Below are 228,963 nucleotides of genomic sequence, written 5' to 3' on the forward strand. Positions count from 1 at the left end.
GGCGGCTTCGCGCGGCTTCCTGTCGGCGAGCAGCACCTGGAACTTCGTGACGTGGTGCGCCCAGCGCTCGACCATCGGCTCGTTGGCGGCCTCGCTCGCCGCCATGAAGCGCTCGCAATCCTCATAGGCGGCCGCGAAATCGCCTTGCCTGGCATGAAGCGCGGCATAGCAATTGGCGACGATGGCGACCTGTGTGCTGAAACGGCTGTCGGCGATCTCGGCCAGGCGCTCGACCACCTGGTCGAGCTCGGCAAAGTCGTTTCGGAACTTCATCTGCATTTGCAAATGGTAGAGCCCCCCGAATTCCACGCCCTTGAGCGACTCGCGCTCACCGATGGCGATCGCCTCCCGCAACGCCGCCTCGGCCGACGAATAGGGAAAACCCCGTCTCTTATACGGGAAGTAACGGCCACTCTTAGCGCCAAACTCGACCAGCCACATGCCGAGGACCCAAGGCAGCACATCCTTGTCGCTCAAATCCTCGACAATGCTGTCGACCGCCTTCGTGAACAGATCCGCCCGCATGATCGATACCGAATGCTCGATCAGCGTTTCGCTGGCAAGCAGCCGCAAGCCGCTTGGGTCGTGCTCGGGATTCCGGGTCAGCCGCTCCAGCAGTTCCGTTTCCAGCGCCTGCCCGGCCGGGCTGTTGCGGTAGTAGTCGTCGCCGAAGTTCAGCGCCCGAACCATGCCGATGCGCACCAGCATCGCTTCCTCGGAAGGCAGTTCCGGCAGGCCGCGCTCGATGATTTCGAACGCCCGGCGGGTCCAGGCCGAAAGACCCTCATAGGTGCGCCAACTGTCCGTCTTGACCAGAACCGCGCGCGACACCGTAAGACAAAGTCCGCGCTGATCGTCGGCCTCGCCAAAGGCATGCCATGCCTTCGACAGCCAGTGCTCTGCCGCGGCGTCGTTCGGCATGTGGGCCACGCCCAGCCAATAGAAATGCCAGCCGTTCATGAACGCTTCCGGCAACCGGCCGCACCATTCGATGAAGGTCGTTCGATGTCCCTGCGCCAGCACGGCCTCCGCCCGGCTCAGCATGAGCCCGCTCGCTTGGTCCCAGTCCTCTGCCTGCAAGGCGAGATGTATGGCTTCGTCATAGCGACCGGCGTCGGCGAGCACCCTTGTCGCCCTTTGTTTGAGCGACTTCTGCTCTTCTGCCGTCACACGCTGTGCGAAGCGTCGGTCGAGGAAGTCCCGCAAGAGGTCATGCAGGTGGAAAACGTCGCGGCTGTTTTCCGTTCGCGTGACCAGCAATTGCCGCTGGTAGAGCCTGTCGAGCAGCTTGCCCGCTTCGTCCGACCCGATCATCACGTCCGCCAGCTCGGCGCTGATCTCGGGCAGCAGATTGAGTTTCAGCAGCATTTCCTGGTCGGCGGCAGGGAGGGAAAGGAAAAAATGGCGGCCGAGAACATCCGACAGTGCATTCGGTCCGCCGAAAACCGTGTCGTCAGGTCCGACCGCCGAGCCGTGGTCCGCGAGAAGAACCAGTCCAATCGCCCAGCCGCGCGCTGCTGCGACATCGAACGGCACGGCGGCGCTCCTCGAACGAAGTTGCACGAGATCGCGCGCTTCCTCGACCGAGAATTCGAGCGCCGATCGGTCGACGATGGCCATTTGGCCCTTGAGGACGAGGTCGCCCAGTTCGTCGTGGGGCAGCGTGCGCGAGACGCAGATGCAGCGGACCGTGTCAGGAAGTTCACGGAACATCACGGAAAGCACCGCCCGGAATTCGGGCGTGTCGGCGTCGTGCAAATCGTCGAGGACCAGAATGGTGCCGGGCTTCAACCGCGCGAAATAGGCTCTGAAGAAGCGCCTGGCGAACTCCTTCGGCTGCTCGGCATATTCGACGCCGAAGACCGGCATGTTCCCAGCCGCGGGCGAGGCGAGTGACTGCGCCAGATATTGAAAGAAGCGCGCGATATCCTGGTCGCCCTCGTCGATGCGGAACCACACATGCGGTGCCGCGACGCTTTCGAGGTAGTCGATGACCGCCGTCGTCTTGCCGTAGCCGGCCGGCGCGGCCACCCAGCATACGCTCGAATGCGATTTCAGACCGATCGCTTCGAGAACGCGGTTCCGCCTCAATATCCTGGCGCTGCGCGGCGCCGCCAGCTTGGCGATCCGGCCTGTGCCCGAGAGCGGGCGCCTCGCATCGGCGTCAATGGCGTCTAGGGCGGTCATCGGGGCTCCCGCTCGACCAATATCGAGCGTCGGGTCGTGCCGTGATGACCGTCCCGCCGCCCAGATTGACCTTAGGGTAGCGCAATCGTGCGACAATTCGTAGGGGCTTTGCAGATGAAGCGGCAACGGCCGAGTGCAAGCGTCGACTGGATGCCTGCGCGACCCTCGAAATCAGGCAGCAGACGCGGCCGAATTGCGAGTGGCAATGGGCGACCGGTGAATCCCGCACTCCATCTTCGACAGTCCGCTCCAGCGGCCGGCGCGCGGATTGTCCGCGCTGCCGCACGCGACCGTGCACGGCGCGCAGCCGATCGAGAGGTAGCCTTTTTCGAGGAGCGGATGCCGGGGAAGATCATAGCGATCGAGATAGGCCTCGATCTGTTGGCGGGTGAAGCGGGCAAGCGGATCGATCTTCAGGCGTCCGTCAGTTTCCTCGAGCGTCGCAACATCCGCGCGAAGCCCGCCATGATATCGCTTGCGACCGGAAATCCAGGCCTTGAAGCCAGTCAGCGTATTTTCGAGCGGCAGAACCTTGCGGATCTGGCAGCACCGGTCCGGATCGCGGCGGTGCAGCGATCCAGCGCCGTCGAGCGCCCGCAAGACATCCGTTTGAGGCGTGACGACGCGCAGATCGGTGAGGCCGAGCAGAGCCGTAAGCTGCGTGCGATAGGCGATCGTTTCCGAAAACAGCTTTCCGGTGTCGAGCGTGATGACGGGGAGCGAACGGTCGATCGAGGCCGCCATGTGCAGCAGCACCGCGGATTCCGCGCCAAACGAGGACACGAGCGCTATGTTTCCGCAAAACACGTCGCTGATGAGCGGCGCCAGCAGGTCGGGTCCGTCGAGATGGTTCAGATTTGCGATGACAACTTCATACATGGCAGTTCGGCCGATCAAAAACGCTGGTGGCGTGACGAGGCCGCATCATAGCTTCGCCACGAAATCGAGGAGCGCCTGGCGATCGGTCTCGTCCAGGTCGAAGAAGCGGTCGCGCACGATCCGCGCCGTGCCGCCATGGGCGAAGACGGCATCACGCAGCGTGGTCGCGCGGCCGTCGTGCAGGTAGCGGTGGCGCAGGCGGATGCCGACGAGCGGCGCGGTCCGCCATTCGGCGCCGATGGCATCGCCCTGGACGATCTTATCGTCGAGCGCCGGCCCCATGTCGTGCAGCAAAAGGTCGGAGTACAGCTCGACTTCGCCGTCGATGCCCTCCAGCGCCGGCACATGGCATTTGGCGCAGCCGACCGAGGCGAAAACCCGTCCGCCAGGGCTGCCAAGCATTGCGCTTTGGCTCGATGAGGGTGATGCGGCCAGGAAGGTCGCCGAGAACGGGATCAGCGCAGCATAGGCCAAGGCCGCCGACAGAGCCACCCCGACGAAACCGACGCCGATCAGGCGCCAGGCGCCGCCGGCCTCTCCGAGCCGGCCGACCCGGGTGGTGATGCCGAGCGCAATCATCACCATCAGGAACAGGAACTGGTCGGCATCGAGGATGACGCGGCGCAGTTGCGGATTGAGGGTGATCTCCGAATTGAGCATCACCACGCCGATGAACGCGACGATGAACCACGGGAACGGGATCGGCGCGGCCTCTTGCGCCTTGTTGCGGCTGCGAAACACCAGGCTGGCGGCCAGCAGAAGCGGGACGAGCATCAGCACTTTGCTGAGCTTGACCAGCGTGGCGGTGTTCAGCGCGTCGTCGGAAATGGCGAAGGAGGCGCCGTAGACCTGCGCCAGCTCGAAAATGCTCGCCCCGACGAACACGCCATAGAGGCGGTCGTCGAGATGCGGCAGCCAACCGCCCAGGAACATGACCGGATAGGCGAGCAACGCCACCGTGCCGCTCAGCGTGATCAAGGCGATGGCGATGCCGGCGCTCTGGTCGCGTGCACGCACCAGCGCGGCCATTGAGAGGATCGCCGCGGCGCCGCAGACGGCGCTGCCGACCGCGACAAGCAGCGCGATCTCGGCGTCGAGCCTGAACAGCTTGCGCGCGATGGCGTAGAGCAGCGTCAGCACCAGGATCAGCTCGATGGCCGCCACTGCGAGCGGCATGAACCCCAGATCCAGGAACAGCCGAGTCGTGATACGGAAGCCGACCAGCACCACGGCGAGCCGTAACAGATAGCGCTTGGTGAAGTCTAGCCCCGGGCGCAAGGCGTCCGGACAGGCGAAGCTGCTGCCGATCAGCAGCCCGAAGAGCATGGCGACCAGGACCGGGTTGCGCGACAGCGGCTCGCCCAGTCCGCCGGCGATCCAGCCGGCGGCAAGGGCGAGTGCCGCAGCAACGATGACGCCAGGCAAGACCGGGCGCATTTTTTCCGGCGCATGGGAGAGCGTCAGGACGAGGCTCATGGCTTTGCCCCATCGGGCAGGCGGAGCGCTCGCAGATAGGAAGCAACCGCCTCGATCTGTGCGGAACTCTGCTCGATCGGCTGCGCGCCCGCCTCGCGGCTGACAGTCGCGCTGGTGATGCCGAGTTCGTTTGCGAAAGCGTTCGCCACCATATCTTCGAGGGTGGCTATATCAGCCTTCCAGCCATATCGGCCGACCCGCGATGCGCCTTGGGCGTCGACGACATGATGCGCGCGGCCTTTGATCCCGTCGCCCTTGCTGATCGCCTGCGCTTCAATGACGCTGTCGGGTATCTCGTCGATCCCGGCGATACCGTAGAGAGCGAGCGGCATGCGCAGCGAAACCACGTTGGCCTGGCCTGGCATTGCCGCCGACGCGATCGCCACGCCATCACGCAAGGCATGGCGTCTGGCGACCGGGCTGTTGGGATGATCGATCGGCAGCGTGCGCCCAGAGCCCGGATCCATGTGGGTTATCCTGCGCGCAAAGTGGTTTTCATCGATGCTCGCGCCGCCGGGGCCAGGATGGCAGGCCACGCAGGACGCCGCATTGAACAATGGGCCGAGGCCGGTCTGCGGCGTGAAGTCGGTCTGAAACACTTGTTTTCCGCGCGCCACAAGATCGGCGTCGGCTGGTATGCCTTGCGTCTCCTGCGTCGTCGTCGCCGTGCCGTGCTCGCCGAAGGTGGGGATCTCGATCAGTGCGCCTTCGCGGCCCGGAAATCCCGGCGCCTCGCCGCCTATCGTTATCCAGATCCGCTGCGCGTCAGCCGACGTCGCGATCGCACGAAGGCGATCGGGGCCGAGGCGTCCAAGGCCTGGAATCTCGATCGTCGCCCGGGCGAGAAGCCGGCCGTCCTGGCTCAACCGCAGCAAGGAACCGTCGCCGCGATTGGCGACGAACAGATCGGACCCGCCGGCGAGCGTCGTGTGGCTCGAGAATTGCGGATTGGCGATCTCGGGAATTGCGGCGGCGACGTCGACCGGACGGTCGAACTGCGGCAGCGAGATCGTGCGGGTCCTGGCGACCGTGAAATGCCGCCGGTCGTCCTCCAGTTCAAGCAGCACCAGTCGGTCACGCCCCGGATCGACGATGTAGAGAGCGCGGTCGGGGTTCCACTTGAAAGCGACGCCGATGACGCCGGGATCGTCGCCGATGCCCTTGCTCACCGTGCCCTGGCCGGTGCTTACCGTGCCTGGCCCGGCCAAGCCGTCGACACCATCCTGGACATGGATTTGAACCACGCCGCCATCGGCGGTGACCGCGGCGAACACGGCAAAGCCGCTGCCGTCGGGCGAGGGACCGAGAAAAGCCGTTCCGAGCGCACCCGTCTGCATTCCGCCCGATGTCAGCTGGCCGCTTGCCTGATAATTCAGCAGCTTGCTAAGCCAGCCGCTGGGCTGTGCTTTCGGCGCCTGCTCGCGATCGGTATGCCGGCCGGCGAACACGCCGCCGGCCTCGCGGCTTGGCGCGTTGGCGAGCGGCGCACCGTCAGGGTCGATGACGGTGACGCTGCCCTCGCCAGCCAATCCGTTCGGCGCGTTAGCGATCCAGGGCCTGCCGAAGGCGTTGTTGATCGAAATGTATCGCGGTCCGGATGCGGCTGCGAGGCGCGCGGTTCGAGCTCTGGCATTGTATCGCCGGTTGAGAAACCGTTCGCTCTGCGCCGTGTAGAGCTGAACCCTCGCATCTCCGCCGTTGCCGGTGAGGTCTTGCGGAACGATAATGGTGCCACCCGACTTGCCGGCGCGCGGATCGATGGACAGGATCGCCCCGACCTCAAGCGCTGGATCGTCCGCTGGTGCGCCGAAATTGCTGCCTACGGCCACCAGAACCCTGAGCGGATCGAGCACCCGCCCTTCGCGCGTCGCCATGAGGAATTCCGGATTTCCCGGTATCGGCCCGCCGACATGAAAGCGCCCTACCTCGCGCACGCCGGCCACGTCGGGCAGCCCGACGGCGACGATTCGAGCGTTCAGGCGCCAGTTGGGGGTCTGATCTCCTGCGAACGCCCAGGTTGGCAGCAGGCTGAAAAATATCGCCGCTGCCTTCGACAGCGTCCGGCGTGAAGAAAAACCCGACAGCACGAAGCATCTCCGGGCCTGATAAGTCCCGACGGAATCTGTTGGGGCAACTGCACGGCCTGTTCGCATCGCGAGTTCTCCGGCGGCCGCAAGCGTGTGGCCACGCCTGTCAAATCACAGTGGAACTTTGGAGCACGCGCACATACGGATCGCTTACGGCATTCGGCGTGCTGGCTCGCCGCGCATCGCTGCTACGATTTTAGGTCGCGCTGACGCTGCCGGCTCGACGGCCGGTCGTTCAATCGGCCGGAACGCTTTCCAGTTGCTCTCCGCCGGCCTTTGCGATGAAGCTACGCCAACCGCCATAGGCCGAAATGTCGATAGCTCGTGACAACCCGGCGGTTTCGACCAGAAAGCCTTTGGCCGATGTCCCGTCATCGAGCTCGATCGTGCCTATGCCGAGCGGCGGCGGGATCGCGGCCACGAAGCGTCCGAACGCGTCTGCTGAAAGCCGCCAAACCTCGACATCGATCGACATACCGTTGCCATCGGCAACACGCACGAGCCCCGGCTTCGGCACGGATTGGCCGGCGAGTGCGTAGAGCTGATAGGAGGCTACCGTCTTGACGGCCCTGCTCATTCGGCCGCCTAGCGTACAGAGCTGGCCGTTGAGCGGCATCCCCGACAGATGCGCGCCGACGACCACGATCTCGATCATGCCGTCATCGAAATCAGGCGTTTTGGCGACGCTAGCAGGCATCGCCCAGCCTGTCGCGCCAAGGCCGAGACCGCTGGCCGCATGGAGCTCTCTGGCCAGTGTCGCCGTCAAGGCGTCCTTGCCGGCGGCGGCAAGCAAGGTGACGCTCATCGGCAGATCGTCGTCGCGCTTGCCCGTCGGTACGGCGATGCCACACATGTCGAGCAGATTGACGAAGTTGGTGTAGGTGCCGAGCCGGCTGTTGGTGACGATCGGATCGGCCAAAACAGCCTCCAGCGAATAGTGCGTCGGCGCCGTCGGCACGCAGAAGAGGTCGACCGAGGCTATGACCGGCGCGAGCCTGGCCTTGTAGGCCTGCAGCGCATAGAGGCCTTTGAAAGCATCCGCTGCGGAAAGTTTTCGCGCCCCGCCGATGATCTGGCGCGTCACCGGATGCATGGCTGCCTCGTTCACGTCCATGAAATCCGCGATCGCCGCATAGCGCTCGGCCACCCAGGCGCCTTCGTAGAGCAGGTTGGCGGTGGCGTAGAAATCGCCGAAGGGGATTTCGATCAATCGGCAGCCGAGCTGTTCCAGCGTCCGCAGCGCCGTTTCGAATCCCGCCTGCATGGCCGCGTCGCCAAAAAATTCCCGGTCCGTCTTTGCCGGAACGACGACAGACAGCACGGATGGGCGCGGACCGAGCGGCGCCGCCGCGATAGCGCGCGAATAAGGATCGGCGTCGTCCTCTGCCGCCGCGGCCCTGAAGACACTGTAGGCGTCATCGACGGTGAGTGCGAAGACGGAGACGCAGTCGAGCGTACGGCAGGCCGGCACGACGCCGGCGGCCGACAGCGCGCCGACTGTCGGCTTCAGTCCGACGATGTTGTTGAGGCCGGCGGGAATGCGGCCGGAGCCTGCAGTATCAGTGCCGAGCGCGAAAGAAACGATGCCGCGCGCCGTCGCCACAGCCGAGCCGGACGAGGAGCCGCCCGGCACCAGTTTCGGATCGATCGTGTTTTTCGGGATCGGCCAGGGCGTGCGTACGCCGACGAGGCCGGTGGCGAATTGGTCGAGATTGGTCTTTCCGACGACCAGCGCCCCGGCCGCCCTCAGACGCGCGACGACGGTTGCGTCTTTCGCCGGCAAGTAGGCATATTCGGCGCAGCCGGCCGTGGTCGGCATGCCGGCAACATCGATGTTGTCCTTGACCGCGAACGGCACGCCCCAGAGCGGCTTTGCCACGGGATCGAATCCGCCGAGTGCCTCGGCTTCGGCGAGCAGGTATCCCTTGCTCGCCAGATGGATGAAGATGCCTGGATCGTCCGCTTTCGCTATGCGCTGAAACACGGTTTCAACAATGGTAGCGGCCGACATGCCGGAGGCATAGATCGCGTGCAGGCTGCCGATATCGAAGCGGATGTCGCTCATTTCGTCTCGTCCAGAATGACCACCGGCAAGTTCCACTGGATCAGCACGACGCAACCGTGTTTCGTCCATACCGAATGCTCGGTCCCGACCGGGTTCAGGATCACGCTTCCGGCAAGATAGTCGCCATTCTCGTCGCTCTGGGTGCCTTCCAGCACCACGATGGTTTCCAGTGCGGCATGGCGATGGCGCGGCACGCCGGCGCCGGGCCGATAGTTCAGGATGGCGGCGGACGGTTCGGCCGGTCCGCCCTTGAGCAGCCAATGCACCGTGACGCCGTCGCGAAAATGCTCGAATGCCAGATCACGCCAGCCCCCATGGATGAGAGCCGGGTATGCAATGTTAGGCATCGGCAATTCCCTTGAGCACCTGGTCCGTTGTCGCCGTCCAGCCGACGATCGCGCCCTGCGCCCTGATCATGGCCAGGGCGGCCGCCTTGAACTCCGGAAAATAACTCTCCGTCGCATCCTCGGCCAGCAGGCATTCATAGCCGCGGTCGTTGGCCTCGCGCATCGTCGTCTGCACGCAGACTTCCGTCGTGACGCCGGCAAAGACGAGCTGCTGCACGCCGAGCCGCTTAAGGTCCTCACCGAAGCTGGTGGCGTAGAACGCGCCCTTGCCGGGTTTTTCGATGACGATTTCACCGGGCAGCGGGGCAAGCTCATCGAGGATCGCCGTTCCCGGCTCGCCGACGATCAGCACACGGCCCATCGGGCCGACGTCGCCGATCCGGATCGACGGATTGCCGCGACTACGCTTGGCTGGCGGCAGATCCGAGAGATCAGGCCGATGGCATTCCATCGTGTGGATGACCGGCAGGCCGGCTGCGCGAAATCCCTCGATCAGCCTTTTCACCGTCGGCACGATCGCCACCACCCGGCTGACGTCGTTGCCGAGGCTGGCGCCGAAGCCGCCCGGCTCGGCGAAATCGCGCTGCATGTCGATGACGACCAGCGCCATCGCCTCAGGCTTGCAGCCAAACGGAAACGGCAGCGCGTCGATCTCCGCCATCAGTGATGTCCCGCCATATGCTCGCCGATCGTCTGGACGCTCGCCTGGGCGATCGGCGTCTCATAGACCAGCGAGCCGTCGGACATGACGAAAATCCGGTCCGAGAGTTCAAGCAGCTCATCGAGATCTTCCGACATCAGCAGCACCGCCGCCCCGGCATTGCGCGCCTTCATGATGCGGGCGCGGATTTCGGCGACGGCCGAGAAGTCGAGGCCGAAGCAGGGATTGGACACGATGAGAAGATCGACCTCGCCGGTCAGTTCGCGGGCGAGCACCGCGCGCTGCACATTGCCTCCGGACAGCGACGCGATCGGTGAGGCGAGCGAGGCGGTTTTGACTTTGAACTGCTCGACCAGGCGCGTCGCATAGTCCCTAATGGCACTCATCCTGATCCAGCTGATCGGTTTGCCGGCCTCGTTCAGGTCGAAGGTCCGGAAAGCCATGTTTTCGGCAACCGTCATCCTCGGCGCGCAGGCATTGCGCAACGGTTCCTCCGGGATGAAGCGCACATTGAGCGTGCGTGCCTCGGCGCGGCTGGCTCCGTAGGGCGATCCCTTCACCAGGACGTCGCCGGCATCACGCGTGCGTTGCCCGGCCAGGACTTCTAAAAACTCCTTCTGGCCATTGCCGGAGATACCGGCGACACCGACGATCTCGCCGGATTTCACATCGAGCTCGCCGATGTTGATGGTCTTCAGGCCGGTGCGGTCGGGCGCCTTCAATGCCTTCACCGTCAGGATTTGCCTGGCGCCGACAGGCACTGGAGCGCGGCTGTCGAGCGCGGCGATCGGCTGGTCACCGATCATCATCGCCGCCATCTGCTTGTGAGACAGCTCCGATACTTTCCCAGTTCCGGTCAATCTGCCCTTGCGCAGCACCGTGATGTCATCGGCGAAAGCCGTCACCTCGTGGAATTTGTGCGAGATCATCAGCACGGTGAGGTCGCCCGCCTTGGTCATGCCGCGCACGAGGCCCAGCACTTCCTGCGCCTCGCCGGGGGTCAGCACCGACGTCGGCTCATCCAGCACCAGAAAGCTGCGGCCGAGATAAAGCTGCTTGATGATCTCGAGCTTCTGTTTCTCGCCGGCGGCGAGTTCGGCCACTTTGACGTCGAGCGGCAGCTTGAACGGCATCCGCTCCATGAATTGGGCAAGTGCGGCGCGTTCGTTGCGCCAGTCGATAATCCGCGGCACCTTTTCGCGCGAAATGACCAGGTTCTCTGCACCCGTCAGTGACGGGACAAGCGTAAAATGCTGGTAGACCATACCGAGGCCGAGCGCCGAGGCATCCTTCGGACTGGCGATCCCGACCTCGCGGCCGTCGATCAGAATGTCGCCGGCGGTCGGGTGATAAAAACCCATGATGCATTTGACCAGCGTCGACTTGCCCGCGCCGTTTTCGCCGAGCAACGCATGAAACGATCCCGCCGGCACCTTGATCGAGACGTCGTCCAGCGCGGTGAAGGCGCCGAAGCGCATGCTCATGCCGATGGTCTCGACGCCAAGCGCTTTTTTGCCGCGGTCACTCATGGTCGAACCTCATGGCAACTGGGCAACGAAGGACGCCGAGTTCGACACCGCGCCGAACACGCCGCCTTGCATCTTGATCATCTTGATCGCAGCGAGATGGTTGCCGTAGTCGGTCGCCCCGCAGCAATCCTCCAGCATCACGCATTCGAAGCCGCGGTCGTTGGCTTCGCGCATCGTCGTGTGCACGCAGACATCGGTGGTGATGCCGGTCAGCACGATGTTTTCGATGCCACGCTGGTTCAGGATCAATTCCAGGTCGGTGGCGCAGAACGAGCCCTTTCCCGGCTTGTCGATGATCGGCTCGCCTTCGGCCGGATAGAGGTCGGGGATGATGTCCCAGCCCGGCTCGCCGCGCACCAGGATGCGCCCGCAGGGTCCGGGGTCGCCGATGCCGGCATTGATGCGGCGCGAGCGCCAGCGCTTGTTGGCCGGCAGGTCGGCGAGATCGGGCCGGTGGCCCTCTCGCGTATGAATGATGGTGTAGCCCTTCGCCCGCATGGCGGACAGCACCGACCTGATCGGCTCGATCGGCGCCCGCACCAGCGACAGGTCGTAGCCCATATGGTCGACATAGCCGCCCGGACCACAGAAATCGGTCTGCATGTCGATGATGATCAGCGCCGTGTTGTCGGGCCGAAGCTCGCCATTGTAGGGCCATGGATAGGGGTCGGCGTCGATGTAGCGCTGCGTGACCTCGGCTCTGGCGTTCATTGAGCAAAACTCCAGTCTGGAAACGTCATCTGGTGATCGACAGTTCGCCCGGCGCGCCAGCCAGCGAACGGCTCGGCGACGAAGTGGCGATCATGATGACGAGGGTGAGAATATAAGGTGCGGCGTAGAACAGGTAGTATCCTTGCGTGACGCCGACCGATTGCAGCGCCGGCCCGAGCGCGCCGGCGCCGCCGAACAGCAGCGCGGCGGCAAAGCAGCCGAGCGGGTTCCAGCGCGCGAAGATGACCAGCGCCACCGCCATCAGCCCCTGTCCCGACGAAATGCCTTCGGTCCAGCTGCCGGGATAGTAGAGCGACAGATAGGCGCCGCCGATGCCGGCCAGCGCGCCGCCGATACCGGTGGCGATGAGGCGCACCGTGTTCGGGTTGAGCCCCATGGCGCGCGCGGCGTCGGAACTGTCGCCGACCACGCGCAGGATCAGGCCGGCGCGGGTGTTGCGGAAAGCCCACCACAGGAACACGGCAAGTGCCGCGCCAATCAGGAACAACACGTTGATGTTGAGCGCCGCCTGCACCTGCGGAACATTGGACCAGCCGCCAAAGGGGATCGCTGGCAGGTCGGGCGCCGAAGGCTGGATGAACGGTTTGCCGAAGAAGAAGGCGAGACCCGAGCCGAACAGCATCAGCGCAATGCCGATGGCAATGTCGTTAACCCCACGGAATTTGCAGATCCAGCCGTGGAACAGGCCGAAACAAAAACCGGCGGCGGCGGCGGCCAGCAGACCGAGCCATGGCGAGCCGGTCATCACCGCCACGGCATAGGCGGACATCGCGCCGAACACCAGCGTGCCTTCGAGACCGAGATTGATGCGCCCCGAACGTTCGGTGATGGCTTCGCCCAGCGACACGAAGATGAAGGGCGTCGACACGCGGATGGCGCCGCCGAGCATGGCGAGCGGAACGCCCCAGAGGCCGATCTCGGTTGCGTCCATCAGGCAGTTCCCTTCAGGAGATCGGGCCTCTTCACGAGATCGCCCCTCTGCCAGAGGTCGGGATTGAAGGCCTTGAAGCGGCCGTACAAGGTTTCGCTGAACAGGATGACAACGAAGAGCATGCCTTGCAGCACCAGCACGGTGGCGTCGGGCAGATCCATGCGGCGCTGGATCAGCCCGCCGGAGGCGTCGATCCCGCCAAGCAGGAAGGCGACCGGGATGATGGCGAGCGGATTGTGGCGGGCGAGGAAGGCGACCAGGATACCAGTATACCCATAGCCGGCGGCGAGCGAGGCGTTGGCGCTGCCTTGCACGGCGGCGACTTCCAGCATGCCGGCAAGGCCGGCGAAGGCGCCGGCCAGCGCGGTGAAACCGACGATCAGCGGCCCGACGGCAAGTCCCTGCACCTGGGCTGCCCTGACATTGCCGCCAGCGATGCGGGCGGCGAACCCCCAGCGGGTCTTTTCGATCAGCAGCCAGGACAGAATGCAGGCGATGACGCCAACGACCAGGCCCCAATGCACGTCCATGCCCGGAATATTGCCGATGCGGTGGGCCTCAGCCAGCGGCTCGGTCGAGGGTTTGTTGAGCGAGGCGGGATCGCGCAGCGGTCCTTCCACCAGATGGTTCATCAGGGCGATGGCGATATAGGCCATCAACAGGCTCGATATGGTTTCGTTGACGGCACGGTAGTGGCGTAGCGCGCCGACGGCACCGATCCAGATGCCGCCGGCGGTCAGGCCCGCCACGCCCATGGCAAGAATAACGAAAAAGGCGGGGGCGCCGCTGGTGGCCACGCCCATCGCAGCCGCGGCAACACCGCCCAGCACGATCGCGCCTTCGCCACCGATGACGACGAGGCCGAGCCGGGCCGGCAGTGCCACGCAGAGCGCCGCAAGCAGCAAGGGTGCGGCCCGCGACAGCGAGTTCTGGATCGAGAACCACGAGCCGAAGCCGCCGCGCCACATCGTTTCATAGAGCTGCATGGGCGACTTGCCGACCAGCGCGATGAACAGGCTGAACAGAGCCATGCCGACGATCAGTGCCGCGAGCGGGATGACGAAGGCTTCCGCCCGCCGGGCGATCCATTCGAGCGCCGTCGGATAGCCCTGGGCGCCGGGCATCACTGGCACGCTCGCACTGCTCACGGTGTCTGCCATGGCCCCCGTCTCCGATCCATGCTCAAGCGGTCGAGCCGACGACACCCTCGACGAGATAGTCCATGCTTTCCAGCTCGATCGCGGCCTCGACGAAGGTCTGGCCCTCGGTTGCGACGACGTCGCCCTTGTTGTTCTTCAACGGCCCCTTGATCACCGAAAAGCCGCCCTTCATCATTTCGGCGAGCGTGCCGTCGAACTGCGCGCGCGCCGCCTCGCTGACGGCGGGGCCGAGCGGGCTCATCTTGACGAAGCCGTCGGCCAGTCCGCCGCGCGTGAAATTGGGCAGCGGCTTGCCGGCCACGAGGTCGTCGACGAACATCTTGTAGACCTTCGCCCAGTTCCATTCCGCGCCGGTGAGATATTGTTCCGGCGCCAGCGGGCTCTGATTGGCATGGTAGCCGCAGATGAAGGCGCCGCGTCCCGCTGCCGTTTCGACCACGACTTTCGGGCTGTCGACATGGCAAGTGATGACGTCGGCACCCTGATCGACCAGTGCATTGGTGGCTTCCGCCTCCTTGACCGCCAGCGACCATTCGCCGGTGAAGATCACCTGGCAGGTGATGATCGGGTCGACCGAGCGTGCGCCGAGCAGGAAGGAGTTGATGTTGAGCAGGACCTGCGGAATCGGCTTTGCGGCTACGAAGCCGATCTTCTTGGTCTTGGTGGCGTGGCCGGCGGCGACGCCGTTGAGATACTGGCCCATGCCGATATAGCCGAAATAGGAACCGGCATTCATCGGATGCTTGTCCTTGTTCCACATGCCGCCGCAATGGCGGAACTGCATGTCGGGGAATTTCGCGCACATGGCCAGCATGTGCGGATCGAAATAGCCGAACGAGGTCGGGAAGATCAGCGAGGCGCCGTCGAGGTTGATCATCGATTCCATCGACTTCTGGACATCGACCGTCTCGGGGACGTTTTCCTCCTCGACAACGGAGATGCCCTCGATGGCCTTCAAAGTGGCGGCACCCTCGGCATGCGCCTGGTTGTAGCCGTAGTCGTCCTTCGGTCCGACATAGATGAAGCCGACAGTGACGGCAGCGGCGAACGCCCTGCTGATCGGGAATGACGCCGAGGCCAGACCGAGCGCCGCTCCGGCGGCGGAGGTCTTGAGCAACTCGCGGCGGCTAAGCATGAATCTCTCGGTCATGTGAATGCTCCCTGTTGAACCCTTTTCGGGTCAATTAATTCCCTTCTCGTAAAAGTGCATGCAATCACTGTGCCAGTTCAAAAGCTAGAATTTATCCAATTAAATCAGTTAGCGTGCCGATTTGCCGTGCTCAAGCGAAAGGCAATTGCATACACTTTTTGCCTTTCGATTAGTCAGTTTGACAGGTAGATTAAAATTGAGGCATAGAGGACGCGTCCGAGTCGAAAGTTTCGGCGAGCCACTCGACTCTGCAAGCGACTGGGACGGAGGAGAATGTCGAGGAAGCGCAGCTTGATCAGGTCGGGCACGACCGTCGATCAGATGGTGAGGGCGATCGGCGACCGGATCGTCACCGGCTTCCTGCGCCCCGGCGAAAAGCTCGACGAGGCCTCGCTCGCTGCCCGTTTCGACGTGTCGCGCACCCCCGTCAGGGAGGCGCTTGGCCGGCTGAGCGCCATGGGGCTGGTCGAAAGGCGGCCCAACCGCGGCGCCACCGTCGCCGTGGTGACGCAGGAGCACCTTGCCTCGATGTTCGAGAGCATGGCCGAGCTTGAAGCGATCTGCGCGCGGTTCTCAGCCGAGCGCATGACCGCCGGCGAACGCCGCGCGCTCGAAATCGAGCACCAGGCATCGGCGCGCCTCGTGCAGCTGGGTGCGGAGGAGGACTACGAGTATTACAATACCGAGTTCCACACCCGGCTCTATCGCGGCGCGCACAGCAAGCACATCTATGAACTGACCGTCATGACCCGCAGCCGGCTGGCGCCGTTCCGGCGCGCGCAATTCATGCTGCCGGGCCGCCTGACCAAATCCTGGCAGGAGCATAACGTCATCGTTACCGCAATCATGCGCGGTGACAGCGCCGCCGCAGGACATGCAGCCAAGGATCACGTCTCCATCGTCAGCGAGGCGAGCGCCGTTTTTGCCGCGGTTGACCCGATGAAACCGGCGGGTTCGACCGGGATGTCTTGCTAGCTGCAATCCGGCAAAACTGCCCAATCCGTCGGCGATGCGATGATTTTCGCGTCACTCGTGCGAACGCTCGAAGCCGCACAGCTCCACAAATGCCGGCCTTTTGGCATAATTCGGCTTTGGCATGCTCCTTGCTTCGTTGGTGATGTGCAGAGCGTCTAGGGTTCCGGCCGCAACACAGCGGTGCTGGTCCAAGAGATGCGACCGCCAGGGATGCACTGAGGCATCCGGCGGAACACGGCGGGCCAAAATCCCGGGAGAACCCTGCACGGGTTTGCTGGCGCGAACCTCTCCCGGATACGCGCTCCGTAAATCCCAACATAAAGTCCGGTCGCAATCCGGATCGCGAACAGGGGTACGCAATGCTTCGCAAGCTGGCCGCAATCATCCTAGCCGCATCACTCGGCCTTCCCATCGTTTCATCCGCCGACGCGGCGCCCAAGAAAGACTTCAAGATATGCTGGTCGATCTATGTCGGCTGGATGCCGTGGGGCTATCTCTCCGACAGCGGCATCATGAAGAAATGGGCCGACAAAAACGGCATCAATGTCGAGATCAGCCGCATCAACGACTATGTCGAAAGCATCAACCAGTATACCGCCGGCGGCTTCGACGGCTGCTCGATGACCAACATGGACGCGCTGTCGATCCCCGCCGGCGGCGGCGTCGACACCACCGCTTTGATCATCGGCGACTTCTCCAACGGCAATGATGCGGTGATCCTCAAGGACAAGACAGCGCTCGCCGACATTGCCGGCCAGAAGGTCAATCTCGTCGAGCTCTCCGTCTCGCATTACCTGCTGGCGCGGGCGCTGGACACGGTCAATCTCGCCGAGAAGGACATCACCGTCGTCAACACCTCCGACGCCGACATCGTCGCCGCCTACGGCACCAGCGACGTCACCTCGGTCGTCACCTGGAACCCGCTGGTTTCCGAGATCGTTGCCATGCCGGGTGCGCACAAAGTGTTCGATTCCGCGCAGATTCCCGGCGAGATCATCGACATGATGGTCGTCAACACCGAGACGCTGAAGGACAATCCGGCCTTGGGCAAGGCGCTTGTCGGCGCGTGGTACGAGGTGATGGACCTGATGACTTCGGACACGCCCGAAGGCAAGGCAGCCAAGGAGGAGATGGCCAAGGCATCCGGCACGGACCTCGCCGGCTTCGACGCGCAGCTTGCCTCGACGGCAATGTTCTATGATCCCGCCAAGGCGGTCGAGTTCACCAACGGCGCCGAATTGCCAAAGACGATGGATCTGGTCCGCAACTTCTTGTTCAGCCATGGTATTCTTGGCACCAACGCAACGAGCGTCGACGTGGTCGGCATGAGTTTTCCCAACGGATCCACGCTGGGCGACGCCAACAACGTCAAGCTGCGTTTCGATCCAGCCTTCATGGCCGAGGCCGCAACCGCAACGCCCTGACGCGACATGCTGGCCAAGGGAATGAGTGCCAGGGATGAAGTCTCCGCGACGGGTGGTGAGGGCACCACGCGCCCTTCCCGGCCAAGGCCGAAGATGCGCCTTCGCATGATCAATGCGACGGTTTCGCGCGGCGGCGCCTTGTTCCTCGGCGGCTTGCCGTTCCTGTTCGTGGCAATCGCCTATCTGATCGCCTCGGCGCAACGACTGGCGGCCAATCCCAGCGACAAGCTGCTGCCTTCGCCGGTACAGATGTGGTCGGCCTTTCTTGACCTTGCGACGGTGCCGGACAAACGCTCCGGCGACCTCATCCTGTGGATCGACACCTATGCCAGTCTCCTCAGGCTGTTCGCGGGCGTCGGCGTGGCCACGTTCGCCGCGCTTTCGCTCGGCATCGCCATCGGCTTCATCCCGCGGGTGCGGGCCTTCCTGCTGCCCTTCGTCACCGTCGTCTGCGTCATCCCACCGCTGGCGCTGCTGCCGATCCTGTTCATCGCGCTCGGTCTCGGCGAAACGGCCAAGATCACGCTGATCGCCGTCGGCGTCGCGCCGGTGATGGTGCGCGACATCGCCAACCGGGTGATGGAGTTGCCACCAGAGTTGGTGGCCAAGGCGCAGACGCTTGGCGGCAACAGCTGGACGACGATCTTGCGGCTGGTGCTGCCGCAGATCATGCCGCGCCTCATCACTTGCGTGCGGCTGGCGCTCGGGCCGGCCTGGCTGTTCCTGATCGCCGCCGAAGCCATCGCCTCGACCGAAGGGCTGGGTTACCGCATCTTCCTCGTCCGCCGCTATCTCTCGATGGACGTCATCCTGCCCTATGTCGCCTGGATCACGCTGCTTGCCGTGATCACCGACTGGCTGCTGGTGCGGCTTTCCCAAGCGATGTCCCCTTGGGCGCATCCGGTGGAGGCCAGATGAGCCGCATCGTCGTTCACGGGCTGGAAAAGAGTTATGGCGATGCCCGCGTGCTCGAGCGGGTCAACGTCACCGCCGAAGCCGGCGAATTCCTGTCGCTGGTCGGCGCCAGCGGCTGCGGAAAATCGACGTTCCTGCGTATTCTGCTCGGTCAGGAGCAGCAGAGCAGCGGCGTCGTCATCGTCGGCGACGGCCCGATCGTGCCCGAGCCGACGCCGCAGCGCGGCATCGTCTTTCAGCGCTATTCGGTGTTTCCGCATCTGACCGCCGTCCAGAACCTGCTGCTGGTCGAAGACTTTCGCTCGGGCGGGCCGTTTGGTCGCGTCTTCGGCGCCAGGCGCAGAAAGGCCAGGCAAGACGCCGAAGCCATGCTTGAGCGGGTCGGGCTCGCCCATGCGCGCGATCTCTATCCCGCCTCGCTCTCAGGCGGCATGCAGCAGCGGCTGGCGATTGCGCAGACCTTGCTCGGCCGGCCGCAGATCCTGCTTCTCGACGAGCCGTTCGGTGCGCTCGATCCCGGCATTCGCGTCGAGATGCACGACCTGCTCACCGAGCTGTGGACCGAGCATGGCATGACGGTGGTGATGGTCACCCACGATATCGGCGAGGCCTTCAAGCTCGGCACCCGTGTGCTGGTTTTCGACAAGGTGCGCCACGATCCGCAGTTCCCGTCGGCTTACGGCGCGACGATCACCTACGATCTGAAGCTCGATCGCAAGACCCGGGCTTCCTCTCATCACTTGGCCAAGGTGGCCGCGATGGTCGGGACGACCCGACCGGATACAGCAATGGCGACGACGGCGTCGTAACGGAGACCGTGAATGTCCAGAAATATCCGCGAACGCAGCCACCGCCGGGCAGGGCTCGTCGCCCGGGAGGCCAGGGAACGCTTCCACCATCCCGATTTCGACGCCCGCGGCACGCAGGGCTGGAAGTCGATCGAGGCCGAGGGCAAGCTGCCGGAAAGCGGCTGGCGCAAGGAGCAGCAATGGGCACTCGACATGGGCCTGCCGGGATCGGAGTCGATCGTCGACAAGTCGATCCCGACATTCGCGCGCGGCGAGCTGCCGCATTTCGCCGGCATCAACACCTTTCTCAAGGCGCCCTATGTCGAGAACGTCCGCGATGTCGGCAAATATGACGCGGCCGTCATCGGCATCCCTTTCGACAGCGGCACCACCTACCGGCCGGGAACCCGCTTCGGCCCGCAAGGTATCCGCCGTATCTCAGCGCTCTACACGCCGTACAATTACGAGCTCGGCGTCGATCTACGCGAGCAGATGACGCTGTGCGACGCCGGCGACGTCTTCACCATTCCCGCCAACCTTGAAAAGAGTTTTGACCAGATCACCAAGGGCGTCAGCCATGTCGCCTCGTCGGGCGCGCTGCCGATCATGCTGGGCGGCGACCATTCGATCGGCTTTCCCTGCGTGCGCGGCATCGCCGACGTGACCTCGAAACGCATCGGCATCATCCATTTCGACCGCCATATCGACATCCAGGAAAAGGATCTCGACGAGCGCATGCACACCACGCCTTGGTACTGGGCGACCAACCTGCCGAACGTCTCGGCGACCAATCTCGTGCAACTCGGCATCGGTGGCTGGCAGGTCCCCCGCTACGGCGTCGCCGAGGCGAGGAAGCGCGGCACCAACGTGCTGACCATTGCCGACATCGAGCAGATGGGCCTTGAGAAGGCGGCGGAAATCGCGCTCGAGCTCGCATGGAAGGACACCGACGCCGTCTACATCTCCTTCGACGTCGACAGCCTCGACTGCGGTTTCGTGCCCGGTACGGGCTGGCCGGAGCCGGGCGGCTTCCTGCCGCGCGAGGCGCTCAAGCTGCTTGGGCTGGTGACGGCGCCCGGCATTTGCGGACTGGAGGTGGTCGAGGTTTCGCCGCCCTACGACACCTCGGACATCACGGCGCTGTTCGGTGTGCGTGTCGTCGTCGAAGCGCTCGGCTCGATGGTCGCCCATGGCAATCTCGGCAAGCATAAATCGATCATCGACAAACCGGTGAGTTTCTGACCATGCACGACGACCATCACCACCACAGTCTTGGCCACGACCACGGCCATCATCATCATGGGCCGAACGGCCATCATGACCATCCGCACGCCCTCGGCCACAACGGGCCCGCTGGCAAGCCGCTGCAATGGCAGACGCCGCATCTGCCGCCCGACCAGGCTCACGAGCCGCCGGTTGATCCAGCGACGGTCGACCTTGATCTCGTTGAAACCGCCTTCCTCGAAGGCTTTGCGCGGGCGCCGGACCCATCCAGCTTTCTGCGTCTGGCCGGCATACCGTTCGTCGGCGAAAGGGCGGACGGTGTGCGGCTTCATCTCTTGCGCGTCGAAACCGAGGATCTGGTCGACGTCGGCGCGGTCATGCCGCTCGTCGGCGGCACCGGCGTCGCCTATCACCCGCTGCCGGCGCGCCTGACATCGCACCGCCGCCGGCTCGCTTTCATCTATCACGATGGCGCTGAGCAAAAGCCGCTCGGCTTCGCCGCGGCGCGCGCCCTTGCAGACCGTTCCGCCGCTTCGCAATTCACCGTTCCCGGACACTGAAACCAAAAAGCCCGTCATTCTCATCGAACAGGTATAATCATGAAAACATCAGCAAGCATGAAGACATTAGCAAGACTGGGCATCCTTTCAGCTCTCGCCGCAGTCACGCCGTCGCTGGCGTTTGCCCATAGCGGCGGCGCTCACATCCACGGCTTTTTCGCCGGCCTCGAACATCCGATCCTCGGCATGGACCATCTGCTTGCCATGATCGCGGTCGGCATGATCGGCGCTCGCGCCGGCGGCCGCAGTATTGTCCTTGTCCCGCTTGTCCCGCTGGCCTTTGTCTCGGCCATGGTCGCCGGAGCCTTGCTCGGCATGGCCGGCATCGGCCTGCCTTCCGTTGAAACCGCCATCGTGCTGTCGCTTGTGGTCTTCGGCGCCATGGTCGGTCTTGCCAGGCCGCTGCCGATGGCCGCCGCAGCAGCACTGACGGCCCTGTTCGGCCTTTTCCACGGCAATGCCCACGGCCTCGAGATTCCCGAGAGCACCAGCGGCATCGCCTACGCCGCGGGCTTCGTGCTCGGCACGTCGATGCTGCATGCGATCGGGGTGTTGTCCGTCCTCAAGCTCGGCCGTTGGCCGACGACGGTCCGCACCGCGGGCGTCGCCACCTCGCTGGTTGGAATGGCCATGGCGGCCCAAAGTTTCTGAGTGAGGCGATCAGATGCAGGCAGTGGCGAAACAGAACTGGGAATGCAGATGAGCCAGAAATTGTCGATGAGGCTGCGGCGCATCCGCGATTTGCTGTACCAGATCCTGAAGATCCGGGCCGAGCGGCTTTGAGGGGGCGCGGTTTCGCGTACCTCCGGTCGGAATGACCTTCAGAACTCGAGCGCCTGCCTGAGCGCCGGACCGCTCCTGACGCGCAGATCAAGGTCGGCCTCGATATGGTCGATGTGGTGCAGCATCAGCGCGCTGGCGCGTTCGGAATCGCCATTTTCCAGCGCCTCCAGGATATTCATGTGCTCGCTATGGCCGCAGCTCGAGACGCCCGAGCGGCCATAGAGCGCGATCACCAGCGATGACCGCGCCACCAGTTCTTCCATGAAGCGCTGGAGGATCGTGTTTCCGGCAACCGAAGCCAGCAGCAGGTGAAAATCACCCGAAGCCTTGATTTCCGAGCGTCTTGCATTTGGTCCGCGTTCGGCAATGAAGCGGCCCTCTTCATCCAGCTGCGCCTTGAAGGCAGCGACATGGTCCGGCGTCATCCGCCCGGCTGCGGCAATCGCTATGCCGGGCTCGATCAGCCGGCGCGAAGCGAAGACCTGACGCGCTTCCTCCGGCGACGGGTTGGCGACGAAGGCGCCACGATTGCGCTCGGTCCGCACCAGGCCTTCGAAGGAGAGCATCTGCAGCGCCGCGCGCGCTACGGTGCGGCTGACATCAAATAAAGTGCCGACCTCGCCTTCCGACAGCTTGGTTCCGGGCGCCAGCCGGCGGTCGACGATCGCGTCGCGCAACTGGTCGCGAATCGCCTGGGCGCGATCCTCGTTGGCACTGTCGACAGCAGGGAAAGTCTGGTCGGCTATATTCATGATGATGGTCCCGGCACCCTTCTACCCTGAATCGGGTCGGTTGCAGAGAGCCAAAGTGAATACGATCCCGGAAAAGATTGCATACGATTTTTGCGACGATCGCTGGCGATCGCCTATAATTTGTGCATTCGCAGGCATGCCGTTTCGAAGGGCAGCCGGGGCCATCCTGATTTTCCCAAGGAATCCATTGTTTGAGTCCGATGCAGGGCAATTGGCATGCATGATGCTTTGCTTAAGTTGATTTAGAGAGGAAGCCGGATGTCCAAAGCCGCCGAAATCGACATCGTGTCCGTTTCGAAGATCTATGGCGCCACCACTGCCGTCGAAGACATCAGCTTGAAAATCCCCGCGGGCACCTATTGCTGCCTGCTCGGACCGTCCGGCTGCGGCAAGACCTCGACGCTGCGCATGATTGCCGGGCACGAAAGCATATCGAGCGGCGACGTGCGTCTCGGCAACATTGTGGTCACCGACCTGCCGCCGGCCAGGCGCGGCACTGCCATGATGTTCCAGTCCTACGCGCTGTTTCCGCATCTCGACCTGATCGACAATGTTGCGTTCAGCCTCAAGATGAAGGGCGTCGGCAAGGAAGAGCGCCGCGCCAGGGCGCTCGAAATGCTGAAGCTGATGCAGATGGAGGGCTACGCCGGCCGCCGCCCGGCGCAGCTTTCGGGCGGACAGCAGCAACGCGTCGCTCTGGCCCGCGCGCTGATCACCGACCCCGAAGCGCTGCTGCTCGACGAGCCGCTATCGGCACTCGATCCATTCCTGAAGATCCGCATGCGGGCGGAATTGAAGAAGCTGCAGACGTCGCTCGGCATCACTTTCGTCCACGTCACCCATAGCCAGGAGGAGGCGATGGCGCTTGCCGACCTGATCGTGGTCATGAATGACGGCCGCATCGAGCAGGCGGCGCATCCACGCACCGTTTTTGAGCGGCCGGCCACTGCGTTTGTCGCCCGTTTCATGGGCGATCACAACGTCGTCTCCGGCCGCGTCAGCGGCAGCCGCGACGGCATGGTTGTCTTCGATGTGCCGGGTGGCGCCTCGCTTGCGGCCAGCGGGCAGGGCAGGGCGATCGGCGAGCCGATCGATATCGCCATTCGCACCGACCACGTGCGGATCGGTGATCCGCCGGCCACCGGGCTCGGCTTCACCGGCATCACCTCCAATATCGAGTATCGCGGCTCGACCGTAAAACTCTCGGTCAATGGCGCCGGTATCGAGGATTTTACCGTCATCGTCGACGACACCAGCTTCTTCGCCAAACCGGTTGCCGTCGGCGACGCGGTGCCGATCGCCTGGGACGCCGAGGACGCAATTGTCCTTGGCCGTCTCGATTCCTGAACCAGAACCACAATCAAAACAGGGGAACTGACATGACCAACACCACCGACAAGAAGACAGGAATTTCCCGCCGCTCGCTGCTCAAGACCGGTGCTGCCGCCGTCGGTCTTGCCGCCGGTTCGGGTGCCATATCAGGGTTTCCGACGATCTGGGCGCAGAACCCGATCACGCTGCGCCAGTTCGGCACCGGCGTGTCGAACCTCAACGCCATTGCCGACAAGTGCAAGGCCGACCTCGGCATCACGCTGGAAATGACCGCGACCGATTCCGACGCCGCCGCCCAGCGCGCGGTGACCCAGCCGGACAGCTACGACATCGCCGACATCGAATACTGGATCGCCAAGAAAGTGTATCCGTCCGGCGTGATGCAGCCGATGGATGTCAAGAAGCTGAAATATTACGACAAGATCGTGCCGCTGTTCATCACCGGCAAGCTGACGCCCGACAGCGTCATCGCCCAAGGCACCGCGCCGCATACGGTCGGCTTCGTCGAGGCGCAGGACGGCAAGACCTTCGCCAAGCAGCCGACGGAGTGGATGACGATGGTTCCGACCATCTACAATGCCGATACGCTCGGCATCCGCCCCGACCTTGTCGGCCGCGACATCACCTCCTGGGCCGACATCATGGATCCGGCCTTCAAGGGCAAGGCCGCCATCCTCAACATCCCGTCGATCGGCATCATGGATGCGGCGATGATCATGGAAGCCATGGGCAACGTCAAATATGCCGACAAGGGCAACATGACCAAGGAGGAGATCGACAAGACGATCGACTTCCTGATCAAGGCCAAGCAGGACGGCCAGTTCCGGGCGTTCTGGAAATCGTTCGACGAGAGCGTCAATTTGATGGCTTCAGGCGAAGTGGTCATCCAGTCGATGTGGTCGCCGGCGGTCGCGGCGGTGCGCTCCAAGGGCATCGCCTGCAAATACCAGCCGCTCAAGGAAGGCTATCGCTCGTGGGGCGGCGGCCTTGGCCTGGCGGCGCACCTCAAGGGCGCCGAGCTCGACGCCGCCTATGAATACATCAACTGGTACCTGTCCGGCTGGGTCGGCGCCTACCTCAACCGCCAAGGCTACTACTCGGCCGCCATGGACACCGCCAAGCAGTTCATGTCCGAGGACGAATGGGGCTACTGGGTCGACGGCAAGCCGGCCAAGGGCGACATCATGGCGCCGGACGGCAAGGTCATGGAGAAGGCGGGCGCCGTGCGCGACGGCGGCTCCTTCGTCGAGCGCATGGGCAAGGTCGCCTGCTGGAACTCGGTCATGGACGAGGACCGCTACATGGTACGGCGCTGGAACGAGTTCATCGCGGCGTAAAAACGCCCTCTTGCCTTCTCCCCTTGTGGGAGAAGGTGGCCGAGCGAAGCTCGGTCGGATGAGGGGTGCTCCAGCTTGGCACCGCCGCATTCCTTCCAGCACCCCTCATCCGTCTTGCCGCTGCGCGCCAATCCACCTTCTCCCACAAGGGGAGAAGGGACGCAGCTCCAGCCGCCTCGCAGCCTACCGAGATGTTGATGACAGCAGTGCTCGAACGTCCTGGAATGATCGAAGCCAAACCCGCCAGGCGCCGCCGCGTCTCGATCAGCGCCGTCGTCCCCTACCTCCAGGCGGCGCCGCTGGCGCTGATCCTCGGCGCGTTTCTCTTGCTGCCGATCCTGATGATCGCCGTGGTCTCCTTCTGGGATTACGACTTCGCAGCGATGTACCCGGATTTCCTGACCATCAACTACGCCGACACGCTCGGCTCCTGGGTCACCTGGAAAACCTATCTGAACACGTTGAAATACGCCGCCATCGTCTGGGCGCTGACGCTGTTCATCGGCTTCTGGGTCGCCTATTTCCTCGCCTTCCATATCAGGACCACCGCCATGCAGATGGTGCTGTTCCTGGTCTGCACAGTGCCGTTCCTGACCTCCAACATCATCCGCATGATCTCGTGGATTCCGGTGCTTGGCCGCAACGGCCTGGTCAACTCGACGCTGGTTGAGATCGGGCTGATCCCGAAGCCAATCGAGTGGCTGCTCTATTCCGAATTCGCCGTGGTGCTGGCCATGGTGCATCTCTACACGCTGTTCATGGTGACGCCGATCTTCAACACGCTGATGCGCATCGACAAGTCGCTGATCGAGGCCGCGCGTGATGCCGGCGCGTCCGGCTGGCAGGTGCTATGGAACGTCGTCATCCCGCTCGCCAAGCCCGGCATGGCGATCGGCACAATCTTCGTCGTCACGCTGGTGATGGCCGATTTTTCGACGGTGCAGGTGATGTCCGGCGGACAGAGCGCCTCTGTCGCGCTGATGATGAAGAACCAGATGTCGCTGCTGCAATATCCGGCGGCGGCCGCCAATGCGGTCGTGCTGCTGGTGCTGGTGCTGCTGATGGTCGCCGGCATTCTGCGCATCGTCGACATCCGCAAGGAGCTGTGACGTGAGCCACGACAAGCGCACCGTCGAATTCTACGTGCTTGCGGCCTTCTTCGCCCTTTTCGTGCTGTTCCTCTACGGCCCGCTTTCGGCGATCCTGATCCTCTCTTTCCAGGGCGAGAATGGTGGGCTGACATTCCCGCTGAACGGCGTTTCGCTGCACTGGTTCGCCAATCTGTTCGAGCGCCAGGCGGTCGGCGATTTCGGCGGCAGTTTCAAACGTTCCTTCATTCTTGGCCTGATGGTGATGATCGTGACCGTCGGCGTGTCGCTGCTTGCCGGTCTTGCCTTCCGCCAAAAATTTCGCGGCGCCACCGCACTGTTCTATCTGGCCGTCGCCAGCCTCGTCGTGCCGTCGATCATCATCTCGCTCGGCATCGGCGTCGTCTTCCAGCAGATCGGCTTCCGCCCCGCTTGGTATACATCCGCCTTCGGTGCGCATCTGACATGGACCTTGCCCTTCGGCGTGCTGATCATGTTTGCCGTCTTCAACCGGTTCTCACCGGCCTATGAGGAAGCCGCGCGTGATCTCGGAGCGTCGTCCTGGCAGACCTTCGCGCATGTCGTCCTGCCGATGATCGCGCCCAGCCTGATCGGCGTCGGCCTGTTCGGTTTCACCCTGTCCTATGACGAGTTCGCCCGCACGCTGATGACCTCGGGCACGTTCAACACGCTGCCGCTCGAAATCTACGGCATGACGACGAATGTGACGACGCCGGTGCTCTATGCGCTGGGCACCGTGACGACCGTATTTTCCTTCCTGGTGATTCTGCTGACGCTCGGCGCAATCGTCTATGTCGGCCGTCGCCGGGCGCGAATTTGAGAACCGCATGCAAATCCTCGTTGTCAATCCGAACACCACCGCCAGCATGACCGAAACCATTGCAGCGGCGGCGCGGCTCGTCGCCGGCGCCGGAACTGAGATCGCCGCCGTCACCTCGTCGATGGGGCCGGTTTCGATCGAAGGCTACTACGACGAGGCACTTGCCGTGCCTGGGTTGCTGGTCGAGATCGCTGCCGGCGAGCGCTCGGGCGCGCAGGCCGCAATCGTCGCCTGTTTCGACGACACCGGCCTCGATCCCGCGCGCGCCATGGCCAACATTCCGGTCATCGGCATCTGCGAGGCAGCGCTCAGCACCGCCTCGTTCATCGCCCAGCGCTTCACCGTCGTCACCACGACCGAGCGCTCGCGCGTGCCGGTCGAAGGGCTGGTGCAGCGCTATGGCATGACAGGACGGGCACGCGTGCGAGCTGCCGACATTCCGGTTCTTGCGCTCGAAGACCCAACCTCCGATGCGATCCTGAAGCTGCGCGGCGAGATCGCGCGCGCTCTCGACGAGGATCACGCCGAGGCCATCGTGCTTGGCTGTGCCGGCATGGCCGATCTCGTCGCCGAGTTGCAGCGGGAGTTCGGCGTTCCGGTCATCGACGGCGTTGGCGCCGCGGTCAAGCAGGCCGAGGCACTGATCGCGCTTGGCCTGTCGACGTCCAAGCGTGGCGCCTATGCAAACCCGCTGGCAAAGCCCTATCTTGGCGCATTGAAATCCTTTGCCCCCGGTACCATTGCCGCCGAGTGATCGCAATGCGCCGAACGATCAGAACGCTCGCACTTGAAGACGTAAAAATCCTTGTCGACTGGGCGGCAGTCGAGGGCTGGAATCCCGGCCTCGGCGATGCCGTGGCGTTCCATGCGGCGGATCCAGAGGGCTTCATCGGCGCCTTTGTCGATGGCGAGATGGTGGCCGGTATTTCGGCCGTCGCCTATGGCGAGGATTTCGGCTTCATCGGTCTCTACATCTGTCGGCCGGACAGGCGCGGTGAGGGCCATGGCAAGGCGGTCTGGGATGCTGGCATGGCGCGGCTCGGCGACCGCACGATCGGCCTCGATGGTGTCGTCGAACAGCAGGCCAACTACCGCAGCATGGGCTTTGCGCCGGTCTACCGGACGATCCGGTTCGTCGGATCGCCGATCGGTCCCGCAACTACCGACAGCGACATTTGCGTCATAGGCCCGAAAGCGGATGTCCTGGACTACGACTGCCGCTTCTTTCCCGCTCCGCGGGGATCCTTCCTGGGACAGTGGCTGCGCCCGCCGCACGTCGCGCTGGCGATCGTCAGGGATGGCGCCATCGGGGGATACGGCGTCGCGCGCCGATGCCGGGAGGGCTGCAAGATCGGTCCGCTCTTTGCCAACAGCCTGGACGCGGCAAGCCGCCTTTTCGCGGCGCTCGCCAACGCCTCGGGACCCGGAAATGTCCATCTCGACGTTCCCGAGACCAGCGGACAATTTGCAGCCAGGCTGACGTCCGCCGGCCTTCAACCGGGCTTCGAGACGGCTCGAATGTACAAGGGCAAAGCGCCGCAGATCGCGCAGTCCGGGGTCTTTGCGACAACGACCTTGGAACTTGGTTGATTGAACGCAATGCGACCCTAATACAGCGGCTTGGCCATATGCCGGGGCGTCGGCCATTCCGTTGTGATCCCGGGCTGCACCGGCCGCTCGAGATAGGTTGACAGAACCACGTAACTTCGCGTCGAGGTGACGCCGGGCGTTTCGTAAAGCCGCGAAAGCAGGCCCTCGAGCGCCCTTGTGTCCTCGGTGCGGACCTTGATCAGCATGCATGTGTCGCCGGCCACCGAATGGATCTCCTCGACTTCGGGGTGCTCGGAGATCGCCATCAGTTCGGGGGTCTTTCCCCAGCCCTTGGTGTCGATGTGCACGAAGGCAAGCAGCGGCTTGCGCACCGCCTTGGGATCGATGATTGCCGCGGTGTTGCGAATGGCGCCGCTGCGCCGAAGCCGCTTCACCCGTTCATGCGCTGCCGGCGGCGACAGGCCGACACGATCACCGAGCTCGGCATAGCTGATCGTGGCGTCATCGACCAGAACGCCTAATATCTTTCGGTCGGTTGCGTCGACATCGCGGGCAGCAGGCCTGTTCTGCGGAATGCCATCTGTTTCTTCATCCATATCAAATTTCCCGATTGATGCAGAATTCAATTCGGCCATTATCGGCATATGTCTAACACTGATCAAGTCGCAACATTGACGGCAAGGCCGCCTATCCCGGCGCTCGCTTATCTGCTCACCGGATGCATCGCGGTGATCGGCTCGAACTCGCTGGTCCTCGGTCCGATTGCACCGGCAGTGGCCGCGTCGTTTACGACGAGCGTGCCGGCCGTGATGATCGCGTCCGCTGCGTTCGGGCTTGGGACGTCGGCAAGCGCCTTGTTCCTGGCACGCTATATCGATCGGCTCGGCGCCCGCCGCATGCTACAAGGGGCGTTGCTGCTGCTGGCGACGGCGCTTCTCGCCAGCGCCGCCGCGCCGACGGTGACGATGCTGGTTACGGCCCAGCTTCTCGCCGGCATCGCCGCCGGCGTTGCCATGCCGGCAATCTATGCCAGCGCCGCGGCGATCGCACCGCCTGGTCGCGAAAGCGGGACGATCGGCGTCGTGCTGACCGGCTGGACCCTGAGCATGGTCGCCGGCGTCTCCTTGTCGGCGGTGCTTGCCGACCTCGTGCATTGGCGTGCCGTTTTCGCGGCGGTCGCGGTGCTTGCGGCGCTCGCGTTGACCGGCCTTACGCTGACGTCGTTGAGCGACGCCAGGAAAAGCGGCCCGGCGCCGACGCCGCTCGGCGCACTGGCCGTTCCCGGCATCGTGCCGCTTCTGGTCGCCTGCGGCGCCTTCATGACCGCCTTCTACGGCGTCTATGGCTATCTTGGCGATCATCTTCACAATGGCTTGGGACGGCCGGTCAGCGCCAACGGCTTGGCCGCGCTCGCCTATGGCGCCGGCTTCGGCATGGCGGCGCTGCTTGACGGCGTGATCGATCGGCTTGGCGCGCGACGTGTCATGCCGTTCGCCTATCTTCTCGTCGCGGCCGTCTATGTCGCGCTCGCCGCGACAGGCAGTAGTTTCCATCTGACCATCGCGATGGTCGCGGTCTGGGGCCTTGCCAATCATTTCGGGCTGAACGTCCTGGTGATGCGCCTCTCGGCGCTCGATCCGGCGCGGCGCGGCACGATCATGGGCTTGAACAGCGCAGTGACCTATCTCGCGGTGTTTGTCGGCACCACCGGCTTCGGACCGCTTTATTCCAGCTTTGGTTTCGCGGCATCGGCAGTGGTCGCAGCGCTGCTCATGCTGGTTGCCGCTTCGGCGGCGGCGTGGCATTCGCCGCGCTCGACAATCATTCGGCGAAGCGCCGCCGACAGTTGACTTGGCTGGCCTGACACAGGTTCGAACCGGCGTGCTCCGACCTCACGTCGGGTTGGCAATGACAACCTTGGCGGCCTCCGGCATCATCCAAGGGCAGGCATAATAGTCGGCGATGCGATTGATGATCCCGTCGGCGGCTTCGATCCGAACTGGATGGGCCGGTTTCCAGCGGTCGCCGCTCGGGTGAAGTACGAGCAGCACCGCCTCGCCATCGATTTCACCCACAATCATCTTCCAGGTGACTTGCGCCTTCTCATACTCGACAAAATAAGGTGACTCTGAAAGTTGGCCCCTGAAGCAATCCGCGACCCGCAGCTGGGCATCGGCGCTCGTCAACGCTCGCACGCCATCCCAGTCGCGGCGGTTGAAAAGGTCGACATAGCGACTGAGCAATCTTGAAAGCTCAGGATCGCGCTGGGGCTCCGAGCGGACGATTGGCCCGTTCGTCAGCGCAGCCAGCTTCGAACGGCCGCGGCTCAAAGCCGCCTTGACGCCGCCCACCGTCGAGCCGACGAGGTCGGCAATCTCTTCCAGCGAATAGTCGAAGACGTCCTTGAGCAGGACGCAGGCGCGCTCCTTGGGCGGCAGGTGGATCACCAGCCGTTCGATCGCGCGGTCGGCGCCCCGGCCCGCCGGCTCGACGGGCAGGATGATCTCCTCTTCGACGAAAACTGCTTCGGCACGCTCGCGCACCTGTCGGTTCCGCAGGAAATCGATGCAGCGATTGTGTGCGATACGAAACAGCCAAGGGCGAAGGGCGCTTGTGTCGTCAAGCTTCTCGATCTTCCGATAGGCCTCGAACAGCGCTTCCTGCATGACATCCTCGGCGTCCAGGGTCGAACCTGTCATGCGTGCGCAGTAGCGGTGCAGCCGTCCACGCAAATACGCTACCGTTTCCAGGAACGCGGCATAGCGAACGTCAAAGAGCCCAGTAGGGGAGAGTCTTGGCTGCATCTTCATCGCATCCCACCGTAAGGCACGTCTGGCCGGCATACCTTGCCCGGCCAACACCCAAGACGTATGGCGTCGGGAAAAAGATACGTGCCATCCGACAGCTCGCGGGTCATCGCGGGACATAGGTCAGCGTGATGACACCGTTCTTGAACCGATGCGTGCCCACCAGCTCCAGATTGACCAGGGACGGATCGACATCGTCGAAAGCGTGTTTGCCATGTCCCACGCGGGTTGGCACGATAGAGAGCTGGTACTCGTCGACAAGCCTATTGGCGAGCAGCGTCTGGTCGAGATTGCTTACCCCATATTTCAATATGTTCCCACCGGGCTGTTGCTTGATCCTGGCGATTTCGGCGGCGACATCACCCTCGATCAGCGCGGCGTTCCAGCTCACCTCCTTGAGGGTTCGCGACGCGACCAGTTTTTTCAGCCCGTTCATCCGATCCATGTACTTGCTGCCTTTGACCTGCGGCCAGCGCGTCGAAAACATCTCATAGGTGACGCGACCGAGCAGGAAGAAATCCGCCTCGCCGGCCTTTTCATAGGAATGCTCCCTGGCTTCGTCGTCGAAGAAAGGGGAGGCCCAGTCCATTGGTGCTTCGATGACGCCGTCCAGCGAAATGAAGCTGCCCACGATCAATTTTCTCATTCATATCTCCTGATGCGCAGAGTCCATGGTTGAGACGTTCCTGGTTGGGTTTTGGATACGCGGCCTCGCGCTGCTTGTGGATTTGGCGGACCGTAGCCCTGGGCTCTGGCGGCGGCGCAGCTTGCAATCCTGCCCGTCTTGCCCTTCGGTAGCGCTTGGCGATATCTGGCGCCGCGCTCGTCTGGACCTGCGATGAACACGACGCTTGAAACCACCGCCGACCCGTCGCCGAAAGAGCTCGCTTTTCTCGGGGAGCGGCTCAGCGCGTTCAACGACAACGATGTCGGTGCGGCCGGGAGGAAGGCGCTCGCCGTGTTCGTGCGCGACGAGCACGGCGCGGTTGTCGCCGGCATCTCGGGATACACTGCCTGGGGCTGGCTCTATGTGCAATGGCTCTGGGTCGATGAGCGAGTGCGCGGCCAGCATATGGCCGGCAGAATGCTGGACGCAGCCGAACAGGAAGCCGTCGCACGCGGCTGTCACGGCGCCTTGATCGACACGTTCAATCCGAAAGCGGCCAAGGCCTATGAGTGTCAGGGATATCGGCCTTTCGGCCTGCTTGCCGATTTTCCCCTCGGCCGCAGCCGCGTCTTCCTGCAGAAGAAGTTGCCGGCTTAATTAGCCGGCAAGGCGTCCGCCGCGCATCGGCTGTGGTACACCGGTGGTGGTCGGAAAGCTGATCGGCAGGTCCCGGAGCACGCGAACCGCAAGGAAGGCAAAGCACTCCGCCTCCACCGCGTCACCCTTCCAGCCGAGCGCCTCCGCTGGCACCGCCTCGACACCGGCACGGCTGGCGAGCATGGCCATGATCGTCGGGTTGTGGCGGCCGCCACCGCTGACCACCAGCCGCTTCGGCCGGTGCGGCAGGAGGTCGAGCGCCTTGCCGACGGCGGCGGCGGTGAAGGCAGTCAGCAGTGCGGCGCCATCCTCAGCGTTCATGCCATCCGCCATGGCTGCGCCGAAATCGAACCGGTCCAGCGACTTTGGATAGGGCTTGGCCAGATAGGGATGCTGCAAGAGCTTGGTCAGCCGGGCTTCGTCGACAGTGCCGGCGCGGGCCAGCGCGCCGTCGCGATCCATTTCGCCAAGCCCTTTCGACTTGATGAAATCGTTCAACGGCGCATTCGCCGGTCCGGTGTCGAAAGCAACGACATTGTCCTTGCCGTCCCACCAGGTGACGTTGGCGACGCCGCCGAGATTGAGAACGGCCGTGTCGCCGCTGGCGTCGCCATCGCGCAGCAGCGCGGCATGATAGGCGGCGGACAGCGGCGCCCCTTGGCCGCCGCCGCGCATGTCGGCCGAGCGGAAGTCGTAGGCAATTTTGGTACCCAGGATGTCATGCATCAACTCGCCATCACCGAGCTGGCGGGTCTGGCCGAGCCGGCCGACTTGCGGAGCACGATGCAGCACGGTCTGGCCATGGAAGCCGACGACCCCGATATCGGCCATCGTCAGCCCGTAGCTTTCGACCAGGCCCTTGACGGCTGCTGACTGGGCGCGCGTCAGCGCCTCTTCGGCTTCGCGAAAGATCGCCGGCTCCGGTCCGGTGAAATTCCACACCCTGGCCTGGCGCAACGTCTCCTCCAGCAGGGTCCGGATCGATCCGGGGTAGGGCGCCAGCGTGTAGGTGCCGAAATCCGCGATCCGCTCGCCGTCGGTCCTGATCAGCGCGACGTCGATATTGCCGTCCAGCACGGTGCCGGTCATCAGGCCGACGGCCCAGATTGGTTCCGCACTTTTCGCAATCATCACTTGTTAGGCTCCGTTGACGAGATCGCCGACCGATTGGCGAATCTCGATAATCCGCTATTGACGTGTCGGATGGATCCGGCTGGTGAGCAAGGTCCCATGCCCTGCCTTTGTCGAAGTCGATCCGTCCTGTGTACCAGTATCCGGTATCCAGGCGGCTTCACACCGTCTTTTCGCCGATCGCCTTTCGCAGAAACCCGCCTGCATTGTCGAGCGCCTTGCGCGCCTCTTCGATGCCCATCCCGGTGATCGTCACCAGTATCGCCAACTTGACGTCGTTGCCGGTCTGGTCGAGCGCCCGTCGTGCCTGCTGCGCTGTGCAGCCGGTGGTCTGCATCACGATTCCAACTGCCCTGGCGACGAGCTTTTTGTTGCTGGGATTGAGGTCGACCATCAGGTTCTGATAGCTCTTGCCGATCCGGATCATGCTGGCTGTCGTCAGCATGTTGAGAACCAGCTTTTGCGCGGTTCCCGACTTCAACCGGGTCGAGCCGGCGAGAACCTCGGGGCCGACAAGCGGAGAGATCGCAATGTCCGCAATGCCGGCAATGACTGACCTGGGATTGCAGGAAAGCGCCACCGTCGTTGCTCCCACCTGCCTTGCATAGGTCAAGCCGCCGATGACGTAGGGTGTGCGGCCGCTGACCGCGATGCCGACCACCACATCGTCGGCGGTCAACTCGATGCCCTGAAGTGCCTTGATGCCTTGTTGCGGATCATCCTCGGCGCCTTCCACAGCCCGCACCAGCGCTTTGGGGCCGCCAGCGATCAGGCCGAGCACCATGTCCTCGGGCACGCCGAATGTCGGCGGACACTCCGAGGCGTCGAGAACTCCCAACCGGCCGCTCGTGCCGGCGCCCATATAGACAAGCCGCGCGCTTTTTTGAAACGCACTGACGATCCGGTCTACCGCGGCAGCAATTTGCGGAATGACCTTCTCGACGGCGGCTGGAACGCCGCTGTCCTCGTCATTGATCATGCGCAGGATATCGATGGTCGGCAGCAGGTCGATATCCATCGTCCTCGGGTTCCGATCCTCGGAAACCAACCGCTCCAGCTCCGACATCAACTCCTGTTCGTTCATCCGCTTGCATTCAAACTTCTTGCCATCGGCAACAAGTAATGTGATGCGGCGCCAGCCGTTGACCAGTACCTGCGGCTGGCATCGATAGGCCAGCCAAACAAATGTTGACATCGTCATCTGTTGTTGAAAAAAGTTCAGCATGAATTGCACGGGCCGGGGGCGAGGCGATGGACGACCTTGGAGCACAGGAACAGGCAGTGCTGGATCTTATCGCGGCGAAGCCTTTCGTCGGCCAGCAGGATATAGCGACCGCGCTCGGCATTGCCCGCTCGACCGTGGCGGCCCACATCGTGCAGCTCGTCAACAAGGGCTACATTCTTGGTCGCGGCTATGTGCTGCCGGCGTCCAAGCGCATGATCTGCATCGGCGGCGCCGTTCTGGACCGTAAGTACCACGCCAGGAAGGATCTGATCTTCGGGACGTCGAACCCGGTCGACGGTCATCGCAGCTTCGGCGGCGTCGCTCGCAACGTCGCCGAGAACCTTGTCCGCCTCGGCGTCGCCGTAAGTTTTGTCTCGATTGTCGGCGACGACGAGACCGGCCGCTCGCTGGTGCGGCATCTGCGCGATCTCGGCGCCGACGTCAGCCAGGTCATCACCACCACGGAGCGGCCGACGGCGGAATATGCGGCTATCCTCGATCTCAACAACGATCTCGTGCTCGGCATCGCCGACATGGAGATCTTCGATCTGTTTTCGCCAGCCTGTCTCGACCGTTTCTGGCCGCATCTGGCTTCGGCGAATTGGGTGTTCATCGACTGCAACCTGCCGGCCGCGACGATCGCAGCGCTGATGTCACGCAAGCAGGGCGCGCGCTTCAAGCTCGCCGTCGACACGGTGTCGTCGCCGAAATCGACACGCCTGCCGAAGGACCTGTCCGGCATCGACCTTTTGTTCACCAACCATGACGAGGCCAATACGATGCTTGGCATCACCGATGCCGACAAGTGGCTAAGGCCGAAAGAGGCTGCGGCGGCGCTGCGCGCGGCCGGCGCCGGCGAGGTGATCGTGACCATGGGCGCGCACGGATTTGCGGTCGCGACCGAAGGCGGCGTGGCGACGATGCGTTCCGTCCCGGCCCGCGCCGTCGACATCACCGGCGCCGGCGACGCAATGATTGCCGGCACCATGTACAGGGTGCTCTCGGGCGATCCCGTGCTCGACGCGGCGCGCACCGGCGCGCTGCTCGCCACGCTGACCACCGAGAGCGAATCCAGCGTCCATCCTGACCTGTCGCCGCGCTTCCTCACCGCCGGCATGTACCGCATTCCCGCCTGAAAGCCAGACGACCGTGAAAGTGAGACGACCTGAAAGCGAGACGACGATGAAGCCTTCCCTTCTCCACCTGAACGACGAAGTCGCGGCAGCACTTCGAGAAGGCCGCGCGGTGGTGGCCCTGGAATCGACGATCATCACCCATGGCATGCCCTATCCGGCCAATCTGGAGACTGCGCGCGGCGTCGAGACCGTGGTGCGCGAGAACGGTGCGGTGCCCGCCACGATCGCGGTGGTCGCCGGCAAGATCAAGGTCGGGCTCGATGACGGTGAACTGGAGCAGCTGGCAGCGGCAAAGCACGTGGTCAAGGCCTCCGGGCGCGACCTCGCCGCCATTATGGTAGGCGGCGGCTCGGCCGGAACCACGGTCTCGGCGACGATGCGGATCGCCGCATTGGCCGGCATCGGCGTTTTCGCGACCGGCGGCGTCGGCGGCGTGCATCGTGGCGCCGAAGCCACTTTCGATATCTCGGCCGACCTGACCGAACTCGGCCAGACCGGCACGACCGTCGTCTGCGCCGGCGTGAAATCGATTCTCGACATTGCAAAAACGCTGGAATATCTGGAGACCCAGCGTGTGCCGGTGATTGCCTACCAGAGCGACGACTTTCCGGCCTTCTACACCCGCTCCAGCGGACTGAAAGCCGATCACCGCCTCGATAAGCCCGAGGACATTGCGCAGGCCATGCTGCTGCATGAGCAGATCGGCTCGCGCACAGGCATCCTCGTCGCCAATCCGATCCCTGAAGTGGATGCGCTCGATCCAGCCTTCATCGATGGCACGATCGCCGCGGCAGTGGCGGAAGCCGAGAAACGCGGCATCGGGCGCAAGGAACTGACGCCGTTCCTGCTCGCCCGCATCAACGAGCTTTCGCAGGGTCGCAGCCTGAAGGCCAATATCGCGCTGGTCCGCAACAACGCCGCGCTTGCCGCTCGCATCGCAGTGGCACATGCGGGATTGAAGCCCATGGCCAGATAAGTCAGGGAGCGAACCCAAGCCGCGCCCGTCGTGTCTCGTGCTAACCCTCACGATCGCTCGCCTGCGGGCTTCCGTGCCCTCTTGGTATGATTTGAACCACGCGGCGCTTGACTCCGGCGGCGGCTTGTGAAAAATTTTGCATCAACTGATAAAAATATCTTGGGTTGGAAATGGTTGGTTTTGGAAACGGCCTCCTCCGGGACGATGAAAGCAGTATGGCGACGCGCGCCGCCTGGCTTCACTATGCTGGCGGCCTGACCCAGTCGGAGGTTGCCAAGCGGCTTGGCTTGACCAGCCTCAAGGCGCATCGCCTCATCACCAAGGCCAATCAGGAAGGGCTGGTCAAAGTCTATATCGACGGCGAGGTGTCGGAATGCGTCGCGCTTGAAGACGATTTGTCCAGCCGCTACGGCCTCGACTATTGCGAGGTCGTTCCCGACTTCGATGGCGAAGACTTGCCGCTCAAAGCGCTAGGCATCGCCGGCGCGCAATTTCTCAAGCGTGAGATCGAACGCGGCGAGGACACGCTGATCGGCGTCGGTCACGGCCGCACGTTGGCCGCCTGCGTCGAATATCTGCCGCGCATATCGGCCGAAAAGACCCGCTTCGTCTCATTGCTCGGCGGCCTGACCCGCAAGTTCTCGGCCAATCCGCACGACGTCATTCACCGGCTGGCCGAACGGACCGGCGCCGAAGCCTATGTGATGCCGGTGCCGATGTTCGCCAACACGGTCGAGGATCGAACCGTGCTGCTCGGACAGAAGGGCATCAGCGAGGTTTTTGATCTCGGCAAGTCCGCCGACCTGCTCATCGCCGGCATCGGCACTGCCGAGCGCGAGGCGTCGCTGGTCGCCACCGGCATGATCGAGAAGGGCGAGATGGAGGAGATCCGCCGCAACGGCGGTGTTGGCGAACTGCTCGGCCATTTCTTCGATGGTGCTGGAAAAGCGGTCGAGACGACGCTTTCCAACCGGGCGCTGGCGCTGGCGCGCGAAGACATCAGCAATCGCAGGATTGTCGCCGTTGCCGGCGGCAAGGTGAAGGTTCGTGCCATCAAATCGGTGTTGGAGGGCCGCTATCTCAAGGGCCTGGTCACCGATGAGCGGACGGCGCGAAAACTCGTGGAGCAGACGCCGGTCGGGTAGCCGGCAGCCATTCGATTGAAACTACCCTGTGGAGGAGAAGACAAATGCATGAGAAAGAGAAAGACCTGATCGACGCGTTCCTGCGCGGACAAGTCGATCGTCGTGGGCTGATCAAGGGCCTTGGCGCGATGGGCCTTGCCGCCGGCACGGCCGGCACGCTGCTCAATCTGGGGCAGACCCAGGCCTTGGCGGCGGATTTCGACTGGCAGGCGCACAAGGGCAAGACCATCAAGCTCTTGCTCAACAAGCATCCTTACGCCGATGCGATGATCGCCAACCTCGAAAACTTCAAGAAGCTGACCGGCATGGAAGTCGTCTATGACGTGTTTCCGGAAGACGTCTATTTCGACAAGGTCACCGCTGCGCTGTCGGCCAGCTCGCCTGAATACGATGCCTTCATGACCGGGGCCTACATGACCTGGACCTATGGCCCCGCCGGCTGGATCACCGATCTGAACGAGTGGATCAAGGATCCGACCAAGACCAACGTGAATTATGCCTGGGACGACTTCCTGCCCGGTGTCAGGAAGTCCTGCGCCTGGAATGGCCAGCCTGGCGGCGTGCTCGGTTCCGACGACGCCAAGCAGTGGTGCATTCCGTGGGGCTTCGAACAGAACAACATCACCTACAATAAGGGCATGTTCGACAAGGTCGGGGTCAGCGTTCCCGGTAATATGGACGAGATGGTCGCTACGGCGGCCAAGCTGACCAAGGATGTTGGGGGTGGCGTCTACGGCATTGGCGTGCGCGGTTCACGCTCCTGGGCGACGATCCATCCCGGCTTCCTGTCGGCCTATGCCAACTTTGACCAGAAGGATCTGAATGTCTCGGCCGACGGCAAATTGTCGGCCGCGATGAACACCGCCGAATCCAAGGCATTCCACAAGCAGTGGGTCCAGATGATCCAGGAGAGCGGCCCGAAGGACTGGTCGACCTACACCTGGTATCAGGTCGGCACCGATCTTGGCGCCGGCGCCTCGGCGATGATTTTCGACGCCGACATTCTCGGTTACTTCATGAACGGCGGCGACAACAAGATGGCCGGCAAGCTCGCCTTCTCCGCCTTCAAGGCCAATCCCGCCGCCAAGGCCCCGACGCCCAATATCTGGATCTGGTCGCTGTCGATGTCCAATTTCTCGAAGGACAAGGACGCCACCTGGTACTTCATGCAATGGGCATCCGGGCCCGAGCATGCATTGTTCGGTGCGACCAAGATGGACTTCGTCAATCCGGTCCGTCAGTCGGTCTGGAACGACCAGATATTCCGCGAGAAGCTGAACAAGAGCTATCCGGGCTATGTCGAGATGTTCGACGTTTCGGCGCCCGGTGCCAGCATCAAGTTCACCCCGCAGCCGCTGTTCTTCGATCTGACCACCGAATGGGCGGCGACGCTGCAGAAGATGGTGGCCAAGGAAGTGCCGGTCGACGAAGGCCTCGACATGCTGGCCACCAGCGTCGACGGCCAGCTCAAGGAAGCCGGGCTCGGCTGAGTCCTGGCGGCCGGCTGGCCCACCGCTGCGGGCCAGCCGGCGATTCCACTGCGAAGCGGCGCCTGGAGCGTCGGACCCAACCGGTTTTGGGAAAATTCCGATTGCTCAAACACTGGCGGTGCCGCCACTCGCCCAACCGGCCGTCTGGCTCCCTGGGCGGCCGGCAGGGCGAAGCAACAGAGATGATGGGTGAGCCCGATGACTGCGGCGACAATGCAAAGAAACAGACCTTCCGGCTTCAGGATCAGCAAGAAAGTGCTGCCCTATGTGCTCAGCCTGCCGGCCCTGCTCGTCTGCATCGGCATCCTGATCCCGTTCTTCACATCGGTCGTCTATTCGTTCCAGCGCTACCGGCTGAGCCAGCCTTGGGCGCGGCAGTTCAACTGGGGCGACAACTATATCTCCTTTTTCACCGACCCGAGGTTCTGGAACACGCTGGAGATTTCGCTGCTCTATGCCGGCATCACCGTGCTGCTCGAACTGCTTCTCGGTCTCGGCATCGCCATGCTGCTGCAGAAGCGCTCGACGCTGAACAACTTCATCTCGATCATGCTGTTGATGCCGCTGATGACGGCGCCGGCGCTGGCCGCGCTGATGTGGAAGCTGATGACCAATCCCGGCTTTGGCGTGCTGAGCTATCTCGCCAGCCTGATCGGACTGCAGGATTTCCGCTGGGCCTCGTCGCCGTCGACCGCGCTTTTCACGGTGGTACTTGTCGATATCTGGGTCTACACGCCCTTCATCATGATCCTGCTGCTTGCCGGGCTGCGCAGCCTGCCGACGCAGCCCTTCGAGGCGGCGGCACTTGACGGCGTGCCGCGGAGTTTTGTGTTCTTCCGCATCACCTTGCCGATGCTGACGCCCTACATCCTGACCGCGACGCTGTTCCGCCTGCTTGATTCCATCCAGCAGTTCGACATCATCTATGCCATGACCCAGGGCGGTCCGGGCGATACGCTGACTGTCTTCCAGGTCGAGGCCTACCTCAACTTCTTCCAGTCGACCAATGTCGGCCGCTCGGCGGCGCTGATGATCATCCTGTGGGCGATCACCTATTTCCTGTCGAACATCTTCATCAAGAACTGGCTGCGGCTGCGCGAACGCGCGCGCGGCCAGGCATAGGAGGCTGAGATGGAACACACCTCGCTTCTCGAACGCATCCTGCGCGGCATAGCGCTGACGCTGGTCGTGATCTTCTTCATGTTCCCGATCGTCTGGATCCTCATGATGTCCTTCCAGACCAACGAGACCATCCTGCGGATTCCGCCGCAGCTTGTCTTCAAGCCGACGCTGGCCAACTACACCGCACTGATCACCGGAAAGCTGACGACGGCAGCCGGCACGCTCGACATCGCCTTCATGCGCAACCTCTGGAATTCGGTGTTCCTGTCGGTCACCTCGGTCGCCGTCGCGCTGCTGCTCGGCGTTCCCGCCGCTTACGCCTTTGCGCGGCACAAGTTTCGCGGCTCGGAGGACATTGCCTTCACGCTGCTGTCGTTCCGGTTTGCGCCGGCGCTGCTGGTGCTGCTGCCGCTCACCCTCTATTTCCAGAAGCTTGGATTGGCCAACACCTATATCGGGCTGATCTGGGTCTATCAGCTGATCTGCCTGCCGCTGATCCTGTGGATCGTGCGCGGCTATTTCGAGGACATCCCGGCCGACATCGAATATGCCTATCGCATTGCCGGCCATTCCTGGTTCGCCACCTTCCGCAAGATCGCGCTGCCGCTCGCCGGCCCCGGCATTGCGGCGGCCGGCCTGCTCGCCTTCATCTTCGCCTGGAACAATTTCGTTTTCGCCCTCGTGCTCGCCTCGGCCGACAAGCAGCCGGTGACAGTCGGCGCGCTCGCCTTCATCACCTCCTCCGGCATTCAGTACGGCCAGATCTCGGCAGCGATCGTGCTGTCGATCACCCCGACGCTGGCGCTTGCGCTTTACGCGCAGCGCTATCTCGTCGAAGGCCTGTCGCTCGGCGCGGTGAAAGGATAGCTCCGATGGCCAGCCTCGAATTGCGAAATGTCGTCAAGCGCTACAAGAGCCAGACTGTGCTCGACAATCTGTCGCTGAGCGTCGCCGACGGCGAAACCCTGGTCCTGTTCGGACCGTCCGGGGCCGGCAAGACGGTGCTGCTGCGGCTCGTCGCCGGCGTCATCGACCCTGATGAGGGAAAGATCTTCATCGGCGGCGAGGACATGACCGATCTTGACGCCGAGTTCCGCGGCGTCGGCATGGCATTCCAGAATTTCGCGCTGTTTCCACACATGACCGCCTTCGACAACATCGCCACGCCGCTGCAGGCCAAGCGATCGTCGCAAAATGCGATGAAGGCGGGCGTCGAGAGCGTCGCCAAGCTGCTGAAGATCGGCCACGTGCTCAGCCATAAGCCACGGGCGCTGTCCAACGGCCAGAAGCAGCGCACCGCGCTCGCCCGCGCTCTGGTCGGCTCGCCGCCGGTGCTGCTGCTCGACGACCCCTTGCGCAACGTCGATGCCAAACTGCGCTTCGAGATGCGGCTCGAACTGCCGAGGCTGCTGGCCGACCGCGGCGCGACCGTCGTCTACGTCACCCAGGACTACAAGGAGGCCATGGCGCTCGGCGACCGCATCGCGGTGATGTCGCAAGGTGTCATCATGCAGCTCGGCACGCCCGAGCAGATCTATCGCGAGCCGGCGAACATCGAGATCGCGCGGCTGTTCGGCGATCCGACAATCAACCTGCTCGACATCAAGCCGTCGCGCGATGCCAAGGGCATCTATGTCGGTCTGTCGAATGTTCAGGTCCATCTGACCGGCGCCTATGACGCGACGGTCGGCCGCGATTGCGTGATCGGCCTGCGGCCCGAAGCGCTGCGCTTCGTCGACGAAGGAACGCCCGCTGCCATACCGGTGACGATCGAGGCGGAGACGCCGCTCAACGAAAAGATCGTCACGCTGGTGCGTACCGTGCGCGGCCGCGAAATCCTGGTCTCCCGGCCGGCCGGAACACCGGGTCAAACCGAGGGCAGTGCCCATATCGCCGTCGACGGCAAAAGCGCCCTGCTGTTCGATCGTGCCAGTGGCGACCGTATCGGCGCGAAGAACGTCGTCAATTTGCACAGCGGAGAAGCGGCATGAGCCAGAGCGCACTCAGCATTTCCGGCGTCGACAAGTTCTACGGTCCGATCGACAGGGGCGTGCACGCCGTCCAGAACCTGACGATGGAAATCGCCAGGGGCGAGATCGTCGCACTGCTCGGCTCGTCCGGCTGCGGCAAGACCTCGACATTGCGCATGATCGCCGGCTTCGAAGAGGTCTCGCGCGGCACCATCTCGGTTGCCGGCCGCAAGGTGCACACGCTGCCGCCGGTCAAGCGCAATGTGGCGATGGCGTTCGAGGGCTATTCGCTGTATCCGCCGCTGACCGTGCGCGAGAACATGGCGTTTGCGCTGAAGGCGGCCAGGCTGCCGAAAAGTCAGGTCGACGCGAAAGTTGCCAGCATCGCCAAGCTGCTCGAGATCGAGGACATTCTTGAGCGGTATCCGAGTTCCATCTCCGGCGGCCAGCAGCAGCGCGCCAGCCTCGGCCGGGCGCTGATCCGCGAGGCCGACCTGCATCTACTGGACGAACCGATGGGCCAGCTCGAGCCGCAGCTTCGCGCCGTGCTGCGCGGCCGCATCAAGCACTTCATCAAGGAGCGCGGCTTGACCGCAATCCTGGTCACCCACGACCAGACCGAGGCCAATGCATTGGCCGACCGGATCGCGGTGATGGAAGGCGGCGTGCTGCAGCAGTTCGACACGCCCGATATGCTCAAGCAGCGGCCGGCCAATCTATTCACCGGCACCTTCGTCGGCGAGCCGCCGATGAATGTCTTCGAGGCCTACGTCGGCACGGCTGCCGACAAGATCAATCTGCGGCTGCCCGACGGGCTTTCGCTCGACTATGACAAGGATGCGTTCAGCGGTTCGGTTCGCGACGAATTGCTCAAACGCCAGCGGGTCGTCATCGGTATCAGGCCCTATGCGGTTCGCCGCTCGAAGGACGGCGTGCCGGCCACGGTTTCGGCCAACCAATGGCTCGGCGACCAGACCCATATCGCGGCGGATTTCGCCGGCGGCTCGCTGGTTCTGGTCGAACATGACCGGACCCGGCTGGAGCTTGGCGCGCCGATCAACATCAGCATCGATCCGAAAAACCTGCACGTCTTCGATCAGTCCAGCGGCATGGCCATTTCGCACGGCATGGAGCTTGCCTGATGGGGGATGTGCTGATCGGCATCGACGCTGGCACGTCTGTCATCAAGTCCGTCGCCTTCGACACGGCGGGCCGGCAGCTCGCGGCCGCGGCGTTGCCGAACCGGTATGAGACCTTGCCGGGCGGCGGCGCCGAGCAGGATCTGGCGCGCACCTGGGCCGATACCGCGACCACATTGCGCCAGCTTGCCGACAAGGTGCCGGACCTCGCCAGCCGCACCATCGCCATCGCCGTGACCGGGCAGGGCGATGGCACCTGGCTGATTGACAAGGAGGGTGAGCCGGTCGCGAAGGGCTGGCTGTGGCTCGACGCGCGCGCTGCCGCCATCGTCGAGGAGATCCGCGCGCGGCCCGACGACCGGCTGCGTTTCGAGAAGACCGGTAGCGGGCTCGCCGCCTGCCAGCAGGGACCGCAGCTTGCCTTCATGAAGCGCAACGCGCCCGACAGGCTTGCCGGCGCCGCGACGGCATTCCATTGCAAGGACTGGCTCTATTTCAAGCTGACCGGCGAACGCGCCACCGATCCGTCCGAGGGCACCTTCACCTTCGGCGACTTCCGCACCCGTGGCTATTGCGACGAGGTGCTTGAGGTGCTCGGCGTCGCCGATCTCAGGCATCTGCTGCCGCCGATCGTCGACGGCACCAGGCATAGCGCCGGCCTGTCGGCGGCGGCTGCCGAAGCGACCGGGCTGCTTTCCGGTACGCCGGTGGTGCTGGCCTATGTCGACGTGGCCTGCACCGCGCTCGGCGCCGGCCTGCTCGACCGCGAGCGCAAGCCCGGCTGCTCCATCATCGGCTCCACCGGCATGCATATGCGGCTTGCGCAGACGCCGGACGAGGTGCTGCTCAACGAGGCCAGGACCGGCTACACGATGACGATGCCGGCGCCCGGCGTCTTCGCGCAGATGCAGTCGAACATGGCAGCGACGCTCAACATCGATTGGATCCTTAGCCTCGCCTCCGGCATTCTCGCATCGCAAGGCATCACCCGCAGCAATGGCGAGATGATCGCGCTGGTCGATGAATGGATTTCGTCATCGGAGCCGGCCTCGCTGCTCTATCAGCCCTATGTGTCGGAGGCCGGCGAGCGCGGGCCGTTCGTCGATGCCAACGCCAGGGCCGGTTTTGTCGGCATTTCGTCGCGGCACGGTTATGCCGATATGCTCCGCGCTGTTTTTGAGGGACTGGCATTCGCGTCGCGCGATTGCTACGCCGCCATGGGGCCGCTGCCGGGTGAAATCCGGCTGACCGGCGGTGCCGCCAGAAGCCCGGCTCTGCGCAAGATCCTGGGCGCTGCCGTTGGCGCTGACATTCGCACCAGCCAGCGCGAGGAAGCCGGTGCGGCGGGCGCCGCGATGATTGCTGCGGTCTGCGTCGGCCAATACGCGTCGATGGACGAATGCGTCGGCGAATGGGTCACGCCGCTGCTTGGCGCGGCGGAACCGAGCGACCGGAAACTTGCAGCGATCTATGAGCGGGCGGTTCCATCCTACACATTGGCGCATGAGGCGCTGCGGCCGGTCTGGCGGTCGATGGCCGCCTCCAGGGCAAACTGAGAAGTCTAGCATGCGTAAGAAGATTGCAATCATTGGCGACCGCTTCATGCTCCCCGCGGTGTTCTGTGCGAAAATCGAGGAGGCCTGCGGCGACAATCTCGACATCCGCACCCTTGAGGCGGCCTGGCCCGACGAGCCGATGGAATTTGGCAATGCGGCGCTCGGCCTCGACAAGGTGAAGGAGTATTTTGGCGATCCGGACGAGGTGGTCGATTTCATTGGCGACGCCGAGATCTTCGTCACCCAGCTTGCGCCGCTCTCTGAGACCATGATGCAGCGTCTGCCGGCGCTGAAGCTGGTTGCGGTCTCGCGCGGCGGCCCGATCAACATCGACATGGCCGCCGCCAAGGCCCACGGCATCACCGTCGTCAATGTGCCCGGCCGCAATGCAAGTGCTGTGGCCGAGTTCACCATCGGTGCCATCCTTGCCGAGACGCGGCTGATCCGGGTCGGGCACGAAGCATTGCGCAAGGGACAATGGCGCGGTGATCTCTACCGCGCCGACCGCACCGGCCGCGAGCTCAATGAAATGACCGTCGGCGTCATCGGCTATGGCAATATCGGCACCAAGGTTGTCCACCTGCTGCGCGCCTTCGGCTGCCGTATCCTGGTCAGCGATCCCTATGTGCAATTGAGCGCCGAAGACCGCAATGCCGGCGTCGAACTGGTCGCGCTGGACGATCTCCTGTCGCGCTCCGATGTGGTCACGCTTCATCCTCGCGTGACCGAGGAGACTCGCGGCCTGATCAACAAGGACACCATCGCCCGGATGAAGCCGGGGGTGATTTTCGTCAACACCGCGCGCGGGCCGCTGGTCGACTACGACGCGCTCTACGATGCGCTTGTCTCTGGCCATATCGGCAGCGCCATGCTGGAGACCTTTGCGGTCGAGCCGGTGCCTGCCGACTGGCCGCTGCTGCAGCTTCCGAATGTCACCTTGACGCCGCATATCGCCGGCGCTTCTGTGCGCACGGTGACTTATGCGGCCGAGCAAGCGGCCGAAGAGGTGCGCCGCTTCATCGTCGGGCTCCCGCCGGTCAACCGGTGCTGAAGGTCGCGGCAGCCATGAAACGCAATCCAGGCATAGAGGATCCGGCGAGATGAGCGGCGCCACTGAAATCGTCGATCTCTTCGTCATCGGCGGTGGCGTCAATGGCGCCGGCATCGCGCGCGACGCAGTCGGCCGCGGGCTTTCCGTCATCCTGTGCGAAAAAGACGATCTTGCCGAAGGCACCAGTTCGCGATCGGGAAAGCTCGTCCATGGCGGCCTGCGCTATCTCGAATATTACGAATTCCGGCTGGTGCGCGAGGCGCTGATCGAACGCGAAGTGCTGCTTGAATCGGCGCCGCATATCATCTGGCCGATGCGCTTCGTGCTGCCGCACAGCCCGGACGACCGGCCGGCCTGGCTGGTCCGGCTCGGCCTGTTCCTCTACGATCATCTCGGCGGCCGCAAGCGGCTGCCGGGCACCCGCACGCTCAACCTGCGCACCGCGCCCGAAGGCGCACCGATCAAGGATGCGTTCAAGCGCGGTTTCGAATATTCCGATTGCTGGGTCGACGACGCCCGTCTCGTCACCATCAATGCGCTCGACGCCGCGGAACGGGGAGCCAGGATCTTCACCCGGACCGCCTGCACCGCCGCCCGCCGTGAAAACGGCCTGTGGTCGGTCGAAATGCGCGACAGCCGAACCGGCGTCAGGACCACGGTTCGGGCGCGTGCGCTGATCAACGCCGCCGGTCCCTGGGTCAACGACATCATCAACCGCGTGACCGGCCAGAACTCCAAGCGGAACGTCCGGCTGGTCAAGGGCAGCCACATCGTCGTGCCGAAATTCTGGGAAGGGCGGCAGGCCTATCTCGTCCAGAACAGCGACAAGCGCGTGATCTTCATCAATCCCTACCACAACGATCTGGCCCTGATCGGCACCACCGACATCCCCTATGAGGGACGGCCGGAAGACGTGACGGCGGATGCCAGCGAGGTCGACTACCTGATCAAGGTGGTCAACCGCTACTTCAAGCGCGAACTTGCCCGCGACGATGTCATCTACTCGTTCTCGGGCGTCAGGCCGCTCTATGACGACAACGCCGACAATCCGAGCGCGGTGACGCGCGACTATATTTTCGAACTCGACGCCTCAGTCGGGCAGGCGCCGCTGCTCTCCGTCTTCGGCGGCAAGATCACCACCTTCCGCAAGCTGGCCGAGCATGCGCTGGACCGGATCGCGCCGTTCTTTCCGAAAATGGGCAAGCCATGGACGTCGAAAGGATCCCTGCCGGGCGGCGATATCGCCAACGCCGACTTCGAGCAGTTTCTCGGCGATCTCGGCCACGAATATCCCTGGATGCCGGCATCGCTGGTCAAGCACTATGGCCGGCTCTACGGCACCAGGACGCGCGTTCTGGTCGGTGCGTCCAGGTCGCTCACCGAACTGGGGCGGTGCTTCGGCAAGGATTTTTTCGAACGCGAGGCCAGTTATTTGTTCGAGCATGAATGGGCGCTGACATCAACCGATATTCTCGAACGGCGCACCAAGCACGGCCTGCATCTGTCCGCCGCGGAAAGAGCCGCCTTCGAGGACTGGTGCGTTGGCCGACTGGTGAGGGCAGGCTGATGACTTTTACGATTTCCCTCAACACCAATCCGCTGGTCAACCGTTTTGCCGAACCGGACGATCTGATCGACGCGATCGCCTACGACATCGGCATCCGGAACGTGCAGCTCACGCATGAATTCGTCAATCCCGGCTGGCCGGCGGCGACGATCTCGAAATTCGTCCGCCTGTTCCGCACCGCGCTCGACCGCACTGGCGTGCGCGTGACGTCCGGGATGACCGGCCCTTATGGGCGGCTCAACCATTTCGGTCATCCCGACGCCGACGTGCGCCGCTACTACGTCGATTGGTTCAAGACCTTTGCCGACATTTCGGCCGAGCTCGGCGCCAGCGGCATGGGCACCCAGTTCGCGATCTTCACACACAGGGATTTTGACGATCCGGAGCGTCGCGCGCGGCTTTTCGAGATCGCACTGGAATGCTGGCGCGAGGTCGCCGAGCACGCCAAGGCTGCCGGATTGACCTATCTGTTCTGGGAGCCGATGTCGGTCGGCCGCGAATTCGGCCACACGATCGAGAGCTGCCGGGCACTGCACAACGAGATCGAAGCGGCCGGCATGGCCATCCCGATGAAGATGATGGTCGATATCGACCATGGCGACGTGACCTCGAGCAATCCGGACGACATCGATCCCTATGCCTGGGCCGAAGCCTTCCCCAGGCTATCGCCGATCATCCACATCAAACAGTCGTCGATGAACAAGGGCGGCCATTGGCCATTCATCGCCGCCTACAACAAAGACGGCCGCATCACCCCGGAAAAATTTTTGCAGACGGTTCGCCGCGGCGGCGGCGTCGACAACGAGATCTGCCTCGAACTGTCGTTTCGCGAACGCGAGCCGGTCGACCACCAGGTCGTCGCCATGATCCGCGAGTCGGTCGACTACTGGGCGCCGTTCATCGAGACCGGCAGGACGGCGATTTTGCCGCGAGCAGGATAGGCTGGTGCGGCTCCTGCCAGGGCAATCGCTTCAGGTTTGAAGCCGTCCTCGACCTGAATTATCCACGTTTGCGCTGCCCCTCACCTGCCTGCCGGCATCCTCTCCCCGTATAGGGACGGGGAGAGGGGCACTGACGTCGCGGGTTTCGCCAATCGCCGGCGCAGCAAGTAGAGCGCCGACGTTGCGGCCAGTCCCTTCTCCCCGTCACTATACCTATCATGTTCACACATCTCTGCCGAGATTGATCGATCACGAGGGAACGTGCTGGAAAAGCGAGTTTTTTCAACGTCGCCGGTCGCGCGCTGCATCCGGCGCTTCCAACACCGATGGTCATCTAAGTTATTGATCCTGAGTCGATTTTTGCGATGTGTGAATCCGATAGGTCACTATACGGGGAGAAGTGCCCGGCAGGGCGATGAGGGGCAGCGCCGACTCCGACAATTAGTCGTCTCAAGCACGAGTTAGAAGCCGAAGCGATTGCCCAGCGGCTCCTGCCTACCTGAATGCTCAGCCGAATTTCGGGTCGAGACTGCCCGACTTATAGCGCTTGGCCATTTCCGAGACCGGCAGCGGCTTGATCCTGGGGGCGTTGCCGGCGGTGCCGAACTGCTCGAAGCGCTCCTTGCACAGCTTCCTCATGGCGGCCATTGCCGGCGTCAGATATTTGCGCGGATCGAACTCGCTCGGGTTCTCGGTCAGCACCTTGCGGATCGCGCCGGTCAGCGCCATGCGGTTGTCGGTGTCGATATTGATCTTCCGCACGCCGTGCTTGATGCCGCGCTGGATCTCCTCGACCGGCACGCCCCATGTCGGCTTCATCTGGCCGCCATATTTGTTGATGATCTCCTGCAGCTCTTCCGGCACCGAGGACGAGCCGTGCATGACGAGGTGCATGTTCGGCAGGCGGCGATGGATCTCCTCGATCACATTCATGGCCAGAACCGCGCCGTCCGGCTTGCGCGAAAACTTGTAGGCACCGTGGCTGGTGCCCATGGCGACGGCCAGCGCGTCGACATGCGTGTCCTTGACGAATTGCACCGCCTGCTCCGGATCGGTCAGCAACTGGTCGTGGCTGACGGCGCCTTCGACGCCGTGGCCGTCTTCCTGTTCGCCGCCGCCCATCTCCAGGGAGCCGAGAACGCCGATCTCGCCTTCCACCGACACGCCGCCCCAATGCGCCATATCGACGACGCGCCGCGTGATACCGGAATTATAATCATAGTCGGCCGGCGTCTTGCCGTCTTCCTTCAGCGATCCGTCCATCATCACCGAGGTGAAGCCATACTGGATCGCGGTCACGCATGTGGCTTCGTTGTTGCCGTGGTCGAGATGCATGCAGACCGGGATATCGGGGTGGATTTCGACCAGTGCGTCGATCAGCTTGGCCAGCACGACGTCGTTGGCATAGGCGCGGGCGCCGCGGCTCGCCTGCAGGATGACAGGCGATTTGGTCTCCTCGGCGGCCTCCATGATGGCGAGGCCCTGTTCCATATTGTTCATGTTGAAGGCAGGCACGCCATAGCCGTGTTCGGCGGCATGGTCGAGCAATTGTCTCAATGTGATGCGAGCCACCCAATAGTCTCCCGTATTTGGTTTCAAGCCCATGTTGCGAGCTGTCCGGTCGTCATTCAGCCCATTGATGTTTCTGGCCGGATTTCCGGAGAACCGCAACCTTTGGCCAATGCCGCCGGGAGCAATTCTTGTTACAAGGCAGCAATCAGAAGCGAATAATATCCCGAAAAAAAATAACATTATCACAAAAAATTGGCAGCTATGCGATTTTCTCTGTTATAATGGTGTCAAATCGCCGTTTCCGCCACCGCGGATTCGCAGCGAGGCGGATTCAGGGGCTGGACGATGAAGAGCGACGGCCGGCGGCAAGGCATCATGGATTTTCTGATGGACACCGGCACGGCCAGTGTCGATGACCTTGCCTCGCGCTTCGGCGTGTCGAAGATGACGGTCCATCGCGACCTCGACGAGCTTGAGGAAAGCGGCTTCCTGCGCAAGGTACGCGGCGGCGCCTCGATCCAGCCCAGCGGCTTGTTCGAGAGCGATTTCCGCTACCGCCAGAAGCAGGCCGCCGAGGAGAAGCAGCGTCTGGCGGCTGCCGCCGTGGCTGTCATCGAACCGGGCCAGACGGTGATCATCGACGACGGCTCGACGGCGGGCGGCATTGCGCGCCACCTTGCGGATCTGCGCCCGCTGACGGTGATCTCCAACAATCTGGCCGTGATACAGGATCTGGCCGGCGTTGTCGGCATCACCCTGATCGCGCTCGGCGGCCAGTACAGCAAGAAATTCCACGGTTTCTTCGGCCTGCTTGCCGAGGACACGCTGAGGTCGTTGCGCGCCGATGTGGCCTTCCTGTCGTCGTCGGCCATCCATGGCGCTTCCGCCTTCCACCAGGACCAGGAAGTGGTTCATACCAAGCGGCTGATGATGGCCGCCGCCGCCCGTAAATATCTGCTGGTCGATCACCGCAAGTTCGGCCGCACGGCCTTGCATTTCCTGACCGATCTCAAGGCGTTCGACGCCGTCTTCACCGGTCGCGAACTGGAAAGCCAGATGCGCGAGGTGTTGGATGGCGCCGGCGTTTCGCTAAGAATAGTCGAGAAGGTTTGAGGGGGACGCATGGTTTACTGGGTCGGCACAAGCTGGAAAATGAACAAGACAGTGGCCGAGGCGATTGATTTCGCCGACGCGCTGGCAAGGTTCGTCCCCGGTTTCGACGACCGCATCCAGCCCTTCGTCATACCGCCCTTCACGGCGGTCCGCGAGGTCAAGAAGGCGCTGGCATCGACGCGGGTCAAGGTCGGTGCCCAGAACATGCACTGGGCCGACACCGGCGCCTGGACCGGCGAGATCTCGCCGGTGATGTTGAAAGACTGCGGGCTCGACCTCGTCGAGCTCGGCCATAGCGAACGGCGCGAGCACTTCGGCGAGACCGACAATACGGTCGGCCTCAAGACCGCAGCGGCGGTGAAGCATGGGTTGGCGCCGCTCATCTGCGTCGGCGAGACATTGGCGCAACGCAACAGCGGCCAGGCCGATGCGGTGCTGGCCTTGCAGGTGCATGGCGCGCTGCAATACCTCGAAGGCCAGGCAAACGCGGCGACGATCCTGTTTGCCTATGAGCCGGTGTGGGCGATCGGCGACAAGGGCATTCCGGCAAGTGCGGACTATGCCGATAGGCAGCAGGCCCTGATCAAAAAGATCGCCAGCGAACTCCTGCCGGCCGTGCCGCCGGTGCTCTATGGCGGCAGCGTCAATCCGCAAAATGCCGCCGAGTTGATCGGCCAGCCTCATGTCGACGGGCTATTCATCGGCCGCTCCGCCTGGCAGGCGGAAGGCTATATCGACATCCTCCAACGCGCCTCGGCGGCGATCTAATATCGATGAACAGGAAAGGACAATAAATGAAAATAGCCATTGGAGCCGACAGCGCCGGCAAGCCGTTGCTCGACGTCATTGCCGCGCATCTCGCCACCAAACCCGGCCTCGCTGTCAGCGACCTCAGCCAGGCGGGCTACTATGCCGACCTGTCGCAGAAGCTCGCCCAGACCATCCTCGACGGCGAGAACGATCGCGGCATCCTGTTTTGCGGCACCGGCATCGGGGTTTCCATCTCGGCCAACAAGGTGCCCGGCATTCGCGCAGCACTCACCCATGACACCTATTCGGCGGAGCGCGCGGCCAAATCCAACAATGCCCAGATCATCACCATGGGCGCTCGCGTCATCGGCCCGGAACTGGCCAAGTCGATCGTCGACGCCTGGCTCGCATCGGAGTTCGACGAAAACGGACCATCGGCCGGCAATGTCCAGGCGATCGACAGGCTCGATGCTGCGAAGCTGGGCTAACCCAGGCTTTTCCGCATCGCGCCAATCACGGTGACCGCTGACGCGGCGCCAGGGTCCATATGCCCGAGCGATCGTTCGCCAAGCCGCGACGAGCGGCCCTTCGCGGCGATCATGTCCTTGGTCGCCTCGGCGCCCCGTTCGGCTGCTTCAAGCGCGGCTGCCAGGCTTTCGGACAGGGTCTTGCCGGCGGCGTGGGCAGCGGCCGCGGCTTGAGCTGCCGGCAGCCAGGCGTCGACCATCGTCTTTTCGCCGATCTCCGCCTTACCGCGATCCTGGATGCCTTGCGCCATGGCCTGGAACAGCGCGATGAAATCGGTACCTGCCAAGGTCACCTTGCCCTTGACCGCGGCCGCACCTCGCAGGAAGGCGGTCGCATAGAGCGGACCCGACGAGGCGCCGACGGCGTTGAGGAACGATTTCGCCGCGGTGTTGAGGAGAGCCGTCGGCTCGGTCGCCGCGACGTCCAGCAAAGCTAAAGCATCGCGCACCGCGCCGAAGCCGAGCGCCATGGCGATGCCATGATCGGCGTCGCCGATGACGCCGTCGAGCTGGCAGAGCCTGTCTTTGTCTGCTTCGATCGCCACCGCGATTTCATCGAACGTTCTTTTCAGACCAGCTGTGTCGATGGATGTCATGGATGCACCTTTCAGCCGACGCGGAACATCGCGCAGTCGCAAGGATGGTCGAGCATCGTCTGCAATTCGCCGTCGAGATGCATCAGCGTCACCGAGGCGCCGGCCATTTCGAGCGAGGTGCAATAATTGCCGACCCAGGTCGCGTGAACTGACACGCCGAGGTCATCCAACCGATGCTTCACGCGCCGGTTCATGATGTAGAGCTCCATCAGCGGCGTCGAGCCGAGCGAATTGACGAGCACGGCGACCTTGTCGCCGCGCACCGGGGCCATTTCGTCGAGGATCTTGTCCAGCATCTCGTCGGTGATCTCGTCGGCTGTTTTCAGTTTTCCGCGCGCGATGCCCGGCTCGCCGTGAATGCCCATGCCGATCTCCATCTCGTCCGGCCCGATCTCGAAATTCGGCCGTCGGGTCTGCGGCAGCGAACAGGGCGACAACGCCACCCCCATGGTGAAGGTGTGATCGTTGGCCTTCCTGGCGATGCGCTCGCATTCATCGAATGGCAGCATCCGGTCGCAGGCGGCGCCGGCGGCCTTGAAGATGAAGAAATTACCGGCAACGCCGCGCCGCTTTTGCCGCTGGTCACGCGGCGCCGAGGCGACATCGTCAGTGGTCAGCACGGTGCGCACCTCGATACCGTCCATCGCCGCCATCTCGGCGGCCATGTCGAAATTCATCACGTCGCCGGCGTAGTTGCCATACATGAACAGCACGCCGGCGCCGCCGCTGGCCGCCTTGGCGCATTCGAGGATCGGGTCCGGCGGCGGCGAGGCAAAGACATTGCCGATCGCCGCCGCGTCGGCCAGCCCCTTGCCGACGAAACCGAGGAAGGTCGGCTCGTGGCCGGAGCCGCCGCCGATGACGAGGCCGACCTTGCCCTGGCGAGGTCCATCGCGGGCGATGATCGAGCGTGGGCTGCCCTCTGTGCTCTTGAGATGGCGGGGATGCGCGGCCAGAATGCCCTCCAGCATCTCGTCGACAGTGCGGTTGCCGTCGTTGATGATCTTCTTGGTCTGCACCGGCATCCTCCCGATTTCGGTATTTTCGCAGATAGTACAGCGCGTTACCGGAATTTCCACCCAGGGGCGGACATTTCACGCGGCAATATGTTCCCGCGCGGCCAGGACCAGCACGCAGGGATTGGCTGCCCTTTGTCCTCGAGCTTGAAATGCTCGAAGAAGAAGCGGTGGGAGGAGCTGATAACTTGCCGCGTCAAATGGCGATCACCGGCAAGGCAGGCAGCAGCTTGTCCAAGGTGATGGGAAATTCACGCACCCGCACGCCGGTCGCGTTGTAAATTGCGTTGGCGACAGCCGCCCCCGCACCGCAGACGCCGAGTTCGCCGAGACCCTTCGCGCCGAGTGGATTGGCCTTGTCGTCATGTTCCTCGAGGAAGACGACCTCCATCTCGGGGACGTCACCGTTGGTCGGGACGTGATATTCGGCAAGATCGTGATTGACGAAGTGGCCGTAGCGCGGATCGAGCACCGTCTGCTCCATCAGCGCCGCACCGATCCCCCAGGTCATGCCGCCGATGATTTGCGAGCGCGCGGTCTTGGCGTTGAGGATACGGCCGGCGCCCATCACCGCCAGCATTCGGCGCATGCGGATCTCACCGGTATCGCAATCGACTGCGACCTCGGCGAAATGCGCGCCATAGGAATGCTGCGAGTAAGCCTTGTATGACTGGGTGGCAGCGCCGGCGGCCACGGAACCCTCGGCCTCGAACCCGTCGGGAGCGATCCGTCGGATGAGGTCGGCCAGGCTTGTCGACCGCTGGCCGAGCCTGACCTCGCCGTCGGCAAAGCTTGCGTCGGTGGCGCCAGCGCCGCGCAATGGCGAGGCTTCGCTCGACGCCGCCGCCTCCAGGATCCGTTGCTTGAGGGCGTTGCAGGCGTTGTGCAGCGCCGACCCTGCGCTCGCCGCGCCCCAGGACCCGCCGGAGCCGGCGGTACGCGGGAAGCGGCTGTCGCCAAGCTCCACTTTGATCGACGAGATCGGCAGGCCGAGGCTCTCCGCAGCGATCTGGGTCAGGATCGTATAGGAGCCGGTCCCGATATCGGTCATGTCGAGCCGCGCCGTCACCCGACCATCCCGGTCGATCGCAACCCGCGCCGTCGCCGCGCCGATGTAGTTCGGACGGATCGCCGCCGCCATGCCGTAGCCGATGAGCTTGCGGCCCTCTCGGGCGCGGCCCGGTGTCGGGTTTCTCCGCTCCCAACCGAAACGGCGTGCGCCTTCCTCCATGCAGGCAACGAGATTGCGGGTGGAGAACGGCACGCCGCGCTCGGGATCCTGGACCGGTTCATTGCGGATCCTGAGCTCGATCGGGTCCAGTCCGAGCCGCTCGGCGAGTTCATCCATGGCGCATTCGAAGGCCAGCATGCCGGGCGCTTCGCCGGGCGAGCGCATCCATTCGCCGCGGTTGATATCCAGCGGAATCAGGCGATGGCGGGTGACACGGTTAGGCGCCGCATAGAGCGAGCGAGCAAAAACTGCCGTTTGCTCGCAGTACTCCTCGAAGCTGGACGTTGCCGACCAGACGTCGTGCGCGATCCCGGTGAGCCGCCCGTCGGTGTCCGTGCTGAGACGTACCTGTTGGATCATCTCTGCGCGATGACCGGCATTGGCGAACATCTGTTGTCGCGTCAGCGCGATCTTGACGGGACGCTGCAGCACCTGCGCAGCAAGCGCGGCCAGGATCGTATCGGCATGGGCAATCAGCTTGGAGCCGAAGCCGCCGCCGATGAACGGGCTCACGATGCGCACACGCTCGGGCGGGATGCGAAGCGTGCTGGCGACCCCCGCCCGGAAATTCGCCAGGGTCTGCGCCGATGTATGGATCGTCAGCTCGTTGCCTGACCAGGCGGCGAGCGTCGCATGCGGCTCCATCGGATTGTGATGTTCGAAGGGCGTCCGGTAAGTGGCATCGACCTTGACCGGAGCCGCGGCAAAGGCGCTCTCGAAGTCGCCGATGACGCTGTCGGTCTCGAAGCCGGCATTGGTCCGCTTTGGTGCGTAGGCGTCGGCCACATGCGCCGGCAAATCGTAGAGGCCCGGCTCCTCGTCGTAGCGCACTTTGATGAGGCCGGCAGCAGCGCGTGCCGCCTCGAACGTCTCCGCAACGACCAGTGCGACGGGCTCGTCGTAGTAGCGCACCCGCTCGCTGTTGAGCGCGGGCCGGGCGCGCGTGAAGACCTCCGGCACCGTCGGCGTGACCGCCGGGCCGAAATCCGGCTGGGCCGGTGCATTCCGGTGCGTCATGACCAGCAGCACTGCCGGGGCCCGTTCGGCTTCGCCCGTGTCGATCTCGGCAATGCGCCCCTTGGCGACGGCGGCGCCGAGAATATAACCAAAGGCCGTGCCCTCCAGCGTAGTCTCGTAGGCGTAGGTGGCATCGCCTCTCACCTTGAGCGGACCGTCGATGCGGTCGATTGGACGCCCGATGACGCCGATGCGTGTTTCGCGAGAACGGTTCCCGCTGGTCTTCGTCTCTGTCATCATGCCACCTCACGCACTCTCGACGGCAGCAGCGAGCGTGTGCCGCATCGTCCGTTTCGCCAGCGGAATCTTGAAATCATTGCCGCCGTGCCCGACGGCTCCGGCGAGTGCGGCTTCGGCCGCATCGGTAAAGGCGCCGTCGGACGCCACCGCTCCTGCGAGGGTGCGCTCCGCTTCCGTCGCGCGCCAGGGCCTGGCTGCCACGCCGCCCATGGCGATCCGAGCGCTTCGGATACGATCGCCGCTTTTCTCGACGATTGCCGCCACCGACACCAGCGCGAAGGCGTAGGAGGCACGGTCGCGCACCTTGCGGTAAACCTGCCGGCCGGGCGGCGGCGGCGGCAGGGTGACAGCGGCGATCATCTCGCCGTGGCCGAGCACGGTCTCAACATGCGGCGTCGCCTCGGGCAATCGATGGAGATCGCCGATCGGGATCGTGCGGGTCTCGCCGCCGGGCGATATTGTCTCGATCCTGGCGTCGAGCCCGGCCATGGCGACGGCCATGTCGGAGGGATGGACCGCGATGCAGGCTTCGCTGGCGCCGAGTACGGCGTGCGTGCGATTGAAGCCCTGCAGCGCCGCGCAGCCCGAACCTTGCTCGCGCTTGTTGCAAGGCATGTTGCGGTCGTAGAAATAGGGGCAGCGGGTGCGCTGCAGGAGATTGCCGCTGGTCGAGGCCTTGTTGCGTATCTGGCCGGACGCTCCCGCCAGCAGTGCTTGCGTGAGCATCGGGTAGCGTGACCTTACCCGCGGATCGGCGGCGAGATCGCTGTTGCGGACCTGGGCGCCGACCCGAAGCCCGCCTGCCGCCGTCTCCTCGATTCGATCGAGCGGCAGCCGGCTGATGTCGACAAGATGCGCTGGGCGCTCGATCTCGAGCTTCATCAGGTCGAGCAGGTTGGTGCCGCCGCTGATGAACTTGGCGTCCGGCTGCGCCGCAACCGCGGCGGCTGCCTGCTCGGCACTTGCCGCACGTTCATAGGTGAAGGACTGCATTGCTCACGCCCCCTCTGCCGCGTCGCGGATTGCAGCGACAATGTTCGGATAAGCGGCACAACGGCAGATGTTGCCGCTCATCCGCTCGCGGATCTCGGCATCGGTGAGGGCGACGGAAGCCGCTGCCACGTCGGCGCTCGCATGGCTCGGCCAGCCGGCCCTGGCCTCGCCCAGCATACCGACCGCGGAGCAGATCTGGCCCGGCGTGCAGTAACCGCACTGGAAGCCGTCGCGGGCAACGAACGCCGCCTGCACCGGATGCAGCCGGTCGCCCACGGCAAGGCCCTCGACCGTGGTGATCTCGTCGCCTTCATGCATTGCGGCGAGCGTCAGGCAGGAATTGATCCGGCGCCCATCAACCAGCACCGTGCATGCGCCGCACTGGCCGTGGTCGCAGCCTTTCTTGGAGCCGGTGAGGCCGAGATGGTTGCGCAGCGCGTCGAGCAGCGTCGTCCGCGGGTCGAGCTCGACAGAAAGATCCTTCGCGTTGATCCGCAGGGTCATCGGCATCGTCGGCGCCGGCGCGGCCGACGCGGCCGCCGAAACGGCGCCGGCCGGCTCGGCATATGCCGGTATACTGGTAGCCAGGAGCACGCCGGTCGCCACCCCGCCCTCCAGCACCGCTCGGCGCGTCGGCCCGTTTCTGTAGTCTGTTTCGGCCATGCATGATCTCCCAGTCGCAATGACAAGAACGGAAGACGGCGACTTACCCGATGGCGTACCGTCGGGTTCTGTCACTCATCGACCGTGGAGGTGGGGACGCGCGCGGCGGCTTTCTTTCAAGAAACCGGCGGCAATATCAGGATTCCGGAGAAGAATTCACCCGATAGGCGCGAGGCGTCATGCCCCTGAGACGCCGGAAGGTCGTGGTGAAGTGGCTCTGGCTTGAAAAGCCGAGCCGAAAGGCAATGCTACTGATCGACCAACCTGTTTCGCGCAGCAGTATCTCGGCTCGCCGCACGCGTTGCTCGATCACATAGGCATAGGGCGCAAGCCCGGTCGTCGCCTTGAATCGGCGTGCAAAACTGTCGACGGCCATGCCCGCGACGGCTGCCAACTCGCTGAGCGAAACGTCAGCATTCATATGGGCATCGATGTAAGCCCGAACGCGACCAAGCGGGCTGAGACTGCCGTGACCCGCTGACGGCTGTTGCTCCCGGTTCAGGTTGGCCACGCGGAGACTGACCAAGGCGACCAGATGCTCGATATAGGCAGTGTCCGGCTTGTGGCCGAGCGCCATTTCGTCGCGAAGCGAACTCAGCAGCGTGGCGATCACCACGTCTTTCCTGTTCACCAGGATCGGCAGGTCTCTCAGGCGTTCGCAGCCAGGAAGGCCGATATCGGGATCGATCCACAAGGCTGAGTAGGAGAGGTCTACGTCGCGATAGAAGCCCTGCCGCTCGGCGCCTGCGGGGACGAAGGTGAGGGCTCCGGGACGGTCCATTCCGTCGTAGAGCGATCTAGCCTCGTGCCGGATAGATGTATGGGAGGTTCCGCCTTCTTCGGTCAGCACGATCAGATGATGAGGGGCTGTCCAGCGGAGCTCCGACTCGCGGCACGCCCACCGCCGATTGTCGAAAACGATCGAGGAACTACCCCATGACGCGGTATGCAGGGGCTCCGACTTCTCCTCCTGGCTCCGGACCCGTCCGTCACCAAGCAATGGTCTGAATGACATCGCGGCACCCCGCTGGTTTATTCGCGGAGCCGTGATCCAGCCCCGCTCGAGCGTTGTGCGCCGCCCCGCCGCTACGCATATGGCGCCTTATGTGGGACAGGCATCGCGCGTTGGTAACCGCGCCGTGTTCAAGAAGTCGTGAGATCAGGCAAATCCAGCGCGCCTGCTGTCAACCGCCGAGCCCATCGCGGATGGCGCAGAGATAGCGATCGGTTCCGACTTGCCCGCCCTTGAGGGCGATCTCCAGTCCGTCGATTGCCTTGACGCGCGAGTGGGCGACGCAAAGCGGCGAGCCCGGCGACGCGGGCAGCGGCATCCGCACCGTCAGCGCATCGACGCCCATCTGGCCAAGCGCATGGCTCGACGTGTCGCCGCCGGCAATGACCACGCGCTGCAATTTCTGCTCGATCGTCAGCTCGCGAAGAAGTTCGCCGAGGCCGCGGCCAAGCTTGTGGCGGGCGCCTTCCTGCCGGTCGATCTCGGCGCCCCGGTCGGCTGTGGGGCCGAGGGCGGTGTAGAGGACGACGCTGCGACCGGCTTCCAGGCTGGCACGCCCGCTTGCTGCCGCGCGCGCAATCGCATCGCTGGAGGCTTCGGAAACCAGTTCGACAGGGTCCACCGCGACCCCGTCGAAACCGTCCGTCAAAGCATGCCGGATCTGTCGCTCCGTCGTCGGCGAGCAACTGCCCGAAACCACTGCGATCCGCTCGGCCGCACCCGGCGGCGAAAAGCTGGGCTCGGCACGGACGGTCCGGTTGGCGACCCATTCGGCCAGCAGCGCATATTCGATGCCCGAAGAGCCGACGACGAAGGCGCCGCCCGGCCGGCGAACGCGCCATATCTCCTTGCCGGCAAGCGCCTGAGTTTGCAGGCTGGCGACATCCAGAAGCACGATGCTGGTGCCATCGGCGAGCAAGCGATCGAACGCTTCCGATCGGGACGCTGACTGCAGCGTCGCCAGGTCGACCAGCCCCGAGGTGAGGTCCGTCTGGCGCGACAGATGGATCAGCAGGTCGGATTCATCCATCGGCGTGGTCGGGTGGCGGCTCATTACGGGATGGCGATCGATACGGAAATATTTGTCGCGGTAAGCCGCGAACAGATGGCCGAAGGCAGTGTAGCGCTTGAGCTGCGGCGCGCCGACCACCAGCGGCACGCTGTCCTGGCTGAAAACCGAGCGGCCGATCTCGATCGCCCGGCCGATGCTGCCGATCGCCGGACTGGAATCGAAGGTCGAGCAGACCTTGTACTGGCAGATCTCGGCGTTCTGGGTCTTCAGCCAGGCGAAGGCGCCTCGGAGATGCATGTCCATCCACTGCGGCGACTCGCTGCGGCTCGTGCCGGCCAGGCCGATAGCACGGCAATGCCCGAACTGCGAAAGCAGGGCCTGGTCCGGTTGGCGCATGAACAGCACGGTCGGCACGCCGCCGAGCTCGAGCGCCTCCATGACGTCGGTCGAGCCGGTGAGGTCATCGCCATAGTAGCTCAGAAGCAGGTTTTGCATGGCGTCAGGCCGCTTTGCCGTCGCCGAATTTCTCGATCGACCGCGCCAGTTCCGGGTGGCTCAGGGCGAAGTCCGCCAACGGTATGCCATCGACCGCCGCCTGCCAGGCTTGCTGCACGGCGCGCACGCCGGCGCCCGGTCCGTCAGGATGGCTGACGATGCCGCCGCCGCAGAGATAGAGAAGATCGACCGTTCGGCCGGTTCGCCGGTAGGTTTCGGGGGCTTGTCCACCCCATTGGCCGGAGCCGGCGACCGGCAGCGCGCAATCATCCGGCGAGAAGATCGGCGTGGTCACCGCCTCGAAGGAACTGATGAAGGACCAGTCCGGCTCCCAGTATTTCGAAGCGATGCCGTTGATCTGGAACTGATCGACGCCGAGCAGCCGCCAGAACTGCTGCCAGACCTTGAAATCCATGCCGAGGCCGGGGTGACGGGTGAGAATGTCCCAGCCGTTGCGGTGGGCATGAAGCACCAGGCTGGAGCGCTTTCTCAGGTAAGCCATGCCGCCGAAGCCGACGGAATTGATGTTGACCACCGCGCAATTGCCGCCGGCCTTTGCCACCATATCGTGGTTGCGCAACATCTCATCCGGGTCGGCGTGCGAGATGCCAAAGGCATACATCACCTTTTTGCCGGTCTTCTGCTCATGGTCGAGGACGAGCGGCATGATCGCTTTCACCCGTTCCGACAGCGGCGAATAGGCCGGGCTCATCAGCTTCTCGTCGTCCTTGATGAAATCAACGCCGGCGTCGATCAGCTCACCCACTATTGCGGCCGTCTCGTGCGGCCGAAGCCCCAGCGCCGGCTTGACGATCGTTCCGATGATCGGGCGATCCCTGACGCCGGTCAGCCGGCGGCTGCCGGCGACACCGAATTGCGGGCCCGGGTGCGCGCCCCGGTATTCCTCCGGCAGCTTCATGTCGACAACGCGGATGCCGGACAGACCCTTGATCGAAAAGGCGCCACCGATTGCGATGGTCATCAGCGCCGAAAGGTCGGTGCCGATGGCATCGAGCGGAAACGCGATATCGACGTCCGCGCGCTTGAAAGGCCCGACGCCGGCCTCGGGAAGGGAAGGGCGATCGGCGTCCGGCAGAGGCCGTATCGCCAGAACCCGCGCCGCCACCCGCGCCTTGAGCTCTTCGGTCTCGCCTGCCAGCGCGACGAAGGTTCCGGTCGACTGGTCGCTGGCGATCTTGACCGCCAGCGCCTCGATGCTGGCCGATGTCTCGATGCGATAGGTGAGGGTGATCATAGTCCGAAAGTTCCCTGATCCTCGAAATCTGGTATAATGAGTACATAAGTATTGCAAGCGATATCCTGCTCGGCCGAGCATTCCGGGATTCGTCAAGACGATGCTAGACAGACACCGGTCAAAGGAGTGATTCGCGACGATGAACCGTTCGGAGCCGATCGTCCGGCGCAAACTTTCCGACGAAGTGTTTTTGCGACTGAAGCGCTTGATCACCAGCGGCGAATTGCAGCCTGGCGACGACATGCCGTCGGAGCGCGAGCTGATGGAGCGCTTCGCGGTCGGCAGGCCGGCGATCCGCGAGGCGATGCAGGCGTTGAGCAATATGGGCCTTGTCGCAATCTCGCATGGCGAGCGGGCGAAAGTGCTTCAGCTGACCGCCAAGTCGATCATCAAGCAGGTCGACGGCGCCGCCAAGATCATCCTGTCGTCGTCGAAGGATACGCTGGAGCACCTCAAGAGCGCGCGCATCTTCTTCGAGCGCGGCATGGTCAGGGAAGCCGCTGAAAAGGCCACCGCCGAGGACGTGCAGCGGCTGCGGGCAACGATTGCCGAACAGTGGAGCTTTCGCGGCGATTCCGAAGCCTTCATATCCGCCGATATGAAGTTTCATACCCAGATCGCGGCGATATCCGGAAACCCGATCTATGTCGCGGTCAGCGAAGCGATGCTTGGCTGGCTGAAGGAATATCACACCGAGATGCTGATCTGGACCGGCAAGGAAAATTTTACGCTGACCGAGCACGAAGAAATCATTGGCCGCATCGAGCAGAAGGACGCGGACGGCGCCGAGAAGGCGATGATCAAGCACCTCGAGCGCTCACGCGCGCTCTATGTGATGAATTCCGGGTGATGAACTCCGGGTGACGAATTCCGGCAGCTGGATTCACCCGATCCGGTTGATTGCGTAAGGCGTCGTCGTCACAAGGCGGCGTCGTTCGATACCGCAATGGCGGATGGTGCGCAGATTGCCGTTGACGAAGTCGGCGCTGAGCGCGCCGGCGCGCAGCCTGACCGGCCGGCCTCGACCGCGTGTGTGCCATAGAGGAGGAAGGCATCGGCGGTCATCTCAGCAACGCATCGAGTCGCACCGGTTCACCGCTTGCAGCACCCACATAGGCGGCCTCGACCAGCGCCAAGGTCCTCAGATTATCCGCACCCGAGGTTGCCGGCTCGGTTTTGTTCGCCAGGCAGTCGACCCAGTGCCTTTGAATAGCGACGACGCTTTCCTGGATGTTGTGCCATGGCCGCGATGCCCAGGGCAGCAGCGGCGGCGAGACGTCGCTGACCGCCGTTCCGTTCCTGCCGGTGACGGTGAGCCGGTAATTGTGCTCGAGCCGGATCGTGCCGTCGCTGCCGTCGATCTCGACCAGCGTCTGCGGAAACGGTTCTGTCGCGAGCTTCGTCGCATAGCTGCAGTCGACCACAGACGTTGCGCCGCTCTTGTGGTCCATCAGCATGGTAGCGACGTCCTCGCCGGCAATGTTGGGGTTGATGCGAGCGGTTCGGGTCGTGATCGTCGAAACGTCGCCCAGCAGGAAGCGGGCTATGTCGAGACTGTGGATGCCGAGGTCTTCGATGATGAAGCGCTTTCCCGTCGCCAGATAGGGCTGGCCGGAAAACACGTCATAGGCCGAGCGGAACGAGATCCGTCCGAAGAAGGGCGTGCCGATGTCGCCGCTGTCGAGCACGGCGCGCACCGCCTGGATCGGCGACTGCCAGCGAAAATTTTCATGCACCATCAACGCCACGCCGGCATCGGTGCATGCCTTGACCATAGCCTTGGCGTCGGCAAGCGACGGCGCGAAGGGCTTTTGGCAGATTGCCGGAACGCGGTTTTGTGCCGCCATCTCGACGAGCGGACGATGGCTTGGCGCGGTGGTGGCGATATCGACGAAATCCAGGCTTTCGCCGGCAAAAAGTGCCGCCGCGTCGACGTAGCGTCGTGCGATGCCGAACTGGTCGCCGACCACCTTGAGCCGTTCCGGGTCGCGGTCGCAGATGGCGACGATCGAGGCGCCTTCGATATCGCGCCAGGCATGCATCTGGTTGACGGCAAAGAAGCCGCAGCCGATCAGCGCCCCTCGCAGTTCCGCCACGGGTCAACCCGCCTTTGCCATCTGCATCAGCGTCACCCGGCTCTGCAGCCGGCGCTGCGCCTGGTCGACGACGACGGCGACGATGATGACGAGGCCCTTGATCACCATCTGCCAGAACGAGCTGACCCCCATCATCACCAGCCCGTCGGAAAGGATACCAATGACGAAGGCGCCGACGATGGTGCCGCCGATCGTGCCGCGGCCACCCGACATCGAGGTGCCGCCGAGCACCGCCGCGGCGATGGCGTTGAGCTCGAAGCTTTCGCCGGTCGCAGGATGCGAAGCCATCAGTTCGGAGGAGATGATCAGGCCGACGACCGCCGCGCAGAAGCCGGAGAACATGTAGACGAACATCTTCACCATGTTGACCCTGACGCCCGAAATCCGCGCCGCCCGTTCGTTGCCGCCGACGGCGAAGATGTGGCGGCCGAGCGGGGTGTATTTGGCGAGATAGGCCGCCCCGAGTGCTACGACGACAAGAATCCATATCGAGACCGGCAGGCCGAGCAGCCGGCCGGCGCCAAGGAAGCCGAACCCCGTCGTGCCCAGATCGGGCTTGCCGACGAGGTTCGGAAAGGTGCGGCCATCGGACGACAGCAGTGCCAGGCCGCGTGCGACATAGAGCACGCCGAGCGTGGCGATGAACGGTGCGACATTCAGCCTGGTGATCAGCAATCCGTTGACGGCGCCGATCAATATGCCGACCGCCAGCGTGATCAGTGCGATCTCGAAGACGTTGAAATAGATCGTATAGCCGACCTGCAGGTCGATGCCGTTGAGCACGAGATAGCCGGCCACCATGCCGCACAGGCCGACGATCGATCCGACCGAGAGGTCAATGCCTCCGGTGATGATGACGAAGGTCATGCCCATGGCGAGGAAGGCGTTCAGCGCCACGTGCTTCGACATCAGGATCAGGTTGGCGGCCGACAAAAAATTGGGTGCTGCGATCGAGAAAAAGATCAGAACGGCGATCAGCGCGATGAACGTCCTTGCCTTCATCAGCGTCAGCAGGACGGAGCCGTTCGAGGCTGAGGCAACCGAAGCCTTGGCCGGGATGTCAGTCATGGGCGTGGCTCTCCGCGTGCGGGACCGGCCCGTGGCCAAGCGCCGATGCGGCGACAAGTGCCGCCTCCGTCGCCTCGGCGCGATCGAACATGCCGGTCAGTTTTCCATTGCTCATCACCGCGATCCGGTCGGACAGCGCCATCACCTCGTCGAGATCGGAGGTGGCGAACAGAATGCCCAGTCCGTCGCGGGACAGTTTGCGCATGGTGCGAAAGACGTCGGCCTTGGCGCCGACATCGATGCCGCGGCTCGGCTCGTCCATCAGCAGCACCTTGGGTCCGGTAAGCAGCGCTTTGCCGATCACCACCTTCTGCTGGTTGCCGCCCGACAGCGACGAGACCTCCTGTGCCGGGTCGGCGACCTTGATCGCCAGCTCCCGCACCATCTGCTTCACCGCCTGGTTCTCCTTGGCGCCGCTGATATGGAACAGGCGCACAAACCGCGACAGGCTGGCCAGCGTCAGATTGCTGGCGACCGAGAGGATGGACACCAGCCCTTCGCGCTGGCGGTCCTCGGGGATCAGCGCCAGCCCGCGCCGGATGCGCCGTGCGGTGTCGCGTTCTCTGACCTTCTTGCCGGCAATGAAGATCGCCCCGGTGGCATGGCCGTGGCGCCCCATGATGCAGTCGAACAGCTCGCTGCGTCCGGCGCCCATCAGGCCGTAGATACCGAGGATCTCGCCGGCACGCAGCGACAGCGAGACATGATCGACCGCAAGCCCGCCGGTCACCCGCGGCAGGCAGATGTCCTCGGCGCGGAAGATCTCTTCGCCCGGAACATGGCCGTCGGCCTTGGCGAAGTCCTTGGCGTCGGAGCCGATCATCTGCCGCACGATCCACTGCGTGTCGACGTTTTTCATCTTCTCCTGGCCGGTGATGCGGCCGTCGCGCAGCACGGTGATGGTGTCGCCGATGCGGATCAGTTCCTCGAGCCGGTGCGAGATGTAGACGATCGCGACGCCGCGCGCCTTGAGGTCGGCGATCACCTTGAACAGGATCTCGACTTCCGCCGCACTCAGCGCCGAGGTCGGTTCGTCCATGATCAGGATGCGCGCATCGAGCGAAACCGCCTTGGCGATCTCGACCAGCTGCTGCTGGCCGATGCGCAAATCCTCGACCAGCATGTCGGGCCGGATGCCGGCTTGCAGCCGCTCGAGAAATTCGGCTGCGCGGCGCTCCTGTTCCCGGCTGTCGATCTTGCCGAACCGGTTGGTGATCTCGCGGGTGGCAAAAATGTTTTCGGCGACGCTCAGATTGCCGAACAGGTTCAGCTCCTGGAACACCATGCCGATGCCGCGGTTCACCGCGTCCCCGGATGAGGAGAAGGAGACCTCCTCGCCGTCCAGGAGGATGCGGCCGAGCGTCGGCTGTTCGACGCCGGCGATGATCTTCATCAGCGTCGATTTGCCGGCGCCGTTTTCGCCGACCAGCACGTTGACCGCGCCCTTGCGCACTTCGAAATTCGCGCGCTTGACCGCGACTGTGCCCGAATAGACCTTGGAGACGTCTTCCAGCTTCAGGATGACATCATGATCGGTAGCGGCAGTCATGGCTTTGGCCCGATCTCTGCCTCCGCCGGGGTCACCAGCGGCAAGTCCTGGCCGCTGCCCAGGACATAAGCGCCGACAACCCTGGCGCTGCGGCCTTCCAGCGCTTCGCGCGGCAGCTTGGAAAGCACTGTCTTGTCGGCATGGATGTTGAACGCCTTGCCGAACTGGGCGAATTCGATCTGATTGGTGAAATCGTTGAACTGGATGAAGTCGAGGCTGTCGCGCAGCGCGGTGCCACGCATCGCGGGTCCGATCTGCACCCGCGCATCCGCCTTGCCGTCACCGTCGGCATCGACATCCATGGTTGCCGCGCGTGACTGGGTGTTCGCCGCAACAATCTTGCCTTCGAGGCGAACCGCGAAGGTCCACGGCGAATTCGCCTGCTTCTTCGGATTGCCATATTTGGCGCCGGCGGCGGCAGGATCGGCTTTCGCCAGGGCGTGAACCTCGGGAAACGGCCCGGCCTTCTGCTCGAGATAGGGCACCATTTTGGCAGCCCAGATATCGCCGACCATCTTGTCCGCATTAAAGGCGGATGCATTGCCGCCGTTCTCTGCGGACGGTGTCGGCAGGATCTTGCAGGCGGTCAGGCTGATGCCGAGTATCGCGGCAAGGGTCGGCAAAGCGAGGGTCGCCCAGGCAACATTCGGCCAAGTCAGCTTTTTCAACATGTCGGCTTGTTCGGCATGGCGGTCAGGGACACCCAGGAAATGGAAGCAAGGGACGAGCCGGAAGCTCGTCCGTTGCGATTGATGTCACAGCGGCTCAGTTGGTCAGCGCGAAGGTTTCCAGCTTGGCGGCGTTGTCGCCATTGATCAGGACGCAGTCCATCAGCTGCTTTTCCTCGGCCGGAGACTTCTTGTTCTTGATGAAGTCGTTGGCCTGCTCGACTGCCATCTGAGCCTGCGCATAGGCCGGCTGCAGGACCGTGGCCTTGATGCCGCCAGAGGCGATCGAGTCGCGCACGTCGTTCGATCCGTCGAAGCCGACGACGATGACGTCCTTGCGGCCGGCGGCGGCAAGGGCTGCATGGGCGCCCATCGCCATCGTATCGTTGCCGGAGATCACGCCCTTGATGTCCGGATTGGCCTGGAGGATCGATTCCATCTTCGAATAGGCCTCGGTCTGGCTCCAGTTGGCCGATTGCTGCGCCACCATCTTGAGGTCCGGATAGTCGTCGATGACGTCGTGATAGCCCTTGGAGCGGATGCCGGCATTGGTGTCGGATTCCTTGCCGACCAGCTCGACGTAATTGCCCTTCTCGCCCATCAGTTTGACGAATTCCTGCGCGCCGAGCTGGGCGCCCTGGTAGTTGTTGGAGACGATCTGCGCGACGGCGACGCCGGTGGCGTTGATCTCGCGATCGATCAGGAACGACGGAACGCCCGCGTCCTTGGCCTTCTGCACGGCGGCGACAGAGGCGTCGGCGCCGGCATTGTCGAGGATGATCGCCTTGGCGCCGCGGCCGATCGCCGTGTCGATCAGCTCGGACTGCTTGCTGGCGTCGTCGTCATGAACCAGAACCAGCGTTTCATAGCCGAGTTCCTTGGCCTTGGCTTCGGCGCCGACGGCTTCGGCCTTGAAGAATGGATTGTCGTGCGAGGGCGTGATGATGGCAATGAGATCCGCCGCATTGGCGGGTGCGGCGGCGCCAAGCGCCAGCATGCCGGCGAAAGCCGCAAATGTCATTCTGCGAGTGAGTATCATGATTTCCTCCCATTTGAAAAAGCCTGTGCTTGCGCAGGCAGGCTGAAATGCATTCCAGTTTGTCAGGCGGGTCGCGTCTGGTGTCGCAGATCGGGTTATTTGCCGTCAGGCGGATCATCCGGTTCGGTCCGTCCTCAGGCTGCCCTCCATCTGCCACCTGCCCAATTTCAGGCCGGGCTCGGCTGGCCAAAGCCCATTCCAACAGCTAAGGCAACTGGTATGATGAGTCAATCACAAATTCAGATGATATGTACCTGATGAGCAGCAAGGCGCTGCCGCATCAGCCGCCGGCCACCTACGATGAGCCGGCAGCTGGCCAAGCCGGATAACCACCACCGTAAGGGGTATGATATGCGGCGTGAGAGCGTAATAAGTATGTAAAGAGGAGAACACCCCTAAGCCTTATTCGGTGCTCAGCGGTACGCGCAGGCTTTGCTAGTATCGCGCTTTGGTTGTGGAATTTCTCCGCGGCCTCAGCCTGCGCGCGGGTTGATAATGAATCCGCTCGCGGCAAGTCGCGTTGCCGGTGAGGTTCAGCTATGAATTTTGTGCAGAGTTCCAGGCCGCCATCCTGCAGCCCCGCGCTAAGCTTTGCTGACCGACGGCATTTGGCTTCATTTCGTGGCATGTGCGGCAGGAGCTGCAGCGCCATGCTGTGCCTCATTTCGTTGTGCATCATTCTGCTGCTGGAATCTGCAGCACACGGTCGGCCGCAGGCTGACGATAGACTTGCCCCGCGAGACGCGATCGAACTGCATGTTTGGCAATGGACTGCCTTGCGCGATGGCGTTCTGGAGGCGTTGCAGCTCAACCATACTTTCACCATCGACTCGACTGGCACGCTTGACCTTCCCTTGATCGGGAGCATTGCCGCCGCAGGTCTGCGTGAGGAGGAATTGGCAAAGCTGATTTCCGATCGCTTGCAAGCCAGGAGCGGCCGTCAGGAACGGGCTGACATAACCGTTAAACTGATCCAAAGTTCGTCTTCTGACCTCACAGCTTCGGTGGAGGTCAAACAAGAAGCGCCCGAACCGCCGGCGGACGCAGCCAGCGACGGCTCTTCGGCCGTGGCTTCGGAACGCGCCAGTGTCGAGAACGGCCAGGCCGAGGCGCAACCGGGCGTGCGCGGTTCCCACACACCTCGGCAGCCTGCGGAGCAACAGCAAGCTCTGCAAGGGGCATTGCTGAATGAGCTGGCCGCCGCTCGCATGGAAATTGCGGCAGCTCGCGGGGAGGCACTTGCGGCTCGCCAGAACGCTCGCAACGACGCCGTCCGACACAATCAGAACCTTGCGACGGCGCGTCAACGGGCCGACGCCTTGGTGCGGGAACTCGATGCGGTGCGGACTGACCGCGGCGCACTGGAACAAAAGCTCTTTGCGGCGCTGAGGGAAGTCGACGCGCTCAGGAAGAGCGTGCAGCCGGCTCTCGGTGACCATGACGGTCGCGATTTGGCGGCGGCGCGAGCGGAACTGGCCGTGATGCAGCGCGGCGCCCGCGACGCCAGCGCGCAGGCACGTGCGGTGGCCGACACGATGGCTGAACAAGGACAGGCCCTAAAACAGCAGCGGCGAAGAGCCGAAGAGCTCGCGCTCGATCTGGAAGTGGCGGAACGCCAAATCAAAGGCTTGAAGGCCAAAGTCACTCTCGCCAATCATGAGAAGGCCGCCATGCTTGAATCGCGTCACTCTATTGAGGCCTCCGTGGCCGAGGCGCAGCGAACTCTTGATGAGGAGCGGCACAAGGCTGAGCGCTTCGAACGCGAACTCACCGCGGCGCGCCAAACCATCGACGCGCTTAAGACAAGCGCGGATCTGGCTGCGGTCGCGCGCACCAACGCCATTAGGGAACGACAGGTGGCCGAGGCGGCTTTGAAGCGAGCTGGCGACGCACTCGAATCGGAGCGCGAACGGGCAGATTCAGCTGCTCGTGATCGCGACAGCGCCCGCCGGGAACGCGACGCGGCAAAGCAGGAAGCGAGCCGCGTCTCGATGGAGCTGAGCGTCGCGTTGGAGCAAGAGCGCAACAAGGCCGTCGGCCTGGCCCGCGAGCTCAGCGCTGCTCGAAAGGCTATTGACGTTGAAAAGTCCCGGGATGAGCGTCGCAGCGAGCGTGTCAACCGCGTTCCGAAAGCGCGTGCCGTCGCAACTTCGCGTGCAGATGTGTCCGTGCGCTCGCGACCAGCCCGTCAATCGGGGTTGCGGGAAAACCACAAAGTGAAGGCCAAAAGACCATCGCGACCTGTTCTGGTGGCGACCATCGCGCTTCCCGACGCGTTGCTCCCGACGCGGCCGCCGAAGCTCGGCGCTCACTAGCGACGGCTGATCGTGAAGGGCATTTGCGTGGACCGAATACATGCCGCAGGAGGAATATGGTGATGAACAAATACGTCGCAGCCGCGTTGACAGTCGCGATCGCAATTGGCCCGGCCTCGGCTCTTGAGGCGGGGCTTGGCGGCAAAATTGGTGGCGTCGGGGTCGGTGCTGGCCTGAGCGCCGGCCCGAAAGGCGCCTCGGTGACGGGCGGCTCGAGCGTCGACGGAGTAGGGGGAGCGAGCCTTGGCGGGTCGCTCGGCGCGAGCAAGGGATCGCTCGGTGCCGGACTTGGCGTCAGCGGCAACCTCGGCGGCGCAAGCGGCGGCCTATCGACAGGTGTCGGGGTGGGCGACCCTTCGTCCGGATCGGCCACCGCTCCAGGAGGTAAGCCAGGCAACCCGGCCCTGGGCGCTGGCCAAGTCGCGAGCAGCAATGCCGGCATCACGCCGGCCTCCGCCAAAACCAAGGCCGCGAGTCAATTCGCCATCCTGCCGCGCGCGCTCAGGCCTTCCGGAACTGGTCGCGGCTCGTTGGCGCGGAACACCTATGGCTATCCGTTTATGGCGCCACTGATAGCCAAAGCCGGTATCCCACAAGCTGTGGTGCGCGCCTGCCGCACGGCGATCGCGTCGGCCGCGGCGCCGCTTGGCGCCGTGCGTGTTCACGCGGTAAGCGCCGGTCCGCTGCAGCAACGCCGGGGCGCACTCACGGCGCGGATCGAGGTGCGCATACACTACGCAAGACAAGGCGGCATCGAGGTTCGGCAGGCGCGAGTCGACTGTCGCCTCGATGCGGCGGGCAGGGTCACCGCGGTGACATAGGACGCGCCTGTCGCATTATAAACCGGCTCAATATTATTCATGATTTTCGGCGGCTTCCGCCTCAGGTGATGCGCTGGATGCTCGCCGCAATCTCTTCCGGCTCGAAGACCCGCTTCCAGTCTTCGCGCATCAGCACCGGCTTGCCGAACTCGATGGCCTTGTTGCAGGCGTCGGAGAACGCGCCCTTGGTCTCGCCGAAGATGACGGCGCCGAGCACATTCATGTGGCCAAGCAGGAAGTCGAGCGCGGCCTGCTGGTCGACCCCGCGCGCCACGACCTCGTCGACGGCTTCCTTCATGACGACCAGCAGCGAGGCGCAGACGGTCTCCGAAAGGCCCGGCTCAAGCAGCGCCATCTGGTCGACCGTGACGCGATGCGACCGCATCACCGGAGCCCAGATGATCTTGGCGATCGCTTCGCCCTTGGCGAAATCCTCCTCCGGTCCCTGCATCAGCGCGCTGACCATATGCTGCTTGGCCTTGACGCCGCCGAAATAGTCCTTCTTGGCCGCCATGTCAGTCTCGTCGTTGAAGATCGGCGGATGGCAGGGATGGGTGACGAAATAGGTCAGGTCCGGCCGCTTCGGCAGATGGCCGGCGAAAGGCGCTGCGGCGTCGAGCACGACCACCATGGTGCCGGACGGAAGCTTGCCCTCGATGCTGGCCGCGACCTTGCCGATATGGGTGTCGGGAACCGCCAGGATCACCACCTCGGCGCCGTTCAGCGCTTCATCGGCGCTGACCGCGTCGATGCCCAGCCCGGTCTTCAGCCGCTCGCGGCCGGCGTCGCTGACCTCGACATGGCGTATGCTGTAGGGAGAGCCGCGAAAATTGGTCGACAGGCGGTAACCCATTTTGCCGCCGGCGCCAAACAGCGCAATCGTTGTCATTTTGCCATACTCCTGATCTCCAATCGTCAGCTTAGTAGCTGGTATAATCACACTACCATTGATTGGCAATCCGATTTGGGACGAACGCGTTCGCAAGAGCCAATTCCTCAGCCCCGCCGTTGGCTGCGCCAGGTGGTGGCGGCCTTGCCGGATTCATGCGGTGGATCGATATCGCAGTGCCAGAGGTCTTGTAGACACAGATCTTTTGCATCGCCCGCGAGGCCGGGTCTTTTCAGGGGGCCGGCGGGCCGGCAGTCTTGATGTCCAGGGTCCGCTGCCAACGTTTCAGCAGTAATCTTGGAAGCCGGATCATCCCCTTCCGGGAAACATCGCCTTCAGGCCGTCGCGCGACGCCTTGGCGACGCCGCGTTCGGTGATCAATCCGGTGACCAGCCGCGCCGGCGTCACGTCGAAGGCCGGATTTGCCGTGGGCGTCGTCTCCGGCGAGATGCGGACCTGCGCAATCTCGCCATTCGCGCTCTTGCCCCAGACCAGCGAGACCTCGTCGCCGGAGCGCTGTTCGATCGGGATTTCGGCCAGCCCGTCACCCACCGTCCAGTCGATGGTCGGCGACGGCAGCGCGACATAGAACGGCACGTCGTTGTCGGCCGCGGCCAGCGCCTTCAAATAGGTTCCGATCTTGTTGCAGACATCGCCGTCGGCGGTGGTGCGGTCGGTGCCGACGATGACCATGTCGACCTGGCCGCGCTGCATCAGATGGCCGCCGGCATTGTCGACGATCAGCGTATGCGGCACGCCGTGGCCGGCCATCTCCCATGCGGTCAGCTGGGCGCCCTGGTTGCGCGGGCGGGTTTCGTCGACATAGACATGAACGGGAATGCCGGCTTCCGTTGCAAGATAGATCGGCGCCGTGGCGGTGCCGTAGTCGACGGTGGCCAGCCAGCCGGCGTTGCAGTGGGTCAGGATGTTGACCGGCTCGCCCGGTTTTTTGCGCGCCGCGATTTCCCTGATGATTTCGAGCCCGTTGACGCCGATGGCGCGGTTGAGGCCGACATCCTCGTCGGCGATTTCGCCGGCGCGCCGGTAAGCAGCCTCGGCGCGCCGTCCAGATGGAAGCGGCCGCAGGAAATTGCGCATCTCATCGAGCGCCCAGCGCAGATTGATCGCCGTCGGGCGGGTTTCGTGCAAAGCCTCCCAGACGCCGTCAAGTGCCGCATCGGAAGGGTCGTCGGCCATCTGCATCGCGACGCCATAGGCCGCGGTGACGCCGATCAGCGGCGCGCCGCGCACCCACATGTCGCGGATCGCCGTCGCGATGCCGGCAACGGTGCCGACCTTTTCGACGCGGAAATCATGCGGCAGCCAGCGCTGATCGATGATCTCCACCGAACGCCCGTCGTCGCTCAGCCAGATGGTGCGGTAGTGGCGGTCGCCGACGTTCAAATTCTGTTCTCCCGTTCGATCAGCGCGGCCAAATTGTTTACCTCGTCGATGCTGTGGATCTGGCGCCGGTTGACGGCGATGTGACGGCCGAATTTCAGCGCCTTCGCCTCACATGTGGCGCGCAGATCGGCGTCGGCAATGGTTTCGAAATCGGCATTGTGGGCGAGGCCAAGTATGCGCCGGTGCACCTCGACGCCGGCAAAGCCCAGCATGTCGGTCCAGATCTGGTGCAGCATGTGGTCGAGCGCCTGTTCGGCGCCGAGCCTGTCGCCCTGATCCTCGAACAGGCTTTTCTGGTAGAGCATGCCGGTGCGCTCGGTTCGCCACAGATGCGAGAACTCGCTGCGGAACACCGACCATGTCTCGACCGTCACGCCGATCAGATAGGCGCGCATGGCGTCGCGCTTTCCGTTCTGCTCGTGGCCGCGCTGCGAGAAAAACGCCATCCAGAAATTGGCGAGCAGCATGCCTACGTCGAAGGCGATCGGGCCGTAGAAGGCGAATTCGGGATCGATCATCCGCGTTTCTGTCTCGGTGACCATGATCGAGCCGGAATGCAGGTCGCCGTGCAGCAGCGTCTCTGCATTGGCGGCAAAGATGTGCTTCAGCCGCTGCGCCTCGACCTTGAGGTCGCGGTCGGCGCGCAATTCTGCGACGATGCTGTCGAGTTGCGGGCTTGTATGCCGGTTCATCCTGGCGTCGAAATATGGGTCCGAGAACACCAGGTTCTCGGTAATGTCGCAAAGCTCGACGTTGTCGGCGAACAGTGCCAGATCGGCCTTGCGATCCTTGGTCGCCATATGCAGGTCGGAGCCGCGAAACAGGGTGCGGGCCATGAACAGGCCGATGTCCCTGGCGATGTTGGGCAGTTGCCGGCCCTCGATCAGCGCCCGCCGCAGGATGATGTGCGGCGACAGATACTCCATGATGATCAGCGCCTGGTTTTCGTCGAAGTGATGGATCGCCGGCACCGAGCCGGGCGCTCTCGCGTCTTGCCGCGTCAGGGCGTGATATTCGAAGAAGGAGCGTTTCAACGGCAGCGGCCAGCTGTCGCCGACCAGGCGGACGTAGGGCAGGGCCTGCTTGACGACGGCCGCTCCCTGCGCACCTTCGACGATGAACACCAGGTTCAGATTGCCGTCGCCGACCTCGCGAACCTTCCAGCGGCTTGTGTCCTTGCCGATATGCGAGCACAACGCCTCGTTGGCGCCGAGGCGTGCTGCCAGGGTGTCGACCGACAGTGCTTCGAACGGCAATTTCCCAGTCATCCTCACCCTCCCGCTGATGTGCCTCCCATCATAGTGGAGCCAAGGCGGTTGGTCCAAGCTAGGAAGCCCTCTGGCAATTGTCAATCGTGTTGACAATTGCCGGAACAGCCCATAGCGTCGTCGCCAGGGAGGAACGAATGGGCAATGATGCCGTGTTCCGCGTCGACTGCCTGAGGAAATCCTTCGGCCCTATCGAGGTGCTTGGCGGCGTCTCGCTCGATTTGCATGCCGGTGAAGTCGCCGTGCTGATGGGCGCCAACGGCGCCGGCAAATCCACCCTGGTCAAGATCATCAGCGGCGTCTACGAGCGCGGCGGCGGCACGATGAGCCTTGCCGGCCAAAACTTCGCGCCGAAAACGCCGGCGGGGGCGATCCGCGCCGGCGTCGTCACGGTTCATCAAAACATCAATGACGGTGTCGTCGCCGACCTCGACGTCGCCACCAATTTGACGCTCGACAGGCTGAGCGGCAGCGGCGCGCCGATCCTGTTCAATCCAGGCCGGGTGCGCCGCGAGGCAAAGGCGGTTGCCGACCGCATGGGGCTGATGATCGATCTGAAAGCCCGGATCCGCGATCTCTCGCTGGCCGATCGCCAGATGGTGGCGATTGCCCGCGCCATGGCGCATCGGCCGAAAGTGCTGATCCTTGATGAGCCGACCTCCTCTCTGTCCAGCGCCGAGGCCGACCGGCTGTTCGCGCTGCTCGACAGGCTGCGCGAGCAGGGCGTCGCCATCCTCTATATCTCGCACCGCATGTCGGACATCAGGCGGCTTGCCGACCGGATCGTCTCGATGCGGGACGGCGTCGTCTCAGGCGTTTTCGACAGGAAGCCGCTCGATTATGAAGGCGCGGTCAACGCCATGCTCGGCCGCAAGATCCACCTCGATCGGATCGTCGCCAGGAATTCGGCCAGGCCTGTCCTGACGATCGACGGGTTGCGCATTGCCGAAGGTTCCAGGCCGATCTCGCTGACGCTCGGCGACGGCGAAGTGGTCGCCATCACCGGCCTCGTCGGCGTCGGCAAGACCGCGCTCGCCGAGACGCTGTTTGGCGTCCGCAAGCCGCTCACCGGCACCATGGTGCTGAACGGAAAACCCTATGCACCGGGGTCGACAGGCGAGGCGATCGCCGCCGGCGTGTTTCTCGTCGCCAAGGACCGGAGCGAAAACGGGATCGTCGGCGACTTTAACATCCAGGAAAATATCAGCCTGCCATTCCACAAACGGATGTCGCGTCTGAGCGTCCTCAAGCGCCGCATCGAGCGCGCCACCGCCCGTCAGCAAATCCAGGAATTGGGCATCGTCTGCCGCTCGGAGAAGGACGAAATGTCGGCACTTTCCGGCGGCAATCAGCAGAAGGTGATGGTCGCCCGCTGGATGTCGCAGGCGGCAAAATTGTTCATCCTAGACGAGCCTTTTCAGGGCGTCGACATTTCAGCCAGGCGCGATATCGCCGCCAAGCTGCGGGCGAGCGCCAACGGCCGTGCGACGCTGCTGTTCGTCACCGAGCTCGATGAGGCACTGGAGACCGCTGACCGCATCCTGGTGATGTCGGAGCAGACAATCGTCGGCGAACATCGCAATGCCGATATCGACCTCGAGCGCCTGCTGGCCGAAGTGGCGGGCGGGCCGTTGCACAGCGCAGCGTGAGGCGGGCAGATAATGGGACGTGGAACGGAGAGGGCATGAGTTCGGGTTGGGAAAGGATGGCAGCCGCGCGCGACCATGCCATTCGCTATGGCTTCATCGTTCTGCTGTTCGGGTTGATCGCCTATTTCGCCATCGCCGCCGATGGCTTCGTCTCGCCGCAGAGCGCGGTCTTCATCTTTCAGTCCGTCGCCATCACCGGCGTGCTGGCGCTCGGCGTCACCGCGACCCTGGTCGTCGGCGGCTTCGACCTGTCGATTGGCTCGGTCGCCACCAGCGCCATGATGGCAGCCGCCTATGTCATGGTGGTGCTGGAGCAGAACGCCGTCGTCGCGGTCGTCGCCTGTCTCCTGATCGGCGCCATCGTCGGGCTCATCAATGGCTGGCTGATCGTCTATACGCGCGTGCCGGATCTCCTGGCGACGCTCGGCATGATGTTCCTGCTCGTCGGCTTGCAGCGCATCCCGACCGAGGGCCGCTCGATCGCCACCGGCATGACGATGCCCGATGGCTCGGTCGCCAACGGCACATTCGGCGCCGCCTTCCTGGCGCTCGGCCGCCACCGCTTCGATTTCTTCATCCCCAACCTCATCCCGGTTTCGGTCGTCGTCCTGCTCGTGCTTGCGGTGCTGATCTGGTTCTTTCTTGAATACACCCGTTTCGGCCGCATGATGTATGCGGTCGGCAGCAACCAACGGGCTGCCGAGCTCGCCGGCGCGCCTGTCAAGGCATACAAAATCTGGGCCTACGTTATTTCAGGGGTTTTTGCCTCGATCGGTGGCATTTTGCTCGCTGCCCGGCTTGGACGCGGCGACATCGCCTCGGGTAATAATCTCCTGCTCGACGCTGTCGCGGCGGCGCTCATCGGCTACGCGGTTCTTGGCGCCGCCAAGCCGAACGCCTTCGGCACGGCTGTCGGCGCGGTGTTTGTCGGCGTGCTGCTGCAGGGCCTGACGATGATGAACGCGCCCTACTACACGCAGGATTTCATCAAGGGCGTGGTTCTCGTGGTTGCCCTGGTCTTCACCTTCGCCCTGTCCGGCAGGGGCAACAGGTAGGATTTCGACGGATAGGATTTTCGACCGCCTCAAATCTGAGTTCAACAAGTGGAGGAGACACCATGAAGATCACAAGAAGACTTTTGGCGAAGGCAGCACTCGGGCTTGCAGGTGCTGCGCTGCTGATGCAGCTACCGGCAATGGCGCAGGACAGGCCGGCGCCGTTCGACAAGCCCGGCGCCGTCAAGATCGCGCTGGTACGCTATCTCTCGACTGGTGACTTCTTCCAGGCCTATCTTTCCGGTGTCGAAGCGCAGGCCAAGGCGCTTGGCGTCGATCTGCGCGTCCTCGACAGCCGTCAGGATGCCGCCCTCCAGGCGGACATGGTCGACCAGGCCATCGCGCTCGGCGTTCAGGGCATCATCATCCAGCACGGCTTGACGGAATCGATGAAGGAAGCCGCCCAGCGCGCGGTCGACGCCGGCATCAAGGTCGTCGCCTTCGACGTCAACGTCGAAAACCCCAAGATACCGCAGATCGAGCAGTCCGACCGGGACCTTGCACGCCTCGCGCTCGAGCAGGCAATCAAGGACAATGGCGAGAGCTGGAAGGCCGGCTATGTCTATGTCGCCGGCATTGCGCCGCTCGACCGCCGCAACGAGACCTGGGTCGAGTTCAAGAAGAAATATCCGGGCATCAACGAGGCGGCGATGTTCGGCACGCTCGACAATCCGATCGCCAATTCCGTCGCCAACCAGGCCCGCTCGGTGTTGTCGGCCAACCCCGACATCAAGGTCATGTTCGCGCCCTATGATGAATTCGCCAAGGGTGTGAAGATCGCCGTCGACGAAGCCGGCCTGTCCCAGGACATCAAGATCTATTCGGCCGACATCTCGACATCCGACATCGCCGCGATGCGCGAGCCCGACAGCGCCTGGGCGGCGACGGCCGCAACCAATCCGGCCGTCGTCGGCCAGGTTTCGGTGCGCGCGCTGGCGCAGCTTTTGGCCGGCGAGGACCCCGGCCACAACGTCATCGTGCCGCCGACGCTGATCACCCAGAAGGACCTGCTCGACAAGGACATCAAGAACATGGAAGACCTCTCGGCCAAGCTGCCGCAGTTCGCCCACGCCGATGTCGCGATGCCGGCCTGGATGCCGAACCCGAACGCGAAGTAGCTCTTTTTCGCAGGCAAAAGAAAGAGGGGCTTTCGGGCCGCTCTTTCTGCGTCTGGACTGTTCTTGGGCCTACCGCAACGCTGCCGCGATGTTGCCGCCATCCACCGTCGTCACATTGGCGGTGGTGCGCTCTGCCAGCGCCTGATGCAGGAAGGCCTGGGCGACGTCTTCGGCCGTCACCTCCTGGCCAAGCAGATTGCCCGCCATATATTCCTTTTCCGACACGCCGCGGGCGCTCGAACGGCTGGCGATCATCGCGTCGGTCAGCAGACCCGAACGGATGCGGTCGGCGTTGACGGCGTTCGAGCGGATGCCATGGGCGCCGTAGTCGACAGCATATTGCCTGGACAGGAACAGCGTCGCCGCCTTCGGCATGCCATAGGCGCCGAACTTCGGACCCGGATTGATCGCCTGCTTCGAGGTGTTGAACAGAAGCACGCCGCCGGTGCCCTGTTCGAGCATGATGCGCACCGCATTCTGCGCCGCCGACTGGTGGGCGAAGAAATTGAGTTCGAAGCTCTTGCGCAAAGTGGCGTCGTCGAGTTCGCCGATCCTGCCTTCCCAGGCCGCACCGGCATTCGACACGAGGATGTCGAGGCCACCGTAGACGGCGACGGCCTTGTCGAAGGCAGCGCGCATCTGCGCCGGATCGGTGATGTCGGCGCCGACACCGATCGAACCGTTGCCGGCCTTTTTTGCCGCTTCCGCCGCCCTCGCCGCGTCGAGATCGACGACGACCGCATGAGCGCCGTTGTCGGCGAACAGTTTTGCCGTGGCGGCACCGATCGCACCAGCGCCGCCGGTGACCAGCACAACCTGGCCGGTCAGCGGCTTCGGCTTGTTGGAGGCGAGCTTGGCCTGTTCCAGCGACCAGTATTCGAGCGGGAACAGGTCGGCTTTGGACAGTGGATGGAAATCGCCGACCGCTTCGGCGCCGCGCACCGCCTCGATCCACATCTCACCGACGTCGGAGGCAATCTTCGCGTCCTTCAGCGTGCGGCCATGGCCGAACATGCCGAGCCCCGGTACCAGCGTCAGCCGCGGCATCTGGTCAAGCATCGTGCGCTTCGCATCGTCGAGCGCGTCGTTGGTTTCGAAGTAGGCGCGATAATCCCTGGCGAATTCTTCGACATGTTGGCGGATGACGGATTTGTAGTCGCCGATCTTGTCCGCATCGGGCGCCGGCAGCGCCATCGGCCCGGTCTTGATGCGGATCGACAGGTCGGGTGTCGACACGCCACGCCCGGCATAGTCGGCAATTTTTGCCGAATTGATGAAATCGACGATCGCGTCCGAAGTGCGGAAATCGCTGATCATGCGATCGAAGCGGCCTTCGCCGCGCGCTACCGCCACTGCGCCGCGCAGCATCGGCGCAATCTCCGCAGGCTTCGCCAGCCTGGCCGGCAAGGCGGCTTTCTCGGTGCGTGGCTTGCCGTGGCTGGCGATGAAATCCTCGGCGACGTTCACATAATGGATCATCCGGTCGTAGGCCTGCTTGGCATCGTCGCCGAAGGTGAAAATACCATGCTTGTCGAGGATCAGGCCTTCGACCGTCGGGTCGGCGTCGAAGACATCGGCAGCCGCCTTCGCCAGGTCGAAGCCCGGCATGATGTAGGGCACGAACCCCATCCTGTTGCCGAACACCTTCTTGCTCAGCGCCTCGCTGTCGTCCTGGTCGACGATGGCCAGGATGGCGGTCGAGTGCGTATGGTCGACGAATTTATGCGGCAGGAAGGCGTGCAGCAGCGTCTCGACCGAAGGGTTGGGCGAAGACGGATCGATCAGGTTCACCCGCTGCAGCGCCACCATGTCTTCGTCGGAAAGTTTTTTGAGCGACCGCGCCTTGAGCAGCGCGCCGAGCTTGACCGCCGGCAGGCCCTGCGGCTCGATGACGCCCATGTCCCAGCCGCTGCCCTTGACGCAGAGCACGTCCCATTCGTCGCCGACGAGGTCGGTAGCCTTTGTCTTGCACGATGTGTTGCCGCCGCCATGCAGGACAAGCCGCGGTTCGCCGCCCAGAAGCCTGGTCGTGTAGACGCGCAGCGCCAGATCGCGGGCAACACCCTTCATTGCATAGTCGGCAACCAGCTTTTCTGCGTCGCCGTCATTCCACAGGTTCTTCATGTTCGCTTCGTCCGATTTCTCTTCGTTTGTGAACAGGAATGCCGCGACGCCTTGATGACAATGCCTCCGCGGCGGCTTGTGTTCTCTAGGCGACCTTTTCTGCTGCCGGTCCGGCGTGATCGAGAAGCCGTCGCGCCATCCGGGCGCCGACCACCAGATGCGTGCATAGCCCACCCGCGATCGCCGCCACCAGCGGCCCGAACTTGCTGTCCTCCTGCACCACCACGAGACGCTTTTCAATCTTGCGCAGCGATGACAGCTCCGCCGAAATGATCCGCCGGTTGTAGCTGCAGTCGAGCGCCTTGCCTTGCGCGTCGATGATCTGACCGGCGATGACGCCGGCAGCCCCGGCACGACGCAGCACCTCCATTTCGCTGGCAGTCAGCGCGCCGCATTTGACGACATGGCTGTCGGCGTCGACGGTGCCGACTGAGTAAAGCGCCAGATTGCAGGCACTGATGCCCGACAACTGCTCGCGGATCACCGGCTCGGCGCGCAGGCCGCGCGCCAGTTCCTCTGTCGTCAGCACCAGCGGCGCATAGAAATTGAGTCCCTTGGCATTGAGCCGGCGGGCGATTTCCATGGTGCATTGGTCGGGCCGGTAGGAATATGGAGCTCCGAGATTTCCGCAGAGCTGCACCACCGTGACATCCTGCAGATCGGCATAGGACATGACGTCGGCGATCGTATAGATGGTCCGTCCCCAGGCGACGCCGATGCGATCGCCCTTCTTGATCAGCTCGAGAAAGACGCTGGCCGCCAGCACCGCGATGTCGGTCGACGGATCGGCGACATGGCCGTTTTCCGGCGCGATCCAGACGGCATCGAGCCTCAATGCGTCTTCGAGCTTGCGCGCCATGACGTCGTCGGTGAAAAGCTGGGTCGAGGTCGAGATGTTGACGATGCCGGTCTCGCGCGCCTTGCGCAGATACATGGCGACCGAGGCCCGGGAAATCTTGAGCTGGCTGGCTACCTGGTCCTGGCGCAGGCCATGGGCATAGTAGAGCCAGGCGGCCTTGTGGATAAGCTGTTCTGCCGGTCGGATCGCCATGCCATCTCCTCGCTGACATTATTCACGGCTGTCGACAAAAGTCAAACCGAGCTAGGGTAAACGATGCCCTTTCGCTTGCTTTATCTAGATCATCATCGTGCCAAATGCGCCTATCGTGGCATCGTTGGTGGTGACGGGCCGGAAGCCTGTGAGTAGAAGGTCACAATCAGACATTACAGTGCCGCGCGTCCTTCCGGACGCGCAGAGGACGCTGTTACACTTTGATCTTGCGCATGCCCCGAAAATCGGTTCCGATTTTCGGGGCATGCGCCAGGGGAGGACGGGATGGGCAATCCCTACGAACAGGATCTCGACCGGAATCCAGCCAACCACCAGCCGCTAACGCCGCTTAGCTATCTCGAGCGGGCGGCAAAGACCTTTCCCGACCATGTCGCCATCATCCATGGTCGCCAGCGCACGACCTATCGTGATTTCTGGCGGCGGTCGCTGAAGCTTGCTTCGGCGCTCTCCAGGCGCGGCATCGGCAAGGGCGACACCGTCACCGTCATGTTGTCCAACACGCCGCCGATGCTGGAAGCGCATTTCGGCGTGCCGATGACCACGGCGGTGCTGCATTCGCTTAACACCCGCCTCGATGCCGCCGTCATCGCATTCCAACTCGACCATGCCGAAACCAAGGTGCTGGTCGTCGATCGCGAGTTCGCAAATGTCGTCAGCGAGGCGCTGGCGCTGGCCAGGGTAAAACCGCTGGTCATCGACTATGACGATCCCGAATACGCCACTGATGCCCCTTATCCCAAGGGCGAGCGGATCGGCACGCTCGACTACGAGGACTTCGTCGCGGGCGGCGACGAGGATTTCGCCTGGTCGATGCCCGACGACGAATGGGACGCGATCTCGCTCAACTACACCTCCGGCACGACAGGCAATCCGAAGGGCGTCGTTTATCACCATCGCGGTGCGGCGCTGATGGCCTACGCCAACACCATTCATGCCGGGATGAGCAAGCACGCGGTCTATCTGTGGACGCTGCCGATGTTCCACTGCAATGGCTGGTGCTTTCCATGGACGCTGGCCGTGCAGGCCGGCACCCATGTCTGCCTGCGCTGGGTGCGACCGAAGCCGATCTACGACGCCATCGCCGATCACGGCGTCACCCATCTGTGCGGCGCGCCGGTGGTGATGTCGGTGCTGATCAACGCCAGCGACGAGGACAAGCGGCAATTTCCGCAGACGGTCACCTTCAGCACCGCCGCGGCACCGCCGCCGGAAGCCGTGCTGTCGGGCATGGCCGACGCGGGTTTTGCGGTCACCCACCTCTATGGCCTGACCGAGACCTATGGCCCGGCCGTCGTCAACGAATGGCATGGCGATTGGGATGGGCTCGAGAAGGGCCTCAGGGCGGCCAGGAAGGCCAGGCAAGGCGTGCGCTATGCCGCGCTCGAAGATCTGACAGTGATGGACCCCAAGACGATGGAGGAGACGCCGGCCGACGGCGAGACGATCGGCGAGGTCATGTTCCGCGGCAACATCGTCATGAAGGGCTATCTGAAGAACCGCAAGGCGAGCGACGACGCCTTCGCCGGCGGCTGGTTCCACTCGGGCGACCTCGGCGTCATGCATGCCGACGGCTACATCCAGCTCAAGGACCGCTCCAAGGACATCATCATTTCCGGCGGCGAGAACATCTCCTCGATCGAAGTCGAGGAGGCGCTCTATAAGCACGGCGCCGTCGCCTCCTGCGGCGTCGTCGCTAGGCCCGACGACAAATGGGGCGAGGTGCCGGTCGCCTATGTCGAGCTGAAGCCGGGCAGGACGGCGACCGAGGCCGAGATCATCGATCACTGCCGCGCGCTGCTCGCCCGCTTCAAAATGCCGAAAGCAGTGATCTTCGCCGAAATCCCGAAGACCTCAACCGGCAAGATCCAGAAGTTCCGGCTGAGGGAGATGGCCAAGGGGTAGGTAGGTCAGGCCCCCCTTTCAGCGGCAAATCTCAGTGGCAAATCGCAAACCTCTAGGATTAGCTGATACATCGCTTCACTTCGTCATCCTAGGGCGGAGCAAGGAGCGAAGCGACGCGGCGCAGACCCTAGGATCCATGCCGTCACATCAGCCGAAGAATGCAGCGGCCCAGAACGGCGCTTGCATCAGCAACAACCATGGCCGGCTATGCCTATATGACCGCAAGCCTGAAGCGCGGCATGATCTATATCGGCGTCACCAACGATCTTGGCCGCCGCATGCCGGAGCACAAATCCGGGCAGGGTTCGCTTCACCAGCGGCTACGGCGCGCAGCGACTACCGAAGATGCGAGAGCACGTTGACCAGCTTGCCGGTCGGGTCGGCAATGAAGAAGCGTCTTACGCCCCACGGTTCGTCGGTCAAATCATAGACCACTCTGCAACCGATCTCGTTTGCGCGAAGATAAACCGCGTCGACATTGTCGACCTCGATCGACAGATCTGGGACCGGGGTGCCTGAGCAGCCCTCGCTGGCGATGCTGATCTGGGGGACGGTGGTTTCGCTGGACGCCAGCGTGACGAGCCAACCGTGATCCATGACGGCGTCGAGCCCGAACAAGTCGGTATAGAACTTCCGAACATCCGGAATGCTGTCTGTTGCGATATTCGGGACGATGCGCAGGACGGTCATTCCATATCTCCTCCACAGCCTGGATGATAACGCATTGCTGCGCGCTGCGGAGTACGTCTCGAATAAATAAGGCGCCGATCACCTAAGCCGCAGAGTGCCCCAGATGGTCTTGGAGGGCCGGCGGGGTGCCTGTGCACGGCCCGCAGCAGGCTTCGTTAACGCTATTCACGCCCAGGTTGTATCAACAGATGTCACCGGTCGCCCGGACAGGTAACATCGGCTGTTGACAAGCGGGCGATTTCGAATTACGAGTGACGAAATTCTAAATTCGTCACTCGTAATGAGCTAATGAAACATGATGCATGACACCCTCGACACGACGGCAGACCTGGTCCGGCAGGAGAATGTCGCGCGCATTCTCGATTGCGCAGAGCGACTGTTCCGCCACTACGGCTACGGCAAGACCAATGTCGCCGACATAGCGCGTGAACTCGGCATGTCCACGGCCAACATCTACCGTTTCTTCGCCTCCAAGGTTGAGATCCACCAGGCCGTTTGCGGCCGTATGCTCGCTACCTGCTACCAACTGACCTACGACGCCTGCCATAGTCCCGGAACGGCCAGCGAAAGGCTTCGCCGCTACGTGCAAACGCATTATCAGTGGACCCGCGACACCATGCTCGACCAGGAGAAGGTGCACGAAATGGTCGTCGTCGCCATCGAACGCGATTGGCATGTCATCGAGAAGCATATCGACAGGATCCGCGGCTTGGTCGAGGAGGTGATCCGCGAGGGAATCGCGGCCGGCGAGTTTGCCGACCAGGACCCGGAAGTCGCTTCGCGGTGTTTCGGCGCCGCTATCATCAGCCTCTGTCATCCGCAGATGGTCGCCCAGTGCCTTGCCAAGAACAACCGGGCGATGCCGGACGAGCTTATCGAGTTTGCCATCAGGGCTTTGAAGAAATGACCGGCGTCCGCCGGGCGGCGACAATCCATCTCCAGTTCGGGAGTACGCAAGTGTCTTTGTCCAAATCCATCATGAACAGGCTGCCGGCCATTGGTCCGGCTCTGGTCGTCGTCGCGGCGCTTGGGCTCGCCGGTTGCTCGCAAGAAAAAGTGGAAGTCAAGGAGGACATCGTCCGGCCGGTCAAGGTGGTCGAGATCGCCAAGGCGAACGATACCCGTGAGCTCTCCTACTCCGGATCGGTGCGCGCCCGCACCGAGATGAATCTCGGGTTCCGCATCAACGGCAAGATCACCGAGCGCCTGGTCGACATCGGCCAGCGCGTGAAGCCGGGCGACGTTCTGGCCCGCATCGATCCCGCCGACTACGACCTTTCGGTCAACAGCGCCGAGGCCAGCCTCGAGGCCGCCGAGCGGCAGGTCGAGACAACGGGCTTTGCCCACCGTCGTGCCGAACAGCTGTTTGCCAAGAAGTTCGCCTCGAAATCGCAGCTCGAACAGGCGACGCTCAGCTATGATCAGGCGGTCGCCACCCGCAATTCCGCCCGCTCATCGCTTGACCAGGCGAAGAACCAGGTCCTCTACACCGACCTTAAGGCGGACAGGAACGGCATCGTCACGTCAGTCACCGCCGATGTCGGTCAGGTGGTCGGCTCCGGCACGCCGGTTGTGACCGTTGCCGTCGATGGCGAAAAGGAAGTGCTGATCGCCGTGCCGGAAACGGATATCGCTCAGTTCAAGCCGGGCAAGGACGTCAAGGCAAGCTTCTGGTCCGACGATGCGCTGACGCTCGACGGCAAGGTCCGTGAAGTCGCCGGCAGCGCCGATCAGCAGTCGCGTACCTTTGCCGTTCGCGTCAGCCTGCCCAACGATCCGCGCGTGCTTCTCGGCATGACCGCGAATATCCAGGCTTCGGCCGCCAACAACAGCCTGCAAAGCGTATCGATCCCGTTGAGCGCGCTGGCGCAAAAGGACGGCCAGCAGATCGTCTGGACCGTGGACCGCAACGGCGAGACCGTCCATGCGCGTCCGATCAAGGTTGCCGAGTTCACCGCCGACGGCGTGCATGTTGCCGAAGGATTGAAACCCGGCGATGTCGTCGTTGCGGCGGGCACGCAATTCATGACCGAAAATCTGAAGGTCAAGCTGGCTGGCGATGCGGTGCAACAGTCCGCGTCAGCGGACGATGGCGACGCCGTCAAGCGCGTGCGCTGACGGCCAGGCATAAAACGGCTTTTCCTCGCATCGGCGCAAGCCGCGAGGTCAAGCGGTTAACGGTTTCCGGGCGGCAGGTGCCCGATTGTCGAGACGTCAGGTCGATGTGCCCCCCCGACATCGATCCTAGCGCCCCACCGCGATGAGTGTCTCTCCGCTCGGAAAGCCTCGCCGCCCGGAAGCCAGCATTAGAAGCTCCGTGGGCATGCCATGTGCGTGCGCTGACGATCAGACAGATGGACTGGCGCTATGACCACCGACACCACCGACCCCCATGAAAAACGGCCCTTCAATCTTTCGCGCTGGGCGATCGGGCACCCGAGCATTGCGCGGTTCCTGTTCGGCCTGATCATCGTTGCCGGTGCGCTCGGCCTGATGCGCATGGGCCAGAAGGAAGATCCGGATTTCACCTTCCGCGTCATGGTCGTCCAGGCGGTCTGGCCCGGTGCCTCGATCCAGGAGATGGAGGACCAGGTCGTCAACAAGATCGAGCGCAAGCTGCAGGAAACGCCGCATCTCGATTTCGTCCGTTCCTACACGCGCGCCGGCAGCGCCATCATCACCTTGCAGGTGGAAGGCGACACCAATCCGACGCAGGTCGCGGATGCCTTTTACCAGGTACGCAAGAAGGTCGGCGATATCGCCAATGAGCTGCCCCAGGGGCTGCTTGGGCCCTACTTCAACGACGAATTCGGCGACACTTTCATCACCTTGCATTCGATCAGCGGCGATGGCTACAGCTATCCCGAGCTGAAGAAATTGGCCATCCAGGCGCGTGACATGCTGCTGACCACGCCCGGCGTCGAGAAGGCCGTGATCATCGGCGACCAGCCGGAAAAACTCTATATCGACGTTTCGTCCAAGGTGCTTGCCGAGCGCGGCCTGACGCTCACCGATCTGCAGAACGCGATCAAGGGCCAGAACAATGTCGATCCGGCAGGCTCGGTCGACACCGGCCAGCGCTCGGTGCGGATCTGGGTCGAGGGCAGCGTGACGGAGGCGGCCGACATCCGCGAACTTCGCCTGCGCGCCGGCAACCAGGTGACGCGCCTCGGCGACATCGCAACCGTGACCACAGGTCTCGAAGATCCCTATCAGCGCAAATACCGCTTCAACGGCCACGACAGCGTCCAGGTCGGCGTCGTCATGGCCAAGGGTTTTAACGTCACCGATGTCGGCGAGGCGGTCGAGGCGACCTACCACCGCTTCGAAGAGGCCTTGCCTTACGGCGTTTCGGTCGATCAGATCGCCGACCAGCCGGAAGTCGTGCGGGACGCGGTGGGCGAGTTCATGACTGCGCTTGGCGAGGCGCTGCTGATCGTGCTCGTCGTTTCGTTCCTGACGATCGGCTGGCGTTCGGGCCTGGTGATCGCGATCACCATTCCTCTCGTTCTGGCCGCCACCTTCGCCATCATGTACGAGATCGGCATCGATCTGCAGCGCATTTCGCTTGGCGCGCTGATCATCGCGCTCGGCCTGCTCGTCGACGATGCGATGATCGTCGTCGAAATGATGGAACGCAAGCTGGAGGAAGGAATGGTCAAGATCGAGGCGGCGAGCTTCGCCTACACCTCGACGGCCTTCCCGATGCTGTCCGGCACGCTGATCACCACAGCCGGCTTCATTCCGGTCGGCTTCGCGGCCTCTACGGCCGGTGAATACGTGCGCACGCTGTTCTATGTCGTCGGCATCGCGCTGGTCGTCTCCTGGTTCGTGGCGGTCTACTTCACGCCGTGGCTCGGTCACATGATCCTCAAGCAGCGAAAACACGCCGGCAGCCATCACGATGTCTTCGACACGCGCTTTTATCGCCGGCTTCGCGCCACCGTCAGCTGGTCCGTGCGCCACCGCATTATCGTGCTGGTCATAACGCTGGTGACCTTCGTCACCTCGCTGTGGGCGTTCCAGTTCATCCCGCAGAATTTCTTCCCGCAGTCGTCGCGTCCGGAAATCCTTGTCGACCTCTGGCTGCCGGAAGGTACCAGCATCAAGGAAGTCGAGACGCAGGCCAAGGCGCTCGAAACCAGGATGATGGACGACAAGGACAAGCGCTTCATCGCCACCTATATCGGCGAGGGCGCGCCGCGCTTCTTCCTGCCGCTCGACCAGCAGCTTCGCAATCCGAACTTCGCCCAGCTTCTGGTGATGGCCAATGACGAACCGGCCCGCGAGCGGCTGATCGTCAAGCTGCGCACCATTCTGGCCGAGGATTTCCCGTCGGTCCGCGCCAAGGTCGACCGCCTGTTCCTTGGGCCGCCCACCGGCTGGCCGGTGCAGATGCGCGTCATGGGCCCGGATCGCCAGGAGGTGCGCCGCATCGCCGACGAGGTGAAGGCGAAGTTCCAGGCAAATCCGCTGCTCGGCGCCGTCCACGACGACTGGCTGGAACCGGTGCCGGAGATGAAGCTGGTGATCGACCAGGATCGCGCCCGTGCGCTCGGCGTCACCTCGCAGCGCATCCGCCAGATGCTGCAGGCGACCATGTCGGGAGCGCCGCTCGATGATTTCCGCGATGGCGAGGAGACGGTTTCGATCGTCGCTCGCGAGCCGGAGGCAAGCCGCCACCTGCTGTCGGCGGTCGACTCCATCTCTGTCCCGACGGATTTCGGTGGCTTCGTGCCGCTGTCGCAGGTCGCCAAGATCGTCCCGGTGCTGGAGCAAGGCGTCGAATGGCGACGCGACCGCCTGCCGACCATCAGCGTGCGCGCCACGCTGCCGGACGGCGTGCAGTCGAACGATGTCGTCATGAAGATGTACAGCGAGATGCAAGGCCTGCGCGACGGCCTGGCACCCGGCTACAACATCGAGATCCAGGGCGGCGCCGAGGATTCGGCCGAAAGCCAGGCCTCGATTGCAGCGAAAGCTCCAATCATGCTGGCCGTCATCGTCGTGCTGCTGATGATCCAGCTGCAGCACTTCGGCAAGGCGATGCTGGTGCTGGCGACCGGTCCGCTCGGCATCATCGGTGCAGCGGCGGCACTTTTGATCAGTGGCGCACCGTTCGGTTTCGTCGCCATTCTCGGCGTCATCGCGCTGCTTGGCATCATCATGCGCAACTCGATCATTCTGGTCGACCAGATCGACCAGGACATCGCAGCCGGCATGGAACGCTCGGAGGCCATCATCGGCTCGGCAGTCCGCCGTTTCCGGCCGATCATGCTGACGGCGCTGACGGCAGTCCTGGCGCTGATCCCGATTTCGCGCGGCGTCTTCTGGGGTCCGCTCGCCTATGCCATGATGGGCGGCATTCTCGTCGCCACCGTGCTCACCATCCTCGTCCTTCCGGCAGGGTATGCCTTGTGCTTCGGCAGGGAGCGCAAGAAGGTCGAGGACGCGGAGCCGGCCGCCGAGCCGAAACTGGCGGAAAACGACGACCAGCCGCAACTGCCCCTGGCGGCCGAATAGAGTTGTTGGCAGACGTGACGTCCAAGGGTTAAATCCGCCCACCGGCAGGAGCGCTGGAGGAGGACGTCATGACCTTAGCTCAGGCACCGGTGGCGCTGCGCCAGCCGATCGACGGACGCCACCGCAAGATGTTCGTCGATGGCGCCTGGGTCGACGCCCGCTCGGGCCGCACCATGGAGACCCGCAATCCGGCCACCGGCGCGGTTATAGCCACGGTGCCGCGCGGCGACCGCCAGGACGTCGAGCTGGCGGTGGCCGCGGCGCGCAGAGCCTTCGACGGGCCGTGGAGCCGGTATAAGCCCTATGAGCGGCAGGTGCTGCTGCTCAGGATCGCCGATCTCTTCGAAAAGCACTGGGAGGAGATCAGCCGCTCGGACACGACCGACATGGGCATGCCGATCGTGCGCACCCTGGCCAACCGCAACCGCGTCATCGGTATGCTGCGCTATTACGCCGGCATGGCGACCTCCCTGCATGGCGAGACCGTCGAGAACTCGCTGCCGGGCGAAATCGTCTCCTTCACCCGCAAGGAGCCGGTCGGCGTCGTCGGCGCCATCATCCCGTGGAACGCACCGACGGCCGCTTCGATCTGGAAGATCGGACCGGCGCTTGCTACCGGCTGCACGGTGGTGCTGAAACCGTCGGAAGAGGCGCCGTTGACGCCACTTCTGATCGCCGACATCATGAACGAGGCCGGCGTTCCGCCAGGCGTCGTCAATATCGTCACCGGCACCGGCCCCGAGGCAGGCGCGGCACTTGCCGAGCATATGGGCGTCGACAAGATCGTCTTCACCGGCTCGACGGCAACGGGTCAGTCGATCGTCCGGGCGTCGGCCGGCAACCTCAAGCGCGTCTCGCTGGAGCTTGGCGGCAAGTCGCCGGTCATCGTCTGCGCCGACGCCGATCTCGACAGGGTGGTGCCGGTGGCGGCGATGTCGGTGTTCGCCAATTCCGGCCAGATCTGCATCGCCGGCTCGCGCCTGTTCGTCGAACGCTCCATCCACGACGAGTTCGTCGCGCGGCTGGCGGCCTATGCCGAGGGTCTCAGGATCGGCGACGGCATCGATCCGGCGACCGAGATCGGCCCGCTCGTCTCCGAAAAGCAGCTGCAACGGGTCGCCTCGTATCTCCAGGCCGGCACGGCGGAGGGCGCGACCCTCGTCACCGGCGGTCAACGCCTAATGGAGGGTGCGCTGGCCGCCGGCAATTTCGTCGCGCCGACGGTTTTTGCCAGTGTCTCTGATGACATGAGGATCGCGCGCGAGGAGATCTTCGGGCCGGTGATTTCGGCGCTGCCGTTCGATACGCTCGACGAGGCGGTCGAGCGCGCCAACAACACGCCCTACGGTCTTGCCGCCGGGGTCTTCACCCGAAATGTCGCCACCGCCCATCAGCTGTCGCGAAAAATCCGTGCCGGCTCAGTCTGGGTGAACACCTATCACGCCATCGATCCGGCCGTGCCCTTCGGCGGCTACAAGATGAGCGGCTACGGCCGCGAGGGCGGTGCCGAGCACCTCGACGAGTATCTCAACACCAAGGGCGTGTTCATCAAGATCGACTGAGTCCTCACGCAGGATATGGCATGAAACGAAAAAACCCGCCTCGGCGGCGGGTCATCGGTGCCAATCGGCACTACAGCTAAGTCCCTAGCATAACTGCCGGCACAAAGCAAGAACAAACGTGCAAGGGATCGACGCATCGCGCGCTCGATCCCTTGAGGCGGAGGTCAGATGACGAACAGCCAGTTGGCGAGCAGCATCACCGCGACGCCGGCGATCAGCGTCAGGTAGGGTAGGATGCCCGCCTTTCTGACGGCGAGATCGGATGAGGTCATGCCGAGATCCGCCAGCATGTGGTCGGGGAATTTGCCCTTGTCCTGAATGTAATGCCGGAAGCAGAACACCGGGATGATCAGGGCAGCCGTGATCAGCCCTGCCCACAGCGCCATCGGGTTCCAGATCTTTGCACCGGCGCCCATGAAGATCATGTTGACATAGGCAAGGATGGCGCCGAGGCCGAGCAGCCAGCTCGGTGCTTTCCACGGCCGCGCGATATGGCCGTTGTCGATACGGTGGATCCAGCCGGCATTGAGGTTGAGGAAGTTGAAGATGATGTAGCCGCAATTCGACACGGCGAGGATGAAGAAGAAGCTGGTTGCATCTGCCGAAGCGATGGCCAGCACGGCTAGGTTGAAGATCAGGTCGGTCCACATGGCGCGGGTCGGGGCGCCATGCTCGTTGACGTGGCTGAGATAGCGCGGCAGCCAGCCGTCGACGGAGCCTTGGTAAAGCGTGCGCGAGGAACCCGCCATCGCCGTCATGATGCAGAGCACCAGGGCCAGGATCATCAGCATCACCAGAAGGCTATGGATCAGCTGTCCGCCGCCGACCATCCCGGCCAGCGCATCGGCAACGCCGGAGCCGTCGACGATCGGGGTCGCCAGCATGCCGTTCAAGCCGAGCACGCCCTGGAAGGTGAACGGCACCAGAATGAACAGCAGCATGCACAGCAGGCCGGAATAGAAGATCGCCTTGAAGGTGTCGGTGCCGGGGTTCTTGAACTCGGACGTGTAGCAGACGGCGGTCTCGAAGCCGTAGGTCGACCAGGCGGCGATGAACATGCCGCCGAGAACGAGCGTCCAGCCGGCAATGTTCCACGCCCCGGGCTCGGGCGCATAGGCGGCCGCCAGCGGCACCAGCGGCGAAAAATTCGCCCAGTCGATCTGGCCGGTGACGATCGGCACGACGCCGACGATCAGCATCGGAATGATGACGAGTAGGCCGATATATTTCTGCACGTTGGCCGTGCCCAGGATGCCGCGATGCTGGATGGAGAAGATGATCAGCATCAGCACGGCGCCGATGAAGAAGGTGGCGTTGAAGGTGAAGGAGACCGGACCCAGCGTGTGACCGTAGAGCGTCCAGTTGCGGATCGCCGGTGTGGCGGCGGCGCTCACCGCCGCGGTGGCGTCGGCGGCACTCGCCCCAGCATTAGCCGCGATATAGGCGGCAACTTCCGGCGAGGTGTCGGTAAACAGCGGCACCGGCGCCAGCGCGTTGAGGATGTAGGCGGCGGCGATCGAGCAGCCGAGCGACAGCACCGGCGACCAGGCGAACCAGTTGCACCACACCGACAGCGGCGCGATGAACTTGGAATAACGGAGCCAGGCGGTGGCGCCATAAATCGAGGCGCCGCCGGACTTGTTAGGAAACAGGCCGGCGATCTCCGCATAGGTGAAGGATTGCAGGAACCCCATGATCATGGACACCGTCCAGATCAGGAAGGCCAGCTTCCCGGTCGTGCCGGCGATGCCGCCGATCGAAAACAGGACAAGGGCGGGAACGCCGCTTGCCACCCAGAAGGCGCCGCGCCAATCGATGTTGCGGTGCAGCTGCCCTTCGGCAGGCGACACCAGGGCAGAGACTATCGTGCTCATATGCGTGCATTCCCCACTTTTTCATGTTCCCCATCGGCGACGGCCGACACCTCGCGATGCGCCACCGGCGCACGCGTTGAACGACCTCTGGCGTTTTCCGCTCAGTAGTATTTTTTTCTTGGCAGTGAAGATTGATCCGTCCCGCTTTCACGTCAAGCGTTTTGTGAAGCTGTGCACATCCCAGGTGTGGAACAAGCTCTTACCTTCTCCCACAGGGTGAGAAGGCAAGGGTACTGCCGTCAGGAGCGCGGCCTGATCTTTTGCGGGTCGTAATGGGCAAAGGCGACGACGCGCGCCGGCAGCCGCTTGCTGTGGCCGTCAAGCTTGCCGATCTCGACCTCGGTGCCGATCGCGGAATGGGTGACGTCGAGTCTGGCCAGCGCGATGGTCTTGTTCAGCACCGGCGAGCGCATGCTCGAAGTGATTTCGCCGATTTGGGCGCGGCCGACATGGATGCAATCGCCATGGCCGACCGCGACATTGGCGTCGATGTCGAGGCCGACCAGCTTTCTCTGCGGGTTTTCCTTTCGCCGGATCAGCGCCTCGCGCCCGATGAAATCGTCGGTCTTGGTCTTCAGCGGCACGGTGAAGCCGATGCCAGCCTCGAACGGATCGGTCTGGTCGGAAAATTCATAGCCGGCAAAGATCAGCCCTGCCTCGATGCGCACCATGTCGAGCGCCTGCAGTCCCATCGGCTTCAAGCCATGCGGCTGGCCGGCCTCCCAGATGGCGTCGAACACCTTTTCGGCGTCGCGCGGATGGCACCAGATCTCGTAGCCGAGTTCGCCGGTGTAGCCGGTGCGCGAAACGACGACGGGAATGCCGTTGCCGCCGCCGATGCGGGCGACGGCGAAACGGAACCATTCGAGTTCCTCGATCGACGGCTGCAGCGGCGACGTCCAGATGATTTCTTTCAGGATGTCGCGGCTTTTCGGTCCTTGCACGGCGACATTGTGCATCTGGTCGGTCGACGAGCGCACCAGCACGTTGAGGCCGAGGCTCGTCGCGGTGTCGCGTAGCCGTTCTCCGGAAAGATCGTCGCCGCCGACCCAGCGGAAATTGTCCTTGCCGAGCCTGAGCAGCGTGCCGTCGTCGATCATTCCGCCATGCTCGTAGCAGATGGTCGAATAGACAACCTGGCCGACGCCGAGTTTCTTGATGTCGCGGGTCAGCGTGTATTGCAGCAGCGCTTCGGAATCCGGGCCGGTGACCTCGAACTTGCGCAGCGGCGACAGGTCCATGATCACGGCGGCCTGCCGGCAGGCCCAGTATTCGTCGATCGGATCCGCTTTGGCGAAGGAATTGGCCAGCCAATACCCCCTGTACTCGACGAAGTTGCGGGTGTGCTTGGCAAAGCTCGAATGAAATGATGTCTCGCGGGTCATTTTCGGTTCCGAATCGGGCGTCATGCGTCTGGCGATCGCTCGCGAGAATTTGTGCTGACCGGAATAGGTCCGCACATGGATGTCGGTCAGGTTCCAGCCATTGGCCGGCGTTGTGTCGTCGGGACAGGCCGACGAGACGCAGACGATGTCGGTAAGCGCCCGCAGCAGCACATAGTCGCCAGGCCGCGACCATGGCTCGTCGGAAACCATGACGCCATGCGCATCGATCGCCGTGTTGAAGAAGAAATTGATCGCCATCCAGCCGGCGCGGGGGTTCACTCCCTTGTCGGCAAGCGCGCGGTTGAAATTCTCCGAGCAGTTGGGGTGACCGGGATAGCCGATGTCGTCGTAGTATTTGGCGGCGCAGGCGAGCGCGAACGCATCGTGCCGGCCGCATGTGTCCTGCACCACCTCGACCAGCGGCTCCATGTCCTGGTCGTAATATTTCGAGTGCAGGCCGGGCACCGGATAGTTAGAGCCCATCAGCGTGCGGGTCGTCGTCACGTCGAGCGGGTGGTCGCGTCCCTTGTCGAGCTTGCGCGCCGAAAAACACTGGAAGTCGGTGCATTGGCGCCCGTCGACATCGATGATCTGTAGATAGTCGCCGGCTTTGACGAAGTAGGATTCCGCGGTCGCCGAATGGACACGCAGGTCGAGCACCGGGTCGGCCAGCGGGTCGCCAAGCCTGGACTTCGCCGCCGGACGGATCGTCGCGCGCCGGACGATGACGCTGAGCGGCGTAGCCGTGTCGTGGCCATTGACGAGCATCGGCCCTCCCGGTGCGGCAATGAGCATCGAGCCGTTGCGGACGACAGCAAAACTTTCTTCGGTGCCGGCCGGAGTGGCGCCACCGAAGATGCGAACCGCCTTTGGCTGATCGAGCTGCACCTGGCGTCGCTCGAGCCCCCGGCGCAGCGCCGTCAGGCTGTCGTCGCCATCGGTCAACAGCGCCTTGATGCCGGCGGCGTTGCTGTTCGATTTCTCGCCGAAAATGCCTGCATCAGGCACGCCGCTCTTGTCCCATGCCAGCAGCTCGCAGGCCTGGCCGCCCTCGACGTTGCGCACGCTGATCGTGTCGCCGGCCTCGATGTCGATAAGCACCGCGCCGTTGCCGTGAATAAAATAGCGCTCCATGCCAGCCGGCAGCGCGATCTCGCCGGGCCGCAGGATCAGGCTCGGCCGGGGCGGTCCGGCGACGACGGCGGGGTAGGGCGACTGGTTCATCTCAACCCTAGATTTGAGAAACAAGTTTGCCTGTGCGTAAAATTATTTTAGCGGGAAGAATAGCAGTGCTTGCAGTTTTGGCAAGCCGGAGCGACTAGGCGCGGCTTGCCCTTCTCCCCTTCTTGTGGGAGAAGGTGGCCGAGCGCAGCTCGGTCGGATGAGGGGTGCTGGACGGATCGCAACGGCCAGGACGTAAGCGCCTAGAATCATTTGACTCTTTGACGCCGAGTTTCTTCCAGCACCCCTCAACCGTCTTAGCGCTGCGCGCCAATCCACCTTCTCCCACAAGGGGAGAAGGAGAGGGCGCGAAGACTACCCCAATTCCTCCGAGAGCCTGATGTCGACGCCATACTCGGCCGCCGCGTCGAGCATCGTGTGCCACAGGCTTTCGGCGAAGGTTGCAAACACCAGAAGATTGAACACCGCCTGTCCATCCCCACGGTCATTGCCGCGCCAGAGATTGACGCTGGTATGGTCGATCGATGTCGCGGCAGCGGCGTCGATCGGAAACGCCATCGGGTGCAGGTCGATCGACGACAATTTCGCCAGCATGGCGCGCGCCTTCGTTCCCGAGACGCTGATCAGGGCGCGCGCATGCGACTGGTCCGACAGCGAGGCGGACTGCGAGAACGCTTGGCTCAAAATGTCCATCGTCTGCTTGCCGCCCTTGGACAGGACGAGGAACTGGTCCGGTCCCGACCAGATGAGCGTCGCGTCCGAAGCGCTGACCGCCTTCGGCAGATCCGGAGCCGCCATGCCGAAACGGGCCTTGGTGGCGTTTGCCAGTTCCGCCGCTTTGCCGCGCCGTGCCATCACCTGGATCAGGTCGAAATTGCGAATCTCGGTGAGCGAAATGCCCGGTTCTATGTCGCGCGCGCCATGGGCGCCCACGACAAGTGCGTGCTCCAGCGGACTGCGAGAAAGCCACGAAAACTCAGCCACGCTGGCGCCCTCCATCCGGATCGTAGAAGACGGGATTGCACAGCTCGACGTCATAGTCTTCACCACGCAACGGATCGTGCGCATGGACGATCTCGCCGATCCGCTCGCGGCCGCGCTCGACAAGCGCCAGCCCGATCCACTGGTCGAGCGTCGGCGAGAAGCAGACCGAGGTGACATAGCCCTGGTCGTTGGCGGTACCCGGTATCTCGCCCTTCGGAATGATATGCGCGCCGGAGCGCAGGCGGCGCGCTCTGTCCGTCGGCTTGACGCCGACCACGACCTGCCGGTCGGGGGCGACGAGGGCCTCGCGTCCGGCCATCACGCGGCCGACGAAGTCCTTCTTGGTCGACATCATCTTGCCCAAGCCGAGATCGGCCGCTGTCGTCGTGCCGTTCAGCTCCGGTCCGGCGACATGGCCCTTTTCGATCCGCATGACGCCGAGCGCCTCGGTGCCGTAGGGGGTCACGCCGAATTGTTTGCCGGCTAGCATCAGGTTGCGCACCAGCGCGTCGCCGTAGCGGGCCGGAACGGAGATCTCGAACGCCATCTCGCCGGAGAACGAGATGCGGAACAGCCGCGCCCTGATGCCGCCGCGGAGTAGCACCTCCCGCGCCCCCATGAACGGAAAGCCCTCGTTCGACAAATCCTCGGCCGGATCGACGATTTCCCGGAGCAGGTCCCGGGTCTTCGGCCCAGCGACCGAGAATTGCGCCCACTGGTCGGAGACGGAGGTCAGCTGCACGTCGAGTTCAGGAAACAGCACCTGCCGGCAGAATTCGAGATGCTGCATCACTGGCCCGGCCTTGGCGGTGGTGGTGGTCAGGAAATAGTGATCCTCGGCCAGCCGCGACGTGGTGCCGTCGTCATAGACCATGCCGTCCTCGCGCAGCATCAGCCCGTAGCGGGCTTTTCCCACAGCAAGATTGGCGAAGGTGTTGATGTAGACGCGGTCGAGGAAGGCGCCGGCATCCGGTCCGTGCACGTCGATCTTGCCGAGCGTCGAGACGTCGCAAAAGCCCACGCCGCCGCGCACCGCCTTGACCTCGCGGTTGACCGATTCCAGCCAGTCCTTCTCGCCGGCGCGCGGATACCATTGCGCGCGCTTCCACAGGCCGGTGTCGACGAACACCGCGCCCTGTTCGGCCGCCCAGTGATGCGACGGCGTCAGCCTTGTCGCATGGAAGTTCTCGTCGCGATGATGGCCGGCGAGGGCGCCGATGGCGACTGGCACATAGGGCGGGCGATAGATCGTTGTGCCGGTCTCGGGGATGGATTTGCCTGATACCGCCGCCATGATGGCGAGGCCGGCGACGTTCGAGGTCTTGCCCTGGTCGGTGGCCATGCCGAGCGTCGTGTAGCGTTTCAGATGCTCGACCGATTCAAAGCCTTCGCGCTGCGCCAGTTCGATGTCCGACGCGGTGACGTCATGCTGGTAGTCGACAAAGGCTTTCCCTTTGCCGGCGACCTGCCAGAGCGGGGTCAGCGAAAAAGCCTCGTCGTCGGCGACTGGCGGCGTGCCGGTATTGCCGTTGTGTCCGGCGCTCTGTGCCGCTGCCGCACCGGCGGCGAATCCCTGTCGCAAGCAGGCGCCGAGGCCGAAGGCGCCGCTGGCGGCACCGGCGGCCACCATACCCGGAGGGGCGCTGTCCGGCACGAATGCCGATATATCGTCCTGCCATTTCGGCCGGCCGCGATGATAGGACGTCAGCCCGACCGCCGGGTTCCAGCCGCCGGAAACGGCAAGCCCGTCGGCTTCGACCTCAGCGCGTGCGCCGCCGGCGAGCGCCACCGAGATTTTCCGAACGCCGTCCTTGCCGCCGTCCACCCCGCTGACGGAACCGTTCAGCACGGGAAAGCCGGTTTTGCCGGCAAGCGCGCGGTGCGCGGCAGACACGTCCGGGCGCGCATCGACGACCGCCGCGATCTGCAATCCGGCGCCAAGTGCGGTTTCGACCGTGCGCCAGCCATCCTCATTGTTGGTGAACAGCGCGATCCTCTTCGCCGGGGTCGCCGCATAGCGCGCGACATAGGTCCGCACCGCCGAAGCCATCATCACGCCGGGCGTATCGTTGCCGGCAAAGACGATCGGCCGTTCGATGGCGCCGGCGGCGACGACACAGCGCTTTGCCACGACCCTCCACAGCCGCTGGCGCACCTGATGTTCGGGCGGGGAGGGCAGGTGGTCGTTGACCCGTTCGAACGCGCCATAGGTGCCGCCGTCATAGACGCCGAACAGCGTCGTGCGGGTCATGATGCGGACGTCGGGCAGCGTGGCGAGTTCGGCTAGGGTGCGGGAAACCCATTCGGCCGCCGGCATCCCGTCGATCATGCCGCCGTCGGCAAGCAGGCGGCCGCCAAGCGCAAAATCTTCCTCGCACAGGATGACGCGGGCACCAGATCGGCCGGCGGCAAGTGCTGCGGCCAGCCCGGCCGGGCCGGAGCCGGCGATCAGCACGTCGCAATACGCCCAGGCCTTGTCGTAATGGTCGGGATCGGCGACGCCAGCTGCGCGTCCAAGCCCTGCGGCGCGGCGGATCGCCGGCTCGTAGATCGCTTCCCAGAATTTCGCCGGCCACATGAAGGTCTTGTAGTAGAAGCCGGCGACGAAGATCGGCGAGAACAGTTGGTTCACCGCCATCAGATCGTGGCGCAGCGACGGCCAGCGGTTCTGGCTGGCGGCTTCCAGCCCGTCATAAAGTTCTGTCGTGGTCGCCTTGGTGTTCGGCTCGCGCCGCGCGCCCGTCCGCAGTTCGACCAGTGCGTTGGGCTCTTCCGAGCCTGATGTCAGGATGCCGCGCGGCCGGTGGTATTTGAACGAGCGGCCGACCAGCTTGACGCTGTTGGCGATCAGCGCCGAGGCAAGCGTGTCGCCCTGGAAGCCGGCAAAGGTTTTGCCGTCGAAGCGAAAATTCAGCGGCGCCGAGCGGTCGATGAGACCGCCGCTCTCCAGCCGGTGCGACTGCGCGTGACTGACCATCAGGCGCCAACCTTAGCGGCACCGACGCCCGCCGCCGGTTCGACCGAGGAAATCTCGTGTGTCAGCGTGTTGCGGGTGATCTTCAGCCAGGCCCGGCAGCCGCCAGCATGGTACCAGTGTTCGCTGGTCTCGCCGGCGACATTGTCGCGCAGATAGACATAGTCGAACACCTCGTCTTCAGAGGCATTGGCTGCCGGACGCACCGGCTTGGCGTCGCCGAGATAGGTGAACTCGCCGAGTTCGCGTTCGCCGCAGAAGGGACAGACAATACGCATGCTTTTGGACCGTTCTCAGTGCAGGTTCGGTTGGGCGCCGACGCCCTTTTCATCGATCATCGCACCCCGCCGGAACCGATCGAGGCGGAAGCGCGCCGCCTCTTTGTGCAGTTCGTCGCGGGCAAGGAGATGGGCAAACACGAGGCCGGAGCCGGGCGTCGCCTTGAAGCCGCCATAGCACCAGCCGGCATTGAGATAGAGCCCGTCCACCGGCGTCTTGTCGATGATCGGCGAGCCGTCCATCGACATGTCCATGATGCCGCCCCACTGGCGCAACAGGCGCACGCGGCCGATCATCGGCAGCAGCGCCATGCCGCCCTCGCAGACGTCTTCCATCACAGGCATGTTGCCGCGCTGGGCATAGGAATTGTAGCCGTCTATATCGCCGCCGAAGACCAGCCCGCCCTTGTCGGACTGGCTGACATAGAAATGGCCGGCGCCGAAGGTCATGACATTGGGGATCAGCGGCTTGATCGCCTCGGAAACAAAGGCCTGCAGCACGTGGCTTTCAATCGGCAGCCGCAGGCCAGCCATCGCCGCGACACGCGACGAACTGCCGGCGACGGCCATGCCGACCTTGCCGGCGCCGATCTTGCCGCGCGATGTTTCGACCCCGGTCACCTTGCCGTTGGCATCGCGCACGAAGCCCGACACCTCGCAATTCTGGATGATGTCGACGCCAATCGCGCTCGCCGCATGGGCATAGCCCCAGACCACCGCGTCGTGGCGCGCCGTTCCGCCGCGCCGCTGCAGCAGGCCGCCCTGCACGGGAAAGCGGGCATTATCGAAGTTCAGGAACGGCATCATCTTCTTGACCGCCGCCAGGTCGAGCAGTTCGGCGTCGATGCCGTTGATGCGCATGGTGTTGCCGCGCCGCGCATAGGCGTCGCGCTGCGCATCGGAATGGTAGAGGTTGATGACGCCGCGCTGGCTGACCATCGTATTGTAGTTGAGATCCTGCTCCATCCGCTCCCACAGCTTCATCGACAGCTCGTAGAAGCCGGTGTTGCCGGGCAGCCCGTAATTGGATCGGATGATGGTGGTGTTGCGGCCGGCATTGCCGGAGCCGATCCAGCCTTTTTCCAGCACGGCGACGTTCCTGATGCCGTATTCGCTGGCCAGGAACCAAGCCGTCGCCAGGCCGTGGCCGCCGCCGCCGATGATCACCACGTCGTAGTGATCCTTCGGGCTGGCGTCGCGCCAGGTGCGCTGCCAGGTCTTGTGGCCGGAAAACGCGGCGCGGGCGAGGGAGAAGATCGAGTACTTCATAAATCTATTCCGAGCTCGCTCGCGCCACGCAGGACCTTTCTTGACGCATCGGATTTGTCCGAAAGCCAGTTCACACTTTTCGGTTCGATGCTCTAGATATCCAGCGTGTGGTCACGCTCCCACTGGGTGAAGTGGGAAGCATAGGAATTCCATTCCTGGTGCTTGAGCTTTAGATAAGCCGACGAGAATTCCTCACCCAGCGCCGCCTTGAGCGATTTGTCATTGTCGAATTCGCGCAGCGCATCGAGCAGATTGAGCGGCAGCTTCGGCGCACCCTCTACCGTATGGCCGAACTGGTACATGTCGATGTCGTAGCGCTTGCCCGGATCGGCCTTCGAGCGGATGCCGTCGAGGCCGGCGGCGATGATGACGGCCTGCAGCAGATAAGGGTTTGCCGCGCCGTCGGGCAGGCGCAGCTCGAAACGGCCGGGGCCGGGCACGCGCACCATGTGGGTGCGGTTGTTGCCGGTCCAGGTCACCGAGTTCGGCGCCCAGGTAGCGCCCGAAACGGTGCGCGGCGCATTGATGCGCTTGTAGGAATTGACCGTCGGGTTGGTGATCGCGGCAAGTGCGGAGGCATGTTTCATGATGCCGCCGAGAAAATTCTTGCCCTTCGCCGACAGGCCGAGCTCCATGGCGTTGTCGGCAAAGACATTGGTCTTGCCGTCCTTGTCCCACACCGAGATGTGGGCATGGCAGCCATTGCCGGTCAGGCCGGGGAACGGTTTTGGCATGAAGGTGGCGCGCAGGCCGTGCTTTTCGGCAACGGACTTGACCATGAACTTGAAGAAGGAATGCTTATCGGCGGTCGCCAGCGCATCGTCGAAGGCCCAATTCATCTCGAACTGACCGTTGGCGTCCTCATGATCGTTCTGGTAGGGGCCCCAGCCGAGTGCCAGCATGTGATCGCAGATCTCGGCGATGACATCGTAGCGGCGCATCACCGCCTGCTGGTCGTAGCACGGCTTTGACGCCGTGTCGTATTCGTCGGAAATCGTCTTGCCGTCCGGCGAGATCAGGAAGAACTCGGCCTCGACGCCGGTCTTGACATGCATACCGTCGCCCGCCGCCTCGTCAATCACCCGCATCAGCGTGTTGCGCGGCGCTTGCTCGACCGATTTCTCGTCCATGATGCAATTGGCGGCAATCCAGGCGACTTCCGGTTTCCACGGCAGCTGGATGACCGAATCCGGATCCGGCACCGCCAGCATGTCTGGATGCGCCGGCGTCAGGTCGAGCCAGGTGGCAAAGCCGGCGAAGCCGGCACCGTCCTTCTGCATGTCGGCAATGGCTTGCGCCGGCACCAGCTTGGCGCGCTGCCCACCGAACAGGTCGGTGTAGGAAATCATGAAATATTTTACGCCGTTCTCTTTGGCAAAGGCGGCGAGATCGTTCCCCATTATAGTTCCTCGCTTATGGCATTCTTGGTGGTTTGATATCTTGTATCTTAGAAGCCGTTCTTCCCCGGTATCCAGTTGGTGCCGGCCAGCGGTACGCCCGCCATGGCGGCGGCTTCGATCGTCAGCGCGACGAGATCCTCGGGCTCGAGATTGTGCAGGCTGTTCTTGCCGCAGGCGCGCGCGATCGTCTGAGCCTCCAGTGTCATCACCTTAAGATAATTCGCCAACCGTCGGCCGGCCGCTATCGGATCGACCCGTTTCATTAGTTCGGGGTCCTGCGTGGTGATGCCGGCCGGATCGCGTCCCTCATGCCAGTCATCATAGGCGCCGGCGGTGGTGCCGAGCTCGTTGTAGTCCGCCTCCCAGCGCGGATCGTTGTCACCCAGCGCGACAAGTGCGGCGGTGCCGATCGACACCGCGTCGACGCCGAGCGCCAGCGCCTTGGCGACGTCGGCGCCGTTGCGGATGCCGCCGGAGACGATCAGCTGCACCTTGCGATGCATGCCGAGATCCTGCAGCGCCTGCACCGCCGGCCTGATGCAGGCAAGCGTCGGCTGGCCGACATTCTCGATGAACACTTCCTGGGTGGCGGCGGTGCCGCCCTGCATGCCGTCGATCACGACGACGTCGGCGCCTGACTTAACCGCAAGGGCTGTGTCGTAATAGGGCCGCGCGCCGCCGACCTTGACGTAGATCGGCTTTTCCCAGTCGGTGATTTCACGCAGTTCCAGGATCTTGATTTCCAGATCGTCGGGCCCGGTCCAGTCGGGATGGCGCGAGGCCGAGCGCTGGTCGATACCCTTCGGCAGCGTGCGCATTTCGGCGACGCGGTCGGAGATCTTCTGGCCAAGCAGCATGCCGCCGCCGCCGGGCTTGGCGCCCTGGCCGACGACGATCTCGATAGCATCCGCCCGGCGCAAGTCGCGCGGGTTCATGCCGTAGCGCGATGGCAGATACTGGTAGACCAGCGTCTTGGAATGGCCGCGCTCTTCCTCGGTCATGCCGCCGTCGCCGGTGGTCGTCGAGGTGCCCGACAGCGTCGCGCCGCGGCCGAGCGCTTCCTTGGCCGGGCCGGACAGCGATCCGAAACTCATGCCGGCGATGGTGATCGGGATTTTCAGCTCGATCGGCTTTTTTGCATAGCGCGAACCCAGCACCACACCGGTGTCGCAGCGCTCGCGATAGCCTTCGAGCGGATAGCGCGAGATCGAGGCGCCGAGCACCAGCAGGTCGTCGAAATGCGGCAGCTTGCGCTTGGCGCCGGCGCCGCGGATGTCATAGATGCCGGTCGCCGCGGCGCGGCGGATTTCGGAAAGCGTGTAGTCGTCGAAGGTCGCGGATTTGCGCGGCGTCGTCGGCGGGTTGCGGTAGGTCATTGAGCCTCAATACGCGTCGGCGTTGTCGATGTTGAAATTGTAGAGCGTGCGCGCCGAGCCGTAACGCTTGAACTCCGCCGCCTTGACGCCGGTCGCGCCGGCACGGTCGAGCAGGCCCTGCAGCAATTCCAGATGCTCGGGCCGCATCTCCTTAGCGATGCAGTCGGCGCCGAGGCTTTCGACCTTGCCGCGCACGAACAGCCGCGCCTCGTAGATGGAATCGCCGAGTGCGTCGCCGGCATCGCCCAGCACCACCAGATTGCCGGACTGCGCCATGAAGGCCGACATGTGGCCGATATTGCCATGGACGACGATGTCGATGCCCTTCATCGAAATGCCGCAGCGCGACGACGCATTGCCTTCGATGACCAGCAGCCCGCCCCTGCCGGTGGCGCCGGCATATTGGCTGGCATCGCCTTTGACCGTTATCGAGCCCGACATCATGTTTTCGCCGACGCCGGGTCCCGCCGAGCCATGCACGGTGATGGCGCTGCCGTCGTTCATGCCGCCGCAATAATAGCCGACGCTGCCGCGGACATCGATCGTGATCGGCTGGTCGACGCCGACGGCGACCGAATGGCTGCCTTTCGGATGAAGCACTTCCCAGGCGGTTTCGTTGGAACCGGGGGCCAAATCGTGTAGCGTCTGATTGAGCTCGCGCAACGGCATTTCGGCCAGGTCGAAAACCCTCGACGCCCGACTCTGCTCATGGTCTTGCTCGCGGGTCGCCTTGGAGACGTTGATTGCCGGCATGAGCTCAATGCTCCCAGAAATAGACGGTTGCGGGCTCGGGCTCCCAGACCCTCGCATTGTCGATGCCGGGCAGCTTGGTGAGCGCGCGATATTCCGAGCCGAAGGCGACATACTGGTCGGTCTCGGCCATGACGGCAGGCTTGCAGGCGATTGGATCGCGCACCACGCCGAAGCCGTTCTTGGTGCCGACGACAAAGGTGAAGAAGCCGTCGAGGTCGCTCAGCGTGCCTTCCAGCGCCTCGCCGAGATTCTTGCCATGCGCCATCTGCGAGGAGAGATAGGCTGCCGCGACTTCGGTGTCGTTCTCGGTCTCGAATTTCATGCCTTCGCGGATCAGCTCGCGGCGGACATTGTTGTGATTGGACAGCGAGCCGTTATGCACCAGGCACTGGTCGGCGCCGGTCGAGAACGGATGCGCGCCCATCGTCGTCACCGCCGATTCCGTCGCCATCCGGGTGTGGCCGATGCCGTGCGTGCCGGTCATGCTGCGCACGTCGAAGCGATCGACGACCGCTTCGGGCAAGCCGACCTCCTTGTAGATTTCGACGACGTCGCCGGCGCCCATGATGCGGATATCGGGGCGCAGCGCCTGGATGGTTTCGCGTACTTCATCGATCTTGTCGGGCGTCGTCCTGACGACCGCATGCGTCGATTTCACCGCGATGTTCACCGGCGTCCCAATCGCCCTGGCGAGTTCGGCGTCGAGGTTGCGGAAATCGTGCTCCGGCTTTCCCGATTGGATGGTGATCTTGGCCTCATTGCCGGATGGCGCTCCATAGATTGCGATGCCGGCGCTGTCGGGACCGCGATCGCTGAGCGAGATCAGCATCTCCGAAAGCATCGAGCCAAGCTGGGGCTCGAGCGACTTGTCTTTCAAAAACAGTCCGACGATTCCGCACATGTCAGGCTCCCGAGATGAGGTATGATTTAGGTGCTACCAGCTTCATGAGTCGAATTCAACTCGTATGAAAGTTTTTTTCATCTTGGACAAGTCGTCTGGCGCAAATGCGCCAGACGACCCGGCGGCGACTTAATGGCGGTCGATCGCCTTTCTGGTTTCCTCTCCAGTGCGATCCGCAGCCATATCGGCTTCGATTTCAGCACTCTCGTGGCGCGTCTGAAGGACGTGCCATCCGATCCAGAAGCCGAGGCCGATGATCACCATCACGACTTCGGAACCCTGAAACGGGTAGATCGCGCCGACGTCCTTGAGGTCGACGGCCCAGCTTTCCATTCCATTGGTAGACATTGCGGTGCTCCTTGCCCATTGACTATTTGATCATGGCCTTTTCGGCGGCTCCAACTTCGCGGACCGACGCCTCGAAAACATGGTTGAGGGCAAAATCGACGCCCTCGAGTTCGACCTTCTCTGGTACGCGCAGGAGGTTCATGCCGTTGAGGATCTTGCAGACGACAAAGGTAGGGGCGAACCCGAGCACGAACATCAGCACCGCACCAGCGAAATTGCCGAGCGGGTTGATGTGCGCGAAGCCCTCATAGGGCGAGGACGGCTGTCCCCACAGCATGAAGCCCGCCACCACGACACCGAGGAAGCCGCCGTAACCATGCACGGCAACAGCGCCGACCGCATCATCGATCTTGAAGCGGCGCTCGACGAAATAGTGCAGCTTGTAGCAGATGGTCGGGACGATCGCGCCGATCAGCAGTGCCTGGATCGGGTGATAGAGGTCGTTGCCGGCCGACGTTGAGATAACGCCGCAAAGCCCCATGGAGAATGTCCAGAACGGGTCGCCTTTGGAGACGATGTAGCCGGCCAGCATACCGCCCGACAGCGACATCAGGAAGTTGAAGGTGATCGCCGAGAGCGTGGTCGGCGCGAGATAGATGTTGGTCGCCGTCCAGGTCTCGCCGGTGATCTGGCCGGCAATTGTGGCCGGGCTGATCAGCGGAATGTTGCACGCGGCATAGAAGCCCCAGAAGCCGGTGAAGATCAGAAACAGGCCGATCGTGACAAGCCAGACATTGTGGGGTGGGATGTCGCGCGCCGTGCCGTCGGCCCTGAACTTGCCGATGCGCGGACCCAGCACGATAAGAAAGGCGAGCGCCGCTCCGCCCGCGATTGCGTGCACGACGCCCGATGCATAGGCATCATGATAGCCCCAGAGCTTCACCATCCAGCCTTGCGGATGCCAGCCCCAGGACGCATCGAGGATCCACAGGACCGAACCGACCAGCACCGCGATGATCCAGAACGCACCCGAGCGCACGCGTTCTATGATCGAACCCGAGATGATCGACGCCGTCGTGATGGAGAACAGCAGGAAGGCGCCCCAGAACACGCCGTTAAGGCGGTGCCACAGCGCGGCATCGGTAGGGGTGACCCCCGTCTCGCCTGGATTGACGCCGGAGAGGTGGGTGCCCATCAGCGGATTCCATGGTTCGGCAAATGGTGCGGTGACAAGTCCGCCGGTGATGCCCGGCCCATTGGGGAAGCCGAAATAGATCCACCAGCCGAAAAAATAGAACGTGATCGTGACGAGCGGGATCGCCATCGCGTTCTTCATAAGCGTTTTCAGATGATTGCGCCGGCGCGACACGCCGACCTCGTACATGCAGAACCCGACATGGATCAGGAACATCATGACGATCGTCACCCAGTAATAGAATTCCGTGAAAATAGTCGTTAGAGCGTTGAGATTCCCTTCCATTTCATGTCCCCTCCGTTTAGTTGCGTTCCTTGCCTATGAGTAAAACTTTTTGCATCTTAGTATTGCGCGCTTTTGGAGTTTTGAGTCAATATGGCGCGGACCGTCACTGGGCTTCAGTGCCCTTTAGCGGCGAAACGCCAGCAATCGTGTGAGGAGAAGCAAGTCCATGACCGCATCCTGGAGATTTTCGACCTTGGCGGATCGCCATCGTGCGCTCGGTTCGAAGCTCGAAGACTGGAGCGGGATGGGCACCGCCTGGACCTACGACAAGGACGCTGACGAGGAGTATGTCGCCATCCGCACCAAAGCCGGGCTGATGGATGTGTCGGGCCTGAAGAAGGTCCACATCACCGGGCCGCATGCCTCGCATCTGATCGACCTCGCGACGACGCGCGATGTGGAAAAGATCTATCCCGGCAAATCGGCCTATGCCTGCATGCTGAACGAGGCCGGCAAGTTCACCGACGACTGCATCCTCTACCGCACCGGCCCGAATGCCTGGATGGTCGTGCACGGTTCTGGCACCGGCCACGAGGAGTTGCAGCGGGCGGCCATGGGCCGCGATGTCTCGCTGCGTTTTGATGACAATCTGCACGACCTCTCGCTGCAGGGGCCGACATCAGTCGATTATCTGGCAAAGCATGTGCCGGGCATTCGCGACCTCAACTATTTCCACCACATGCAGACCCGGCTGTTCGGTTTTCCGGTGATGATCTCGCGCACCGGCTACACCGGCGAACGCGGCTACGAGATCTTCTGCCGTGGCCAGGATGCCGGCACGATCTGGGACACCATTCTCGACGAGGGCAAGAGCGCCGGCATCATCCCGTGCCGGTTCACCACGCTCGACATGCTGCGTGTCGAGAGCTACCTCTTGTTCTACCCCTACGACAATTCGCAGAAATATCCGTTCGAGAACGAAGGCCCCGGCGATACGCTGTGGGAGCTCGGCCTCGACTTCACCGTCAGCCCCGGCAAGACAGGCTTTCGCGGCGCAGAGGAGCACTACCACCTCAAGGGCAAGGAACGCTTCAAGATCTTCGGCGTGCTGCTCGAAGGCAAGGAGCCGGCCGACGAGGGCGCGCCGGTCTATCGCGACGGCAAAAAGGTCGGCGTGGTGACCTGCGCCATGTATTCGCCTCTGGTCCAGAAATCGATGGGCATTGCCCGGCTCGATGTCGACTGCGCCGTCCAGGGCACCAGGCTCGAGGTCCGCAACAAGCGCGGCGCCATCAGCGCGACGGCTGAGCCGCTTCCATTCGATGATCCGAAGAAGACCAAGCGTACGGCGAAAGGCTGAGGCATACTGAGAGAATGGCAGCGAAAAGCATCATCAGCCGGCCGGTCTACGGAACCCTGTCCCCGCAGCCCGGCAAGCACCATCTTTTTGTGACGGATGCAGAAGGAGCGCTGGCCATAACAGACCTGGCCGCCAAGGCGCCCTATGGTTTCTTTGCCGATGCCCACATCATCTTCATCCCCGGCCAGGATGGCAGACATGTCGCCGCGCTCGAAGCGCTGAAGCCGGCGCAGTTCTATCAGGGGCCTTCCTTCGCCAGTGCCTTGCCGCGGCTGAAACAGACCTTGGCCAACGCGCATATGGGCCTGCGCCTCTATCTCGCCGGCACCGAAGGGCTGATCGGCCAGGCCATGCAGGCGGCGCTCGAAGCCGGCATCGACCACACCGCGATCCAGACCGAGCACCGCGGCTCGCTGGCGCGCCGCATCCAATGCGTGCATTGCAAGGGCATCACCGAAAACGTGACGACGCAGCCTGCAACCTGTTCGCATTGTGGCCTGCTTCTTCTGGTACGCGATCACTATTCCAGGCGCCTCGCAGCATTCCAGGGCGTCTGCATCAATGCGGAAGACCGCAGCGAAATTCCTCCGACGGAGGAGATCTTTCGATGAGCACCGGCACCACCAAGCTCGACGTCGTGGTGAGCGATGTCGTCCCGGTCAACGAACTGGTGACGCGCTTTCATTTCCGCCGGCGCGACGGGCAGCTTTTGCCGACATTTTCCGGCGGCGCCCATGTCGTCGTCGAGATGCGCGACGGCGAGCGGACCAGGCTCAATCCCTATTCGCTGATGGGCTCGCCGCTCGACACGCGCGAATACACCATCTCGGTGCGCCGCGACGATGCCGGCCGCGGTGGCTCGCTGTTCATGCACAGGCATGTCAGGCCCGGCATGGAGATGGTGATCAGCTACCCCGTCAATCTGTTCTCGCTCGACCTGCGCGCCAGCAAGCATTTGATGCTGGCCGGCGGCATCGGCATCACGCCGTTCATGGCGCAGACCGCGCAGCTGGCGGCCGATGGCGGCAATTTCGAGCTGCATTACACCTGCCGCACCGCCTCGCTCGGCACCTATGCCGATGTGCTGAGAGAGCGCTACGACCGCCGGGTCAGGCTCTATCACGACGATCGCGACGAGCGCATCGAGCTCGACCGGCTGCTGTCGTCGCAGCCGCTCGGCACGCATCTCTACGTCTGCGGCCCGTCGGGCATGATCGGCTGGGTGTGCGATCGTGCCGCTGCGCTGGGCTGGCCGGCGGAAACCGTGCATTTCGAGCATTTCGCCGCACCGCAGCCCGGCGCGCCGTTCGACGTGATGCTAGCGGTCAGCGGCAAGACGATCCGCGTCGGCGAGCAGCAGAGCCTGCTCGAAGCCATCGAGGCCGCCGGCGTCGATCCACCCTATCTCTGCCGCGGCGGCGTCTGCGGCCAGTGCGAAACCAATGTCATCGCGCATGACGGCAAATTCATCCACAACGACCACTGGCTGAGCGAGGAAGAGCACCGATCCTGCAAGAAGATCATGCCCTGCGTCTCGCGCTTCGAGGGCAGGTCGCTGGTGCTGGAAAGATAGGAGGCGAGCTTGGGAATCACCTTTCGCAAGGAGACGTTCCGCGACGACTTCACCTTCAAAAACAGCCCGGAGCACATCAGGCGGTTTCCGTTCCCGTTCCACGAAGACAGCTACATGTATGCGGTCAATATCGAGCCGCATGTTCTGGGGCCGAAGGGCAGCGTGCTCGAAAACCTGATCGACGTCGACGAGCATTATGTCGCCGAGATGCAGGACCGCGCGCTGGTGCTGGCGGAAGACCCGCTGCGCTGCCAATCGCTGCCGCATATGACGCTAGCCGGCTGGGACCTGCTCGAACTTCTGATGGAGCAGCAGGCGCTGGGCTATCCCGAGCATTTCTCGCTGACGCGCGACGGCGACAGATGGCGCTGGATCAATCGGCCGCTCGGCATCGACGACAGCTTCACCTTCGGCGACGTGTCGACGCTGCCCTATGGGCCGATGGAATACATCACGCGCCAATCACAAGGCGATTTCTGCATCCTCGACCAGCGTGACGGCAATCTGTGGATGGATGCCGGCATGGTCACCACCCAGGCCGACTGGTCGCTCGATTTCGACATCGGCATGAACTTCTTCGAGTGGCACGCGCCGGTGCCGCTGGCGCACGAGAAGGGCATATTCGTCCGGGCGCTGAAATTCCTCACCAACATCCAGCAAGGCAAGCCGGCGCGGCGGCTGAACTGGACGATGACGATCAATCCGCGCCTCGACACCAGCCCGGAAAATTATCACAAATGGGGTCCGGACCGGACAACGGTGACGCCCGAAAACGTTGGCGACAAGGTCCATCTGCGTGTCGAATTGCAGAGCTTCTGGCGGCTGCCTCGCTCGAACGGCATCGTCTTCCCGATCCGCTGTTATCTCATCAAGATGGACGAGCTGGTGACCCAGCCGAAATGGGCGCGGCGCCTGCACCGCGTCATCCGCGACCTTCCCGAAGAGCTCGCCAATTACAAAGGCCTGACACGCTACCGCGCGACGCTGGTCGAATGGCTGTCGAAGCTCGACGACGGCAGCCCGACATCGCCCGGCTTCGGGCCGGACTAAGGAGGCTTGCACCGGCGCTTCCGATCACCTGAGAAGATTTTTGACCCCGCACCGATGATTTCCGACCGCCTGCGCTGTCCTTGTCAATGGGCGTGGCTGGATGGTCCAGCTGCCGGGATAGCAAGGTGGTCCATGAGATTGTTACAAGGTCAGAATGTCGTCGTCGTTGGAGGCAGCCGTGGTGTCGGCCGCTCGATCGCAGAAGCCGCTCTCAGCAAGGGAGCGACGGTCCTCGCAGTCGCCCGCAGCGCACAGACCCTGGCGGAATTTGGCCGGGAGACTTCGAGCGTGAAGGCGTTCGCGGTCGATGCAACTGTGGACACCGCTCCCGATCAGGTCTTCGCCGCGCTGGAACCGGACGTCCTGGTGATATGCGCAGGCGCTCTTGCCCCCTCCGCGCCCCTGCATGAACAGAATTGGGAGGCGTTCTCCGCAAACTGGGAAACGGACGTCAAGGCGTCGTTTCTGTTTTGCAAGGCCGCGCTTCGGCGTCCGCTCAAACCGGGCGCCCGGATTGTTCTGATCTCCAGCGGCGCGGCCTTGACCGGGGGGCCACCGAATTCCGGCGGCTATGCCGGCGCAAAACGCATGCAGATGTTCCTGGCCGGTCATAGCCAGAAGGAATCGGATCGGCTCGGCCTCGACCTGCGCTTCATGGCGCTTGCGCCTATGCGCATCATGCCAGGGACCGGCGTGGGCGACGCCGGCATCGAGAGCATTTCGGCCTATATGGGCATCCGGCCCATGGAGTTCATCGCGGGAATCCCCGACATGCAAACGCCGGCCGACGTGGGACGTGCGGTGGTCGCACTCGCCACCCAAAAACCGCAAGGGTGTTCCTTCGCGGTGAGCGGGAGCGGGCTTGCGCCGGCGGGCTGAGGCGCGCGTAATGCAAACCGGACTCAAAATTGCCGGATCCGCATGACAGACGCCCAGGCATCTCTCAACCCGGTAGGTCAGCCGATCCTCGATCGGCTGGCCTTCGAGCAGTTCACGGCGGTCCATCGCCGGGAGCTCAAGCTCCATTGCTATCGCATGATGGGCTCGCTGCACGAGGCGGACGACCTTGTCCAGGACACGCTTCTGCGCGCCTGGCGTGCAAGATCGGAGTTCGATGGGCGGGGTTCGGTTCGCGGTTGGCTCTACACGATCGCGACCAACACTTGCCTCAACGCGCTCAAGGCCAGGTCGAGGGCGAATCGCATTCTCCAGCAGCCCGGACGGTCGGCTTCCCACGGGATGGCCACCGGCGGCCCTGCAGCCGAGGTCACCTGGTTGGAGCCTTACCCCGACGCAGAGCTGCCAAGCCTCGCTGATGGTGAGCCAAGTCCGGAAGCGCGCTACGAGACCCGCGAAGCCGTCCAACTCGCTTTCGTCGCCGCGATCCAGGATCTGCCGCCCAGGCAGCGCGCCGCTCTACTGCTTTCCGACGTCCTGGGCTGGTCGGCTGTCGAAACGGCGGGATTGCTGGGCGGATCGACGGTTTCGATCAACAGCGCATTGCAGCGGGCCCGCGGAACCCTTGCGGCGCGATATCCCCAAGGACGTCCCATCCATCGATCGAAGCCCAACCCCGAAGAAGGCCTGCTGCTCGAACGTTACATGCAGGCCTGGCAGGCCGCCAATCTCGACAGCCTGATCGAGCTCCTGCGGGAGGACGCCACCTATCGCATGCCGCCTTGGCGGGAATGGTATCGAGGACGCGGGGCGATCCGCGGTTTCCTCGAGACCATCTGGGGCAATTTTGCGGGCTTCCGCACCGTGGCCATCGGAGCCAATGCCCAGCCGGCGGTCGGGGTCTATTCCCGCAGCCACAATGACCCTGCGTGGCGAGCCCATTCGCTGCATGTGATCGAGCCCGCCGAGGGTGGTATCGCCGCTCTGACGATCTATGTGCCGCCGCTCGGCCCCAGTTTGTTTGCGGCCTTCGGCCTGCCGCCAGCCTAAGCAATTCCAGGAAAAGTGCCAACGGTTTAAAGCGCCTAGCGCTTTCCCTAGGGAATTGCGCATAAACAAAGAGATAGGGCGGTTCGGCGTTTCCGTGAAACGATGAACCGCTCTAGTCCGGACCTGTAACATTCCATCCGGCCGCTTCGCGGCCACGGGGCTCAATGAGGGGACTTCGCTTCCCTCCGAACCCGCTCATCCCGCGCTGCTCTGCCGATAGCAGATGATCGAGAGATAGCGCATCGGCAGGACTGTAAGCACCTCCGGCCCGTGCGGCGCATCGGCGTCGAAGAACAGGCTGTCGCCGGGCTTCATCGGATAGAGATTGCTGCCGTGCCGGTAAACGACCTCGCCTTCGAGCATGTAGAGGAACTCCATGCCTTCGTGCTGGAAGGTCGGAAACACATCGGAATCCTCGGTCAGCGTGATCAGATAGGGTTCGACGACGACGCCGCTGGTGTTGGAGCCGATATGGCCGAGCAGATTGTACTGGTGGCCGGCGCGCGTGCCGCGCCGCTCGACGTCGAGTCCTTCGCCGGCCTTGACGAAGACGGCGCTGCGCTCTTCCTCGAAGCGGCGGAAGAAGGCGGTGACCGGAACGCCGAGCGCCCGCGACAGCGCCTGCAAGGTGGTCAGCGACGGCGAGGTAATGCCGTTTTCGATCTTCGACAGCATGCCAAGCGAAATGTCGGTGGCAGCGGCAAGATCGGCAACAGTGATGCCGAGTTTCTTGCGAAACGCCCGCACCTCGCGGCCGATCGCGACCTCCAGGACCTTTTCGCGGGTGTCGCGAACGGCGTGCGGATCCTGGGTCAGCGGCGTCCGGATCGTTGCCACGCTTTTCGGCGATGGCTTGGCCTTGGCAGGGGCTGCCCCATTCCTGAAACTGGAAGCTTTCTTCGCCATGTCGCCACCCCGGGGTCTGCGAATCTATTTCACTCACGGTGAACATATTCGCTGCGGGTACATGAGCGCAACTGCCACAGCAAGCCACTTTGACGACCCGCGCGTTCTCCGGATTTTCCGCCATCGGCGGTTTTGCCGAAAATCCGATTGGTGAGCCGAGGTTTCGGCAGAAGGCCTGTTGACAGCATTGAAGGGGCAATTACTGTCCTGTCAGTGAAATTTGTTTCGTTAGGGAAATGAGACCGGGAGGCTCGCAATGAAAAGTCGTGTTGCCGTCATCGGAGCCGGACCGTCCGGCATGGCCCAGCTTCGAGCCTTCAAGTCGGCAGCCGACAAGGGCGCGGAGATTCCGGAAATCGTCTGCTTCGAAAAGCAGTCCGACTGGGGCGGCCTGTGGAACTACACCTGGCGCACCGGCCTCGATGAGCATGGCGACCCGGTTCACGGCTCGATGTACCGCTACCTCTGGTCAAACGGGCCGAAGGAATGCCTCGAATTCGCCGACTACACGTTCGAGGAGCACTTTGGTCGCCCGATCGGCTCCTATCCGCCGCGCGCCGTGCTGTGGGACTACATCAAGGGCCGCGTCGAAAAATCCGATGTGCGCAAATGGGTGCGCTTCAACAGCCCGGTGCGCATGGTGACCTTCTCCGACGCGACGAAAAAATTCACCGTCACCGCGCATGACCGCAGCAACGACGTCACCTATTCGGAAGAGTTCGACAACGTCGTCGTCGCCTCGGGGCATTTCTCCGTGCCCAACGTCCCCTATTTCGAGGGTTTTTCGACCTTCAACGGCCGCATCTTGCACAGTCACGATTTCCGCGACGCCATGGAATTCAAGGACAAGGACATCCTGATCATCGGCCGCTCCTATTCGGCCGAGGATATCGGCTCGCAATGCTACAAGTACGGCGCCAAATCGATCACCTCCAGCTACCGCTCGAAGCCGATGGGTTTCAAATGGCCTGACAACTGGCAGGAAGTGCCGCTGCTGCAGAAGGTCGTCGGCAAGACAGCGCATTTCAAGGACGGCAGCACCAGGGATGTCGACGCCATCATCCTGTGCACCGGCTACCTCCACTCGTTCCCGTTCCTCACCGAGGATCTGAAGCTCAAGACCGCCAACCGGATGTGGCCGGACGGGCTCTATGAGGGCGTCGTCTGGGAGAAGAACCCGCAGCTGTCCTACATCGGCATGCAGGACCAGTTCTACACCTTCAACATGTTCGACGCGCAGGCCTGGTTCGCCCGTGACGTCATCATGGGCCGCCTAAAACTGCCCTCGGCCGAGGCGATGGCCGAACACGGGGCGAAATGGCGGGCGCGTGAGGAAACGCTGGAGGACGCCGAGCAGATGATCTGGTTCCAGGGCGACTACACCAGGGAGTTGATGGAGCAGACCGACTATCCGGGCTTCGATGTCGAGGCTGTCAATCAGACCTTCATGGAGTGGGAACACCACAAGGTGGCGAACATCATGACGTTCCGCGACAATGCCTATCGCTCGCTGATGACCGGCACGATGGCGCCGCTGCACCACACGCCCTGGCTGCAGGCGATGGACGATTCGATGGAATCTTATCTCGAGGTGAAAGGCGTCGCGGCAGAGTAGCGGCTTCCTCGCCGCGCACTTTTGCGCGACATGCATCAGTTGCTGCGAGCCTCGCGCACGTCTTTCGTCGCTTCAATGATCCGTCCGAGCAGGGCATGGAGATCGTCGCGGTGGCCGCTGCGGCCGGCGGGGCCGTCTTCATCTGAAGTCATGACCACGGTCAATGCTCGCCCCGGCACAACATAGACCATCTGCCCGCCATAGCCCCATCCGTAGAACACCGCTTCGCCCGCGATCTGACGGATGAACCAACCATAGCCATAACCGTCACCGGTGAAACGCGAGGCGGTGCGTGGCTGCAAGGAGAGCTTGATCCAGTCGGCCGGCACGAGCTGCCGTCCGCCACGGCTCACTCCGCCGCTGCGGTAGAGCTCGCCAAAGGCAAGCAGCGAGCGCGGGCTCATGGCCATCTGGTTGCCGCCGAGATAGATGCCCTGTGGGTCGCGGTCCCAAGCGGTGATGGAAAAGCCCTGCTGCGGCCCCAGCCATTCGCGCGCCAGTTCCAGGGTCGAGCGGCCGGTCCGCCGCGTCAGGATCGCCGAAAGGAGATGCGTCGAGCCGGTGGAATAGAGCATGGTGCCGCCCGGTTCGTCGTCGAAGGGCATGGCGAGCGCTGCCCGCACCCAGTTGCCGCTTGCCACCCAGCGCCCGTAGTTTGGGCCGGAGGTCCGACCCAGCCCCGCCTGCATGGAAAGCAGATGACCGATCGTAACCTGCTGGAGCCGCGGATCGGCGTCGGCGGGCAGGTCGGCATGAAGAAGCGGAGCGATCTTCTGGTCAGTGCCTTGCAGCACGCCCTTGTCGATGGCGATGCCGACAAGCGCCGAGATGATCGACTTGGAGGCCGATTTTATGTTGGCAGGACGTGCCGGGGAGTGGCCGCGATAGCCACGCTCCGCCACCACCGCGCCGTCATGCGCGATGGCAACCGTGCGCAGCGGCGTCAGGCGCTCGGCCTCGTCAAGGAGCTTTCCAAGCCGCTGCTCCAGGCCATCCGCAGCGTGAGCAGCGACGGAAAGGATCAGGAGAAAGGCTAGAATCACGGTGGGTCGCTTCAGCATGAAGCCAGCTTGGGATGCATTTTGGGCAAGACGAAGGTGGGGGCGCGATCCTCTATTTTCCGGCTATCCCAGCCTTGCGCGTGCCTTGGCCGTCCAGGCGTTGAACAGCCGGTCGGCGACGATGCCGATGAAGGCGATGGCCAGCCCGGCGACGATGCCGCGGCCTGAATCGGCCTTGGACAGCGCGATGAACACCTCCTGGCCGAGATCGCGGGTGCCGACCATGGCGCAGATGATGATCATCGCCAGCGCCATCAGGATCGTCTGGTTGATGCCGAGCATGATCTCGGGAAGCGCCAGCGGCAGCTGGACGCGCAGGAACGTCTGGCGCCTGGTGCAGCCCGATACCTTTGCCGCCTCGATCAGCGCCGGCGGCACCTGGCGGAGGCCGTGATTGGTGTAGCGGATGGCCGGCACCACGGCGAAGGCGACCGTCGCGATCATCGCCGTCACGTCGCCGACTCTGAATAGCATCACCACCGGAATGATGAAGCAGAACGACGGCAGCACCTGCAGCGTGTCGATGACCGGGGTGACGATCTTCTCGACACGGTCGCTGCGCGACGCCATCAGCCCGATCGGGATGCCGATCAGGCTAGCGATGAAAGCCGAGATGCCGCAGAGATAGACCGTCGCCATGGTCTTTTCCCAGAGGCCGGTCACCGCGCAGAAGACGGTCAGCGCCGCGGCCAGGGCGGCGAGGCGCAGGCCGCCGAGCTGGTAGCCGGCAAGGCCGAGCAGGAACACCGCGCCCAGCCATGGAAAACCCTCGCAGAAGGCGCGCACCGGGTTCAGCACATTGAGGATCAGCGCCACGCGGAACGCTTCGATCGTGTCGAAGAAGTTGATCGTGATCCAGCTCACTGCCGTCTTCCACAGGGGTGCGGTGGTGAAGATGATCGCCTTCGGCACCGCAGCGAACGCCGGCACGAACAGGCCAAGCAACGTCGTGACTGCAAGGATGGCGACGGCCAGCGTCAGATTGGGGTAGCGCCGCCAGAAGCTGGGGCTGACCTCCTGATAGACATGGCCCTTCGCGTGATTGCGCGCGATCGCCTGGCTCAGCCGGTCGAGCGCGATTGCCAGCGCCACGATGGCAAGGCCGGCTTCCATCGCCTCACCGACCTTCAGCGCCCTGAGCGCCAAAAGCACGTCGTAGCCGAGGCCGCCGGCGCCGATCATCGAAGCAATGATCACCATATTGAGCGCCAGCATGATGACTTGGTTGACGCCGACCATCAGCGCTGGACGCGCCGAAGGCAGAAGCACGCGCCACAGTTTCTGGCGTGCCGTGCAGCCGGCCATCTCGCTGAAATCGTCGATTTCGGACGGCACCCGCGACAGCCCCAGCATCGTCGCGCGCACCATCGGCGGTGTCGCGAAAATGGCCGTCGCGATCATCGCCGAAACCGGACTGTTGCCGAACAAAAGAAGCATCGGGATCAGATAGGCGAAGGTCGGGATGGTCTGCATCAGGTCGAGGGCAGGGGAGATCAGCAGCCTTTCAGCCCATGGCTTGCGCCAGGCCCAGATGCCGACGAACAATCCGGTGACGATGCAGAACGGCACGGCGATGGAGATCAGCCCGAGCGTCAGCATGGCGCTGGTCCACTGGCCGAACAGCGCGATGTAGAGGAAACAGCCGCCGACCAGCGCGCCGAGCTTCCAGCCACCGGCGGCGCGTCCGGCCAGGAAGGCAGCGATGCAGACCCCAACCCAGGACAGGCGCGGCAGGACGAGCATGTCGGCGCCATGGCCGATCTTGAAATTCTTGGCGAGCAGACCGAGCGCAAAGTCGAGCGGCACGCCGAGTACAGCGGTGATCGAGCGCGTCAGCCAGGAAAAATTCGACTTTATCAGGTTCATCAGCGCGCTGACCCAGTCGGCGACCGGAACGATTGCGCTGGCCGGGTAGTTGACCGCCCAGGGCAGCCTGTCCTGCAGCAGGAACACGGCAAGCACGGCTGCAAGGGCGCAGGCCCAGACCACCAGCCAGAGCTGAACCGGCCGCGATCTCGCCTCGCTGGCGCTGGCCGTTACCGTCATGCGCCGGCCCTGGGACGTTCGATGCCGGCCAGAAGATCGATCACCGCTTGCGGCGTGACTTCGCCGATCGGCTTGCCGCTGCCGTTGACGACGGCGAACGGCTTGCCGGCCGAGACGATATCAGCCGAAAAACTCGATATCTTGGCATCGGGCGCGACCACGCCGCCATGCTCGGCGCCGTCGCAGGCGCGCATCAGGCTTCGCGCCGAGATGACCTTGGCGCGGTCGACGTCGCGGGTGAACTCGGCGACATAGTCAGTCGCCGGACTGACCACCAGCTCTTCGGGCGTGCCGATCTGGATGACCTCGCCGTCCTTCATGATGGCGATGCGATCGGCCAGCCGGATGGCCTCGTCGAAATCATGGGTGATGAAGACGATGGTCTTGTGCAGCATGGTCTGCAGCCGCATCAATTCGTCCTGCATCTCGCGGCGGATCAGCGGATCGAGCGCCGAGAACGGCTCGTCGAGAAACCATATCTCCGGCTTGGTGGCGAGGCTGCGGGCGATGCCGACACGCTGCTGCTGGCCGCCGGAAAGCTCACGCGGATAGAAATGCTCGCGGCCGCGCAGGCCGACAAGCTCGATCACTTCGCGCGCGCGTTTTTCGCGCGTCGGCCGGTCCTGCCCTTGGATGCCCAGTGGAAAGGCGATGTTCTCCAGCACATTCAGATGCGGCAGCAGGGCGAAATTTTGGAACACCATGCCCATGCGGTGGCGCCGCAGCTCGATCAGCGCGGCATCGGAGATTTTGAGGAGATCCTTGCCCTCGAACTCGACCTTGCCATGTGTCGGCTCGACCAGCCGCGACATGCAGCGCACCAGCGTCGACTTGCCCGACCCCGAAAGCCCCATGATGATGAAGATCTCGCCCTGGCGGATTTCGAGGTCGACGCCGCGCACCGCGCCGACCAGCCCGGCCGCGGCGACCTCCGCCATGCTGGCCTTGCCGTCGCGCTGGCAGATGAAATTGGCCGCGTTCGCGCCGAACAGCTTCCAAACGTTGCGGCAGGCGAGCTTTATCGGGCGGGCATCCCTCGGCGTGCCTGCCGTTTGCAGCATCTGTTCAGTCGTATCGGCCATGCAGTCGTCCTTCTGGAATAGGGGATAGAGACCCGGCCATGAATGACCGGGTCTCGCAGTTTCCAGTTGGAACGGTCACTCGGCCCAGGCTTTCCAGTCGGCTTCGTGGGCGGCGATCCAGGCGGCGGCGACGTCTTCCGGCGTCTTGCCTTCAAGATCGATCTGGCCGCTCATCTTGTTGAGCTCGTCGGTGTCGATCGTGTAGTTCTTCGCGACCTTGTAGGCGACCGGCCATTTGTCCTTCATGCCGGCCCAGGAATATTTCCAGATCTCGCCATGCGGCTTGCCGCAGTCATACTTTGCGTCGAGGTTCACGCCCCATTTCGGATCGGTGTAGCACTCCGGCGTATAGTCGGGGAATTCGACCCATTCGCCCTTGTATTTGGCCGGCGCCCAATGCGGCGAATAGACCCACAGCATGATCGGCGCCTTGCGCTGAAAGGCCGAATCCAGCTCGGCGAACATCGCCGCATCGGTGCCGGCATGAATGACGGTGAAGGGCAGCTTCAGCGCCGCGGCACGCTCGTCGTCAAAACCTTCCCAGGTCACCGGGCCGCCGAGATAGCGGCCGTTCGGCGCCGTTTCGGCGGTCGAGAAGGCTTCGGCGCATTTCGGGTCCTTCAGCGCCTCCCAGTTCGGTAGGCCTGGGCATTTCTCTTTCATATATTCGGGATACCACCATTCCTCCTTGGCCTTGGGCCCGAGCGCGCCGAGGCGTTCGGTCTGCCCGGTTGCATCCGAGGCCTTCATGGCTTCGCCGGCGGTCGTGTCCCAGAATTCCATGGCGACGGCGAGATCGCCATTGGTAAGGCCGGTGGTCAGGCTGGAGAGATAGTCGGCGGTCGGATACTCGACCGTGTATCCAAGCTTTTCCAGAATGCCGCCGAGAATCTTTGCGTTCAGATTGACGCTGGTCCAGTCGAACAGCGCGATCTTGATAGGGTCGTTCGATTCTGGCGCCGCCGCTTGGGCCGAAGGCGTCAGTGCACTTGCCGCGGCTAGTGTTAAGGCTCCCATTGATAATCTCGAAATCATATTCCGCAGTGACATGCCTGTGCTCCTGTCAAGCTCTGGTGGAAGTTATCGTTCGTTCCCTTCTTTGCGTCTTTTTGATTGTGTTGGAAAAGCTGGTCGTTGCGCAAGTCCATTGGCAGCAAATTGCTGTCGGCGCTGAAGTAGGCGCAGACGGGAATGACGCCCACTTCGATGAAGATGTCGTGCGACCGCGTCATGGCTGCCGTGCTGCCGAAGCAGTGATCTGCAGATCGCTCGCCGCTCCTGCGGCGCCCTCAAGCTTGCGAGCCATCAAGGTCCTATGCTGTCGGCTCTCGGCAGTCGCCCAAGCCATTTTCATGGGATGAAATTATATATACCAACATTCATGTCAACGACTAATGCCATTCGTAGCAGGGCAATCGCTGCAGGGTTGGAATTCACTTCAGATTGTCGAAGTCGGCGCTGCCCCCATCGCCCTGCCGGGCACTTCTCCCCATACAGCGACGGAGAAGGGGGCTGGCCGCAACGTCGGCGCTCTACTTGCTGCGCCCGCGATTGGCGAAACCGGCGACGACAGCGCCCTCTCCCCGTCCCTATACAGTCACTATACGGGGAGAGGATGCCGGCAGGCAGGTGAGGGGCGGCGCCGGCTCCCGAAAAGGATGACGAGACGATCGCAGCGCGCATTCGAATGCCGTCCGAGTATCCTCACGACATGATCAGGCCGCCATCGACATTGATCGTCTGGCCGGTGATGTAGGCGGCGTCGTTGCTGGCCAGAAAGCTGACCAGGCCCGAAACGTCCTCGCCGCTGCCGGCGCGGCCCATCGGGATGTTCTTCACCCATTCGGCCATCAGCTCGCCGGGCTTGTAGTCGCCCATCAGTCTGCCCCATGCGGCGTCGTTGTAGGCCCACATGTCGGTGTCGATGATGCCGGGACAGATCGCGTTGACGGTGATCTTCTCTTTGGCCACTTCCTTGGCGAGGCTCTGGGTGATGCCGACGACGCCGAATTTCGAGGCGGCATAATGCGGTGTGTAGATAAAACCCTGGCGCGCCTGGCCGGATGCGGTGTTGATCAGCCGGCCGCCGTCGCCATGCTTGCGGATGCGCGCGATCGCCTCCTGGCAGCACAGGAACACGCCCTTGGTGTTGACCGCCATCACCTTGTCCCATTCGGCCTCGGTCATCGCCTCGATCCTGGCGATGGTGATGACGCCGGCATTCTGCACGGAGATGTCGACGCGGCCGAACTGCTGTTCGGCCAGGTCGTAAAGGGCGGCGACCTCGTCCTTCCTGGTCACGTCCATGCGCAGCGATGCGACCTTGGCGCCTTCCGCCTTCAGTCCGGCGGCGACCTCTTCGACGCGAGGATCGATGGCGCTGACGACGACCGCAGCACCCTCCGCCGCGAAGCGCCGGGCTATGGCCGCGCCGATGCCGCCGCTGGCCCCGGTGATGACCGCCGTCTTGCCCTGGAATCGCTTCTGCATCATTTTTTCCTACCAGCAGACGAAGCCGCCATCGACGATCAGGTCGATACCGGTGACGAAACTCGAAGCGCGGCTGGCCAGGAACACGATCGGGCCGACCATCTCCTCCGGCGCCGCCATCCGCCCCATCGGCGTATCGCGCTCGAAGATCCTGACCTGGTCGGCGACCTCCGGCCGCTTGTTCATCGGCGTCAGCGTGTAGCCGGGGCTGACGACGTTGACGCGCAGGCCGCGATCGGCCCATTCCATGGCGAGGCTCTTCGACATGTGGATGACGGCGGCCTTCGACGAATTGTAATGCGCCTGGGTCAGGCCGCGATTGACGATCGAGCCCGACATCGAGGCGATGTTGATGATCGAGCCCCTGCGCCGCGTCAGCATTGCGCGCGCTTCGGCCTGGCAGGACAGGAACACGCCGCTGACATTGACGTCGTAGAGCTGCTGCCATTTCTCCAGCGACAGCGTCTCGGCCGGCTCGGCCGCGGCCACGCCGGCATTGTTGACAGCGACGGTCAGCGCGCCGAGTTCCTTCTCCGTGCGTTCGATCGCCGCTGCCAGATCGGCCGCTGAGGTCACCGTGCCGGTGAGCACCAATGCCTTGCGGCCGAGCGCCGAGATCCTGTGCGCGGTCTCGTCCAGCCCGCCCTTCGAGGCATGGCCGAAACAGGCGATATCGGCGCCGGCTTCGGCCAGGCCGATGGCGATCGCTTGGCCGATGCCGCTGCCGGCGCCGGTGACGAGAGCAACGTCCCCATGAAGATCGAATAGTTCCATCGAAATGTTTTCCTGTTGAGCCGCCGGTGCTGCCTGGGAAGGAAGGGGCGCCAGTCCTGGCTGGCGCCCCGCGCGGTCCGGTGCCTGGGAGGGTATCACCTGCTGCGCCTTATTCCGATCCTTTATGCCGCCCTCAGCTTGTCGCGAGCTCCATGACGGCGACGTTGCTCGCTTCGCTGCGATCGAGAATGCCACGCTGGCGACCACGGCTCAGCACCAGCACGCGATGCGACAGGCCGAGCACTTCCTCGAGGTCGGAGCTCACCACCACCACCGCCATGCCGGAGCGGGCGAGTTCGGCGATGACATCGTAGATCGCGGCGCGGGCGCCGACATCGATGCCGCGTGTCGGCTCGTCCAGGATGAATACCTTGGGCGGCCGTGAAATCCATTTGGCGATGATCACCTTCTGCTGGTTGCCGCCGGAAAGCTTGCTGATCGCCTGGTTAGGCCGGCCCTTGACGCCGAGCCGGCCAATGCCGGCCTCGGCGAATTTCTGTACCGCCTTCGGAAATACCCAGCCATTCGGCGCGACATGGTCGAAATTGCCGATCGCCAGATTCTCGCCGATGGTCTGGTCGAGTACCACGCCTTGCGCCTTGCGGTCTTCCGGCACCAGAACGACGCCGGCCTTGATCGCCGCCGCTGGGCCGGTGAGATGCACCGGTTTGCCGGCGACACGCACCGACCCCGAGGAAATCGGATCGGCGCCGGCGATCGCCCGCACCAGCTCCGTGCGGCCGGCGCCGATCAGGCCGGCGATGCCAAGGATTTCGCCGGTCCGCACCGAGAAGCTGACATTCTGAAAGCTGCGTTCCGGCGAGGACAGGTTCTCGACCTCGAGCAACGTCTCGCTGCCCGGCTCCGAGAGCGGCGGGAACATCCGCTCGACGCTGCGGCCGACCATCTGCTCGACGATCGCGCGCACCGGAACGTCGGCGCGCTCGTGGCGGGCGACAATGCGCCCGTCGCGCATCACCACCACGCGGTCGGCGATCTCAGCGACCTCGTCCAGCCGGTGGCTGATATAGATGAAGGACATGCCTTCCGCCTTGAGCTTGCGGATCTGCTTGAACAATAGCTCCGTTTCCTCGCTGCCAAGTGCCGCTGTCGGTTCGTCGAAGATCAGAAGCTCGGCGTTGAGCGTCAGCGCCTTGGCGATCTCGACCTGCTGCTGGGCGGCGATGCGCAGCGTGCGCACCTTGCGTTCCGGCGAGACATCGAGGCCGAGCCGCTTCAGTTGGGCCGATGCCCGCGCATTCATAGCCGCGCGGTCGATGCGGCCGCCGCGCATCGGCAGGCGCCCGACATAGACGTTCTCGGCAACCGACAGGTCCGGCAGCAGCTTCAGTTCCTGATGGATCATGCCGACGCCGGCGTCGATGGCCGCGGCGGGAGAGGCGGGGGAATACGGCTTCCCCCGCCATGTGATGCTGCCGGCATCGGGTTTGGTCGACCCGGCGATGATGTTCGAAACGGTGGACTTGCCGGCGCCATTTTCTCCAAGCAGCGCCACGACCTCTCCCGGCCGCACCTCGAAGCTCGCATCGGCCAGGACCTGCACCGGCCCGTAGCTCTTGCAGAGGCCGCTGACGAAGAGCCCCAGATGGGACGTCTGCGTATGGCTGGGATCCAAGGACATCGTTCCGCTCGTCAGTAATCAGGGATGCCTGATATTAGGGATGCTTGGCGATGAACTGATCGACATTGTCCTTGGTGGTCAGCGTCGCGTCCTGCAGCTGTTCTGCGGGAACGGTTTCGCCGGCCACCAGCTTGATCGCCGCATCGACGGCAAGCCGGCCCATGCCTTGCGTCTGCTGCGTCGCAGTCACGTCGAAGACGCCGCCTTTCAGTGCCTTGAGCGCCGCCACGTCGCCGTCAAATCCGGCGATCCAGACCCTGTGGCCGGGATTGGCGACCTTGACCGCCTGCGCGGCACCGAGCGCCAGCGCGTCGGCCTGGCCGATGACGATCGACACTTCGGGATGCGACTGCAACAGGTCCTGCGTCAGCTTGAAGCCCTCGTCCTGGTGCCAGCCTTCGCTCCATAGCTCGCCGACCACCTTGATGTCGGGATAGGCAATCAGCGCTTCGCCGCATCCCTTCGACCGGTCGACCTCGGGCGTCGTGCCTTTCTGGCCATGGATGATGATCAGCTCGCCCTTGCCGCCGGCCTGCTTGGCGATGTAGTCGCAAACCGCCTTGGCCGATGCCACGCTGTTGGTGGCGATGAAAGTGTCGCCGGGTGCGCCCTCGGCATTGCGGTCGACATTGATAACCGGGATGCCGGCAGCCTTGGCCGTCTTGGTCGGCACGGTGGCGGCGGTGGCGCCGGCCGGGATGTAGATCAGCGCATCGATGTTCTGCGTGATCAGGTCCTGCACCTGGCTAACCTGGGTCGCCGAATCGCCCTTGGCGTCGACGGTGACGATCTCGATGCCCTTTTCCTTGCCATAGGCCTCGACGGACTGCTTGATCTGGTTGAAGAAATCGGCCTGCAGGTTGGCGACGGCGAGACCAAGCTTCTTGGCCTCCTTGGCTGAGGCCATCCCGGACAGTCCAAGTAGCGGAATGACGGCTGCAGCAGCAAGCAGCAATGAACGTTTGGTCAGCATGTGTTTCCTCCGTTGATGTTCAATCTGTCCCGCCGGCGCATCACGGCGCCCTTGGCCGAACAACTCCCAGTTTCGGATCACCGATCCGTTTTCGCCCGGACATCCGGGTGAATCTCATTGCGCCCAGTTTTCATTGCGCCAACCTTCATTGCGCTCTGCGCCGCCATGTATCCGTGGCCACCGCCAGCGCGATCACCACGCCGATCACCACCTGCTGGATGAAGGGCGACACGCCGAGCAGGTTCAGCCCGTTGCGCAGCACGCCGATGATGAGCACGCCGATAGCGGTGCCGCCGATCGAGCCGACGCCGCCCGACAGGCTGGCGCCGCCGATCACCACCGCCGCGATCGTGTCCAGCTCGTAGCCGAAGCCGGAACTCGGCTGGACGGAATCGAGCCGTGCCGCAAGCACGATGCCGGCGAGCCCGGCCAGCACGCCGCAGATCGCGTAGACCCAGTTGGTCAGCGACTTGACCGGTATGCCGGACAGCCTCGCGACCTCGGCGCTGCCGCCGATCGCGTAGAGGCTGCGACCGGTCGCGCGATAGTTCAGGAAGATTGCGAAGATGATGGCCAGCACGATCATCAAGCCGACGGTGACCGACAGGAAGCCGAAATGGCGGATGATCGACAGGCTGGTGAACCAGTCGGGAAAGCCGATGATCTGCGAGCCGTCGGTGATCATGTTGGCGAGACCGCGCGCCACCGACATCATGGCCAGCGTGGCGATGAAGGGCGGCAGCTTGGTGACGGTCACCAGCAGGCCTGAAACCAGCCCGCAAAGTCCAGCAACGACGAGCGCAGTGACGATGCCGGCGGGCATGCCGAGATTGAGGTGGTCGGGATGGGCGACGAACCCCATCACCATCGCGGCGAGCGCCAGCACGGAGCCGACGGACAGGTCGATGCCGCCGATCAGGATGACCAGCGTCATGCCGATCGCCATGATGCCGAGCACGGTGACCTGGTCGAGCACGTTGAGGATGTTGCGAACGGTGAGGAACGTGTCGGTGGTCAGCGAGAGCGCAAGGCACAGCAGCACCAGCCCGATCAGCGGTCCCATGGTTCCGGCGAACAGGGCCGAAAGCTTCGCGCCCGCTGCGGCCTGCGCATTTGGGCCGGCCTTCAACTCGCTTGCGCCGTTGCTTAGAGCCATTTTGTCTCCTCCATCAGCGATCCGGCGATGCGTCGTCGGCTCACTCTTGTTCACCAGGCACCTCCCTGTGAACAATTTATCTTTGATATGCAATTTTGTTCAGCTAAACTGTTCGTCGGAAAATTGTCAAGGCCCGCCGCATCATTCCACGCCGGTTTGCGCCGCCAGCCGGTTTGCCTTACGAAAGAGCATGAAATCCCGCGTTTCAGGTCCGGTCTCATCCTGCGAAAGCATTTCGGCTGCTTGAGCAGGGCAGGACGGCCAAGACGAAGTAAATGTTGACCATTTTGGCTTTCGTTCACGTTGTAGAGGTATCCTGTCGATGTCCTAAATCTCGAATCCTGGGCACGCAGAACGATTTCGCGTCGCTTCGTCGGATAACGCCATTTGAATGGCATTTAAGGATTCGGACGACCGCGGGAGGGCAAAAAGATGGCGATGACAGAGAATGACAAGGCCTCGCGCTTCCCGGATGCCGAGCTGAAGGCCCGTGCCGCATGGCACTATTATGTAGAGGGGCTGACGCAGGAGAGGATTTCGGAGATCCTCGGCATCGGCCGCATCAAGGTGCATCGCATCCTGTCCGCCGCGCGTGAGGAGGGCGTCGTCCAGTTCCGCATCCGTGACAGCGTCGTTGAATGCCTGGTGCTGGAAGAGGCCTTGAAGCAGCGATTTGGGCTCAGCCAGGCCGTTGTGGTGCCGTCGGCCGCCGACCGAAGCAACGCGCCGCTGATGATTGGCCATGCCGCGGGCGCCTATCTGGCCGACAATGTGAATGCCGGCGATGTCATTGCACTGGGCTGGGGGCGCACGCTAAAATTCGCCATCAATGAATTGCCGCGGCGGCCGATCGCCAGGACGACGGTGGTTTCCATGCTGGGCGGCCTCACCCATGCCCAGCCGCTCAACCCGACCGAAAGCGCCTGGGAATTCGCCGAAAAGATCGGCGCCGAGTGCTTTCTGCTGCCGGTGCCGGTCTATGCCGACAGGCCGGAGCAGCGCGAAGCTTTCATGAGCCAGCGCAGCGTTCAGGACGTCGTCTTCCGCGCACGCCGGGCAAACATCGCCGTGCTCAGCGTTGGATCGTTTTCCAATGACAGCCCGATCGCCAATTACGGCTTCATCAAGCCCAGCGAACTCGAGGAGCTTCAGGCGGCCGGTGCAGTTGGCGATATTTTATGCCATTTCATCGACGCCGAGGGCCGGCTCGTCGACCACGAGGTCAACCGCCGGGTCTGTGCCTATCCGCTGCAGGACCTGTCGGACATCCCGGCCATCATCCTGGTCTCGGGAGGGCAGGAAAAAATCGCCATCATGCGGGCGGCGCTCGCCAACACCAAAGTCTCGGTTCTGATCACCGACGAGGATGCGGCCAAGGGCTTGCTCAACCGCTAAACTTGCCCGACTTCACCAAGCCGAACGTGGATGTCGCGCGTCGCCTGATAGAGGTCGCGGTAGATTGCCTTGCGCGCTCGGTAACCGAAGACCAGCCCGTCGACGGGGTCGACATGCCTGGTCGGCGGCGCGGCCATCGCCTCAGCCGCCGTTTCGGGCGAGGCAAACCATCCGATGGCGGAACCCGCCAGCATGGCGGCGCCGAGCGCTGCGGCTTCGGTGACCTGCGAGACGGAGAGCGGCCGCTCGAGCACGCTTGCCATGATCCGCATCAGCAGGGCGCAGTTGGTGCCGCCGCCGGCGGCTATGATCGCCGCCGGTTTGCCGCCGGCCTGAGTTTCCGCCGCCTGAGTTTCCGCTTGAGTGTCCATTGCCTCGCTGGCGATGGCCTGCTCGAAGGCGATGCCTTCCAGAACCGCTCGAAAAAGGTGCTTCGGCTCATGGTCCAACGACAGGCCGACAATGGCGCCGCGCGCCGCGCCGTCCCAATAGGGGCTCATGACACCGGCCCAATACGGCATGACAAGCAGGCCCTCGCTGCCGGCGGCAACGTCGACCGCTGCTTTCTCCAGGGCTGCAGCCGACGGTGAGCCGGTGGTGCGAACGATCCAGTCGACCAGTTGCATGCCGGAACGCAGCACGGTCTCCAGCATGAAGCCCGAGCCAGTCGGCGAGACCAGCGTTCGAAACGCGTCCGAAGTCGTTATCCCATGGGAGTAACAGCCGCTGACGACGCCCGAGCCGAGCGAAAGATAGCTTTTGCCTTCGCCATAGACGCCCATGCCAAGGCCCATCGCCTGGCCGTCGCCAGCGCCGGCGACAACAGGCGTGCCGGGCTTCAGGCCGGTCAGCCTGGCCACGCTTTCACCAAGCCCGCCGCAGACCGCGCCGGGCGCGACCAGTTGCGGCAACTGGTCCGGGCGCAGTCCTGCGGCCGCAACGAGCTCAGGACGCCAAGTGCCATTCTTGATGTCGAGCAGCCCGAGCGGATCCGCACTTGCCGTGCTGGTGACCAGACGTCCGGTCAGCCGGTGGACGAAGAAGCCATGCACGTCGACGAGTGCGGCTGCGTCATCAAGCGCTTGCGGCTGGTGTTCGGCAAGCCAGGCGATCGCATAGAGCGCGGGGGTCGGGTCCGGCGGCTTGCCGCTCCAGTCGCGGATCGTCTCGCGGCCGAGCTCCGCCGAAAGCCTGGCAACTTGCGGACGCGCACGCTCGTCCAGCCACAGAATCGCCGGAATAAGCGGCTTGCCGGCCTGATCGATCAACGTGAAGGTCTCGCGCTGGTGAGCGATGGCGATCGCCCCCACCCGTGCAGTGCCAACCGCCTCAGTGACTTGCTGCAAGGCGCCGAGCAGCGCGGTCCACCAATGTTCGGCATCCTGCTCGAAATGGCCGAGCCTGGGATTTGAAAGCGGATAGGCTTCGCGCGCCTGGAACAGCTCCTTGCCGTCGCGGGTGAAGGCAATCGCTTTCACGGCCGTGGTCGAGGCGTCGATCCCGATTACGACATCGTCCATCAGGCGGAAATCCAGCGGATTAGGCGGCGTTCGTAACGAACCGTCCGTCCGACTGGTCGAGACGACGGCGGATCTGAGTTATCACCATCGAATCGTCGGGTACACAATTTTCATAGGTGAGGAAATCGCCTGTCTTGACCGGCTTGACCACCTTGGCGCGTTCGGCAAGGCCGAGCGGCAGGGCACCGCGGGCGCGCGCGTCCTCCCAGGTCATGGCGAAGCCGCGATAGTCGTTCTCGCCGATCATGCCGAGCGACTGGCCAAGGGCAAGCTCGCTCTTGGCAACCGCCACTGCTTCGGCGACCGGATGGTCGAGCGGCTCCATGTCGGCGCGCTTGTAGACCACGGCGCGCGCCGCCGACAGCGGCACTTCCAGGCTGGTCAAATGATAGGGGCGGAAGATCGTGAAATACGGGCCCTTGCCGACCTTGAGGTCGATCATGCGCTCCAGCACGCGCGGATGCCTGGTCTCGATGATGCAGAACACGCCGGGCGCCACGCCCTTGCCGATCGAATAGTCGACGACGCCCTTGCGATGCAGCACGCCGCCATCCTCGCGCGGGCAAAGCACGCCGGCGAGTTCCTCCAGCGTCGCGGTCGGGCCGTGCATGCCCGGCACGTCGGGCACCAGGCCCGTGGCGTTGGCGATCGCCACCATCTCGATCGCCGTCTTCGAGCCGTCGACGAACTCGACCAGCATGCGCGCATTCATGTTGCGCTCGGCCGCCTCCTTCTCGTAGTCGGCCGGCATGGCGTCGATCTTCAGCGGATTGTTCTTGCCCTTGCCGGCGGCGATGATGTTGAAGCCGAGGCTCCTGGCAAAGCCGATGATCTCCAGCGTGCAGGCCGGTTCGTCGCCGGCCGCACCGGTATAGACGACGCCGGCCTTGCGCGCTTCTTCCTTGAGGAAGCGGCCGATCGTGATGTCGGCCTCGACGTTGAGCATGACGATATGCTTGCCGTTCTTCATCACTTCGAGCGCGAACAGCGTGCCAATGTTGGGATTGCCTGTCGCGTCGATGATGACGTCGATGCGGCCGGCGGACGCCAGCGCATGCAAATCTTCGGTCACCGCGATCTTGCCGGCTTCGATGGCGCGGTCGATCGCCGCCGCATTGCCGGCCTGCACGATATCCGAGCGGTCGTGGCCGGCGAGCAGCGCCGCATCGATCGCCGCCTGCGGCCTGACCTCGGAAATGGCGCCGATCCGCAGGCCCGGCATCAGCGCGACCTGGACGACGATGTCGGTGCCCATCTGCCCGGCGCCGGCAAGCCCGATGGTGATCGGTCCCTGCTGTTCAGCGCGCTGCAAAAGTTCCGCTGCAAATTGCGGATGGGCCATGTCGCTTCCTCCAGTTCCTGACGCGCCGCAGCGTCGAAGCCATCATTTTGAACATTCCTATTTCCAAATGAAAAATATTTCAAGCCGGCAATTCGGCAGCCGTCCCCGCAAACATTCTGTGATTTAGTTTGCGCAAGCCCTGGCTTGCGGCTTGGCCGCGCCAGCTAGGGAGCAGAGAAGAAGGCGGTAATCTCTTGGGGTGCAGGTGGCGGCGGCCGTGACATCCCTTCTCGCAAGCAAGCGAGTGCGACGAGAAAACTGTTTTCATGGCCGCTCAGCTGCCGCTGCGCCAATCGCTAACGACGAAGCCGCGCAACGGAGAGCGCCAGCCGGCATACTCGGCGCATGCCAGTATATCAGCTGCCGACCTCGAAGAAGGGCGCGCCAAGCAGGTCGAGAACAACGTCGATGCCGAGGCCCGGCCCGTCCGGAATGCCCATTCGGCTTCCCGAAACCGGCGGCTTGTTGGATGCGGTGCGCACCGTCACCCATTCGTGGAAGGCAATGGCGTGCAGCCGGCGCTCCTCCGGCGTCGACAGCGACAGATGCGCCATGGCTGATGTGTCGATCTCGGCGCCGCCGGTGTCCTCGACGGTGATCATGAAGCCCAGGTCGACGGCAAGATCGCGGATCTGCCGCGTCTTGCTCACGCCGCCGAGCCGCGAGATCTTCAGCGTCAGCCCGTCGGCCGCGCCCTTGCGGTGGATGTCGAGCATGTCGTCCAGCGAGGTGACGGATTCGTCGAGCACCATCGGCTTGTCGAGCGACCGGCGCACCGACATACATTCGTCGATCGTGGTGCAGGGCTGCTCGAACGTGTAGTCGATGGCGCGCGTCGCGTCAGCGAACTGGCGCGCCTGATAGGGCGTCCAGCCGGCATTGGCGTCGCAGAAGATCACCGTGCCCTTCGGCACCGAAGCGGCGACCGCGGTGACGCGCTCGATGTCGTCATGGACGTTGCCGCCGACCTTGACCTGCAGCCGGTGAAACCCGTCCTTGACGATGCGCTTGGCCAGTGCGGCCATCGCGTCGACCGTGCCATGGGTGACGACCTTGTAGAGCTCCGCCGTCTCGCTCTCGCGCCCGCCGAGCAGCGTGACCAACGGCACCTCGGCGGCGCGTGCCGCGAGATCCGAGCAGGCCATGTCGAGCGCCGACTTGATGTAGGGGTGGCCCTTGAACACCGTGTCCATCAGCCTGCCGAGACTGGCCAACGCGCGAGGATCGCGGCCGAGCAGATGCGGCGCAATTTCGATGACGCCGGCGCGAACGCCGGCCGCGAATGCCGGCGAGTAGAAATTGCCGAGCGGCGCCATCTCGCCCCATCCGGTCAGCCCGCTGTCGGAAGTGATGGCGACGATCACCGCGTCGAACGCGTCGGCGACACGCCCTTTCGACATACGGTAGGGCCCGTCCACGAAGGGTTGCACGACATGGTAGGCCTTGATGGTTTTGATCTGCACGTTCTCTGTCCTTTGTCTGTGATGTCGCGACGAAGCCGGCAACCGGCAGCGGCCGCCGGGGTCAGCTGCCGTCTGGTCGGTTGCGCGTCGGGCCAGCGCGGTCGGCCCTGGCGCCCTTGGAGTCGCGCTGTTCGAGGCTGCGCGCATAGGCGAACAGTTCTTCGAAATCGAGGTCGATATGCTCGCGGGCGTGGCGCTGGGCTGCGCCCATGTCGGCGCCCTTCAGCAGTTGCGCATAGGTCTCGTGGATGTCTTCGGCAGGCACCGGCTCTTTGCGCGCCCGCTGGTGGAGGGCAAAATACATCTGCAACCGGCTGGTCAGCCGCTGCCAGGTCTCGAGCAGAACCGAATTGTCGGCCCACTCATGGATCAGCCCATGCAGTTGCAGGGCCGTTTCGATCTGTCTTGTGGTGTCGCGGTCGCGCGTCGCCTGCTTTACCGCCTCGTGGCGCCGGTCGAGCTCGTCGAAGAAGCGCTGGTCGCGCAACGGCCAGGTCAATTCGATGGCGAACTCATCCAGCACCTTGTTAAGCGAATAGGCGTCGTCGATATCCTTGGCGGTTACGTCGATGACGAAAGTTCCGGCGTAGGGAATGCTGGTCAGGATGCCTTCCTGCACCAGTTCGCGCATCGCCTCGCGCAGCGGCGCGCGACTCACCTGCATCTGCTCGGCAATCCTCAGTTCGTTGAGCTTCTGTCCGGGTTCCAGCTGGCCAGTCAGGATCGCGCGCCTGAGCAGCGCCGCGATCTCGGCGCGCCTTGTCGTATCCGCGATCGGAGGAAAATCCAGCTTTCCCATTCGGTCACTCCACAAAAACCGAAATCAAGAAAACAGATTGTCGACAATCTAACAAGAGGCTTGCTTCTGGCTTTCCCCGATTCCGGCTAGAATGCCGGCGCCTTCGGCCTCAGGCGGCCCGGCCGTAGAAGCCGATGCGCTCCTCGTCGCTGAACATCACGCCCGACTTTTCGTAGTAGGAGAACACCGCGATGATGCGCTCGCGTTCGCCTTCGACAGTGGTGACGCGATGCGCGGTGTTCTTGCCGCGGAAGACGTTGAGCGTGCCCGGCTTCATGCGCAGTATCCTTGCCTTGGGATCGCGGCCATCGAGCAGCCTGGCGACGCCGTCGTAATTCGGATTGTCGTCCGACCGGAGATCGGTGCGGTATTCGAAATCTCCGCCGCGCTCGGACGCCTGCAGCAGCAGCGTGGTTGTGAATTCCGAGCGGTCGAAATGCCAGTTCAGCGCCTCGCCGGCGCGATAGGCCATAACATTGGTGCGCGCCAGCGGGTCCTGCATGACATGCAACTTCGTCTTGCCCATCGCCGCCGCCAGGAAGCACAGCAGCGGTTCGTATTCGTAGATGGCGAGCACGAGGCTATCAGGAATCTGGTCGGCGCAGACCGTATGGCTGATGGTCTCGACCTTGCGCAGCGCCGGATGGTTGGGAGCGAGGTCCGGGATATCAGGCTTGAAGTAGATGTTGTGCATCCGCTTGTGCATGTGCGACCGCGTCGCCATGACGGGCTCGATTTCCCGCACCGCCCGCTCGGCTACGCCGGGCCGCAAAAAACCTCCGAGATTGAACATGCCGTCGGCTTCCAGCGCCGCAATCGAGCGCTCCACAAGGCGCTTCCACTCAGCGCTGCCTTCACGGTCGAGCGGGTACCGGTCCAGATCGAGAATGTCTTTCATCGTCTCGTGCTCCAGGGTTTCGACACAGAAGACGGCAAAAAAATCTTTCTCTCAACGCTGAAAATTATTGGGCTTCCACACGAAAAACTTATGAAAGGCTCGCCTTGTCGAACTGCTCAGCAAAACGGCGCCCTCGGCATAGCCGGGGGCGCCGCTGGACCGGGCCTGATGGGGGTATCAGGTGGCCGGTTTCTGTGGCAGCGGCGAGACAGGCATTCCCGGGCCGATCTTCTGCAGATTGCCTGTTATCACCTGGTCGCCTTCCGCTACGCCGCTCGAGATGGCCACCAGATCGCCGTTGGTCGGCCCCAGCGAAACAATACGCTGGTCGACAGTGTTGTCCTTGCCGACGACGTAGAGATACTTGCCGAGCTGGCTCGATCCCAACGCCGTCTGCGGCACCATCAGTGCATCCGGCTGCTGCTTGATGTGCAGCCTCACGCGAACATATTGGCCCGGCAGCAGCGTGAACTTGGCGTTGCCGATCGTCGCGCGTGCAGTGATGGTGCCGGTCGAACGATCGACCGTGTTGTCGATGAAGGTGAGCTGGCCTCTCTGGCGCGGTTCCGTATCGCCGGGAAGCAGGACGTCGACATCGATTGGCCCCGCCGCGCGGGCTTCCTCGATCTGTGCCAGATCCGTTTCACTCGGATTGAAGGTGACATAGATCGGGTCGAGCTGCACCAGCGTGTTGAGCACCGTGCCGGCGACGCTGACCAGCGTTCCGACCGAGGCCTGGTTGCGGCCGACGCGCCCGGCGAACGGCGCCTTTATTTCCGAATAGCTCAGATTGAGCTCCGCGGTCCGCACAGCCGCCTGGTTCACCGCGAGCGAGGCCTGGGCCTCGCGCAAGCTGCTGGTGCGCTGGTCGAAGACATCCTTGGCGAGGTATCCGCTCTTGGCGAGCTCGGTGCCGCGACCAAGGCTGGAACGCGCATAGTCGAGCGTTGCTTCGTCGCGCTGGACCTGAGCCTTCGCCTGCTCGAGGGCAGCCTGGAAATCCTCTGGAGCGATCTTGTAGAGAAGGTCGCCCTTCTTGACATCGCTGCCGTCGGGCGCGACCTGCTCCTGCAGATAACCCGGCACGCGCGATTGCAGCGTGATGCTGCGGATCGGCTCGGTGCGGGCGGCATAGTCGAGATAGATCGGGATCGTCTTCTTGACGACGCTCACCACCGGCACCGGCATGACGAATGCTGCGGGCTCGGGCGCTGCGGGCTCGGGCGTTGCCGCCCCTGCCGTACCGGCATTGAGGCCGAAATCGCCCATATTAAGCAAGTGAACGCTGGCCACCGAGACCGCCCCAACGGCGACGGCCGCTCCCAACGCAATTTTCCATTTACGCATGATCAATTCTCCAGTCCTATTCAGCCGCTTCGGCCAATCGCGCGAAAGCGGGTTCGGCAGTTGGTTCAGTCGGTTCGGCGACAGGCTCGCTCTTGCTGTCGCGCTCGCGCAGTTGCTCGATCACCGCATAGAAGACCGGCACGAACACCAGCGACAGGATCGTCGCTGCGACCATGCCGCCAAAGACGGTGGTGCCGATCGACTGGCGGCTCGCTGCACCGGCACCTGTGGAGAACATCAGCGGCAGCACACCGAGGATGAACGCGAAGGCGGTCATCAGGATGGGCCGCAGCCGCAGGCGCGCCGCTTCCATTGCGGCGTCGACGATGCTGAGACCTTCCTCGCGCCGGCGCCGGGCAAACTCCACGATCAGAATGGCGTTCTTCGCCGCCAGCCCGATCAGCATGACGAAGCCTATCTGCGAATAGACGTCGATCTGCATGCCGCGCATCAACAAGGCGACAAAGGCGCCGAACAGGGCAAGCGGCACCGCGAGCAGGACCATGAACGGCATGGCCCAGCTCTCATATTGGGCGGCAAGGATCAGGAAGACGAAGACCATGGCGAGACCGAAGACGATCGAGGCGATCGATCCGGCCTTGAGCTCCTGATAGGTGATGCCCGTCCATTCGTAGCCGAAATCCTTCGGCAGCGCCGTGGCGGCAGCGCGTTCCATCGCAGCGACCGCCTGGCCCGAGGAGAAGCCGGGTGCGGCACCGCCATTGATCAAGGCCGACGCATTGTTGTTGTAATGCGGGACGGTTTCCGGGCCGACGATAGGCACCAGCTTGCCGAGCGTGCTCAACGGCACCATGCCGCCGGAGGCATTGCGCACATAGAGCCGCGAAATGTCGGCGGCACCCGCACGCGCATCCTTGTCGGCCTGGATCGTCACCCGGAAGGTGCGGCCGAACAGGTTGAAGTCGTTCACATAGAGCGAGCCGAGATAGATCTGCAGCGTGTTGAACACGTCAGGCAGGCTGAGACCGAGCAGCTTCGCCTTGTTGCGGTCGAGGTCGTAGTTGAACTGCGGCGTCGAGGTCGAGAACGATGAGAACAATTGCTGCGGGTTGAGTTCGGGCTGTTTGCGCGCTTCGGCGAGCACCGCCTGCGTCGCGTCGTTGAGCGCAATGCTGCCGCGACCGGTCAGATCCTGCACCTGAAATTCGAAGCCGCCGGTCGTGCCGATGCCCGGGATCGAAGGCGGATCGAAACTCAGCGCGAAGGCCTCGGGGATTTCCATGAGCTTCGAGCGCACGTCGGCGACGAGCTTCGAGGCGCTCTGGTCAGGGCCACGTTGGTCCCATGGCTTGAGGATGGCAAATTCCACCGCCGAGTTCGACTGGGCGGCATTGGTGAGGAAGTTCAAGCCGCTGATCGAGCCGACGATATCGACGCCGGGCGTGTTCTGCAGGACATCGCGTACCTTCCGCGCCACTGCGTCGGTGCGCTCCAGCGACGCGCCATCCGGCAACTGGATGACCACGAAGAAATAGCCCTGGTCCTCGACCGGAAGGAAGGTCGAGGGCAGGCGCTGCCAGACGAAATAGGTCGCGACAAGTCCGGCCGCGAACAGCCCGAGCATGATCCAGCGCAGGCGGATGAGGATGCGCACACCATTGGCATAGGCATGCGATATCCGGTCGAAGCCGGTGTTGAACCAGCGGAACGGCGCGAACTGCGTTGCCGGGCGGTGGCGCAGGAAGGCGGCGCTGAGCGCCGGGGTGAGCGTCAGCGAGACGAAGGCTGAGATGCCGAAGGAGATCGCCACCGTCAGCGCAAACTGGTTGTAGAGCCGGCCGGAAACGCCGGGTATGAAGGCGACCGGCACGAACACGGCCATCAGCACGGCGGTCGTGGCGATGATCGGGCCGGTGACCTCGGCCATCGCCGCGCGCGTGGCAGCCAGCGGTTTGAGGCCGGCCTCCAACTGGCGTTCGACATTCTCGACGACGACGATCGCGTCATCGACGACGAGGCCGATCGCCAGCACCATGCCGAGCAGGCTGAGCATGTTCAGCGAGAAGCCGAACATGTACATTACGACGAGGGTGGCCACCAGCGACACGGGAATCGCAATCGTCGGGATGATTGTGGTGCGCCAGCTCTGCAGGAAGATGAACACCACTGCGACAACCAGGATCAGCGCCTCGCCGAGCGTGACCAGCACGTCGTGCATCGACGCCGAAACGAAACGTGTCGTATCGTAGTGCATAGCGTAGCTAACGCCCTTGGGGAAGCGAGCCGACAGTTCCTGCATCTTGTCCTTGACGCGCTGCTGCAGATCGAGGGCGTTCGAGCCCGGCATCTGGTAGACCGCGAGCACCACGGTCGGGTCCTCGCCGAAGAACGCCGACGACGAATATTGCAGGGCCCCGAGTTCGATGCGCGCGACGTCGCGCAACCGCACCAGCGAACCGTTCGCGGCATCGGCGCGCACGATGATATCGCCGAATTCCTTGGGATCGCTCAGTCGGCCGACGGCATTGACCTGCATTTCGAAAGCGGTGCCGGCCGGCGCCGGGGACTGCCCGATCTTGCCGGCCGCGACCTGGACATTCTGCTCGGCGATGGCGTTTTGGACATCGACGGCGGTGATGCCGAGATTGGCGAGCTTGTCGGGATCGAGCCACACGCGCATCGAATAGCGCCGCTCCCCGAAGATCTGCACGTCGCCGACGCCGGGCAGGCGCTTCAGCGGGTCGACCACCTGCAGGTAGGCGAGGTTGCTGAGCGCGACCGGATCGACAGAGCCGTCGGGCGAGGTGAGATTGACGATCAGGACGAAGTTCGGGTTCTGCTTCTTGATCGTCACGCCGCCCTGGTTGACGATGGCAGGCAGCGAGGACGCCGCCTGCGACACGCGGTTCTGGACGTCGACGGCGGCGGTGCTCAGGGGGTAGCCGACTTCGAAGGTGACGGTGATCGTCGAGGAGCCGTCATTGGAGCTCGACGACGACATGTAGGTCATGCCTTGAACGCCGTTGATCTGCTGTTCGAGCGGCGTCGTGACGGTGTCGGCCACGACCTGCGCACTGGCGCCCGGATAGTTGGCGCTGACCACGACCTGAGGTGGCGTGATGTCGGGAAACTGCGAGACAGGCAGCAGGAAATAGCAGATCGTCCCGGCGAGCACCATGATGACGGCGATCGACGACGCGAAGATCGGACGGTGGATGAAGAAATTTACCATGACACGCACCCCTCGCCCGATGCTCTCGCCTGGCCAAAGGCCTTGGCGACTCTCGACAGCCGCCGGCTGCGGCTTTGCCTGGGATCTTCCAGGAAACGAGGCGGCGCCTTGCGACCGCGGTCCTGCGCATCCGCAAGGGCACGCAGCATCGTCTCGAAAGCGTGCGGGTCGACACGGTCGGCTTTCATCAGCATCCGGATCATCGGATCCTTCACGACTTCGTCGACCGTCAAATCTTTGCGCTGCGACATCGTAGCGGCTCCTGGCTTGGCGATCTGCGGCGTACGCCGCAGATCGGGTGGTCTTCCTGTTCGCGGCCAAAGTCGCTTGGGGCGCAGTTTGATGCCTGGGCCGATTCGGCGGAGGCTGTTCACAGGCGCCTGCGAGATTGACACGAGGCAATGGGGGTGTTACCAGTAAGTAACATCTAGAAGTTACAGACCGGTAACACCCTAGTCAAGAGGTGTACCGAGGGATTTTTCGGAAACCCCGGAAACCAAGGAGATTTTGATGGAAGACGGCACTGCGGAGCGCATCCGCCCCCGGGATCGCATCCTGGAGACGGCACGGGATATGTTCCACAAGCATGGCATCAAGGGCGTCGGTGTCGACGCGATCACTGAGGCCGCCGGTACCAACAAGATGACGCTCTACCGTCATTTCGAGTCGAAGGACGATCTGGTCATCGAGTGCCTGCGGGCGACCGCATGCAGCGCCAATGCGATGTGGCAAAAGTTCGAGGCCGAGCATCCGGGCGACAAGCTTGCGCAACTGCACGCCTGGGTCCGGATGGCAGCCGATTGCCTGATGATGGACGGCCGCGGTTGCGACATGGCCAACGCCGCCATCGAGTTGAGCGAGACCGACCATCCGGCCCGTCGGGTAATCAAGGAACTCAAGCAGGCTCAGCGCGACCGTCTCGTCGGCCTGTGTCGGGATGCCGGCATCGGCCAGGCAGAGCTTCTTGCCGATACATTGTCGCTGCTGCTTGAAGGCGCCCGTGTCAGCCTGCAAAGCGTCGGCGCCGAAGGCCCCAGCGCGCAATTCGTTCGCATGGCGGAAGGCCTGATCACCTCGTTCAAGGCCAGATAGTCTCGCCAGCGGCGAAACGATCGGTAGCGTGTTCATTGCGCGCCGCGCCGCCGTGCCGTCATCGCGCTTCTCCTTCGCGGTCTGTCGCCGCACCATTGCTACCTGTTGCTTGTTGGTGAGGCAGGATAGGACCGACAACGAAATGCTGAGAGTGACAAGTGTGACGGGATTCGGGAGGATCCGCTGATCGCAGCTGCAACATGCGCTACCGCTTCGCACCTTTGCGGGCAAATGTGCTGTCGGCATCAACCCTGGTGACAGCCGCCGCGCTCATCCGGAGCCGGAACAAAAAAGCCCGCTGCCGGGAGGAGGTGGCAGCGGGCTCGATTTCGAATACGGCACGGGAGGAGGTGTACCGCACTCAGCGTCGGCATCGCATCTGGGAGGAGTAGATGGCCGACACCTGCGAAACTAGCGATTGCCCAATGATTCGGCAATAGCAAAAGATGCATAGCAGATGTGCAGATTCGCGTTATCAACCGAATTTTAACCATCGGGACTGAATGACCGCCGTTGCGCGTCACTGCACCGGGACGTTTTCCTTGAAGATCAGGCGCGGTTCGATGAATTTCCGCGTCAGATAGGGCGCCGAGGAAGCGATCGAGCCGAGCAGGCGAATGACCGATTGCTCGGCGATCAGCCGCGCATTCTGGTCGATCACGACATCGAGCAGATCGTCGACGAGATAGCCGCGTGTCGCCCTCGTCAGGTCGTGGCAGATGAACACCGGCTTCCTTTGCGGCTTGGCTTCCAGCAGCGCTTTCGCCACGCCCGAGCGTCCGGCGCCGACGCAATAGATGCCGAGCAGCTCGGGCTCGTTGTGTAGCGCCTTCATCGTCGCCGTGTAGCTGATATCAGGCTCGTCGTTGATCTCGACGGCGCTGGTCACGGTCAAGTTGCGGAACTCCTCGCTGAGCACCGAGCGAAAGCCCATTTCGCGTTCCTCATGCCCGCGATAAGAGCGTGAGCCGACGATCATTGCCAGATGGCCCGGACGCCCGCCCAGGAAACGCCCCATCAAAAGGGCTGCGGTGCGCCCCGCGACACGGTTGTCGATACCGACATAGGCCGATCGCGGTGCGCCCGGAACGTCCGACACCAGCGTGACCAGGCGGATGCCGGCCTCGACGATCTCGCGCAGGATGTTGCGCGTTCTCGGGTGATCGATCGCGATGACGCCGACGCCGTTTGCCTTGAGCGAGAGGTTTTCGACGGCCGCCTGCAACGCGCTCGGCGAGATGCCGGCGAGCTTGTGGATCCGACAGGAGGCGACAAGCGGCAGGCGTGCCGCATAGTCCTCGATGTGATTTGCCAGATCCGTCATGAAGGCGTTCGAGCCAATCGGCAGGAAGAACTCGAGATGCGCCGGCCGCGAGGGCAGCACGACCTGATCCACGACCGGCAAATAGCCGAGCTGCTTGGCCGCCTCCATCACGCGCTGCCGGTTGGCCGCGCTGGCGCCTGGCCGGTTGTTCAGCACCCGGTCGACCGTTGCGGTCGACAGCCCGCAGCTCCTGGCGATGTCCGCAACGGTGGCTTTCATTGTCGCAGTCATAGGAGCCGATGCGATCCTGTGCCAGACATACGGCCAACCGGTTTCCGCGTGGCCCGCTCAGCCCTGCGATTGTTTCCCCTGGACGATGGCGTCACGGATCTCCTCGTCGGACATGCCGGTAATAATCCGTTCGACCTCGGTGACGCTGGTGTTCTTCGGGTCGATATCGTCGGCGACCACCTTGCCGCGGCGCATGACGACGATGCGGTCGACCACCTGGAAGACGTGATGGATGTTGTGGGCGATGAAGATGCAGGAATGGCCCGAATCGCGGGCGCTGCGCACGAAGCTCAGCACACCTTGCGTCTCGGCGACGCCGAGATTGTTGGTTGGCTCGTCGAGGATGATGAGGTCGCTGTCGAAATGCATGGCGCGCGCGATCGCCACCGCCTGCCGCTCGCCGCCGGAGAGCGAGCCGATCGGTGTGGTCGGCGGGATGTTCTTCGAGATGCCGACCTGCTTGAGCAGATCGCGGGCGGCCACGTTCATTGCCTCCTGGTCCATACGGTTGAGGAAACGCGGCGGCTTGATCGGCTCGCGCCCGAGGAACAGGTTGCGCGCGATCGACAATTGCGTGACCAGTGCCGAGTCCTGGTAGATCGTCTCGATGCCGTGGGCGATGGCGTCGCTGGTGCTGCGGAAATCCACCTTCTTGCCGCGGATGAAGATGTCGCCGCTGGTCAGCGGAACCGCACCCGACAAGACCTTGATCAGCGTCGACTTGCCGGCGCCATTGTCGCCGAGCAGACCGACGATCTCCCTTTCGTTGACATGGAAATTCGCGTCTACCAGCGCCTGCACGCGCCCGTAGTGCTTGCGGATGTTTTCCATGCGGACAAGCGGCTCAGTCATGGTTCAAGTCCCCGCCTGATGCCGGCGTTCCAGCCATGAGTGGAGCGCCATCATGCCGAGGATGATCGCGCCGATGAAGATGTTGTAGGCAAGCCCCGGCACGCCGATCAGCACGATGCCGTTGCGCATCACGCGCAGGATCAGGATGCCGAGCACGGTTCCGATGATGGTGCCGCGTCCGCCGGTCAGCGCCGTGCCGCCGATCACCACCATGGCGATGACTTCGAGTTCGTAGCCGGTGCCGCTGTTCGGGTTGGCCGCCGAGGTGCGCAGCGAGCTGATGACGCCGGCAAGCGAAGCCATGATCGACGACAGGATGAACAGGCCGATCTTGACGCCGCTGACATTGACGCCGCGCGCCCTTGCTGCGTTGGGGTTGCCGCCGGCGGCCTGGATCCAGTTGCCGGTCCGGCTCTGTGTCAGCACGTAACCGAGTGCGATCGCGGCTGCGATGAACCAGAACAGCGACATGTAGATACGGAACGGCCCGATGAAGAAATCGCCTACCAGCGCCTCAGCGAGCCAGCTGCCTTCGGCGCTCCAGGTGCGTTGCGGAAATCCGCTGGTGACGAACAGAGCGGTGCCGCGCACGACCAGCAGCATGCCGAGCGTCACCAGGAAGGACGGGATCTTGAGTTGCGTCACGAACCAGCCATTGACCAGCCCGATGAAGGCGGCAACCAGCAAGGCCACGACGAAGCCGGCTTCCAGCGAGGTGAGGCCGCTGTTGAAGAGCGTCCACATCAAGACGGGCGAGAAACCGAACAGCGATCCGACCGAGAGGTCGAATTCGCCCGAAGTCATCAACAGCGTCATCGCCAGCGCGATCAGGCCGAGCTCGACCGTGAAGGCCAGTATGTTGCTGATGTTCTGCGGCGACAGGAAGTCGTGGTTGAACCCCCAGAACACCGCTAGCTCGACGACAAGCAGCACGAAGGGCCCGAATTCCGGCCTGGCGATCGAGCGTTGGATGATGGAACTGTTTTCCACGTTGGACCCGCGACATGGTTGGAACTGGCCAAACCCGGCACCGCACAAGGCGGTTCGAGGCCCGGCGTAATGATGGGGATGATCGCTGCGGCAAGCGCCGCCGCGACCATCCCGATCGCGGTTTTATTTTCCGGACAGGATGTCGTCGTAGACCTGTGCGGTGTCCTTTTCGTAGAGTGCGCCGGTGATCACGTCGAAGCCGGGCGGAATGCCGCTGGCGGCCATGTTGGCGATCGAAAGCGCCACATAGCTGGTCGCCTGCGGATCCTGCCATTGTGCGGCATTGACGTAGCCGGTCAGCACCTCCTGGGTGGTGTCGAGCGAGTTGCCCCAGCCGACGACCGGGATTTCACCCGGCTTGATGCCGGCTTGGTCGAACACCCGCTTGATCGAGCCGGTCACCAGGTCGCCGAGACCGATGATCGCCTTGACCTTGGCCCTGTTGGCGGTGAGGTAGTCGACCATGCGGTTGATCGCTTCGGCCTGATCGAGCGTGGCTTCGGTGATTTCATAAGTGATACCGAGTGGCTCGAAGACGCTCTTGATACCTTCTTCTTCCTGGACGCCATAGGTGGCGCCCGGGATTTCGACCGGCATCCAGACGAAATCGCCCTTCTTCACCAGGCCCTTGTCGACCAGATACTGCGCCCAGTTCTTGCCGAAGGTGACGTTGTCGCCGCCAACATAGGCGTTGAAGTCCGCCTTCGGATCGGGCGTGTTGAAATTGATGATCGGGATGTTTGCCGCCCGTGCTTCCTTGGCGAGTTCGATAAGGCTACCCGGGTCGGGGCTGGTGGTGGTGATGCCGTCGGCCTTTGCAGCGATGGCCGCGCGAACAGCCTCCTGCTGGGACGACACGTCGCCATTGTGGAACGAGGTGTTGACGGTGTTGCCGGTGTCCGTCGCCCACTGCTTGGCGCCGGCGAGGAAGTAGGTCCAGACCGGGTCGGCCGGGCCGCCATGCGAAATCCAGTAGAAGGTCTTGGCCTGTGCCGCCGCCGGGATCGCCAGCGCCACGATCAAGCCGAATACAAATAGTCGTAGCCTTGTCAGCATTTGATTTCCTCCCATTTTGAAAACTTCCTCCACCTCCGACGACGATCACGGCAAACCCTGATCGTATTTCTTGCCAGCGCCGATCTGGATGCATCAGAGCATCCGCTTTTTCGACATATGCCAAGCCTCCATTTGCCAGTGGTAGTTGGCGCGCGACAAGGCGCCATCAGCAGTCCCATCAGATTGCATCAGTTTGCCTGATATTTTCTAGGCAGGCGGATCCTCAATTCGGCCGAGACATCTCTCAGTCGCAGTCGGGGCGGGAAACCTAGATAAGGTCGGCCCTGGCGAGGTCGCGCATCAGATGGCTGGCGCCGTAGGTCCAGTGCGGACAGTCGGGTGACAGCCGCACCCGGTTGATCAGGGCGCCGAATTTCTCCGATGAGATGGTGACGATGTCGCCGACCTTGTGCGTGAAGCCCTTGCCCTTTTCGCCGCGATCCTTCGACGGCACGAACATGGTGCCGAGATAGAGCGCCAGCCCGTCCGGGTACTGGTGATGCGGCCCCATGGCGGCGGCTACCAGCTCTTCGGGTGAGCGGCTTATCTCGGCCATCGAGCTGGCGCCCTCCAGCGAGAAACCGTCCTCGCCCTCGACCTTCAGCCGCACGATGGCCCGCTTTACGTCATCGATGGAAAATGTAGCGTCGAACAGCCGGATGAACGGGCCGAGCGCGGCCGAGGCATTGTTGTCCTTGGCCTTGCCGAGCAGCAGCGCCGAGCGCCCTTCGACGTCGCGCAGATTGACGTCGTTGCCGAGCGTCGCGCCGACGATCTTGCCGCTGCTGGCGGCGATCATGGCGATCTCCGGCTCCGGATTGTTCCAGGTGGAGACCGGATGCAGGCCGACATCGGCGCCGAAGCCGACCGATGCCATCGGCTGGCATTTGGTGAAGATCTCGGCATCGGGGCCGATGCCCACTTCCAGATATTGCGACCAGGCGCCGCGCTGGATGAGCTTGGCCTTGATCTCCATCGCTTCCGGCGAGCCGGGCTTGAGCTTCGACAGATCGTGGCCGATCAGCCCGGCAATGTCGGCGCGAATGGCGTCCGCCTTCTCGGCCGAGCCACGCGCCTGCTCCTCGATGACCCGTTCGAGCAGGCTGACGACGAAGGTGACACCCGACGCCTTGACCGCCTGCAGGTCGACCGGAGAGAGCAGGTATGGTTTTTGCGGATCGCGCGCGGCCTGGAAACTGTTGGCGGCGATCACATCGAGCGATCCGATCGGTTCGCCCCCGGCCGCGTGGACGTACCCTGCTGGGTCCGGCATCTCGCAGACGTCGCGCACGGTTGGTGCCATGCTCGACGTGATGTCGAACACCGTGCCGTCGTGCACCGTGACCACCAGCGGATGGGACGCATCGCCTATGCGGGCGCGACCGATGAAGAGGCCCTCGTCGGGCAGGAGTGTTGCGTTGGTCATGGCTTGCGAATTCCTGTTGTCCTGGTCGGCTGCGGCGTTTCCCGGCGCAGCCGATAAATGATTTGAAAGACTTCTTTCGGTTCGGCGGCGGCACTTTCAACAAATTCCCGCCAAAGGTCTATCCCGCCCTCAAGGCAAGTTTTGTCAATCTGTCCGGGCGGTCTCCGCGTCGCTGGGCGGTGATTGACCTTGGTGTGTCCCAGGTGCGAAGCCGAAACGGTCTTTCAAAATCGTGAAATCGTCACTAGGCCCGTTCCCGGTCTCTCCGATCCCGGGCGATCCCGTTCCACGCGGTCGGCAGGTCGGCGTCGCCGAACCAGCGCCTGGCTTCCTATGCTGGATGCATACGCGCGTTGATTTAATGCCGATGCAGGAATCAGCTTGACAGTTTCATGATTCTGAAAAATTCTTGAGTGATTTCAAATTTCGATAGGCAACCCCGATGTCGACCATCGGTGCAACGCAGCCGCTGCCGGAGTCCCGTTCCTCGACGGGTTTCCGTTTGGCCATGCTGCTGCCGGGCGCGCTGGTCACCTTCTTCCTGATCCTGTTTGCCCTCGGCCTCGTGGTTTTCCTCGCCCTTCGCGGCAATGACGGTTCGCTGCTGGGCGCCGGCTTCACTTTTGCGAATTTCATCACGGTGGCGTCCGATCCACTGTACTGGACGGTAACGCTGCGCTCGCTGGCCATTGCCGGCTTGGTGACGCTGGCAACGGTCGTCACCGCCTATCCGGTTGCCTACTATCTTGCCTTCCACGCCGGCCGGCGGCGCGGGCTGCTCCTGTTCCTGGTGACGCTGCCGTTCTGGACCAGCTATCTCCTGCGCGTCTTCGCCTGGAAGATCGTGCTTGCTTATAATGGCGTGCTGAACTCGGCGCTCATCGAAAGCGGCATCTGGTCCGAGCCGACATTGGCGTTTCTCAACACGCCGGCCGCCGTCGTCGTCACGCTGGCTCACGCCTATGCGCCATTCGCCATCCTGCCCATCTACGTGGCGCTGGATACGATCCCGAAATCACTGCTCGAAGCCGCTTCCGATCTCGGCGCCAGACCGTTCACCAGCTTCCGCCGCGTCGTGCTGCCGAACTCGATGCCGGGCGTGCTGGCGGCGGCTCTCGTCGTCTTCGTGCCGACGGTCGGCGACTATGTCACCCCCGCGCTGGTCGGCGGCCCTGCCAGCACCATGATCGGCTCGCTGATCCAGGCCCAATTCGGCAAGGCCAATGACTGGCCGTTCGGCGCAGCACTCGCCGTTGCCGTCATGTTGGTCATCCTTGCCGTGGTGCTGGTGGTGCGTTCCGCCGACCGCAGATTTGGCAGCCGCTCATGAACCCGGCGCATATCGATGCAAAGCAGGGCGGCGGTTGGCTCGGCGCCTATGTCGTTGCCTATCTGGTGTTCCTGTACTTGCCGATACTGCTGATCCCGCTGTTTTCCTTCAACAATTCGATCCAGGCGGCGTTTCCGCTGCAAGGCTTCACGTTCGAATGGTACGCGACGCTGTTTGGCAATTCGGCGCTGTCCGGCGCGCTTGCGAACAGCCTCGTTATCGGTGCAACTGCCGCCACCGGCGCGACGCTCTGCGGCATCACCGTGTCCTACATGGATCTCTATGGCCGCTCGCCGTTCGCCGCCACGATCAGCGCCATCGCACGGCTGCCGATCCTGATCCCCGGCGTCATCGTCGGCATCTCGCTGCTGATCCTGGTCAACCTCATTGGCTTCGGGCCGTCACGCACTGCCATCGTGCTCGGCCACATATTGGTGGCGCTGCCGACGACGGTGGTGATCATGAAAAGCCGCTTCGCCGCTATCCCCAAGACCATACGCGAGGCTGCGCTCGATCTCGGTGCTTCCGACTGGACGACGTTCAGGCGGGTCATGCTGCCGCTTAGCCTGCCCGCCATTGTGTCAGCCTTCATGCTGGCATTCCTGACCTCTTTCGACGAATTCATCGTCGCCTTCTTTCTCGCCGGCACCGAGCCGACCTTGCCGCTCTACATCTGGAGCCAACTGCGATTCCCGAAATCGCTGCCGACCGTCATGGCGCTGGGCACGACCATCCTGGCCGTGTCCTTCGTCATCGCGGCATCTGCCGAAATCCTGCGCCATCGCGGGCTTGCCGCCGCCCAGCGGCCGGTGCCCGCCGACCTGTCCAAACCAGAAGAAACCGAAAGAGGAGAACTGCAATGGCATTCGACCTGAAATCGATAAATCGCAAGACAGTCCAAGCCGGATTGGCAGCCTTCGCGCTGGCGCTTTCGTCGACCGTCGCGCTTGCGGCCGACAAGCTGCAATATTTCACCTGGTCGGGCTACGAACTGCCCGAGTTCAACAAGAGCTTCCTCGCCGCACACCCCGATGGCGTCGAGGCCTCGATGTTCGGCGACGACGATGACGCCTTCACCAAGGTCAAGGCCGGCTTCCGCCCTGACGTCGCACATCCCTGCTACGACAAGGTGGCGCGCTGGAACAAGGAAGGCCTGCTGCAGCCTATCGACACCAAGCGCATCAAGAACTGGGATTCGATCTTCCCGGTCTTCAAGAACCTGCCCGACCTGCAAGCCGGCGACGGCAAGGTCTGGATGGTGCCGTGGGACTGGGGCAATACCTCGATCCTTTACCGCACCGATCTGGTGAAGAACCCGGAACCGAGCTGGAACCTTTTGTGGGACAAGCAATATGCCGGGCGCATGGCAACGATAGACGCCGTCCACGACACGCCGGTGGTGGCGGCGCTTCTCGCCGGCGTCAATCCGTTCGACATGACGCCGGAGCAGATGGAAAAAGTGGCTGAAAAACTCCGCGAGCAGCGCCCGCTGCTCTCGAACTACACCACCGACATGACCTCGGTCGAACAGGCGCTGGCCAGCGGCCAGCTTGTCGCCGCCATGACCTGGAATGCGTCGGCCACCTCGCTGAAAAAGCAGGGCGTGCCTGTCGAGTTCATGAAGCCTAGGGAAGGCATGCTGACCTGGGCGTGCGGCTTCGTCATGCTCAAGGACGCCAAGAATGTCGACCTCGCCTATGACTTCATCAACAGTCGGCTGGAGACGGATTCGGGAAAATACCTGATCCAGGCCTATGGTTACGGCAGTTCGAACAGCTCGGCCTTCGCAGCGGTGCCGAAGGAGGAACTGGAGAAGCTGCAGCTGCCGTCCGATCCGGAAGTGATGCTGAAGACCACCGTCTTCACCGGGCCGATGAAACAGAATGACGAACTCGCCAAGATGTTCGAGAAGGTCAAGGCAGGCGGCTGAGTTCGCTCTTCCTTCTCCCCTTGTGGGAGAAGGTGGATCGGCGCGTAGCGTCGAGACGGTTGAGGGGTGCTCGACGGAATGCGGGGTTTGCCAAGCTGGAACACCCCTCATCCGACCGAGCTTCGCTCGGCCACCTTCTCCCACAAGGGGAGAAGGGAAAGCGTTGGCAAACGAGGATGTATGCATGGACATACTGAACGAAACGGCTGAAAAGCCGAAGGACGACGCTGACGTGCGGGTCGGCCGGCGCGTGCGGGCGCTCAGGCTGGAACGCAATCTTTCGCTGGCCGAGCTTGCCGCCAAGGCCGGCGTTTCGATCGGGGCGCTCAGCCAGATCGAGCGCGGCCTGTCCTCGCTTCGCGTCAAGGTGATCTGGCCGCTCGCCGCCGCGCTCGATATCGAGCCTTCGGCGCTGATCGCCGACGGCAACGAAGCCGGCAACGACCTCTATTGCGTGCGCGCCGACAGCCGGCGGCAGATCCCGGTGAAGTCGGAAGGCATCGCCAAGGCGCTGCTGTCGCCGCCAGCCGCTACGCTCACCGGCATGCTGGTGACGGTGGAAGCCGGCGGCGGCACCGTCGAAGCCTACGCCCATCCCGGCCACGAATTCGGTTTTGTCCTATCGGGCGAAGTCGAACTCGTGATCGATTCAACCACCTACGCGCTGAAGACCGGCGACAGCTTCGCCTTCAAAAGCACCTTGCTGCATGCCTTCCGCAATCCGGGCGCCGAGCGCTGCCAGATCCTCTGGGTCAACACGACCAAGCCGTCCGAGGTTCGCGATGGCGCCTGATCCTCTCGTCCGGCTGGATGCGGTGTCGAAGGTGTTTCCCGGCGGCATCGTTGGGCTGGACGCCGTCGATCTCGACATCGCCCGCGGTGAGTTCCTGACCTTGCTCGGGCCCTCGGGTTGCGGCAAGACCACTAGCCTGCGGGTGATCGCCGGTTTCGAAAGCCCGTCGAGCGGGCGGGTGCTGCTCGAAGGCCGTGACATCACTTCGTTGCGGCCCTTCGACCGGCCGGTCAACACCGTGTTCCAGGACTATGCGCTGTTTCCGCACATGAACGTCGCCGAAAACGTCGGGTTCGGCCTGTCGCTGCGCAAGCTTTCCGGGGCAAAGCAGGCAAAGCGCGTCGGCGAGGCGCTCGACATGGTCGGCCTTGCCGACAAGCTCGGCGCCCGCGTGTCCGAATTGTCGGGCGGCCAGCGCCAGCGCGTCGCGCTTGCCCGTGCGATTGTCTGCGAACCGCGCGTGCTGTTGCTCGACGAGCCGCTGTCGGCGCTCGACGCGCATCTGCGCGAACAGATGCAGGTCGAATTGAAGCGGCTGCAGTCGCGGCTCGGCACCACTTTCGTCATGGTCACCCACGACCAGACCGAGGCGCTGTCGATCTCCGACCGCATCGTCGTCATGAACAAGGGCCGCATCGAGCAGGTCGCACCGCCGGCCACGCTCTACGACCGGCCCGCCACAAAATTCGTCGCCAGTTTCATCGGCACGATGAACCTGCTGCAGTCGCGCTTTGTCGGCCGTGACGGCGATCGATTGCTTTTCAGCGCCGGCGCCCTGCCACTCGAAGCCTCGTCGGAAACCGGCGAAGCGCCCGGAGAAGGCGCGATGCGAACCATCGGTGTGCGTCCGGAGGATCTTTTAGCGACGACCGAAGCAGCGACCGGCACCGCGCCGGTGCGGGTGAGCAGCATCGTCTTTCACGGCCGCACCTTGCGCCTGCACGCCGAATTGGGGCAGGGGATACCAGTGGTGATCGATGCGCCACGGCGGGCGGAAGGTTTTCAATTCAGCGTCGGCGATGTGGCGCATATCAGCCTGCGCCGCGGCGCTAACTGCCCTATGCTGCCCATCTAATCTGATCCCGTCCGTTCTAGAAAACCGGAGCACCAGCCATGAGCAATCACCTGAACTTCTTCATCGACGGCAACTGGGTCGCGCCCGTGCTGCCGGCGACGCTGGATGTGATCGATCCGTCGACCGAAGAGGCGTATACGAAAATCTCCGCCGGCTCGAAGGCCGATGTGGATCGCGCCGTGGCAGCGGCGAAGGCAGCCTTCCCGGCCTTTTCGCAAACCAGCAAGGCCGAGCGCCTGCAGCTGCTGCAGCGCATCCTCGAAGTCTACAACGAGCGCTACGAGGATATCGCCCAGGCTGTCAGCCAGGAGATGGGCGCGCCGATCACCTGGGCGCGCGAGGCGCAGGCCTGGGCAGGCAGGGCGCATATGGAAGCCACTATTCGGGCGCTGGAGGATTACGAATTCAGCGAGAAGCGCGGCACCACCATGGTGGTCAAGGAGCCGATCGGCGTCTGCGCGTTGATCACGCCGTGGAACTGGCCGCTCAACCAGATTGTCTGCAAGGTGGCGCCGGCGATCGCCGCCGGCTGCACCGTCGTGCTGAAGCCTTCCGAGATCGCGCCGATCAGCGGCATCGTCTTTTCGGAAGTGATGGAAGCGGCCGGCACGCCGAAGGGGGTCTACAACATGGTCAACGGCACCGGTCCGGATGTCGGACAGGTCATGGCCGGCCACCCGGACGTCGACATGGTTTCCTTCACCGGCTCGACCCGGGCCGGCATCATCGTCGCCAGGACGGCGGCCGAGACGGTCAAGCGCGTGGCGCAGGAACTCGGCGGCAAATCGGCCAACATCGTGCTTCCCGATGCCGACTTCGAGAAGGCCGTGCGCAAGGGCGTCAACGCCTGTTTCGGCAATAGCGGCCAGTCCTGCGATGCGCCGACGCGCATGCTGGTGCCGGCCGCCCGCCATGATGAGGCGCTGGTGATCGCCAAGAAGGCGGCCGAGGCGCACAAGGTCGGCGATCCGCGCTCGGAAGACACCAAGCTCGGGCCGGTGGTCAGCAATATCCAGTTCGACAAGATCCAGCGGCTGATCGAGGCCGGCATCGCCGAGGGTGCAACGCTGGTCACCGGCGGTCCTGGCCGGCCGGAGCATCTTAATCGCGGTTATTACGTGCGGCCGACCGTCTTCGGCCACGTCACTCCGGGCATGACCATCGAGAAGGAGGAGATTTTTGGGCCGGTGCTTTCGGTCATCTCCTATGATGACGACGATGACGCGGTGAAGATCGCCAACGACACCGTCTATGGCCTCGCCGCCTACGTGCAATCAGGGGATATCGACCACGCGCGAAAGATCGCCGGCCGCCTGCGCGCCGGACAGATCTCGATCAACTATCCGGAATGGGACACGTTCGCGCCGTTCGGCGGTTACAAGCAATCGGGCAACGGCCGCGAATACGCCGACTGGGCGATCCACGATTTCCTCGAGATCAAGGGCATCATCGGCTACGGCGCGTAGGGCTTAACCCGAAAAGCGCCGCGCGTCCAAGAAGGACGCGCGGCGCTGTAGCGGGTCAATCCGAGCTATTCGGCGGCTTCGCGGACAGGGATCAGGCGCCGCTCGACCTGTTGGAGATGCAGGCGCATCGCTGCCGCCGCGCCGCCGAGGTCACGCTCGGCGATCGCCTCGACGATCCGTTCATGGTCGGCGAAGCTGTGATGGTCTGCCGGAGGGCGGGCGCCTTCTGACCGAAGACGTCCCCAGACCACGGTGCGGCGCACGGCGTTCAGCACGTCGAACAGGCCGAGCAGCACATTGTTGCGGCTCGCCTGCGCAATCTGCCGGTGGAGCAGATTGTCGACATTCTCATATTGCCGCCATGTGACGGCTTCCCGCGTCTGCACCAGTGATTGCCGCATCGCGGCAATATCGGAAAGCGTTGCGTGCAGCGCCGCTTCGCGCGCAATCTCGGGCTCAAGGATGAGGCGCGCGCGCATCACGTCGGCCGGATTGGTGCGCCCGGCGATTTCCGAAATGCCGATCGTCTCCTCGACCGGTCCACTGCCGACGAAGGTGCCCCTGCCGACGTGACGCCAGATGCGGCCGTCCTTCTCGAGCACCGCCAACGCCTTGCGCAGATCGCCGCGCGACACGCCGAGGCTCTCCGACAGTTCCCGCTCGGCAGGCAGCCGCGTCTCACCGGCATGATCCATCTGGGCAAGATAGGCCTGAAGCTGAACCAGGGCGGCGTGGCCGCCATTGCCGGGATCGTCCATCAATTTAACCAATCCGCGTATGATTTCCCTTGGTCGGTGTTAAAACGATTAGCGGAAACCGTCAACTGCCGAGTTTCTGGGCACACCCGTTCGACACGGTACAGTTTCTCCTTGACCAATCCGTCCCATAGCCTTAACCAATTAAGACAATGGTTACAAAAAACGGGAGGAATGACAATGGCCGGCGTGTCCAGACGTACCATCCTTGCCACCGCTTTCGCCGCGGTTCTGGCATGTGCAGCGCCCTTGTCGGCCGCAAATGCGGGCGACATGCGCATCGCATTCGGCGACCTTCCCGGCATCGAATCCATCCAGACGCTCGCCGCGATAGAGCGCGCCAAGGAGCGCGGCGTGAATGTCGAACTCATCGTTCTCAATGACGAGGACCTGGCTGCCCAGGCCATTGTCGGCGGCCAGGCCGATGTCGGCATCGGCGCGCCCTATACTTTGATCCAGAAGGTGGGCGTGCCGATCCGGATTTTTGCGCAGATATCGACGCTGCGCTTCTTTCCCGTCGTCAACAGCGAATTCTACAAGGAATGGAAGGATCTCGACGGGCAGGAAGTCGCCGTGCAAGCGCGCGGCTCCGGCACCGAGGCGGTCATGCTGCTGATGGCGAAAAACCACGGCATCAAGCTCGGCAACATCAGCTATGTTCCGGGTTCCGAGGTTCGCCGAAATGCGCTGCTGCAGGGGACCATCAAGGCGTCGATCGTCGATGCCGCCAACAGGCGCGCGCTTGAGGCCGAAGCCCCCGGCAAGTTCATCGTTCTGCCGGTCGAGGATCTCGGCGCCTCGGACGAAGCGCTTTTCGCGACCGCGGATTATCTGAAGAACAGCGCCGCCGACGTCGACATCCTGGTCGAGGAATTGATGAAGACCGCGCGCGAGATCACCGCGAACCCGGCGGTGGCGGTCGAGCTCCGCAACAAATATAAACTGCTGCCGGATCTCGGCGCTGAAGCCGACAGCGAAATCACCGAATACTACAAGGAAACCGCGGAAGCCGGCAGCCTTGCCCTGAATGGCGGCGGAGCCGATGCGGCCAAAGACGACTTTGCCTTCTTCAGCCTTGCCGGCCAGATCGAAGGCGATCCAGCGAGCCTCAGGGTCGAGGACTTCTGGGATGTCTCCGCAATCGACCGCGCCGTCGCCAAGCTCGGCAAGAAATAGGCGGCCTGCCGGATGGCCGTAAGCATCAGAACCGACGGCGAGGCTGGCGGCCTCGCTTCCCCATCGACTCGAAGCGCAACGGGCGCACCGTGGGACCAGCCGATCCTGCTCAGGCTTGTGTCGATCGCCCTGTTTGCGGGAATCTGGGAGGTGGCCGGTCGCATTCCCGTCAGCTTCGCCTTTCCGACTTTTTCCGACACGATCGTCGCGTTTGTCGGACTGCTCGCCGACGGCAGCCTGGCAACCGCCTACCTTTCGACGCTGCAGCCGCTGGTGCTTGGCGTTGTCCTGTCGGCGTTCCTGGGTGTCGGCCTCGGCACGATCTGTGGTCTGTGGCGCACCGGCGAATGGCTGGTGATCCCCGTTTTCATCGTGCTTCAGGCAGCACCGGTCGCCGCCTTCATTCCGATGGTCACCTTCGTCTACGGGATAGGCATGACTGCCAAGACGCTCGCCGTCATGATCCTGGCGCTGCCGGTCATCGTGCTCAACACCTACAAGGCCGTGCGCAACGTCAACGAGTCGCTGCTGGTCATGTGCCGATCGTTCCTCGGCACACGTTGGCAGACCGTCGCCAAGATCATTCTTCCGGATGCCAGCCCGGTGATTTTTGCCGGTTTGCGCCTCGGCGTCGCTGCCGGGTTCGTCGGCGTGGTGCTCGCCGAACTGCTGATTACCCCGACCGGCATCGGCGACCTCATCACCTTCCACCGCTCGCGCGCAGACTACGCCGAGATGTACGCAACAATTGCCTCGATCATTGCGCTTTCCACCCTGACGCTCGTCTTTCTGCAGTGGGTGGAAGTCCGTGTTTTCAGGCCCGAGAGCAGAGGTGCTTAAGATGGGCGCGACCGCATTGCGAAATGGACCGTCGCCGGTTCCCGCACCGATCGATTCAATCGTGGAAGTGAGAGGAATCTCCAAGACCTACGGCAATGTCGAGGCGCTGCGCGGCATCGACCTCGACTTTCCCAGGGGCAAGCTGACCAGCCTTCTCGGACCCAGCGGTTGCGGAAAGACGACACTGCTGAAGATCATAGCGGGGCTGATACGGGCCGATGGCGGCACTGTCGCAATCAACGGCAAGCACGTCACCGCACCCGGCCCCGAACGCGCTTTCGTATTCCAGGATTTTGCGCTGATGCCGTGGGCGACCGTGATGCGCAACGTGGCCTTCGGACTTGAATTGCGCGGCACCAACAAGGCCGAGCGCGAGGAGATTGCCCGCCGCTACATCGCCGAGGTGGGGCTCGCCGGCTTCGAGGACAAATATCCGCATCAGCTCTCGGGCGGCATGCGCCAGCGTGTCGGCCTGGCGCGGGCATTGTCGGTCGATGCCGACGTCCTGCTGCTCGATGAACCGTTTTCGGCGGTCGACGAGCAGAACCGGCGGAAGTTCCAGGAAGACCTGATCCGACTGCGCACCAACCAGAACAAGACCTTCATCTTCGTGACGCACTCGATCGAGGAAGCGGTCTACATCTCCGACCGCATCGTGTTGCTGTCGCCGAGACCAGGCCGGGTTTCGCAGATCATCGAACCGGAAATCGATCGCTCCGGCGACCCGGAGCGCATCCATCGCGACAGGCACTATCTCGATACTGTCGAGGAGATCTGGCAGGGGCTGAAGCAGTATGTGGAGTGACCGGCCGTGACCTTGTTTGGCTACCGTGTGCCAATGATGGCGTCCCTACTGGTCTGGTGCGTCGTATGGGAAGTCGTCGGCCGGCTGGACCTTGTCTTTCTGCTGCCGCCGTTTAGCGACGTGCTGGTTGCAGCGGTCAGTCTCGTGCAGACGCCGTCCTGGCAGAGCGCGACGGTCACGACCCTTCGTGCCTTCGCCACGGGCATGGCCCTGTCGATCGTTATCGGCGTGCCATTGGGCATCCTGATGGGGCGCGTCAAGATCGCCGACGACCTGCTCGGCATGTGGGTCAACATCTTTTCGAGCGCACCGCTCTCGGCAATCGTCCCGGTGCTGATGATCCTGTTCGGCTTCGGCGAGAAGACGATCGTTGCGGCGGTGTTCCTGTTTGCGATCTGGATCATCGTTCTCGACACCCGCGCCGGGGTCCGCCATATCTCGCCGTCGCTGATCGAGATGGCGCGTTCCTATGGCGCCTCGCGCCCGGCGCTCTATAGCAAGATCATCCTTTGGGCGGCACTTCCGGAAATCCTTGCCGGCATTCGCCTCGGCCTCATCCGCGGCGTCAAGGGCGTCGTCATCGGCCAGTTGCTCGTCGCCATAGTCGGCTACGGCGCGCTGTTCGAAACCTTCTCGCGAAATTTCCGCATGGCCGAATTCTGGGCCTTGACCATCATCCTTTTTGCCTTCGCCCTGCTGATCGCCGAACTGATCGAACGGGCCGAAGCCAAAGTCGAATATTACGCAGGAGCAAGACAGTGAACATGCACGGGACGACTTCAAGCTACGCCATCGAACCGGCCGCAATCCCGAGCATCCCGGTGGCGGGAACCGACAAGCTTTTTCCGGTGCACCGGGTCTATTGCGTCGGGCGGAACTATGCCGCGCATGCCGTCGAGATGGGACACGATCCCGACAGGGAGCCGCCGTTCTTCTTCCAGAAGAACCCCGACAACCTCGATACGACAGGGGAATTTCCGTATCCTCCGGCCTCCAACGATGTCCATCACGAGATCGAAATGGTCGTGGCGCTGAAAAGCGGCGGTACCGACATCCCGGTCGAAAAGGCTCTGGACTGCGTGTTCGGTTATGGCGTAGGTCTCGACATGACGCGGCGCGACCTGCAGGGCAAGGCGAAGGACATGGGCCGTCCATGGGAGGTCGGCAAGGCCTTCGAGGCATCGGCGCCATGCACGCCACTGGTTCCGGCAAGCTCGATCGGCCATCCAACCCAGGGAGCGATTTGGCTGGACGTCAATGGCCAGCGAAAACAGACCGGCGACCTCAACCAGATGATTTGGAAAGTTCCGGAAATGATCAGCTATCTCTCAGGTCTTTTCACGCTGATGCCGGGAGACATCATTCTTTCCGGCACACCGGCGGGCGTCGGGGCGGTTGTTCGCGGTGATGTTCTTCGCGGTCATATCGATGGCGTCGGCGACCTAGAGGTTCGCGTTGTCTGAAGCGGCGTCGATTGTTGAACGGCTGGCGGCCGGAGCCGATGATGCGCCGGCGATTGCGGCGCTGGACAGGACCACGCTCACCCATGGCGGACTGCGCCGCCCTTGGTGATGGCAAACCCAACGCTCTGGTCGACATCGCCTTTCATATCGGTTCGCTGATACAGGCCAGGCCGTTCGATGTTTGCCTCGATCGCGTATCGGCTTTTGGCGGCTGGGCGCTGGTGCTTCGCAGTGGCGACCATTCGCCAGCGTTGCAAGCCTTTTGCGCAACCTCTCCGCTGTGGTCGACGACAGCCCGCTGAAGCCCTTCGTGACGGCTCGGTAGAGCCGCATGTGACGTTGCTTCACGACAGACTGCGCGTGCCAAAGGTTCGGGAACGAATCGTTGAGCCGATCTCCTGGACGGTGCGGAGCTTTGCATTGGTCCGCAGCCACCAGGTGAATATGAATGCCCGGCCAGCTGGCAATTGAGTGGCCAGGACGATGCTCTGGCCGCGAGGTAAGAACCTCAATTCGTCTTCACATACTCCGCGCGATATCCATCCTGACATGGCTTGTCAGCTATCGGCGGGCCGGACGATGGCAGGTCAGCCAGCAGTTCCCTACTTGGAAGGGGTCTGAACAGGAGGAACACATGACCAATGCGGAAATTGCCAAGGATTTCACAGAGCTGCTCAAGCAGGGTCAGAACGAAGGTGCTGCTGAGAAGTACAATGCCGATGACATCGTCAGCTACGAAGCAATGGAAGGGCCGATGGCCATCTGCCGTGGCAAGGAAGCCGTGAGGCAGAAGGGCCAATGGTGGCAAGAGAACCACGAAGTTCATGGCGGCTCGGTCGAGGGCCCATATGTCAACGGCGACCAGTTCGCAGTGCGCTTCAAGTTTGACATTACGCCCAAAGCTACGGGCGAGCGTGTCACCATGGATGAGGTTGGCCTATACACGGTCAAGAACGGCAAAATTACCGAAGAGCGCTTCTATTATTGAGGCCGGAAACACCAGCGGCTTCCATGGCGGCTAGGACGACGCCCTGGCTGCCATGTGAGCACCTAAATCCTCTTCACATAGTCCGCCAGCTGGTCCGCTACGGTGCCCCAGCCGTCGAAAAAGCCCATCTCCTCGTGGTTCTTGCGTGTGGCTTCGTCGCGGTGGATGGCGGTCGCGGTGTAGCGTGTCGCCTTGCCTTCCGGCTGCAACGATATGACCGCTGTGATGAATGGGTCCCCTGACGGCCGATAGCCGGGCAGCAATGCATCGGTCCACACCAGCCGCTCGTTTGGGACGATGTCGAGGTAGCAGCAGTGGCGGTCGTTGACCTCCCTGCCGTCGGGCGACTGCATGCGGGTCCTGAACAGGCCGCCGGGCCTGAGATCGATCTCGCAATCGGTGACGATCCACGGCTTCGGTGTGAACCATTGCCGAACATGCTCGGGCATCGTCCAGGCTGTCCACAAAAGCTCACGCGGCGCTTCGATGATGCGTTCGAGGACGAGGTCGAGTTTCGGGTCGGGTTTGAACAGCGGGGTCGAACTCATTTGTCTTTCTCCTTGAGTGTCATGACGTAGGCATCGAATTGGTCAAGGCGGCGTTCCCACAGGGCGCGCTGCTCGGCCAGCCAGTTTTCCGCAAGCTTCAGCGGCTCAGGTGCGAGTTGGTAAGTCCTGACACGGCCGGCTTTTTCGGAATGAACAAGCCCGCAGCCTTCCAGCACCCTGAGATGCTCGACGAACGAGGGCAGGGCCATGTCGAATGGCTGCGCGAGCTCGCTGACCGAGGCGGGGCTTCTGTTCAGCCGCTCGACAACGCGCCGCCGAGTCGGGTCGGCCAGCGCTCGGAAAATGCCGTCGATCGGTGGGGGGCTTTCGGTCTGTAGACTCGTCATGATCATTTCCTTGCTTCCGCCACTCAGCACGGCCAAAGTCGGCTAGGACATTACTTAGGAAAATTCCTTAGTGTTGGCAAGCCCGAAATCACAGATGCCGCAAGGCCGCTGGAAAAGTGAGGGGCGCGGTTTTAGAGTGCCGTCAGATCGACCGGTCCGAGGATCCGTTTTGACGATCACCATGTACGGCATCACCAATTGCGACACGATCAAGAAGGCGCGTGTCTGGCTGGAGAGCCACGATGTCGCCTATCGTTTCCACGATTACAGGGTCGAGGGGCTGGAGGCAGTTAGGCTCGATGGCTGGGCCGGCAAGGTCGGCTGGGAAATCCTGCTCAACAAGGGGAGCACGACGTTTCGAGAACTGTCGGACACGGACAGGCTGAGCCTCGACGAGAACAAGGCCAAGGCGTTGATGCTGGCCAAGCCGACGATGATCAAGCGGCCGGTCCTCGATCTTGGCGATCGTATCCTCGTCGGCTTTAAGCCTGATGTCTATCAGCAGGTGGTGGGTGGGTTGAAATAGGCCAGGCCTAGCGGGACGGCGAGGCAATATCGATTGCACGTCAATCCTGCGCCGATCTCAATTCCGCCAGGCGAATTGGGTCGCGGGAAAAACCTTGGCCTGCCTGGCCGACAGCGCGTCCCACGCTTCGCGGCAGCTGGGGTCCGGTTCGATTGTCTCGGCGATGCTCGTCATCGCGTCCGCAGCCTCAGCAAAACTCTCGAACCATCCGACGCCGACCGCAGCGCTGATCGCTGCGCCGAGCGAGGAGGCTTCAGCATTGTGACCCTTATGGATCGCGATCCCGGTGGCGTCCGCGATCATCTTTGTCCAAAGTTTGCTGTTGGCACCGCCGCCGATCGCCACCATTTGCGCCGGCGAAAGACCATGGCTACGCATCTCTTCGAGAGCCCGGGCGGTTTGCAGCGTCATCGCCTCGAGCCCCGCACGATAAAAATGACCGAGCCTGTGCGAGGGGTGCATGCCGATGAAGCTCGCGCGTGCGCTCGGATCCCAATGCGGGTCCATGCAACCGACCAGGGTGGTGCCGGCGAGAAGTCCGTCCGAGCCGATCGGGACGGCCGCCGCTTCCCTTTCCAGGCGGTCGAAGATCGCCGGATCGGAGCGACCGCCGGCAAACGTGTCGACGAACCAGTTGACGAAATAGACACCCGCCCGCTGCACTGCCTCGAGGAAATAGCCATCGCCTGTTGGCGAGGTCATGGTACGCCAGAAGGCGCCGACCACCGGTTCCCGCGACCAGATTCCCGCGATGATCGCAGTTCCAAGATTGAGATAGACGACGCCGTCGCGCATGGCATTGACGCCGAGCCCGGCGCATTGCCCATCGCCGCCGGCGGCAATCACCGGCGTTCCTTCGGCGATGCCCGTTGCGGCGGCGGCTGCGGCATGAACGCTGCCGACCCGCGTGCCGGACCGCACCGCATTGGGAAGTTGCGACGGCTTGATGCCGAGATGATCGAGGAGCGGCTGCGACCATGCCTTGCGCGAGATGTCGAAGAAACCGAACGGATCGGCGCTCGTCCAACTCGCACTCGGCGTTCCCGTCAATTTCAGCGTCAGATAGCCGTGCACGTCGAGGATTTTATTCGCATGATCCAACCGTTCCGGTTCGTTCTCGCGCAGCCATTTCAGTCGGTAGACGACCGGCGTCACGTCGATCGGCTTGCCGGTGATCGCGTGCAGCCGCTCACGGCCGATTTCCGCCGCGAAACGGTCGACCAGCCCGGCGGCGCGTTCGTCGAGCCAAAGGCTCGCGGGTCCGATCGGCTCGCCGGCACCGTCGATGAGCGCAACGGTCTCGCGCTGGTTGGAGATCGCGATACCGGCGATGCGCTTCGCATCGACCGCGCCGACAAGCTGTCGCAGCGCCACAGTTGCGGCCCGCCACCAGTCGGTGACCTCCTGCTCGACATAGTCCGGCCTCGGCTTCATCAGATCGAGCGGCGCGCGGCCTTCCGCCACGGCTCGTCCTTCCCGGCTCCAGGCAATCGCCTTGCAGGATTGCGTGGAACTGTCGAGGCCGACGACAAGGGGTCCGTCGCTGCTGCCCATGATTGTCCTCCCGAGACGATGAGTTCCACCGAGTGCTGGTTAGTCCAAGTGCCGGTTATTCCAAGAGAATGTTCGCGGTGGCCATGTCGGTGACAAAATGTGTCGCATATCCGCCGCCGAGCCCAGCCCTGATCGCCCCCATCTTGCGGGCGCCGCCGGCGGCGCAGATGCGGACTGGCACCGCTTTCAGTTCGTCGAGCGTGATGCCGACGGTGCGTCCGTCGAGCGGAGTTGCGAAAGGGGCGCCTTGAGCGTCGATGAACCGCCCGATGATGACCCCGAGCGCTCCTTGCTCGATCATGCCGGCAAGTACCGCGGCATCCGATATCCCGGCTCGGGCATAGGTGCTCTCCGGCCCTATATCGCCGATCCCGAAGATGACCTTGCCGGCGGCACGGATCATACGGAACTGGTTGACGAGCATCGGCTCCTGCATGAGTTCGTCGTGCAGTTCGTCGGTGGAGACGATCGCCGGGGCAAGCAGGTTGATGCAGCGGGCGCCGAGCCGATTGGCCATTAGCGAGGTGCAGAATTCCGGCGAGAAATCGCTGGTCCCGATCGAGCTTCCCGAGAGCTGGACGACGGTGAGGTTCCGATCATGCCGCAGTCGTGGGATCGAGCGGGCGGCAGCGAGCACCGTTTTTCCCCAGGCAACGCCGATCGTGTCACCCGGATCGACCATGGATGCGAGCAGCCGTCCTGCCGCTTCGCCGATGCGGCGGTCGGCATCGTTGGGATCGAGGTCGGGGATAACCGCCGCGCCGCCAAGTCCGTATTTTTCCATCAGACGCCGCGAGGTTAAGGTGCGGGCAAAAGCGTCGTGGTCGACCTGCACCGCGACAAGTCCGCTTTCGCGCGCCTCCTGCAGATAGTGCACCACGCTCGCCCTAGAGACGTTCATTACCTTGGCCACGTCGCTCTGGTTGAGCTGGTCGACATAGTAGAGCCAGGCAGCCCACGCCACCGCGCTGTCGAATTCGGGCGGCAGTGCCGAGAGCCCGGATGGTCGGACCATTTCGATGTCGGCATTGGCATTCATGTCCCTTTTTCCGCAGGTTTGCAGAGCGAAGTCAAGCGTCGCGGGCAAATGCTTGACAAAAGACAGTGACAGGTGACTATTGTTTTACAACGCCAACGCTCCTGCGCCTCGATTACAGGGTCGCCAGCATGAGGATGTCATGACGAATCCGGCAGCCGGATCCTGGACGGCATTGATCGACGACATTTTGGACGGGCACTGGCCCAACCCGGAGACCGGTAAAAAGGCCGTGGTGCCGTATGACCGGATTGTCATCGAAGAAAGCCTCGACGGGCGGGCGGCCGATCTCGTTGCGGAGCTCGATCTGGGTGAGCGGTTCACAGTTGTTGCGGATGCCGCCACCTATGAGGCGCTTGGCGAACGCGTTGCGCGCGAACTGAAGACGCTCGGCCCTGTCGATGTGGTGATCCTGGATCACCCGCATGCCGACATGGCCAACGTCGAAAGCCTCGCCGTCAAACTCGCCGAAGCGGACGCCGTGGTCGCGGTCGGCTCCGGCACGATCAACGATCTCTGCAAGTTCGTCACCGGAAGGAACGGACGGCGCTATTGCGTGTTCGGGACGGCCGGTTCGATGAACGGCTACACATCGACGACTGCGTCCATCACACTTGAAAGCGGCCTGAAGGTATCGCTCCCTTCCCACGCCCCTTCAGGCTTTTTCGTCGATCTTGGCGTCTCCGCTGCCGCCCCGACCTATCTGTCGGCGGCGGGGTTCGGTGACTGCCTTTGCCGCTCGGTCGCCCAGATCGACTGGTGGATGTCGCACCGTCTGCTTGGCACCGCCTATCATCAGGTTCCGTTTCTGATCCAGGAAAAGGATGAGGCGGCGCTCAACCAGCGTGCGGCAAAGCTTGCCGAACACGACATCGAGGCCAATGGCTATCTCTATCGCGTGCTGACGCTCTGCGGCCTCGGCATTTCCTTCACCGGCGTCTCCAATCACGGCTCCATGGGCGAACATCAGATATCGCACTACATCGACTGCTTCGCCGGTGAGCGTCACCCCGGCACGCTGCACGGCACCCAGGTCGGCGTCGCTTCGCTCACCATGGCGCGATTGCAGCAAGCCATGCTTGCAAGCGACAAGCCGCCGGTGGTGAAGGCGACGAAGATCGATCCTGACGACATGGTCCGCCGCATGGGTCCGGCCGTCGCCGCACAATGTCTCGACGAACTGAGGAAGAAGGCCTTCGACGAGACTGCCGCCGCCGCATTCAACGAGCGGCTGCAGGAGCTCTGGCCGACACTCAGGCAGGAACTCAAGCAATTCATGGTGCCTGTCGACGAGATGCAGCGCCTGCTGAAATCCACCGGCGGGCCGATTTCAGCGGCCGAATTGGGCACGCCGGCCGATTTCTATCGCGAAGCCGTCGTTCATTGCCGGGAGATGCGCAATCGCTTCTCGTTCCTCGACATTGCTGCCGATGCAGGAATGCTGGAGGATTTTGCGCGCGGGGAAGCCTGACCGGATGCGCGACCTCGCCGAATTCGGGCCTGAAACTGCATCGCGCATTCGCGGCGTCTTCTGCGATATCGACGACACCTTAACCACCGAGGGTCGTCTTCCGGCCGACGCCTACCGTGCGCTCGAACGCCTGCACGAGGCGGGCCTTGTCGTTGCTCCCATTACCGGGAGACCGGCAGGCTGGTGCGACATGATTGCCCGGTTCTGGCCGGTCACCGGCGTGGTCGGTGAAAATGGCGCTTTTTATTTCGCTTATGATCAGGCAACGCGAAAGATGATCCGGGTTTTCGCGGCAAGCGCTGACGAACGCCGGGAAAACAGGCGCAGGCTCACCGAACTGGAAAAGCGCATTGTCGAGGAAGTGCCGGGTTCGGCGGTATCCGCCGACCAGCAATATCGCGAAGCCGACCTGGCCATCGACTTTTGCGAAGATGTTCCGCCGCTGAAGATGTCCGATGCCAGGCGCATCAAGCAGATTTTCGAGGAGGCAGGCGCTGTCGCCAAGATTTCGTCGATCCATGTGAACGGCTGGTTTGGCCGGTACGACAAGCTGGCGATGACGCGCCGCTTCGCAAGCGAGAGGCTGGGAACCGATCTCGATGCCGAAAGGCAGGCCTACGCGTTCGTCGGAGACAGCCCGAACGACGCCCCGATGTTCGGGTTCTTTCCGAACTCGTTCGGGGTCGCGAATGTGATCGACTTCCAGGGACAGATCGACGCCGAACCCGCTTTCGTCGCCAGGTCGCGGGGTGGCCGCGGCTTCGTCGAGATTGCCGAGATGATCTTGGCAAACCGGAGGTCGGCGGTGGTCTGATCGGCCGGCGCGAAATGTGCCGACTACAAAAGACGCAAAGGATGTTCTGCAGGCGATGGAACCGAACCAGGGACGGCTTAGGGAAGATTCGATGCCAGTCTGCTTACTGATGGAAGCGGGCGCGATGCACCAGGCAACATCGCGCAGCACCTTCGGTTGCCGCCGCAGTCGCGGCCGGTCACAGCGAGCCGCCCGTCTCCTGGTCGGTGATCAGGCCGGTGAAAAAGCCTTTTTCCAGGAGCTTGGCCATCATGCCGACCTTGTTCTTTCCGCCGGAAACAAGGATGCGTTGGGGGATGTTCAGCGTGTCGCGAGGATAGACCCCGACAATGCGCTCGTTGACGGGATGGTCGATGAGCTCGGCGTTGCGGTCGAAGAAATAGCCGAGAAAATTCCCGATCGGCCTCAGTCTCAGGACGTCGTCGAATTCCTCGTCCGTCATGTAGCCCACGCTCCGCAGCGTCGAGCTGGTTGTGCCGCCGACGCTCATCAGCGCAAGGTCGGCGTTCAGCGCCTTCTGGATAACCTCGCGCGCGCTCGGCTGCTGCAGGATCGTCTCACGGCTTTCGCGGCTGTCGCAGATGATGGGACCGGGGAGATAGTAGGATTCGGCCTGGGTGCGCTGGGCAAAGACGGCGGCGGCGTCGTATTTGTCGATCGACGACCGGCGCGACAGCGAGCCGAGAAGCGGCACGACGGTAACGTTCCTGAGCGCCACCGGCTCGATGTTGGAGGCGAGCCATCGCATGGTTCGGCCCCACGCCATGGCGACCGTCATGTCGTCCCTGAGCAGCGTCTCGACGGTCTGCGCGGCATAGATGCCGATCACTTCGGAGAGCCCAAGCTCCGACCCGGTATCGTTGGGTGTGACGCTGCATATGTCGAGCCGGTACTTCCGCCTGAGCTGTTCTTCCATTTCGAGCGCCTGGGACGTCCCGGCGTTGATGCGGATCGAGACGATGCCGCGCTCTTTCGCCTCGGCCAGCAGCCTGTGGATCTTGGTGCGGTTGATCTGCAGCCGCTCGGCGATGGCCTGCTGCGTTTCGCCCAGCACGAAATACTGATGGGCAACCCGTGCCAGCAGACCGATCGACGTCATGAGGGTCCTCCAATGCTTGTGGCGCACCCATCCGAATGCCGCTGTAGCCGGCCAACAAGTGCTTGCCACGGACAGGGCGACGATATAGCATTTGAACAAATGCACAAGATATGAACATTTGTGCATCGCAAAACGAAGCGGTTCGGGAGGAACGCGTGCGGGTTGCCCAAGCCAGACGTTTGGTCATTTCGGATCACCCGCTGCCCTGGCTGCTGCCGCTGGTGGCGATCCTGCTTGTCTTCACCGTCTATCCCCTCATCTACAACATCTGGCTGAGCTTCCATGAGTTCGTCCCGCGCCGGCGGGCGCTCGAATTCGTCGGAACGGAAAACTGGGTGCAGCTGTGGAACGACACGCGGTTCTGGCAGTCGCTCGTCATCACCTTCACCTATTTCGCCATCGCCCTGGTCTTCGAGCTGGTGCTCGGCATGGCGATCGCGCTGCTCCTGGACAGCGACGGCTTCGGTTTCGGGTTCCTGCGCGGCGTGCTGACGATGACGCTCGTCATCCCGCCGGCCATTGTCGGCATGATGTATCTGCTGATGGAGGATCCGCAGTTCGGCGTGATCAGCTATCTCCTGCAGTCGATCGGACTGCTCAATTCGAACAACCCCATCCTCGCCACCGCGTCGACCGCGCTTGCCGGCGTTCTCGTCGCGGAAATCTGGCAGTGGACGCCGTTCATGGTCCTCATCTTCCTTGCCGGTCTCAGGGCGCTGCCGCCGGAGCCTTACGAGGCCGCGATGATCGACGGCGCCTCGTCGTTCCAGATTTTCCGGCGCATCACCCTGCCGATGATGTCGAAGGTGATCGCCATCGCCGTGCTGGTCCGCGGCATCGATCTGTTCCGCGTCTTCGACTACGTGTTCGTGATGACGTCCGGCGGGCCGGGAGCGTCGACCTACTCGCTGTCCCTCTATGCATGGCAGCAGACGTTCAGCTTCGTGAAATGGGGCTATGGAGCCACGCTCAGCCTCGTCACCCTGGTGATCATCCTCGTCATTGCCAACCTCTTCATCCGTATCGCCAAGGTGAGGTGGTAGAATGAACGGCTCCGTCTCGGCCCGCATGCTTCGCACCATCGCCGCCTGGGTTGTGGTCGCAATCTTCTTCTTTCCGATCTACTACTGGACGTCGGTGGCGTTCAAACACGGCAATGACATCTTCAACCGGCCGCCGAAACTGTTCGCCTTCACGCCAACTTTCGACAATTTCCAGAAGGTGTTCGGGATTTCGCTGGGCAGCGGCGGCATCACCGTGACGCCGGGCGGCGGCAATTTCTACATGGCGCCCCGCGTCTGGGATTCGATCGTGATCGCGACGCTGTCGACCGTGCTCGCTGTCGCCATCGCCACGCTTGCCGCCTATGCCCTGTCGCGCATGAACTTCCGCGGCCGGCACAGTTTCGTCGGCTGGGTGTTGTCGACGCGCATGATGCCGCCCGTCGCGGTCGCGGTTCCGATGTTCTTCATCTACAAGAATTTCGGTCTCATCGACACCTATACCGGCATGGTGCTGATCCACGCGCTGATGAACCTGCCGCTCGCCGTCCTTCTGATGAAGAGCTTCTTCGACGACATTCCCTCCGAGATCGACGAGAGCGCCATCGTCGATGGCGCCAGCCGCTTCATGATTTTTCGCAGGATCGTGCTGCCGATGGCCAAGGGCGGCATCGCCGCCACGGCGGTGCTCTGCTTCATCTTCAGCTGGACCGAATTCCTCTTTGCGCTGACCCTGACCACCACGTCGCTCAAGACCGTGCCTGTCGTCTCGTCGACCTTCGTCACCTCGATCGGCACCGCCTGGGGCAACATGGCCGCGCTTGGCGCCGCATCGATCATTCCCGCTTTCATCTTCATTCTGTTGGTTCAGAAGCACCTCGTGCGCGGTCTCACGATGGGATCGTTGAAACAATAGATGGGAGGCTCAAATTCGCAGCCTTGTGAAAATCGCGAATTAAACCGGAGGAGTAGACAATGAAAGACAGCATCAGAAAGGCGCATCTTGCTTCTGTCACCGACCGCTTCGTTCGCGGACAGATGGACCGCCGCTCGTTTCTTCGCGCAGCAAGCATTCTCGGCCTCGGCGCCGGCGCGCTCGGCATGGGTTTTGGACGACGTCCGTTCTACGGCATCAGCCAGGCTTCGGCTCAGGAACAGGAATTGAAGCCCAGCGCCGAAATCACCAAATGGCTCTCGGATGTCGGCAAGCCCTTTGCCGGAACAACGCTTCGTCTCGCCACCGAATCGACGCCGCCGTCCAATGCCATCGCCACGCAGCTCAAGCAATATTTCGAGGAGGCTACCGGCATCAAGGTCGAGATCGAAGTGCTGCCGCTCGAGCAGGTGCTGCAGAAGCTGACGCTCGACGTGGCCTCGAGCCTCGGCACTTACGACCTCTACTATATCGACCAGAGCTGGGCGGCGAGCTTCAGCCAGGACGTCTTCGATCCGCGCGAGCAGCTCAAGAACGCCGACCTGGCAATGCCGAACTACAACATCGACGACTTCCTGAAGCCGCTCGTCGACGGTATCGCCATGTACGAGGACCGCATGGTTGGCGTGCCCTACGACATCCCGATCTTCATCATGCAGTACCGCAAGGACGTCTGGGACGAGCTCAAGCTGCCGCCTCCGGCCACGTTGGACGATTTGCTGAAGGCGTCTGCGGCGATCACCGATGCCAAGGGCCCGAACATGTACGGCACCAGCGGCCAGATGAAATCGGGCCATTACAGCCTCGAATGCGATTGGACGGCGTGGCTTTGGGGCCATGGCGGTTCGATTTTCGGCCCCGACGGCAAGTTCACCGGCAATGACGACGCTGGCTTGGCCGCCATGGCCTACTGGGACAAGCTCAAGGCGACGATGCCGCCCGGCGTCGACGGCTGGACATGGGATGGCGAGGGCCAGTCGGTCGGCCAGGGCGTCGCCGCCTCGATGCTGTCCTGGGGCGAATTCTTCCCATTCTTCGACGATCCCAAGGCCTCCAAGGTCTCCGGTCTGATGGAAGCGATGGTTCCGCCGAAACCTGCCGCGACGCTGCGCACCGTCGAGCAGACCGGATTCGGCGAAATTCCAGGCGTTGGTCACCAGGGCGGTTCTTCGCTCGCGGTATCGAAATACTCGAAGAGCCCGGACGCCGCCTGGATTTTCATGCAGTGGGCGACCTCAGCCGATACCCAGGCGCTGATAACCGTTCTGGGCGGCGGTACGGGGCCAACGCGCACCAGCGTCTATGACGATCCGCGCGTGCTGGCCAATGCGCGTGTCGGCGCCGGCACGACCCGCCACTTGCCGGTCGTGCGCGACACCATCGCCAACTACATGGGATCCGAGCCCGACCTGCCGGCATGGGCAGAACTCTCGAGCGATACGATCCCGGTTGCGCTGGGCAAATACTTCGCCGGCCAGTCGGGCTCGGCCAAGGAGTCGCTCGACGCCCTGAAAACCCAGGTCGACGATCTCGTCGCCAAGGGCTGAGTCTTCCCCCGGGCTGGCGGCCCTAAGGTCGCCAGCCCGGGGTATCGACAATTTCGCCGGGGTACCGACAACTTCCATGAGGAAAAGCCATGGCTGGAAAACAGCTCGTAGCAGTGACAGGAGCCAGTTCTGGTATCGGCGAGGCGGTCGCCAAAGCGTTTTCGCGCGCCGGCCACCCTGTTTTGATGATGGCCCGTCGTCTGGAGCGCATGGAGGCGCTGAACCTGCCCGACAGCATGGCCCGACAGGTCGACGTCCGCGACCGCGCCGCAATCGCAGCCGCCGTGAGGGAGGCGGAAGCCGAATACGGACCGGTCGACATGCTGTTTGCCAACGCCGGCATCGCGCGACTTGCCGACATAGGCCGCCAGCCGCCCGAGGAATGGGACGAGATGATCGACATCAACACCAAAGGCGTGCTGAATTCGGTCCACGCCGTGATGTCGGGCATGATGGAGCGCCGTCATGGAACGCTGTTCATGATGAGTTCGATCGCTGGCCGAAAAATCTATCCGGATCATACGGTCTACTGCGGGACGAAATTCTTCGTTCACGCCGTGTCGGAATCGCTGCGCGACTATCTTTCCGACTATGACGTCCGCGTCGTCGTGCTTTCGCCCGGGGTGATCGAAACCGAGGTTCTGAGCGGCGTCCTCGATCCGCAGACGCTCGCCAACTACAAGGCCAACAAGCTCAGGATCGGCGGCGGCATCGGCCCGGAGCACGTCGCTGACCTCATGCTGCACACCTACCAGATGCCACAAAATGCTCTCGTGCAGGAAATCGTCATCACGCCGACCAGGCAGAAATACTGACGACCCGAATCCGGGCGTCTGGAGACTGAGAATGGCCACCGTAGAATATAAGAACATCGCCAAGAATTTCGGGCATGTCGAGGTGATGAAGGACATCTCCTTCGGCATTGCCGACCGCGAATTCGTCGTGCTGCTTGGACCGTCGGGCTGCGGCAAGACCACGCTCCTGCGCATGACAGCCGGGCTCGAGCGCGTGACCAACGGCGACCTTTTGATCGGCGACAGGCGGGTCAACGACGTTCACCCGCGCGATCGCGACATCGCGATGGTGTTCCAGAATTACGCGCTCTATCCGACAATGAAGGTGTTCGACAATATCGGCTTCAGTCTCGAAGTGGCGAAAGTGCCAAAGGCGGAGATCCGGAAAAAGGTCGAATGGGCGGCGGAAATCCTGAATCTTACGCCCTACCTCGGGCGCTATCCCAAGGAACTGTCGGGTGGCCAGCGCCAGCGCGTCGCCATGGGCCGCGCCATGGTGCGCAATGCCGCCGTCTTCCTTTTCGACGAGCCGCTCTCCAATCTCGACGCCAAGCTGCGCACGCATATGCGCGTGGAAATCCGCCAGCTCCATAATCGTCTCGGCACGACCACGATCTACGTCACCCACGACCAGATCGAGGCGATGACGATGGCCGACAAGATCGTGCTGATGCACGCCGGCAGGATCATGCAGATCGGCACGCCCGACGAGGTCTACGAGCGCCCGAACTCGAAATATGTCGCTGATTTCATCGGCTCGCCGTCGATGAACTTCATCGCCGGCGCTGTCGAAACCGCGGGCGGCAGTCCTCGCTTTGTCGCCGAAGGCGTGTCGATCGGCCTGTCACCTGAGATCAAGGCAAAACCAGGCCAAAAGGTCATCATGGGGGTGCGGCCACACGATCTCGGCATTTCGGATATGGGGGAGATCAAGGGCGAGGTCGTGCTGTCCGAAACGACCGGCGCGGATGTCCAGATTCATTTGCGCGTGGCGGGATACGACGCCGTCGCCGTGGTGCCGCGTGACGAGCGCCGCAACGCCGGCGCCGCGATTAACCTTTCGGTACTGCCGGGCAAGGTGCACCTCTTCGATGCGGCCACGGAGCTGCGTGTCGCCTGAGATTAATGCATGTCGCGCAAAAGCATGCCCTCGGGCTTGAACCTAGGGTGTGCAGCGGTTTTGCGATAACGACATGATAAACAACAACCTAAAGCGCGTCGCGTGAGGCCGGTCAAATGCGACGCGCTTTCGCGACGAAGGCCGGCAGCGCGCCCTGCCTCAGCCCTTTAGGCTGAGATAATCAGCCAAAGCCACTGCGTTGTTATGCAGCTCGTCCTGGGCGCCGTAGAGCAGCGTCACTCGGCCGTTGTCGAGCAGGGCACGCAACTGGCCGACCGCCTCGCTGTTCCTGTCGAGCTCGCCGCGATATCGCTGCTGGAATTCCATCCAGCGCGTCGGCTCGTGGCCGAACCATTTGCGCAATTCGTCGCTTGGCGCGACGGTCTTCAGCCATAGCGTCAGTTCGGCGTCTTCCTTGCGGACGCCGCGCGGCCATACGCGGTCTATAAGCACCCGCTGCCCATCGCCAGGCGAGGGCGGCTCGTAGATGCGTTTGACCCTGATGTCGAGTTTCATTGCCAACTCCGGGGTTGGCCGCCATGACGTCTTGCTGGCCATGACGCCTTGCTGGCCATGACGGCTTTCTGGCGGCTGCTTACGCCCACTCGCCCCTACGCCCACTCGCCCTTGCGCATCACCGGCACGCGGCTGCCGTCCTTGCCGACGCCGTCGATGTCGACCTTGTCCGAACCGATCATCCAGTCGATGTGGATGAAGCTCTTGTTGCCGCCGCGCGCCGCGATCTCGTCCTGAGTGAGCGAGGCGCCGTCGACAAAGCACTTCGAATAGCACTGGCCGAGCGCGATATGGCAGGCGGCATTCTCGTCGAACAACGTGTTTAAGAACAGCAGGCCGCTCGCCGCGATCGGCGAGGAATGCGGCACCAGCGCGACCTCGCCGAGCCGGCGTGAGCCTTCATCGGTGTCGAGCACTTTCTTCAGCACATCCTCGCCGCGGCTGGCCATGGCCTCGACGATGCGACCCTCCTGGAAACGCACCGCAATGCCGTCGATCAGCGTGCCCTGGTACGACAGCGGCTTGGTGCTCGAGACATGGCCTTCGACGCGCCTTGCATGCGGCGTGGTGAAAACCTCCTCGGTCGGGATGTTCGGATTGCAGGTGATGCCGTTCCTGGCGGTCGAGGCGCCGCCCATCCACTCATGGCCGTCGGCCAGACCGACGGTCAGGTCGGTGCCGGGTCCGGTGAAATGCAGCGCATGGAAATTATGGCCGTTCAGCCATTCGGTGCGGCTGCGCAGCGCCGCATTGTGCGCTGTCCAGTTGCCGATCGGGTCGTCCACGTCCACCCGCGAAGCGGCGAAAATAGCGTCGGCGAGTTTTGCCACGGCGACATCGTCGGCATCGTCGGGAAATACCTGCCTGGCCCAGGCCAGGTCGGGATAGGCGACGATGTTCCAGTTGATGTCGAAGCCGGTGATCTTTTCCAGTGCCGGCTGGTAGGCGATCGAGTTCGCCTTGTTGGCGCGCGCCACTTTCGCCGGATTCTGCGCCGACAGCAGCGACGGATCCTCGCCGCGCACGGCAAGCCGCGCCGCATTGTTGGCGAAGGCCTTGGCCATGCCCTCATAGAGCCAGCCGGCGGCGTGGTCGAAGCTGGCATCGGCGCCGTAGCGAAAGCGTGCCAGCGTCATCTCGTCGTCGTTGAAGATCGGCGTCACCAGGCCGGCGCCGGCCTTGTAGGCATGCTCGACGATCCGTCGCGTCAAAGGCAGCGCTGCGATCGACGATGTCAGCACCAGATCCTGCCCCGGCTGCAATTGCAGCCCGACCTTGATGGCGACTTCGGCCAGCCTGTCGAGCTTCACCGGGTCGATCGTTGCGGAAACGCCGCGCGAATGTGTGGTCATGATCCTGCCTGTCGTGATGTGGGAGTCTGGTTCTTACATAGACCGGTGCCGTCGGTCTTTCCACCGTGATCGACCGGGCCCGCTCAGGCCGCGCCGGCGAGCGCGCCGAACTGCGCCATCGTTGCCTCGATCTCCTCGCGGATCCAGAGCTTGAAATCGCGCAGCTTGCGGCTCTCGCTCTTGCTGGCCGAGGTGACCAGCCAGTAGCCCAGCCCGCTCTCAGCGCGGACGCCGAACGGCGCGACCAGTCGGCCGTCGGCGAGAGCGTCAGCCGTCAGCAATTGCCAGCCGAGCATGACGCCGTGGCCAGCAATCGCCGATTCCAGGCAAAGCATGGGGTCGGTGAAGCGCGCGCCCTTGAGGAAGCTGACCGGCTTCACCCCGGCCGCCTCGAACCAGCTTTCCCAGCTGATCATCGCTTTTTCGTCGGTGATCGCGCAGGTCAGGGCGAGATCTTCGATCGATTTCAGTTTGTCGGCGATCGCCGGGGCGCAGACCGGGAAGACTTCCTGCGCCAGTAGCAGTTGCGCGCGCACGCCCGGCCATTTGCCGTCGCCAAGCCGGATGGCGATGTCGATGTCCGAACGATCGAGATCGGCAATCCGCACCGAGGCGTCGATGCGCAAAAGCACATTCGGATGCCGGGCGAAGTGACGTGACAGTCGAGGCAGCAGCCACTTCGAGGCAAAGGCCGGCGCGACCGAGACCACCAGCGTGCATTCGGAGGCCTCGTCGGCGAGCGCCACGGCTTGGGCGAGCTCGCGGAAACCTGCCCCGAGCCGGGCGGTGAAGACGGTGCCGAATTCGGTCGGCATCAGACCGCTTGCCGTTCGTTCGAACAGCGCCTGGCCAAGTTGCGCTTCCGTCCGCTTGACCTGCTGGCTGACGGCGCTGGCGGACACGTTGAGTTCGCTCGCCGCAGCCGAAAGCGATCCCAGGCGGGCGACGGTTTCCACGGCGCGTAGGCCGTTGAGGTGGACGCGGTTGAGTATGGCCATACAGTTTTTCTAAATCGGCACGGTCGAAATCTCAATTGAAATACAGGCTAGAGCGGCAAATTTTAAGGAACAAGCAGACCTGTGGAGGAAAAATACGATGAAGATTTTATCACTGCTCGGGGTCTTTTCCGCTGCCGGCGCGCGGCAAAGCCGGTCGCATGAAAGCGAGGCCACCCGATGGGCCACCGATCCGCTGTCGCATCCTGTGCTCGACACCATGTCGGAGCGCGAACTCGGCGACCTGCCGTTCCGGCTGACGGCCCGGCGCACGGCCTACGAGATGCGTTCAGTCCTTTTCGGGTCCAATTAAAAGTCGAATCCTCTGCACGGAGGATTTCAGCCGCAGCCGACCTGCACCGTAGGCGTATTCGAGCGCCGCGACGGTACAGAACGAACGTCGACGATCCTTCGCGCCCCCCTCTGCCCTGCCGGGCATCTCCCCCACGAGGGGGGAAATCGGCAGCTTCAGCGCCGGCTCTCATTATTCAACTTCTGGAGATTGGCGAAAGCGGAGATGACGGCCAATCTCGCCCCTCGTGGGGAGATGCCAAGTTTTGGCAAAGAGGGCAGGACAGAGGGGGGGCGCTGTCCCGCAAACGTTTCGGCTGCGACCGGTCCTTGCAACCCGTTCTGGCCCAACAAGAAGCGGATTGTTTCACCCGCTCGTGCACCTATTGTGCACTGCAATGAACATCGCTTCGCCGTCCCCTTTGCGTCTCGCCTTCGCCGGCATGATTGCCCTGGCCGTCGCCATGGGCATCGGCCGTTTCGTCTACACGCCGATCCTGCCCGGCATGATGGAAGAGCTTGGCCTGTCCCCGGCCGATGCCGGCTGGATCGCATCCGCCAACTATCTCGGCTATCTCATCGGCGCGCTGGCAGCCGTCGGCGGCTGGGCGCACGGTCGCGAGCGCCTGCTGATGCTTGCCGGTCTTGCCGCCACCGCAGTCCTCACCGGGTTGATGGGCCTTGCCGACACGATGGCGGCTTTTCTCGTCATCCGCTTTCTTGCCGGTGTGGCCAGCGCCTTCGTCCTGGTGTTCATGTCCAGCATCGTTTTCGGCCATCTCGCCGCGGTCGGCCGAAACGACCTGCAGGCGCTGCATTTCGGCGGCGTCGGCCTTGGCATAGCGGCGTCCTCAGCGCTCATGGCAATACTCATCACCGAACATGCCGGCTGGACGGCGGGCTGGTTCTGGTCCGCCGCGATCTCGGCCTGCGCCATTGCCGTCGTGATGCTGCTGCTGGGCCGCACTGCGACCGCCAACGGCGCTGATGGCCGCGAACCGGCGCTGCCAAAGGACCGGTCACTGGTGAAGATCATTGTCGCCTACGGGCTGTTCGGCTTCGGCTATATCGTGACGGCGACGTTCCTGGTCGCCATCGTCCGGCAGGGCGGCGGGGGCCGCGTCTTCGAGGCCGTGGTGTGGATGGTCACCGGCCTTGCCGGGATTCCCTCAGTTTGGTTGTGGCAGAAGATCGCGGCAAAGATCGGGCTCTACCAGGCTTATGCCTGGGGGTGCCTCGTCGAGGTCGTCGGCGTCACCGCGAGCGTCGCCGTCGGCGGACACATTGGGCCGCTGCTCGGCGGGTTTCTGCTTGGCGGCACCTTCATCGCCATCACCGCGCTCGGCCTGCAGACCGGAAGGCAGCTTGCCCCGCAAGCGCCGCGCCGGATCCTGGCGTTGATGACGGCGTCCTTCGGCCTCGGCCAGATCATCGGTCCGATCGTCGCCGGCCTGCTTGCGCAAGCCTCGGGCGATTTCTTCCTCGCATCGATCGTGGCCGCCGCCGTGCTGCTTGTCTCCGGCGCGGTCACCTGGTCGGCTGCGCCAAAAACGCCATGATTATGGTCTTGCTCGGTGCCGGGCATCGCGCGCCGGCCATTTTCATGCGATCGATGTGTGACCTTATGCCCGCTGAACAGCAACGCCGCTGATTTGCGCATCGACCGAGGATTTTCCCAACGTGTTCGTATCCTTCTTCCCGCAGCCGAAGCTGTTCTTTATTTCGGCCGTCGCCTGGAGCCTTCTGCTCGTCCTCCTGTGGTTTTTCGGCGGCGAGCACCTTGGCACGATGCTCGGCATGCCGCCGGTCGACCCGCAGGCCGCACCAGTCATCAGCCCGGTAAGATTCCTGACGCCGGCATTCCTCTGGTTCTACGGATATTTCTTCGCCGGTATGGGCGTATTCTACCTTTTCTGGGCGCTGTATTCCCCGCATCGCTGGCAGAACTGGTCGATCCTTGGCTCTGGTTTGATCATTTTCGTCACCAATTTCATCGTGCAGATCAGTGTGGCGCTCAATGACTGGCGCGGCATGTTTTACGACATGGTGCAGAAGGCGCTTACCACGCCCGGCTCCGTTACCCCTGCCGAGCTTTACTACGGCGTATGGCAGTTTCTGTCGTTGGCGCTGATCTATATGAGCATTGCCGTTCTGAACGTGTTTTTCGTCAGGCACTATGTGTTTCGCTGGCGCACCGCGATGAACGATTATTTTACCGCCTACTGGCCGAGGCTGCGCCATATCGAAGGGGCGTCGCAGCGCGTTCAGGATGACACGATGCGCTTCTCCGGCACAATGCAGGGGCTCGGCGTGAACTTCATCGACTCGATCATGACCCTGATTGCATTCCTGCCCTTGCTGGCTTCCCTTTCCCTCCATGTTGCAACTCTCCCAATCGTCGGCGCAATCCCTTATCCGCTGGTCGTTGCGGCGATCGGGTGGTCTCTGTTTGGCACCGGCCTGCTGGCAGTCGTCGGCGTAAAGTTGCCTGGGTTGGAATTTCGCAATCAGCGTGTTGAAGCCGCTCTGCGCAAGGAACTTGTCCTCGGTGAGGACGATACGACGCGAGCGCAGCCACCAACGCTGGCCGAGCTTTTCAGCAACGTTCGGAAGAACTACTTCACGCTATACGCTCACTATGTCTACTTCGACATGGTGCGCTATCTCTATCTCCAGGTGGATAACGTTTTTGCCACACTCATTCTTGTTCCGACATTAGCTCTTGGTAAGATAACCTTTGGGGCGTTTCAGCAGATTGTCACCGCCTTTTCTCAAGTCGCCAGTTCGTTCCAATATCTCGTGAATTCCTGGCCGACCATCGTCGAGCTGATATCCATCTACAAGCGCCTGCGCGCCTTCGAAGCGACGCTGGAAGGCGCGCCGCTACCGGAAATCGACCAGGCCTACTTGGAGCGAGAGCGAGCCGGCTTGCGCCCTGAAGATCAGCCGGCAAGTTGAGAATCGCGAGGGCGGGCGCGTCTAGCGACATGCACAATACAACAACATAAAGCGCGTCGCATGAGGCCGGTCAAACGCGACGCGCTTTAGTCAGCCGCCCACGCCCGTGTTTGGCCGCCATCGCGCCGCGAAACATAGTCGCGATAGCTGATGCACTCGACGTCGGGCCTGGTGCAGACCTCGCCGGCAAAGCGCTCCAGCGCCTTCCAGTAGGCGCCGTCGTTCATCAGTGTGAAGTGGAAGCCGAGTTCCAGCGGAATGCGTTTGCCCTGGTATTGAGTGTCGAAGGCGGCGCGAAAGGCGTCATAGGTCCGGTTGGCGAATTCGTCCGCCTTGCTCCGCCGCTCGAAGCCACCGGAATGCCTGACATAGAGATTGTAGTCCATGGCGATCACCCGCCTTGTGTCAGGACCTTCCGGAATCTGCGGCAGCGAAAAGCGTGTGATGCCGTCGCTGGTCGGTGGCCGGGCGGGGCCGCGCGACACGCCGCTCGCGTCGAACAAATAGCCCGCCTTGGGCAGCGCCTCGTAGAGCGCCTTGTTTGCCGACAGATAGGGTGCGCGAAAGCCGACCGCCTTACGTGCAATGTCGCGCCAGCCTGCGGGTTCGGAGTCAATGGCGTTGATCGAATAGGCGTTTTCGAGAATGCGCTTGAACGAACGGATCTCGTTCAGCCAGTCGGCCTTGCTCCAGTCTTTGCCGTCGAAATGGCCGCAAGCGTGGCTGCCGATGTCATGGCCTTCCGAGGCGGCAAGGTTTATCTGCTCGAGCCGGTCAGCGATTTCCTGTTTCGAGGCGGCGAAGCCGATATTGGATTTGCCTGAGGTCCTGCCGGGCGCCGTGTATTCCTTGCGCGTCTCCGGCGACAGCAGGAAGACGCAGGAGACGAAATAGGTGAAATGGGCGCCGGTGCGCTGGGCCAGCGCCCGGCTGCGCTTCCATTGCGAAATATCGCGGGCGCTGTCGAACGAGATGATAACGGCCTGCTTCGGCTTTACCGGCGCTGGCGGGTCGGCGACAGCAGCGCCCGCCGCAGCCAGCGACGCGATCGAAAACGCAACAGCGCGGGACAAACGAGGCATCAGTGTCCGATCTGAATTTTGAGGAGGGTTCGCGCACCGGCTATCGGCGAAATGTGGCGTGGCTGCGGTCGCCTTGCGGTCACGTGACCGGCGATTAGCCGATTTTCCGATCGAACCCCTTCCATGCCGGCAAAATTTCGCTAAAACGCCGCATCGGCCTGAAGTGCAGAATTGATTTTCAGGAAGCCCGATGCGCAATTCAAAGTGTTAGAGCGTACTTTCCATGGACGCACGTCGCTCTAAACCGCCCTCGGGCGGGCAGGATGGTTTTGAAATGTCGGACGACAGTTTTATCCGCGAAGTCAACGAAGAGATGCGTCGCGATCAGGCGCATGCGCTGTGGGACCGTTTTGGTCCTGCCTTGCTTGCGCTCGCGATACTGGTGGTGGTCGGCACCGCCGCCTTCGTCGGCTATCGCTATTGGGACGAGACCCGCGCCAATCGCTCGGGCGACGCCTTCTCGCAGGCGCTGAAGCTCGCCAATGAAGGCAAGAGCGACGAAGCGCTGGCGGCCCTCGATGCGCTGGAGAAGGATGGCTACGGCGCTTATCCGCTGCTCGCCCGCATGCGAGCGGCAACCGTCAAGGCGGACAAGGGCGATTTCGATGCTGCCGTCAAGGATTTCGACGAGGTTGCCGCCGACACGGACATTCCATCAGGCCTTCGCGACATGGCGCGCCTCAGGGCAGCGCTGCTGCTCGTCGACCACGGTTCGTTCGCCGACGTCTCGGGCCGAGTCGAGACGCTCACCGCCGACACCAATCCGCTGCGCCATACGGCGCGCGAGGCGCTCGGCCTTGCCGCCTGGAAGGAAGGCAAGGCGACGGACGCACTGAAACTGTTCGACCAGATCGCCTCGGATGACAGCGCCCCGCGCAACGCGCGCGAGCGGGCGACGTTGATGTCAGAGCTGATCCGTGGGTCGGGCGGCGTGTCATAATGCATGTCGCCCAAAAGTGTGTAGCGGTTTTGGGGCAACGACATGCATGGCAGGCGCATGTCGCCCAAAAGTGTGGTGCGGCTTTGGGACGACGACATGCTGGCAGATGTAGGGCCGCATGACCTTCAAAGTCGCCATAATCGGCCGGCCTAACGTCGGAAAATCGACTCTTTTCAATCGTCTGGTGGGAAGGAAGCTGGCGCTTGTCGACGACACGCCGGGCGTCACCCGCGACCGTCGCGTCCATGCCGCCAAGCTCTACGACCTGCATTTCGACGTTATCGACACTGCCGGCTTCGAGGATGCTGCTGCTTCGACGCTGCCGGGCCGCATGCGCGCCCAGACCGAGATCGCGATCCGCGAAGCCGACCTGATCTTTTTCACCATCGATGCCAAGTCCGGGCTGATGCCTGACGACAAGACCTTCGCCGAGATCGTGCGCAAATCCGGCAAGCCGGTTGTCGTCGTCGCCAACAAGGCCGAGGCGCGCGGCGCCCAGGGCGGCATGCTGGAGGCCTGGGAACTCGGCCTTGGCGAGCCGATCCCGGTCTCGGCCGAACACGGCCAAGGCCTGCCCGACTTGCGCGATGCGGTGATATCAGCACTGGGCGAGGCGCGCGCCTTCGGCGAAGAAGAAGATGCAGACGAGGAGGCCGCCGCCAGCGAGGTGCTGATCGGCGAGGACATCACCGATCCGGATGCCGAGCCGAGCTATGACGATACCAAACCGATGCGCATCGCCGTCGTCGGCCGTCCGAACGCCGGCAAGTCGACGCTGATCAACGCGCTGATCGGCGAGGAGCGGCTCTTGACCGGGCCGGAAGCCGGCATCACCCGCGATTCCATCTCCGTCGACTGGGACTGGCATGGCCGCCGCCTGAAACTGTTCGACACCGCCGGCATGCGCCGCAAGGCCAGGATCCACGAAAAGCTGGAAGTCATGTCGGTGCAGGACGGCTTGCGCGCCATTCGCTTTGCCGAGATCGTCATCATCGTGCTCGACGCCACCATTCCCTTTGAGAAGCAGGATCTGCAGATCGCCGACCTGATCATCCGCGAGGGCCGCGCGCCGGTGATCGCCTTCAACAAATGGGATATGATCGACCATCCCCAGGAACTCCTGGCGGAACTGCGCGAGAAGACCGAGCGGCTGTTGCCGCAGGCGCGCGGCATCCAGGCGGTGCCGGTCTCGGCCGAGACCGGGCGCGGCCTCGACAAGCTGATGGATGCCGTCATCAGGACGCACAGGGTGTGGAACAGCCGCGTCTCGACCGGCAAGCTCAACCGCTGGCTGGAAGGTATACTGGCGCATCATCCGCCGCCTGCCGTGGCAGGGCGCCGGCTGAAGATCAAATATGTCACCCAGGCCAAGACGCGCCCGCCGGGCTTCGTCGTGTCCTGCTCACGGCCGGACGCGATGCCGCAATCCTATGTCCGCTATCTCTCCAACAGCCTGCGCGAAGCCTTCGACATGCCCGGCGTGCCGATTCGCATCGCCTTGCGCACCTCAGAAAATCCGTTCGCCGGCAAGGCGAAGAAGCGCCGCTGAGCGCCGCGTCTTTTTGGGCGCCAGCATCAGCTACGACGCGCTAATGGGCGGTGTAAGCTCCGTCCACCAGATGGTAGCTCCCGGTGATAAAGCTGGCCTGATCGGACAACAGGAAGCAGACAAGAGCCGCTACCTCTTCCGGTTTGCCGCGCCTGCCCATCGGCTGAAGGGCTGCCATGCGCCGCGTGGCTAATGCCTCCACTTGCTCCGATAGAAGAGGCGTTTCGATCCAGCCGGGGCCGACGACATTGATACGGATGCCCATCCTCGCATATTCGATCGCCGCAACCTTGGTTAGTCCAACGACCCCGTGTTTCGCTGCCGTGTATGCGGAAGCAGTCGGCAAGCCGACGGAACCGAGAATGGAGGACATGTTCACGATGGCGCCTCCGCCTCGATCCAGCATGGCGGCGATTTCGTACTTCATGCTGTAGAAAACGCCATTTAGATTGACGTCTATCAGCCTGTGCCAGTTGTCGAGCGGGTAGTCTGCCGTCGCTTTCCGAACGCCGTCGATGCCGGCATTGTTTACCGCCATATCCAGTCCGCCGCATTTCTGGACAGTGAACTCGATCAGCTTTTCGACGGCTGCCGCATCAGTGACATCGACCGCAAAGTCGTGGGCCCTGCCTCCTTGCGCGATTATTTCGGCAGCCATGCAGCGCGCGGCCTCGGCATCAAGGTCGGCGACAACAACCTCGGCTCCTTCTTGCGCGAGTTGCCGTGAAACAGCCGCTCCTATTCCGGAGCCTGCGCCGGTCACAATCGCGACTTTACCATGGAAGTCAGGCTTCATCGTCTCTGTCCTATGCCCATTGTGACATAACCGAACAGAGGCGGACGGTTATCGCAAGAAGTTTCGCTCCGGTTCGCTTGTCAATCCTGTGAATTCATTTTGCCACCACACAGCGAGACTTGGCCCGCAGGCCTTGCAATGGTAGAGACGAGGGCGGGCGGTAGATTGACCAGTTTCCTAGCAGGTAGAAATGGAAGAACACCACATTGCGCGCCGGGGGCTCGTGCTGGGTAGTCTGGCTCTGATGCTCTCCGGATGTACGTCGACGTTACGACAGGTGACGGAGCCGATTTCATCCGCGTTCGGACCAAGAAGTGGCCTCAGTCCTCGTTACCGACGGCAGCATGTGCGGTACTACGGAAACGAGCCGCCTGGAACGATCGTCGTCGATACTTCGCAACATTTTCTCTATGCCGTCGAGACCGACGGGTGGGCGACGCGCTATGGCGTCGGCGTCGGCGAGCAGGGACTTTCGTTCAAGGGTACAGCGACCATCGGCCGCAAGGCGGACTGGCCGTCGTGGACACCCACCGCCAATATGATGAGGCGCAAGCCGCGCTTGGTGCAGTATGCAGGAGGGGTCCCTGGCGGACCAAACAACCCGCTTGGTGCGCGTGCCCTTTATCTTTATCGCGACGGGCGCGACACTCACTTCCGGATACATGGAACCAACGAGCCATGGACGATAGGCACAGCGGTATCGAGCGGGTGCATCCGTTTGATCAATGACGACATCATTGACCTCTACGACCGTACTCCTTTGGGCACGACGGTGGTGGTTGTCTGATGGTGGGCAGGCCTAATCTCCGTTGGATGGTGAGCCCTGCCGGCACGTCACCGCAAAGCTGCCGCCTGCAACCGGGTGCCAACTGTGTCATTTCTGCACTAGGCGTTGGTGTAGATCGCAGCTAACTTGGTGGGGCTGCATATCTTTTTATTTGTGGCGATTCTATAGGCTGTTCCGCCCCTGGGGAAAGGATTGCTTGATGAGCAGGATGTTGATTGTAATGGTTGCTACCCTCGCCGTTACCAGCCTGAGCGGCTGCGCGAACGGGATCGGTAAAGGAAAGGGGAAGGCTCCTCCGCCGGAACCCGTTGCCGTAGAAGAGCCCGTGATTAAATAAGCACCGGCTTTCGGAGATTTGGGGAAGGGCCGCAGGCCCTTCCCCATCGATATTCAGGGGCCAAGGCCGGATTCGCAGCCTACGGCGGTTGGCGGGCGTAGGCTGACACCAGGTGTGCGGTCCTCGGAGTTCTGGATGAGATGACGCTTGTAAGTGGCCGTTCAACAATTGTGGCCCTGCTCGCGCTTGTCGCCGCGTCATGTCAGTCGCAGGACAACAAGCCCCAGCCAACTTTTGTGTCCAATGATCGGGCACTGAAGACCGCGGCGATGCCGGCGCGCGTGGCCCAACCGCATTTCATCGAGTTCCGCTCCCGATACGCCCTTACCTACGGCCATTCCTACGTGATTTTTGGACGATTGAACCAGGCCGGAGGGATGGTTAACCCCGAAGTCGCGGGGCTCGCTCCGAAGTCCGATGATCCCAATGTCTATGTTCTCGGCCATTTGGCGCCCGTTCCAGCCTCGACCGGGTGGACAGACGGCGACCTGGAAGATGCCTACCGGTCGGCAAGCTGGCGAGTTTTACTTACCGAAGCCGAATACAGGAAAGTCGTCGCGAGCATACGAAAGTTGCAGGCCAGTTCTCCGCTTTGGCACGCCTCGCTCTACAACTGCAACGCATTCGTAGCGGACATCGCCAGATCCATGGGGTATAAGACCCCCGGTACCTGGCTCAGGCCGCAACAATTCATAACCAAGCTTCGGGAGATGAACGGGGGTTGAATGCGATTGGCAAAACCCGCTTTCGCGTCTCATTTGCCCGGTCAAGTCCGAAAGGAACGCGCTCTGAATGTCTATCGGTCGACAATTCGGACGCTGACATCGTTGCGACGGTTTATCGTGGCCCCAGATCGAGAAAAGGCTCCGGTGACCTGAAGTGGCCATTTCTGTAGCTTCACTTGGCGAGATCATATGGGTGATCGGCCTCGTTGCTTGGTACGTGATCCGGTATCCCTTCGAGCGCCGGGCTAGGCGCGTGCGAATTGTCGCTGGCGGCCGCTCAAGTTCCGACACCGTCGGGCTTGCATCGGCTCTCCTTGGCATGGCGATCCTGCCTGGCTTCTATGTCGCCACCGGCATCCCCGCAGCGGCTGACCACCCGGCCAGCCTGTGGTCGGTGGCGCTCGGAACCATCATCTTCTGCTCCGCGCTGTGGATTTTTCGCATGTCCCACAAGGAACTTGGCCGTAACTGGTCGATTACGCTTGAGATTCGCGAACGGCATGAACTGGTCAGCGCCGGGCCGTACGCCTTGGTCCGTCACCCGATGTACACCTCGTTCCTGCTTATGGGGCTCGGCCAGCTCTTTCTGCTGCCGAACTGGGTTGCGGGCATATCCGGTTTGATTGGTTTCGCAGTGCTTTTCCTGCTGAGAGTGGATAAGGAAGAGCGTATGATGCTGGAGAATTTAGGCCCGCAATACCGTGCCTATATGGAAAGGACCAAGCGGATATTCCCTTATATTTATTAGAGGTCGTTTGATGCGAGGCCGAGCCCTCAAGCTTTCGGCGCCCCGGCGCCTTGTTGGCGATCTGATGAAGTTTTCGATCGGCGTGCCACGGGTCGCGGTGCAGCGTCAGATGAATCTCGGCCCACTCGTAAGGGCCAGGATGGCGCAGCAGACCAGGCCCTCGTGGACCGCGATCTTCCTGAAAGGATATGCGCTTCTCGCCCTGGAGATGCCGGAGCTGCGGCGCGCCTATGTCAAGTTGCCCTGGCCGCAGCTTTACGAGTATCCGGCAAGCGTGGCCTCGATTGCCCACGAGCGCGAATATGACGGCGAGCCGGCCGTTCTGCTGAGCTGCATCAAGTGCCCGGAGCGCTACTCAATCCCGCAATTGGAGGCATCCATCCACGCGGCTCGATCACGGCCGATCCTGGAGGTCCCGGAGTTCCGGCGTGCCTTGCGGATGGCAGGTGCGCCCGCGCCAGTCAGGTGGCTGCTTATGTGGCTAGGTTTGAACGTCGCCCGGCAAAGGGCAAATTACTTCGGCACCTTCCAACTGTCCGTCTATTCTGGTCTTGGCGCGGAATCACTCAACCCGCTAACACCATTGACCACGCTTCTAAACTACGGTCCGATCGGCAAAGACGGATCGGTGAATGTCCGCATCCACTACGATCATCGGGTCATGGATGGAGCGAACGTTGCACGAGCACTGGAGAGATTCGAAAAGATCCTGAACGGCACTGTCGCCAATGAAGTGATGCTGCTCGGTCAAAGTGTTGCCGCTCCTGCAAGACACAGGAACGCGACATGATTTCGCACAGTGAATTGCGGCCAGCCGTCGTGGTGATTGGCGGCTCTGGTGGAATTGGCCGGGCAATTGCGGGCGTCGCTGCACGGGAGCGCGGTGCGGTTGTGCTGGTGGCCCGCTCGCCCGAGGGTTTGGCCGCCGCGGCGTCTGAGGTTCGGGAGGCGGGTGGCGAGGCCTTCACGCTCGAGTTGGATCTCGTGGCAGGCGATGCGCCAACGCGCCTGGAGGGCTTTCTGTCCGCACACGGCCTGGTCTGTGATGTCCTGGTGAACAGCGCCGGCTATGGTTTGCGGGGCGCGGCGACGGCGCTGCCTGTTGACGGTCAACTCGGCATCATCGATCTCAACATACATTCGCTCACAGAATTGACCCTCCATTTTCTGCCGGGAATGGTGGCGCGGCGACGGGGCGGGGTGCTCAATCTCAGTTCCGTGGCCGGGTTCGTTCCCGGACCTTACATGGCTCTGTACTTCGCCAGCAAAGGTTTCGTGCGCTTCTTCTCACAGGCGCTTCACCAGGAGGTGCGCCGAACCGGTGTGACGGTCACATGCGTGGCGCCAGGCCCGGTGTCGACGGAGTTTCTCGCAAGGTCAGGCGCCAGTCAGACGGCGCTCTTCAGCTTCTTGCCCAAGGTGGATGCGGAGTATGTGGCCGAACGTGCGTGGCGAGGGTTCAAATCCGGTCGTCGACTCGTCGTGCCGGGAATCTCGGCCAAGTTGGCGGCCCTTGCGGCGACGCTCCTGCCTTCCGCAGCAATGCTCCCCCTGGTCGGCCGGCTGCAACGCAGCGGCAATGATCAATGTCCTTGCGGTTCTGGTATGAAGTTCAAGAAATGCTGCGGTACCCGCCAGATCCAGCTGCGCCGGGGCCCTCGCGGAATTATCCCCTGAGCGGACCAGCACGCCACCGAAAAACCTCATTGAAGCAAGAGACCGCTCGCCGATGACGGGCGGTTAAGCATGTTTGTGGCATAGAGGAGGCTCCTCCATCTCTGAACAGCGCTCTGCGGAGTGGTTATTGGAACCGTTGGAGCCGTTTCCAACAAAGCCCTTGAAATGATTGGCGCCGTCGAACTCCGTTAACGCCCCATCAAGGTTAATGCATCATCGTGCCTCTCCAGTGGGGTCCGTTGCGTTTCTGGAGAGTTCCGTGCATCGACGTGTTTTGAAGCGGCTTGCCGCTTTCGCCGGTGAGAAAAGACGTTCGTTTCTGTCTCCTCTGGTCATTGGACTTGGCATCTGGGTCGGCTTTCCCAATGTCATTGCCTACCAGGACATGACGAGCCTGGTTTCCGGTCTCAAGGCGCCGAACGCCCGCTGGAACGCGTATGTCGAGAAATCCGTCGCCGGCTCGGTCCATGCCGCCGAAATGCCTTTCCTCGATTCCGACACCACCGGCTCGATCTCGGGTTCTGGCGTCCGCTTGCCCGGCATCGGCGCCGTGTCCTTTCGCGGCAAGGGCAGCGTGGCCAGCACGACGCCCGACGAGGACCGCATCATGCGCGCCGACAAGAAGGGCCGCATCATCATCGTCTCGCCGGTCGCGCCGCCGAAGAACTTCAATGCCGGCTCGGTGTTTGAGCGCACCTCCTCGCTGATTCGCCCGAGCATGGACAGCGGGCTGAAAATGGCTTTCGCCAAGCCCGAGATCAAAGGCAAGGAGATCCAGATCGCCGCCGCGTTTCATAGGCGCGTCGACAAGATGCCGGATCCTGGCGTGCCGGCCATGCTGGCCGCCCTAGTCAACAATGATCGCCCCGACGTCCTGGCGACCGCCTACGCAGCGGCCGCGCCTGACTATGCCCAGGCTTCGCCCTTCGAGGCCTTGCTTCAGGACGAGAAGCCGAACGATGGCCGTTTCATTCCGCCGGTGGCCAAGGGCGATCATTCGTGGATGCAAACTCCGCTGCCGGCGAGCGTCTTCTCCAAAGCGGAACAGACTTGCCTCGCCAACGGCATCTATTTCGAGGCGCGCGGGGAATCGCTGCGCGGCCAGGCCGCCGTCGCCCAGGTCATCCTCAATCGCGTTCGCAATCCGGCCTATCCGAACTCGATCTGCGGCGTCGTCTATCAGAATGACAAGTGGTTCAACCGTTGCCAGTTTTCCTTCGCCTGCGACGGCAGGAAGAAGCGCATCCAGAGTCCCGCCCACTACAAGACCGCGCAGGACATCGCCATGGCGGTCACTGCCGGCAAGATCTTCATCCCGGAAGTCGGATCGTCGACCCATTATTACGCCAACTACGTCAACCCCGGTTGGGCGCGGACGATGAAAAAAATGACCAGGATCGGCCTGCACATCTTCTATCGCACCTATGGCGGCGGCTGGAGCTGAGCGCTCCGGCAAGGCCCCGGCCGCGGCCGATCGAAGACCCGTCGCCGGAGGGATTCGGTCGCGGCACGCCAGCGGCGGTAGCGGGCACGATGTCGCACCCTGGCAAGCTATTGATTTTCATAGAAAAAATACTTAAGGCTGAAGTCCCGCCCGTGGCTTGACGGGCGCGGACCCTCTAACTATGTTGCCGGCGACTTAAGAGCGGACGGACGGTGACGATCTGACCGGGCAAGGGGGTTGCGATGGCCGACAAGAATGGGCCAGACGGAACCGGAGAAACCGGCCGCGGCAAACAGCGTCAAGCCGATATCCGCGACGACGATCTTGAGCGCCGCCGGCGCGACCTTGAAGCATCGCTTGCGACAAGGCGGCCGGACCGGCTCGAGGGGAAAGACGACGCGAAAGCGGGCAGTGCGGCCGGATATGGCCAGGCGCTCAAGCTATCCAGCGAGTTCATCGCCGGGATAGTGGTTGGTGCTGGTCTTGGCTGGATCATCGACCGTGTGGCGGGGACATCGCCATGGGGTCTGATCGTTTTTTTGCTGCTCGGTTTCGGCGCCGGCGTGCTCAATGTCCTGCGCTCCGCGGGACTTATGGCGGAATTCGGACAGGGCGACAAAGCCCGCGATCCGAAAGAATGACTTGAGGCGCCGCTTGCCGGCGCAGTGAACAGGACACTAAAGCCGCGTGCGGCTTTGATGGGGAGTTAAAGTGGCTGCTGACAAGGTCGATCCGATCCACCAGTTCCATATCAACAAGCTGATTCCGATCGAGATCGGCGGCTACGACCTGTCGTTCACCAATTCGGCGCTGTTCATGGTCGCGACCGTCGCCGTTGCGTCGGCGTTTCTCTATCTCAGCACCTCGAGCCGCAGCCTTGTTCCCAGCCGTCTTCAGTCGGTCTCGGAAATGGCCTACGAATTCGTCGGCAACATGCTGAGGGACGCAGCCGGAACCCAAGGCATGAAGTTCTTCCCCTTGGTATTTTCGCTGTTCATGTTCGTGCTCGTTGCCAATCTGCTCGGTCTTTTTCCATATTTCTTCACCGTCACAAGCCATATCATCGTCACCTTCGGCCTTGCCGCGCTGGTGATCGGAACCGTCGTCGTCTACGGCTTCATGAAGCATGGCCTTGGTTTCCTGAAACTGTTCGTGCCGCATGGCGTGCCGGTTTACCTGCTGCCGCTGGTGGTGCTGATCGAGGTGATTTCCTTCGTTTCGCGCCCGGTCAGCCTCTCGGTTCGCCTGTTCGCCAACATGCTGGCCGGCCACATCACGCTGAAGGTGTTCTCGGGCTTCGTGGTGAGCTTGAGCGCGCTTGGCACGCTCGGCATTGCCGGATCGGTCCTGCCGCTGGCGATGGCCGTGGCACTGACGGCGCTGGAACTGCTGGTCGCCTTCCTGCAGGCCTACGTCTTTGCCGTGCTGACCTGCATGTATCTGAACGACGCCCTGCATCCCGGGCACTGACCCAGTTGACCCAAGAGTTTTCCGGCCCTGCTGCCGGGATAGAAATCGCAACGGAATTTTTTAGATCCAAAGGAGTTGAACACATGGAAGCAGAAGCAGCAAAGTTCATCGGCGCCGGCATCGCATGCCTCGGCATGGGTGGCGCCGGTATTGGCCTTGGCAACATCTTCGGCAGCTATCTGGCGGGCGCATTGCGTAATCCGTCGGCCGCGGATGGCCAGTTCGGCCGCCTGATCTTCGGCTTCGCCGTGACTGAAGCGCTGGGCATCTTCTCCCTGCTCATCGCGCTTTTGGCCCTGTTCGGCTGAGCCCCTGTTCGGCTAACATTGGGAATTGGAAGGGCCGGCCACAAATCGGCGGCAGGCCTGACATCAGGGGATAGTCCATGTTCGTGACATCTGCCTTTGCGCAAGAGTCCGCGCCCGCTGTCGAAGGCGGCCATACCGGCACGGAAGGCGATACGCATTCCGGCACCGGTGTGCCTGCCGAGGCGCACGGCGTGTTCCCGCCATTCGATCCGGCGACATTCCCGTCGCAGCTTCTGTGGCTGGCGATCACCTTCGGGCTGTTCTACCTGTTCCTGAAGAAGGTGGTGATGCCGCGTGTTGGCGGCATCATCGATGTCCGCAACGATCGCATCACCCAGGATCTTGACCACGCCGCCAGGCTGAAGGGCGAGGCCGATGCCGCCGTTGCCGCCTATGAGCAGGAACTGGCGGAGGCCAAGACCAAAGCCAATGCGATCGGCCAGCAGGCCAACGATGCCGCCAAGGCGGAAGCCGAAGCCGCCCGCAAGAAGGTCGAGGCAGCGCTTGACCAGAAGCTTGGCGAAGCCGAGGCTCGCATTTCGGCCATCAAGGCCAATGCCATGAAGGAAGTCGGCACGATCGCCGAGGACACGGCTTCGGCAATCGTCGAGGCGCTTGTCGGCGGCAAGGCCAGCAAGGCCGAGATCGCGGCAGCCGTCAAATCCGTGGCCCGGTGAGGAGCGCATCATGGACGCCACATCACTCGCGACGCTTTGGGCTACCGTTGCCCTCGTCATTTTTCTGGCCATTGCCGTCTACGTCAAGGTGCCTAAGCTGATCGCCAAGGCGCTCGACGCCCGCGCCGACAAGATCAGCAACGAGCTTGAAGAAGCGCGCCGGCTGCGCGAGGAGGCCCAGCAACTGCTCGGTCAATACCAGCGCAAGCGCAAGGAAGCCGAGCAGGAGGCCGCCGACATCATCGCCGCCGCCAAGCGCGAGGCCGACATGCTGGCTGCCGAGGCACACAAGAAGACCGAGGACTATGTCGCCCGGCGCACCGCGCTTGCCGAACAGAAGATCGGTCAGGCAGAGCGCGAGGCAATCGGCGAAGTGCGCGCCAGTGCCGTCGATATCGCCGTCGAAGCCGCCCGCACGCTGCTCGCCGCCAAGATTGACGCCAAGGCGGGCGCCGACCTGTTCCAGGCCTCGCTTCAGGACGTCAAGTCCAGGCTGAATTAAGCGGAGAGAATCTCCCCCCTTGAGGGGGAGATGTCGCCGAAGGCGACAGAGGAGGTCGCCTCGGCGTCGCGACCCCTTATCGGACAATACGTCGAATGAAAGAGGAGGTTGGCGCTTCACGCGCGGCAACACCCTCTGGCCTGCCGGCCATCTCCCCCTCAAGGGGGGAGATTAGCTCATCGCCGCTTTCGCCAATCTCCACCACCCGGCACGAGGATCGACGGCGCTCGCCTCAATCCAGACCGGAAAAACACTCTTCGTCCGGCACCTCGGTGCCGCCGAGCCGGAACGGTGCGAAGGACGCGCGGTGCAGCCGCGCCACCGGTCCATGCACCTCGATCGCCGTGCGGTGGCGGACCGTGGCGTAGCCCATATGGAGCTCGAAACCGTAATGCGAGTGATGGTTGCCGCAGCCGCACATCATCCGGTCGCGCATCACCTTGGCGACGATCGAGGCGGCGGCGATCGACTGCGAGCGCTGGTCGCCCTTGATCAGCGCTCTGCCTTCGCATGGCAGTCCGGGCGGCACGTCGCGGCCGTCGGCCAGGGCCAGCTTTGGCTGCACCGAGAGCCCGACCAAAGCGCGGCGCATCGCCTCGAGGCTGGCCTTGAGAATATTGCTGCCATCGATGCCTTCCGCGCTGACCGAGGCCATCGACACGGCAAGAGCGGAGCCTAGGATTTTCAGGAACAGCGCCTCGCGCTGCAGGTGGCTGAGGCGCTTGGAATCGTCCAGGCCGTCTGGAATGTTGGCGGGATCGAGCACTACCGCTGCCGCGACGACCGGCCCGGCGAGCGGCCCGCGCCCGGCCTCGTCCATTCCCGCCACTGGCCACAGGCCTTCGGCCATCGCCTTCGTCTCGAAGGAGAAATCGGGTCTCTCGACGATTTCGAAGAGAAGCGGAGAATCAGAACGCGCGCGAGCCATGTTGCGGCGAGGTTCGCATCGGCTCCGATTCTCCGCAAGCCCCTCCGGGTCGAGTGAGGCACCGGACCCGGAGGGCACCGTCTGCAAGCCAGGGGACAGGACAGGCTGGACGGGATTTTTTTCGCCTGCCGCCGGCAGCGGCGGCAGACGATATCTTCAAAGCAGCATAAGTTGCTCGGTTGCCTTGGCCGCGGCGACGAACTGGTCGGTCCTGAGCGACCGCCGCTCGGCGTTAAGGCCAAGCCGTTTGGCGGCGATCTCGAAGCGCCGGCCGATCTGCCAGGCATAAGGGCCGGAGCCTTTCATGCGCTTGCCCCATTCCGAATCGTAATCCTTGCCGTCGCGCATCGAGCGGATCAGCGACATGACGTGGCGGTAGCGGTCCGGATAATGGCGCAGCAGCCAATCCTTGAAGATCGGCGCGACCTCCAGCGGCAGGCGCAGCAGGACGTAGCCGGCCTCGCGCGCTCCTGCCGCACGTGCCGAATCGAGGATGCGTTCCATCTCCTGATCGGTCAGCCCGGGGATGATAGGAGCGACCATCACCGAAGCCGGAATGCCGGCATCCGAAAGCTGCCTGATCGCCTCCAGCCGCTTGGTCGGCGTCGACGCGCGCGGCTCCATCGTTCTGGCCAGCATACGGTCGAGCGTCGTCACCGACAGCGCTACCTTGGCCAGCCCGCGTTCGGCCATGCGCGACAGAATGTCGATGTCGCGCGTCACCAGCGCGGATTTGGTGACGATGCCGACCGGGTGGCCGCGCGCCTCCAGAACTTCGAGGATCTCGCGCATGATCCGGTACTGCTTCTCGATCGGCTGATAGGGATCGGTGTTGGTGCCGATGGCGATGGTGCGTGGCTGGTAGCCGTCCTTCGACAGTTCCTTGTCGAGCAGCCGCGCCGCATCCGGCTTGGCGAACAGCTTCGATTCGAAATCCAGTCCCGGCGAAAGACCCATGAAGCTGTGCGTTGGCCGCGCGAAGCAATAGACGCAGCCATGTTCGCAGCCGCGATACGGGTTAATCGAACGGTCGAAGGAAATGTCGGGCGATTCGTTGCGGGTGACGATGGTGCGCGGCTTCTCGACCTGCACCTCGGTCTTGAACGGCGGCAGCTCCTCAAGCGAATTCCACCCATCGTCGAACACATGCCGGCTGACCGGTTCGAACCGGCCGGATGGGTTGATGCCGGCGGACCGGCCGCGATTGCGCTCCGGACGGATACGGACGCCGCTCTGCTCGATCATGGCATTGGCCATCTCGGCTCTTCCAGCCCCGAAGGCAGCAATGTCGGCACGTACGATCTGTTCCATTTTCGCCCTCTCCCAGGGACTGTCGGCTGGCTGTCGAATCGCTCTGTTCATGAAATTATTCCTATTTCGTTTAGTAGAACAAATCAAGAACATTTTTATAAGGTGATGCAAAAACTGGCGCTGCGCCCGGCTTTCCGCTATTCGGCTAACGATGCTCAGCGTTCTCATCCAGACCCTGAATGACGAGGAAAGACTTGCCCGCACGCTCGCCTCGCTGATCGGCGGCGCGGTCGAGGGCGTGGTGCGCGATGTCATCGTCTGCGACACCGGCTCGACCGACCAGACGCACCGCGTTGCCGAACATGCCGGCTGCCTTTATGTGGCGAGCGGCGGCATTGCTGCCGGCATCCGGCAGGCCAAGGGCGACTGGCTGCTGCTGCTGGAGCCGGGCGCGCGGCTGGCGGAGGGCTGGATCGACGAGGTCGCCGCTCATACGGCCAGGCAAACCATGCCGGCGCGATTCTCGCGGGCGCGCGGTAGCCGCGTGCCGTTCCTGTCGCGGGTGTTTTCGGGAAACCGGGCACTGGCCGAAGGGCTGGTGATCAGCAAGCGTCAGGCCGCGGCCTTGTCGAAAAGCGCCCGCAGCGCCGAGGCCATCGCCCGCGGCCTTGCGGCCAAGAGGCTCGACGCCGAGATCTGGGTCGCGCCGGCGAAGTGAGGGTCGTCTCTTTGCCGGTAAGCGGGCGAGGGAAGGTCGCGTCCTTTGCCGCGAGCCGCCTCACTGTGCTCCTCCAAAGTAGCCATGCGGCCGCAACGGATGCATCAAGGACGGAAATAATCAGTAGCGATGGCTGTCATGCTTCCGGGCCACGATCTCCTCGGTCGTGACGGCCCTGGCCCTGGCCCGGGCGGCGCGGACTTCTTCGATCAGGGAGCCCAGGACGTTGGTTTTGGGATGCGGCTCAGTTTCGCGATCGGATCGTTGCCGCGCGAAATGATGACTTCTTCGCCGGCTTCGACCTTGGCCAGCAGATTTGACGGGTGTGTCTTGGCCTCTCCGACCTTGACGGTGATGGTCATGATTCTCTCCTGAGGTCGCTCGAGCGCCGTCGTCGAGCGGCGTGTGGATACAACGGCAATCGGGAATTTTAGACGAAGGTAGCGCGATTTTTCCGTGTTGGCCAAGGCTTGATCTTATCACTTAGATAGGACGTAATTGTCACAATCGGCATTGGCGCAGTGCATTTATCCGGAGTGCCTGAAGCAATTGAATGTGCCGATGGGCTCTGCATACGATCGCGGTTTAGGCAGCCCCCGCGGAATCCGTATTGACGCGACACTCCTAGGCAGAATGCATTTGCTTGTCGTCGTGCGGGAAACTCGCGATACTCGGCGATATTTTCGGGGAGATTGCAGATGAATGTTTCTGAATTCGTTCGTATCGCCTTGCTGGCAACCGCTTGGTCAGTGCCGACGATCGCGGTGGCGCAAGAAGCGTCGCTTTGGTCGGTTTATGAGAACACGCTCAAATCGGCCAAGTACATCGATCTGACCCATGCCTTCGAGCCGGTGCAGCCCGTGTGGCCGGGGTTTGCCAACGCCAGGTTCAAACCGGCTGTCGCAGGGAAGGATATCGAGGGCTACGTCAAGGCCGGCGAAGAGTTCACCTACGATAAGCATGGGTTCGTTGCGAGCGCCTACGAGCTGACGACGGACCAGTATGGCACGCAGCTCGATCCGCCCTCCCACTGGAACCCGCTCGGCGCAACGATCAGCGACCTGCCGGCCACCTATGCCGTGCGGCCGCTCGTCGTCATCGACGTCAGCGGCAAGGTGCAGGCTGACGAAGGCTATCACCTCCAGGTCGCCGACATCGAGGCGTGGGAAAAGCAGCACGGCCGCATACCGGAGGGTTCGGTCGTCTTCGTCCGCTCGGATTGGTACAAGAAATGGTCCGATGCCGCCCGCTTCAACCAAAAACCGTTTCCAGGCGTCGGTTTGGACGCACTGAAATTCCTGCATCTGGAGCGGAAGATTCTGTTTCATGGCCATGAGCCGCTCGACACCGACACCACGCCCAACCTCGAAGGCGAACATTGGCTGCTTCACAACGATTTCACGCAGGCAGAAGGCGTTGCAAATCTCGACAAGGTGCCAGAGGCCGGTGCGTTGGTCACAATCGGCTTCGCCAAGCCGCTCGGCGGGTCGGGCGGATATGCGCGTTACATCGCTATTGCACCCGCCGACTGGACCGAGGGCGTTTCGGTCACCGAAGCGCCTGGTGTGCCGCTTTCCCGGCAAGCCGCGCCGCTCAAGCGCGACGAGAACGGCGTCTTCCGTCCGACGCCCTGATCACTGGCGATGTCATCGGGGGCGGCCTGGGGTTAGGCGGGTCCCTTCCACGCGATTTTGTCGGCAAGCCGGGACAAGGTCCAGACGACCAGTCCCTCCGGCGCTCGCGAAAACGTGACTGTCCCGACGATAGCCACCACGATTGCTAGCGCTATCGTGGCAGGAGCGCGCCAATCCTGCCACGGGAGACAGCCTTGATCCGCCTGTCCGCCGCCGTTCTGCTGACTGTGGCTTTCTGGCCGTTCGCCGCTTCGGCCCAGGAAGAGCCGCCGCCGTCGAGATGCGTTGCGATCGCTGAAGCGCTGCCGTCGGCCACCTATGCCAGCTTCACAGCGCCAAAGGCGCAGACGTCTCGGCTGGCCCAGGCTTTCGTCGACGGTGACGTTACGATCACCTATGCCGGCCATTCGACCTATGTCATCGAGACACCCGCCGGCGTCAGGATCGCCACTGACTTTTCTGGCGTCTACGGCGCCGACCCGCTGCCGCGCGTGGTCACCATGAACAGGGCTCACAGCACCCATTATTCGGACCATGTCGATCCCGGCATCGAATATGTGCTGCGCGGCTGGAATCCGGACGGCGGTCCGGCGCGCCACGCCCTTGTCGTCGACGATGTCTATATCCGCAACGTGCCTACGGATATCCGCAATGGCGGCGATCTCGGCAAGGACGGCAATTCCATCTTCATTTTCGAAGTGGCGGGACTCTGCATCGGTCATCTCGGCCATCTGCACCACCGGCTGGAGGATGCGCATTACGGCGCCATCGGCCGGCTCGATATCCTTATGGTGCCTATCGACGGCGGCATGACGCTGTCGCTCGACCGGATGACCGAAATCACCGCGCGACTCTATTCCTCGATGATCCTGCCGATGCATCGCCATTCGACCCCGATCAGTGAGTTCACAGGCAGGATGGGCGACGATTTCGCGGTGGAATTCCTTTCCGGCCAGTCGCTGACGGTTTCGCTGAAGACGCTGCCAGACCGGCCGACGATCGTCATTCTCGACGGGGTTTGATCGCTTCATCTCGGGTTTCTCTGCCGTGCGCCGCCTTTTCGCTCGAAACACTCGCTGTTGCGAAACCACAGAACCTTAATGCTCCGTCAAGCTTGCCACAAAGTTTGCGACAGATCCTTTCATTGTGCATTGCACAAAACCTTACCGAGGATTACCATTCGTTTGATGCGGGCCGGAGCGAATGGTTCGGCTCACGCCGGCGCGGTGAGCGACCGACGCGTCGTCGATGCTGCCCTCGTACCTGAGAATCCTATGGCCCTTTCAAGTCCCGACAAATCCGGTGCTGCAAGCCTCGAGTCGATCGCTCGAAACGGTAGCCTGCTGCGCCGCGTTGCCGTGCGGATACCGACCTATCTGTCGGACCTTCGCGAGAATCCGGCATGGCTGCCGATGTTCATGCTGGCGCGCACCATGCCGGCGCGGCGGTTGCATTGGCGTGGCGCAAAACCGGTTCGACCGGCACAAAAAGCCGGGGAAACGATGTTCACCGGCGTCGATCGTGATGCGGTGGTCAGCGCTCTCCGCTCGGAGGGGCTCTTTTCCGGGCTTGCGCTGCCGTCGTCGGTCCACGGGGAGATCGCCAGCTTCGCCCAGCGCACGCCTTGCTTCGGCAATTTCGATCGTCGCCTGGAGTTCCTGCCGGCAAAGCACGCGGAGGCCGAAGAGCGCTTCGGCCGTCCCTTGCTCAGCGGCCATTTTTTCGAGCGGGTTCTCGACTGCAACGCCGCGCTTACCGTGCAGCGCGACCCGCTGCTTCTCGACATCGCAGCCCATTATCTCGGCAGCCAGGCGAAGCTGATCACCACGCGCGTCTGGTGGAGCTTTCCGACGAGCTCCGTCTCCGACGCCGAGAAGAACCTTGCGTCGCTTGGCAAATATCACTTCGATCTCGACGATTGGCGAATGCTGAAATTCTTCTTCTATATCAATCAGGTCGATGCCGAGACTGGTCCCCATGTCTATGTCCGCGGCAGCCACAACCGCCGCACCCTCAAGCACCAGTTGACGCTCCTCGTCGGCCATCCGGCGGAAGAGGTTCTGGACGTCTACGGCGCGCAGAGCCCGATTACGCTGACCGGGGAGGCGGGTTTGGGCTTCGTCGAGGATCCTTTCGGTTTCCACATGGGCACCGTGCCGACGCGCAAACCGCGGCTGATGATGGAGGTCGGCTTCGGCGTATCGCCGCCCTCGCGCCGGCGGTTCCACGGCGAGCCGGTTATTCGCTGATTTGGCGCTGATTCTGGTCCGAAACAGCCTTTTGAGAACCCGGTCTAACTTGTCTTGGTGCCGCCGCGCCGCAGATGCTCGTCCAGGCGCGGCATGATCTCGACGAAGTTGCAGGGCATGTGCCGGTAGTCGAGCTGCGGCTTCAAAATGCCGTCCCAGGCATCTTTGCAGGCGCCGGGCGAACCCGGCAGCACGAAGACGAAGGTCGCGTTGACGACGCCGCCGGTCGCCCGGCTCTGGATCGTCGACGTGCCGATCTTGTCGTAGGAAATGCGGTGGAACACTTCGGAAAAACCGTCCATTCGCTTTTCGAAGATCGGCTCCAGCGCCTCCGGCGTTACATCGCGGCCGGTAAAGCCGGTGCCGCCGGTGGTGATGACGACATCGATCGCTTCGTCCTTGGACCAGCCCAGAACCTTGTCGCGGATTTTCTCGCGGTCGTCGGTGACGATGTCGCGGGCGGCGAGACTATGGCCGGCCTCGACGATGCGGTCGGCCAGCGCCTGGCCGGATTTGTCGTCGGCAGGGCTGCGCGTATCGGAAACGGTCAGCACCGCGATGCGCACGGGAATGAAGGAACGGCTTTCGTCAATCCTGGCCATATGCGTCAGGCTCCGATGTCATGCTTCGCGTCGCGGCGACGAACCAGTCGGGATGGCGGCTGCGGATGTCGACGGCGGCGCGCTTGGCGACATTGCCGGTCTCGAACAGCCCAAAACAGGTCGCACCTGAACCCGACATTCGCGCGAACCCCGCTCCGGCCTTGTTGAGCACCGAAAGCGCCTTGCCGATGGCCGGTTGGATCACGCGCGCTGCGGGCTCGAGATCGTTGCGGGTGATCTCCAGCCAGTTGCGGATGCTGTGGAAGTCGAGGCCGCGCGGCAGCGGCGGCAGCCCGTCATTGTCGCGATCGGAAAGCGCATTGAACACATCGGCTGTGGCGATGGCGGTGCCGGGATTGACGAGAACCAGCCCGAGTGCGGGAAAGCCCGGCACGGCCGACAGTTCGTCACCGACGCCGCGCGCGATCAGCGGTTTGGCCATAAGACACATGGGAACGTCGGCGCCCAGCGAGAGGCCGACCCGCGCCAGGTCGGCATCGTCGAGGTCCAGTCTCCATGCCTCAGCCAGCCCGCGCAGCACCGTTGCGGCGTCGCTCGACCCGCCGCCGACGCCGGATGCAGCCGGCAGGTTCTTTTCGAGCCTGATTGCGACCGGAGGGGTATGCCGCGGACCAGCCTGTTTTCGCAGCGCATCGCGCGCTTTCACGACCAGGTTGCCGTCGTCGAGCGGGACCGCGGACGCGTATCGGCCGGAGACTGAGAACCCGTCGCTGTCGGCGAGTTCGACCTCGACCCTGTCGCCAAAGCGCGTGAACACCGCCAGGCTCTCAATCGTGTGATAGCCGTCGGCGCGCCTGCCGGTGACGTGCAGCGCGAGATTTATCTTGGCATGCGCATGCAATGCCCGGACCCTATTGCCGAAAGCCACTGTGTCAGTCACGAGGGGGATAATGTCAGTCCTTGGCCAAGCGGTATTCGCCGGTCTTCGGGTCCCTGACTAGCGTGCCCATTGTGCCGTTGGTAGCCTGCTTTTCGGTGCGCCGTATCTTGGCCGTCACGCGCTCGGCTTCCCTGACGAAGGAGCGATAGCCGAAATAGGCGAGCAGGCCGACTGCGATAAAGAAAATGATCTGTGGCATGTCAAACTCCTCCCTCGCAAGGCCGACTGCGGCGCCGGTCGGGCCGGTCAAGCTTTTAAGTTAAACGCTTTCGCCGGGTTTTCAAAGCCCGAAGCGCGCCCATAGTGCGCGCTCTTCCGCCGCATCGATCACGCCGCTTGCGGCAGCAGCGGCGATCTCGGGCGCCGAAAAGCCCCCTCTGCTTGAGCCGAACCAGCCGAATCGGCCGAACAGGCCGCGCGGCGCCGTGATCAGCTTGAGCTGGGTTTTTGGCCCGAAACGGGCCCTCAGCACGCTGCGCATATCGCCGAGCGCATCGACAAGGCCGAGTTCCAGCCCCTTCTTGCCTGTCCAGAACAGGCCGGTGAACAGGTCCGGGTCGTCCTTGAGCTTAGGCCCGCGCCGGTCCTTGACGAGGTCGATGAAGGTCTCGTGGACCTCGAGCTGCAGCGCCTTCAGCCGCTCAATATCTTCCTTCTTCTCTGGCCTGAACGGATCGAGCACCGCCTTGTTCTGGCCGGCCGTGTGGACGCGGCGCTCGACGCCGATCTTCTTCAACAATTCGGGAAAGCCGAACGAGGCCGACACAACGCCGATCGAACCGACGATAGACGACGGATCGGCAAAGATCTCGTCGCCGGCGACCGCGATCATGTAGCCGCCCGAGGCGGCCACGTCCTCGACGAAGACCAGAACCTTTTTGTTCTTCTCGGTCGCCAGGTCGCGAATGCGTCTGAAGATCAGCCGCGACTGCACCGGCGAGCCGCCCGGCGAATTGATCGAAATGGCGACCGCGGGCGCGTCGAAGGAAAATGCCTTCTCAATAGGGCCGGCGGTGGACGCCAGCGACAGGCTCGGCCGGAACGGGCCGCCGCCGGGCATGATGGTGCCATGCAGCCGGATGACGGGAATGGTGACGATGTCGGAGCGCCAGGATTTCGGCAGCAGGCGGTTGAGAAAGCGTTTCACGGGGTCTCCGGTCAAATTGGCTTGATGGCATGTAGGGATTCGCCGGCCAACGGCAATGCCGCCACGCCGGGCCGGCCAAAAAGGCTCAGTCGCCGAACAGCGAAGCCATCCCGTTGTTGATCATCTCGGTCCGCTCCGTGGGGCCGTCACCGGATTGCGCGTGCAGCATCAGCGGCGGGCGGATCGACAGTTTTCCGCGTGCGCCGAGGATTGCCCTGACGACGATGCGGATCGCCGCTGCCTCGGGGCGGGGGTGAACGGCCAGCAGCTCGGCGTCGCCGAAGCGGCCCGATATCGCATCGAGGATGGCGCCGAGCTGACCGGGCCTGGCAATCACGGCAAGAGCGCCGCGCGGCCTGACCACAGCAGCCGCGCTTCGGATCCAGCTGTCGAACAGCCCGTCCTCCATCACATGCGCCGCCTTCCTGAGCGGGTCGGGCGTGGCGCGATCCTCGGCGGCGTTGAAGGGCGGGTTCATGATGACGAAATCGAAGGAATTGTCGGCGAGCCCAGTGGCGGTTCGCGCCTGGCCCGACAGCGCGACGTCGGCGGCCAGAACCGAGGCGCGGTCGTTGAGATGCGCATTACCGGGGTGGGCAAGCGTCGTTGCGGCGAAGGCCGCCATTTCCGGAGACCGTTCGATGAGCACGGCCTCGGCATCAGGACAGCGCGACAGCACGGCCAGGCCTGCGGCGCCAGCACCCGCACCGAAATCGGCAAGGCGCCCGGCGAACGAGGACGGCACGGCAGCTGCCAGCATCATGGCGTCCATGCCGGCACGATGGCCTGCCTGTTTCGGCTGCACCAGCCAGAACCGCCCGCGATGGAAAGCATCGACCGTATGCGCCGGCGTGTCCTGGACAACGGTGGCGCGCGCCGCCGACATTACTTCTGGCGCATCTCGTTGGCGATGCCGGCATCTGTCAGGATGCGCCGCGCCGCATCGGCCTGGTCGGCTTCGACCATGATGCGCCTGGGCAGGATGCCGATCGAACCGTCGAGTACGCTCATGTTCTGGTCGGCGACGAAACAGCCGATGCCGGCATCGCGCATCAGCGATTCGACAAAGGAGATGATCACGGCGTCGTTGGTGCGGATAAGCTCTATCATCGGACGAAACTCGCAGGTTGTAGCGTCTATGTAAACGTGGGTGGCTTCCGTCGCCACCTCGACCGCGCCAAATCGCCACTTGCCGTGCCTGTGGGTAGCGCCCTAGAGTCTGCGGCGGTATCGGGGTGCCGTCGTGCGCGTGACATTAAGACGGGAGTTTGTCGTGGGTGTCGTTCTCAACATCGAAAACGGGAAGCGGGAAGCCGCCACCATTAAGGATCTCATCGACCTGACTTCGGCCGATATGGGGCGCGTCAACAAATTGATCTTGTCGAAGGCCGGTTCCGACGTCGAGATGATCCCGGAGATTGCCAACCACCTGATCTCTTCGGGTGGCAAGCGGCTGAGGCCGATGCTGACGCTCGCCTCAGCGCAGATGTTCGGCTATTCCGGCGAGGGCCATGTCAAGCTCGCCACATCAGTCGAGTTCATGCACACCGCCACGCTCCTCCACGACGATGTCGTCGACGAGAGCGGCATGCGGCGCGGCAAGAAGACCGCCCGCATGATCTGGGGCAACCAGGCGAGCGTGCTGGTCGGCGATTTCCTGCTTGGCCAGGCTTTCCGCATGATGGTCGATGTCGGTTCGCTGGAAGCGCTCGACATCCTGTCCAGCGCCGCCTCGGTCATTGCCGAGGGCGAGGTGATGCAGCTGGCCGCCGCCAAGAACCTCGAAACCACGGAGGATGAGCATTTCGCGGTGATCAAGGCCAAGACCGCTGCCCTGTTCTCGGCCGCCGCCGAGGTCGGTCCGGTCATCGCCCAGGCGACGCGAAACGATCGCGCGGCGCTGCGCTCCTATGGCATGAATCTCGGCCTTGCCTTCCAGCTGATCGACGATGCACTGGATTATGGCGGCACCAGCAACGATCTGGGCAAGAATGTCGGCGACGACTTTCGCGAAGGCAAGGTGACGCTGCCGGTGATTCTCGCCTACCGGCGCGGCACCAAGGCCGAACGCACCTTCTGGAAGCGCGCCATCGAGGACAATGTCACCGATGACGCCGGGCTGGAAAAGGCAATCGGATTGATGACCCGCCACGGCGCTATCGCCGACACCATCGGGCGCGCCGGCCATTTCGGCGAGATCGCCCGCGACGCGCTGGCGCCGCTCGAAGCGACGCCGCAGAAATCGGCGCTGCTCGACGTCATCGATTTCTGCATCAGCCGGGTGAACTGAAAGATATCGCCGACATTTGGCCGGCACGGCGCCGCCCCGTGATTTTGGTATCCCCGGAATTGCGGCGGTGAAATCATGCACGTTCCGCAGCAGCATGGTTAGCAAGTAGGGCAGGCTCCGTGACGGTCAGCGCGCCCGGCAACTGAGGTCATGAAAACGACCACGCGCTCTTCAGCAGCGCCACGAGTTCGCTCTGACGGCTGGTTTCGGTTTTGCGGAAGATTCGCTCGAGATAGGTGCGGGCCGATTTGACGGCGATGCCGATTTCCATCGCCGCCTCCTGCACCGAACGGCCGGAGGCCAGCTCGACTGCGAGCCGGGCTTCCGCCGGCGTCAGGTCGAACAGGCCTGAAAGGACATTGGGCGACGGAACAGTGGCGCCGGTACCGACCGTGGTTGCGACAACGAGTACATCCGCACCCGAAAAAATATCGTGCGCGGCGCGGCGCAGCGGCAACAGCTGAACGACCAGCGCGGGCCGCCGTTTGGTGGCCGCAACCGGGATGGACCGCACGACGCGGTTATCCTGGTTCTGCGCGATGGCCTGCTGGAAAAGCGCGTTTGCAGTTTGATCGGCAATCGCCATGCCGCCATGGGCTGTGGGAAGGAAGACGTCGGCCATGTCTTCGAAAAACGGATTGGCCGTCAGCGCGCGGCCCGATCCACTCATGATTGCAGCTGGCAGCCCGATTTCGCCGAGAATGGATACGGCGGTGCTGGCCCGTTCCCGACCCAGGCGCCCGGCGACAAGGCCGGCCCGCGCGAGATGCGGACGCAGTCCGTTCAACAGATCGATTGCGGCCTGGTCATAACTCCCGTCCTTCAGCCAGCGCTGGAAGACAAAAACGACAAGCTCGCCGCCAGGCATGGCGATGGCTGTGCATAGATGCGGCCCGATGCCAAACGCGGTGGCACCTTTGCGAACGGGATCGCGCTCGATCTCCTCGCAGCTGATGAAATCATCGACCCGCACAAAGCTTGCTGGCTGCGTGGCGCACATGCGCTTCACGCTCTCGGAAAACCGCCAAGTATCCGTCTTCATGAACTCATCGAGCAAGGGCTGGACATGCGTTTCGGTGATGGCGCGCACCGGCGAATGATCGCTGACTACAAAGATCGCGCCGTTTGCCGAGCGGGAGATCGCGCTTGCCGCCGCCAATACCTCGGACCACAGCTCGGCCGCGAACGCCGCTTCGTAGATAAAATCGACAATGGCGAAGGCCTGCTGGTCCCGCGGCAGTTCCAGCATCGGCATCTTCCTGGGCGAAGCAACGGCATCCATCTGCACGGTTCCATGCATCATTCCGCTGCGAAAACTTTCGCCGCCCGCCGCTTACGGATCGCTTACGGCATCGCAGCGCCGGTGCTGCAGCGGGACAGGCCGGCAGCCCGCCCGGCCGGCAAAGCGCGGTCGACGGTCGCAGCTGGGCGCCTTTCCGCGTGGTTTTTGATCGCATTACCCGATTGTGAATTCGGGCCGGGTTGAAGCGTCACCCCAAAAAGGCCATGCTTTGCCTGGAAAAGATCGAGTCTACGGCGATCCCGCTGACGCGGGCATGGCTTCGACTGAAAGGGATACGATGCGGCAAGGATGTGCGCGCTGGCTGACAGGGCTGGCAATTGTGACGGGCATGGCGGTCTCCGGTCTGCCCGCCTACGCCAAAGAGACCACCGAGCCAGTCAATATCACGTCGTTCTCGGGGGCCTATCTTGCCGCGCGGGTCGCCGAAGGCGACAATGATCTCGACAGCGCCATCGCCTACTACAAGCAGGCGCTCGCCTTCGCTCCCGGTGATACCTCGTTGCAGCAAAGCCTGATGCTGTCGCTGATCGCGCAGGGGCGCTTCGAAGAATCCCTGGTCTATGCTGACAAACTCAAGACGGTTCCCGACGTCGAGCGGTTCTCGCGCCTGGCGCTGGCCGTCGGCGCCTTTCACAAGAAGGACTTTTCCAAGGCCGAATACTGGCTCAAGCTTTCGCTCGAATCCGATCTCGACCGCCTGATCTCCGGCGTCATGACCGGTTGGGCCAAGCAGGGCGCCGGCGACCCCGGCGAGGCCATGGCCTCCATCGACAGACTGCAGGGCCCGGACTGGTTCGGCCTCTTCAAATCCTTCCATCGCGCGCTTATCGCCGATGCCTCGGGCCTGCCCGAAAAGGCGGATGCGATCTACGCCGCCACCTTGCAGGACACCGCGACCGGCGCCGCAGCGCCCGAAACCTGGATGCGCAATGCGCAGGCCTATGCCTCCTTCCTTGCCCGCAAGGGCGACAAGGACAAGGCGCTGTCCGTGCTCGATCAGGCCGAGGCATTTGCACCCGGCAAGGTCGAGATATCAGCGCTCCGCGACAGGATCACCAAGGGCGAGAAGATCGAGCCCTTCGTTGCCGGCCCGTCCGACGGCGCCTCGGAAATCCTGCTCAATCTCGCCACCGCGCTCAATCGCGGCGGCGGCGAGCCGTTCGTCCGCCTCTATCTGCAATATGCCCTGGCACTGAGGCCCGACAGCGACGCGGCCCTCGTCCAGCTCGCCGCCGTTTCGGAGCAGTTGAAGGACGGCGAGGGCGCCATCGCCTTCTATCGCCGCATCCCGGCCAGTTCGCCGCTGAAGACGCTGTCGGAACTGCAGCTCGGCCTCAACCTTGCCGATCTCGACCGCTATGACGAGGCCATCGCTCATCTTAAGGCACTCGTCGAAGCGCGTTCCGACGACATGCGCGCCTATCAGGCGCTCGGTGGCGTCTACGCCTCGAAGGAGGATTTCCGCTCCGCGGCCGATCTCTACGACAAGGCGGTGGCGATGCTGAAGGCCCCGACCCGCGCCGACTGGAACATTTTCTACCAGCGCGGCATCGCCTATGAGCGACTGAAGGAGTGGCCGAAGGCCGAGCCGAATTTCCGCAAGGCGCTGGAACTGTTCCCCGACCAGCCGCAGGTTCTGAACTATCTTGGCTATTCCTGGGTGGACATGAACATCAACCTCAGCGAAGGCCTTGAGATGATCCAGAAGGCCGTCGATCTCAGGCCGAGCGACGGCTACATCGTCGATTCGCTGGGCTGGGCCTATTTCCGCCTTGGCCGGTTCGACGATGCGGTGCGCGAATTGGAACGTGCCGTTTCGTTGAAGCCGGAAGATCCGGTGCTCAACGATCACCTCGGCGATGCCTATTGGCGCGTCGGCCGCAAATTGGAAGCCACCTTCCAGTGGAACCAGGCCCGCGACCTGAAGCCGGATCCCGGCGTGCTCGCCGCCTTGCAGCAGAAACTGCTGAAGGGCCTGCCGCCGATCGAATCCAACACGGCGCAGGAAACCCCGAAGGTCAAGCCCGAACCGGCGACTGCGCCGAAGGGCTGAATACTTCTGAATTCGATTGTGCGGGGCTCGTCGCCGCTGTCGCTAAGGGTCTGACTATAAGCCATGCTAATCGTGCGCGGTGCCGAGCACCGCTCGAAGCCCTGAGTCGTTCTGGCGGAGATGTTCCTCGATCCATCGGGTCGTACGGTCGTAGGCATCCGAAAACAACTCGGAATGCCGACTCCAATCCATGAAGCTGATCGTGTTCGGAACCTCCGGACAGACCAGGATATCCTCTTCGCCGACGGCAATGTCCTGTGGCCGGTGTGCCAGCATGCTCGAGGCAATGACCTGAAGCATGCTGGGAACCCGAGGCAAGCGTGCACGACCGAAAGGGTTCAGCAAGGCCAATGCCAGTTCGGAAGCTCCGGGGATGCGGTCATAGTCTATGTCGTACTTCTGCCGTGCACTCGACCCGAAGGTAACGATGACATTGGGTCCGGTCTTGAGCTCCGTCATCTGCTCCAGCGGCAAATTGTTCATGATAGCGCCGTCCACCAGCATATCGCCGTCATCTGTAAAGAACGGCGGCAGGACACCCGGGATGGAGCCGGACGCCCGAACGGCGTGCCAGAGCTTTCCACGACGGTGGACATGGGGCTGACGGCTGCTCAGATTGGTCGAAAGCGCAAAGAATGGAAGCCAAAGATCCTCGATCAGAACGTCGCCGTATTCCAGCCGAAGGGCCCGATCAAACGCTTTGTGATCCAGAAGCGCGAAATGCGGCAAGGTGGGACGGCGAAACGCCCGGCTCTTGATAAATATGTTGTGGGTGCCTCGGTCGATCTGGTCGGCATCCAAGCCTCTTGCTAAGCCGGCCATCATCGCCGCTCCGGAACTTGTCCCGCCGAGATAGTCGAAGCAAGCGCCCGCCTCAACGAAAGCCTTGTAGACGCCTAAATGAGCGCTGCCGAGGGACCCGCCCCCTGCCGCCACGAAGCCCAATGCCTTGCCCGAAATAAATCGGACCAGGCGCTGGAAATCAGACCCGTCGTCCAGCGCAACATGATGATGCTGGTCAACATAGGGTCGCTCATCGAGCCATGCAGAGGTACCGGAGACCGCAGCCGAGCGATTGTCGTGAATTAGGACAAGCCGACTGGTCGATGGCGGATGGACCGATAGCGTCAGTTCCTCAGACGGGTTCAGGCGAGGCGAGCAGGACGCGTTGGCCAGCAACAGGACGGTATCGGCCTGGCGAATGCAGACTTGGGTCCACTCATTAGGTTCCTCATCGGCAACATAGACGATGAATTGGGCTTCCGCCTCCAGTTCGTTCAACCAGTTAAGGATCGGCTGGTCGTCGATCGGAAGACCTGGGAACTTCGCTTGGATGTCAAGCCGGGAAACGAACCGAGCGCGCGTGGCCGCGTCGAACGCTTGCCGCAGGTGCTGGATGAGCACCGGTGAGATGCGACTTCCGCCGGCGGCAATGATCGCAAGCGTTCGGATCTTGGCAGGTTCCTTGAGACGCGACGAACTCGGAGATTGGGTGGCAAACCGGCGCGCCAGAAATACCGTGACCGCCTCTCTCAGGCTCGGCAATGTCTCGGCCGCCTTCTCGAAATTATTGCGACCGATTTCAAGGACGATCGAATCGCGCGCTGCAAGGACAGTGGCCGTGCGGGGTAGTCCCGCGAAGAAACCGATTTCACCGATGAGTTCACCCTGTGCGATCTCCGCGACCAAGCCAGTCGAATCTCCTTTGTGTACCGTAAAGCGTCCAGACAGCACGATGAAAAACCTGTCCGAGGCATCGCCTTCGCGAACCAGAACCTCACCGCGTCTCAGGACCCGACGGTCGGATTCGGCAGCTAAAGCCTCGAGCGCCAGCAACGACGCCCGATCGAACATCAATGTTGCCGACAATAAACTCGCTGCAAGAGAATCGACAGAGGACATCTGAGCCATCCCTTGGGAATCCATGACTTTGTCTCCTCGAGGGTGCTGGACGCCTGCCGAATGATACCACACATATGAGCCGCCGAACGGCTGCGGCGCGGGACTGACCGCTGGGCGCTCTCATCTCTGGCTCCCAGCAAGGGCACGATCAGGCCGCCACGCCGCTCTCGGCGCCCTCTTTTGGGGCCGGGAAATTCACTTGAGCCCACACCGCGAACCTGCTCGCTTGCCTGCCTGCTATTTTGTTTGCCAGCGCAATCTCGTCGTGTGGACCCGGGCCACGGTAAGTGTGAACCTGGAAGTAGCTAAACGTCCCTGCCACCTCGGCGGCCCAGGAAAAGAGCTAGCAAAAACGTCCGTTGGGACTTGTTTGAATGAAATCTTATGTCCCTGCCGTTTCAGCGTGTCGACGATTTCATTGAAGCTCATGAAATCACCGACCAAAGGCAGATGCTCGCCGTTTCCTGCCTCATCCGGGTGTCCGAATGCGCCGGCCACGATGTCGCCGAGTTCGGTGATGTCGCCCATGTGAATGCAACGTACGTCCGGATCAATGGGAAGAGCCCAGCCCGGGTTTGCCGTGAAGGTTTCGGCCCCGGCCACAACCGCAAGCAAGGAGAGCAGCAGGATTTCGTCCAGCGGATAAATGACCTTGCTACATTGCCGTGGATCCGGCAAATCAGCAAATGATCCAGAAAAACAACGCCCTCTAGTATCGCCTCGTCCGCTGCAGCCATTCCCCCCGAATCTCCCAACCGAAACAATTGGGGACCCACAGATTCAGCACTTGCGCCGTATGTCACGCGTTAACTCACCCGATTGCCCTGGCTGCGGCCGGCCCCTTGCCTTGACGCTTGCCGGTGGGCGCTCTAGGGAGGGCCGCATCCCCGCCTTTCCCGTCGAGGCCGCCGTGACCATTGATATCCCAGCCCGTATGCATCCCAGCCGCTCGTTCCAGGGGCTGATCCTGACCTTGCATAACTACTGGGCGGACTATGGCTGCGTCGTTCTCCAGCCCTATGACATGGAAGTCGGCGCCGGCACGTTCCACCCGGCGACGACACTGCGCGCGCTGGGGCCAAAGCGCTGGAACGCGGCCTATGTGCAGCCTTCGCGCCGGCCCAAGGACGGGCGCTACGGCGAGAATCCGAACCGGCTGCAGCACTATTACCAGTACCAGGTGATCCTGAAGCCGAACCCGCCTAATCTGCAGGAGCTTTATCTCGGCTCGCTGGCGGCCATCGGCGTCGATCCGCTTCTGCATGACATCCGCTTCGTCGAGGACGACTGGGAAAGCCCGACTCTCGGCGCCTGGGGGCTGGGCTGGGAGTGCTGGTGCGACGGCATGGAAGTGTCGCAGTTCACCTATTTCCAGCAGGTCTGCGGCATTGAATGCGCGCCGGTGGCGGGCGAGCTCACCTACGGGCTGGAGCGGCTGGCCATGTATGTGCAGGGCGTCGACAATGTCTACGACCTCAACTTCAACGGCCGCGAGGGCGCCGACAAGGTGACCTATGGCGACGTCTTCCTGCAGGCCGAGCAGGAATATTCGCGCCACAATTTCGAATTCGCCAACACGGCGATGCTGCTTCGGCATTTCGAGGACGCCGAAGCCGAGTGCAAGGCGCTGCTCGATGCCGGCGCGCCTTTCGCCCCCCTCGAGGGGGAGATGACCGCGAAGCGGGCAGAGGGGGTTGCCTCAGAAGGCACCGCAAGTAAGACGTCGAGCACTGCCAGCGCGACCCCTCCCGGCCAGACTTCGACTGGCCACCCTCCCCTCAAAGGGGAGGGGAACCACCGCCTGGTGTTTCCCGCCTACGACCAGTGCATCAAGGCCAGCCACGTCTTCAACCTGCTCGACGCACGCGGCGTGATTTCAGTCACCGAGCGGCAGAGCTACATCTTGCGGGTGCGTAACTTGGCGAAAGCCTGCGGCGAGGCGTTTTTGCTGACGCAGGCGGGTGGACTGGCGGCTTAGCTCCAGAGGCTATTTGCGATTTCGGCTGAAGCGCTGATTGGCAATACGCCCTGGCCGCTGGAGCCAGCCATTGTCCGCAGCGCTTGTCTAACGCCAGGCATCGCGAACGTGCCATGAGCCTGCGCCGCGAAACAGGCGCTGAGCGCGAGGATCCGGAGGAATGTCGATGCCGTCTTCATGGTCGTTCAGCCAATAGTTCCCTGCCTGAGCGTTGGTCGCTTCAGCGCCGCGTTCGGTTCATGGAAATCTTTGACCCAAGGACGGATGACCCCGCTTCGGCCCGACAGGCAGGGGAATGTTTTTGGAAATCGTCGATAGATGCGCCGATTGCATGGAGGTCGATTGCATGCGGCCGATTGCATGGGGGAAGGGTGACAGCGGCCAGCCGAGTTGCTATGCCGCCTGGACCATTTTGCCGCGTGAGCACAATTTATGCCCGACCTGCTTTTAGAACTCCGTTCGGAAGAGATTCCCGCGCGCATGCAGCGCAAGGCGGCGGGCGACCTGAAGAAGATGATGACGGACGGTTTGGTCGAGGCCGGGCTAACCTATGAGGCGGCGCGCGAATATTGGACGCCGCGCCGGTTGGCGCTCGACATTCGCGGCGTGACCGCGCGCTCGAAGGACAAAAGCGAGGAGATCAAGGGACCCTCGACCAAGGCGCCCGAACAGGCGGTCCAGGGTTTTCTGCGCAAGGCCGGTCTTTCCTCGATCGCCGAGGCGCATGTCCACGCCGATCCGAAGAAGGGCGACTTCTATGTCGCCCATATCTCCAAGTCGGGCCGGTCGGCAGAAGCAATCATCGCCGACCTGGTGCCGGGCATCATTCGCGACTTTCCATGGCCGAAATCGATGCGCTGGGGGCCGGCCTCGGCGAAACCGGGATCCTTGCGCTGGGTGCGGCCGCTGCAGTCCATCCTCTGCACCTTCGGTCCGGAGACCGAGGAGCCGGTGGTCGTCGATTTCGAGATCGACGGCATCCGCTCGGGCAACATCACCTACGGCCATCGTTTTCACGCGCCGGGCGCAATCAGCGTGCGCCGTTTCGACGACTATGCCGCCAAGCTGGAGGCGGCGAAGGTCGTGCTCGACGCCGACCGGCGCAAGCAGATCATTCTTTCCGACGCCAGGAATCTCGCTTTCGCCAACGGGCTCAACCTTGTCGAGGACGAGGGGCTGCTTGAGGAAGTATCAGGCTTGGTTGAGTGGCCGGTCGTGCTGATGGGCGAATTCGAGCAGGACTTTCTCGCCATTCCGGCCGAGGTGATCCGGCTGACCATCCGCGCCAACCAGAAGTGCTTCGTGACGCGACCGCAGGGAGTTGGTGAAGAGCTTTCCAGCCGCTTCATCCTGACCGCCAACATCGAAGCCAGCGACGGCGGCAAAGAGATCGCCCACGGCAATGGCAAGGTGGTGCGCGCCCGCCTCTCCGACGCGCTCTATTTCTGGAAGACCGACCAGGGCGATTTGCCTGATCTCGACCAGTTGCAGGCATCGGCAGAAAAGTTCGGGCTCGATCTCAAGAAGCCGCTCGACCAGCGCATGGCCCGCCTCGACCATCTCGGCGTCACCTTCCACGCCAAGCTCGGCACGCAGGGTGAGCGGGTAGAGCGGATCAAGAGGTTGGCTGAGGAACTGGCGCCGATCGTGGCGAGCGCAATCTCCCCCCTTGAGGGGGAGATGCCAAGTGGCGGCAAGGAGGGCAGGCCAGAGGGGGTCGCTGCGCGTGAAGCACCGGCATTCTCTGTCCATAATAGGGCGTTGCGTCAGGACGTGCCGACCCCCTCTGTCGCCTTCAGCGACATCTCCCCCTCAAGGGGGGAGATTCCCGCGCTCGCACGTCGCGCTGCCGTCCTGGCTAAGGCCGACCTCACCACCGAAGTGATCGGCGAGTTCCCGGAATTGCAGGGCGCCATGGGTCGCAAATACGCGCTGCTGCAGGGAGAGCATCCCTCGGTCGCCGCCGCGATTGAGGAGCACTATAAGCCGCAGGGCCCGTCCGACCGCGTGCCGACCGATTCGGTATCGGTGGCCGTAGCGCTCGCCGACAAGCTCGACATGCTGGTCGGCTTCTGGGCGATTGACGAAAAGCCGACGGGGTCAAAGGATCCCTATGCGCTGAGAAGAGCAGCGCTGGGGGTGATCAGGATCTTGGTCGAGAATGGGGTGAGGCTACCGGTCCAGCGCCAGTTTCTTAACGCACTGTTCGGACTTACCTACAATGGCGGTAATCGTTTTTCGGTGGTCTGGCGAGCGGATGACGGGGGTGATTTCACTACCGGCGTTGGTTCGGCCGATGATCTGCTCAGTGAGCGAGCAGGTTTGTTGTCCTCGGAGGTACACGGCGTAGAACTCCCAGACCATTCTGTTGCTGAGATAGTTGCCGACCTCCTGTCCTTCTTCCACGACCGCCTAAAAGTCTATTTGCGCGACCAGGGCGCCCGGCACGATTTGATAGATGCAGTGTTGGCGGCGGGCTCGCGCCCGATCTCCCCCCTTGAGGGGGAGATGTCGCCGAAGGCGACAGAGGGGGTCGCCGACCCACGCGAGACGACCCCCTCTGCCCTGCCGGGCATCTCCCCCTCAAGGGGGGAGATTGGCCAATCGTCCAACGACGACCTCCTGCAAATCGTTCGTCGCGTCCTAGCCCTTGGCACCTTCCTCGACACCGAGGACGGCAGCAACCTGCTTGCCGGCACCAAGCGCGCGGCCAACATTCTGGCCGCCGAAGAGAAGAAGAAAACGACGATCGCCGAAAATGTTGAGCCGGCTCTATTCCGGGAAGAGGCCGAGAAATCGCTGTTTGCCGCGGTGAATCAGGCCGAGAAGGAAGCCGGCCAAGCGATTCACAACGAAGACTTTTCCGCCGCCATGCTGGCGCTTAGCGCGTTGCGTGAACCGGTTGATTCATTCTTTGAACGCGTTCTCGTGAATGATGAGGACAAGGCCGTGCGCGCTAACCGCCTGGCGTTGCTGGCGCGCATCCGGGCAGCGACCGACCAGGTCGCGGATTTCTCGAAAATCGCCGGCTGAAGCTTGGCAATTCAGGCGAGCGTCGTCGTCCTGGCCGCGAACTTCTATCTGGCCTGATCGATCTCGGGGATGGGCGTTGGTTGCGGTGTTGCGGGCTCAGGCGGGCTGTTCGTTGCCGATATTTTTTTGTCGGATTTGGTGGCCGCCCCGGGCGCTGCGGCAGCAGTTGCCGCGGCAGGTGCGGCGCTGGGAGCAGGCTTTGTGAAGGCGTCACCGACGATGCCGCCGCGAATGATCATCGGGCTTTGCATGAAATCATGCTTGGGCTTGCCCTGGGTCGGGATCGCAGAAACTTCTTCATAGGTGACATCGGGCACTGGTTCGCCGAGCGCCACGATCGATGGCGTGGAGGAGCTCCCAGCCACCTTCACCGGTTCAGGAGCGCCGAGCCTGACGACGGACGGCGTCGAGGATGGCGCACCGGGAACGACGAAGGACGAAGCCTGTGCTGTGCCCGCCGCCAGAGTAAGACCCAGCGCTCCCAGGATACGCACCCAGACCATGATAGCTCCCGTTGCCCAACAGGCCGGCACCATACCGTCCGGAAATTGATGCGGGCTTGCCAGGAAAGCCAGCATTTTAGCGATTGGCCATTCGCTTCCGCCCGGACTTGCCCCGTGAGCGTCACCGTATTACGCACCCACATCTGTATGGTCCCGCATCTGTAAGGTGATGAGAGTGGCTGAGATACTTGCCGCCGGCGAGGCGATGGAGCGGGCGCTGGCGCTGCTCGAAGGCGGCGATGTCGTCGCCATTCCGACCGAAACCGTCTACGGACTGGCGGCCGATGCCACCAATGGTGTTGGCGTGGCGCGCATCTTCGAGGTCAAGGGCCGGCCGCGCTTCAATCCGCTGATCGCCCATGTCGCCGATCTGGCGATGGCTGAGCGCATCGCGCTGTTCGATCCCGTGTCGAAAGGGCTGGCGCAGACATTCTGGCCGGGACCGCTGACGCTGGTGCTGCCGCAGTGGCCCGGCAACGGCATTCATCCGCTGGTCACGGCCGGGCTCGATACGATCGCGCTGCGCATGCCGAAAGGCTTTGGCGGCCAACTGATCGCCAGGCTTGGACGCCCGCTTGCAGCGCCCAGCGCCAATTCCTCAGGCAGGATCAGCGCAACGACAGCCGAGGCAGTGGCCGCCGATTTTGGTCCAAAAATCAAGCTGGTGGTCGATGGCGGCGCGACGTCGGTCGGGCTCGAATCGACAATCGTGAAGATAGAGGGCGGAAAGCTGCGGCTGCTGCGGCCGGGCGGCATTGCCGCCGAAGAGATCGAAGCGGCCGCCGGCATGAAGCTGTGGCGCGGCGCGGCGGGCATCGAGGCGCCGGGCATGCTCGCCTCGCATTACGCGCCGGGTGCTGCGGTGCGGGTCAACGCCGCAAACGTCGCAAAGGGCGAAGCCTTGCTGGCCTTCGGCCCGCGCCGCGCCGAAGGCTGGCAAGGCGCTGCCGCCTTGCGCAACCTATCCGAGACCGGCGACCTGCGCGAGGCAGCAAGCAACCTCTTTGCCCATATGCAGGATCTCGATCGCAGCGGCGCCAAAACAATCGCCGTCGAGCCGATCCCCTCCGACGGGCTGGGCGAGGCGATCAACGACCGGCTTTGGCGCGCCGCCGCCCCTCGTGACAAGATCGATCGAGCACCATAGTTTCCCGTCCATGAACGACATCTCAAGGGATATCGACCCCGCCCTCATCGACCGCTTTGCGGTCATCGTCGGCGACAAATATGCGCTTCGTGACCAGCAGGATATCGTGCCTTACCTCACGGAGAGACGCGGCCTGTGGCATGGCAGGACGGCGCTGGTGCTGAGGCCCGGCAGCGTCGACGAGGTCAGCCGCATCATGCGGCTGGCGACCGAGACGGGAACGCCGGTCGTGCCGCAAAGCGGCAACACCGGGCTGGTCGGCGCGCAGGTGCCGGACACGTCCGGCCGCCAGATCGTGCTGTCGCTGTCGCGGCTGAACCGCATTCGCGAGATCGACGTCCTGTCCAACACGGTCACCGTCGAGGCCGGGGTCATCCTGCAGACGCTGCAGGAAGCGGCCGATGCCGCCGACCGCCTGTTTCCGCTGTCGCTTGCCGCGCAAGGCTCCTGCCAGATCGGCGGCAATCTCTCTTCCAATGCCGGCGGCACCGGCGTTCTCGCCTATGGCAATGCGCGTGAGCTGTGCCTCGGCGTCGAGGTGGTGCTGCCGACCGGCGAGGTGTTCGACGATCTGCGCAAGCTGAAGAAGGACAACACCGGTTACGATCTGAAGAACCTGTTCATCGGCGCGGAAGGCACGCTCGGCGTCATCACCGCGGCCGTGCTCAAGCTTTTCCCAAAGCCCAAGGGGGGCGAGGTGGCCTTTGCCGGCCTGTCGTCACCTGAGGCGGCACTGTCCCTGTTCAGCCTGGCGATGGATCGCGCCGGTGCTGCGCTCACTGCTTTCGAGCTGATCGGCCAGAGGCCCTACGATTTTACGCTTTTGCACGCGCCTGGCGTCGTGCGGCCGTTGTCCGGGGATTGGCCATGGTATGTGCTGATGCAGATCTCTTCGGGTCGCTCGGTGGAGGATGCGAGGGCCCTGATCGAGGAGGTGCTCTCAGTCGGCCTCGAGCAGGAGATCGTCGGCGATGCAGTGATTGCGGCGAGCATCGCGCAGGGCGACGCGTTCTGGAATTTCCGCGAGCTGCTGCCCGAGGCGCAGAAGCCCGAAGGCGCCTCGATCAAGCACGACATCTCTGTGCCGGTGGCGGCCATCCCGCAATTCATCGAAAAGGCAGCCGGCGCCGTTCAATCGGTCAGCCCCGGTGCGCGCGAGGTGTGTTTCGGCCACATGGGCGACGGCAATCTCCACTACAACATCTCCCGGCCGATCGGCGGCGATGACGAAGCGTTTCTCGGGCTGTATCACGCCATGAACAAGGCCGTGCACGATGTGGTGCGCAGCCTTCACGGCTCGATCTCGGCCGAGCACGGCATTGGCCAGCTGAAGCGGGATGAATTGATCGCGACAGCGCCGCCGATGGCGATCGAGCTGATGCGCAGGGTGAAGACGGCCTTCGACCCGGCCGGCATCATGAATCCCGGTAAGGTTATCTGATCCTTTCGCCGTCTTGTGAATGGTCGCATTCCGATAACCATCCTCTCGAGATCAGCAAAATTTAACCGACTTTCTTAAGCGCTGCGATAAGAAGCCCGCGCTAATGTTTCCCCACAACGAGGCTGGAAAAACCGGCCCGGAGAACCGGAAAACCGGCTCTCAGGAGAGACAGGAAAGGCACGATATGAACACTGGACTGAAGCCAGTCTGGGCCGGGCGCAATATGCGCCTCGACCCATTCCGCCTGCCGCAGGTGGTGAGCTACGCGACGCGCGACGACTATGGCGACGTTACCTTCACCATCGACCACCGTGGCGCCGTCATTCGGCGCGTGCTGGAGATGAGCGGCGTGCCGGCGTTCATCGCTCTGCCCGCCAACGCGTTTCGTGGCGTGGCAGCCCGCGCAATGGAGGATCCGGACGGCAATGTCACGGTGACGCTGGAGCTTCTGCACAATGATCCGATGCTGTCGGTGCCGCTGCTGGTGGCCGACGATCTCGAGGATGTCGCCGCCGACTGGCGCGCCTGGGCCGATGCATACCGTCTGCCGATGCTTTTGATCGAATCCGACGGCATCGCCCGCACCCTGGAGGAATCGCTTGGCACCGCCATCAAGACATTGCCGGCGCAGGACCGCCGCAGGGGTCGGCTTTCGACCAAGCGTCGTCCGCGCTTCCTCGCCCGCCGCAGGGCCGGCGACCTCGGCCTCAGGCTGGTGATCGGCGGCCAGGAGATCATCTCGCGCGAATAGTGCATGTCGCGCAAAAGTCCGTTGAAACGTGACGCGCTTAGTGTGTGTTGATATTCAGGTCAGGCCGAGCCGAAAATGGTGGCTTCCGGAGCGGAGCCGTACTTTTCGTACGTGAGCACCGGAAGCGCAGGAAGCCGCCGTTTGCAGGCCGGCATCCTGAGTATCGACATACCCTACACCAGCGGCTTCAGCGCCACCCATAACGCACCGCCGATCAGGCCGAGGAAGATCAGCCAGCCGACCTGGTTGTTCGACCTGAACAAAAGCATGCACTGGTCCGGATCGTCGATGTCGAGCACGGTGATCTGCCGCACCATATGGGCGCCGGCGGCGACCAGGCCGGCCAGCGCCGGCACCGGCGCCTGCGCCGCCGCGAAGGCGATGGCGAAGCAGACCAGCGCTCCGCCATAAAGCCCGACGAGCCAGATCCTGGTGTTGTCGCCGAACAGGCGTGCGGTCGAGCGCACACCGACGATGGCGTCGTCTTCCTTGTCCTGATGCGCATAGATCGTGTCGTAGCCGATCACCCACAGGATAGAGCCGATATAGAGCATCACGGGTGGGCCATCGAGATCGCCGAATTCGACCGCCCATCCCATCAGCGCACCCCAGGAAAAAGCAAGGCCGAGAACCAGTTGCGGCCAGTTGGTGTACCGCTTCATGAACGGGTAGATGGCGACGACGGCGAGCGAGCAGATGCCGAGCAGGACGGCAAAGCTGTTGAACTGCACTAGCACAGCCAGTCCAACCAGCGCCTGGATCACGAGAAACGCCCAAGCCTGCCGGCGCGTGACCTTTCCCGCCGGCAGCGGCCGCGAGCGCGTGCGTTCCACCTGGTTGTCGATGTCCTGGTCGACCAGGTCGTTGTAAGTGCAGCCGGCGCCGCGCATGGCGACGGCGCCGATCAGGAACAGCACGAGATACCATGGCGCCGGCAGCAGCGTGAGCAGGGGATCAGTAGGGCGTGGATAGGCACTCGCGGCAAGGGCTGCCGACCACCAGCACGGCCACAGCAGCAACTGCCAACCGATCGGCCGGTCCCACCGGGCAAGCTGCGCATAGGGCCATGTCAGGCGTGGCAGAATGCGGTAGACCCAGTGGCCGCTCGGCGCATCGGCGACGCGGCCCTGGGCTGTTTTCGACTGGATGGGTTCCATCGTGCTGAAGTGGCAGCAGCGGCGGAAAGCGTCAAGCCTCGTCGGCGACCTAGATCTTTTCGATGAGGGTCACGACTGGCAGGCTCTCGAAATGCTTGTCACAAGTCAGGAGCGTCGCGTCATGCGCCCGAGCGGTCGCGAAAATGATCGCATCTGCGGTTGCCAATTTGTGCTTCCGGCAGGCTTCGGCGGCGGCTAGGGCGATCTCCGTGTCAAGCGTGACCACCCTACAGACCTGCGTAAAGGCGATGGTCTGATCGGCTTTGTTTTCGCCCACTTCGCGAGTGAGCCATTTTGCGAGTTCCAACTGCACCATGGTCGGAACGAGCCAGTCGGCTCGCTCGGGCAGATGCTCGGCCACCTGCTCTCCAGTCGTGGAGCCTATCAGCCATTCGATCCAAGCCGAGGTATCGACGAGCACCATCAGACACGGTCCGACCGGTCGCGATATTCCGTCGCCGAAGCGCCCTTCGCCAGTCCCTTCAGCGCTTCCCGCTTCGGCACAGGGACGAGTAGCACGCCCGTTCCCTTCGGGATGAAGGCAAAGGTCAAACCCGCTTCCCAATGCTGGGCCGTCCGGATCGCCTTGGGAATCGATATCTGAAACTTCGAGGACAGGGTTGCAGTCTCCGACATTATCATACCCTCACTTGATCGATGCACAAAACGTAAGACGCAATTGGGGCCAATGCAAGGTGCAGTTGGAGCCCACGTTCCCGTGCGCAATTGCCGTCGAAGCACCCAAATGTCTTGACCCGTCGTCCGGGGCACAATAGCGCAGTCCGGATCGTGGAACGGCAAGGGACCTGGGCATGCGCGTATTGTTGATTGGCTCCGGCGGCCGCGAACATGCCTTGGCCTGGAAGATCGCGGCCTCGCCGCTACTGACCAAGTTTTACGCGGCGCCCGGCAACCCTGGCATCGGCCACGAAGCCGAACTGGTGACGCTCGACATTGCCGATCATGCGGCGGTGGCCCGGTTCTGCACGGAGAAAAAGATCGACCTCGTCGTGGTCGGGCCGGAAGGGCCGCTGGTCGCCGGCATTGCCGACGACCTTCGCGCTGAAAACATTCGCGTCTTCGGCCCGTCCAGGGCGGCGGCGCGGCTGGAAGGCTCGAAGGGTTTCACCAAGGATCTTTGCGCGAAATACGCCATCCCGACCGCCGCCTATGGCCGTTTCGGCGATCTGGCGTCGGCCAGGGCCTATGTCGAAAAGATAGGCGCGCCGATCGTCATCAAGGCCGACGGCCTCGCCGCCGGCAAGGGCGTTACCGTCGCCATGAATTTGGCCGAGGCGCTGGCAGCACTCGATGCCTGTTTCGACGGGTCCTTCGGACAGGCAGGCGCGGAGGTGGTGGTCGAGGAGTTTCTCACCGGCGAGGAGGCGAGCTTCTTTTGCCTGTGCGACGGCGTCACCGCGCTGCCATTCGGCACCGCGCAGGACCACAAGCGCCTCAGTGACGGCGACGTCGGCCCGAACACCGGCGGCATGGGGGCCTATTCGCCGGCCCCGGTGATGACGCCGGAGATGATCGACCGCACCATGCGCGAGATCGTCGAGCCGACCATGCGCGGCATGGCCGAACTTGGCGCGCCGTTCTCGGGCGTGCTGTTTGCCGGGCTGATGATCTCAGGCGAGGGGCCGAAGCTGATCGAATACAACACCCGTTTCGGCGACCCGGAATGCCAGGTGCTGATGATGCGGCTGAAGGACGATCTCCTGGTCCTGCTCAACGCTGCCGCCGACGGCCAGCTTGCACATACCTCAGTGCGCTGGCGCGACGAGGCGGCGCTCACCGTGGTTATGGCGGCAAGGGGTTACCCCGGCACCCCGGAAAAGGGCTCGGTCATCCGCGGCGTCGAACAGGCCGCAGGCGATGGCGTCGAGATCTTTCATGCCGGCACCGCCATCGACAATGACTCGCTGGTCGCCAATGGCGGCCGTGTGCTCGGTGTCACGGCGACCGGCGGCACGGTCGGCGAGGCGCAGCGACGAGCCTACGCCGCGCTCGACCGGATCGATTGGCCGCAAGGTTTTTGCCGCCGCGACATCGGCTGGCAGGCCGTGGCCCGCGAGCAGGCGCGCTGACTTACATGATTTAGCGGGGGCAAGATTAGCGGGGGCGACGATCCAGCTCGGTCGACGCAGTGCTGACCGGATCGGTGGGCGCGGCTTCAACGGCCGATGCGGAGGGCTTTTCCTTTCGCAGCCACGCCACATAGTCGGCGATCCGGCGACGCAGCACTGTCCCTACGGCAGGCATTTGCAAACTGCCGCGGAACTTGGACCAGCCCGCGCTGAACGCGGCGACAATTTCGGTGAAACTCGGCGGCGGCGCCACGGTCGCATAGGTAAGGGTGACATTGCCCGCAAGGCCGGCCGCCCGCGAGAGAGGCAGCGGTATCGAGGCGAGGTAATCTGGCTGCGCGTCGATCAGGCCGCCGAACGGCCATTGCGCGCGCAACGCGGCGGCATCCATCGGTGCGACATTGACATCGATGTCGTTGGGCGTGCCAGCCACCCGGTAGGGGCAGCGGAACCGGCCGCAATTGGCTTTTGCCGAAAACTGCCAGAGTGCGTAGGCTTGCCAGTTGCCCATCGGGAAATGCACGCCGATGTTGGGCTTGTAGCGCGCATACCAGAGCGGCAGCCGCGACAGCAGCCGGTACTTGTACTTGTTGTCGGCGATGTGCTTGGCGGTCTTGCCGTTAGTATAAAGCACCGGAAAACGGCCAATCCGCCGATGCACATGGCGGACGAATTCCTCTGCATCCTCGAGCGACATCCATTTCGTCGGGTCGTCATCCTCGATGTCGAGGGCGAGCAGGTCGTCCGGACCAGGTTTCGCGAAATTGATGAAATTATTGGCCTGTCCCACCGGGTTGCCGGGTCGGGCGAGGTGATAAGCGCCCCATTTCAGGCCGAGCGCCTTGGCCACCACCTTGCGCGTCTGGAACAGTTCCTGTGCCACCGCATGGCGCTTCCACAGCGCCTTGCAGAGCCGCGTCGCGGTCTCGTCGCCGAAACAGAAATATGCTGGCGGCATCCCGTCGGACGCCTTGTTGATGAAGCCGACGATGCGCTTGTCTGTGGCAAGCTCGGACCAATCGATGGGATTGTATTCGTAGGCGTCGATCACCAGCGCCCGGTCGGTATTCTTCCAGGGCTCGGAGAAGTCCGAGGCTTGTGCCGGCGCCAACGCCATTGTCATCGCGGTCGCGACGCCGAGGAGTCCTGGGCGGCGGAGAGGGTGCGCCGGCAGCTTCAAACAGCAGATCCTTGCTGGCCAAAGCCTGATCCTGAACCGCCATGGTTAAGGAAATGCTTTCGGCGGCCCGCGGCGACAGCCGCAATCGTGCCGGGGATGGCTTTGCTGGTCATCAACGCAGGGCGAGCGGCTGGAACGGGTCGGGCGCCGGCGCTTCCGGCAGCGTTCCCTCAGCCTGGCGCTTGCGGTGATGGGCCAGCGAGCATTGCGGCGAACACAGAATGCCGCGATCCGACCAATAGGCGGCCCCGTCCTCGATCTTGCCCCGATGGTGCCAAAAACCTGCCGCTCGATAGGGCAGGCCGCATTCGATGCAGCGATAGGCGTCAGGTCTGGCGAGCACGGGCGGTCCGATCCGGTATTCTTGATCTGTCGCCGGTCGACTTGTCCGGCTGTTTGCGGATTTTAGCGTGAACTGCTCCAATTGCAAAATCCGCGTGACAAAATTTGACGTTTACGTAAAAAGAAGGCGGGAGAGGCGACCAAAAAGCGAATGGTTTTTGTGTCGGCACGGATCTGCTGGCCTGGGACAGAGGAGGAGCGAGCGGCATGTACCGGGCACCAGTCGAGGAAATCGCCTTCACGCTGAAACATGTGGCGGGCTTGAAGCCGGCGCTTGACGCCGGCACCTTTGGCGACCTTGGCGAAGACGTCGTCGACGCAATTCTGGCGGAAGCCGGCCGCTTTGCCAGCGAAGAGGTCGCGCCGCTCTACAAGATCGGCGATGAACAAGGCGCGGTGCTGAGCGGCGCTGACGTCACCACGCCGCCCGGCTGGAAGGAACTTTATCGCCGCTGGATCGACGGCGGCTGGAACGCGCTGTCAGCGCCGGAGGAGTTCGGCGGCCAGGCGCTGCCGACCATGCTGGGCGTCGCCGCGCTCGAAATGTGGAACTCCGCCGCCATGGCCTTCGGCATCGGCCCAACGCTGACCATGGGCGCGGTCGAAGCGCTCGACAAGCATGCCTCACCGGCGCTGAAGGCCAAATACCTGGAAAAGCTCGTCTCAGGCGAATGGATGGGCACGATGAACCTGACCGAGCCGCAGGCGGGCTCGGATCTGAATGCCTTACGCGCCCGCGCCGAGCCGGCCGGCGACGGCACCTATCGCATCTTCGGCCAGAAGATTTTCATCACCTATGGCGAGCACGATTTCACCGACAACATCATCCATCTGGTGCTGGCGCGGCTGCCGGATGCGCCGGCCGGCACGCGTGGCCTTTCGCTGTTCCTGGTGCCGAAATTCCTTGTCGGCGACGACGGCGCGCTTGGCGCACGCAACGACGTCTTCTGCTCCGGGCTGGAGCACAAATTGGGCATCCACGCCTCGCCGACCTGCACCATGATCTATGGCGACGGTTTCGAAGGGCCCGTCCCCGGCGCGATCGGATGGCTGATCGGTGAGGAAAACAAGGGCCTGGCCTGCATGTTCACCATGATGAACAATGCGCGGCTCGCCGTCGGCATGCAGGGCGTTGCGGTCGCCGAAACGGCCACGCAGAAGGCGCTCGCCTACGCCAATGACCGCCGGCAAGGCAAGGCCGCGAGCTACAATGGCAACGGCATGGCGCCGATCGTCCATCACCCCGACGTGCAGCGCAATCTCCTGACCATGAAGGCGCTGACCCAGATTGCGCGCGCCATCAGCTATTGCTGCGCGCATGCCATTGACCACGCGCGCGTATCCGTCGGCGATGAAGCCATCCATTGGCAGGAGCGCGCCAATCTGCTGACGCCGCTGGCCAAGGCCTTTTCCACCGATGTCGGCGTCGAGGTCGCCTCGCTCGGGCTGCAAGTTCATGGCGGCATGGGATACATCGAGGAGACGGGCGCGGCAGCACTTTATCGCGACGCGCGCATCGCGCCAATCTACGAAGGCACCAACGGCATCCAGGCGATAGACCTGGTGGCGCGCAAGCTGCCGCTTGGCGGCGGCGATCATGTGCATGACTACATCGCCGAACTGAAAGCCGTCGCCAATCAAGTGCGGACCTCGAATCTTCAAGGTTTTGGCCGCACCGCCGATGGCCTCGACCAGGCACTCGACGATCTCAGCCAGGCGTCGCGCTTCCTGCAAGGGCTGCTCGCCGACGGCCGCTCGGACGCGGCGCTGGCCGGCGCGACGCCATATCTGAGGCTGATTTCGCTGGCAGCGGGCGGCGCCTATCTGGCGCGCGGCGCGCTTGCCGACCAAAGCCGCATCGCCGTTTGCCGCTTCTTCACCGAAAACCTCCTTGGCGAGGCAGGTGCGCTGAAGGAGCGCGTCATCGGCGGCGCCGACAGCCTTGCCGCTGCCGGCAAGACACTGATTTCTCCCTAACAGCCACCAGGTTGACGTTTCACAAAAGCCCGGCGTTTCACAAAGGACCACCCGTGACAGACCACATCCTCGTCGAGCGCCAGGGCGCCATCCAGATCATCCGCATGAACCGTCCGGACAAGAAGAACGCCTTGACGCGGGCCATGTATGCGAAAATGTCCAAAGCGCTTGCCGAGGGCGATGCCGATCCGGCCATCCGCGTCCATGTCTTCCTCGGTGTTTCAGGCGCCTTCTCGTCGGGCAACGACCTCGCCGATTTCATGGTCGTCGCCACCGGCGGAGAGGGCGGCACCGAAGTCTGGGATTTCCTGATGGCGCTGGCCAGGGCGGAAAAACCGATGGTTTCCGGCGTCGACGGCATTGCGGTCGGCATCGGCACCACGCTCAACCTGCATTGCGACCTGACCTTCGCCACGCCGCGCACAATGTTCCGCACGCCCTTCGTCGATCTCGGCCTGGTCCCAGAGGCGGGGTCGAGCCTGCTTGCGCCGCAGATTCTCGGCCGGCAGGGCGCCTTCGCGCTGCTTGGCCTCGGCGAAGGATTTTCGGCCGAGCGGGCGAAAGCGGCCGGGCTGATCTACGCGGTGGTCGAGGAGAACGAGCTCGAAGCCTCCGTCCTGGCAGCGGCCAGCCAGATCGCGGCCAAGCCGCCGCAAGCGCTGAAGATCGCGCGTGACCTGATGCGCGGCTCGCGTGAAGACCTCGTTGCCCGCATCGGCCAGGAAAGCGAGCATTTCCGCGAGCGGCTCAAATCCGACGAGGCCCGCGCTGCGCTGACGGCCTTCATGGCCAGGAAGAAGGGATAGCTGGCGTTACTAGAGAGTCTGGCATATGTCATGCACATGCATTACATTGTCTGCTGGAAGAGACTGCCATGCCGTCGAACGCACTGGTCCAGACCCGAATTGACGCTGAGGTGAAGGAACGCGCCACGGCGGTTCTGGAAAACATGGGGCTCACGGTTTCCGATGCCGTCCGCATCTTGTTGACGCGCACCGCGAATGAGGGCGCCTTGCCGCTCGAACTCGTCAGCAACAGTGACGCCCACGATGCCTGGTTCCGAGCGAAAGTTCTGCAGGTGCTCGAGGATATCCGGCCGGACGTTGAAGACGCCGATGCCGAATCCCATTTTGCTGGACGGCGGGCGGCAGCGCTTCGCAAGGCGGAGGCAGGTGAGTCTTGAGGCTGGTCAGGGCGCGGTTTGTGCTCTCCGATCGCGACGACATTTTCACGTGTATCGAAGCCGAAAATCCCTGAGCGGCCGTTGATCTTGTTGCCTGCATCGACCAGGCGATCATTTCCGCGACTTGACGTATTTTCCGGCAACAGCGGCGACATCACTGTCGCTGGCAAAATCGCCGCGCTCGGCGTCGGCCAATCCGGCCTCTAACTCGGCGAGTTGCCATTCCTCACGGGCTACGAAGTCCTCAATGGCCTGCGCGGCCACATAGGAGCGCGAGCGGTCGAGCTTTTCGGCAAGCTGGTCAAGCCTGGTTGCAGTTTCGTCCGGGACGCGCACGGTAAAAGCCGCCATGGAAAGAACTTTCATTTGGTTCACTATGATTATTGGTGAACCAAGGTGGTTCGGCAAGGATTGCTCAGGCTCCCTGGTGAAGCTGCTTAAGGGACCACCCGCTCAGGGATAAAGCCTTGTCTTGTCCCAGCCGCCCTCAGCGTTGCGCGAGAAAACAATGCGGTCATGCAGCCGGAAAGGCCGGTCGTGCCAGAACTCGATCGTCTGCGGCACGATGCGGAAACCCGACCAGTGTTTCGGCCGTGGGATCTCGCCGATCGCATGGCGCGCCGTGTATTCGGCGACGGCTTTTTCCAGTGCAAAGCGGCTCTCCAGCGGCCGTGATTGCTTCGACGCCCATGCCCCGATGCGGCTGCCGCGCGGACGCGTCGCGTAATACGCGTCCGCTTCCGCCTCCGTAACGATCTCCACCGGCCCGCGCGCGCGCACCTGCCGGCGCAGCGATTTCCAGTGAAAGCACATCGCCGCCTTCATGCTGCCAAGAATCTCGCGGCCTTTGGCGCTCTCGAAATTCGTATAGAATACAAATCCGCTTTCATCGAACCCCTTGAGCAGCACCATCCGCACATTCGGCATGCCCTCGGCATCGACGGTCGCCAGCGCCACGCTGTTGGAATCGTTGATCTCACTCTTCGTCGCGTCGTCGAGCCATGCGGCAAACAGGCGGAATGGCTCGGCAGCCTCGGCAAAGTCACCGCTTGTTAACTCAGTTTCGCTCATAGTTTTTCCAAATTCTATTGCCGGCCGGGGGAGATTGCCGATTGTCGCGCATCGCGCAACTTTTTGACAGCAGGCAATGGAGCCTAATCGCTTCGGCCAACGCGCAGGTTGCGGTCAAGGCCGCAGCGATCGTGCTGGTCGCCTTGCCGCTTGCCGCCTGCGGTGCCGGCGGCTTCAGTTTGGAGCAGGCAGAGGTCGACCGTACGATCCTCACCAGCAGCACGCCTGCTTCTGTCTTGCCGGTTGACCAGGAACGCGCCTCGGACCAGGCGACGATCCGCAACGCGGTGTCTTCAGCCGATATCCAGGAACTTGGCGGGCAGGCCGTCCCCTGGGCGAATTCCGATACCGGTTCGCGCGGCTCGATCACCGAACTGGCGGAGTCCAGGGACAACGGCCAGCTTTGCCGCCGCTTCACCGCCTCACGCGAAAGCTTCGACGGCGTCGCCCTGTTCAAGGGCGAGGTGTGCCTGGCCGGCGCCGGCGCCTGGCGAATGCAGGACTTCAAAGCGCTCTGATTTTCCGCCATCATATGACCGTAAGCTACTGGAATTTCTTCCTATGCGAGCGCATATAGATGGCAATCGTGGACTCACTCCTTCCCCAGGACAGGAAGCATGCGCGACCCCTATGAGGTGCTGGGCGTTGCCAAGAACGCATCGGCCAAGGATATAAAATCGGCATACCGCAAACTCGCCAAGGAGTATCATCCGGACCAGAATCCGGATCCCAGGGCGAAGGAGCGGTTTGCCGCGGCCAACCAGGCTTACGAGATTGTCGGCGACGAGAAGAACCGTGCGGCTTTCGATCGCGGCGAGATCGACGCCGAGGGCAAGCCGCGCTTTCAAGGCTTCGAGGGCGCCGCCGGCGGCGCCGATCCGTTCGCCGGTTTTCGCCGGCAGCAAGGGCCGGGCGGCTCGCGTTTCGAGTTTCGCTCAAGCCGTCCGAGCGGCGATCCGTTCGACGGCAGCAGCGACATCTTCAGCCAGATTTTCGGCGAGACCTTCTCTCGCGGCGCCGGCATGGGCGCCGGCCGGCAGGCGCCGTCCGGCGCCGACCTGAACGTGACGCTCGACATCACCATCGAAGAAGCGGCGACTGCTGAGAAGGTAACGGCGATGTTCCCCGACGGGCGCAAGGTCGCCGTCAAGCTGCCAGCCTATGTCGAGGACGGCCAGACCATCCGACTGAAAGGCCAGGGCGAGCATGGGCCGGGGCAACCGGGCGATGCGCTGGTCAAGATCCGTTTCCGGCGGCATCCCCGCTACCGTGTCGAAGGCCGCGACCTTCATGCCGACCTGCCGGTTGCGCTGGCGGATGCGGTGCTGGGTGCCAAGGTGGCGGTCGAAACGCCGACCGGCAAGGTTGCAGTCAATGTTCCCGCCTGGTCGAGCTCGGACAAGGTCCTGCGGCTGAAGGGCAGGGGCCTGCCGGAAAAAGTCGGCGGTCACGGCGATCTCTACGCGCATGTGCGGCTGATGCTGCCTGAGGGTGGCGACAGCGATCTCGAAGCATTGATGCGCAACCGCAGACGCTAGCCCGGATTTCTCGGCTTGCGCGTCAAAGGCGCGCTGCGCCGCAAACGCCCTTGTCTCTCATCTGTCCGTTTTGAACGCTTGAAGGGGCTCTGTGCCTGTGCGATAGCCACTTCACGAAGCAGAAAATCTTGCGGAGAGCGCTCACATGGCGGGTGGACAAGGCATTATGGCCGGCAAGCGCGGGCTTGTCCTGGGCGTCGCGAACAATCGGTCGATCGCCTATGGCATCGCCAAGGCCTGCGTCGACCACGGCGCCGAGATCGCGCTGACCTATCAGGGCGAGGCGTTCAAGAAGCGCGTCGAGCCGCTGGCGGCGGAACTCAACGCCCATGTCGCCGGCCATTGCGATGTGACCGATCCGACAACGCTCGATGCGGTCTTCGACGACATCGCCAAGCATTGGGGCAAGCTCGATTTCCTCGTCCACGCCATCGCCTTTTCCGACAAGGACGAGCTGACAGGCCGCTATGTCGAGACGACGCGCGACAATTTCCTGCGCACGATGGACATTTCGGTGTTTTCCTTCACCACCATCGCCAAGCGCGCCGAGGCGCTGATGACCGATGGCGGCTCGCTGCTGACGTTGACTTATTACGGTGCGGAAAAAGTGATGCCGCACTACAACGTCATGGGTGTTGCCAAGGCAGCGCTCGAAGCCAGCGTGCGCTATCTGGCCGTCGACCTTGGCGCCAAGAAAATCCGCGTCAACGCCATCTCCGCCGGTCCGATCAAGACGCTGGCAGCCTCCGGCATCGGCGATTTTCGCTACATCTTGAAGTGGAACGAATACAATTCGCCGCTAA

General features: G+C 63.1%; 209 protein-coding genes, 3 pseudogenes and 1 riboswitch (1 of these 213 only partly in view). Of the genes and pseudogenes, 108 read left to right on the top strand and 104 right to left on the bottom strand.

Translation table 11 applies throughout. From position 1 onward, the window contains the following. From NMG80_RS14405 to NMG80_RS14460, 12 genes are all read right to left on the bottom strand, one after another. Positions 1-2,187: winged helix-turn-helix domain-containing protein (locus NMG80_RS14405; protein ID WP_254018705.1), on the bottom strand; the 2,187-nt coding region annotated here is incomplete at its 3' end. 171 nt (positions 2,188-2,358) lie between these two features. After that, the gene (locus NMG80_RS14410; RefSeq protein WP_254018706.1) at positions 2,359-3,066 is read right to left on the bottom strand and encodes a phosphoadenylyl-sulfate reductase; all 708 of its coding nucleotides are present in this window, start codon (positions 3,064-3,066) and stop codon (positions 2,359-2,361) included. Between the two features lie 45 nt (positions 3,067-3,111). Further along, positions 3,112-4,542: a putative sulfate exporter family transporter gene (locus tag NMG80_RS14415; RefSeq protein WP_254018707.1), complete on the bottom strand. Its 1,431-nt coding sequence runs from the start codon at positions 4,540-4,542 to the stop codon at positions 3,112-3,114. Then, positions 4,539-6,629 (bottom strand): di-heme oxidoredictase family protein, encoded by a 2,091-nt coding sequence (locus NMG80_RS14420; RefSeq protein WP_254018708.1) that lies wholly within the window; start codon positions 6,627-6,629, stop codon positions 4,539-4,541. Before NMG80_RS14420 ends, NMG80_RS14415 begins: the two co-directional genes overlap by 4 nt. Positions 6,630-6,864: 235 nt before the next feature. Then, positions 6,865-8,694 (bottom strand): allophanate hydrolase, encoded by a 1,830-nt coding sequence (atzF, locus tag NMG80_RS14425; protein ID WP_254018709.1) that lies wholly within the window; start codon positions 8,692-8,694, stop codon positions 6,865-6,867. Then, on the bottom strand, positions 8,691-9,041 hold the full coding sequence (locus tag NMG80_RS14430; RefSeq protein WP_254018710.1) for a cupin domain-containing protein: 351 nt from the start codon (positions 9,039-9,041) through the stop codon (positions 8,691-8,693). Before NMG80_RS14430 ends, atzF begins: the two co-directional genes overlap by 4 nt. Further along, positions 9,034-9,702 carry a cysteine hydrolase family protein gene (locus tag NMG80_RS14435; protein ID WP_254018711.1) on the bottom strand — a complete coding sequence of 223 codons (669 nt, stop codon included), beginning with the start codon at positions 9,700-9,702 and terminating at the stop codon, positions 9,034-9,036. Before NMG80_RS14435 ends, NMG80_RS14430 begins: the two co-directional genes overlap by 8 nt. After that, positions 9,702-11,231: an ABC transporter ATP-binding protein gene (locus NMG80_RS14440; protein ID WP_254018712.1), complete on the bottom strand. Its 1,530-nt coding sequence runs from the start codon at positions 11,229-11,231 to the stop codon at positions 9,702-9,704. Before NMG80_RS14440 ends, NMG80_RS14435 begins: the two co-directional genes overlap by 1 nt. Before the next feature lie 9 nt (positions 11,232-11,240). Further along, on the bottom strand, positions 11,241-11,942 hold the full coding sequence (gene biuH, locus NMG80_RS14445; RefSeq protein WP_123146849.1) for a biuret amidohydrolase: 702 nt from the start codon (positions 11,940-11,942) through the stop codon (positions 11,241-11,243). A 25-nt stretch (positions 11,943-11,967) separates the two neighbouring features. After that, complete coding sequence (locus tag NMG80_RS14450; RefSeq protein WP_254018713.1) at positions 11,968-12,894, bottom strand: ABC transporter permease; 927 nt, start codon at positions 12,892-12,894, stop codon at positions 11,968-11,970. Then, positions 12,894-14,018 (bottom strand): ABC transporter permease, encoded by a 1,125-nt coding sequence (locus tag NMG80_RS14455; protein ID WP_254018922.1) that lies wholly within the window; start codon positions 14,016-14,018, stop codon positions 12,894-12,896. Before NMG80_RS14455 ends, NMG80_RS14450 begins: the two co-directional genes overlap by 1 nt. Before the next feature lie 58 nt (positions 14,019-14,076). After that, positions 14,077-15,204, bottom strand: coding sequence for a BMP family ABC transporter substrate-binding protein (locus NMG80_RS14460; RefSeq protein ID WP_254018714.1), 1,128 nt, complete (start codon positions 15,202-15,204; stop codon positions 14,077-14,079). 273 nt (positions 15,205-15,477) lie between these two features. Between NMG80_RS14460 and NMG80_RS14465 the strand changes: the two genes are divergently transcribed. From NMG80_RS14465 to NMG80_RS14495, 7 genes are all read left to right on the top strand, one after another. Beyond that, the gene (locus tag NMG80_RS14465; protein WP_254018715.1) at positions 15,478-16,179 is read left to right on the top strand and encodes a GntR family transcriptional regulator; all 702 of its coding nucleotides are present in this window, start codon (positions 15,478-15,480) and stop codon (positions 16,177-16,179) included. Positions 16,180-16,323: 144 nt separating this feature from the next. Then, positions 16,324-16,438, top strand: a riboswitch (guanidine-I (ykkC/yxkD leader). 100 nt (positions 16,439-16,538) lie between these two features. Continuing rightward, on the top strand, positions 16,539-17,603 hold the full coding sequence (locus NMG80_RS14470) for a putative urea ABC transporter substrate-binding protein (protein WP_254018716.1): 1,065 nt from the start codon (positions 16,539-16,541) through the stop codon (positions 17,601-17,603). A gap of 93 nt (positions 17,604-17,696) precedes the next feature. Next, the gene (locus NMG80_RS14475) at positions 17,697-18,521 is read left to right on the top strand and encodes an ABC transporter permease (protein ID WP_254018923.1); all 825 of its coding nucleotides are present in this window, start codon (positions 17,697-17,699) and stop codon (positions 18,519-18,521) included. Further along, the gene (locus tag NMG80_RS14480) at positions 18,518-19,327 is read left to right on the top strand and encodes an ATP-binding cassette domain-containing protein (protein ID WP_254018717.1); all 810 of its coding nucleotides are present in this window, start codon (positions 18,518-18,520) and stop codon (positions 19,325-19,327) included. The genes NMG80_RS14475 and NMG80_RS14480 overlap by 4 nt, the downstream gene beginning before the upstream one ends. 12 nt (positions 19,328-19,339) lie before the next feature. After that, positions 19,340-20,548: an agmatinase family protein gene (locus NMG80_RS14485; protein WP_254018718.1), complete on the top strand. Its 1,209-nt coding sequence runs from the start codon at positions 19,340-19,342 to the stop codon at positions 20,546-20,548. Positions 20,549-20,550: 2 nt separating this feature from the next. Then, a complete protein-coding gene (locus tag NMG80_RS14490) occupies positions 20,551-21,090 on the top strand; it encodes a hypothetical protein (RefSeq protein WP_254018719.1) in 540 nt (179 codons plus the stop codon). A 39-nt stretch (positions 21,091-21,129) separates the two neighbouring features. Next, the gene (locus NMG80_RS14495) at positions 21,130-21,741 is read left to right on the top strand and encodes a HupE/UreJ family protein (protein WP_254018720.1); all 612 of its coding nucleotides are present in this window, start codon (positions 21,130-21,132) and stop codon (positions 21,739-21,741) included. A gap of 170 nt (positions 21,742-21,911) precedes the next feature. On the opposite strand, the gene NMG80_RS14500 is transcribed toward NMG80_RS14495, so the two are convergent. Next, on the bottom strand, positions 21,912-22,625 hold the full coding sequence (locus tag NMG80_RS14500; protein WP_254018721.1) for a GntR family transcriptional regulator: 714 nt from the start codon (positions 22,623-22,625) through the stop codon (positions 21,912-21,914). 258 nt (positions 22,626-22,883) lie between these two features. Here NMG80_RS14500 and NMG80_RS14505 point away from each other — a divergent pair, with 258 nt between their 5' ends. The 6 genes from NMG80_RS14505 (at position 22,884) to NMG80_RS14530 (ending at position 28,813) form a co-directional block, all read left to right on the top strand. Further along, a complete protein-coding gene (locus tag NMG80_RS14505; RefSeq protein WP_254018722.1) occupies positions 22,884-23,972 on the top strand; it encodes an ABC transporter ATP-binding protein in 1,089 nt (362 codons plus the stop codon). Between the two features lie 32 nt (positions 23,973-24,004). Beyond that, on the top strand, positions 24,005-25,294 hold the full coding sequence (locus tag NMG80_RS14510; protein ID WP_254018723.1) for an ABC transporter substrate-binding protein: 1,290 nt from the start codon (positions 24,005-24,007) through the stop codon (positions 25,292-25,294). 197 nt (positions 25,295-25,491) lie between these two features. Next, entirely contained in the window at positions 25,492-26,403 is a 912-nt protein-coding gene (locus NMG80_RS14515) for an ABC transporter permease (RefSeq protein WP_254018724.1), read from the top strand. A gap of 1 nt (position 26,404) precedes the next feature. Continuing rightward, a complete protein-coding gene (locus tag NMG80_RS14520) occupies positions 26,405-27,223 on the top strand; it encodes an ABC transporter permease (protein WP_254018725.1) in 819 nt (272 codons plus the stop codon). A 7-nt stretch (positions 27,224-27,230) separates the two neighbouring features. Then, positions 27,231-27,977, top strand: coding sequence for an aspartate/glutamate racemase family protein (locus NMG80_RS14525; RefSeq protein WP_254018726.1), 747 nt, complete (start codon positions 27,231-27,233; stop codon positions 27,975-27,977). A gap of 5 nt (positions 27,978-27,982) precedes the next feature. Then, the gene (locus NMG80_RS14530; RefSeq protein WP_254018727.1) at positions 27,983-28,813 is read left to right on the top strand and encodes a GNAT family N-acetyltransferase; all 831 of its coding nucleotides are present in this window, start codon (positions 27,983-27,985) and stop codon (positions 28,811-28,813) included. Positions 28,814-28,830: 17 nt separating this feature from the next. On the opposite strand, the gene NMG80_RS14535 is transcribed toward NMG80_RS14530, so the two are convergent. Beyond that, positions 28,831-29,370 (bottom strand): Lrp/AsnC family transcriptional regulator, encoded by a 540-nt coding sequence (locus tag NMG80_RS14535; RefSeq protein WP_127203645.1) that lies wholly within the window; start codon positions 29,368-29,370, stop codon positions 28,831-28,833. A 48-nt stretch (positions 29,371-29,418) separates the two neighbouring features. Between NMG80_RS14535 and NMG80_RS14540 the strand changes: the two genes are divergently transcribed. Next, on the top strand, positions 29,419-30,624 hold the full coding sequence (locus tag NMG80_RS14540) for an MFS transporter (protein WP_254018728.1): 1,206 nt from the start codon (positions 29,419-29,421) through the stop codon (positions 30,622-30,624). Positions 30,625-30,666: 42 nt separating this feature from the next. Here NMG80_RS14540 and NMG80_RS14545 read toward each other — a convergent pair whose 3' ends face one another. Next, positions 30,667-31,578, bottom strand: a complete 912-nt coding sequence (locus NMG80_RS14545; protein WP_254018729.1) for a sigma-70 family RNA polymerase sigma factor — start codon at positions 31,576-31,578, stop codon at positions 30,667-30,669. A gap of 109 nt (positions 31,579-31,687) precedes the next feature. Then, positions 31,688-32,227 carry a dihydrofolate reductase family protein gene (locus tag NMG80_RS14550; RefSeq protein ID WP_254018730.1) on the bottom strand — a complete coding sequence of 180 codons (540 nt, stop codon included), beginning with the start codon at positions 32,225-32,227 and terminating at the stop codon, positions 31,688-31,690. Positions 32,228-32,419: 192 nt separating this feature from the next. Here NMG80_RS14550 and NMG80_RS14555 point away from each other — a divergent pair, with 192 nt between their 5' ends. After that, positions 32,420-32,845: a GNAT family N-acetyltransferase gene (locus NMG80_RS14555; RefSeq protein ID WP_254018731.1), complete on the top strand. Its 426-nt coding sequence runs from the start codon at positions 32,420-32,422 to the stop codon at positions 32,843-32,845. Here NMG80_RS14555 and NMG80_RS14560 read toward each other — a convergent pair whose 3' ends face one another. Further along, positions 32,846-33,976, bottom strand: coding sequence for an anhydro-N-acetylmuramic acid kinase (locus tag NMG80_RS14560; RefSeq protein ID WP_254018924.1), 1,131 nt, complete (start codon positions 33,974-33,976; stop codon positions 32,846-32,848). It lies immediately after the preceding gene. Between the two features lie 160 nt (positions 33,977-34,136). Further along, positions 34,137-35,060 carry an N-acetylmuramic acid 6-phosphate etherase gene (gene murQ, locus NMG80_RS14565; RefSeq protein WP_254018925.1) on the bottom strand — a complete coding sequence of 308 codons (924 nt, stop codon included), beginning with the start codon at positions 35,058-35,060 and terminating at the stop codon, positions 34,137-34,139. 167 nt (positions 35,061-35,227) lie between these two features. Here murQ and NMG80_RS14570 point away from each other — a divergent pair, with 167 nt between their 5' ends. The 12 genes from NMG80_RS14570 (at position 35,228) to NMG80_RS14625 (ending at position 49,294) form a co-directional block, all read left to right on the top strand. After that, positions 35,228-36,337: a carbohydrate kinase gene (locus NMG80_RS14570; RefSeq protein WP_254018732.1), complete on the top strand. Its 1,110-nt coding sequence runs from the start codon at positions 35,228-35,230 to the stop codon at positions 36,335-36,337. Positions 36,338-36,383: 46 nt separating this feature from the next. Then, positions 36,384-37,313 (top strand): pseudouridine-5'-phosphate glycosidase, encoded by a 930-nt coding sequence (locus NMG80_RS14575; protein WP_254018733.1) that lies wholly within the window; start codon positions 36,384-36,386, stop codon positions 37,311-37,313. Between the two features lie 170 nt (positions 37,314-37,483). Continuing rightward, the gene (locus tag NMG80_RS14580) at positions 37,484-38,458 is read left to right on the top strand and encodes a sugar-binding transcriptional regulator (protein WP_254018734.1); all 975 of its coding nucleotides are present in this window, start codon (positions 37,484-37,486) and stop codon (positions 38,456-38,458) included. A gap of 44 nt (positions 38,459-38,502) precedes the next feature. Next, positions 38,503-39,948 carry an ABC transporter substrate-binding protein gene (locus tag NMG80_RS14585; RefSeq protein WP_254018735.1) on the top strand — a complete coding sequence of 482 codons (1,446 nt, stop codon included), beginning with the start codon at positions 38,503-38,505 and terminating at the stop codon, positions 39,946-39,948. Positions 39,949-40,146: 198 nt separating this feature from the next. Further along, entirely contained in the window at positions 40,147-41,070 is a 924-nt protein-coding gene (locus NMG80_RS14590; protein ID WP_077381507.1) for a carbohydrate ABC transporter permease, read from the top strand. A 9-nt stretch (positions 41,071-41,079) separates the two neighbouring features. Beyond that, the gene (locus NMG80_RS14595) at positions 41,080-41,937 is read left to right on the top strand and encodes a carbohydrate ABC transporter permease (RefSeq protein WP_095518160.1); all 858 of its coding nucleotides are present in this window, start codon (positions 41,080-41,082) and stop codon (positions 41,935-41,937) included. 5 nt (positions 41,938-41,942) lie between these two features. Then, positions 41,943-43,061 carry an ABC transporter ATP-binding protein gene (locus NMG80_RS14600; RefSeq protein ID WP_254018736.1) on the top strand — a complete coding sequence of 373 codons (1,119 nt, stop codon included), beginning with the start codon at positions 41,943-41,945 and terminating at the stop codon, positions 43,059-43,061. Further along, a complete protein-coding gene (locus NMG80_RS14605; protein WP_254018737.1) occupies positions 43,058-44,182 on the top strand; it encodes an ABC transporter ATP-binding protein in 1,125 nt (374 codons plus the stop codon). The genes NMG80_RS14600 and NMG80_RS14605 overlap by 4 nt, the downstream gene beginning before the upstream one ends. Beyond that, complete coding sequence (locus NMG80_RS14610) at positions 44,182-45,735, top strand: FGGY-family carbohydrate kinase (protein WP_254018738.1); 1,554 nt, start codon at positions 44,182-44,184, stop codon at positions 45,733-45,735. Before NMG80_RS14605 ends, NMG80_RS14610 begins: the two co-directional genes overlap by 1 nt. Positions 45,736-45,745: 10 nt before the next feature. Beyond that, positions 45,746-46,786: a 2-hydroxyacid dehydrogenase gene (locus NMG80_RS14615; RefSeq protein ID WP_254018739.1), complete on the top strand. Its 1,041-nt coding sequence runs from the start codon at positions 45,746-45,748 to the stop codon at positions 46,784-46,786. A 49-nt stretch (positions 46,787-46,835) separates the two neighbouring features. Beyond that, positions 46,836-48,353, top strand: coding sequence for a glycerol-3-phosphate dehydrogenase (locus tag NMG80_RS14620; RefSeq protein WP_254018740.1), 1,518 nt, complete (start codon positions 46,836-46,838; stop codon positions 48,351-48,353). Then, positions 48,353-49,294: a sugar phosphate isomerase/epimerase family protein gene (locus NMG80_RS14625; protein ID WP_254018741.1), complete on the top strand. Its 942-nt coding sequence runs from the start codon at positions 48,353-48,355 to the stop codon at positions 49,292-49,294. The genes NMG80_RS14620 and NMG80_RS14625 overlap by 1 nt, the downstream gene beginning before the upstream one ends. A 507-nt stretch (positions 49,295-49,801) precedes the next feature. Here NMG80_RS14625 and fba read toward each other — a convergent pair. After that, positions 49,802-50,866: a class II fructose-bisphosphate aldolase gene (gene fba, locus NMG80_RS14630; protein ID WP_128179731.1), complete on the bottom strand. Its 1,065-nt coding sequence runs from the start codon at positions 50,864-50,866 to the stop codon at positions 49,802-49,804. Positions 50,867-51,151: 285 nt separating this feature from the next. Here fba and NMG80_RS14635 point away from each other — a divergent pair, with 285 nt between their 5' ends. From NMG80_RS14635 to derI, 3 genes are read left to right on the top strand one after another with little or no spacing between them, the layout of a single operon-like run. Then, complete coding sequence (locus NMG80_RS14635; protein ID WP_254018742.1) at positions 51,152-51,919, top strand: DeoR/GlpR family DNA-binding transcription regulator; 768 nt, start codon at positions 51,152-51,154, stop codon at positions 51,917-51,919. Positions 51,920-51,928: 9 nt separating this feature from the next. Next, complete coding sequence (locus NMG80_RS14640) at positions 51,929-52,687, top strand: triose-phosphate isomerase (protein WP_254018743.1); 759 nt, start codon at positions 51,929-51,931, stop codon at positions 52,685-52,687. Between the two features lie 26 nt (positions 52,688-52,713). Beyond that, the gene (derI, locus tag NMG80_RS14645) at positions 52,714-53,157 is read left to right on the top strand and encodes a D-erythrulose-4-phosphate isomerase (protein WP_254018744.1); all 444 of its coding nucleotides are present in this window, start codon (positions 52,714-52,716) and stop codon (positions 53,155-53,157) included. Here derI and dhaL read toward each other — a convergent pair. From dhaL to oiaX, 8 genes are all read right to left on the bottom strand, one after another. Further along, positions 53,154-53,792 carry a dihydroxyacetone kinase subunit DhaL gene (gene dhaL, locus NMG80_RS14650; protein ID WP_254018745.1) on the bottom strand — a complete coding sequence of 213 codons (639 nt, stop codon included), beginning with the start codon at positions 53,790-53,792 and terminating at the stop codon, positions 53,154-53,156. The two genes, derI and dhaL, sit on opposite strands and share 4 nt — an antisense overlap. 11 nt (positions 53,793-53,803) lie before the next feature. Further along, positions 53,804-54,817 (bottom strand): dihydroxyacetone kinase subunit DhaK, encoded by a 1,014-nt coding sequence (locus NMG80_RS14655; protein ID WP_254018746.1) that lies wholly within the window; start codon positions 54,815-54,817, stop codon positions 53,804-53,806. A 187-nt stretch (positions 54,818-55,004) separates the two neighbouring features. Continuing rightward, entirely contained in the window at positions 55,005-57,293 is a 2,289-nt protein-coding gene (locus NMG80_RS14660; protein ID WP_254018926.1) for a xanthine dehydrogenase family protein molybdopterin-binding subunit, read from the bottom strand. A gap of 9 nt (positions 57,294-57,302) precedes the next feature. Next, on the bottom strand, positions 57,303-58,289 hold the full coding sequence (locus NMG80_RS14665; protein ID WP_254018747.1) for an FAD binding domain-containing protein: 987 nt from the start codon (positions 58,287-58,289) through the stop codon (positions 57,303-57,305). A gap of 3 nt (positions 58,290-58,292) precedes the next feature. After that, positions 58,293-58,952, bottom strand: coding sequence for a 2Fe-2S iron-sulfur cluster-binding protein (locus tag NMG80_RS14670; RefSeq protein WP_254018748.1), 660 nt, complete (start codon positions 58,950-58,952; stop codon positions 58,293-58,295). Between the two features lie 136 nt (positions 58,953-59,088). Next, a complete protein-coding gene (locus NMG80_RS14675) occupies positions 59,089-59,967 on the bottom strand; it encodes an AraC family transcriptional regulator (RefSeq protein WP_254018749.1) in 879 nt (292 codons plus the stop codon). Between the two features lie 169 nt (positions 59,968-60,136). Then, entirely contained in the window at positions 60,137-61,471 is a 1,335-nt protein-coding gene (locus NMG80_RS14680) for a four-carbon acid sugar kinase family protein (RefSeq protein ID WP_254018750.1), read from the bottom strand. 4 nt (positions 61,472-61,475) lie between these two features. Further along, on the bottom strand, positions 61,476-62,726 hold the full coding sequence (gene oiaX / locus NMG80_RS14685) for a 3-oxo-isoapionate-4-phosphate decarboxylase OiaX (RefSeq protein WP_254018751.1): 1,251 nt from the start codon (positions 62,724-62,726) through the stop codon (positions 61,476-61,478). 139 nt (positions 62,727-62,865) lie between these two features. Here oiaX and NMG80_RS14690 point away from each other — a divergent pair, with 139 nt between their 5' ends. Next, entirely contained in the window at positions 62,866-63,576 is a 711-nt protein-coding gene (locus NMG80_RS14690; RefSeq protein ID WP_254018752.1) for a transcriptional regulator NanR, read from the top strand. Positions 63,577-63,787: 211 nt separating this feature from the next. Here NMG80_RS14690 and NMG80_RS14695 read toward each other — a convergent pair whose 3' ends face one another. The 5 genes from NMG80_RS14695 to NMG80_RS14715 all read right to left on the bottom strand — a co-directional run bounded on the left by NMG80_RS14695 (position 63,788) and on the right by NMG80_RS14715 (position 69,146). Beyond that, on the bottom strand, positions 63,788-64,822 hold the full coding sequence (locus NMG80_RS14695; RefSeq protein ID WP_254018753.1) for a Gfo/Idh/MocA family protein: 1,035 nt from the start codon (positions 64,820-64,822) through the stop codon (positions 63,788-63,790). 3 nt (positions 64,823-64,825) lie between these two features. Continuing rightward, positions 64,826-65,890 carry an ABC transporter permease gene (locus NMG80_RS14700; protein WP_254018754.1) on the bottom strand — a complete coding sequence of 355 codons (1,065 nt, stop codon included), beginning with the start codon at positions 65,888-65,890 and terminating at the stop codon, positions 64,826-64,828. Continuing rightward, on the bottom strand, positions 65,883-67,439 hold the full coding sequence (locus NMG80_RS14705) for a sugar ABC transporter ATP-binding protein (RefSeq protein WP_254018755.1): 1,557 nt from the start codon (positions 67,437-67,439) through the stop codon (positions 65,883-65,885). The genes NMG80_RS14700 and NMG80_RS14705 overlap by 8 nt, the downstream gene beginning before the upstream one ends. Further along, complete coding sequence (locus NMG80_RS14710) at positions 67,436-68,110, bottom strand: DUF2291 family protein (RefSeq protein ID WP_254018756.1); 675 nt, start codon at positions 68,108-68,110, stop codon at positions 67,436-67,438. The genes NMG80_RS14705 and NMG80_RS14710 overlap by 4 nt, the downstream gene beginning before the upstream one ends. A gap of 94 nt (positions 68,111-68,204) precedes the next feature. After that, complete coding sequence (locus tag NMG80_RS14715; RefSeq protein ID WP_254018757.1) at positions 68,205-69,146, bottom strand: D-ribose ABC transporter substrate-binding protein; 942 nt, start codon at positions 69,144-69,146, stop codon at positions 68,205-68,207. A gap of 650 nt (positions 69,147-69,796) precedes the next feature. Between NMG80_RS14715 and NMG80_RS14720 the strand changes: the two genes are divergently transcribed. Further along, positions 69,797-71,461 carry a polysaccharide biosynthesis/export family protein gene (locus NMG80_RS14720; protein ID WP_254018758.1) on the top strand — a complete coding sequence of 555 codons (1,665 nt, stop codon included), beginning with the start codon at positions 69,797-69,799 and terminating at the stop codon, positions 71,459-71,461. A 62-nt stretch (positions 71,462-71,523) separates the two neighbouring features. Further along, positions 71,524-72,282 (top strand): hypothetical protein, encoded by a 759-nt coding sequence (locus NMG80_RS14725; RefSeq protein ID WP_254018759.1) that lies wholly within the window; start codon positions 71,524-71,526, stop codon positions 72,280-72,282. 61 nt (positions 72,283-72,343) lie between these two features. Here NMG80_RS14725 and NMG80_RS14730 read toward each other — a convergent pair whose 3' ends face one another. From NMG80_RS14730 to mtnK, 3 genes are all read right to left on the bottom strand, one after another. After that, positions 72,344-73,171, bottom strand: a complete 828-nt coding sequence (locus NMG80_RS14730; protein ID WP_254018760.1) for a phosphogluconate dehydrogenase C-terminal domain-containing protein — start codon at positions 73,169-73,171, stop codon at positions 72,344-72,346. 309 nt (positions 73,172-73,480) lie between these two features. After that, positions 73,481-74,575, bottom strand: coding sequence for an S-methyl-5-thioribose-1-phosphate isomerase (gene mtnA, locus NMG80_RS14735; protein ID WP_254018761.1), 1,095 nt, complete (start codon positions 74,573-74,575; stop codon positions 73,481-73,483). Next, positions 74,572-75,843, bottom strand: a complete 1,272-nt coding sequence (gene mtnK / locus NMG80_RS14740; RefSeq protein WP_254018762.1) for an S-methyl-5-thioribose kinase — start codon at positions 75,841-75,843, stop codon at positions 74,572-74,574. Before mtnK ends, mtnA begins: the two co-directional genes overlap by 4 nt. A 137-nt stretch (positions 75,844-75,980) precedes the next feature. Here mtnK and NMG80_RS14745 point away from each other — a divergent pair, with 137 nt between their 5' ends. From NMG80_RS14745 to NMG80_RS14755, 3 genes are all read left to right on the top strand, one after another. Beyond that, positions 75,981-77,492, top strand: coding sequence for a sugar ABC transporter ATP-binding protein (locus NMG80_RS14745; RefSeq protein ID WP_254018763.1), 1,512 nt, complete (start codon positions 75,981-75,983; stop codon positions 77,490-77,492). A gap of 35 nt (positions 77,493-77,527) precedes the next feature. After that, on the top strand, positions 77,528-78,547 hold the full coding sequence (locus tag NMG80_RS14750; protein WP_254018764.1) for an ABC transporter permease: 1,020 nt from the start codon (positions 77,528-77,530) through the stop codon (positions 78,545-78,547). Between the two features lie 62 nt (positions 78,548-78,609). Beyond that, entirely contained in the window at positions 78,610-79,665 is a 1,056-nt protein-coding gene (locus tag NMG80_RS14755) for a substrate-binding domain-containing protein (protein WP_254018765.1), read from the top strand. A 69-nt stretch (positions 79,666-79,734) separates the two neighbouring features. Here NMG80_RS14755 and NMG80_RS14760 read toward each other — a convergent pair whose 3' ends face one another. Both NMG80_RS14760 and NMG80_RS14765 read right to left on the bottom strand, forming a co-directional pair. Next, positions 79,735-81,789 (bottom strand): bifunctional aldolase/short-chain dehydrogenase, encoded by a 2,055-nt coding sequence (locus NMG80_RS14760; RefSeq protein WP_254018766.1) that lies wholly within the window; start codon positions 81,787-81,789, stop codon positions 79,735-79,737. Positions 81,790-81,874: 85 nt separating this feature from the next. Next, entirely contained in the window at positions 81,875-82,840 is a 966-nt protein-coding gene (locus NMG80_RS14765) for a sugar-binding transcriptional regulator (RefSeq protein WP_254018767.1), read from the bottom strand. Between the two features lie 285 nt (positions 82,841-83,125). Here NMG80_RS14765 and NMG80_RS14770 point away from each other — a divergent pair, with 285 nt between their 5' ends. Together NMG80_RS14770 and NMG80_RS14775 are read left to right on the top strand one after the other, a co-directional pair. After that, the gene (locus NMG80_RS14770; protein ID WP_254018768.1) at positions 83,126-84,763 is read left to right on the top strand and encodes an acyl-CoA synthetase; all 1,638 of its coding nucleotides are present in this window, start codon (positions 83,126-83,128) and stop codon (positions 84,761-84,763) included. 158 nt (positions 84,764-84,921) lie between these two features. Then, positions 84,922-85,125: a GIY-YIG nuclease family protein gene (locus tag NMG80_RS14775; protein ID WP_254018769.1), complete on the top strand. Its 204-nt coding sequence runs from the start codon at positions 84,922-84,924 to the stop codon at positions 85,123-85,125. On the opposite strand, the gene NMG80_RS14780 is transcribed toward NMG80_RS14775, so the two are convergent. Then, complete coding sequence (locus NMG80_RS14780; protein ID WP_254018770.1) at positions 85,100-85,453, bottom strand: VOC family protein; 354 nt, start codon at positions 85,451-85,453, stop codon at positions 85,100-85,102. The genes NMG80_RS14775 and NMG80_RS14780 overlap by 26 nt on opposite strands. Before the next feature lie 298 nt (positions 85,454-85,751). Between NMG80_RS14780 and NMG80_RS14785 the strand changes: the two genes are divergently transcribed. The 4 genes from NMG80_RS14785 to NMG80_RS14800 all read left to right on the top strand — a co-directional run bounded on the left by NMG80_RS14785 (position 85,752) and on the right by NMG80_RS14800 (position 92,538). Further along, complete coding sequence (locus tag NMG80_RS14785; protein WP_254018927.1) at positions 85,752-86,360, top strand: TetR/AcrR family transcriptional regulator; 609 nt, start codon at positions 85,752-85,754, stop codon at positions 86,358-86,360. Positions 86,361-86,431: 71 nt separating this feature from the next. Next, on the top strand, positions 86,432-87,571 hold the full coding sequence (locus tag NMG80_RS14790) for an efflux RND transporter periplasmic adaptor subunit (protein ID WP_436798620.1): 1,140 nt from the start codon (positions 86,432-86,434) through the stop codon (positions 87,569-87,571). Between the two features lie 249 nt (positions 87,572-87,820). Continuing rightward, positions 87,821-90,976, top strand: a complete 3,156-nt coding sequence (locus NMG80_RS14795) for an efflux RND transporter permease subunit (protein WP_254018772.1) — start codon at positions 87,821-87,823, stop codon at positions 90,974-90,976. A 68-nt stretch (positions 90,977-91,044) separates the two neighbouring features. Continuing rightward, entirely contained in the window at positions 91,045-92,538 is a 1,494-nt protein-coding gene (locus tag NMG80_RS14800; protein ID WP_254018773.1) for an aldehyde dehydrogenase family protein, read from the top strand. Between the two features lie 164 nt (positions 92,539-92,702). On the opposite strand, the gene NMG80_RS14805 is transcribed toward NMG80_RS14800, so the two are convergent. The 12 genes from NMG80_RS14805 to NMG80_RS14860 all read right to left on the bottom strand — a co-directional run bounded on the left by NMG80_RS14805 (position 92,703) and on the right by NMG80_RS14860 (position 108,682). After that, a complete protein-coding gene (locus NMG80_RS14805; RefSeq protein WP_254018774.1) occupies positions 92,703-94,412 on the bottom strand; it encodes a trimethylamine N-oxide permease in 1,710 nt (569 codons plus the stop codon). 239 nt (positions 94,413-94,651) lie between these two features. Then, positions 94,652-97,021 (bottom strand): trimethylamine N-oxide demethylase, encoded by a 2,370-nt coding sequence (locus NMG80_RS14810; RefSeq protein ID WP_254018775.1) that lies wholly within the window; start codon positions 97,019-97,021, stop codon positions 94,652-94,654. Between the two features lie 312 nt (positions 97,022-97,333). Beyond that, complete coding sequence (locus tag NMG80_RS14815; RefSeq protein WP_254018776.1) at positions 97,334-97,963, bottom strand: sarcosine oxidase subunit gamma; 630 nt, start codon at positions 97,961-97,963, stop codon at positions 97,334-97,336. Beyond that, on the bottom strand, positions 97,956-100,940 hold the full coding sequence (locus NMG80_RS14820) for a sarcosine oxidase subunit alpha (RefSeq protein WP_254018777.1): 2,985 nt from the start codon (positions 100,938-100,940) through the stop codon (positions 97,956-97,958). Before NMG80_RS14820 ends, NMG80_RS14815 begins: the two co-directional genes overlap by 8 nt. Beyond that, positions 100,940-101,215: a sarcosine oxidase subunit delta gene (locus tag NMG80_RS14825; RefSeq protein WP_254018778.1), complete on the bottom strand. Its 276-nt coding sequence runs from the start codon at positions 101,213-101,215 to the stop codon at positions 100,940-100,942. Before NMG80_RS14825 ends, NMG80_RS14820 begins: the two co-directional genes overlap by 1 nt. 15 nt (positions 101,216-101,230) lie before the next feature. Continuing rightward, positions 101,231-102,484, bottom strand: a complete 1,254-nt coding sequence (locus NMG80_RS14830; protein WP_254018779.1) for a sarcosine oxidase subunit beta family protein — start codon at positions 102,482-102,484, stop codon at positions 101,231-101,233. Between the two features lie 92 nt (positions 102,485-102,576). Further along, on the bottom strand, positions 102,577-103,884 hold the full coding sequence (gene glnT, locus NMG80_RS14835; RefSeq protein WP_254018780.1) for a type III glutamate--ammonia ligase: 1,308 nt from the start codon (positions 103,882-103,884) through the stop codon (positions 102,577-102,579). Between the two features lie 47 nt (positions 103,885-103,931). Then, entirely contained in the window at positions 103,932-105,260 is a 1,329-nt protein-coding gene (locus NMG80_RS14840) for an FMN-binding glutamate synthase family protein (protein ID WP_254018781.1), read from the bottom strand. 6 nt (positions 105,261-105,266) lie between these two features. Then, positions 105,267-106,013, bottom strand: coding sequence for a GXGXG domain-containing protein (locus tag NMG80_RS14845; protein WP_254018782.1), 747 nt, complete (start codon positions 106,011-106,013; stop codon positions 105,267-105,269). 4 nt (positions 106,014-106,017) lie between these two features. Further along, a complete protein-coding gene (locus NMG80_RS14850; protein ID WP_254018783.1) occupies positions 106,018-106,914 on the bottom strand; it encodes a class II glutamine amidotransferase in 897 nt (298 codons plus the stop codon). A 129-nt stretch (positions 106,915-107,043) separates the two neighbouring features. Further along, on the bottom strand, positions 107,044-107,262 hold the full coding sequence (locus NMG80_RS14855) for a hypothetical protein (RefSeq protein WP_254018784.1): 219 nt from the start codon (positions 107,260-107,262) through the stop codon (positions 107,044-107,046). Between the two features lie 22 nt (positions 107,263-107,284). Beyond that, on the bottom strand, positions 107,285-108,682 hold the full coding sequence (locus tag NMG80_RS14860; protein ID WP_254018785.1) for an ammonium transporter: 1,398 nt from the start codon (positions 108,680-108,682) through the stop codon (positions 107,285-107,287). A 166-nt stretch (positions 108,683-108,848) separates the two neighbouring features. On the opposite strand from NMG80_RS14860, the gene NMG80_RS14865 reads away from it, so the two are divergent. The 6 genes from NMG80_RS14865 (at position 108,849) to NMG80_RS14890 (ending at position 114,552) form a co-directional block, all read left to right on the top strand. Next, positions 108,849-109,982: an aminomethyl transferase family protein gene (locus tag NMG80_RS14865; protein WP_254018786.1), complete on the top strand. Its 1,134-nt coding sequence runs from the start codon at positions 108,849-108,851 to the stop codon at positions 109,980-109,982. Positions 109,983-109,996: 14 nt separating this feature from the next. Continuing rightward, positions 109,997-110,593 (top strand): dimethylamine monooxygenase subunit DmmA family protein, encoded by a 597-nt coding sequence (locus NMG80_RS14870; RefSeq protein WP_254018787.1) that lies wholly within the window; start codon positions 109,997-109,999, stop codon positions 110,591-110,593. Continuing rightward, positions 110,590-111,555 (top strand): PDR/VanB family oxidoreductase, encoded by a 966-nt coding sequence (locus NMG80_RS14875; protein ID WP_254018788.1) that lies wholly within the window; start codon positions 110,590-110,592, stop codon positions 111,553-111,555. The genes NMG80_RS14870 and NMG80_RS14875 overlap by 4 nt, the downstream gene beginning before the upstream one ends. Before the next feature lie 9 nt (positions 111,556-111,564). Next, on the top strand, positions 111,565-112,605 hold the full coding sequence (locus NMG80_RS14880; RefSeq protein ID WP_254018789.1) for a heme-dependent oxidative N-demethylase family protein: 1,041 nt from the start codon (positions 111,565-111,567) through the stop codon (positions 112,603-112,605). A 132-nt stretch (positions 112,606-112,737) separates the two neighbouring features. Then, complete coding sequence (locus tag NMG80_RS14885) at positions 112,738-113,484, top strand: SDR family oxidoreductase (RefSeq protein WP_254018790.1); 747 nt, start codon at positions 112,738-112,740, stop codon at positions 113,482-113,484. A gap of 42 nt (positions 113,485-113,526) precedes the next feature. After that, the gene (locus tag NMG80_RS14890) at positions 113,527-114,552 is read left to right on the top strand and encodes an RNA polymerase subunit sigma-70 (RefSeq protein WP_254018791.1); all 1,026 of its coding nucleotides are present in this window, start codon (positions 113,527-113,529) and stop codon (positions 114,550-114,552) included. Positions 114,553-114,747: 195 nt separating this feature from the next. Here NMG80_RS14890 and NMG80_RS14895 read toward each other — a convergent pair whose 3' ends face one another. Further along, positions 114,748-115,458: a helix-turn-helix domain-containing protein gene (locus tag NMG80_RS14895; RefSeq protein ID WP_254018792.1), complete on the bottom strand. Its 711-nt coding sequence runs from the start codon at positions 115,456-115,458 to the stop codon at positions 114,748-114,750. 256 nt (positions 115,459-115,714) lie between these two features. Between NMG80_RS14895 and NMG80_RS14900 the strand changes: the two genes are divergently transcribed. After that, positions 115,715-117,073: a trimethylamine monooxygenase gene (locus tag NMG80_RS14900; RefSeq protein WP_254018793.1), complete on the top strand. Its 1,359-nt coding sequence runs from the start codon at positions 115,715-115,717 to the stop codon at positions 117,071-117,073. A 35-nt stretch (positions 117,074-117,108) separates the two neighbouring features. On the opposite strand, the gene NMG80_RS14905 is transcribed toward NMG80_RS14900, so the two are convergent. The 9 genes from NMG80_RS14905 to NMG80_RS14945 all read right to left on the bottom strand — a co-directional run bounded on the left by NMG80_RS14905 (position 117,109) and on the right by NMG80_RS14945 (position 128,297). After that, positions 117,109-118,134, bottom strand: a complete 1,026-nt coding sequence (locus NMG80_RS14905; RefSeq protein WP_254018794.1) for a serine hydrolase domain-containing protein — start codon at positions 118,132-118,134, stop codon at positions 117,109-117,111. A gap of 63 nt (positions 118,135-118,197) precedes the next feature. Continuing rightward, complete coding sequence (locus tag NMG80_RS14910; protein WP_254018795.1) at positions 118,198-120,180, bottom strand: ABC transporter permease; 1,983 nt, start codon at positions 120,178-120,180, stop codon at positions 118,198-118,200. Beyond that, positions 120,177-121,262 carry a quaternary amine ABC transporter ATP-binding protein gene (locus NMG80_RS14915; protein WP_254018796.1) on the bottom strand — a complete coding sequence of 362 codons (1,086 nt, stop codon included), beginning with the start codon at positions 121,260-121,262 and terminating at the stop codon, positions 120,177-120,179. Before NMG80_RS14915 ends, NMG80_RS14910 begins: the two co-directional genes overlap by 4 nt. A gap of 75 nt (positions 121,263-121,337) precedes the next feature. Then, positions 121,338-122,312 (bottom strand): ABC transporter substrate-binding protein, encoded by a 975-nt coding sequence (locus NMG80_RS14920; RefSeq protein WP_254018797.1) that lies wholly within the window; start codon positions 122,310-122,312, stop codon positions 121,338-121,340. A 654-nt stretch (positions 122,313-122,966) separates the two neighbouring features. After that, positions 122,967-123,752 (bottom strand): SDR family oxidoreductase, encoded by a 786-nt coding sequence (locus NMG80_RS14925; protein WP_254018798.1) that lies wholly within the window; start codon positions 123,750-123,752, stop codon positions 122,967-122,969. 9 nt (positions 123,753-123,761) lie between these two features. After that, positions 123,762-124,532 carry an SDR family oxidoreductase gene (locus NMG80_RS14930; RefSeq protein WP_301943361.1) on the bottom strand — a complete coding sequence of 257 codons (771 nt, stop codon included), beginning with the start codon at positions 124,530-124,532 and terminating at the stop codon, positions 123,762-123,764. Positions 124,533-124,659: 127 nt separating this feature from the next. Next, positions 124,660-126,168: a sugar ABC transporter ATP-binding protein gene (locus tag NMG80_RS14935; RefSeq protein ID WP_254018800.1), complete on the bottom strand. Its 1,509-nt coding sequence runs from the start codon at positions 126,166-126,168 to the stop codon at positions 124,660-124,662. A gap of 34 nt (positions 126,169-126,202) precedes the next feature. Further along, complete coding sequence (locus NMG80_RS14940) at positions 126,203-127,141, bottom strand: sugar ABC transporter substrate-binding protein (RefSeq protein WP_254018801.1); 939 nt, start codon at positions 127,139-127,141, stop codon at positions 126,203-126,205. A gap of 145 nt (positions 127,142-127,286) precedes the next feature. Beyond that, on the bottom strand, positions 127,287-128,297 hold the full coding sequence (locus NMG80_RS14945) for an ABC transporter permease (protein WP_254018802.1): 1,011 nt from the start codon (positions 128,295-128,297) through the stop codon (positions 127,287-127,289). A 432-nt stretch (positions 128,298-128,729) separates the two neighbouring features. On the opposite strand from NMG80_RS14945, the gene NMG80_RS14950 reads away from it, so the two are divergent. Continuing rightward, the gene (locus tag NMG80_RS14950) at positions 128,730-129,692 is read left to right on the top strand and encodes a sugar-binding transcriptional regulator (protein WP_254018803.1); all 963 of its coding nucleotides are present in this window, start codon (positions 128,730-128,732) and stop codon (positions 129,690-129,692) included. Here NMG80_RS14950 and NMG80_RS14955 read toward each other — a convergent pair. The 8 genes from NMG80_RS14955 to NMG80_RS14990 all read right to left on the bottom strand — a co-directional run bounded on the left by NMG80_RS14955 (position 129,689) and on the right by NMG80_RS14990 (position 140,505). Further along, positions 129,689-131,212, bottom strand: a complete 1,524-nt coding sequence (locus tag NMG80_RS14955) for a xylulokinase (RefSeq protein WP_254018804.1) — start codon at positions 131,210-131,212, stop codon at positions 129,689-129,691. The genes NMG80_RS14950 and NMG80_RS14955 overlap by 4 nt on opposite strands. A 19-nt stretch (positions 131,213-131,231) precedes the next feature. After that, positions 131,232-132,554, bottom strand: coding sequence for an NAD(P)H-dependent oxidoreductase (locus NMG80_RS14960; protein ID WP_254018805.1), 1,323 nt, complete (start codon positions 132,552-132,554; stop codon positions 131,232-131,234). Between the two features lie 356 nt (positions 132,555-132,910). Continuing rightward, positions 132,911-134,017, bottom strand: a complete 1,107-nt coding sequence (locus NMG80_RS14965) for a mandelate racemase/muconate lactonizing enzyme family protein (protein ID WP_254018806.1) — start codon at positions 134,015-134,017, stop codon at positions 132,911-132,913. A gap of 61 nt (positions 134,018-134,078) precedes the next feature. Further along, the gene (locus NMG80_RS14970) at positions 134,079-134,816 is read right to left on the bottom strand and encodes a GntR family transcriptional regulator (protein ID WP_254018807.1); all 738 of its coding nucleotides are present in this window, start codon (positions 134,814-134,816) and stop codon (positions 134,079-134,081) included. A 109-nt stretch (positions 134,817-134,925) separates the two neighbouring features. Beyond that, positions 134,926-135,714 (bottom strand): HalD/BesD family halogenase, encoded by a 789-nt coding sequence (locus NMG80_RS14975; RefSeq protein WP_254018808.1) that lies wholly within the window; start codon positions 135,712-135,714, stop codon positions 134,926-134,928. Positions 135,715-135,891: 177 nt separating this feature from the next. After that, complete coding sequence (locus tag NMG80_RS14980; protein ID WP_254018809.1) at positions 135,892-137,061, bottom strand: efflux RND transporter periplasmic adaptor subunit; 1,170 nt, start codon at positions 137,059-137,061, stop codon at positions 135,892-135,894. A gap of 16 nt (positions 137,062-137,077) precedes the next feature. Beyond that, positions 137,078-140,254 (bottom strand): efflux RND transporter permease subunit, encoded by a 3,177-nt coding sequence (locus tag NMG80_RS14985; protein WP_254018810.1) that lies wholly within the window; start codon positions 140,252-140,254, stop codon positions 137,078-137,080. Further along, positions 140,248-140,505: a hypothetical protein gene (locus NMG80_RS14990; protein WP_254018811.1), complete on the bottom strand. Its 258-nt coding sequence runs from the start codon at positions 140,503-140,505 to the stop codon at positions 140,248-140,250. The genes NMG80_RS14985 and NMG80_RS14990 overlap by 7 nt, the downstream gene beginning before the upstream one ends. A gap of 259 nt (positions 140,506-140,764) precedes the next feature. On the opposite strand from NMG80_RS14990, the gene NMG80_RS14995 reads away from it, so the two are divergent. Beyond that, positions 140,765-141,346, top strand: a complete 582-nt coding sequence (locus NMG80_RS14995; protein ID WP_091596146.1) for a TetR/AcrR family transcriptional regulator — start codon at positions 140,765-140,767, stop codon at positions 141,344-141,346. Positions 141,347-141,866: 520 nt separating this feature from the next. Here NMG80_RS14995 and NMG80_RS15000 read toward each other — a convergent pair. From NMG80_RS15000 to NMG80_RS15020, 5 genes are all read right to left on the bottom strand, one after another. Then, complete coding sequence (locus NMG80_RS15000; RefSeq protein WP_254018812.1) at positions 141,867-142,889, bottom strand: LacI family DNA-binding transcriptional regulator; 1,023 nt, start codon at positions 142,887-142,889, stop codon at positions 141,867-141,869. Between the two features lie 69 nt (positions 142,890-142,958). Further along, positions 142,959-143,753: an ATP-binding cassette domain-containing protein gene (locus tag NMG80_RS15005; protein ID WP_254018813.1), complete on the bottom strand. Its 795-nt coding sequence runs from the start codon at positions 143,751-143,753 to the stop codon at positions 142,959-142,961. 3 nt (positions 143,754-143,756) lie between these two features. Further along, positions 143,757-144,743: an ABC transporter permease gene (locus NMG80_RS15010; RefSeq protein ID WP_027152255.1), complete on the bottom strand. Its 987-nt coding sequence runs from the start codon at positions 144,741-144,743 to the stop codon at positions 143,757-143,759. A 123-nt stretch (positions 144,744-144,866) separates the two neighbouring features. Next, on the bottom strand, positions 144,867-145,799 hold the full coding sequence (locus tag NMG80_RS15015) for a substrate-binding domain-containing protein (RefSeq protein WP_095491966.1): 933 nt from the start codon (positions 145,797-145,799) through the stop codon (positions 144,867-144,869). 268 nt (positions 145,800-146,067) lie between these two features. Further along, positions 146,068-147,225, bottom strand: a complete 1,158-nt coding sequence (locus tag NMG80_RS15020) for a fumarylacetoacetate hydrolase family protein (protein WP_254018814.1) — start codon at positions 147,223-147,225, stop codon at positions 146,068-146,070. Between the two features lie 442 nt (positions 147,226-147,667). Here NMG80_RS15020 and NMG80_RS15025 point away from each other — a divergent pair, with 442 nt between their 5' ends. The 6 genes from NMG80_RS15025 (at position 147,668) to NMG80_RS15050 (ending at position 153,819) form a co-directional block, all read left to right on the top strand. Beyond that, complete coding sequence (locus tag NMG80_RS15025) at positions 147,668-148,555, top strand: ABC transporter permease (RefSeq protein ID WP_254018815.1); 888 nt, start codon at positions 147,668-147,670, stop codon at positions 148,553-148,555. After that, positions 148,552-149,430: an ABC transporter permease gene (locus NMG80_RS15030; RefSeq protein ID WP_254018816.1), complete on the top strand. Its 879-nt coding sequence runs from the start codon at positions 148,552-148,554 to the stop codon at positions 149,428-149,430. Before NMG80_RS15025 ends, NMG80_RS15030 begins: the two co-directional genes overlap by 4 nt. Continuing rightward, positions 149,415-150,485 (top strand): ABC transporter substrate-binding protein, encoded by a 1,071-nt coding sequence (locus NMG80_RS15035; protein WP_254018817.1) that lies wholly within the window; start codon positions 149,415-149,417, stop codon positions 150,483-150,485. The genes NMG80_RS15030 and NMG80_RS15035 overlap by 16 nt, the downstream gene beginning before the upstream one ends. Before the next feature lie 184 nt (positions 150,486-150,669). Continuing rightward, positions 150,670-151,278, top strand: coding sequence for a cupin domain-containing protein (locus NMG80_RS15040; protein WP_254018818.1), 609 nt, complete (start codon positions 150,670-150,672; stop codon positions 151,276-151,278). Continuing rightward, on the top strand, positions 151,268-152,353 hold the full coding sequence (locus NMG80_RS15045) for an ABC transporter ATP-binding protein (protein ID WP_254018819.1): 1,086 nt from the start codon (positions 151,268-151,270) through the stop codon (positions 152,351-152,353). The genes NMG80_RS15040 and NMG80_RS15045 overlap by 11 nt, the downstream gene beginning before the upstream one ends. 38 nt (positions 152,354-152,391) lie before the next feature. After that, positions 152,392-153,819 carry an aldehyde dehydrogenase family protein gene (locus NMG80_RS15050; RefSeq protein ID WP_254018820.1) on the top strand — a complete coding sequence of 476 codons (1,428 nt, stop codon included), beginning with the start codon at positions 152,392-152,394 and terminating at the stop codon, positions 153,817-153,819. Between the two features lie 65 nt (positions 153,820-153,884). Here the strand turns inward: NMG80_RS15050 and NMG80_RS15055 are convergent, their stop codons facing one another. Further along, entirely contained in the window at positions 153,885-154,577 is a 693-nt protein-coding gene (locus tag NMG80_RS15055; RefSeq protein ID WP_023799437.1) for a FadR/GntR family transcriptional regulator, read from the bottom strand. Between the two features lie 177 nt (positions 154,578-154,754). Here NMG80_RS15055 and NMG80_RS15060 point away from each other — a divergent pair, with 177 nt between their 5' ends. The 7 genes from NMG80_RS15060 to NMG80_RS15090 all read left to right on the top strand — a co-directional run bounded on the left by NMG80_RS15060 (position 154,755) and on the right by NMG80_RS15090 (position 159,846). Then, the gene (locus NMG80_RS15060) at positions 154,755-155,750 is read left to right on the top strand and encodes an ABC transporter substrate-binding protein (RefSeq protein ID WP_254018821.1); all 996 of its coding nucleotides are present in this window, start codon (positions 154,755-154,757) and stop codon (positions 155,748-155,750) included. A gap of 12 nt (positions 155,751-155,762) precedes the next feature. Continuing rightward, a complete protein-coding gene (locus tag NMG80_RS15065) occupies positions 155,763-156,590 on the top strand; it encodes an ABC transporter permease (RefSeq protein WP_254018822.1) in 828 nt (275 codons plus the stop codon). Between the two features lies 1 nt (position 156,591). After that, complete coding sequence (locus NMG80_RS15070; protein ID WP_254018823.1) at positions 156,592-157,395, top strand: ABC transporter ATP-binding protein; 804 nt, start codon at positions 156,592-156,594, stop codon at positions 157,393-157,395. Positions 157,396-157,401: 6 nt separating this feature from the next. Beyond that, entirely contained in the window at positions 157,402-158,157 is a 756-nt protein-coding gene (locus NMG80_RS15075) for an ABC transporter permease (RefSeq protein WP_254018824.1), read from the top strand. A gap of 2 nt (positions 158,158-158,159) precedes the next feature. Next, the gene (locus NMG80_RS15080) at positions 158,160-158,858 is read left to right on the top strand and encodes a fumarylacetoacetate hydrolase family protein (protein WP_254018928.1); all 699 of its coding nucleotides are present in this window, start codon (positions 158,160-158,162) and stop codon (positions 158,856-158,858) included. Positions 158,859-158,941: 83 nt separating this feature from the next. Further along, positions 158,942-159,160 (top strand): hypothetical protein, encoded by a 219-nt coding sequence (locus NMG80_RS15085; RefSeq protein WP_254018825.1) that lies wholly within the window; start codon positions 158,942-158,944, stop codon positions 159,158-159,160. 332 nt (positions 159,161-159,492) lie between these two features. Continuing rightward, a complete protein-coding gene (locus NMG80_RS15090; RefSeq protein ID WP_254018826.1) occupies positions 159,493-159,846 on the top strand; it encodes a nuclear transport factor 2 family protein in 354 nt (117 codons plus the stop codon). 62 nt (positions 159,847-159,908) lie between these two features. Here the strand turns inward: NMG80_RS15090 and NMG80_RS15095 are convergent, their stop codons facing one another. Both NMG80_RS15095 and NMG80_RS15100 read right to left on the bottom strand, forming a co-directional pair. Further along, positions 159,909-160,394, bottom strand: a complete 486-nt coding sequence (locus NMG80_RS15095) for an SRPBCC family protein (RefSeq protein WP_254018827.1) — start codon at positions 160,392-160,394, stop codon at positions 159,909-159,911. After that, complete coding sequence (locus tag NMG80_RS15100) at positions 160,391-160,741, bottom strand: ArsR/SmtB family transcription factor (protein ID WP_254018828.1); 351 nt, start codon at positions 160,739-160,741, stop codon at positions 160,391-160,393. The genes NMG80_RS15095 and NMG80_RS15100 overlap by 4 nt, the downstream gene beginning before the upstream one ends. A 169-nt stretch (positions 160,742-160,910) precedes the next feature. Here NMG80_RS15100 and NMG80_RS15105 point away from each other — a divergent pair, with 169 nt between their 5' ends. Further along, positions 160,911-161,267: an ArsC family reductase gene (locus tag NMG80_RS15105; RefSeq protein WP_254018829.1), complete on the top strand. Its 357-nt coding sequence runs from the start codon at positions 160,911-160,913 to the stop codon at positions 161,265-161,267. Between the two features lie 57 nt (positions 161,268-161,324). Here the strand turns inward: NMG80_RS15105 and NMG80_RS15110 are convergent, their stop codons facing one another. After that, complete coding sequence (locus tag NMG80_RS15110; protein ID WP_254018830.1) at positions 161,325-162,821, bottom strand: xylulokinase; 1,497 nt, start codon at positions 162,819-162,821, stop codon at positions 161,325-161,327. Positions 162,822-162,876: 55 nt separating this feature from the next. Further along, positions 162,877-163,860 carry a sugar-binding transcriptional regulator gene (locus NMG80_RS15115; RefSeq protein ID WP_254018831.1) on the bottom strand — a complete coding sequence of 328 codons (984 nt, stop codon included), beginning with the start codon at positions 163,858-163,860 and terminating at the stop codon, positions 162,877-162,879. Between the two features lie 139 nt (positions 163,861-163,999). On the opposite strand from NMG80_RS15115, the gene NMG80_RS15120 reads away from it, so the two are divergent. Together NMG80_RS15120 and NMG80_RS15125 are read left to right on the top strand one after the other, a co-directional pair. Further along, positions 164,000-165,328, top strand: coding sequence for a sn-glycerol-1-phosphate dehydrogenase (locus tag NMG80_RS15120; protein ID WP_254018832.1), 1,329 nt, complete (start codon positions 164,000-164,002; stop codon positions 165,326-165,328). Positions 165,329-165,332: 4 nt separating this feature from the next. Further along, complete coding sequence (locus NMG80_RS15125; protein ID WP_254018833.1) at positions 165,333-166,142, top strand: HAD-IIB family hydrolase; 810 nt, start codon at positions 165,333-165,335, stop codon at positions 166,140-166,142. Between the two features lie 178 nt (positions 166,143-166,320). On the opposite strand, the gene NMG80_RS15130 is transcribed toward NMG80_RS15125, so the two are convergent. After that, on the bottom strand, positions 166,321-167,241 hold the full coding sequence (locus tag NMG80_RS15130) for a sugar-binding transcriptional regulator (RefSeq protein WP_254018834.1): 921 nt from the start codon (positions 167,239-167,241) through the stop codon (positions 166,321-166,323). Between the two features lie 155 nt (positions 167,242-167,396). Here NMG80_RS15130 and NMG80_RS15135 point away from each other — a divergent pair, with 155 nt between their 5' ends. The 5 genes from NMG80_RS15135 (at position 167,397) to NMG80_RS15155 (ending at position 172,637) form a co-directional block, all read left to right on the top strand. Then, positions 167,397-168,284, top strand: coding sequence for a carbohydrate ABC transporter permease (locus NMG80_RS15135; RefSeq protein WP_254018835.1), 888 nt, complete (start codon positions 167,397-167,399; stop codon positions 168,282-168,284). Position 168,285: 1 nt separating this feature from the next. After that, complete coding sequence (locus NMG80_RS15140; RefSeq protein ID WP_254018836.1) at positions 168,286-169,158, top strand: carbohydrate ABC transporter permease; 873 nt, start codon at positions 168,286-168,288, stop codon at positions 169,156-169,158. A gap of 59 nt (positions 169,159-169,217) precedes the next feature. Beyond that, positions 169,218-170,723 carry an ABC transporter substrate-binding protein gene (locus NMG80_RS15145; protein ID WP_254018837.1) on the top strand — a complete coding sequence of 502 codons (1,506 nt, stop codon included), beginning with the start codon at positions 169,218-169,220 and terminating at the stop codon, positions 170,721-170,723. A gap of 89 nt (positions 170,724-170,812) precedes the next feature. Next, the gene (locus NMG80_RS15150) at positions 170,813-171,538 is read left to right on the top strand and encodes an SDR family oxidoreductase (protein ID WP_254018838.1); all 726 of its coding nucleotides are present in this window, start codon (positions 170,813-170,815) and stop codon (positions 171,536-171,538) included. A 31-nt stretch (positions 171,539-171,569) separates the two neighbouring features. Beyond that, on the top strand, positions 171,570-172,637 hold the full coding sequence (locus NMG80_RS15155) for an ABC transporter ATP-binding protein (protein WP_254018839.1): 1,068 nt from the start codon (positions 171,570-171,572) through the stop codon (positions 172,635-172,637). A gap of 159 nt (positions 172,638-172,796) precedes the next feature. Here the strand turns inward: NMG80_RS15155 and NMG80_RS15160 are convergent, their stop codons facing one another. The 3 genes from NMG80_RS15160 to NMG80_RS15170 all read right to left on the bottom strand — a co-directional run bounded on the left by NMG80_RS15160 (position 172,797) and on the right by NMG80_RS15170 (position 175,503). Next, positions 172,797-173,153, bottom strand: a complete 357-nt coding sequence (locus tag NMG80_RS15160; protein WP_254018840.1) for a DUF488 domain-containing protein — start codon at positions 173,151-173,153, stop codon at positions 172,797-172,799. 95 nt (positions 173,154-173,248) lie between these two features. Then, positions 173,249-174,505, bottom strand: coding sequence for an aminopeptidase (locus NMG80_RS15165; protein WP_254018841.1), 1,257 nt, complete (start codon positions 174,503-174,505; stop codon positions 173,249-173,251). Positions 174,506-174,588: 83 nt separating this feature from the next. Further along, complete coding sequence (locus tag NMG80_RS15170) at positions 174,589-175,503, bottom strand: LysR substrate-binding domain-containing protein (protein ID WP_254018842.1); 915 nt, start codon at positions 175,501-175,503, stop codon at positions 174,589-174,591. Between the two features lie 97 nt (positions 175,504-175,600). On the opposite strand from NMG80_RS15170, the gene NMG80_RS15175 reads away from it, so the two are divergent. The 3 genes from NMG80_RS15175 to sbmA all read left to right on the top strand — a co-directional run bounded on the left by NMG80_RS15175 (position 175,601) and on the right by sbmA (position 178,749). Beyond that, positions 175,601-175,813 (top strand): hypothetical protein, encoded by a 213-nt coding sequence (locus tag NMG80_RS15175; RefSeq protein WP_254018843.1) that lies wholly within the window; start codon positions 175,601-175,603, stop codon positions 175,811-175,813. Positions 175,814-176,189: 376 nt separating this feature from the next. Further along, the gene (locus NMG80_RS15180; protein WP_254018844.1) at positions 176,190-177,350 is read left to right on the top strand and encodes a YbfB/YjiJ family MFS transporter; all 1,161 of its coding nucleotides are present in this window, start codon (positions 176,190-176,192) and stop codon (positions 177,348-177,350) included. A 121-nt stretch (positions 177,351-177,471) separates the two neighbouring features. Next, positions 177,472-178,749 (top strand): peptide antibiotic transporter SbmA, encoded by a 1,278-nt coding sequence (gene sbmA / locus NMG80_RS15185; RefSeq protein WP_254018845.1) that lies wholly within the window; start codon positions 177,472-177,474, stop codon positions 178,747-178,749. 86 nt (positions 178,750-178,835) lie between these two features. On the opposite strand, the gene NMG80_RS15190 is transcribed toward sbmA, so the two are convergent. Next, the gene (locus NMG80_RS15190; RefSeq protein ID WP_254018846.1) at positions 178,836-179,831 is read right to left on the bottom strand and encodes a polysaccharide deacetylase family protein; all 996 of its coding nucleotides are present in this window, start codon (positions 179,829-179,831) and stop codon (positions 178,836-178,838) included. Between the two features lie 274 nt (positions 179,832-180,105). On the opposite strand from NMG80_RS15190, the gene NMG80_RS15195 reads away from it, so the two are divergent. After that, positions 180,106-180,771, top strand: a complete 666-nt coding sequence (locus tag NMG80_RS15195; RefSeq protein WP_254018847.1) for a tetratricopeptide repeat protein — start codon at positions 180,106-180,108, stop codon at positions 180,769-180,771. A 118-nt stretch (positions 180,772-180,889) separates the two neighbouring features. Then, complete coding sequence (gene der / locus NMG80_RS15200) at positions 180,890-182,320, top strand: ribosome biogenesis GTPase Der (protein WP_254018848.1); 1,431 nt, start codon at positions 180,890-180,892, stop codon at positions 182,318-182,320. Between the two features lie 40 nt (positions 182,321-182,360). On the opposite strand, the gene NMG80_RS15205 is transcribed toward der, so the two are convergent. Beyond that, positions 182,361-183,116, bottom strand: coding sequence for an SDR family NAD(P)-dependent oxidoreductase (locus tag NMG80_RS15205; RefSeq protein WP_254018849.1), 756 nt, complete (start codon positions 183,114-183,116; stop codon positions 182,361-182,363). A 190-nt stretch (positions 183,117-183,306) separates the two neighbouring features. Here NMG80_RS15205 and NMG80_RS15210 point away from each other — a divergent pair, with 190 nt between their 5' ends. From NMG80_RS15210 to NMG80_RS15265, 12 genes are all read left to right on the top strand, one after another. Next, positions 183,307-183,903 (top strand): L,D-transpeptidase, encoded by a 597-nt coding sequence (locus NMG80_RS15210; protein WP_254018850.1) that lies wholly within the window; start codon positions 183,307-183,309, stop codon positions 183,901-183,903. 199 nt (positions 183,904-184,102) lie between these two features. Continuing rightward, a complete protein-coding gene (locus tag NMG80_RS15215; protein WP_084646669.1) occupies positions 184,103-184,240 on the top strand; it encodes an ABC transporter in 138 nt (45 codons plus the stop codon). Between the two features lie 140 nt (positions 184,241-184,380). Continuing rightward, positions 184,381-184,965 (top strand): hypothetical protein, encoded by a 585-nt coding sequence (locus NMG80_RS15220; protein ID WP_254018851.1) that lies wholly within the window; start codon positions 184,381-184,383, stop codon positions 184,963-184,965. Between the two features lie 160 nt (positions 184,966-185,125). Continuing rightward, positions 185,126-185,713 (top strand): protein-S-isoprenylcysteine O-methyltransferase, encoded by a 588-nt coding sequence (locus NMG80_RS15225; protein ID WP_254018929.1) that lies wholly within the window; start codon positions 185,126-185,128, stop codon positions 185,711-185,713. A gap of 10 nt (positions 185,714-185,723) precedes the next feature. Next, positions 185,724-186,503: a 2-oxo acid dehydrogenase subunit E2 gene (locus tag NMG80_RS15230; protein ID WP_254018852.1), complete on the top strand. Its 780-nt coding sequence runs from the start codon at positions 185,724-185,726 to the stop codon at positions 186,501-186,503. After that, positions 186,500-187,390: an SDR family NAD(P)-dependent oxidoreductase gene (locus NMG80_RS15235; RefSeq protein ID WP_254018853.1), complete on the top strand. Its 891-nt coding sequence runs from the start codon at positions 186,500-186,502 to the stop codon at positions 187,388-187,390. The genes NMG80_RS15230 and NMG80_RS15235 overlap by 4 nt, the downstream gene beginning before the upstream one ends. A gap of 259 nt (positions 187,391-187,649) precedes the next feature. Next, on the top strand, positions 187,650-188,834 hold the full coding sequence (locus NMG80_RS15240) for a cell wall hydrolase (RefSeq protein ID WP_254018854.1): 1,185 nt from the start codon (positions 187,650-187,652) through the stop codon (positions 188,832-188,834). 242 nt (positions 188,835-189,076) lie between these two features. Continuing rightward, a complete protein-coding gene (locus tag NMG80_RS15245; RefSeq protein WP_023799399.1) occupies positions 189,077-189,475 on the top strand; it encodes an AtpZ/AtpI family protein in 399 nt (132 codons plus the stop codon). 70 nt (positions 189,476-189,545) lie between these two features. Continuing rightward, complete coding sequence (locus tag NMG80_RS15250; protein ID WP_077381387.1) at positions 189,546-190,304, top strand: F0F1 ATP synthase subunit A; 759 nt, start codon at positions 189,546-189,548, stop codon at positions 190,302-190,304. 83 nt (positions 190,305-190,387) lie between these two features. Then, positions 190,388-190,612, top strand: a complete 225-nt coding sequence (locus NMG80_RS15255) for a F0F1 ATP synthase subunit C (protein WP_023799397.1) — start codon at positions 190,388-190,390, stop codon at positions 190,610-190,612. Positions 190,613-190,689: 77 nt separating this feature from the next. Continuing rightward, positions 190,690-191,289, top strand: a complete 600-nt coding sequence (locus NMG80_RS15260; RefSeq protein WP_254018855.1) for a F0F1 ATP synthase subunit B — start codon at positions 190,690-190,692, stop codon at positions 191,287-191,289. A gap of 10 nt (positions 191,290-191,299) precedes the next feature. After that, a complete protein-coding gene (locus NMG80_RS15265) occupies positions 191,300-191,791 on the top strand; it encodes a F0F1 ATP synthase subunit B (RefSeq protein ID WP_254018856.1) in 492 nt (163 codons plus the stop codon). A gap of 232 nt (positions 191,792-192,023) precedes the next feature. Here the strand turns inward: NMG80_RS15265 and rnhB are convergent, their stop codons facing one another. Next, positions 192,024-192,719: a ribonuclease HII gene (rnhB, locus tag NMG80_RS15270; RefSeq protein ID WP_254018857.1), complete on the bottom strand. Its 696-nt coding sequence runs from the start codon at positions 192,717-192,719 to the stop codon at positions 192,024-192,026. 156 nt (positions 192,720-192,875) lie between these two features. Continuing rightward, positions 192,876-194,030, bottom strand: coding sequence for a PA0069 family radical SAM protein (locus NMG80_RS15275; RefSeq protein ID WP_027152303.1), 1,155 nt, complete (start codon positions 194,028-194,030; stop codon positions 192,876-192,878). Positions 194,031-194,181: 151 nt separating this feature from the next. On the opposite strand from NMG80_RS15275, the gene NMG80_RS15280 reads away from it, so the two are divergent. After that, entirely contained in the window at positions 194,182-194,688 is a 507-nt protein-coding gene (locus NMG80_RS15280) for a glycosyltransferase (RefSeq protein ID WP_254018858.1), read from the top strand. 120 nt (positions 194,689-194,808) lie between these two features. Here NMG80_RS15280 and NMG80_RS15285 read toward each other — a convergent pair. Next, positions 194,809-195,050: pseudogene (locus NMG80_RS15285) on the bottom strand (type II toxin-antitoxin system Phd/YefM family antitoxin). 336 nt (positions 195,051-195,386) lie between these two features. On the opposite strand from NMG80_RS15285, the gene NMG80_RS15290 reads away from it, so the two are divergent. From NMG80_RS15290 to NMG80_RS15300, 3 genes are all read left to right on the top strand, one after another. Then, positions 195,387-196,322, top strand: a complete 936-nt coding sequence (locus NMG80_RS15290; protein WP_254018859.1) for a cyclase family protein — start codon at positions 195,387-195,389, stop codon at positions 196,320-196,322. A 197-nt stretch (positions 196,323-196,519) separates the two neighbouring features. After that, entirely contained in the window at positions 196,520-197,344 is an 825-nt protein-coding gene (locus NMG80_RS15295; RefSeq protein WP_436798621.1) for an MBL fold metallo-hydrolase, read from the top strand. Between the two features lie 252 nt (positions 197,345-197,596). Continuing rightward, complete coding sequence (locus NMG80_RS15300; RefSeq protein WP_254018861.1) at positions 197,597-198,571, top strand: phytanoyl-CoA dioxygenase family protein; 975 nt, start codon at positions 197,597-197,599, stop codon at positions 198,569-198,571. A gap of 44 nt (positions 198,572-198,615) precedes the next feature. Here NMG80_RS15300 and moaB read toward each other — a convergent pair whose 3' ends face one another. From moaB to NMG80_RS15330, 6 genes are all read right to left on the bottom strand, one after another. Next, positions 198,616-199,173, bottom strand: a complete 558-nt coding sequence (gene moaB, locus NMG80_RS15305) for a molybdenum cofactor biosynthesis protein B (RefSeq protein ID WP_254018862.1) — start codon at positions 199,171-199,173, stop codon at positions 198,616-198,618. Then, positions 199,160-200,074: a 4-(cytidine 5'-diphospho)-2-C-methyl-D-erythritol kinase gene (locus NMG80_RS15310; protein WP_436798617.1), complete on the bottom strand. Its 915-nt coding sequence runs from the start codon at positions 200,072-200,074 to the stop codon at positions 199,160-199,162. Before NMG80_RS15310 ends, moaB begins: the two co-directional genes overlap by 14 nt. Before the next feature lie 13 nt (positions 200,075-200,087). Next, the gene (locus NMG80_RS15315; protein ID WP_077381693.1) at positions 200,088-200,273 is read right to left on the bottom strand and encodes a hypothetical protein; all 186 of its coding nucleotides are present in this window, start codon (positions 200,271-200,273) and stop codon (positions 200,088-200,090) included. A gap of 81 nt (positions 200,274-200,354) precedes the next feature. Then, positions 200,355-201,221 carry a S49 family peptidase gene (locus NMG80_RS15320; RefSeq protein ID WP_254018864.1) on the bottom strand — a complete coding sequence of 289 codons (867 nt, stop codon included), beginning with the start codon at positions 201,219-201,221 and terminating at the stop codon, positions 200,355-200,357. An 85-nt stretch (positions 201,222-201,306) separates the two neighbouring features. Continuing rightward, positions 201,307-202,107, bottom strand: coding sequence for a tRNA1(Val) (adenine(37)-N6)-methyltransferase (locus NMG80_RS15325; RefSeq protein ID WP_254018865.1), 801 nt, complete (start codon positions 202,105-202,107; stop codon positions 201,307-201,309). Then, a complete protein-coding gene (locus NMG80_RS15330) occupies positions 202,107-202,331 on the bottom strand; it encodes a putative signal transducing protein (protein WP_023799382.1) in 225 nt (74 codons plus the stop codon). Before NMG80_RS15330 ends, NMG80_RS15325 begins: the two co-directional genes overlap by 1 nt. A gap of 163 nt (positions 202,332-202,494) precedes the next feature. Between NMG80_RS15330 and NMG80_RS15335 the strand changes: the two genes are divergently transcribed. Then, a complete protein-coding gene (locus NMG80_RS15335; protein ID WP_254018866.1) occupies positions 202,495-203,511 on the top strand; it encodes a polyprenyl synthetase family protein in 1,017 nt (338 codons plus the stop codon). Between the two features lie 148 nt (positions 203,512-203,659). Here the strand turns inward: NMG80_RS15335 and NMG80_RS15340 are convergent, their stop codons facing one another. Next, entirely contained in the window at positions 203,660-204,760 is a 1,101-nt protein-coding gene (locus NMG80_RS15340) for a helix-turn-helix transcriptional regulator (RefSeq protein ID WP_254018867.1), read from the bottom strand. A 331-nt stretch (positions 204,761-205,091) separates the two neighbouring features. Between NMG80_RS15340 and NMG80_RS15345 the strand changes: the two genes are divergently transcribed. Beyond that, entirely contained in the window at positions 205,092-206,867 is a 1,776-nt protein-coding gene (locus NMG80_RS15345; RefSeq protein WP_254018930.1) for a tetratricopeptide repeat protein, read from the top strand. A 66-nt stretch (positions 206,868-206,933) separates the two neighbouring features. Here NMG80_RS15345 and NMG80_RS15350 read toward each other — a convergent pair whose 3' ends face one another. Both NMG80_RS15350 and NMG80_RS37305 read right to left on the bottom strand, forming a co-directional pair. Further along, entirely contained in the window at positions 206,934-208,769 is a 1,836-nt protein-coding gene (locus tag NMG80_RS15350; protein WP_254018868.1) for a patatin-like phospholipase family protein, read from the bottom strand. 237 nt (positions 208,770-209,006) lie between these two features. Continuing rightward, a complete protein-coding gene (locus NMG80_RS37305; protein WP_436798618.1) occupies positions 209,007-209,447 on the bottom strand; it encodes an NmrA family NAD(P)-binding protein in 441 nt (146 codons plus the stop codon). Positions 209,448-209,703: 256 nt separating this feature from the next. On the opposite strand from NMG80_RS37305, the pseudogene NMG80_RS15360 reads away from it, so the two are divergent. The 3 genes and pseudogenes from NMG80_RS15360 to glyS all read left to right on the top strand — a co-directional run. After that, a pseudogene (locus NMG80_RS15360) lies at positions 209,704-210,423 on the top strand (glycine--tRNA ligase subunit alpha); the annotation flags it as partial. A gap of 141 nt (positions 210,424-210,564) precedes the next feature. Then, a pseudogene (locus NMG80_RS37310) lies at positions 210,565-210,747 on the top strand (glycine--tRNA ligase subunit alpha); the annotation flags it as partial. A 432-nt stretch (positions 210,748-211,179) separates the two neighbouring features. Beyond that, complete coding sequence (gene glyS, locus NMG80_RS15365) at positions 211,180-213,780, top strand: glycine--tRNA ligase subunit beta (RefSeq protein ID WP_254018869.1); 2,601 nt, start codon at positions 211,180-211,182, stop codon at positions 213,778-213,780. A gap of 44 nt (positions 213,781-213,824) precedes the next feature. On the opposite strand, the gene NMG80_RS15370 is transcribed toward glyS, so the two are convergent. Next, positions 213,825-214,283 carry a hypothetical protein gene (locus NMG80_RS15370; protein ID WP_254018870.1) on the bottom strand — a complete coding sequence of 153 codons (459 nt, stop codon included), beginning with the start codon at positions 214,281-214,283 and terminating at the stop codon, positions 213,825-213,827. Between the two features lie 175 nt (positions 214,284-214,458). Here NMG80_RS15370 and NMG80_RS15375 point away from each other — a divergent pair, with 175 nt between their 5' ends. From NMG80_RS15375 to NMG80_RS15385, 3 genes are all read left to right on the top strand, one after another. Further along, entirely contained in the window at positions 214,459-215,430 is a 972-nt protein-coding gene (locus NMG80_RS15375; RefSeq protein WP_254018871.1) for an L-threonylcarbamoyladenylate synthase, read from the top strand. A 10-nt stretch (positions 215,431-215,440) separates the two neighbouring features. Next, positions 215,441-216,871: an FAD-binding oxidoreductase gene (locus NMG80_RS15380; RefSeq protein ID WP_254018872.1), complete on the top strand. Its 1,431-nt coding sequence runs from the start codon at positions 215,441-215,443 to the stop codon at positions 216,869-216,871. Positions 216,872-217,055: 184 nt separating this feature from the next. After that, positions 217,056-217,622, top strand: coding sequence for a DUF6101 family protein (locus tag NMG80_RS15385; RefSeq protein WP_254018873.1), 567 nt, complete (start codon positions 217,056-217,058; stop codon positions 217,620-217,622). A gap of 173 nt (positions 217,623-217,795) precedes the next feature. Here NMG80_RS15385 and ubiA read toward each other — a convergent pair whose 3' ends face one another. Genes ubiA through NMG80_RS15400 form a run of 3 tightly spaced genes read right to left on the bottom strand, consistent with a single transcriptional unit; the run spans position 217,796 to position 219,421 of the window. Beyond that, entirely contained in the window at positions 217,796-218,779 is a 984-nt protein-coding gene (ubiA, locus tag NMG80_RS15390; protein WP_254018874.1) for a 4-hydroxybenzoate octaprenyltransferase, read from the bottom strand. 49 nt (positions 218,780-218,828) lie between these two features. Beyond that, positions 218,829-219,203 (bottom strand): type II toxin-antitoxin system VapC family toxin, encoded by a 375-nt coding sequence (locus NMG80_RS15395; protein ID WP_254018875.1) that lies wholly within the window; start codon positions 219,201-219,203, stop codon positions 218,829-218,831. Beyond that, positions 219,203-219,421 (bottom strand): AbrB/MazE/SpoVT family DNA-binding domain-containing protein, encoded by a 219-nt coding sequence (locus NMG80_RS15400; protein WP_274609405.1) that lies wholly within the window; start codon positions 219,419-219,421, stop codon positions 219,203-219,205. Before NMG80_RS15400 ends, NMG80_RS15395 begins: the two co-directional genes overlap by 1 nt. A gap of 170 nt (positions 219,422-219,591) precedes the next feature. Between NMG80_RS15400 and purD the strand changes: the two genes are divergently transcribed. Continuing rightward, entirely contained in the window at positions 219,592-220,869 is a 1,278-nt protein-coding gene (gene purD / locus NMG80_RS15405; RefSeq protein WP_254018876.1) for a phosphoribosylamine--glycine ligase, read from the top strand. A 25-nt stretch (positions 220,870-220,894) separates the two neighbouring features. Here purD and NMG80_RS15410 read toward each other — a convergent pair whose 3' ends face one another. Continuing rightward, complete coding sequence (locus NMG80_RS15410; RefSeq protein WP_436798622.1) at positions 220,895-221,986, bottom strand: glycoside hydrolase family 25 protein; 1,092 nt, start codon at positions 221,984-221,986, stop codon at positions 220,895-220,897. Positions 221,987-222,161: 175 nt separating this feature from the next. Continuing rightward, the gene (locus NMG80_RS15415; RefSeq protein ID WP_254018878.1) at positions 222,162-222,392 is read right to left on the bottom strand and encodes a hypothetical protein; all 231 of its coding nucleotides are present in this window, start codon (positions 222,390-222,392) and stop codon (positions 222,162-222,164) included. A gap of 206 nt (positions 222,393-222,598) precedes the next feature. Here NMG80_RS15415 and NMG80_RS15420 point away from each other — a divergent pair, with 206 nt between their 5' ends. The 3 genes from NMG80_RS15420 to NMG80_RS15430 all read left to right on the top strand — a co-directional run bounded on the left by NMG80_RS15420 (position 222,599) and on the right by NMG80_RS15430 (position 225,551). Continuing rightward, positions 222,599-224,368 carry an acyl-CoA dehydrogenase family protein gene (locus NMG80_RS15420; RefSeq protein ID WP_254018879.1) on the top strand — a complete coding sequence of 590 codons (1,770 nt, stop codon included), beginning with the start codon at positions 222,599-222,601 and terminating at the stop codon, positions 224,366-224,368. A gap of 53 nt (positions 224,369-224,421) precedes the next feature. Continuing rightward, positions 224,422-225,174, top strand: coding sequence for a crotonase/enoyl-CoA hydratase family protein (locus tag NMG80_RS15425; RefSeq protein WP_254018880.1), 753 nt, complete (start codon positions 224,422-224,424; stop codon positions 225,172-225,174). A 68-nt stretch (positions 225,175-225,242) separates the two neighbouring features. Further along, a complete protein-coding gene (locus NMG80_RS15430; RefSeq protein ID WP_254018881.1) occupies positions 225,243-225,551 on the top strand; it encodes a type II toxin-antitoxin system RelB/DinJ family antitoxin in 309 nt (102 codons plus the stop codon). 111 nt (positions 225,552-225,662) lie between these two features. Here the strand turns inward: NMG80_RS15430 and NMG80_RS15435 are convergent, their stop codons facing one another. After that, positions 225,663-225,902, bottom strand: a complete 240-nt coding sequence (locus NMG80_RS15435; RefSeq protein ID WP_254018932.1) for a CopG family ribbon-helix-helix protein — start codon at positions 225,900-225,902, stop codon at positions 225,663-225,665. 102 nt (positions 225,903-226,004) lie between these two features. Further along, complete coding sequence (pdxH, locus tag NMG80_RS15440) at positions 226,005-226,622, bottom strand: pyridoxamine 5'-phosphate oxidase (RefSeq protein WP_254018882.1); 618 nt, start codon at positions 226,620-226,622, stop codon at positions 226,005-226,007. Between the two features lie 41 nt (positions 226,623-226,663). Between pdxH and NMG80_RS15445 the strand changes: the two genes are divergently transcribed. The 3 genes from NMG80_RS15445 to fabI form a co-directional block, all read left to right on the top strand. Next, complete coding sequence (locus NMG80_RS15445; protein ID WP_254018883.1) at positions 226,664-227,140, top strand: RT0821/Lpp0805 family surface protein; 477 nt, start codon at positions 226,664-226,666, stop codon at positions 227,138-227,140. Between the two features lie 99 nt (positions 227,141-227,239). After that, positions 227,240-228,160, top strand: a complete 921-nt coding sequence (locus tag NMG80_RS15450) for a DnaJ C-terminal domain-containing protein (protein ID WP_254018884.1) — start codon at positions 227,240-227,242, stop codon at positions 228,158-228,160. 145 nt (positions 228,161-228,305) lie between these two features. Next, positions 228,306-228,963, top strand: the 5' portion of a protein-coding gene (fabI, locus tag NMG80_RS15455) for an enoyl-ACP reductase FabI (protein ID WP_254018885.1). 161 nt of this gene lie beyond the right edge of the window; only the first 658 of its 819 coding nucleotides appear in the window; the start codon lies at positions 228,306-228,308; the stop codon falls past the right edge of the window.

Source organism: Mesorhizobium escarrei (assembly GCF_935825525.1).
GTDB classification, from domain to species: Bacteria; Pseudomonadota; Alphaproteobacteria; order Rhizobiales; family Rhizobiaceae; genus Mesorhizobium; species Mesorhizobium escarrei.

Bases quoted from the DNA above. Each gene is read 5' to 3' on its own strand.
- NMG80_RS14780 (WP_254018770.1), bottom strand. From the start codon at position 85,453: ATGACCGTCCTGCGCATCGTCCCGAATATCGCAACAGACAGCATTCCG.
- NMG80_RS14760 (WP_254018766.1), bottom strand. From the start codon at position 81,789: ATGAAGAACCTGTGGAATGACGGCGACGCAGAAAAGCTGGTTGCCGAC.
- NMG80_RS15325 (WP_254018865.1), bottom strand. From the start codon at position 202,107: ATGTCGGCGGCGCGCGCCACCGTTGTCCAGGACACGCCGGCGCATACG.
- NMG80_RS14895 (WP_254018792.1), bottom strand. From the start codon at position 115,458: ATGGCGAAGAAAGCTTCCAGTTTCAGGAATGGGGCAGCCCCTGCCAAG.
- NMG80_RS14625 (WP_254018741.1), top strand. From the start codon at position 48,353: ATGACTTTTACGATTTCCCTCAACACCAATCCGCTGGTCAACCGTTTT.
- NMG80_RS14905 (WP_254018794.1), bottom strand. From the start codon at position 118,134: ATGCTGAAGCGACCCACCGTGATTCTAGCCTTTCTCCTGATCCTTTCC.
- NMG80_RS14910 (WP_254018795.1), bottom strand. From the start codon at position 120,180: ATGACGGTAACGGCCAGCGCCAGCGAGGCGAGATCGCGGCCGGTTCAG.
- NMG80_RS14810 (WP_254018775.1), bottom strand. From the start codon at position 97,021: ATGAACCAGTCGCCCTACCCCGCCGTCGTCGCCGGACCGCCCCGGCCG.
- NMG80_RS15245 (WP_023799399.1), top strand. From the start codon at position 189,077: ATGGCCGACAAGAATGGGCCAGACGGAACCGGAGAAACCGGCCGCGGC.
- NMG80_RS15180 (WP_254018844.1), top strand. From the start codon at position 176,190: ATGAACATCGCTTCGCCGTCCCCTTTGCGTCTCGCCTTCGCCGGCATG.
- NMG80_RS14605 (WP_254018737.1), top strand. From the start codon at position 43,058: ATGAGCCAGAGCGCACTCAGCATTTCCGGCGTCGACAAGTTCTACGGT.
- NMG80_RS15015 (WP_095491966.1), bottom strand. From the start codon at position 145,799: ATGCTGACAAGGCTACGACTATTTGTATTCGGCTTGATCGTGGCGCTG.
- NMG80_RS14555 (WP_254018731.1), top strand. From the start codon at position 32,420: ATGAACACGACGCTTGAAACCACCGCCGACCCGTCGCCGAAAGAGCTC.
- mtnK (WP_254018762.1), bottom strand. From the start codon at position 75,843: ATGACTGGGAAATTGCCGTTCGAAGCACTGTCGGTCGACACCCTGGCA.
- NMG80_RS14920 (WP_254018797.1), bottom strand. From the start codon at position 122,312: ATGTCACTGCGGAATATGATTTCGAGATTATCAATGGGAGCCTTAACA.
- rnhB (WP_254018857.1), bottom strand. From the start codon at position 192,719: ATGGCTCGCGCGCGTTCTGATTCTCCGCTTCTCTTCGAAATCGTCGAG.
- NMG80_RS15050 (WP_254018820.1), top strand. From the start codon at position 152,392: ATGAGCAATCACCTGAACTTCTTCATCGACGGCAACTGGGTCGCGCCC.
- NMG80_RS14705 (WP_254018755.1), bottom strand. From the start codon at position 67,439: ATGACTGCCGCTACCGATCATGATGTCATCCTGAAGCTGGAAGACGTC.
- moaB (WP_254018862.1), bottom strand. From the start codon at position 199,173: ATGGCCAGGATTGACGAAAGCCGTTCCTTCATTCCCGTGCGCATCGCG.
- NMG80_RS15255 (WP_023799397.1), top strand. From the start codon at position 190,388: ATGGAAGCAGAAGCAGCAAAGTTCATCGGCGCCGGCATCGCATGCCTC.
- NMG80_RS14670 (WP_254018748.1), bottom strand. From the start codon at position 58,952: ATGGCCGAAACAGACTACAGAAACGGGCCGACGCGCCGAGCGGTGCTG.
- oiaX (WP_254018751.1), bottom strand. From the start codon at position 62,726: ATGATCACCCTCACCTATCGCATCGAGACATCGGCCAGCATCGAGGCG.
- NMG80_RS14750 (WP_254018764.1), top strand. From the start codon at position 77,528: ATGAGTTCGGGTTGGGAAAGGATGGCAGCCGCGCGCGACCATGCCATT.
- NMG80_RS15385 (WP_254018873.1), top strand. From the start codon at position 217,056: ATGAACACTGGACTGAAGCCAGTCTGGGCCGGGCGCAATATGCGCCTC.
- NMG80_RS14730 (WP_254018760.1), bottom strand. From the start codon at position 73,171: ATGACAACGATTGCGCTGTTTGGCGCCGGCGGCAAAATGGGTTACCGC.
- NMG80_RS15410 (WP_436798622.1), bottom strand. From the start codon at position 221,986: ATGGCGTTGGCGCCGGCACAAGCCTCGGACTTCTCCGAGCCCTGGAAG.
- NMG80_RS15210 (WP_254018850.1), top strand. From the start codon at position 183,307: ATGGAAGAACACCACATTGCGCGCCGGGGGCTCGTGCTGGGTAGTCTG.
- NMG80_RS14840 (WP_254018781.1), bottom strand. From the start codon at position 105,260: ATGACCTACCGCAACCCGCCGACGACGCCGCGCAAATCCGCGACCTTC.
- NMG80_RS15370 (WP_254018870.1), bottom strand. From the start codon at position 214,283: ATGGTCTGGGTGCGTATCCTGGGAGCGCTGGGTCTTACTCTGGCGGCG.
- NMG80_RS14455 (WP_254018922.1), bottom strand. From the start codon at position 14,018: ATGCCCGGCGCCCAGGGCTATCCGACGGCGCTCGAATGGATCGCCCGG.
- atzF (WP_254018709.1), bottom strand. From the start codon at position 8,694: ATGAGCGACATCCGCTTCGATATCGGCAGCCTGCACGCGATCTATGCC.
- biuH (WP_123146849.1), bottom strand. From the start codon at position 11,942: ATGAACGCCAGAGCCGAGGTCACGCAGCGCTACATCGACGCCGACCCC.
- NMG80_RS15145 (WP_254018837.1), top strand. From the start codon at position 169,218: ATGAAAGACAGCATCAGAAAGGCGCATCTTGCTTCTGTCACCGACCGC.
- NMG80_RS14935 (WP_254018800.1), bottom strand. From the start codon at position 126,168: ATGTCCTTGGATCCCAGCCATACGCAGACGTCCCATCTGGGGCTCTTC.
- NMG80_RS15070 (WP_254018823.1), top strand. From the start codon at position 156,592: ATGGGCGCGACCGCATTGCGAAATGGACCGTCGCCGGTTCCCGCACCG.
- NMG80_RS15220 (WP_254018851.1), top strand. From the start codon at position 184,381: ATGACGCTTGTAAGTGGCCGTTCAACAATTGTGGCCCTGCTCGCGCTT.
- NMG80_RS14915 (WP_254018796.1), bottom strand. From the start codon at position 121,262: ATGGCCGATACGACTGAACAGATGCTGCAAACGGCAGGCACGCCGAGG.
- NMG80_RS15175 (WP_254018843.1), top strand. From the start codon at position 175,601: ATGAAGATTTTATCACTGCTCGGGGTCTTTTCCGCTGCCGGCGCGCGG.
- NMG80_RS15450 (WP_254018884.1), top strand. From the start codon at position 227,240: ATGCGCGACCCCTATGAGGTGCTGGGCGTTGCCAAGAACGCATCGGCC.
- NMG80_RS14925 (WP_254018798.1), bottom strand. From the start codon at position 123,752: ATGCAGAAGCGATTCCAGGGCAAGACGGCGGTCATCACCGGGGCCAGC.
- NMG80_RS14845 (WP_254018782.1), bottom strand. From the start codon at position 106,013: ATGCCGGCAATCAACGTCTCCAAGGCGACCCGCGAGCAAGACCATGAG.
- NMG80_RS15275 (WP_027152303.1), bottom strand. From the start codon at position 194,030: ATGGAACAGATCGTACGTGCCGACATTGCTGCCTTCGGGGCTGGAAGA.
- NMG80_RS15380 (WP_254018872.1), top strand. From the start codon at position 215,441: ATGAACGACATCTCAAGGGATATCGACCCCGCCCTCATCGACCGCTTT.
- NMG80_RS14860 (WP_254018785.1), bottom strand. From the start codon at position 108,682: ATGGAAGGGAATCTCAACGCTCTAACGACTATTTTCACGGAATTCTAT.
- NMG80_RS14545 (WP_254018729.1), bottom strand. From the start codon at position 31,578: ATGCAGCCAAGACTCTCCCCTACTGGGCTCTTTGACGTTCGCTATGCC.
- NMG80_RS14575 (WP_254018733.1), top strand. From the start codon at position 36,384: ATGAAGCCTTCCCTTCTCCACCTGAACGACGAAGTCGCGGCAGCACTT.
- NMG80_RS14680 (WP_254018750.1), bottom strand. From the start codon at position 61,471: ATGCAAAACCTGCTTCTGAGCTACTATGGCGATGACCTCACCGGCTCG.
- NMG80_RS14805 (WP_254018774.1), bottom strand. From the start codon at position 94,412: ATGAGCACGATAGTCTCTGCCCTGGTGTCGCCTGCCGAAGGGCAGCTG.
- NMG80_RS15155 (WP_254018839.1), top strand. From the start codon at position 171,570: ATGGCCACCGTAGAATATAAGAACATCGCCAAGAATTTCGGGCATGTC.
- NMG80_RS14560 (WP_254018924.1), bottom strand. From the start codon at position 33,976: ATGATTGCGAAAAGTGCGGAACCAATCTGGGCCGTCGGCCTGATGACC.
- NMG80_RS14825 (WP_254018778.1), bottom strand. From the start codon at position 101,215: ATGCGTATTGTCTGTCCCTTCTGCGGCGAACGCGAACTCGGCGAGTTC.
- NMG80_RS14700 (WP_254018754.1), bottom strand. From the start codon at position 65,890: ATGACTGACATCCCGGCCAAGGCTTCGGTTGCCTCAGCCTCGAACGGC.
- NMG80_RS15205 (WP_254018849.1), bottom strand. From the start codon at position 183,116: ATGAAGCCTGACTTCCATGGTAAAGTCGCGATTGTGACCGGCGCAGGC.
- NMG80_RS15290 (WP_254018859.1), top strand. From the start codon at position 195,387: ATGAATGTTTCTGAATTCGTTCGTATCGCCTTGCTGGCAACCGCTTGG.
- NMG80_RS15190 (WP_254018846.1), bottom strand. From the start codon at position 179,831: ATGCCTCGTTTGTCCCGCGCTGTTGCGTTTTCGATCGCGTCGCTGGCT.
- NMG80_RS15265 (WP_254018856.1), top strand. From the start codon at position 191,300: ATGGACGCCACATCACTCGCGACGCTTTGGGCTACCGTTGCCCTCGTC.
- NMG80_RS15435 (WP_254018932.1), bottom strand. From the start codon at position 225,902: ATGGCGGCTTTTACCGTGCGCGTCCCGGACGAAACTGCAACCAGGCTT.
- NMG80_RS15110 (WP_254018830.1), bottom strand. From the start codon at position 162,821: ATGGGCAGCAGCGACGGACCCCTTGTCGTCGGCCTCGACAGTTCCACG.
- ubiA (WP_254018874.1), bottom strand. From the start codon at position 218,779: ATGGAACCCATCCAGTCGAAAACAGCCCAGGGCCGCGTCGCCGATGCG.
- NMG80_RS15150 (WP_254018838.1), top strand. From the start codon at position 170,813: ATGGCTGGAAAACAGCTCGTAGCAGTGACAGGAGCCAGTTCTGGTATC.
- NMG80_RS15140 (WP_254018836.1), top strand. From the start codon at position 168,286: ATGAACGGCTCCGTCTCGGCCCGCATGCTTCGCACCATCGCCGCCTGG.
- NMG80_RS15280 (WP_254018858.1), top strand. From the start codon at position 194,182: ATGCTCAGCGTTCTCATCCAGACCCTGAATGACGAGGAAAGACTTGCC.
- NMG80_RS14855 (WP_254018784.1), bottom strand. From the start codon at position 107,262: ATGTCTACCAATGGAATGGAAAGCTGGGCCGTCGACCTCAAGGACGTC.
- NMG80_RS15230 (WP_254018852.1), top strand. From the start codon at position 185,724: ATGCGAGGCCGAGCCCTCAAGCTTTCGGCGCCCCGGCGCCTTGTTGGC.
- NMG80_RS14715 (WP_254018757.1), bottom strand. From the start codon at position 69,146: ATGATACTCACTCGCAGAATGACATTTGCGGCTTTCGCCGGCATGCTG.
- NMG80_RS14765 (WP_254018767.1), bottom strand. From the start codon at position 82,840: ATGGCGATCCGACCGGCAGAACAGCTTATCCACAAGGCCGCCTGGCTC.
- NMG80_RS14665 (WP_254018747.1), bottom strand. From the start codon at position 58,289: ATGCAGTCCTTCACCTATGAACGTGCGGCAAGTGCCGAGCAGGCAGCC.
- NMG80_RS15165 (WP_254018841.1), bottom strand. From the start codon at position 174,505: ATGACCACACATTCGCGCGGCGTTTCCGCAACGATCGACCCGGTGAAG.
- NMG80_RS15095 (WP_254018827.1), bottom strand. From the start codon at position 160,394: ATGAGTTCGACCCCGCTGTTCAAACCCGACCCGAAACTCGACCTCGTC.
- NMG80_RS14655 (WP_254018746.1), bottom strand. From the start codon at position 54,817: ATGCCGGTGCAGACCAAGAAGATCATCAACGACGGCAACCGCACTGTC.
- NMG80_RS14890 (WP_254018791.1), top strand. From the start codon at position 113,527: ATGACAGACGCCCAGGCATCTCTCAACCCGGTAGGTCAGCCGATCCTC.
- NMG80_RS15045 (WP_254018819.1), top strand. From the start codon at position 151,268: ATGGCGCCTGATCCTCTCGTCCGGCTGGATGCGGTGTCGAAGGTGTTT.
- NMG80_RS14525 (WP_254018726.1), top strand. From the start codon at position 27,231: ATGCAAATCCTCGTTGTCAATCCGAACACCACCGCCAGCATGACCGAA.
- NMG80_RS14495 (WP_254018720.1), top strand. From the start codon at position 21,130: ATGAAAACATCAGCAAGCATGAAGACATTAGCAAGACTGGGCATCCTT.
- NMG80_RS14940 (WP_254018801.1), bottom strand. From the start codon at position 127,141: ATGCTGACCAAACGTTCATTGCTGCTTGCTGCTGCAGCCGTCATTCCG.
- NMG80_RS15035 (WP_254018817.1), top strand. From the start codon at position 149,415: ATGGCATTCGACCTGAAATCGATAAATCGCAAGACAGTCCAAGCCGGA.
- NMG80_RS14725 (WP_254018759.1), top strand. From the start codon at position 71,524: ATGAACAAATACGTCGCAGCCGCGTTGACAGTCGCGATCGCAATTGGC.
- NMG80_RS14515 (WP_254018724.1), top strand. From the start codon at position 25,492: ATGACAGCAGTGCTCGAACGTCCTGGAATGATCGAAGCCAAACCCGCC.
- NMG80_RS14850 (WP_254018783.1), bottom strand. From the start codon at position 106,914: ATGTGCGGAATCGTCGGACTGTTTTTGAAAGACAAGTCGCTCGAGCCC.
- NMG80_RS14800 (WP_254018773.1), top strand. From the start codon at position 91,045: ATGACCTTAGCTCAGGCACCGGTGGCGCTGCGCCAGCCGATCGACGGA.
- NMG80_RS15235 (WP_254018853.1), top strand. From the start codon at position 186,500: ATGATTTCGCACAGTGAATTGCGGCCAGCCGTCGTGGTGATTGGCGGC.
- NMG80_RS14875 (WP_254018788.1), top strand. From the start codon at position 110,590: ATGAGCACCGGCACCACCAAGCTCGACGTCGTGGTGAGCGATGTCGTC.
- NMG80_RS14615 (WP_254018739.1), top strand. From the start codon at position 45,746: ATGCGTAAGAAGATTGCAATCATTGGCGACCGCTTCATGCTCCCCGCG.
- NMG80_RS14410 (WP_254018706.1), bottom strand. From the start codon at position 3,066: ATGTATGAAGTTGTCATCGCAAATCTGAACCATCTCGACGGACCCGAC.
- NMG80_RS14610 (WP_254018738.1), top strand. From the start codon at position 44,182: ATGGGGGATGTGCTGATCGGCATCGACGCTGGCACGTCTGTCATCAAG.
- NMG80_RS14985 (WP_254018810.1), bottom strand. From the start codon at position 140,254: ATGGTAAATTTCTTCATCCACCGTCCGATCTTCGCGTCGTCGATCGCC.
- NMG80_RS14500 (WP_254018721.1), bottom strand. From the start codon at position 22,625: ATGAATATAGCCGACCAGACTTTCCCTGCTGTCGACAGTGCCAACGAG.
- NMG80_RS14470 (WP_254018716.1), top strand. From the start codon at position 16,539: ATGCTTCGCAAGCTGGCCGCAATCATCCTAGCCGCATCACTCGGCCTT.
- NMG80_RS14830 (WP_254018779.1), bottom strand. From the start codon at position 102,484: ATGAAGTACTCGATCTTCTCCCTCGCCCGCGCCGCGTTTTCCGGCCAC.
- NMG80_RS14435 (WP_254018711.1), bottom strand. From the start codon at position 9,702: ATGGCGGAGATCGACGCGCTGCCGTTTCCGTTTGGCTGCAAGCCTGAG.
- NMG80_RS15330 (WP_023799382.1), bottom strand. From the start codon at position 202,331: ATGATAGAGCTTATCCGCACCAACGACGCCGTGATCATCTCCTTTGTC.
- NMG80_RS15020 (WP_254018814.1), bottom strand. From the start codon at position 147,225: ATGACCAACGCAACACTCCTGCCCGACGAGGGCCTCTTCATCGGTCGC.
- NMG80_RS14675 (WP_254018749.1), bottom strand. From the start codon at position 59,967: ATGTCATTCAGACCATTGCTTGGTGACGGACGGGTCCGGAGCCAGGAG.
- NMG80_RS14775 (WP_254018769.1), top strand. From the start codon at position 84,922: ATGCAGCGGCCCAGAACGGCGCTTGCATCAGCAACAACCATGGCCGGC.
- NMG80_RS15350 (WP_254018868.1), bottom strand. From the start codon at position 208,769: ATGTCCTCTGTCGATTCTCTTGCAGCGAGTTTATTGTCGGCAACATTG.
- NMG80_RS15125 (WP_254018833.1), top strand. From the start codon at position 165,333: ATGCGCGACCTCGCCGAATTCGGGCCTGAAACTGCATCGCGCATTCGC.
- NMG80_RS14590 (WP_077381507.1), top strand. From the start codon at position 40,147: ATGACTGCGGCGACAATGCAAAGAAACAGACCTTCCGGCTTCAGGATC.
- NMG80_RS14710 (WP_254018756.1), bottom strand. From the start codon at position 68,110: ATGTTGAAAAAGCTGACTTGGCCGAATGTTGCCTGGGCGACCCTCGCT.
- NMG80_RS15025 (WP_254018815.1), top strand. From the start codon at position 147,668: ATGTCGACCATCGGTGCAACGCAGCCGCTGCCGGAGTCCCGTTCCTCG.
- NMG80_RS14465 (WP_254018715.1), top strand. From the start codon at position 15,478: ATGTCGAGGAAGCGCAGCTTGATCAGGTCGGGCACGACCGTCGATCAG.
- der (WP_254018848.1), top strand. From the start codon at position 180,890: ATGACCTTCAAAGTCGCCATAATCGGCCGGCCTAACGTCGGAAAATCG.
- NMG80_RS14755 (WP_254018765.1), top strand. From the start codon at position 78,610: ATGAAGATCACAAGAAGACTTTTGGCGAAGGCAGCACTCGGGCTTGCA.
- NMG80_RS14635 (WP_254018742.1), top strand. From the start codon at position 51,152: ATGAAGAGCGACGGCCGGCGGCAAGGCATCATGGATTTTCTGATGGAC.
- NMG80_RS14960 (WP_254018805.1), bottom strand. From the start codon at position 132,554: ATGGCCCATCCGCAATTTGCAGCGGAACTTTTGCAGCGCGCTGAACAG.
- NMG80_RS15215 (WP_084646669.1), top strand. From the start codon at position 184,103: ATGAGCAGGATGTTGATTGTAATGGTTGCTACCCTCGCCGTTACCAGC.
- NMG80_RS15400 (WP_274609405.1), bottom strand. From the start codon at position 219,421: ATGATAATGTCGGAGACTGCAACCCTGTCCTCGAAGTTTCAGATATCG.
- NMG80_RS15005 (WP_254018813.1), bottom strand. From the start codon at position 143,753: ATGACTGAGCCGCTTGTCCGCATGGAAAACATCCGCAAGCACTACGGG.
- NMG80_RS14690 (WP_254018752.1), top strand. From the start codon at position 62,866: ATGAACCGTTCGGAGCCGATCGTCCGGCGCAAACTTTCCGACGAAGTG.
- NMG80_RS14580 (WP_254018734.1), top strand. From the start codon at position 37,484: ATGGTTGGTTTTGGAAACGGCCTCCTCCGGGACGATGAAAGCAGTATG.
- NMG80_RS14980 (WP_254018809.1), bottom strand. From the start codon at position 137,061: ATGCGTAAATGGAAAATTGCGTTGGGAGCGGCCGTCGCCGTTGGGGCG.
- NMG80_RS14955 (WP_254018804.1), bottom strand. From the start codon at position 131,212: ATGGACGATGTCGTAATCGGGATCGACGCCTCGACCACGGCCGTGAAA.
- NMG80_RS14600 (WP_254018736.1), top strand. From the start codon at position 41,943: ATGGCCAGCCTCGAATTGCGAAATGTCGTCAAGCGCTACAAGAGCCAG.
- NMG80_RS14785 (WP_254018927.1), top strand. From the start codon at position 85,752: ATGCATGACACCCTCGACACGACGGCAGACCTGGTCCGGCAGGAGAAT.
- NMG80_RS14415 (WP_254018707.1), bottom strand. From the start codon at position 4,542: ATGAGCCTCGTCCTGACGCTCTCCCATGCGCCGGAAAAAATGCGCCCG.
- NMG80_RS15000 (WP_254018812.1), bottom strand. From the start codon at position 142,889: ATGAAAGCCACCGTTGCGGACATCGCCAGGAGCTGCGGGCTGTCGACC.
- derI (WP_254018744.1), top strand. From the start codon at position 52,714: ATGAAAATAGCCATTGGAGCCGACAGCGCCGGCAAGCCGTTGCTCGAC.
- NMG80_RS15080 (WP_254018928.1), top strand. From the start codon at position 158,160: ATGCACGGGACGACTTCAAGCTACGCCATCGAACCGGCCGCAATCCCG.
- murQ (WP_254018925.1), bottom strand. From the start codon at position 35,060: ATGAACGAACAGGAGTTGATGTCGGAGCTGGAGCGGTTGGTTTCCGAG.
- NMG80_RS14485 (WP_254018718.1), top strand. From the start codon at position 19,340: ATGTCCAGAAATATCCGCGAACGCAGCCACCGCCGGGCAGGGCTCGTC.
- NMG80_RS15195 (WP_254018847.1), top strand. From the start codon at position 180,106: ATGTCGGACGACAGTTTTATCCGCGAAGTCAACGAAGAGATGCGTCGC.
- NMG80_RS14885 (WP_254018790.1), top strand. From the start codon at position 112,738: ATGAGATTGTTACAAGGTCAGAATGTCGTCGTCGTTGGAGGCAGCCGT.
- NMG80_RS14990 (WP_254018811.1), bottom strand. From the start codon at position 140,505: ATGTCGCAGCGCAAAGATTTGACGGTCGACGAAGTCGTGAAGGATCCG.
- NMG80_RS15115 (WP_254018831.1), bottom strand. From the start codon at position 163,860: ATGAATGCCAATGCCGACATCGAAATGGTCCGACCATCCGGGCTCTCG.
- NMG80_RS14475 (WP_254018923.1), top strand. From the start codon at position 17,697: ATGCGCCTTCGCATGATCAATGCGACGGTTTCGCGCGGCGGCGCCTTG.
- purD (WP_254018876.1), top strand. From the start codon at position 219,592: ATGCGCGTATTGTTGATTGGCTCCGGCGGCCGCGAACATGCCTTGGCC.
- NMG80_RS14550 (WP_254018730.1), bottom strand. From the start codon at position 32,227: ATGAGAAAATTGATCGTGGGCAGCTTCATTTCGCTGGACGGCGTCATC.
- NMG80_RS14790 (WP_436798620.1), top strand. From the start codon at position 86,432: ATGAACAGGCTGCCGGCCATTGGTCCGGCTCTGGTCGTCGTCGCGGCG.
- NMG80_RS14820 (WP_254018777.1), bottom strand. From the start codon at position 100,940: ATGGTCAGTCACGCGCAGTCGCACCGGCTGGAGAGCGGCGGTCTCATC.
- NMG80_RS15300 (WP_254018861.1), top strand. From the start codon at position 197,597: ATGGCCCTTTCAAGTCCCGACAAATCCGGTGCTGCAAGCCTCGAGTCG.
- NMG80_RS15345 (WP_254018930.1), top strand. From the start codon at position 205,092: ATGCGGCAAGGATGTGCGCGCTGGCTGACAGGGCTGGCAATTGTGACG.
- glnT (WP_254018780.1), bottom strand. From the start codon at position 103,884: ATGGGGAACGATCTCGCCGCCTTTGCCAAAGAGAACGGCGTAAAATAT.
- NMG80_RS14585 (WP_254018735.1), top strand. From the start codon at position 38,503: ATGCATGAGAAAGAGAAAGACCTGATCGACGCGTTCCTGCGCGGACAA.
- NMG80_RS14745 (WP_254018763.1), top strand. From the start codon at position 75,981: ATGGGCAATGATGCCGTGTTCCGCGTCGACTGCCTGAGGAAATCCTTC.
- NMG80_RS15060 (WP_254018821.1), top strand. From the start codon at position 154,755: ATGGCCGGCGTGTCCAGACGTACCATCCTTGCCACCGCTTTCGCCGCG.
- NMG80_RS14430 (WP_254018710.1), bottom strand. From the start codon at position 9,041: ATGCCTAACATTGCATACCCGGCTCTCATCCATGGGGGCTGGCGTGAT.
- NMG80_RS15085 (WP_254018825.1), top strand. From the start codon at position 158,942: ATGGCGGACTGCGCCGCCCTTGGTGATGGCAAACCCAACGCTCTGGTC.
- NMG80_RS14950 (WP_254018803.1), top strand. From the start codon at position 128,730: ATGGCGATGACAGAGAATGACAAGGCCTCGCGCTTCCCGGATGCCGAG.
- NMG80_RS15260 (WP_254018855.1), top strand. From the start codon at position 190,690: ATGTTCGTGACATCTGCCTTTGCGCAAGAGTCCGCGCCCGCTGTCGAA.
- NMG80_RS14530 (WP_254018727.1), top strand. From the start codon at position 27,983: ATGCGCCGAACGATCAGAACGCTCGCACTTGAAGACGTAAAAATCCTT.
- NMG80_RS15040 (WP_254018818.1), top strand. From the start codon at position 150,670: ATGGACATACTGAACGAAACGGCTGAAAAGCCGAAGGACGACGCTGAC.
- dhaL (WP_254018745.1), bottom strand. From the start codon at position 53,792: ATGACATCCATCGACACAGCTGGTCTGAAAAGAACGTTCGATGAAATC.
- NMG80_RS14570 (WP_254018732.1), top strand. From the start codon at position 35,228: ATGGACGACCTTGGAGCACAGGAACAGGCAGTGCTGGATCTTATCGCG.
- NMG80_RS14595 (WP_095518160.1), top strand. From the start codon at position 41,080: ATGGAACACACCTCGCTTCTCGAACGCATCCTGCGCGGCATAGCGCTG.
- NMG80_RS15420 (WP_254018879.1), top strand. From the start codon at position 222,599: ATGTACCGGGCACCAGTCGAGGAAATCGCCTTCACGCTGAAACATGTG.
- NMG80_RS14975 (WP_254018808.1), bottom strand. From the start codon at position 135,714: ATGAAAGACATTCTCGATCTGGACCGGTACCCGCTCGACCGTGAAGGC.
- NMG80_RS15430 (WP_254018881.1), top strand. From the start codon at position 225,243: ATGCCGTCGAACGCACTGGTCCAGACCCGAATTGACGCTGAGGTGAAG.
- NMG80_RS14480 (WP_254018717.1), top strand. From the start codon at position 18,518: ATGAGCCGCATCGTCGTTCACGGGCTGGAAAAGAGTTATGGCGATGCC.
- NMG80_RS15065 (WP_254018822.1), top strand. From the start codon at position 155,763: ATGGCCGTAAGCATCAGAACCGACGGCGAGGCTGGCGGCCTCGCTTCC.
- NMG80_RS14540 (WP_254018728.1), top strand. From the start codon at position 29,419: ATGTCTAACACTGATCAAGTCGCAACATTGACGGCAAGGCCGCCTATC.
- NMG80_RS14640 (WP_254018743.1), top strand. From the start codon at position 51,929: ATGGTTTACTGGGTCGGCACAAGCTGGAAAATGAACAAGACAGTGGCC.
- NMG80_RS14865 (WP_254018786.1), top strand. From the start codon at position 108,849: ATGACCGCATCCTGGAGATTTTCGACCTTGGCGGATCGCCATCGTGCG.
- NMG80_RS14945 (WP_254018802.1), bottom strand. From the start codon at position 128,297: ATGGCTCTAAGCAACGGCGCAAGCGAGTTGAAGGCCGGCCCAAATGCG.
- NMG80_RS14720 (WP_254018758.1), top strand. From the start codon at position 69,797: ATGCTGTGCCTCATTTCGTTGTGCATCATTCTGCTGCTGGAATCTGCA.
- NMG80_RS15055 (WP_023799437.1), bottom strand. From the start codon at position 154,577: ATGGACGATCCCGGCAATGGCGGCCACGCCGCCCTGGTTCAGCTTCAG.
- NMG80_RS14870 (WP_254018787.1), top strand. From the start codon at position 109,997: ATGGCAGCGAAAAGCATCATCAGCCGGCCGGTCTACGGAACCCTGTCC.
- NMG80_RS15090 (WP_254018826.1), top strand. From the start codon at position 159,493: ATGACCAATGCGGAAATTGCCAAGGATTTCACAGAGCTGCTCAAGCAG.
- NMG80_RS14505 (WP_254018722.1), top strand. From the start codon at position 22,884: ATGTCCAAAGCCGCCGAAATCGACATCGTGTCCGTTTCGAAGATCTAT.
- NMG80_RS15120 (WP_254018832.1), top strand. From the start codon at position 164,000: ATGACGAATCCGGCAGCCGGATCCTGGACGGCATTGATCGACGACATT.
- NMG80_RS14440 (WP_254018712.1), bottom strand. From the start codon at position 11,231: ATGAGTGACCGCGGCAAAAAAGCGCTTGGCGTCGAGACCATCGGCATG.
- NMG80_RS14970 (WP_254018807.1), bottom strand. From the start codon at position 134,816: ATGGGAAAGCTGGATTTTCCTCCGATCGCGGATACGACAAGGCGCGCC.
- NMG80_RS15395 (WP_254018875.1), bottom strand. From the start codon at position 219,203: ATGGTGCTCGTCGATACCTCGGCTTGGATCGAATGGCTGATAGGCTCC.
- NMG80_RS15340 (WP_254018867.1), bottom strand. From the start codon at position 204,760: ATGCTGGAACTGCCGCGGGACCAGCAGGCCTTCGCCATTGTCGATTTT.
- NMG80_RS14900 (WP_254018793.1), top strand. From the start codon at position 115,715: ATGAAAAGTCGTGTTGCCGTCATCGGAGCCGGACCGTCCGGCATGGCC.
- NMG80_RS14460 (WP_254018714.1), bottom strand. From the start codon at position 15,204: ATGACCGAGAGATTCATGCTTAGCCGCCGCGAGTTGCTCAAGACCTCC.
- NMG80_RS14490 (WP_254018719.1), top strand. From the start codon at position 20,551: ATGCACGACGACCATCACCACCACAGTCTTGGCCACGACCACGGCCAT.
- NMG80_RS14620 (WP_254018740.1), top strand. From the start codon at position 46,836: ATGAGCGGCGCCACTGAAATCGTCGATCTCTTCGTCATCGGCGGTGGC.
- NMG80_RS14535 (WP_127203645.1), bottom strand. From the start codon at position 29,370: ATGGATGAAGAAACAGATGGCATTCCGCAGAACAGGCCTGCTGCCCGC.
- NMG80_RS14995 (WP_091596146.1), top strand. From the start codon at position 140,765: ATGGAAGACGGCACTGCGGAGCGCATCCGCCCCCGGGATCGCATCCTG.
- NMG80_RS14770 (WP_254018768.1), top strand. From the start codon at position 83,126: ATGGGCAATCCCTACGAACAGGATCTCGACCGGAATCCAGCCAACCAC.
- NMG80_RS14660 (WP_254018926.1), bottom strand. From the start codon at position 57,293: ATGACAGAGACGAAGACCAGCGGGAACCGTTCTCGCGAAACACGCATC.
- NMG80_RS15130 (WP_254018834.1), bottom strand. From the start codon at position 167,241: ATGACGTCGATCGGTCTGCTGGCACGGGTTGCCCATCAGTATTTCGTG.
- pdxH (WP_254018882.1), bottom strand. From the start codon at position 226,622: ATGAGCGAAACTGAGTTAACAAGCGGTGACTTTGCCGAGGCTGCCGAG.
- NMG80_RS15100 (WP_254018828.1), bottom strand. From the start codon at position 160,741: ATGACGAGTCTACAGACCGAAAGCCCCCCACCGATCGACGGCATTTTC.
- NMG80_RS14450 (WP_254018713.1), bottom strand. From the start codon at position 12,894: ATGGACGCAACCGAGATCGGCCTCTGGGGCGTTCCGCTCGCCATGCTC.
- NMG80_RS14795 (WP_254018772.1), top strand. From the start codon at position 87,821: ATGACCACCGACACCACCGACCCCCATGAAAAACGGCCCTTCAATCTT.
- NMG80_RS15315 (WP_077381693.1), bottom strand. From the start codon at position 200,273: ATGCCACAGATCATTTTCTTTATCGCAGTCGGCCTGCTCGCCTATTTC.
- NMG80_RS15170 (WP_254018842.1), bottom strand. From the start codon at position 175,503: ATGGCCATACTCAACCGCGTCCACCTCAACGGCCTACGCGCCGTGGAA.
- NMG80_RS14510 (WP_254018723.1), top strand. From the start codon at position 24,005: ATGACCAACACCACCGACAAGAAGACAGGAATTTCCCGCCGCTCGCTG.
- glyS (WP_254018869.1), top strand. From the start codon at position 211,180: ATGCCCGACCTGCTTTTAGAACTCCGTTCGGAAGAGATTCCCGCGCGC.
- NMG80_RS15030 (WP_254018816.1), top strand. From the start codon at position 148,552: ATGAACCCGGCGCATATCGATGCAAAGCAGGGCGGCGGTTGGCTCGGC.
- NMG80_RS15160 (WP_254018840.1), bottom strand. From the start codon at position 173,153: ATGAAACTCGACATCAGGGTCAAACGCATCTACGAGCCGCCCTCGCCT.